Raw genomic sequence first — 198,796 nt, 5'->3', positions numbered from 1 at the left:
GCCCCCCCCCCCCGCCCGCCCCGCCCGCGCCCCCCCAGCCCCTCCACCACCCCCACCGCCCGGCGGCCGCCCCCCCCCCCCCCCCCCCCCCCCCGCTGTCATGTCGGGGAGGCGGGTGGGCGTCAGGCGGCCGAGGCGGTCGCCGTCGACAGCGACCCGGTGGTACGGGTCTGCCGCGGAGCCGAAGCCCGCTCCGGGACCCGGCCGGTCGACGTGGCGGCGTCGGGTCGCTGCGGGGCGGCTGTGGGCGGTGTCTCGTCCGCCCGACGGGCCAGCCGGAGCGACTGTTCAGCGCTGCTGCGCGCCGCACACGGCCAGGGTTGGCCGGCGCAGAGCAGGTTGCGGCACGCGCCCTCCTCGTCCGACTCGTGTGCGGCCAGCACGTCGAGCGCGAGCTGCCAGAGCAGCGGATCGGTCACGTCGCGCGGACGCTCGGCACGCCGGCTCGCACGGTTGCTCATGTCGTCGGACATGGTGGTCCCCCCTGTCAGGCTGATTCCCCGAAACGTCTCCACTCGCACCGCCGGCAAAACCCCCCACCTGCTGTGATCTGCGTGGCAGCGCCGATGCGACCGGCGGGCGAGCCAGCCCCGCCCGAGATGCGGAGGCGCAGGTACCGACAGTCGGGGGAACAGGGGTTCTCTGACATCTGCTCGCGTCCCTTGACACGGGTCGGTACGGTGGCGTCCCACGTGCCTCCCGCCGAGGAGTGTCCTGTTGACGACCCTTCAGTCCATGCCTTCTGCCGCCGAGGAGGGTTCAGGCTCGGTCGTTCCCTACCGGACCGCATTCGAGCTCTCCCTGGACCTCGCCGGATCGGTCGTCCGGGTCCGCGAGCAACTACGGGCGTGGCTACGACAGAAGCGCTACGACGTGGAGCGCTTCGACGCGGGCGCGTCGACCCTGGCACCGGGTGTGGTGCTGCTGCACGCCGCCACGAACACGGCCTACGGATGGCAGCTGCGGGAAACGCGCAAGGACGGGGTGGCCTGGGTCAGCACGGTGGCCGTGGTAGGTGGCCGTTCGCCGTACCGGACCTGGGTGTCGGTCAACATCGAGCCCACCGCACCGCCCGGCGTCCCGGTCCCGACACCGCGGACGCCCGGGTTGGTTCGGCTGCTGCTGGACGCCGTCGACGCGTTCGACGGCGAGGCGCCGCTGCGCAGCGCGCCGGTCGCGGTCCCCGCCCCGGCCGTCGACGAGCTGCTGGACCTGGTCTGCGTCGAGGGACGGCGGTTGCCGGTCGTGGTGGCGGTGGCGCCCGGCGGTGAGCCGTTCGAGCGGTGGCGCCAGCTCGTGACACGGCTGATGGCCGACCTCCCCGGCCTGGCGAGCCTGTACATCCTCGATCCGACGGCCGCGCAGGCCTTCAACGACGGTATCGGCGCGACGCACGGGATCGGGCCGGGCAGTATCCGGACCTACCTCCCGGACGTCGATCCGGCGCTCGTCGAGGACGGGCTGCGCCACCGCGTGCTCAGCCGACGCCGTATCGAGACGGAGTCGCATCGCGCGGCCCGAGCGCTTTCGGCCCTGCCCCGGCAACTGGCCGCCAACTCCCTCCCACCGGCCGCCCTCAAGGGCCTGAACCTGTCACTTCGGGACTTCTTCCGCAGCGCAACCCGCCGGCCGACCGCCGACGACCAGCGCGTCGCCCTCGCGGACGAGGTGAAGATCCTCACCAGCCTGCTGGAGACGGCCGACGATGCCGACCGGCAGGCGCGGGCCACCATCAGCCGGCAACAGGACGAGCTGCTGGATCTCACCGCCGAACTGGAGTTCACCCGCAACGAGCTGGAGGGGCGCGACGCGACGATCCGGGCCCTTCGACAGCGGCTGGGGGAACTCAACCGGCACGCGGAGGCGTACGCCCCGCCCGAACTTCCGGATCCGTTGCCGAGTTCGTTCGCCGAGCTGTTCGACCGGCTCGACGTGCTCGCGCCCGACGTGGTGTTCACCGGCGACCGCGGTCTCGCCCTCGACCTGGACGAGCATGCCGCCCACTCGAACTGGTCTCAACTCGCCTGGCAGGCGATGCTCGCGATGGCCGACTACGCGCGGGCCAGACGCGACGGCTGGTCCGGTGGGGACTTCAAGTTCTGGTGCGAGACCCCGGCCGAGGGCGGCCGGGTCATCTCCGCCGGCAAGGTGGCCCGCGACGAGTCGCAGACCGTACGGAACAACCGGCGCTTCGCTCAGCAGCGGACGCTGCCGGTGCCGCCGGGCGTCGACCCGCGGGGTCGGGTCTTCATGGGGGCGCACGTGCGGCTCGGCACATTGGCAACCGTCTCTCCCCGGCTGCACTTTCATGACGACTCGGCCGGTAGCGGCGCCATCTACATCGGATATGTCGGTCGTCATCTGAGCAACACCGCGACCTCGCGGTCCTGACGACATCCGGGCGGGGCAGTGCGTCGTGCCGTCAGTCCGGCAACAGCGGCATCTCGACGCCCGGGTCCCGGCCCAGCAGCACCGCCCGGGTGAGCGCCGAGGAGCCGAACCGGTCGCGGACCGCGTCCACCGCGGCGTCCAGGTCGGCCCCGGGGTCGGCCTGGAACGGCAGTTCCGGCTGCACCGGGTTGTCGTCGAGGTTGCCCACCGAGACGCCGACCAGGGTGACGCCCCGCCTGTCGATCTCCGGTAGCGCGGCTTGCAGCAACGCCCGCGCGGCGGCGAGCAGCGGCACGGTGTCCGCGGTCGCCTTGCCGACGGTGTGCGAGCGGGTGGCCCGGGTGTAGTCGCCGAAGCGCAGCCGCAGCACCACCGTGCGCCCGGACCGCCCGGCCGCCCGCATCCGTCGGGTGACCCGGTCGACCAGGCCGGCCAGGATGGCGTCCAGCTCCGCCGGGGCATGCGGGGTACGTCCCAACGCGTGCTGCGCGCCCATCGAGCCCCGGCGGCGGCCGACCTGCACCGACCGGGGGTCGCGCATGTGGGCCAGGGCGTGCAGGTGCCGGCCGGCGCCCGCCCCGAGCAGGGACACCAGCGCGGCCTCGCCGAGCCGGGCCACCTCCCCGACGGTACGGATCCGGCGCTCCCGCAGCTTGGCCGCGGTGACCGGCCCGACGCCCCACAGCCGCTCCACCGGCAGCGGGTGCAGGAACTCCACCTCGGCGTCGGGGGCGACGACCAGCAGCCCGTCCGGTTTCGCCACCCCGCTGGCCACCTTGGCCAGGAACTTCGTCCGGGCCACGCCCACCGTGATCGGCAGGCGGACCCGGTCGCGGACCTCCCGGCGCAGCCGCTCGGCGATGTCGGCCGGTGCGCCGACCAGCCGCCGCAGGCCGCCCACGTCGAGGAACGCCTCGTCGATGGAGAGCCCCTCGACCAGCGGCGTGGTCTGCCGGAAGATCTCGAACACCGCCCGGCTGGCCTGCGTGTACGCCGCCATCCGGGGCGGCACCACGATGGCGTCCGGGCACAGCCTGCGCGCCTGCTGGCCACCCATCGCGCTGCGGACGCCCCGCGCCTTCGCCTCGTAGCTGGCGGCGAGCACCACACCACCGCCGACGATCACCGGCCGCCCCCGCAGGCGCGGGTCGTCGCGCTGCTCGACCGACGCGTAGAAGGCGTCCAGGTCGGCGTGCAGGATGTGGGCGCCGGTCGACACGTACACATGTTCGCACGAGGCCCGACCATCGCGGCAGTGAGCTGGGCGAACGCCCGATCAGTCGAGGCAGAACTCGTTGCCCTCGGGGTCGGCGAGCACGAGGTGACCGGCGCCGAGCGGGGGAGTGGGCTCGTGCCGTGCGAGGCGGGTGGCGCCGCGGGCGACGAGCCGTTCAGCCTCCGCCTCCAGGGCCGCCATCCGCTCGTCACCCGTGAGCCCGGGGGCGGCCCGCACGTCGAGGTGGACGCGATTCTTGGCCTGCTTGCCCTCCGGCACGCGCTGGAAGAACAGGCGCGGCCCCGCACCCTTGGGGTCGACCACCGCGGACGCGTCGTTGCGGCGCTCCGGCGGCACACCCATCGCGTCCAGTGCGGCGTCCCACGAGTCGAAGTCCCCGGGCGGCCCCTGCAACTCGTAGTCGAGGGCCTCGGCCCAGAACGCCGCCAGGCTGGCCGGGTCGGCGGCGTCGAACGTTATCTGCACCTCGCGGGCCATGACAGCTCCCTCTTTCCTGGTCTGGCTGGTCATGCCGCCACCCTCTCGTGCCTTGCGGACAGGATCGTTCCGCTATTCGTGCAACGATCGGCGGGTGACGGTGGAGGCGACGACGGAGCGGGTGCTGCGGATGCTGGCCCTGTTGCAGCGGCGGTCGTCGTGGACGGCCGCCGAGCTCGCCGCCGAGCTGGGTGTCACCGACCGCTGTGTGCGCCGTGACGTGCAACGGCTGCGCGCACTCGGATATCCCGTCCAGGCGTCGGTTGGCGTTGGCGGCGGCTACCGGCTCGGCGCGGGCACCCGGCTGCCGCCGCTGCTTCTCGACGACGAGGAGGCGATCGCTACGGCGGTTTCCCTGCGACTGGCGTCGGGAGGCACGGTCGCCGGGGCAGCCGAGGCGGCCCTGCGGGCACTCACGAAACTCGACCAGGTGATGCCGGCGCGGCTGCGCGCCGAGGTGCGAGCGGTGCACGGCTGGACGGAGACGCTCATCGGCCCGGTGGTCGAGATCGACGCGGAGCTGCTGGTGACACTCGCCCGTGCCTGTCGTGACGCGGTGCGGGTGCGGTTCCACTACGCCGGCCGCGACAGCGGTGAGCGGGAGCGGACGGTCGAGCCGGTCCGGATGGTCACCACCGGCCGTCGCTGGTATCTGATGGCCTGGGACGTCGATCGCGACGACTGGCGTACGTTCCGCCTGGACCGGATGCGGGCCACGGTGGCGACGACCTGGCGCTTCCCGGCGCGTGACCATCCGGATCCGATCGCCTTCGTGCAGCGGTCGGTGACCGACGCGCCCTACCGGTATCTCGCCCGGGTGCGGGTGCACGCCCCGCCCGAGCGCGTGCGCGAGGCGGTCCCACCACAGGTGGGACGCGTCGAGGCCGGTCGCGACGGCTGGTGCGTGCTCGTCGTCGGCGGCGACAGCCTGGACGGGCTCGCCGCGCACATCGCCCGCCTGCGCTACGAGGTGGAGGTGGTGGAGCCCGCGGAGCTGCGCGAGGCCGCCGCCCTGCTCGCCCGCCGGCTCGCGGCGATGGCCGGGTCGGCGTCGGAGCGCACGGTGTAACGCCGCAGCGACACCGGGCTGCCGTCCGGGGCGGTCCACGATGCCGTGCTGCTGCCCGTGTACCGCCATCCGGTGCGCTCGTACAGGGCGACGGCCGCGGCGCCGTCGGCGACCACCTCGAGCACCAGACGCACCCCGCGCGCGTCCGCCCAGTGCCGTGCCCGGGCCAGCAGAGTGCTGCCCAGCGCCAGCCCGCGGGCGGCCGGCGCCACGAAGAGCCGAGCCACCTCGGCCGTCGGATCGGCGCGCGGCTCGTCCGCCGGGTCGGGCAGGCGGTGCACCGCGACGTGTCCGACGATCGTTCCAGCGGGGTCGACGGCGACCCAGGCGCGCGCCGGGTGCGGCTCGCGCAGCCAGCGGTGCGGGTCGGCCGGCCAGTTCAGCGGATAGCGGTCCACCCGGTGGACGTCGGCGAGCGCCGCGATGCAGCCGTCGAGGTCGGCGGCACGCCGGCGGCGGACGCGCGGTGGGTTCACAGGTCGTCGAAGGGGCGGGCGTAGCGGAACTCGCCCCGGATCGACTCGCGCCATGCGTTCAGCGGCCGGGCCATGAAGTACCGCGGACCCCACGGCTGCGGCGGGGTGACGCCCAACTCGACGGCGGGCCGAAACCCGAAGCGCGAGTAGTACCCGGGATGCCCGAGCAGCACCACGAGCGGTTCGTCGCGGGCGTCGGCCGCGCCGAGCACCGCGTGCATCAACGCCGTGCCGACACCGCGACGCTGCCACGCGGGAAGCACGCCGAGCGGCCCCAGGCCCAACGCCACCGGCTCACCGCCCACCCGGCCGCGGGTGGCCACCACGTGCCCCACCACCTGGCCGTCCGAATCGGTCGCCACCAGGGAGTACGCGGGCAGCCAGCCCTCGTCGGCCCGCAGCGCGTCGACAAGCGTCGCCTCGACCGGCGTCGCCTCGACTTGCGGTGTGTCCACTTGCGGTGCGTCGACTGGCGTCGCCTCGACTTGCGGTGTGTCGACCGGCGTCGCCTCGACCGGCGCGGCGTCGTCCGTGGTCTTGGCGAAGGCGGCGGCGTGCACCGCGCGGATGGCGTCGACGTCGGCGGGGGTCTCGCGTCTGATCAGCACCGCGCCACGATACGGGTGTCGCCGGCAGCAGCTCCACGCGTTTACCGGTCGGCGATCGCCGATGACGAATGCCCCGGCCCGTCGATCCGCATGCTGCCCAACGCGACCTTCGTGCCGGGCGAAGCGACATCGACCCCGTTCCGCCGCGCTCCGGAGGCGTCGCGCGTGACCTGCGCGGCCCCGTTCCGCCGCGCTCCGGAGGCGCCGCGCGTGACCTGCGCGGCCCCGCTCCGCCGCGCTCCGGAGGCGCCGCGCGCGATCTGCGCGACCCCGCTCCGCCGCGCTCCGGAGGCGCCGCGCGCGACCCGCGCGGTCCGGCAGCGCGACCGGTGGGCATGATGCGGCAGAGCCATATACCTGTGAGTCATAAATATGACCCATAGGTATACCGCTCGTCGGAGTCATGGCCGCCCCGAGCGGTGGGCCGCGTCTGATTCCGCCGCCCTCAGCCGCCGCCCTCAGCCGCCGCCCTCAGCCGACGGCGGTCGCCGACGGAGGGGCGCTGCCACCCCGGGGCGACTCCGGGGCCATCAGCCGGATGATCTCCTTCTGGTCGGCCGGCGAGGGCAGGCCCCAGTGCGGTCGGTAGCCGTACACCTCGTGCAGTGGGGTGGAGCCGGTGCGGCCGTCCAGGATCTCCACGGCGTCCGTGCCGATCAGGCCGGGGTGTTCGACGCCGCACGCCTCGGCGACCTTGGTCAGGTCCCGGCGCAGCGTCCGCAGGTAGTTGGCCGCCCGGACGGACTTCAGCGTCGGGTCGAGGCCCCGGGCCAGCCAGGCGTTCTGCGTCGCCACCCCGGTGGGGCAGGTGTCGGTGTGGCACTTCTGCGCCTGGATGCAGCCGATCGACAGCATCGCCTCCCGACCGACGTTGACCATGTCGCAGCCGAGCGCGAACGCCACGATGGCGTTGTCCGGCAGGCCGAGCTTGCCGCTGCCGACGAACACCACCTGCTCGTGCAGGTCGTGTTCGGCGAAGACCTTGTAGACCCGGGAGAAGCCCTGCTGGAACGGGAGCGACACCGAGTCGGTGAAGATCAGCGGCGCGGCGCCGGTGCCGCCCTCGCCGCCGTCGACCGTGATGAAGTCGACGCCCCGGCCGGTGTCCCGCATCAGGCTGGCCAGCTCCTGCCAGAAGCTGAGGTCGCCGACCGCCGACTTGATGCCGACCGGCAGGCCCGTCTCGGCGGCCAGCAGCTCCACCCAGTCGAGCAGGCTGTCACAGTCGGAGAACTCGGCGTGCCGCGACGGGCTCACACAGTCCTGCCCGGCCGGGATGCCCCGGGTGGCGGCGATCTCGGCGGACACCTTCGCCCCGGGCAGCAGCCCGCCGAGGCTCGGTTTGGCGCCCTGGCTCAGCTTGATCTCCAAGGCCCGGACGGGGGCGCCGGCGACCAGGTCCTTCAGCCGGTCGAGACTGAACCGGCCGTGCTCGTCGCGGCAGCCGAAGTACGCCGTGCCGAGCTGGAAGACCAGCTCACCACCGTTGCGGTGGTACGGCGACAGGCCACCCTCACCGGTGTTCTGCAGGCACCCGGCGAGCGCGGCCCCCTTGTTCAGGGCGGTGATGGCGTTGCCGGAGAGCGAGCCGAAGCTCATCCCGGAGATGTTGACCACCGACTCCGGTCGGAACGCGCGTGCCCGATCCCGCGCCGCGCCCAGCACCTTCGCGCACGGCAGCCGTACGTCGTGTCCGGCCGTCGGGGACGACGGCGGCACGGCCCGGCCGAACGTGCGGTGCTTGATGATCGGGTAGCCGGGCGTGTGCTCGATGTCGTTGTCCGTGCCGAAGCCGAAGTAGTTGTTCTCCTGCTTCGCCGACGCGTACACCCAGCGACGCTGGTCGCGGGTGAACGGGCGTTCCTCGTCGTTGCCGGCCACGATGTACTGCCGAAGCTCCGGCCCGATGGCCTCCAGCAGGTACCGGGCGCGGCCGAGCACCGGGAAGTTGCGCAGCAGCGCGTGGTCGCGCTGGATCAGATCCCGCGCGGCGAGTGCCGCGACGGCGGCGGCGACGGCGGGTACGGCTCGACGGGCCCATGTCATGCTCGGCAACCTTTCCGCCCGCGCCGTCGGCCAAACCGACGCGCCGGCGACATTGCGCTGCTCAGGCCCCGGGTGCGTACTGCTGACCAGCGTCCGCCCGCGGCGGAGGCGGCACGGGATCACCCCGCGCCGCCTCCGGCGGAGGGTCAGTGGTGCGTGAACGACTGGCGGACCGTGCCGCCGACGATCGCGCACCACGTGCTCGTGCTGAGCTTGCCGTTGCGGGGCAGCCCGTGCAGCGCCTGCAGGTCCTGCACGGCCCCGCGGGTGGCGTGGTCGTACGCGCCGGTGACGGTGACCGCGTACCCCTTGGTCGCGAGGATCTCCTGGACGGCCGTGACCGGCGCGCCGGCGGCGTGCTGGTCGAGCTCGGGCGCCAGGGTCTCCCAGGTCGGCGTGGTGAGCGTGGCGTCCACGTCCACGGCGATGCCGTTGCGGGCCTGCCAGTCCTGCACGGCGGCCACGGTCGCGGCGTCGAACGTGCCGCTGACCGTCACGGCGTAGCCCTGGTAGGCCAGCAGGTGCTGCACCACCCGGACCGACGGCGAGTTGACGAACCGCCACAGATCCGGCCAGCGGCGGGCCGGCACGTCACCCAGCTTGGTGCCGAGGGCCGCGTGGACCCGCCGCCGCAGCTGCGGGAACTGCCGGTAGAACGCCGCCCCCGGGCAGTCGGTGGTGCGGAAGTCCCAGTGGCCGAAGATGTCGAAAGCGTGCAGCCCGTACTGCCGGCAGATGGCCACGCAGAGCTTGACCAGCGAGTCGGTCAGCGCCTCCGGTGGAGTCTCGGTGACGTACGTGCCCTCGTTCTCGATGCCGATGGCCCGGCCGTTCTCGCCCGGGCAGTGCGCCGAGATCATCTGGCGGTCGCCCGCTTCGAGGCGTTCCAGGCTGCCCCGGCGGCCCTCCAGCACGTAGCCGCCGCGGCTCACCGTGAAGTGCTGGCCGGTGTCCGACCAGCCGTTGCCGTCGATGTGCAGGTCCTGGCAGTCGTGGGCCAGCTTGACCGCCTGCTCGCGGGAGTAGTCGGTGACGTTCGGGAACGCCATGTGATGCACGATGATCTTGTTGGTGGGGATGGCGCTGACCGACAGCGGGTCCTTCGGCGGGCGGGCGGCCCACTCGTCGCAGCTGATGATCCAGTCCAGGTCGGTGCCGGGAGCGGCCTGCGCCGCGCCCGAGAAGGCGAGTTCGCTTCCGACGACGGCGACCGTGGCCGCGCCGAGACCGGCCCGCAGCAGCGTTCGGCGGTCCACTTCGGAATGGTCGACGTGCATGACATCTCCTCCTGCGGCCGACGGCGGGGGGATGAAAAGTAGCTCCAGTGGCCGCACGTACTCCGGAGAATATTGCCAAGACTCGTCCGCGCGCTAGACCCTCGGAAGCGGGAGCGGCGTTTCCCCGTCCGCTGGTGGGGGTAGGTCGGTGGCCTACCATCCCGGCTGCTCCGCATGGAGGAACGACCCTATGAGTGACAACGTCAGCGACGCGGTGGGCGACGCCCTTCGCTCGGTGATGCTCTTCCTGCCCAAGGCCGTCGCCTTCCTGGCGATCCTGGTGGCCGGTTGGCTGATCGCCAAGGCCGTACTGAAGATCGTGGAGAAGGTCCTCGAACGCGTGGGCTTCGACCGCGCCGTCGAGCGCGGCGGCATCCGCCGGGCCCTGAACCGCTCCCGGTACGACGCCAGCGACATCGTCGCGAAGCTCGTCTACTACGCGGTGCTGCTGCTCACCCTGCAACTCGCCTTCGGCATCTGGGGGCCCAACCCGATCTCCGACCTGATCACGGCCGTGGTCGCGTGGTTGCCCCGCGCCTTCGTCGCGATCGTCATCGTCGTGGTCGCCGCCGCCATCGCCAACGCCGTGAAGGACATCATCAGCGGCGCGCTCGGCGGGCTGTCGTACGGTCGGGTGCTGGCCGGTATCGCCTCGGTGTTCATCCTCGGCCTGGGCGTCATCGCGGCGCTGAACCAGATCGGCGTGGCCACCGCGGTCACCACCCCGGTGCTGATCGCGGTGCTGGCCACTGTGGGCGGCATCCTCGTCGTCGGGGTCGGTGGCGGCCTCATCCGTCCGATGCAGAGTCGCTGGGAGGCGTGGCTGACCCGCGCCGAGCAGGAGTCGCAGCTGATCGCCACGCACGCCCGTGCCTACCGGGCCGGTCGCCGCGACGCCGAGGCCGAACTGGCCCGCTCGACGGCCGCCCGCGCCGACGCGGACGCCACCCCGGTGACGACCCGGCCGTCCGACCCGGAGGCCACGCAGGTGGTGACCCGTCCCGCCGAGGCGGACGCGACGCAGGTGACGACCCGGCCGTCCGACCCGGAGGCCACCCAGGTGGTGACCCGTCCCGCCGACAGCGTCGACGACACCACGCAGGTGGTGGCCCGTTCGACCGACCCGGACACCACGCAGGTGGTGGATCCCCACCGTGACGCCGACACGACCCAGGTGATCAGCGGCGGGGTTCCGGGCCAGCGCAGCAGCAGCGACGACAGCGAGACCACGACGGTCATCCCGCCGGTGGATCCCCACCGGCGTTGAACCTCGGCGCGACGGCGGGGCGGGATCCACGCGGATCCCGCCCCGCTCCCGTCGGGCCGGCACGCCGAAAGCGCTGGCCGGCACCCTGACGCCGGTCTACCATCGCCGACATGACCTGGCGACATTGATCCAACGCCGTAGGCCGCACCCGTGGACCGCCACGGGCACCGCACGTCCGGTGTCCGTCTCCACTCCCACGGGAAGGCCCCATGACCCACCTCGCCTCGCGCGTGCCCGACCCGGCGGTCCGCCGGCTGTCGGTGACCCTCTACGGGTACGCGTTCCTCAGTGACCTCGTCCTGCTCTACCCGCTGTACGTGGTGCTCTTCGCCGACACCGGCCTGTCGGTGGGGCAGATCTCATCGCTGTTCGTCATCTGGTCGGCCGCCGGCATCCTGTTCGAGGTGCCGTCCGGCGCGTGGGCCGACGCGGTGTCGCGCCGGCTGCTGCTGCGCCTCGCCCCGCTGGTGACCGCCGCCGGCTACGCGCTGTGGGTGCTGATCCCGTCGTACCCGGCCTTCGCGGTCGGGTTCCTGTTGTGGGGCGCCGGCGGGGCGCTGGTGTCCGGCGCTCTGGAGGCGCTGGTCTGGACCGAACTGGACCGGCTCGGCGCCGCCGGCCGGTACGCCCGGGTGCTCGGTCGGGCACGGACGGCGGGTGTGCTGGGCGTGGTGGTCACCGGGGTGCTCGCCGGCCCGGTGCTCGCCATCGGCGGGTACCCGGCGGTCGGCGCGGCCAGCGTGCTCGCCTGCCTGCTCGCCGCCGCCGTCGCGGCCCGGTTCCCCGAGCACCGCCCGCCGCCCGGCGCGTCACCGTCCCGGCCCGTGCACGACCCGCCCCCACCGGCGTACGACCCGGCGGTTGCCGTGCCGCCCGTCGCCGCGTTGCGCGGCGATCACCCGCCCGAGTCGGCGACACCGGACGACGACGGCGACCTGACCTGGTGGGACACGCTGCGGGCCGGTGTGACGCAGGTCCGCTCCCGGCCCCCTGTGCGGGCGGCCGTCCTGCTGGTCGCTGTGGTGGCCGCCGACTGGGGCGCGCTGGACGAGTACACGCCGCTGCTGGCCGTGGACACCGGCGTCGGCGCGCAGGCCGTGCCGCTGCTGCTCCTGCTGCTGTGGGCCGGCGTCACCGTTGGTGGGCTGCTCGCCCCGGCGGGGGAGCGGCTGGGCCACCGGGGGTACGCCGTGCTGCTCGGCCTGGTCGCCGTCGCGCTGGCCGGGGGCGCTCTGGTCCGGCACCCGGCGGGTTTCGTGCTGCTCGCGGTGGCGTTCGGCGCCGCGCAACTGGCCACCGTGCTGGCCGACGCGCGGTTGCAGGCCCGGATCACCGGCACCAGTCGGGCCACCGTCACCTCGCTGGCCGGGATGGCCACCGACCTGCTGATCATCGGGACGTACGCCGGTTACGGTCTCGTCGCCACGGCGGCCGGCAACGCGGTGGCGTTCGCGGCGGCGGCCGGGGCGTACCTCGTCGTGGCGCTGGCGCTGCTGGCCCGCCGGCGACACTCCGGACCGACACCGTGACGGCTGGATCCCCACGATGACCTCGCGGCTCAGGTGTCAGGGCTGGTCGCCGTCGAGGTAGACCCAGTGGCCGGCCTCGCGGACGAACCGGCTGTGCTCGGTCAGCGTGCCCGGCCGACCCGCCTCGCGGTAGTGGGCGTGGAACGTCACCGTGCCGGTGGCGTCGAGCAGACCGCCGCGCTCGGTCTCGACGATCTCCAGCCGGGTCCACCGCTGCCCCGGGGTCAGCTCCAGCCGAGCGGGTCGGGTCGACGAGTGCCAACTGCGCAGCAGGTAGTCGGCGTCGCCGAGGGCGAAGGCGCTGAACCGGGAGCGCATCAGCGCCTCGGCCGTCGGCGCCTGCGCGGTACCGCCGTGGACCGGGGAGCAGCAGTCGGCGTACGCCTGGCCGGAGCCGCACGGGCAGACCCGTCCGGTCGTCGCGTTCGCCCGCCGGCCACCCGTACCCCTGCCCATCCCGCCATCCTGCCGCACCGCCGGGCGCCCCGAGTGGCCGGCCGTCAGCCGTCCAGCGCCACCGGCAGGGGGACCGGCCGTTTCGCGACCCGGTCGTCCCCGGACGACCGGCCGCGCAGGTGCCGGGCCACCCAGGGCAGCAGGTGCCGGCGGGCCCAGGCCAGCTCGGCGCCGAGCACCTCGGCGCGGCGTCGCAGCGGCGCCGGCGGCAGCGGCGCCGTCCAGGAGTCGTCGAACCCGGGCAGACCCGCGGTGTACGCCAGCGCGGCGGCGATCCGCGCGTGCCCGGCGCTGTTGGCGTGCAGCCGGTCGTCGCTCCACAGCCGCGGATCGGAGGAGACCGGATGCGCTCCCAGGTCGAGCAGCGTGGCCCCGGTCTGCGCGGTGGCCGCGCGCAGGGCCTCGTTGAGTGCCAGCATCCGGCCCCGCAGCGGCCGGGCCAGCGGCATCACCGGCGCCGGGTCCGGCATGGTGAAGGTCAGGACGGTGGCGCCCTGCCCGACGAGCGCCCGCTGCATCGCCGCGATGTCCTCGGCGACCTGGTCCGCGTCGAAGGAGGGGCGCAGCACGTCGTTCATGCCGGCGACCACGGTGGCCAGGTCGGGGGCGAGATCGAGGGCCGGCTGGAGCTGCTCGGCGCGGATTCGCGCGGTGGTCCGGCCACGGATGGCCAGGTTCGCGTACTCCAGGCCGCCCTGGGCGCGCGCCACCGCCAGGGCGAACCGGTCGGCCCAGCCCCGGTAGCCGCCGGCGTCGTCCGGATCGTCGAGCCCTTCGGTGGTGCTGTCGCCGATCGCCACGTACCGCTGCCACATCACCCGGGCGAGGTTAGCCCCCGCCCGGACGGTGGCGGGCCGGTGGTCGACGGGCAGTGATGGTTGACGATTCTCCCTAGACTCGCACCATGACGCGTTCCCCCGCGATATCGCTCGCCCCGAACGTCTGGCGGATCCCCACCGTGGGGCGTTCGGCCGTCAACTCGTACGCCTTCGTCGACGACGACGGCAGTGTCACGCTCGTCGACTGCGGGCTGGCCAAAGCGCCGGCCCGGATCGTGCGCGGGTTGGCCGCGATGGGCAAGGTGCCGGCCGACGTCACCCGGATCGTGCTGACGCACGCGCACCCGGACCACGCGGGTGGCGCGGCCGAACTGGCCCGCCGCACCGGCGCCCCGGTGGCCGCGCACGCCGACGACATCCCGTACGCCGAGGCCGGCCACAACCCGCCCGCAGACCCGGCGGTGACCGGCGGCCGGTTCTTCACCCGGGTGGCCGGCGGCCGGTTTCCCGCCGTGCGGGTGGCGCAGCCGCTCGCCGACGGCGACGTGCTCGACGTCGGCGGCGGCCTGCGGGTGGTGCACACCCCCGGGCACTCGCCCGGTCACGTGTCGCTGCTGCACGAGCCGACCCGACTGCTGATCACCGGGGACGCGCTGTTCAACGTGCTCGGCGTCCGCTGGTCACCGAAGTTGCTGTGCAGCGATTTCCGGATGACCCGGCAGACCTCCCACGTGCTCGGGGAGCTGGAGTACGACATCGCCGCTTTCACCCACGGCCCGGAGCTGACCGACCGCCCGCGGGAGCGGATCCGCGCCTTCCTGAGCCGCCCGCGCTGACTTGCCCGCGCTGACCGCTCGCGGCCGCGATGCCCACCATCGCGCCGCGGCTCAGAGCCAGCCGGAGCGGCGGAACAGGCGGTACAGGGCGAGGGCCGCCGCCGCCATCAGGGCCAGGGCCCCGGCGTAGCCGTAGCGCCACGCCAGCTCGGGCATGTGGTCGAAGTTCATGCCGTAGACGCCGGCGATGCCGGTCTGGGTGGCCGCGATGGCCGCCCACGCGGCGATCTTGCGCATGTCGTTGTTCTGCTCGACGGCGAGCTGCGCCAACCGGGACTGCACGATCGAGGTGAGCAGGTCGTCGTACGCCGCCACCCGGTCCACCGCCCGGGCCAACCGGCCGTCCACGTCCACGAACCAGCGGTGCAGGGCACGCGGCGGCCCGTCGGCGCCCGGGTCGAGCAGCATCCGCATGGGCGTCTGCAGGGGCAGCACCGCCCGCTTGAACTCCACCACCTCCCGCTTGAGCTGGTAGATGTGCTGGATGTCGGCCGAACGGTCGCGGGCGAACACCGCCTCCTCGACCCGCTCCAGGTCCCGCTCCACGTGCCCGGCCACCTCCAGGTACGTGTCGACCATCCGGGCGCAGACCGCGTACGCCACCGCCCAGGGTCCGGCGGCCAGCAGCGCGGGGCGGCGCTCGATGTCGGCGCGGACGTCGCGCAGCGCACCGGCGGCGCCGTGCCGCACGGTGACGGCGAACCGGTCGCCGAGCAGCACCATCACGTCGCCGGTGTCGATCACCTCGGAGGTGTCGGTCAGCTCGGCGTGCTCCACGTACCCGGCGGTGCGCAGCACCAGCAGGGTGACCGGCCCGTGCCGCTGCACGGTGGGCCGGTGCCCGTCGGCGAGCGCCTGCTCGACGGTCAGCTCGTCGAGGCCGAAGGTGCGCCCCACGGCGGCGAGCACGGCCGGCCCCGGCTCGTGCAACCCCAGCCAGACGAAGGCGCCGCGGCCCCGGCGGGCACGGGCGTACGCGTCGGCGTAGTGCGGCCGGCCCGGCTCGCGTCGGCCGTTGACGTAGACGGCACAGTCGACCACGGCGTCCGGATTGGATCGGCGGGGCGTGGGAGCCTCACCGCCCGGGCGGCCGAGCAGCCGCCGGGCCAGGGCGCGTACGCCTCGACCGGCCCGGTCCCGTACCGCTCGCTGATCCACGACGCGCCCCCTCCCGCGCACCGACGCGGCCACGGTGCTCGCAGGGCATGGTGCCACCGGATTCTGCCCAGCGGCGTCTGGCTCCCGACAGCGGGGGCTGTCGGCTCAGGCGGTGCGGGTGGCGAAGACGACGATGTTGTCCACGTAGTTGCCGGTCGTGTCGTCGAACCGGCCGCCGCAGGTGATCAGGCGCAGTCCGGCGGCGTCCGCCGGGCCGTAGACCAGGCCGCTGGGGAAGCGGTCCTTGGGGTACGCGTGAACGCCGTCCACTGTGAACGTGGTGACCCGCGCGTCGGCGCGGGTGACCTGGATCTCCTGGCCGGCGCGCAGTCGACCCAGGTCGAAGAAGACCGCCGGGCCGGCCGGCGAGTCGACGTGTCCCACCAGGACGGCGTTGCCGGTCTCTCCGGGGCTGACGCCGTGTCGGTACCAGCCGGCGAGGGTCGGCTTGTCCAGCGGGGGGACTTCCAGCACCCCGGCGGCGTCCACGCCGACGGCGACGATCTCCGCGCGTACACCGATGGCCGGAATCTGGACCCGGACGGGCGCGGCGCGGGGCAGCGGGGCCAGGTCCGGCGCGGGCCGGGTGTGTGTCGGCGCGTCGACCGGCGGGCGTGGGGGACGCGCCGGCTCGGCGGAGAGGCCGACGGTGATCAGCCCCAGCCCGGACACGCCGAGCAGGGCGACCACCGCCGGCAGGGTCCGTCGCCTCCACACGTGCTGACCTCCGTAGGGATCGTCGGGGTGCCCGTGCCGGTGTCACCGGCACGGGCACCCGTCCTCAGGGATGGAGCGCGTCGCCGGTCAGGCGACGGTGGACACCGGACGACGCCGGCGGAACAGGAGCACCGCGCCAGCGGCGGCGGTGCCGAGCAGGGTGCCTCCGGCGGCGAGGGCGCCCGCGTCGCGACCGTCGCGGTTGTCGCCGCCCGAGCCGGCCGGGGCGCCACCGATCGGGGTGACGGTGAACGTGGCGCTGCCCGCCGAGCTGCCGTCGCCGCAGGTCGCGGCCACCGTGTACGTGCCGAGGGTGAACCCGGCGGTGAACAGTTCGGCGCTGAGGCCGCCGCCGGCGGCGGCCGTGGTGGATCGGACGTTTTCGTCGCGGTTGGGTCCGGTGACCCGGAAGATGACGTCACCCGACTTCGGGTTGCAGGTCGTCGCGGTGAGCACGACGGTTCCTCCGACCGGCGTGGTGGCCGGTGACACGACGGTGTCGGCCAGTGCGGCGCCCGGCAGCAGGAGCGTGCCGAGGCCCACGCCGAGCGCCGCAGAGCAGAGTGCTGTTGAGACCTTCATACGCGTCTTCCCTCACTTTTCGTCCGCTGACTGCGTGGGACGTCGTTCGGGTGGCCAACTCCGTGACTAGCACCGGTGTGCCCAACACTAGGTCGGTTGGGACCCCGATCAGGTGAAAATGAGAAACCTTCGTTGCCGTCACGTGTCCACCCGAAGGCGGGGGAGAGCAGCGCTTAGCCCCGGACGGCCCGAGGGGTGCCGGTGCTCCGATCGATGTCCGCTCGGGTCGGGCTGTCGCGGCTGGGCCGATGGCGAGGTATGGCCCAACCACGGCGGGAATGCCCGCCGGCCCGCTCAGCCGGCCCGCTCGGCCGGTGCCGGTTCGGGCATCGGCTCGCCGGTCTCCAGGAGGGTCTTGAGGTTGGCCAGCAGCTCCGGCCAGCCGCCGCTGCCGTCGAGTTGACCGCTGATCGCCCGGTGCATCTCGCTGTCCGGAGAGAAGTCGTCGTGGATGACGGTCAACCGGACGGCCGAGGGCCCGTGCGGCTCGATCTCGAAGGTCACCGTCGACCGGCGCTCGCCGAGCCGAGCGGCCAACTCCTCGGTGGACCAGCCGAAGTGCTCGGCGTGCTCGGGTTGGAAGCCGTGCCAGCTGTAGGAGAGGCGACGGTACGGCTCGGCGACCAGCACCCGCTGGCCGAGATCGCGAGGCTCGCCCTCCGGCGCGTCCTGCCACAGCACCGGTGACCCGACCTGCCAGTCGGACACCAGCGCGACCCCACCCCAGTAGCGGCGGGTGAACGCGGGCTCCGTGAGCGCGGCCCACAGCCGCTGCGGGGTGGTGGTGACGTATGTCGTGTAGACGAACGTGGGGCTTGCCATGGGCTGTTCCTCCAATGCGGTGCTCAGGTCGGCGAGCGCTGCCGCCCGCTGCCGGTCGTAGCGGCTCAGCCACCGGTCGGCGATGGCGTTGATCGGAGCGGCGTTGAGGAAGTGCACCTTCTCCCGGCCGCGCCGGACGGTCGTCACCAGGCCGGCTGCCTCCAGCACCGACAGGTGCTTGCTGACCGCCTGCCGGGTCGTCGGCAACCCGTCGCAGAGCTCTCGCAGGGTCTGGCCGTTGCGTGCGTTGAGCCGGTCGAGCAGCCGCCGCCGGCCGGGATCGGCCAGTGCCCGGAACGCCTCGTCCATCCGCCGCCCCCCTGAAAAGCAACCATTTGGTTGCCGATAACTTAGGCAACCGAATGGTTGCATGTCGACCTCGCGTGGGGTCGAGTGGCCGGAGCGGCGTGTGCGGCCGCCGGGGCGGTGTGGCAGCGTGGTGCGGTGACCGATTCCGCCCCGCTCGACGTCGATCTCGCGCTGCTCGGCGGCGGGGGCGCCGCCTCGCTGCTGCTCGCCGCGCTGGACCGGCACGGCGTCCGCGACCTGCGGATCGCCGTCGTCGACCCGGTGCGCCGGCGCGGCCAGGACCGCACCTGGGCGTTCTGGGGCGACCCGAGCGCCGACCTCGACCCACTGCTGAGCGCGAGCTGGCGGCAGGTCGAGGTGGCGACGCCCGGGCGGCGCCGCGTCCTCGACCTGACCCCGCTGCGGTACGCCATGCTGCGCTCCGGCCCGGTCTACGACCGGGCTGCCGAGGCCGAGCGTCGGCTGGACGCCATCCGGATCGTCGCCCCGGCCGAGACGGTGACCGACGACGGCACCCGGGTGGTCGTCCGCACCGGCGACGGGCGTGTCGTACGGGCCGGCTGGGTGCTCGACTCCCGGCCCCGCCCACCCGCGCGAGCCGGGCGGACGACCTGGTTGCAAAACTTCCGCGGCTGGTGGCTGGAGTCCGACCGACCGGCGTTCGACCCGCGGCGGGCGGTGCTCATGGACTTCCGCACCCCGCAGCCCGCCCGGGGCGTCTCCTTCGGCTACGTGCTGCCGGTCAGCGACCGGTACGCCCTGGTCGAGTACACCGAGTTCTCGCCCGGCCTGCTCACCGACGCCGGGTACGACAGGGCGCTGGCCGGCTACCGCGACCTGCTCGGGCTCGACCCGGCGGGGCTGCGGGTCCGCGAGGTGGAGAACGGGGTGATCCCGATGACCGACGCGCCGTTCTCGGCCCGGCCCTCGCCGCGCGTCGTCCGCCTCGGCACGGCCGGGGGCGCGACCCGCCCCTCCACCGGCTTCACTTTCTCCGCCATGTACCGCCAGGCCGACCAGGTGGCCCGCGCGCTCGCCGCCGGCCAGCCGCCAGTGCCGAAGGCCGCGTACCCGGCCCGGCACCGCTGGATGGACGCGGTGGCGCTGCGCGCGCTGGACCGGGGCGGCGTCGGCGGTCCCGAGTTCTTCGATCGGCTCTTCGACCGCAACCCGCCCGAGCGGGTCCTGCGCTTCCTCGACGGCGTCACCACCCCCGCCGAGGAGATCGCGATCATGAACTCCACTCGACTGCTGCCGATGATCGCCGCCACGGCCGGCGACGCGGCGCACCGCGTGCGCGACCGGCTGCGGCCCGCCCGGCCCGCGCCGGCCATCCCGGCGGCCGTGGTGGGCCGGCCGCTCCGGCCCGTAGCCGACTCGGAAACCTGACCCGGGCCGGTCAGCGCCGGGCGGTCACCCGGTCGCGGATCAGCACGCGCAGGTCCTCCATCGGGTCACCGTCACCGGCCCCGAGCAGCGTCTTCGTCGCCGCGATAGTCAACCCCAGCTCCGGGTACGCGTACGCGAGGCTGCCGCCGCTGCCGGCCGCGCCGAACGAACCGTCGTCGTCCACCGCGTACCCGAGGCCCCAGGTCGCCTCCTGCCCGAACACCCACTCCGGTCCGGGCGGCCCGTCCAGCGTCGTCGCCTCCCGCAGTCGGGCCGGCGAGATCAGCCGGACACCGTCCACCTCGCCGATCAGCGCCGCGAGCATCCGTGCCGCCGCCCGCGCGGTCACGGTGCCGGTGGCCGGGACGTCGGCGGCCAGGACGTCGGCGCGGCTGCCGACCTGCGCACCCGGTCGGACGCCCGCCGGGGCGACCCGGTCGAAGTTCGGCAGGTTGGCACTCGCGTAGTCGAACAGCGCCGCCATGTTGCGGTCCTCGACACGGGCCAGCCGGCCCAGCTCGGCCGCCGGAACACCGAGGTACAGCTCGTCGGCCACACCGAGTGGCCCGGCCACGTCCTCGGCGAGCACCGCCGAGACGCGCCGGCCGGTCACCCGGCGGACCACCTCACCGACCAGCCAGCCGAAGGTCCACGCGTGGTACGCCTTCACCTCGCCGGGTGGGGCGATCGGCTCCGCGTCGGCCACGACGGCGCACATCCGGTCCCAGTCGGTGAAGTCCTCCGGCGTCACGTCAGCGGGCAGGACGGGCACGCCGGCGGTGTGGGTGAGCGCGTGCCGCAGGGTGATCCGCTCCTTGCCGTGCCGGGCGAACTCCGGCCACACGTCGGCGATCCGCAGGTCGTAGTCCAGCTCGCCGCGCTCGGCCAGCACGTGTACCACGGTCGAGGTGACGGCCTTACCGGTGGACGCGCTCCAGACCGGGGTGTCCGCCCCCAGTGCCCGGCCGGTGGCCCGGTCGGCGATCCCGGCCTGCACCGCCAGGATCGGCTCGCCGTCGAGGTACGCGGCGACCTGCACCCCGGATTCCCGGCCGCTGGCGATCAGCTCGTCGATCGTCTGCCGTACGTCGGCCCGCAGGCCGTCCCAGTTCCCGTCCACGGTCGTCGACTCTGACAGAGCAGGCAGCGATCGCGCGCATGATTATCGGCCACCGGCGCGACCTGCGCGGTGCCCTCAGTCGGTGAGCAGCCGCCCCCGCAGCCGAGTGGTCAACGACTCGTTCACGTCGAGACGGTCGGTGGCGTAGCCGACCACCGACCCGTACGCGGCGGTCAGGTCGGCCAGGAAGTGCCGGATGACGGCTTCGGGGGCGCGACCGTACCCGGGCCAGCGCAGCTCACGCTCGGGGTTCAGGGCCCGCCAGTCGGCGATGAGGCGCTCGGTGGCCAGCTCGGTGCGCGCGAAGTCGGCGACGATCTGCTCCTCGTCGACGCCCAGCAGGGCCAGCAGCAGCGCGGCCAGCAGGCCGGTGCGGTCCTTGCCGGACGCGCAGTGGAAGACGAGCGGCGCTTCGGCGGCGGCGATCACCTCCAACGCCTGGCGCAGCTCGGCGACCCCGTCCTCGGCGACCTCGGCGTACCGGTCGGCGACGTAGCGCCACGGGTCGACCGTCTCCTCGATCGTCGCCTGATCGTAGGGGCGGTGCTCGATGCTGAGGTTGTGCCAGGCCAGCCCGTCGATCTGCGGTGCTCGACCCCGTGCGGCGATCTCCCACGGATACCGCAGGTCGATCACCGTGCCGACGCCGAGGGCGTGGAACCGGTCCAGGTCGGCGCCCGCCAGCTTGCCCAGCGAGTCCGAGCGGTAGAGCAGGCGCCAGCGGACCGTACGCCCGTCGTCGGTGCGGTGACCACCGAGGTCGCGGAAGTTGTGCAGACGGTCGAACGCGACGTGCCGGTCCATCCGGCAGACCCTAGTGCCTCCGGCCCCGGCGTGGCGGCCCCCGACGGGCCAGCCCGAGGTCACCGCCCGGTAGGTTGCCTGCCATGGTGGACGCGGCGGCCGGCAGGGGCGTGCAGATCTGGACCGACGGGGCGTGCAGCGGCAACCCCGGACCGGGCGGCTGGGGTGTCCTGCTGCGCTACGGCGACCACGAGCGGGAGCTGTGCGGTGGCGAGGCGACCCCGACGACCAACAACCGGATGGAGCTGATGGCGGCCATCCAGGCCCTGGAGAGCCTGAACCGGCCCGTCACGGTCGAGCTGCACACCGACAGCACCTATGTGCGTAACGGCATCACGAGCTGGCTGGCGTCGTGGAAGCGCAACGGCTGGCGGACGGCCGCGAAGCAGCCGGTCAAGAACGCCGACCTGTGGCAGCGGCTGGAGGCGGCCTGCGAGCGGCACGAGGTCACCTGGCTGTGGGTGAAGGGGCACAACGGTCACCCGGAGAACGAGCGCGCCGACGGTCTGGCCAACAAGGGCATGACCGAGGCGCGGGCGGCGCTGGCGAGCCGCTAGGTCGTCCGCTCGGTTCGGCGGGTCGCGTCGGGGTGCCCCGGCATGCTCGACCCGCCGCCGCTGCTGCCGGAGGAGCCGCCGGTCATGCCCGAGCTGTTGTCCTCGGTGACGATGTCCGGTGGCACGTCGGTGTCGGCCGGCGGGGGGACCTCGGTGTCCGCCTCGACCTGCACCAACGGCACCTGGCCGGCCTCGTCCTCGCTGTGCTGCGGGTCGCCCGGCAGCTCACCGTCGCGCTTTCGGTAGCCCACGCCGTGCCCCCCGTCGATGCCGGTCCGCGTCGGCCGTGGCTACCCGGCGTCGTCACCCACGAAACCTCGCGCGGCGGCAGCAGCCGTCGGGGTGGGCGGGGCCGGCTCCGGCGCGGCGCTCGGCAGGCGCAGGGACCGCCGACGGGTGTCGGGCCGGCCGGAGCCGCCGTGCCCGCGTACCGCGCGGCTCGTCGCACCGCCGTCAGCGGCGGCGGCCCCGGCGGGTCGGGGCGGCGGCCCGCGCGGGGCGGCGTACCGGTGTGAGCGCCAGGGCCGTCCAGTGTGCCGGCCGGCTCAGCGTCGCCGGCAGCCCGGTGCGGACGTCCCCCCGGGCGGCGTCCACCTGAGCCTGGTGCAGGAACAGGGTGGCTCGTAGGTCCGCGCCGCGCAGGTCGGCCCCGCGCAGGTCGGCGCCCGTGACGTCGGCCAGACCCAGGTCGACGCCGCGCAGGTCGGCGCCGACCAGCAGCGCGCCGCGCAGGTTGGCCCGGCGCAGGTCCACCCGGCGCAGGTCCGCCCCGAGGAGCTGCGCCCCCCGCCGGTCGATCCCGCCGGGGGAGCGGGCCGCGTCACTGACCTGCGACAGGAGCGGGTTGACGCGGGCCCGGTGCGCGTCGACGTCCACGGTGCCCAGCCGCGCCGGGTCGCTCTCGGCGAGCGCGGCGATCTCGGCGCGGGCGTGCTCCAGCTCGGCGCGCAGCGCGGCCGGTGGGCGCAGCGACACCGCCTCGCCGAGATACCAGAGCAGTTCGTGCAGCGGACGCAGCACCGTGAACGCCTCGGCCATCGCGGGCAGTGTCTCCGGGGCGTCCCGCCAGTCCCGGCCACCGAAGGTGACCTGGGCGACCTGCTGCCCGGCCCCGAAGCAGTCGAAGACCGTGCACCCGGCGAACCCCCGCTCCCGCAGCTCCGTGTGGATGCCGCAGCGGTGGTCCGGGCGCAGGTTCGGGCAGGCCCGTCCGGCCGGCTTGTCGATGGCGAAGTCGGCCGACGCGGCGAAGGCGGGAACGACGCAGCACAACCCGAAACAGCGCGCGCAGTCGGCGCGCAGCTGCGCCGACTGCGACGGCGGCGCGGGATGGGTCGACACGGGGAAACGGTCCTCCTGGCGATCGACGACGACCCCCATTGTCCCGCGCCTCATCCCGACCCGGTGGGTCGGGGGTCACCGTCCGTGCGCGTCGCCGGCCGTCGCGGAGCGAGGAGCGGGGGTACGCGAACCATCCGGCGGCGGCACCAGCCGGCGGATCTCTCGCTGCCCGTCGCCGCCGCCGTACTTCTGGTCGAAGTGCCTGCGTACGGTGGCGGCCGGCGTGCGGTCCCCGTCGACCGGCTCGGCCAGGGCGAACACCTTCGGGGCGCCGCCCGGCGCGCGCGGTGGCAGCACGGCCCGCACGGTCAGCGGCCCGGTCACCTTGAACACACCGCAGTCGACGTAGTGCTGCCCCTCCACACTCACGTAGGGCACCTGCACCTCGACCACGTCGGAGTCGTCGTGGCGCAGCGTGACGGCGACCGACCAGTACCGCTCCAGGTTGACCGTCGCCTGCTCGTGCTCCCACAGCTCCTCGAAACGGGCGTGCACGAACCCGCCCCAGGGGCTGTCCATGTCGACCTCGAGCTGGGGCACGTTGAACGACAGCTTCCCGATCGGGAAGAACGAGATCAGCGCCCGGCTGTCCCACTGGTAGAGCTGGATCGACGGGGACGCGTCGTAGAGCCGAACCTGCAACCGGTGCCGCAGTCGGGCGTCGAGCGAGTCCTGGAACAGCGCCAGGTGCCGCAGGTTGGTGCGGATCTGGCGCGGCACGTCCACCCGCTGCCGCTCCAACTCCTCCGAGCGCTGCTGCGCGGCCGTGCAGTCCGGGTCCAGCAGGAGCAACTGCACCTGCGCGCCGTTGGCGAGCGCCGCCCGCACCCCCCGCAGCGCCTCCTCGCGTTGCGTGTCCTCCAGCAGGATCGTCCAGGTGTCGAGGATCCGTACCCGGCGTCCGGAGCGGTGCAGCCGGGTCACGAAGGCGTGCTGGTCGAAGCTCAGGTGCTCCTGCACCCGCGCCCTGCGGGCCTCCTCGAACAGCGGGTCGAAGATGACGTACGAGATGGCCGCGAGGACCACGCTGGAGCCGATGTTGAGCAGCAGGTCGCTGAGGAAGCCGCTGCTGCGCCAGGCGGCCAGCAGCAGCACGAGGGCGATCCCGAGCAACGCCCCACCGACGCCGAAGGCACGTCGTTGTCGGCCGCCACGGTCGCCCCGACCAGCCCAGTCGGGCATCCGGTCCCCTTCCGTCCTGGCCCCGCCGATCATCGAGATGCGGAGGATACGTGCCGGCTTTGCCGCTCGCTGTCCCGTTCGCGACCGACGGGTTCGCCGACCGGGCCGTCTCGACCGCTTCTCAGGTGACGGTAACGGGGCAGGGCGACTGCGGAGGGTAGGGGTGGATGGACGACGACGAACGCGAGAAGGCCCTGCTCGCCGCCCTGACTGAGCTGACGACCCTCAGACCCGTCGCCAGTCGTCGGTGGTCAACGCGGCGGCCTGCGGGCCCATCAGCAGCATGCCGCCGTCGACGGGCCAGGACGCCCCGGTGACGTAGCTGGCGGCGGGGGAGGCGAGCAGCGCGACCACGGCCGCCACCTCCCGGGCGTCGCCGGGCCGTCCCACCGGCACGCCGGGCCGCTCCTGGGTGAACGGGTCGACGTCCTCCTGACCGGTCATCGGCGTGGCGATCTCGCCCGGAGCGACGGCGTTGACGGTGATCCCGTCGGCGGCCAACTCCTGGGCCATCACCCGGGTCAGCAGCCCCAGGCCGCCCTTCGCGGCGCAGTACGCGGCCGAGCCCACCCGGGGCGCGTGCTCGTGCACGCTGGTGATGTTGATGATCCGTCCGCCCGCGCCGGCGGCCCGCATCCGCCGCGCGGCCCGTTGCGCGCACAGAAAGGGCGCGTCGAGGTCCACGGCGAGCACCTCGCGCCACTGCTCCCAGCCGGTGTCGACGAACGGGGTCGAGCCGCCGATGCCGGCGTTGTTGACCAGCACCCCGATGCCGCCGAGTCGGTCGGCCAGCTCGTCGATCACCGCGGTCGCGTCCGGCAGCCGGGTGAAGTCCGCCTCGGCGATTTCGCACCGCCGTCCGGTGGAGCGGACCTCGGTCGCCGTCCGCTCGGCGCCGTCGGGGTCGCCGTACCAGGTGATGCCGATGTCGAAGCCGGCCTCGGCCAGGGCGACCGCGCTGGCCTTGCCGATACCGGAGTCCGCGCCGGTCACGACGGCGATGCGGGGGTACGTGTCGTATCGATGGGGCATGGACGGGCAGTACCCCGGTCACGCCCGGCGTACCGTCGCCGGATGCGGATCACCCGATTCACGCACTCCTGCGTCCGCGTCGAGCACGACGGTGGGGTGCTTGTCGTCGACCCGGGGACCTGGAGCGAACCACGGGCGCTGGTCGGCGCGGACGCCGTCCTGGTCACCCACGAACACGTGGACGTGCTGCGCCTGGCCGGGCTGGGCGTCCCGGTGTATGCCCCGGAGGGCGCCCGGCTGCCCGACCTCGCCCCGCTGCCGGTGACGCGGGTACGCGCGGGGCAGCGCTTCAGAGCCGCCGGCATCACGGTCAGCGCCCACGGCGGTCGGCACGCCGCCATCCACGAGGGCCAGCCGGACTGCCCCAACCTCGGCTACCTGATCGGCGACGGGCTCTACCACCCGGGCGACTCGGTGCACGTGCCGGACGAGCCGGTGCACACCCTGCTCGTCCCCGCCCAGGGGTCGTGGCTACGCCTCGACGAGGCGATCCGCTTCGCCCGAGCGGTGGACGCCGCCGCCGCGTACCCGATCCACGACGCGCAGCTCAACGAGCGCGGCCTGGCCAGCGTCGCCGGCTGGTTCGCCGAGACCATCCCCGGCTACCGCCACCTCGCCCCCGGCGACACCGCCTGAGCGACCGCGCCCTCGGACCGCGTCTGTGGGTGGTCGGAGCACACAACGACATCGACGAGCGTGTCGGTCGGGCTCATGTCGGGTGTGGCCTGCGTCACGGTAGCTTCGGCGCACGCCGACGCCCCCGCCGGCGCTGCCAAGGAGAACGTTCATGACCACACCGCGCCGAACCGCCACCGCCCTGACCGCCGTCCTGCTGCTGATCCTGACCATCGCGGCCCCCGCCCAGGCCGCCACCCCCGCCACCAGGTCGCCCGTCTCCGGGTCGTTGGGCACCTACAACATCTCCGGGGTGTACGTCGCCGGTGTGTCCTCCGGTGGCTACATGGCGACCCAGCTGCACGTCGCCTACTCGTCCCGGATCCGGGGCGCTGCCGTCTTCGCGGCGGGCCCGTACTACTGCTCGCAGAACACCGTTGCCCAGGCGCTCTACGGCTGCGGTGACAACCTGTACCCGACGAACGTGTCCGCCCTGCAGACGTACACCCGGACCTGGGCGACGTACGGCTGGGTCGACCCGGTCGGCAACCTCTCCGGCGACCCGGTGTACGTGTTCCACGGCGCCAACGACACCTCCGTCAAGAAGTCCGTCACCGACGACCTGGTCCGCTACTACCAGCACTTCGGGGCCAGCGTGCAGTACGACAGCGGCTCGGCCGCCGGTCACTCGTGGGTCACGCCGTACGGCACGTCGGGGTGTACGGCCACCGCGTCGCCGTTCCTCAACGACTGCGGCACCGACCCGCAGAACGCCCTGCTGCGCAAGCTGCTCGGCGGGGTGAACGCGCCCAATACCGCGGCTCTCGGTGGCACGCTCGTGCGCTTCGACCAGAACACCTTCGCGGTCAACGGCTGGGCCAACGGGCTGAGCATGGACGCCAACGGCTTCGCCTACGTCCCGTCGGCCTGCGCCGCCGGGCAGTCGTGTCGGCTGCTGGTCGCCCTGCACGGCTGCGCCCAGGGGTACGGGTCGGTGGGCACGGCGTTCGTCGACCGGGCAAACCTCAACCAGTACGCGGACACCAACAACCTGGTAGTGCTCTACCCGCAGGCGGGCACGGCCCTGAGCAACCCGAACGGCTGCTGGGACTGGTGGGGCTACCTGGGCGCGACCAACTTCCCGATTAAGGGCGGCGCGCAGGTGGAGTCCATCATGAACATGGTCCGCCGGCTGGACGGCTGAGGGTGGTGGCTCACCGCCGCTGTCACCGAATGCCCGGCACCGCCGCCTGACGGTTGCCGTCACCGGCCGCCGGGGTGCGGAAGCGGGGCGCGGCGGCGGTGAGCACCGCGGCTGTCGCCGGGACGGACCACCCGTCGGTCAACTCCGCCACCAGGGTGTCGACCAGCCGGGTCACGGCCGGCTCGGCACCCTGGTGCAACGCCTCGGCGGCGATCAGCACCGACGAGGTGCCCGCCCGTACGGCGGACCACGCGCTCTGCCGGTTCGTCCACCGCCGGGCGTGCGCCCGCCCGACGGAGTCGACGAAGGTGACCTCGCCCGGGTCGGGGTGCTCGGTGTCGCCGGCGAAACTCAGGTACGTCTCGTCGCCGTGCGCCGGCCGGACCACCAGGTCGCCGTCGACCCGGTCCAGGTCGAGAACGGCGATGGGGATGGCGTAGGCCGCCGAGACGGCGTTGCAGAGATCGACCAGCGGGTGCACGCGGGGCAGTTCGCCGTCCAGACGTAGCCGGCGCAGCAGGGCTTCGGCCGCGCACCGGTACTTGGTGGGTCGTAATCCCATGGCCGCGTACGCCCGCCGCCACGCCTGGATCTCCCCGAAGGTGCTCTCGGCGCCGTCGGCCAACCGCTTCCGGGCGAGGGCGAGGTAGCCGGCCGTGCGCTGCGCCACGTCGGCCGTGGCGGTGATCCCGGTCGCGTGCACCACGCCGGCGACCAGGTCGGGATGTGCGGCGCGAAGCTGCGCCGAGTGCTCGAACTGCATCAGGCTCCCTATCGTTCGGTGAGGGCGAGCGTCACGCCGAGCGCGACGAACGTGCCGGCGACGGACCGGCGCAGCCAGTCGGTGACGCGGGGGCGGGTCAGCACCCGGTCCCGCAGGCGGGCGGCGAAGACGCCGTAGCCGCTGAACACCACGAAGGTGAGCAGCATGAACACCACGCCGCAGGCGAGCATCGCCCGGGCCGAGCCCGGGGCGGTGGTGTCCACGAACTGCGGGAGGAACGCGACGAAGAACAGCGTCGGCTTCGGGTTGAGCAGGTTGACCAGCACACCGGAGACGATCACCCGGGCCGCCGAGCGGGGTGGGCGGTCGCTCGTCGCCGCGAAGGCGCTGCGGTCGCGGATCGTCGACCAGCCCAGATAGAGCAGGTAGCCGACGCCCAGGTACCGGACGGCCTCGAACGCCGTGGCGCTCGCCTGCAACAGCGCCGCCAGCCCGGTCAACGCCGCCAGCAGATGCGGCACCACGCCCAGCGTGCAGGCGAACGCGGCCAGCACGCCGGCCCGGGCGCCCCGGGACAGTCCGGCGGAGACGGTGAAGAACACCCCGGTGCCGGGGGTGATCACCACGATCAGGGCGGTGATCAGAAAGGGGATGCTCACGGTCGTCCTCCGGCGGAGTCGGGCGGGGTGTCTACGGCCCACTCTGCTGCCAAGATGGTCCGGTGAGCAGGGCCAAAGCGAACGACTCCGAGAGGTCCATAACGGCCGGGTCGGATTTTCTGCACCTCACCGTCGCCGACGCGCCCCCCGGCGGGCGTGCCGACTGGCTCGCCGGCCGGCTACGCCAGGCGATCGCCGAGGGGCGGGTGCCGATCGGCGCTCGACTCCCCGCCACCCGGGTGCTCGCCGCCGACCTCGGCGTCTCCCGGGGCGTGGTCACCGAGGCGTACCAGCGGCTCACCGAGGAGGGGCATCTCACCGGCCGGGGCCGGGCCGGAACGGTGGTCGTCGGCGCCCCGGGGGCGCCGCCCGCGCCGCCGCCCGCCCCGGCCGCGCCGGCGGAACCGGCCGCGCTCTTCCCACCGACGCCCGGCAGCGACATCTTCGACGCGGTACGCGCGGCCCGCGCGACGATCGACCTGACTCCCGGCGTACCCGACCTGACCGCCTTTCCCCGCGCGGACTGGCTGCGGTCGGAACGGGCCGTGCTCCGCCGTGTCGCCGCGGCGGACCTCGGTTACGGCGACCCGTGCGGCGCGCCCGCGCTGCGCGGGGCCGTCGCCACCTGGCTGGCCCGCAACCGGGGCATCACCGTCGACCCGGTCGACGTGATCATCGTGGCCGGGGTGTCCCAGGCGGTCGGGCTCCTCGCCCAGGCGCTCCGCCCGGCCGGCATCGATCGCATCGCGGTCGAGGAGCCGGGCTCGCTCGGCGTACGGCAGCACCTGAACAACTGGCAGGTCGTCACCCCGCCGATCAGCGTGGACGACGCCGGGCTGCGCGTCGACGAACTGGTCGCCAGCGGCCTGCGCGCGGTGTTGCTCACGCCCGCGCACCAGTTCCCGACCGGCGTGGTGCTCGACGGTGACCGGCGCCGCCAACTCCTCGACTGGGCGCGGGCCGGCGGTCTGATCATCGAGGACGACTACGACGCCGAGCACCGCTACGACCGGCCCCCGGTACCGGCGCTGCGGGGCCTGCTGCCCGAGCAGGTCTGCTACGCCGGAAGCGTGTCCAAACTGCTCGCCCCGGCGCTGCGGGTCGGCTGGCTGCTCGTGCCGAGGCGATTGCGGGCGGCGGTGGTGGCCGCCAAACGCAACGCCGATCTGGGCAACGCGGTGCTGCCGCAGCTGGTCCTGGCGGAGCTGATGACCTCCGGCGCGCTGGAGCGGCACCTGCGGCTGCTGCGCCGCCGGCACACCCGCCGCCGGGACGCGATGATCGCCGCCCTGGCCCGGCACCTGCCGACTGCCACGGTGCACGGCGCCGCGGCCGGGCTGCACCTGACGATCACCCTGGACGACGCCGCCGTGGCGGACACGGAGGTGGCGGCGGCGACGCTGGCGCGCGGGGTGAAGGTGCAGCCCCTGTCCTGGCACTGCCAGCGGCCACACCGGCCCGGCCTGGTGCTCGGCTACGCGGCCCGGACGGCGACGGAGATCGACGAGGGCGTCGCCGCCATCGCCGCCGCGCTGCGGCCGACCGGTCGGCCGGCTCGCTCAGCCCAGGAAGAGCTGGACGAGCACGAGCACGGCCAGCAGCGCCGGCCCGCGTGAGCCCTGGCGCAGCAGGTCGACCGGGACCATCCCGAACGGCGTGTTGACCGTCGCGCCGCCGTAGTTGATCGGCGGGCGGGTGCCGGCCCGCCAGGCGGCGGCCACCACCCCGACCGCCAGCGTCGGCGCGAGCCAGGTCGGTCCGGCGTCGAGGGTCGGCAGACTCGGCAGGGTCAGCAGCCACCACACGCCCGCGCCGACCGCCGGCACCACCACGTGGATTCCGCGCAGCGCCGCGTCGCTGCCACCGAGCGCCCGGCGCAGCCCGGGTGACCGACTGACCGCGCGCAGGCCACCGGTGAGCCGGTCGGTGGCGAAGTAGGCGAACACCACCTGAGTGGCCCCGGCGAGCCCCGGCAGGGCGAGCGCGGCGGCGTACTGGACGCCGATCAGCCCGGCCCAGATCAGCAGAGCGCTGGGGTGGCGGCGCAGGCGGCGTACGTCGGCCTGCAGCAGCGCCCACCACGCCGGGCCGGGCAGGAAGCGGCGGCTGCGGACCCGGCCGATGCGCCGCCACCGCCGGCTCTCCACCAGGCTGGTGAGCATGCTCGGGTCGAGCAGGATCGTGGCCGTCGCGGCGGCGTTGGCGAACTGCGCGCCGGTCGTCAGCGTGGCCCGGTCCACCCGGGGCAGCGCGCGCACGGCGAGAACCGTGCCGAGGACCGCGAGGGGCACCCCGACCGCGACCAGCGCGCCGGTCGGCAGCGCCGCCGGCCGGGGCAGTTCGTCGCCGAGGCGACCGGCGATCACCACCACTGTCGCGACGACGGCGGCCGTCACCATCGGCGCCGCCCCGACCACCGTCGGCCAGCGGCGGCCCGCCCGGCTGCTCTGGGCGACGACGCTCAGGGCGAGCGCGGCGGCGCCCCACCCGGCGCCGGCCGCCGCGGCCCAGCCCACGGCGCCCAGCTGGGTGACGCCGCCCAGCACGGCCACGGCGACCGCGAGCAGCGCCGTGCCGGCCGCCGCGCCCGCCAGCAGGACGCCGAGGCGCGGCGCCAGCCAGGCCCGCCGGTCGACCGGGGCGCTGGTCACCCAGCTCTGGGTGGCCGGGGTCACCAGCAGCGGGCCGAGCGCGCGCAGACCCCGCCAGGCGAGCCCCGCGCCAGCCAGCAGCGCGGCGACCGCCAGCCACCAGCGCACCCCCTCGTCGGCGCGGCCGACGTTGGGGGAGACCAGCACGTCGCGGCTGGCGCTGACCGCGAACCAGCCGTACATGCCCACGAAGAGCACGATGACGTACGCGTCGCCCAGCACGTCGCCGAGGGAATGCTCGTGGTGGCGGCGGCGGGCCCGGCGCAGGTGCGTACGCACCTGCCGGGCGGTGGGCAGTCCGGCGGGTGTCTCGGCGATCGTGGCCGGCGGGGCGCTCACCGACCGATCTCGATCCGCTCGTCGACCACCGCGTCGATCAGCTCCGGGTCGTGCGAGGCCAGCAGCACGGCGGTGCCGGCGTCCCGTTCCCGGCGCAGCCGATCGGCCAGCCACTGCCGGCCGCGTACGTCCAACCGCTGCTCCGGCTCGTCCAGGATCAGCACCCGTCGTGGGCGTACGAAGCACGACGCCAGCGCCAGCCGGCGGCGCTGCCCACTGGACAGGGTCACCGGCAGCTGGTCGCGGGCCGGCTCCAGGCCCAGCTCGGCGAGCACCTCCTCGACCGGCTCGGCGTCGCCCCCGTGGGCGTACGCGACCAGCTCCAGGTGCTCGACCACCGACAGGTCGGGGAAGAAGTCGATGTCATCCAGGGCGGCCGCGACCAGTGCCCGCACCTGCGGATCGGTCTCGTCGGCCCGGCGGCCCTGCACCAGCACCTCACCGGCGTCCGGACGGTCGGCGCCGACCACGCACCGCAGCAGGGTGGTCTTGCCGCTGCCGTTGGGGCCCAGCAGCACCGCGATCCGACCCGCCGCCAGCGTGAAGCTCACGTCGTCGAGCACGACCAGGTTGCCGAAGTTGCGGCTGAGTCCCCGCACCGAGAGAGCGTCCACGGTCACACACTCTCCCAGACCCGTGCCACCGGCCAACGCGAGCGATGGACATCACGCCGGCCCGGCGGGCCACGCGGTTCAGAGGCCGGCCGGCGGCGCGTCGGCGTCCTGCTCCAGGCGGTCGTCCGCGGCGGCCAGGGCCCGGTCGTCGGCGACCTCCTCGGCCACCGTCGCCGCGTCCGCCCAGAGCCGCCGCGCCTCGGCCCCGTCGCCCAGCGCGGCGGCGGCGTCGCCCAGGTACAGCAGGGTGCGGCCCAGCCCCGCCGTGGGCCGGGCCTCCGCCCGCAGCCGCCGGCTCTCGGCCAGCAGCTCGTACGCCGCCCGCGCCTGCCCCGGCGTGCTGGTCAGCAGCGTCGCGCCGGCGTTGAGCAGCGCCGCGGCGCGGCTGGTCGGGTCGTTGACCGACTCGTACTCGCGCAGGGCGGCCCGCCACGCCTGCGCCGCGTCCAGGTGCTCGCCGAGGGTCGCGTGCACCAGCACCAGGTTGGTCAGCGCCGCGGCGTAGCCGCGCGCGTCACCCACCGACCGGAACGTGTTCGCCGCCCGCACCAGGTGGTGGTGCGCGCTGTCCAGCTCACCCCGGGCCAGTTGCGCCGCGCCCAGGCCCAGGTCGGTGAGGGCATGCCCGGCGCGGTCCGCCGACGAGCGGTGCCGGCGGGACAGCTCCAGGTGCTCCACCGCGTCGTCGAGCTGCCCGAGATCGAGCAGGGCCAGGCCGAGGTTCATCCGTGCCTGGGCGGTGCCCCGCCGGCCGCGCTCGGCCACCGCGAGGGTGAGCGCCGCCGCCGCGCCCTGCGGGTCGTGCCGGCGTCGGCGCAGCACACCCAGCTCGTTGTGCGCCCACCCGGCGATCTCCGGCCGGTCGTCGGCGGTCGGGGTGGCCAGGACCGTGCGGCAGACCTGCTCCCACTCGTCGAGCCGCTCGACGTGCGCGAGCCACCCGCACAGCGCCACGGCCAACCGGAACCACCACCGGCGGACCCGACGGGGCAGCGTCTCGGCCGCTCCGGCCGGCACCCGGACCACCGCCAGCAGCAGCTCCTGGTGCAGGTCGAACCAGCCGTACGGGTCGTCGTCGAGCGGCAGCGACCACTCCCGGTCCGGCGGGGAGCCGAGCACGGCCAGGTTGGCCGCGTGTCTCTCGGCCCGGCGGGCCAGGTGCCGGGTGAGCCGGGCCTGCGCGGCGACCCGGGAGCGGGCCGGCTCGGCGTCGCGCAGGTGCAGCCGGGCGTTCGCGGCGAGCAGCGGGCGGACCTCGTACCGGTCGCCGCTCGCGCCGACCACGAACGCGGCGGCGGCCAACTCATCGAGAAGCGCGCTCACCCGCTCGGGATGGCGGCGGGCCAGCGCGGCGATGGTCGGCCGGTCCACCGGGGCGGGGGTCAGCGACATCAGCCGGTACAGCCGACGCGCCTCGCGGGTCAGCGCCCGGTACGCGGTGTCCCGTTCGGTGACGAGCTGGGCCGCCGGCGAGACGGCGACGCGCTGGTGCGGCGGGGTGCGCACCGCACGCCGCAGTGCGTCCAGCACGTCGGAGTGCCGCCAGCCGTGCTGGGCGGTGCGGTAACCGAGCGCCCGCACGGTGCGGGGCTGCCGCCCGCACAGGTCGACGATCTCGCGTACCGCCGGGTCGGTGCGCGGGTCGGCGCGGCGGATCCGGGCGGCGGGAGCGGCCCCACCGGCCGCCGCGAACAGCTCGACCGCCTCCTGGGGACCGGGCTCGGCGATCCAGTGCTCCACCACGCCGCCCAGGCCGCTGAGCGCGGGGCCGCCGGCCAGCAGCAGCCGGCAGGTGCGGGCGGTCGGCGGCAGCAACGCGCGGACCTGCTCGGGACGGTCGACGTTGTCCAGCACCAGCAGGATCTTGCGACCGTCGAGCTTGCGGCGCAGCGCGGCGGCGGCGGCCGCGAGGGCGTCCGGGCGGCCCGACGTCGGTGGCGCGGTGCCCAGGACGCCCGCCAGCGCGGTGAGCACCTGCCGCGCGGAGCGGGGACGACCACCGCGGCGCAGGTCGAAATGGTACTGCCCGTCCGGGAAGTCCTCCCGGCACAGGTTCGCCGCCTGGACGGCGCAGGCAGACGTGCCCACCGCCCGCCGGCCCAGCACCGCCACCGCGTGCTCGCGGGCGAGCAGGTCGAGCACCGCCCGGACGTGCTCCTCGCGGCCGGCGAACCCGGCCGTGTACGGCAGGGTGGGCACGTCGGTCAGCGGTGTGGTGACGACGTCGGTGGGCTCCGGGCCGGTCTCCCGGACGGCACGTCGTCGGCGCAGCTCGAACACCACGAAACCGACGCCGCCGAGGACCGCCACCACGATGCTTGCCGGGCCGAGCACACTTGCCGCGAACTCGGACAGCAGGTTGCTGGCCAGGTTGCCGAACACGCCGCTGAGCAGCGTGCCGATCGTCACGAGCACCGGCCAGCGCGGCGTCCGGCCGGGACCGGTGGGGCCGGTCACCGCACGCCCCCGGAGACCAGCCCGGCGACGAGCTGCCGTCGGGCGAGCACCATCAGCACCACCGGAAGCACCGAGGCGAGCACCGACCCGGCGGCCAGGACGCCACTGTTGGACACGAAACCGCGGCTCTGCCCGGCCAGGAACAGCCCGAGCGGGGTGGCCTCCGGCCCGCTGAACAGCAGGCCCACGGCCAGGTCGTTCCAGACCTGGACGAATTCCAGCACCGAGACGGCGATCACGGCCGGCAGGTTGTGCCGGGCCAGCCGGTGCAGGGTGCCCCACCAGCGCCGACCGCCCAGCCGGGCGCCCCGCACCTGCTCGGCCGGCAGGTCGGCGAACGCGTTGCGCAGCACCAGCACCGCGAACGGCACCCCCAGCGCCACGTGCACCAGGGCCAGCCCGCGGGCGGTGCCGGAGGAGAGCACCACGCCGAGCACCTCGTTGACCGGCCCGGCGATCACCTGCACCGGGACGACTGTGGCGGCCATCAGCAGCAGCCCGGTCGCCTGCGCGGCCGGCCCGGTCAGCCACGCCAGCGGGTACGCGGCCAGCAGCGCGACGACCAGCACCGAAGCGGTGACAACGGTCGCCAACAGCAGCGTGAAGCCCAGCGCCCGCCACAGCTCGCCGCCACCGAGCAGCGCCGCGTAGGAGCCCGTCCCGGGCGGAGCCGACCACCAGCCGCGTGCGGCGGCGTCCACCTGCCCGTGCGCGGAGGTCGCCACGAGCACCACGAGCGGGATCAGCCAGGCCACCGCGCCGCCCGCGGCGAGCAGCCGGAACAGTCGTCGCGGCGGTGTCGTCGTCGGGGCGGGCCCGGGTGTCGCCTCGACGCGGGGTGGCGGCCACGCCTGGCGGACGAAGAACGCCGCCACCAGCATCCCGGCGACCACCGCCACCAGCCAGACGACGCCGAGCGCGGCGCCCTGCCCGGTGGTGGTGCCGCCCGAGGTCTGCCAGACCCGCAACGCGAGCACCGCCGCGTCGTCGCGGACCGACCCGGGCGTCATGACGAGGATCAGGTCGAAGGTCCGGCTGGTGCCGAGCGCCACCAGCGCGAAGACCACCGCGACGGTGCGCAGCAGCAGCGGTCGCCACTGCGCGTCCCACAGGACGTGTCGTCGGCCGCCGCCGTAGGCGCGGACCGCGTCGGCGAGGCTCGGCGGCAGCCGGTCCAGTGCGGCCCGGAAGACCAGCACGGCCAGACCCACCCACGCCCAGACGAACGCCGACATCAGCGCCACCGTGACCAGGCCCGGCCCGAGCAGTTGCGGCGCGTTGTCGTCCGACCGGCCGGTCAGCCGTGCCGCGAGCAGGGTGGCCAGGCCCCGGGTCGGATCGGGGTCGTACATGAGGCGGAAGGTCACCCCGGTGACGACCAGCGGCAACGCCACCGGCACCAGCAGGATCAGACGGACCAGCCCGCCCTCCTGGGAACGGCGGGACGCCACGGCGAACAGGTAGCCCAGCGCCGTCACCACCGCCGGCACCAGCACCGCCCACAGCACCGTCCGGCCGACCACCGCGCCGGTGCCGGGCGCGGCGAGCGCCGCGCGGAAGTGCTCCGCGCCGACCCAGCGACCGTCGGTGGTGACGCTGGCGTGCAGCGTGCGCAGCACCGGCCACAGCACCAGCGCGCCGAGCAGCAACGCGGCCGGCAGCAGCAGCGCGGAGGTCGCCCCGGCCGCCGGGTAGGCCCGGCCGCGTCGGGGCGGGCCCACGTCGTCCAGCACCGCCAGCTCGCCGAGCACCTTGACCTGGCTCATCGGCCGCCGCCCGCGTCGCGCGCCGCCGCCGCGAGCTGCCCGGTGGCCCGGCGAACCGCCTCACCGGCGGAGACACCGTCGGTGACGTCGGCGAAGAAGTCCTGCATGATCCGCCAGATGCCCACCCCGTCGGAGCCGGTGAACGCCCCGGGCAGTTGGTCGGAGAGGTCGAAGTGCAGGGTGTCGGGGCCGCGCATCTCGCGGGCCAGCTGGCGACGGACCGGGTCGGCGTAGTCGGTGAGCGCGATGGTGGTGTTCGGCGACAGGTAGCCGCCGGCACGCAGCCAGGGCTGGAACGAGTCGGCCCGGGTCAGCCACTCGACCAGCTCCACCCCGCCCCGGGCGTCGGCGAACACCACCGCCACGTCCCCGCCCACGATCAGCGCGCCGCCGCCCGTACCGGCGCTCGGGAACCGGAAGGTGACCGGCTCCTCCGGGCCACGCCGGAACCGGCCGACCACCTCGGCGGTGAAGTCGGCCTCGAAGACCATCACCGCCCGTCGGGAGCGCACCACCTGGATCACCGACTCCTCGTACTGAGTGAGCAGGGCGCGCCGGCCGCCGCCGGGGAAGGCGCCGTCGATGCTCCACAGCTCGGCGAGCCGGTCCAGGGTGTCGCGCACCGGCCGGCCCTGCCAGTCCGCGTCCGGCCCGGCGAGGGCGTCGTAGGCGGTCGGCGCGAGGTCGGCCAGCACGTTCTCGAACCAGTCGGTGAGCACCCAGCCGTCCGCCGCGCCGATCGCCAGCGGCGCCGGGCCGGCGCCGCGCCGGGCGAGCGCGCCGAGGCGGCGGGTCAACGAGACCAGCTCGTCCCAGGTGGTCGGCTGCTCGGGCAGCATCGAGGGCAGGTGCCAGACCAGTGACTTGTGCGCGGCCTTCACCCAGACGCCGTAGCGCTGCCCGTCGGTCATCAGCAGGTCGCTGAGCCCGATGGGCACCGCGTACTCGGTCGAGGGGCGCACCGGGCGCAGCCAACCCCGCTCCGCGTACTCCGTCACCAGGCCGGGGCGCGACAGGATCGCCACGTCCGGCGAGGTGCCCGCGAGGTGTCGGGCGCGCAGGAACGCGTCGATGTCGTTGCCGGCGCTGACCACGCGCACCGGGTGGGGGTAGGTGGCCACGACCTCCCGGAAGCGGTCCAGCTCGCTGCCGCTCCACACCACCGCCACCTGCACCGAGCGGCCGCCGCCGGTACACCCGGCCGCGGTCGCCGCCGCGCCGGCCGCGGCGGCGCGCAGCAGCGTACGCCGGGTGACCCGGCCGGCCGGCGTCACCGCAGCGCCTCGTCGGGCTCGGTGACCAGATCGTGGCGGCGGGGGATCTCGGCGAGCGTGGCCGGGTCGGCGGTGCAGACGAGCACGGCCACCCCCGGCGCGTCCGGAGGCGCCAGTCGGGGCAGCAGGTCGGCGAGGCGACTGCCGCCGGACGGGTCGACGGGCAGGTCGACCACGAGCACCTCGGGCAGGCAGACCGCCGCCCGGGCCAGCGCCACCCGGAAGCGCTGGGCGTCGGAGAGCAGGTGGGGCAGCAGATCCAGCGTCGGCGCCAGCTCCAGCCGGTCCACCACGGTCGCCGTCCAGTCGTCGGCCACCTCGTGCACCCGCTCGCGTTTGCGCTGGCCGTACTCGATGTTGCGGCGCACGGTGAGCTGCGGCAGCAGCGCGCCGCCGGCGGGCACGTACCCGATCTGCCGGCGCGGCGGCGCGAGCGCCGTGACGTCCCGCTCACCGACCATGATCCGCCCGGTGACCGGGGCGGCGAGCCCGGCCAGCACCCGGGCCACGGCCGTGCCGACCCGCGGTGGCGCGACCAGGGCGACCGTCGCGCCGGACGGGACGTCGAGCGTCACGGGCCCGGTGCCGGGGACGGCGACCAGTGCGCGTAGTCGTAGCGTGGCCCTCACCTCCGGTGACCGCTGGTGCCCGTCCCAGAGTGGCACACCCTGCCGACAGTCGATGTCCCGCCGATCTTCCACTGTGGAAGCGGCGGCGGCTACCCGGTCGGCGGGCCGGAGGGGGCGTAGAGGGCGGCCAGCCCGGCGGCGGTGGCGGCCAGGCGGTCGCGGAGCGCGAGCGGGGTGAGCACCTCCACGTCGGCGCCGAGGCGCAGCAGGTCACCGTGGGCGTGGGCGAGCGACTCGATCGGCAGGACGGCGGTCACCCAGCCGTGCGCGTCGGGTGGCCCCGCGCTGGCGTCCACCGCGGACACCACCGGGTCGCTGCCGATCTCCCGCAGTCGTTCCCGGCCGGCGGGGGACAGCCGTACGGTGGCCTCGTCGCGGTGCAGCCGGGCCCGGAACCGCACCACGTGCTCCCGCCACCAGGCCGGCAGGTCGAAGTCGGCCGGTCGGTCGAACTCCTGCGCCAACGGGGTCAGCGCGAGGATCTGGTTGACCCGGTAGGTCGCCGGCTCGGCGCGGCCCGGTCGCGTGGCCACCACGTACCACCGGCCGCCCTTGAGCACCAGGCCGTACGGCTCCAGCACCCGGGTCACCTCGCCGCGCCAGCCGCGGTAGCGCACCTCGACGCGCTGCTGCCGCCAGACGGCCTCGGCCGTGCGGGCCAGCTCGGGGGAGGCGTCGCCGTCGGCGTACCAACCGGGTGTGTCCAGGTGGAAGCGTTGCCGCAGCTGCGTGGCCCGGTCGCGCAGGGGTGCCGGCAGGGCGGCGTGCAGCTTGAGTTGCAGGGCGGCCACCACGTCGCCGTAGCCGAGCTCGTCGGCGGGGCCGGGCAGCCCGGCCAGGAACAGCCGGTCGGCCTCCTCGGCGGTCAGGCCGGTCAGCCGGGTCCGCCAGCCGTCGACCAGCTGGTAGCCGCCGGCGTGCCCGGCCTCGCCGTAGAGCGGGATGCCGGCGGCGTGCAGCGACTCCACATCCCGGTAGATGGTGCGCGGGGAGACCGACAGCCGCTCGGCGAGCTGCGCGGCGGTCAGCCGACCGTGCGACTGGAGCAGCAGCAGGACGGAGAGAAGTCGACTGGCCCGCACTTCACTGACACTAGCTGTCAGGGGAGCCGTCCTACCGTCCCGGCATGGCTTTTCGCGACAAGGATCTACGAACGCTGGCGCCGGTCCTGGTGGACGGTCGGCAGCTCAAGCGCTACCACATCGACCAGCCGGAGCGGCCGATCGAGCCGGAGGTGCAGAAGGCGGCGTACGACCTGCTGCCCGCGCTGCTGGCCGACGTGCCGTCCGACGGCACACCGGCTGCCGGCTGGGTGGTGCTGCACCGGGGCGCGGACACCGGCGCCTACCTGCTGGCGTACACCTGGGTGTGGGACAACGTGGTGGAGGCCCGCGTCGCGGTGGCCGGCCAGCCCGCGCTGGACTGCCCGGACGACGACCCGACCCACTTCGTCGACCTGCGCCGGCCCGGGGTGGGCTGCGTGTGGGAGCTGGCGGTGCTGGAGCACGAGCGGGCCGCCTGGGTCCGGCACATGCTGGTGCCGGAGGCGCCCGACCTGACCGGCTATCTGGATGACACGCGAGCGGAAGGGCCGGTGGGCCGCTGATGGGCGACTTCGACTTCTACGTGGGAACCTGGAACGTGGTCAACCGAAGGCTGCGCGAGCGGCTGACCGGCTGCGACGAGTGGGACGAGTTTCCCGGGGTGTCGGTCGCCCACAGCTTCTTCGGCGGCGGCGGCAACTTCGACGAGATCACCTTCCCGACCAAGGGTTTCTCCGGCGCCACCATCAGGATCTTCGACCCGGCGAGCGAGCAGTGGTCGATCTACTGGATGAACAGCGGTCGCGGGCAGTTGGAGCAGCCGCCGATGGTGGGGCGTTTCGTCGACGGGGTGGGCCGCTTCTACGCCGACGACCAGGACGAGGGTCGGCCGGTCCGGTGCCGGTTCATCTGGTCGGGGATCACCGCGACGACGGCCCGCTGGGAGCAGGCGTTCTCGGTCGACGGCGAACGCACGTGGGAGACGAACTGGATCATGGAATCCACGCGAGCGTCCACGGACTAGCCTGCGGGCCATGCGCAGATGGCGGCGGGTGGATCCGTGGGGCGCCCGGCAGGTGGTCACCGGATTCATGGTGCTGGTCGGGTCGACGATGACGGTGTTCGTGGTTGTCACCGTCGGACGCGGGTTGGCCGAGGGCAGGGTCGACGCAAACGCTGCCCTCGGTCTGACTGGCGCGTTGCTGTTCCTCGGACTGTGGCTGACCTTCGTTCTCCGGATGTACCTGGCCGGGATCTACGTCAACGACGAGGGCGTACGGCTGCGGCACGTGTTCCGCACGCGGACCCTGCCCTGGTCGGAGGTGACCGGCTTCGAGGCGCGTCCCGCGCTGCTCCTCGGCGGGCCCACCGGGCGCGACGCCTGCTGGGTGCTGACGACCGACGGGGCGTTCGAGTCGGCGGTGCAGCGGCGTTCCAGGACGGCGAGCCTGCGCAAGAACAACGGCCCGGTGCTCTCCGCCGACGACTTCGCGCGGATGCTCGCCCGGCTCGACGCCGAGCGGGCCGCCCACCGCTACGGTCAGCGCGGCGGCTCGGCGTCGGTCTCGCGTTAGGTGCCAGGTGTCCGGGGCGGTGTTAGTGTCCGTCCACCGCCCCGGACGGGAGGAACGCGATGCCCTCCGATCACGTCGACGTGCTCATCATCGGCGCCGGCCTGTCCGGCATCGGCGCCGCCTGCCATCTGCGCCGCGACTGCCCCGACAAGACGTACGCGGTGCTGGAGGCACGCGACGCGGTCGGTGGCACCTGGGACCTGTTCCGCTACCCCGGCATCCGGTCCGACTCGGACATGTTCACCCTCGGCTACTCGTTCCGGCCGTGGACCGACGCCACGGCCATCGCCGACGGCGCGGCCATCCGGGAGTACGTGCGGGAGACCGCCCGGGAGTACGACGTGCAGCGCCACATCCGCTTCTCCCACCGGGTGACGCGCGCCGAGTGGGACAGCGGCACCGCCCGCTGGACGGTGCACGCCCAGCGCACCGACACCGCCGAGACCGTGGTCCTGACCTGCTCGTTCCTGTTCGCCTGCACCGGCTACTACCGCTACGACGAGGGCTACACGCCCGCCCTGCCCGGCGTGGACGCGTACGCCGGGCGGCTGGTGCACCCGCAGCACTGGCCCGACGACCTCGACCACACCGGCCAGCGGGTGGTGGTGATCGGCAGCGGCGCGACCGCCGTGACCCTGGTGCCGGCCCTGGCGCAGCAGGCCGCGCACGTGACGATGCTGCAACGCTCACCCACGTACGTCATCGCCCTGCCCTCGCGCGACCGGCTGGCCGGCGCGTTGCGGCGCTGGCTGCCGGCGAACGCCGCGTATTCCGTGGTGCGGTGGAAGAACGTGCTGCTGTCCACTGTCAACTTCCAGCTCAGCCGACGCGCGCCCGGCCTGGTCAAGCGGCTGCTCCGGCGCGGCGCGAAGCGGCAGCTGCCGGTCGGGTACGACGTCGACAGGCACTTCTCGCCCCGCTACGACCCCTGGGACCAGCGGCTCTGCGTGGTGCCCGACGGCGACCTGTTCACCGCCGTGCAGCAGGGGCGGGCGTCCGTGGTGACCGACACGATCGACACGTTCACCGCGCACGGCGTCCGACTGGCCTCCGGCGATGAGCTGACCGCCGACATCGTGGTGACCGCGACCGGGCTCAACCTGCTCGCCCTCGGTGGCCTGACGCTGCGCGTGGACGGCGTCGACGTCGACCTGCCGAAGACCGTCGCCTACAAGGGCATGATGCTCTCCGGCGTGCCGAACTTCGCGCTGACCATCGGCTACACCAACGCGTCGTGGACCCTCAAGGCCGACCTGGTCGCCGGCTACGTCTGCCGGCTGCTGCGCCACCTGGACCGCACCGGCCAGCAGGTCGTCACCCCGCTTCCACCGCCCGATGCGCAGCGGGTGCCGCTCATCGACCTGCGCTCGGGCTACGTGCTGCGCAGCGTCGACGCGCTGCCCAAGCAGGGCGCGCGGGCACCCTGGCGGCTGTACCAGAACTACGCCCGCGACGTGCTGCTGATGCGGCACGGCCGGCTCAGCGACGAGGGTGTGCGCTTCTCCCGCGGCACCCGTCAGGGAAGGAGCACCGATCGTGCGGAGGTTTGAGTTCGCCGGCGCGACGGCCGTCGTGACCGGCGCGGCCAGTGGCATCGGCGCCGCGTTGGCGCACGGCCTGGCCGCTCGGGGCAGTGACCTGGTGCTGCTGGACCGCGACGCCGAGCGGCTGGACGCCGTCGTCGCCGCCATCCACGCCGCGCACCCGGACCGGCAGGTGCACACGTTCCGGGTGGACCTCGCCGACGCGGTGGCCACCGCCCGGGTCGCGGTCGAGATCGGCCAGCGGCACCCGCGCGTCCGGCTGCTGGTGAACAACGCCGGCGTCGGCCTCGGCGGCCGGTTCGACCAGGTGACGTTCGACGAGTTCAGCTGGGTGATCGACATCAACTTCCGGGCCGTGGCGCAGCTGACCCACGCGCTGCTGCCCGCCCTCAAGGCCGAGCCGGGCGCGCACCTGGTCAACATCTCCAGCCTGTTCGGGTTGATCGCGCCGGCCGGGCAGACCGCGTACGCGGCGAGCAAGTTCGCCGTCCGCGGCCTCACCGAGGCGCTGCGCCACGAACTCGTCGACGACGGCATCGGTGTGACCTCGGTGCATCCCGGCGGGATCCGCACCCGGATCACCGAGAACGCCCGGGTCGGCAGCGGCGTGTCGATCGAGGAGTACACCGCCGGCCGGGCCCAGTTCGAGAAGCTGCTCACCATCGCGCCGGAGCGGGCCGCCGAGGTGATCCTGCGAGGCGTCGAGCGGCGCCGGGGCCGGGTGCTGATCGGCTGGTCGGCGAAGCTGCCCGACCTGCTGGCCCGGATCATGCCGGCCTCGTACAACCGGCTGCTGGTCGTCGGCCTCAACCGGGGCGTCGCCCGCCCGGTGCCGGCCCCGCCGCCGGTCGCGGACCGCACCTGATCACGGAGGGCTGCTGCCCCGCTTCTCCTCCTGCGCCAGCACCGCATCGCGGTGCTCCGGCTCGTCGCGGCGGGCCAGTTCCGCGGCGAGCCGCGGGTCGGCCACCAGCCGGTCCCGGTTGCGGTGCAGGAAGCTCTCGAAACCCCCGGTGTACGGGCAGGCCAGCTCGCCGAGCGCCCGCTCCGGGGTGTAACGGCAGCCGGCGCAGTAGTCGCTGATCTCGTCGATGTCGGTGCCGTCCACCGCGTACGGGCGGGTGTCCACCCTGGCCAGGTCGGCGTACTGGCTCATGCCGATGACCGTCGCGTTCATCACCCAGTCGGTGCCGTCGACGAAGCAGTGCCGGAACCAGTCCGCCACCTCGGTGGGACGCCAGCCGCGCTGCAACGCGTAGTTGCCGAGCACCAGCAGCCGGGGGCTGTGGTGCGTCCACGCCCGGTCCCGGACGGCGGCGAGCACGTCGGCCAGACAGCGCGCCTCCACCGCGTCGGCGTCCAGCTCGGCGAACCACTGCGGCATCGGCTCGGTCGCGGCCAGCCAGTTCGCGCCCCGAAACCGTGGCTCGTAGTACCAGTACAACTGCCAGAGGAACTCCCGCCAACCGAGCAGCCCGCGGATGAACGGCTCCACAGCCGTGCGCGGCGCGGCACCGGACCGCCACGCCTGCTCGGCGGCCCGGACGGCCGGCTCGGGGTGCAGCAACCCCAGGTTGAACGACGACGAGAGCGCCGAGTGCGCGAACAGCGGGTCGTCGGCGCTCATCACGTCGGCGTAGCGGCCGAACCCGGGCAGCCGGTACGTCAGGAAGTGCGCCAGCCGGGCCTGCGCCTCGGCGTGCGTGGCGGGGTGCTGCCGGGGGCCGTCGCGGCCGACGAACCGCACCCCGTCGGCCGCCCACCGGTCCAGATCGCAGCGGACCTGCGCGTCGATGTCGTCCTCGACGATCGGCGGTGGAGGCGGCGGCGTGGCCGGCACGGTCGGGGCCTCCCCCCGGGGCCGACGCGGCGCCGGGGTGCCACCGGACCCGCCGGTTCCCCGGGCCGGGCCGCTCAGCACGTCGTGCCAGCGACGGGCCTGCCGGTAGAAGTCGGCCATCCGCAGCGGGCCCCGGCGGGTGCGGTCCGCCCACGCTGCGAAGTCGGCCTGGCTGGTGATGAAGCCGCGCGGCGGCAGCACGGTCAACCCGGGCACCGAGCGGGCGAACTCCAGCGCGGCCCGGGAGTGCGGATGGCACACCTCCACCGGCTCGGTGACCTGGGCCAGGGCCTCGCGGAACGTGCCGGTACGCAGCAGCAGCGCCCGGTCGCCCAACTCGGCGGCGCGGTGGCGCACGGCGGAGAGGATCAGGTGCGCCTTCTGCCGGTGCATCGGCCGACGACGAAACAGCTCCCGGACCTCCACCAGCAGGACCGGTTGATCGGGGTCGTCGAGGAAATGTGGCCCGAGTTGGTCGGCCAGCAACCATCGGCGGTGAAGCATGCCGCAATTCTGCCCACTTCCGGGCCGTCCCGCGCGCCGGCAGGCCGGGTGGTCGATGCCTGATCCAGATCGGGATCAGGCCGTGCGCGTCGCGGCCGGCCCGGCGTCGCGTCCGCGCAGCAGCGCCGTCAGCGTCACGAGGGCGACCAGCAACACCGCCAGCACCTGCACCGGGGCCGGACCCAGGGGCGCGAGCAGCGCCAACAGGGCGACGACCGGATAGGCGACGACCACAGCGCCGTGCTGCTGGCGGCGAACGAGTAGCACCCAGACGGTCAGCAGGAAGACGGCTATCGGCACCGCCACCGCGTACGCGGCGGTCGTGCCGGAGATGTGCGCGAGGCGCCGCTCGTGGTCCACCGCCACGGGCAGGCCGGCCCCGACCGCGGCGATCGCCCCGAAGATCAGATAGTGGCCGTAACCCCAGATGAGCGAGTACGGCAACCGGGCCGGCGCCTCGACCGGACGGTCGAAGTAGAGCCACCAGAGCGCGAACACGATGAGCGCGCCGGCCGCCGCGAGCGCCCAGAGACCGTGGTCGCCCGCGTCGAGCCCGGTCTGGATCGCCACCGAGATCGCCAGCACCGCCTCGCCGAGCACGATCAGCGTGAACAGTCCGTACCGCTCGCCGATGTGTCCGGGGTGCCACGGCGTCATCCCGGAACGCTCGGCCACCGCGGGCACCAGCAGATCGGCGAGCGCCAGCAGCACGAACGCCGCGATGCCCCAGCCGTCGGGCAGCGCCAGCCGCAGCAGCCAGCCGAGCTGCACCACTGTCACGCCGATCGCGTAGCGGCGTGCCGCCGCGCGGTGCGCCGGATCGCCGGCGGCCGCCCGGATCCACTGCGTGACGGCGGCCAGCCGCATCACCACGTACCCGTAGGTGATGACGGTGAAGTCGCCGTCGGCGAACGCCCGCGGCACCCCGGCCGCCAGGATCAACGCCCCGGTGATCTGCACCAGCGTGGTGATCCGGTAGACGTCGTCGTCGGTGTCGTACGCCGAGGCGAACCAGGTGAAGTTCATCCACGACCACCAGATCGCGAAGAACACCATCAGGTAGCTGGTCAGCGCGTGGGCGAGGTGGTCCTCGGCTACGTCGTGGTGCAGGCTGGTCGCCGCCTGCGCCACGGCCACCACGAAGCACAGGTCGAAGAAGAGCTCCAGCGGGGTGGCGGCACGGTGCGGCTCGTCGCGCCGGCGGGGCCTCATCGGCCGGTAGAAGGGCCGCACCGAACGACTGTGGGTCACCGCAGCTCCTCAGGCCGACCGCCGGGTCGCCCACACGATAACGGGCCGCGGCGACGCGATCCGCCCAGGTCAACCGCGCCGACGGCCGTGGGTCAGCCCCTCCAGCACCAGGGTCAGGCCGGCGCCGACCAACCAGACGTCCTTGGCCAGCCCGACGCCCTGCTGGGTCGGCCGTATGCTGCCCGGCTCGCGCATCCCGGGCGTCTTCAGGTACAGCTGCACGAGGCCCGCGCCGAACGCGGTCAGGCCGAGCCCCACCAGGGGTGCCGGGACGAACGGCGCGAGCAGCGCGGCTCCCAGGGCGATCTCGGAGTACGACAGCAGCTTGCCGAACCGCGAGGGCTCCAACTGACCGAGCTGCGGCATGGCCGCCACCGCCATCCCGTGCATGGCCTGCGCGGCCTCGCCCTCCAGGTTCCGCTTGCCCAGACCCGAGTTGAGAATGTACGCGCCGATGCTGGCCCGCAGCGGCAGGTGCGCGATTTTCATTGTCGCTCCCGGTGGTCGTGGTCCGAATTGTGGCCCGCGTACCCCGCGTGACCCCTGATAACCCGCCCGCCCGTCCGACTGGGCCGACCGTGGTGATCGCGGTAGGTTCGGCAGGGGCCCACCGGCGAGCCCGGTTCATCCGCCTGCCCGGCGTCCGGCCCCGCCGCAGACCACCAGCAGGAGGCGAAGTGAGCCAGGAAGTCCGGGGAGTCATCTCCCGCAGCAAGGGCGCACCGGTCGAGGTCACCACCATCGTGGTGCCCGACCCCGGCCCCGGTGAGGCGATCGTCCGGATCCAGTCCTGCGGGGTCTGCCACACCGATCTGCACTACCGCGAGGGTGGCATCAACGACGACTACCCGTTCCTGCTCGGGCACGAGGCGGCGGGAGTCGTCGAGCAGGTGGGGGAGGGCGTCACCGACGTCGCCCCGGGCGATTTCGTGGTGCTCAACTGGCGGGCGGTCTGTGGCGTCTGCCGGGCCTGCCGCCGGGGTCGGCCCTGGTACTGCTTCAACACCCACAACGCCGCGCAGCGGATGACGCTCACCGACGGCACCGAACTCACCCCGGCGCTGGGCATCGGCGCGTTCGCCGAGAAGACGCTGGTGCACGCCGGTCAGTGCACGAAGGTGAACCCGGCCGCGCGGCCGGCCGCGGTGGGCCTGCTCGGCTGCGGCGTGATGGCCGGGCTCGGCGCGGCGATGAACACCGGCAACGTGACCCGCGGCGACTCGGTAGCGGTGATCGGCTGCGGCGGCGTCGGGGACGCGGCCGTCGCCGGCGCGGCCCTCGCCGGCGCCACCACGATCGTCGCGGTGGACACCGACAGCCGCAAGCTCGACTGGGCCCGACAGTTCGGCGCGACGCACACCGTCAACGCCTCCGAGACCGACCCGGTCGAGGCCATCCGTGCCGCCACCGGCGGTTTCGGGGCCGACGTGGTGATCGACGCGGTGGGGCGACCGGAGACCTGGAAGCACGCCTTCTACGCCCGGGACCTGGCCGGCACGGTCGTGCTGGTCGGCGTTCCGACCCCGCAGATGCGGATCGAGCTGCCGCTGCTGGACGTCTTCGGGCGCGGCGGCGCCCTCAAGTCCAGCTGGTACGGCGACTGCCTGCCCAGCCGGGACTTCCCGATGCTCACCGAGCTGTACCTGCAGGGCCGTCTCGACCTGGACGCCTTCGTCACCGAGGAGATCGCTCTGGACCAGGTCGAGAACGCGTTCGACCGGATGCACCACGGCGACGTGCTCCGCTCGGTTGTGGTGTTCTGATGGCCGTCCGGGTCGACCACGCGGTCACCTCCGGCACGTTCTCGCTCGACGGGCAGACGTTCGAGGTGGACAACAACGTCTGGGTGATCGGCGACGACGACGAGTGCGTCATCCTCGACGCGCCACACGACGTGGCCGCGATCCTCGCGCTGGTGGGCGGTCGCCGGGTCCGGGCGATCCTGGCCACCCACGGGCACGACGACCACGTACGGGTGGCGCCCGAACTGGCCGAGGCCACCGGTGCTCCGGTACTGCTGCACGCCGCCGACCGGGTGCTCTGGGACCTGGTCCACCCCCACCTGCCGCCGCACGGTGAGCTGCGGGACGGGCAGAGCATCGAGGTGGCCGGCACCGCGCTGTGGGTACTGCACACCCCCGGGCACAGTCCCGGCGCGTGCAGCTTCTACGCCCCGGACCTGGGGACGGTGTTCACCGGCGACACCCTGTTCCAGGGAGGGCCGGGCGCGACCGGGCGCTCGTACAGCGACTTCGGCACCATCGTCGAGTCGATCCGCACCCGGCTGCTGACCCTGCCCGCGGAGACGGTCGTGCACACCGGGCACGGCGACGACACCACCATCGGCGCGGAGGCCCCGCACCTGCCGGAGTGGCTGGCGCGCGGGCACTGACGGCGGCTCAGCGCTCGTCGGCGGGGCCGAGCACCGGCTTGACGTCCAGGACGGGGGTGCCGTCGAGGGCCTCCAGGTCGGCCACCTCGACGCGCAGCCCGTCCACCGCCAGCACCCGCACCCGGTGCAGGCCGATCGGGTTGGGTCGGTGCGGGGAGCGGGTGCTGAACACGCCGGTGTGCGGGCGGGCCTCGTCGCCGCGCGGGTGCACGGCCAGCACGTCGCGCCGGGCGCGGTCCAACCAGGTCAGCACCAGCAGCTCCGCGCCGGCCGACAGGTCGGTCAGGGCCCGCTCGACCTGCCGGTCGAAGATCAGCCACGCCGTTGGCGCGCCCTCATCGCCCTGCCGGGGCGCGCTCGCCGCGTCGGTCAGCGGCGAGGCCACCCGACCGACCGGACGCAACACGTACGTGTCGTCGCCATACGTCTCGACCATCGTCGCTCCCTTCCGGACGGTGTCAGCCTAGGGCGTTGTTAGGATCCGCCGCATGACCGCCGAGCAGCACCCCGCACCCGTCGTCCGTCAGCTGCGCCTCGTGGTGGAGGCGGCCGACCACGAGGCCGCGGTGGCGTTCTACCGGGACGCCCTCGGCCTGCCCGAGGAGGCGGCGTTCACCGGTGACGGCGATGCCCGGGTGGTGATCCTGGACGCCGGTCGGGCCACCCTGGAGATCGCCAACCCGGCGCAGAAGCGCATGATCGACGACGTCGAGGTGGGCCGGCAGGTCGCGCCGCGCATCCGGGTGGCCTTCGAGGTGGACGACGCGCGGGCGACCACGGCTCGGCTGGTCGCCGCCGGGGCGAGCGAGATCGCCCCACCGACGCGTACGCCCTGGCAGTCGCTGAACTCCCGCCTGGACGCCCCGGCGGACCTGCAGATCACCGTCTTCGAGGATCTGGGCGCACCGCAGGAGCGCGCCGTGGACCCCGGACATGACGGCGACGTCTGAGCGACGGCTCCGCGCCGCACTCACCCCGGCACAGGCGGCTGCCCTCGCGTACGTGCGGTCGTCGGCGGTGGTCGATCGTCCGGCGGCGCTCGCCGCGATCGAACGGCACCTCGCCGCCGCCGACCTCGGCCACCGGCCGCAACGGCTGCTCGCCGCGGTAGCCCAACGTGGCCGGCTCACCGTCAACTTCCACCCCGATCGCCGGTGCGCCGACGGGCGTGACGTCGCGTCCGCGCTGGCCGAGGACGGGGTGTACCGCAGTCAGTTCGTCACCGGCATCTCCAACGGCGGGCTCACCGCGTACCCCGGGGGCGACCGCGACCGGTGGGAGCACCGGATGTTCGGCGGCGCGTACCAGGCGCCCGGGGTGGCGCCGGCGGACCGACCCACGTACGGCGGGATGAACCTGCTCGACCACGCGGACGGCGGCTGTCCCCGCTTCGGCTCCTGTCACCTGCGGCTGCGTCCGGCGGTGCTGGGCCGGGCGACCTTCTGCCTCGGCGACAGCCACCTCGGTCCGGGCGTGGTGGGCACGGCCGACGCCTTCGAGGCGGTGCTCGCCGGGCTGCTGGCCGGCGTGGCCGGCACGGGCGCGTGCCTCGGGCGGGCCGGGATGGACGTCGCCACCCTGGCCCGGACGCTGCTGGAGGCGCCGAGCACGCAGGCCACGGTCGGGCGCGCGCTCGACGACTACGTGGAGGCCCAGATCCACGGCCCTCTCGACCTCGCGCACGACGTCGAGGAACTGGTGGTGGACCCGTCCTTCGCCGGCACCCCGACCGGGGCGACGCTGGAATCGATCGCCCGGCGGTACGGTTTCCCGCTGCGGTGGCACCCCGGCTTCGCGCTGGCCGTCGACGAGGTCGACGCCGAGTTCCGGGGCCCCGCGATCCCGGTGCTGGCGGCACGCCTGCACCGGGAGTTCGCCCGCCCGGGCGCACCGGTGGACGCGGAGCTGATCGGTCGGGGCGCCGTCTCGGTGGTCACCGAACCCCAGCGGTGGGCGGACCGGGGCCCGGTCGCCGACACCCTGCAGCACCTCAAGCAGCTCTGGCACGTTCTCGTCCGGTTCGGCACGACCCACCCCGGCTGACCCGGTCCGGGCGGGCCGCGTCAATCGTCCCGTTTCGCCGCCCGGTGTGCCCGCCATCCGATTGTCGGAGTGACCGGGACCGCAGGCCGCCGCGGCTCGGGCATTTCCGGAATGACCGACACGTCAACCCGGTTGTGTCCCCCGTACCGCCGGAGCCCAAACCTTTCCGCGGTCATCTCTCCCGAGGAGCGTTCACCCCGGAGCGCTCCGCACGATCGAAAGGAACCATCGTGAAGGTCGACTTCACTCGATGGCTCCCCGCCATCGCTAAGGACTCGTACCGCAAGACCGCGCTGAGCGTGGTGGGTGTGGCTGCCCTCGGTGGTCTGGCGCTCGCGCCGACCGCGGCCGCCGCCCCGGTCACCTCCGGGCCGCACCAGGGCGCCGTCGCCGCCATCGACCTCGCCACCGGCAAGGCCGCCACCTCGGCCCAGCAGAAGGACCAGCCAGTCGAGTCCGGGCTGACCACCGGCTCCGCCACCGGCAAGCCGCCGGCCGGCAAGCCGAGCCGCGACAAATTGATCCCGCACGGCATCGAGGGCGCCCAGTCGCGCATCCCGCTCGACGACGCGCAGCTCGACAACGCCCGGGCGATCGTGGACGCCGCCAAGAAGACCGGCGTCGGCGACCGTGGCGCGGTGATCGGCGTCGCCACCTCGTTGCAGGAGTCGAAGCTCTACAACCTCGGCCACCTCGGCGCGTACAACGACCACGACTCGCAGGGCCTGTTCCAGCAGCGTCCGACGTCCGGTTGGGGCACGCCCGAGCAGATCACCGATCCGGAGTACGCCGCCACGGCGTTCTTCAGCGCGCTGAAGAACGTGGGCGGTTGGCAGGACCTGCCGCTGACCGCCGCCGCGCAGACCGTGCAGGTCTCCGCCTTCCCGTACGCGTACGCGCAGTGGGAGGAGCAGGCGGCGGACGTCGTCCAGCAGCTCTGGTGACACGACACGCACGCACACGCCGGCCGACTCCCCTCTCGGGAGCCGGCCGGCGCCGTCGTGTCCGGCTACCTCAGCAGGCCGCGTACAGGCGACGGGTGCCGACCCCGGCGGCGTACGCGGCCCGGTCGCTGAACCGGCAGCCGTAGTCGGGTCGGGCCACCACCGCCGGGTCGGTCACCGTGTCGCCGGCCGGGCGCTTGCCGGTGCGTACCCAGGACACCAGGTCGTCCCAGGCGGCGCCGGCCTCGGCCGGGCTGAACTCGCAGTGCTGCGCGGCCCGGATGGCCCGCTGCACCACCAGCCGGCTGCGACCGTGCCGCGCCACGTCGGTGGCGTACGCCTGCTCCATGCTGAACGGCACGAACATGTCGCCCAGGTCGTGCAGGCTGACCACGGGCGCGCTCGGCCGCCCGGCGATCTTCGGCACCTCGGTAAGCGTCGGCAGGAGTCGCTGCACGATGTTCTCCGGCGCCACCCGCTGCACCGACGAGTTGACGTCGACGGGGCTGTTCGGGCTGTAGCGGGTCAGCAGGTTGGTGGAGATCTGGCTGGGCCGCTGGGCGGGGGAGTCGCCGCCGTCGGTCACCGCGATGGAGAAGAGGAAGTCCTTCCAGACCGCGAAGGCCGCCTCCGCGCCGGGCCGTGGTCCGCCCGTACGGTTCACGGTGATGGCCCGCAACTGCTTGCCCCGGTCGGTGGTGGTGTCCGGCCCGGTGGGCGTGAGCCCCGCCAGCCCGAGCGCCACCTGGATGCGGGGCACCGCGTTGCTCAGGTAGTCGGCCGGCGTCGGGTAGGCCGGCACTCCGGCGAGGGCCTGCGCGACCAGGTTGTAGTCGAGATAGAAGTCCAGCAGCGTCTGGTCACCGAGCACGCCGCACATGGGCAGCGCCCCGTCGTAGTAGCCGGGGTACTGCTCCAGCGAGCGCCCGATGACGTACCCGCCCATCGACACCCCAGCCAGGTACGTACGGTGGGGCCTGCGCACGGTCCGTCCGAAGTGGTCGGCGAGGTCCCGCGTGCTCAGCACGCCGGAGCGGATGTCGAAGCCGTTGCGGTCGTACGACGACGACGCCCACGCGTACCCCTGGGCCAGCAGCCGCTGGCGCAACTCGAAGGCCGGCGGCTCCGGCGAGAGCACCGTGCCCTGGCCGCGGTAGCCGTGCGCCCACACCACCAGGTCGCCGTTCCATCGGGCGGGAACCTCGATGATGTACGCGGCGTGCCGGTGCACGCCCTGGCGTACCGTCGTCGGCTTGCCGGCCACCACCAGCGGCGCCAGCGGCGGATTCTGGAAGGTGTAGCCGGGCAGCGGCTGGTCGCCGGAGGGGTCGTGGCCGCCGGTGGAAGCGCCGGCGGTGCTCGGTGCGGCGGCGGTGGGTGCGGCGGCGGTGGGTGCGGCGTCGAACAGTCCGACGGCCAGGGTCAGTGTCGCGGTGGCGGCGATCAGGCGGCGCAGCCTACGAACGGGTACGGACAGCATCGATGCTCCCCATCGGACGGATGTCGCCTGCGGGGGCGACCAGGCGGGACGGTTGCCTACCGGCCGGTAGCGCCCTGAACCTAGGACTGCCGTCGACCGGAGTCAATGGCTGAGCTGACCGACCAGTCAGACGGTCGGTGCGGCCTGCCCGGACTGGCGCCCTGGCCGTGCGGTGCGTGTTCTGGCCGTGCGGTGCGTGTTCTGGCCGTGCGGTGCGTGTTCTGGCCGTGCGGTGCGTGTTCTGGCCGTGCGGTGCGTGTCCTGGCCGTGCGGTGTGTGTCCCGACCGTGCGGGCCGGGTGTGGGGCCGGTCGGGGCGGTCGGGTTGACTGGTCGCCGTGGACGACTCGATCTGGGCGGCGGCCCGGGCTGCGCGGAGCTGGCTGGACGCGGCGAACGGCACCGGGCAGACGGAACTGACCTGCCGCATCCTGAAGCTGACCGAGGAGGCCGGGGAGGCGTCAGCCGCCTGGATTGGTCTGCTCGGGCAGAATCCGCGCAAGGGTGTCACCCACACCCGCGAGGACGTGGCGGCCGAGTTGGCCGACGTGGTGTTCACCGCGCTCGTAGCCATCGAGAGTCTCGGACTCGACGCACAGACCGTTCTGGGGGCCTGTGCCGAAAAGGTCCGCTCTCGCCTGGAGGGCTGACGCCCTCCATGATCGGCACGGTGTCGGCGAGGTGGGTGTGTCCGGCTGGCCGGATGCCGCGATATCGCCGATCTGGAGTCGATCAGGCCGGCTGTCCGGTGTGACCGGTTGGGGTCGTGCCGGTTGGGTGGGATGTCCGTTTCTGGGGGCTGTTGGGGTGTGACCGGGTGTATCCGTGGGCTGGAATCGTGGCGGGCGGGGGGTCGTTACATACCCTGACGATCGCAGGACCACGGCCACCCGCCCCGCCCGCTCAACCGGGATGGGAATGGCCGGCCCGGCCGGGTCGTTGCAGACCCCCGGAACGACCGTGGGCTCCCCCCCGGGTCCGCTATTCGGCCCCGGTGGCCCGGGAATGACCCCGGCCCGACGGTCGTTACACACGGTCCCGGCGCCACGAGCCCCGCTCGTAGGCCGCCGCCCCCGGCGCCACGAGCGATCAGCCCGTAGGCCGCCCCCAAGCTTTCCCCGCTTGATAGTGCAGCGCCCGACGAGGTGCTCACACCCGCGGCACCGCTTCCCCCGGAACGGTGCGCTGGTGTTCCTACCCCCGAAGGAGCTACCCCCATGAACACGATCTTCCGTAAGAGCATGCTGTCCGTTGCTGGTCTCGCGTTCGCCGGTGGTGTCTTCGCCGGCCCGATCGCCGCCCACGCCAACCCCGCCGCCGATGCGAAGCCCGTCGCGGCCGTGCAGACGGTGTCGAAGCCGCAGGGCGACCAGTCGCACATCAGCCTGAACGACGAGCAGACCGCCAACGCCAAGGCGATCATCGCCGCCACGAAGAAGGCCGGCCTGCCCGAACGCGCCGCGGTCATCTCGATCGCCACGAGCCTGCAGGAATCGAAGCTGGACAACCTCGGCCACCTCGGCGACATGAACGACCACGACTCGCTGGGCCTGTTCCAGCAGCGCCCCTCCTCCGGTTGGGGCACCCCGGAGCAGATCACCAACCCCGAGTACTCCACCACCGCGTTCCTCAAGGGCCTGCGTCAGGTTGACGGCTGGCAGGACATGCCCCTGACCCAGGCCGCCCAGACCGTACAGGTCTCCGCCTACCCGGACGCCTACGCCCAGTGGGAGCAGCAGGCCACCGACCTGGTCGCCCAGCACTGGAACAGCTGACCCACCGCACGACCCGACCGACTGGCCGGCACCCGAACCCGGGTGCCGGCCATCGGCATATCCAGCCCCCGCTCATTGACCTGGCCGCCATCCAAGCTGGGTGCCGGCCAGCGGCATACCCAACCCCCGCTCATTGACCTGGCCGCCACCCGGAGTCGGGTGCCGGCCAGCGGCGTACTAATCCCCGGCTCATTGACCTGGCAGCGATCCAAGCTGGGTGCCGGCCAGCGGCGTACCCGGCCATCGCTCACTGACCTGGCCGCCACCCGGAGTTGGGTGCCGGCTAGCGGCATAACCAGCCCCGCCGAGTGACCGGCTGACCCCTCACATCCACGGGCGCAGCCCGCCGAACGGCATTGTCGGCCCGTGTGACGGTGAATCTTGGACAGTTTCCGTTCGGCCCTAACGGAAACTGTCCAAGATTCACTGACGCGACGTAGCGGAGCGGCGTGGTCGGCGCGGAGTGATCCGATGGGCCGGCGGGTACGTACCTCCCGGCGGGGACCGGCGGAAGGGCATAGGCATGGCCGCAGTGGGTGACGGCATCGAGCACCAGGCAGAACACGATCCGGGGCAGCAACCAACTAACCCGGCGGCGCCGCACCCGGCGGCGCCGCACCCGGCCGCAGATCAGCCGGAGCGCGCGGGCCGCCCGGCCCGGCCCGGCTCCGGGCCGGGGCACCGGTCGGAGGCGGAGCCGGGACCAGTGGGTGCCGAAGCGACACCGGTGCGCTGGTCGGTCGGTGCTCGGCTGCTGGTGGCCGCCGCGGCGGTGATGCTGGTTCTCGGCGCCGCGGCGGTGGTGGTCATCGTCGCCGACCCTTACCGCCTCGGCCAGGCATACTCCGGCGCACCCGACGGCGCCCGGCCCGACGGCGCCCGGCCCGACGGCGCCCGGTCCGACCGCGCCCGGTCCGACGGCGCCCGGTCCGACGGCGCCCGGTCCGACGGCGCCCGGCCGGGTGCGGCTGCGGCTGCGGCCGCCGAGCAGACGATGACGACGCCGCTGGCGGGGCGGCAGAAGGCCACCTTCGTACTGGCGGACGGGTTGTCCTCGTTCGACCTTCGGGTGGCCGACCTGGGCGACGACCTCTACCGAATCAGCAGCCCGGCCGACTCGGGTGTGGCCGTCCGTCCAGTGGTGCAGGGTGAGACCGTCCGGCTAGGCGTGGTGGCCACCGGCACGTCCGAGAAGCGGGCCGCGCGGGTGCTGCTCAGCGAGCGGGTCGCCTGGCGTCTGCACCTGGAGGGCGGGGTGGGCGAACAGGTGCTCGACCTGGCGCAGGCACGACTTCTGGGCGTGGATCTCGTCGGCGGCTCCGCCCGCACCGATCTCATCCTGCCGCCGATGAACGGCGGCACGACGACCGTGCGGCTGACCGGTGGAGTCAACCAGTTCGACATCCGGGTGCCGGGCACACCACCGGTACGGGTGCGGGTGGGAGCGGGGGCCGGTTCGGTCGCGGTCCGCGACGAGCGCTGGGCCGGGGTCGCCGCTGGCGCGCTGTTGAGTACGCCGGGGTGGGACCGCTCAACCGACCGGCTCTTCCTTGACCTGGTGGCAGGCGCCGGCACCGTGACGGTGACCGAGTCCCGGTGACCGGCCCACGACTAGGACGCCGACCAGGTTCGTCGGGCGTCGAGCCGGCGACCTCGGGTGCTGGCCGGGGCCGTCGGCGTCGGGCCGGCGACGTCGGGTGTGGGGTCGGGGCCGTCGGGCAGCGGCCAAGAGCGGGCAGCGGCCAAGAGCGGGCAGCGGCCAGGAGCGGGCAGCGGCCAGGAGCGGGCAGCGGCCAGGAGCGGGCAGCGGCCAGAGACGGAGACGCGGGCCGGTGTCGCCGGGGAGTGAGCCCGGCGCCGGGCGGTCGTGTAGGACGCCGACCGGCCCACCCGCGACGTGCTGGGTCGGAGGTTCACCCCTGGCGGGAAGCGCCGCAGCCCGGGGAGGGCGCGAGCGTACAGTCGGGCGGTGGAGCGTACCGAATCGATGCCGGCACAGACCCGACCGCCCGGCGTGGCCGACGTCGATCCCGGCAGCGTGCTGCTGCCGGGCCACGATGTGCCACTGGGGCGGTACACGACCGTTCGGCGGTTGTTGCCGCAGCGGCCTCGGCGGATGGTCGGCGCGTGGTGCTTCGTGGACCATTTTGGCCCGGACGACGTGGCGCAGCGGCCCGGCATGGAGGTGCCACCGCACCCGCACACGGGCCTGCAGACGGTGACCTGGCTGCTCGACGGCGAGATCATTCACCGGGACAGCCTCGGCAACGTCCAGGCGATCCGGCCCGGCCAGCTGAACGTGATGACCTCCGGGCACGGCATCGCCCACTCGGAGCGGTCGCCGGCCACGCACCCGCCGGTCATGCACGGTGTGCAGCTCTGGGTGGCGCTGCCGGACCCTGCGCGGGCCGGTGGCGCCGACTTCGCGCACCACGCCGACCTGCCACGCTGGCGGGAGGGCGACGTGGACGCGACCCTGCTGGTCGGCGAGTTCGCCGGCCAGCGTTCCCCGGCGGTGGTGCACACCCCGCTGGTGGGCGTGCAGCTCGAGCTGGGCGGGGCGGCGCCGACCACGCTGCCGTTGCGGCCCGACTTCGAGTACGCCCTGCTGGCGATGTCCGGCTCCGCCGAGGCCGCCGGGGTGGGTTTCGAGCCAGGCGCGTTGCTCTACCTGGGTTCGGGTCGACGCGAGGTGACCGTGCGCGGCGGGGCGGGTGCCCGGCTGTTGCTGCTGGGGGGTACGCCGTTCGAGGAGCCGCTGGTCATGTGGTGGAACTTCGTGGGCCGCTCGCACGAGGAGGTCGCCGCCGCTCGGGAGGACTGGATGGCCGGCCGGCGTTTCGGCGTGGTGGCCGACGATGCGGCGTCGCCGCTGCCGGCACCCGCCCTGCCCACCACCCGGCTCAAGGCCCGCGACCGCACCGGCGGCCTGCACGGCTGACCGGCCCGAGACACCGGACCGGCGCGCGCCGAACCATGAGCGCGCCGGGCCGACGTGCCCCGGACCATGAGGCCCGCCGGGCCAAGAAGCGCCGGGGCTGGGGCAGGCTGGGGTCGGCGGTTGGCCGACGGTGGCGTGGGTAGTCGCCGGCATGGCGACCACTCTGATCACGCCCGTCGAGGACCGCAAACGCCTGGCCCGCCGGCTGGCCGGCAGCGGACGAGGCTTCGCCGAGCAGTACGGCTTCCGCGTGACCAACAATCCGGCGAGCCTGTTCCAGGTGCTCTACCTCGCGGTACTGCTCGCCCGCCGGGGTGACTTTCGTCGGGCGCTGGACGGCGCGCGGGCGCTGCGCGACGAGGGGTGGGACAGCGCCGCCCGGCTGGCCAGGTCGCTGCACCAGGACCGGGTGCGGGTGCTGCGCGACAGTGGTCAGCGCGGTGACGTCGACGCGTTGGCCGACGTGCTGGGCGATCTGGCCCGGACGGTCGTCGAGCGGTACCGGGGCGACCTGCGCCGGTTGCGCGCGGTCGCGCACCACGAGCCGGCTGCCGAGCGTGCGCTCCTCGCCGACCTGCCCGGGGTGGACGACCAGGTCGTCGACCTGTTTCTGCGCGAGGCGCAGGCGTTGTGGCGGGAGGTCGCCCCGGTGGCGGACCGGCGGGCGCTGGCGGCGGCCCGACGGCTCGGGCTGGGCCGCTCGGCGGATGACCTGGCCGGCTTGGCCAGCGGCGAGTCGGAGCGGCTGGCGTGGCTGGTGGGAGCGCTGGCCCGGGTCGATCTGGAGCACCGGTACGCGGAACTGACCGGCCGTCCCTGACGTGCCCTGGCCCACACTTCGGCCAAAACTGACCGTACGGAGGATGGTCTGTCGTATGGTTGTACCCGGCAATGCTGCCCGCTCGGTTCGAGCGGGCATCCACCGCCGGGTGACCGCGACCGGTTCGGACGCGGTTCACCGCCTGGGCAGGTTTGCGTGGCGCCCCCGGTCGCGGTTCGCGGCCAAGGGGCGCCCGCCTGTCCCGGCGAGCCGCCGCCCGTGAAGCAGCCGGGCACGAGCCGCCCGCCCGGGACGCAGCCGGGCGCGAGCGCTCAGTGCGCCAGCCCCGCCAGCAGGTTCACCGTGACGCCGATGACGAACGCGCCGAACAGGTACGACAACAACGCGTGCCGCAGCACCGTCCGGCGCATCTCGTTGCTGGTCAGGTTGGTGTCGGAGACCTGGAACGTCGTCCCGACGGTGAACGCCACGTACGCGAAGTCCGAGTAGCGGGGCGGCTCGCTCTGGTTGAAGTTCACCCCGCCGTCCGGGCCCGTGTAGTAGATCCGGGCGTAGCGGGCGGTGAAGACGGTGTGGACGACCAGCCAGGACAGCACCACGCTGAGGACGCCCAGCACGCCGTACAGGTCGCGGTGTACGCCGGGTGGCGCGGCGTGCGCGCTGGCGAGGACCAGCCCGACGGCCAGCAGGCTGGCGAGGCACGCGATGAGCAGCACCACGTCCCGGGTGGCCCGGTTGGGGTCCTCGTACACGGCGAGGCGGGCGGTGCGGGTGGCGTCCATCGGCCAGAGTTTGCGCCACACCAGCACCAGCCAGCTCAGCGCGGCGACGTCCCAGCCGGCCAGCGGGGCGAGCGACGGCGACAGCGCCAGGGCGAAAACGCCGCCGACGATGACGCCGACCACCGCCACAACGACGAGTTGCACCGCCGCCGGGGTGTGCCCGTCCGGCGGGCGGGACAGCGGGCCGGTGCCAGTCATCCGCGCCGTCCGCGCGTTACGACGGACGCCACCACCGCCGGGTCAGATGCCGCGCAGATGCTGCGACACCCGGTTGTGCTTCTTGTCCCGGGCCTGCGCGGCGCGTTGCGAGGGGCTCACCTCGGGGGCGGCCTCGATGCCGGCGGACCGGGCCACCTCGGTGCCGTTGGCGTAGTCGACGGGCGGCAGGGCGCGCAGTGCCTTGAGCACGTCCGGCGGGGCGCCCTCCCGTTCGGCCTCGCGGACCACGTCGTTCTTCTCGGCCGGGTAGTCCAGGCTCGACAGGTACTGCAGGACGTCCGCGTAGCTCGCCATGTCTGGGGCTCCCTCGGGGCATCGATGTGGTCACGACCGGCGGCGGTTACCCGCCCGCCGCCTCGTCACGCCCGGGTCGGCGGAGGAAATCGCCCGGGTCGCCGCAGGAAATCCGGCGCCGTTTCCACCACGGCACCGCGGGTACCCGCAGGCGGCGCCGACAAGCCCGAGGGAGTACGCGATGCAATACGACACCTTCGTCGACCTGGTTTCCCAGCGCACCCGGACGTCGTCCGAGCAGGCGGTCGAGCTGACCCGGGCCGTGCTGGAGACGTTCGCCGAGCGGCTGACCGGCGGTGAGGTGCTGGACCTGGCCGCGCAGCTTCCGCAGCCGCTGCAACTGGTGCTCAAGCCCAGCCCGAGCACCGAGCAGGCGGACCGGTTCGGAGCGGCCGAGTTCGTGGCGCGGGTCGCGCTGCGCGCGCAGGTGCAGGAGCCGGCCGCGCGGGACGCCGTCCGGGCGGTGTTCACCACCCTGCGCGAGGCGATCACCGGCGGGGAGTTCGACGACGTGGCGACCCAGTTGCCGCGCGACTACCGGGGCCTCGTGGAGCAGGCGATGGCGCCGGGTGCGACGCTGCGCCGCGCCTGACGGTGGAACTCCGACCGGGGACGCACAGCGGTTGGCCAGGGCAACGATCGACGTCCGGCTTGGCGTGTCGGTCGGCCCTGGCCTAACCTTGTCGTGCGAGGGGAGTACTTCCCACGAACCATTCCGGTCAGTACGGCACGCCCGGCGTGCCTCGGGTGGTTGCCCATCTCCGATGGGTGAAGGAGACCTCGAACATGACACGGTGTTCGAGGAGACCCCATGACCGAATTGTCATACCTGGCCGCAGCGAGTGACCTGTCGTCGGTGGGCACGCCCACGCTCTGGGCGCTGACCATCGCCGGCGTGGTGCTGCTGCTGGTGCTGGACTTCCTGGTGACGCGCAAGCCGCACGAGGTGTCCATGCGGGAGGCGATCGGTTGGTCGGCGTTCTACGTCGCGCTGCCGCTCGCGTTCGGCGGCTGGGTGTGGTCCCGTTACGGCTCCGAGCAGGGCGTGCAGTACCTGACCGGTTACCTCGTCGAGAAGTCCCTCTCGGTCGACAACCTCTTCGTCTTCATGCTGCTGCTGGCCGCGTTCGCGGTGCCGGCCGTGCTCGCCCAGCGGGTGCTGCTCTACGGCATCGCCGGCGCTCTGGTGCTGCGGGCGGTCTTCATCGCCCTGGGCGCGGCGGCCCTGCAGACCCTCGACTTCGCGTTCCTGCTCTTCGCGATCATCCTCATCGCCACCGCGGTGAAGCTGCTGCGCGACGCCCTCTCCGGGCATCAGCAGGAAGTCGACATCAACAAGATGCGCTCGGTGAAGCTGCTGCGCAAGATCATGCCGGTGGTCGACGAGTACCACGGCACCCGGATGACCGTGCGGCAGGGCGCGAAGCGGGCACTCACGCCGTTCGCCCTGGTGGTGGTCGCAGTGCTGGCCACCGACGTGGTCTTCGCCGTCGACTCGGTGCCGGCGGTGTACGGCATCACCGAGGACCCGTACCTGGTCTTCGCCACCAACGCGTTCGCCCTGCTCGGCCTGCGGGCGCTCTACTTCGTGCTGCACGCGGCGCTGAGCCGGCTGGTGCACCTCAGCTACGGCCTGGCGATCATCCTGGCGTTCATCGGCCTCAAGCTGGGTCTGCACTGGGCGCACGGCATCTGGGCCGGCGTGCCGCAGATCCCCACCCTGGCCTCGCTCGGCGTGATCATCGGCGTGCTGGTGGTGGTGACCCTGACCAGCCTTCGCGCCACCCGGGGCGGCACGCCCGAGCAGCGCGAGGTCGTCACGGAGCGGCACTGACCGCGCCGCGCCGGGTCGACGAGGGCGTACGCGGGAAAGCTCCCGCCCCGGCCGGCCCGGGTGGTACGACTGTGCAATGGGAATCGTGTCACCGGCCTTTCAGGGCCGGCCCCGCTCACAGGAGCCGGCCCTGCCACCCGGTCAGTACCTGACCGAGGACTTTCCGGTGCTGTCGGCCGGCCCGACACCCCGGGTCTCCCTGGACACCTGGGAGTTCGTCATCGCCGCCGAGAACGGCACCGAGTACCGGTGGTCGTGGCAGGAGCTGATGGCGCTTCCGCAGGAGACCGCGATGGTCGACATCCACTGCGTCACCCACTGGTCGAAGCTCGGCACCACCTGGCAGGGCGTCTCCGTGGACACCCTGCTCGACGGCGTGGACACCGGCGCGCACTTCGCGCTCGCCCACTCGTACGGCGGGTACACCACCAACCTGCCGCTGGACGACCTGCGCGGCGGCCGGGCCTGGGTGGCGCACACCTTCGACGGCGCGCCGCTGCCGGCCGAGCACGGCGGCCCGGCCCGGCTGCTGGTGCCGCACCTGTACTTCTGGAAGTCCGCCAAGTGGGTGCGCGGCATCCGACTCAAGACAATGGACGAACCGGGGTTCTGGGAGACGGCCGGCTACCACGACTACGGCGACCCGTGGCGCGAACAGCGGTACCAGGGTGACTGAGCGGGCCGTGGCGACGGGCACCCCGGCCCGGGCGCCGATCAAGTGGCAGGTGGCGCGGCTGGTGGAGCGCCGGGTCGAGACGGCGACGGCGGAGACGCTGGTCCTGGAGGTGCCGGACTGGCCGGGGCACCTGCCCGGGCAGCACGTCGACGTGCGGTTGACCGCGCCGGACGGCTACCAGACCGCCCGGTCGTACTCGATCGCCGGGCCGGTCGTGGACGGCCCCGGCGGCCCGCGGATCGAGGTGACCGTCCAGCGGGTTCCCGATGGCGAGGTGTCGCCGTACCTCATCGATGTCTTCGGTCCCGGCGACCCGGTGGAGGTCCGCGGACCGCTCGGTGGCTGGTTCATCTGGCGACCGGAGGACGCCGCGCCGGTGCAGCTGGTCGCGGGCGGCTCCGGCATCGTGCCGCTGATGGCGATGATCCGGGCGCGGCGGGCGATCGGCAGCAAGGTGCCGTTCCGGCTGATCTACTCGGTGCGCACCGCGGAGGACGTGATCTACGCCGACGAGCTGCGCCGCCGGGTCCGCGACGACTTCGGCCTCGACGTGGCGTACGTCTACACCCGCGAGGCGCCCGACGGCTGGCGCGGCGAGCCGCACCGGATCGGCCTGGCCGACGTGAACACCCACGGCTGGCCGCCGGACCTGGAACCGCTCACCTACGTGTGCGGCCCGACCGGGTTCGTGGAGGCCGTGGCCGATCTGCTGGTCGGGCTGGGCCACCCGTCGCGGCGGATCAAGACCGAACGCTTCGGCCCCACCGGCTGAGAGCCCGCCCGCCGACTGCCCCGCCCGCCGCCTGTCCGGCCCGCCAACTGTCCCGCCCGCCGACGCAACGTCGAGGAGACCCGATGACCGAGATGTCGTACCTGGACGGCAACATGCTCGACGGCCCGATGCGCGAGCTGTTCGCCGTCGACCTGAGCACCGCGATGGGCCGCTGCGAGAACTGCGGGACGACCGGCTCGATGGCCAGCCTGCACGTCTACTCGCATGCCCCGGGCATGGTCGCGCGCTGCCCGTCCTGCGAGTCGGTGATGGTGCGCCTGGTCCGCGCGCCGGACCGGGCCTGGCTGGACATGCGCGGCGTCACCTACCTCCAGGTGCCGATGCCGATGGAGCAGCCGCTTCCCGAGCCGCTCTGACCGTTCGCTCGGCGCTCGCGCCGCTGGGGCAGACTGGCCGGATGGGTACCGGTCGATGGCGTGGCGTTCCACTGCGGGCCCGGCTGGTCGTGTCGGCGGCCGTTCTGGTCTTCGCCTACGGCACCGTCGTGCACGTGCTCCAGGTGTTCGTCCCCGGGCTCCGACCGCCGCTCGCCCTGCCCGGGTGGCTCGCGGTCTACTTCGGGTCCCTGACCCTGTGGGATCCGTTTGCGGCGCTGTTGCTGGCGGCTCGCCGTCCGGCGGGGCTCGCGCTGGGCTGCGCCGTGCTGGTGACGGACGCCGCCGCGAACGGGTACGCCAACGACGTGCTCGACCCCGCCGGTGGGCGTCACCCCGGGCCGGATCGGGCAGGCCGTCATCACCGCCCTCGCCGTCGCCCTCGTCGCGCTCACCCCGTGGCTGGCCCGGTGGTTCGCCCGGCCCGCGACGCAGCGCCACTGAGGGGAGCCGCTACGGCGTTTCCGGATCCGCCTCGGCGAGGACGGCGATAGGACGGCGACCAGGGGGCCGGCCCAAGTCAGGGGCGCCGCGCAGACGAACCCGTCGGCGTACCGCCCGACGCGCCGCAGTGCCGGCGCGGCGAACCCTCCGATCAGGATCGGTGGCCCCCCGAGCGTGGTGGGGCGGGGCCCGGAAACTCGGGTGCGGCCGACCGGGCCCGTCCGTAGGCTTCCGAACTCCGGCCCGTCCGGGCCGCCCCGTCCCCGGATCGGAGATGAGCGCAGCGATGGCCAGCCACCTCTTCGCGGTGTGTTTCGGCGCGAACGAACCCCTCGGTGTCGCGCGGTTCTGGTCCGAGATCCTGGGTCGGGAGCTGGTCGACGACCCCCGCGACGGCGTCCTCGTGCTGCCCGACGACAAGACCGGTTTCCGGCTGCGTTTTCCGCGGGTCCCGGAGCCGAAGGTCCTGCAGAACCGGGCACACCTCGAGCTGACCAGCGACTCGCTGGAACACCAACGGCGGACGGTGGCCAGAGCGCTGGCGCTGGGCGCGCGGCACACCGACGTCGGCCAGCGTCCGGAAGAGAGTCACGTGGTGCTCGCCGATCCCGAGGGCAACGAGTTCTGCGTCCTCGGACCGGGTAACACGTTCCTCGCTGGCTGCGGTTTCCTCGGTGACGTCTCCTGCGACGGCTCGCAGGCCGTCGGCTACTTCTGGAGCGCGGCGCTCGGGTGGCCGCTGGTCTGGGACCAGGACGAGGAGACCGCCATCCAGTCACCCCTGGGCGGCCCGAAGATCGCCTGGGGTGGTCCACCGTTGATGCCGAAGGGGGACCGGGATCGGGTGACGTTCGACCTCGCCGTCGACGACGGCGACGACCCGCAGCCGGAGGTCGACCGCCTGCTCTCCCTCGGCGCCACAGTGGTCGGCGCCGACGCCGACGGCGCGGTCGTGCTGACCGACCCCGACGGCACCGAGTTCCGGCTGCTGACGCGCCGCTAGCGCGGCCGGGGGCGGCCAAGGCGCGTGCCACCCGGTGGCACGCGCCGCGCGGATGACGAGGGTGTGGGTCAGCTCGGCGTAAGGAGGCAGAACTCGTTGCCCTCCGGGTCGGCGAGGACCTTCCACGGCACGTCGCCGTCGCCCAGGTCGACGGCGGTGGCGCCGAGAGACCGCAGTCTGGCCGCCTCGGCCTCCAGGTCGTCACCCGGATAGGGGCGGACGTCGAGATGGACGCGGTTCCACACCGTCTTCACGTCGGGAGTGCGGAGAAACTGCAGATAGGGGCCCACGCCCTTGGCCGAGCGCAGCACCGCGCTGTCCTCGGTCACCTTGTGCACGGTCCAGTCCATGGCCTCGCCCCAGAAACGGGCCATGACCCGCGGATCCGCGCAGTCGACAACCACCGAGGCGATCGGTCCGGTGTCGTCGTAGAGCGAGTCCAGCACGCAGAACTCGTTGCCCTCCGGGTCGGCCATGACCGTCCACGGCACGTCGCCCTGGCCCACGTCGGCGAGCGTCGCGCCGAGACCCTTCAGTCGCGCCACCACCTCCGCCTGGTGGGCCGCCGAGGTGGTGGCCAGGTCGACGTGCACGCGGTTCTTCACCGTCTTGGGTTCCGGGGAGACGACGATGTCGACGCAGACGGCGACGGGATCGGGGTAGACGAAGCCCTCGGGTTCGAGGTTGGTGACACCCGGGCCCTCGCTGGAGATTCCCCAGCCGAGCGCTTTTGCCCAGAAACCGCCCAGGGCGGAGTCGTCCCGAGCCTTCATGTTGATCTGTACCAGCCGCGTTGCCATGCCGACGATGCTATGCGGACGCGCGGCCGGTGCGAACGACCGCCGAGATCGTCGCGCCACACGCGGTGCTGCCCCGGGAGAGCACCGACGTCCCGACGCGCTGATCGCAGGAGCGGGTGGCGGGCCGGTTGGACAACGGCCGCGCCGGTCGGTCAGAGTGGTCCGCCGTGAGATACCTGCGCAGCGGTGGTCCCGCCGCCATCCGGCGACCCCGACCCGCCGACGTCGACGAGTTCGTGGCGGCCGCCCTGCGCAGCCGGGACCTGCACCACCCGTGGCTGGCCGCGCCGGCGACCCCGCAGGAGTACGACCGCTACCTGCGCCGCATCCGTCGCCGGGACAGCGCCGGCTACCTGATCTGCGACCGGGCCAGCGGCGCGATCGCCGGCTACGTGAACATCAGCGGCATCGTGCTGGGCGCGCTGCGCGGCGGTTACCTGGGGTACGCGGCGTTCGAGCCGTACAGCGGCACCGGGCACGCCTCGACGGGCGTCGCGCTGGTGATCGACCACGCGTTCACGACAGCCGGGCTGCACCGCCTGGAGGCGAACATCCAGCCGGGCAACGAACCGTCGCGGCGGGTGGCCCGGAAGCTCGGCTTCCGCCTGGAGGGCTTCTCCCCGGACTACCTGTTCATCGACGGCGCGTGGCGCGACCACGAACGCTGGGCCATAACCGCCCCCACCCCACCTCTCACCCCCACCCCGCCTCCCGCGTGATCAAGAGGTTCGCGTCACCGACACCGGCGTGTCGTGACGCAAACCTCTTGATCAACGGGACGGGACGGAGGGCGGGAAAGGGGGAGGGCGGGGTGGGCGGTCAGCTGCCGGGGCGGGGGAAGGCTACCGGGCTGCGGAGGCCGGCTCGGTTGACCGCGCGGATGCCGAAGAAGACGTTGTCCTTGGACAGGTCGATGCTGACCTCGGTGACGTCGCCGACCGGGATCACCCGCTGCCACTCGGCGGCCGTGGTCTCGCGCCACACCACCTCGTAGCCGGCCAGGCCCGGCTCGTCGCCGCGCTGCCAGCGCAGGGTCGTGTTGTTGGTCAGGTCGGTGGTCACGATGATGGCGCCCTTGGGCGTGCCGGGCGCCTGGGCCAGTGACCACAGCGCCGCGCCGTTGACCCTCGCCACCCGGGCGATGTACCCGAAGTCGCAGAACTCGGGCAGGTCACCGAACTGCTGGCCGTCCTGCACGCGGACGTCCTGGTGCTGGTGGGCGAAGTCCTCGTTCGGCTCGGTGAACCGCGCCGCCGGCCAGCCCTCCCGCAGGAACGAGATGTGGTCGCTGCCGCGCAGGTAGCGGTCCCGCCGGTAGATCACCCGCACCCGCATGCCTGTCGCGTCGTTCTCCGCCACGTCGCGTACGAACCGGGCGAGCTGCCGCGACGGTGAGTCGTTCTCGCCGCCGACGGACTGCCGGGTGGTGGCCTCCGCCGGTGTCTCGGCGGTCGGCACCCCCTCGGCGAACAGTCGCACCGCGTACGGGTCGCGGGTGCCGTCGTCGGCGGTGCCGCTGCCCACGATGTCGTCGCTGAACATGCCCTGCACGTCCGCGCCGGCGGCCTTGAGCTGCGCGGCCAGGTACGCCGAGCCGTACAGGCCCTGCTCCTCGGCGGCGACCGCGGCGAAGACGACAGTGGCGGCCGTCGGCCGGGTGGCCATCAGTCGGGCGAGCTCCAACACCACGGCCACGCCCGAGGCGTCGTCGTCGGCGCCGGGCGCGTCGCTGACGGCGTCCATCACGTCGGTGGCCCGCGAGTCGTAGTGGCCGGTCACGACGTAGGTGCGGTTCGGCGAGGTCACGCCGCGCAGGGTGGCCACCACGTTGGTGATCCGGGTGGCGGTGGGGATCCGCGAGGCGGGCTGCTGCACGTACGACTGGAGTTCGACGGTCATCCGGCCACCGGAGGTGGCCGCGTACTCCTGGAAACGGGCGAAGATCCAGTCCCGGGCGGCGCCGATGCCCCGCTGGGGGTCGTCCTGGTCAGAGAGGGTGTGCCGGGTGCCGAAGGCGGCCAGCCGACGCACGATCGCCTCGATCCGGCGTGGGTCGACCTGGCGTAACAGGTCGCGCAGCTCACGGTCGGGGCGTTGGGGGCGCGCCGGGTGCCCGGGGCCGGCGGGGACGGGGTCGGCGGCCGCGGGCGCGGCCAGCGAGGGCACCGCGACGGTGGCGGCGGTCGCCGCGGTGGCGGCGGCGGAGGCGGACAGGAAGGTGCGGCGGGTCGGCCTCGTGGGCCGCTCGCCGGTGTCGTCTGATCCCATTACGGCATCCTGCCCATCGATAGTGACGTTTGTCCATATCGCTAGACGTGGATGTCGCGTGAGCTTTCACCCGGACCGGGTGATGACACTCCGTGGCCGTCGTTCCTACGGTGGGTGTCATGGCTGTCGTACGCGCGACCCCCGCCAACCCGCACGTCGGCACGGCTCCCGCGACGGGGGTGAGTGGCGACCAGCGGGCGATGCCACCCGAGTTGGGTCCCAACTCGATCGCCGTGCTCAGCGGCCCCACGTTTGTGTACTCCGACGCGCGCGGCGACGTGCCACCGGGCAGCATCGGCGGGCTCGTGCACCTGGACACCCGCCTGATCAGCGGCTGGACCCTCACCGTCAACGGCGGTCAGCTGCTGGTGTTGCGGGCCAAGACCCTCGAGCACTACTCCGCGCAGTACGTGCTCACCAACCCGGAGCTGCCCGGGCTGCCGTCGAACGGTCTCGCCATCCGGCGGTTGCGCTACATCGGCGACGGCTTCCACGAGCGACTGGAGATGGTGTCGTACCAGACCGAGCCGGTCCGGGTGGAGCTGCGGCTGGCCGTCGACGTGGACTTCGCCGACCTGTTCGAGGTCAAGTCGGTGGTCCGGGACCGCTCCGCGCAGATCGTCCGCAACCACGCCGCCGACGGCTCCGAGCTGTGCTTCTCCTACCGCAACGGAGACTTCACCGCCGAGACCCGGGTGCGCTGCGCGACCCCGGCGGACCGGATCGAGGGGGACGATCTGGTCTGGGACCTGCACCTGCGTCCGCGCGACAACTGGCTGGTGGACCTGCAGGTGCCGTTGTCGCCGGGCCCGGGGGTGGTCGAACCGGTGCGGGGCGACATCATCGACGTCGTCCAAGGCCGGGCCGAAGACCCGCTGCGCCGGTGGACCGAGGACCGGGCCGTGCTGCGCAGCGACAGCCAGGCGCTGGAGTGCACCGTCCGCCAGTCCCGCGACGACCTGGCGGCGCTGCGGCTCGAACTGGAGGTCAAAGGTCAGCGGATCCTGCTGCCCGGCGCGGGACTGCCCTGGTTTCTCAGCCTCTTCGGGCGGGACACGCTGATCACCGCGTACCAGACGTTGGTGGCCGGGCCGGCGCTGGCGAAGGGAACGCTGCTCGCGCTCGCCAAACTCCAGGGCAACGCCTGTGACGACTTCACCGACGAGGAGCCCGGCAAGATCCTGCACGAGGTCCGCAGCGGCGAGCTGACCCGTACCGGCCAGAAGCCGTACGGCCCCTACTACGGCACCGCCGACGCCACACAGCTCTGGCTGATCCTGCTCTCGGAGTACTGGCGGTGGACCGCCGACCACGAGACCGTCCGGCACCTGCGCGACAACGCGGTGGCCGCGCTGCGGTGGATCGACGAGTACGGCGACCGCGACGGCGACGGCTTCGTGGAGTACGCCACCCGGTCCCCGGAGGGGCTGGGCAACCAGTGCTGGCGGGACTCGCCGGACGGCGTCTGCTTCGCCGACGGACGTATCCCGGTGCTGCCGCTGGCAACCGCCGACATCCAGGGCTACACCTTCGACGCCAAGGTGCGGCTGGCCGAGCTGTTCGACGGCCCGCTGGGCGACCCCACCCTGGCGGCACGGCTGCGCGACGAGGCCGGCACCCTGTACGAGCGGTTCAACCGGGACTTCTGGATCGACGAGCGGGGCGGCTACTACGCGGTGGCCCTCGATGGCGACAAGAACGTGGTCGACTCCAAGACGTCCAGCATGGGTCACCTGCTGTGGAGCGGGATCGTGCCGCAGGGGCGGGCGGATGCGGTGGTGCGCCAGCTCATGTCGCCCGACATGTTCTCCGGCTGGGGCATTCGGACGCTGTCCGCCGAGGAACGCCTCTACGGGCCCTTCGGCTACCACCTGGGCACGGTCTGGCCGCACGACAACTCGCTGATCGCGCTCGGCCTGGCCCGCTACGGCTACCGGAAGGAGGCGAACCGGATCAGCCTGGCGATGATCGACGCGGCCGAGCAGTTCGACCACCGGCTGCCCGAGGCGCTCAGCGGGTCCGACCGGCAACGGCTGCTGTTCGCCGTCCCATATCCCACCGCCTGCAGCCCGCAGGCATGGGCGTCCGGCACGCCGCTGGCGCTGGTCCGCGCGATGCTGGGGCTCAACCCGGTCGAGGGTCGGCTCGTGCTCGACCCGGCGGTTCCACCAGAGGTCGGCCGGATCTCGGCCAACCGGGTGCGGGCCTTCGGTCAGGAGTGGGGTGTGGACGCGGTGGGCTCCAACGGTCACGTCTGGCTCGAGCGCAGCTGACCGCGCGCCTGCGCTTCGACGTTTGTCCCGGGCTGCGACGGGAAACGGCCCGCAATGACGAAACCTCGTGTGGTGATCGTGGGGGCCGGGTTCGCCGGTTACCACGCGGCGAAGACGTTGAGCCGGATCGCCCGGGACCGGGCCGAGATCGTGGTGCTGAACTCCACCGACTACTTCCTGTACCTGCCGCTGCTGCCCGAGGTGGCGGCCGGGGTGGTCGAGCCCGGGCGCATCGCGGTGCCGCTGACCGGGACCCTCAAGGGCGTCCGGGTGGTGATCGGCGAGGCGGATCACGTCGACCTGCAGAACCGCTGGGTCGGCTTCACCCAGCCCGAGGGGGAGAAGAACCGCCTGGCGTACGACCGGCTGGTGCTCGCCGTGGGCAGCGTCAACAAGCTGCTGCCCATCCCGGGTGTCACCGAGTACGCGCACGGCTTCCGCGGCCTGCCCGAGGCCGTCTACCTGCACGACCACATCGTCCGCCAGGTCGAGTTGGCCGAGCAGGCCGAGGACCCGGCGGAGCAGCAGGCCCGCTCCACGTTCGTGGTGGTCGGAGCGGGCTACACCGGCACCGAGGTCGCCGCGCACGGGCAGCTGTTCACCGACGCGCTGCACGCGCAGCGGCCCCGGCTGACCGTCCGGCCCCGCTGGATGCTGCTCGACGTCGCCCCCCGGGTGCTGCCCGAGCTGGACGAGCGGATGTCCGTCACCTCGCACAAGGTGCTCAACCGGCGGGGGGTGGACGTGCGGATGGGCACGTCGGTGGCCGAGGCGACCTGCGACGGCGTCAAGCTCACCGACGGCGAGTACGTGCCGACCTGCACGCTTGTGTGGTGCGTGGGGGTGCGGCCGGACCCGTTCGTCAACGAGCTGGGCCTGCGCACCGAGAAGGGCCGGCTGGTCACCGACGAGTACCTCAACGTCCCCGGCTATCCGGAGGTCTTCGCCTGCGGTGACGCCGCAGCCGTGCCCGACCTGGTGAATCCGGGGCAGATCTGCGGCATGACGGCCCAGCACGCGCAGCGGCAGGGCAAGCGCGTGGCGCACAACATCGCCGCGTCGTACGGCTTCGGGCAGCGCAAGCCGTACAGGCACCACGATCTGGGTTGGGTGGTCGACCTGGGCGGCAAGGACGCGGCCGCGAACCCGTTGCACGTCAACCTGGCCGGGCTGCCGGCCAAGGCGGTCACCCGGGCGTACCACCTGATGGCGATGCCGGGCAACCGCACCCGCGTCGGGGCCGACTGGGTGCTCGACGCCGCGCTGACCCGCTCGGCCGTGCAGTTGGGGCTGGTCCCGGCGAACGCGGTCCCGCTGGAGAGCACGTCGCCGGAGGTCGCGGTGCGCGGCCGCTGAGCGGAACCCGTCGACCCGGCCGGTCAGCCCCGCGAGGTGGCGGGACCGGCCGGTCCACGTGGTGGCACGGCCGGCGGGGGCGGTTCGCCGGGGTCCGCCGGTGGGGGCGGGTTCAGTCGTCGCGGCCCGTACTCGCGCAGCAGGATCTGGACGATGCCGGCGGCGGGGATGGCCAGCAGCGCGCCGAGCAAGCCGGCCAGCTCCGCCGCGAGCAGCACGCTCAGCAGCACGGTCAGCGGGTTGAGCCGCACCGCACGAGACAGGATGAGTGGCTGGAGCAGATGGTTCTCGACCTGCTGGTAGACGACGAAGAAGACGAGCACGATGATTCCGGCGGTGGAGGAGTGCAGGAACCCGGCGCCGGCGGCGATCACCGCGCCGATCGTCGCGCCCACCAGCGGTATCAGGTCGGCCACCGCCACCAGCAGGGCGATCACGCCCGCGAACGGCACCCCGGTCAGGGTCAGCACCAGGAAGGTCAGCACCCCGCAGATCACGCTGATCAGCAGGTTGCCGGTGAGGTAGCCGGTGACCGTCCGCGACATCTCCCGGCCGACCCGGCGCAGGCGCTCGCCCGCACCGTCCCCGGCCGCCGCGAGGACGCTGCCGGTGATCCGCGGCGACTCCAACACCATGAGGTACGCCAGCACGATGACCGTGACCAGCCCCGCGACCGTCTGCAGGACACCGCGCAGCACGCCCACGGCGGGTTGACGTAGCCGGGTGCCGGCGTCGCGCAGCTGGTCGGAGTGCTCGCTGACGTAGCGTCGTGCCCCGGTGCGTTCCAGGAGCTGGCCCACCGGGCCGCGCCCGGCGCGCGCGTCGCGCAGCAGCTCGGGCCCCCGATCGGCGAACCGGCCCAGCTCGTCGAGCAGCGGCACCAGGATGACCGTGGCGAGGACCGCCAGCACGACGAACGCGGTGAGGAACACGAGCAGCGTGGCCACCGCCCGCCGCCGCACGAACCGGCGTTGCAGCCAGTCCACCGACGGCTTGAGCGCGACCGCGAAGAAGGCGGCCACCACGGCCCAGACCAGCACCCGGCGGGTCGCGTACACGAAGGCCAGCGCGAGCGCGGTCGCCAGCACCAGACCGATCACGACCAGGGCCCGGCGGGCGGTGGCCCGATTGTCGGCGTTGCTCACCCGCCGGGCCTTCCCCGCGCGCACCGTCGGAAACCCGGCAATGCGGACGCGCAGGCCGGCCTAGGCCGTGTCTTCGAAGGTTCACAACCATTGGAGCAGCGCGGCGATGGTGACGGTGGCCTGGAACGAGGTCGCGGTCTTGTCGTAGCGGGTCGCGACGCTGCGGCACTGCTTGAGCCGGTCGAAGCAGCGTTCGACGGGGTGTAGATCGACTGCCAGGACCCGTAGCGGGCGGGCATGTCACGCCACGCCGCCCCGGCCCGGATCTTCCACAGGAGGTTGGTCGGGCCACGCGCCCCGCCCGCTACTCCCAGAACCGGCGAATTGCGAATGCGAATGTCAGTCCGATCCAGATGGATGGATTTGGGCTATTGTTCCAATTTGCCCTCATTGGGACACCTGACGTGATGTGGTGATCAGCGCGCTTCATCGGCGCCATTCAGGCCGTTTCACGCAGGACGCCGCTCGTTCGACGTCTCCTGCGAGTAGTACCCACGGAGGGTGTTCTGTGACAGCTAAACCCAAAAATTGGCTACGGCGGCGGGTGGTCCTGCCGTCGCTCGCCGCTGGCGCAGCCGCCACGGTGGCAGCCAGCCTGCTGCTCTTCAGCTCGACCGCCGCAAACGCGCAGGAAGCACCGGTCAACCTGGGGACGGCGGCCGACTTCTCCGTCCTGGCCGGAGCGGAGCCCACCAACACCGGCCCCAGCTTTCTGGCCCAGAGCCTCGGGCGGTTCCCCGGGAGCACCGCGTCCGGCTTCGGAACGGCCACCATCGGCGGGGAGGTGCACCTCGGCGACGCGGTGGCGCTCCAGGCTCAGAGCGACCTGACCATCGCCTTCAACGACGCCGCCGGCCGGACCCCGTTCACCAACCTCCCGGCGGAGTTGGGTGGCAACACACTCAACGAAGGGGTCTACCGGATCGGGGCCGCTCAACTGACCGGAGCGTTGACGCTCGACGGCCAGGGCGATCCGTCGGCCGTGTTCATCTTCCAGGTCGACTCCTCGCTGACGACGGCGTCGAACAGCAGCGTCGTCCTGACCAACGGGGCGTCGGCCTGCAACGTGTTCTGGAAGATCGGCAGCTCGGCGACGATCGGCACCGGCACCACCTTCGTGGGCACCATCATGGCTCAGGCCGCGATCACGATGGCCACGGGCGCGACCCTCCAGGGCCGCGCGCTGGCGCGCACCGCCGCCGTCACCCTCGACACCAACGTCATCACCGCACCGATCTGCGCCGGGCCGACGGGCCCGCCTGGACCGACCGGCCCACCCGGGCCCACCGGCCCACCCGGCCCGTCCGGCCCGCCCGGCAGTCCCGGAGCACCCGGTAGCCCCGGAGCGCCCGGTAGCCCGGGAGCGCCCGGTAGCCCCGGCGCACCTGGTAGCCCGGGAGCGCCCGGTAGCCCCGGCGCACCTGGTAGCCCGGGAGCGCCCGGTAGTCCGGGAGCGCCTGGTAGTCCGGGAGCGCCTGGTAGTCCGGGAGCGCCTGGTAGTCCGGGAGCGCCTGGTAGTCCGGGAGCGCCTGGTAGCCCCGGCGCACCTGGTAGTCCGGGAGCGCCTGGTAGTCCGGGAGCGCCTGGTAGCCCCGGCGCACCTGGTAGTCCGGGGGCGCCCGGTAGTCCGGGGGCGCCCGGTAGTCCGGGGGCGCCCGGTAGCCCCGGAGCACCCGGAGCACCCGGTAGTCCGGGCGCACCGGGCAGCCCCGGCGCACCTGGTCCGTCCGGACCTCCCGGAGCACCCGGCAGCCCTGGCGCGCCTGGCAGCCCCGGCGCACCCGGCAAACCTGGTGGTGGCGGCAAGCAACCCATCCTGCCGGTCACCGGCGGCGGTGTGGTCCCGGCCATGACCGGCGTCGGAGGTGTGATGGTCGTCCTGGGCGCGGTCGCGTTCTTCCTCGCCCGGCGTCGACGCCTGGAGTCCTGATCGGTGGCCCGGCCGGTGTGATCCCGGCCGGGCCACCTCACGTCGTCGGCCCGCTCCCCACCGGGGGGCGGGCCGACGACGTATTCGCCATGGACGGTCAGCCGGTGAGCCCCAGCTCCCGCATGACGTCGTCCTCGCGCTCGTGCGGGAGGTCGAGCAGGATCTGTGGCCGGTCGCGGTCGCAGGGGCACCACGTAGGTCTGTGCGAACCGCGGGCTGCCGGCCTTGCCCTGCGGCGGCGCGAAGTCCAACGTCCACTGGGTCGGTACGAGGACGTACCCCCGGTGCGAGATCGCGAACGTCCAGAACGGTCAGACCAAACTGCTCGGTCATTGGCGTGTGGCGCTCGTCGAGAACGGCCCGGTACCCGGCGTCGTTGATGACGACCGCCGCCCTGCCCGGGTCACCCTCGATGTACGTCTCGGCTGTAGCTCGCGGCAACGGCGCCGTTGTCGCCGGCCTCGACGGCCCGCGCGTAGCCGTGCAGGAAGGCGGTGATCTGGTCGCGTACCGGTGTCTCCGTCGACTTCATCCTCGGTCCTCTCAGTTCGGCGGCCGTCAGGAGGCGAGGATCCGCCCGTCCTCACTGACGGGGCAGCCCGCTCAGCCAGAGGTCCAGCTCCGCCGGGGAGCGCAGCAACACCACGGGCGGCGCGGACGGATCGGTCTGCCAGGCCCGCATCCGCCGGCGGCCCCGCCGCTACGACAAGACCGCGACCTCGTTCCAGGCCACCGTCACAATCGCCGCGCTACTCCGATCGTTGTAAACCTCTGAAGACACGGCCTAGGCGTCGGCGTCGGTGAACGGGTGGGCGCCGGCGACGAACGTGTCGAGCGCGGCGGCGTGCAGCAGCCCGCCGGGGATCGGGTCGCGCAGCGCCGCCGCCGCGAGCCGGCCGACCGGCAGACCGCCGGGGCGGTGCGTCGCGGCGAGCACCAGGTTGCCGTAGCGCCGGGCGCGCAGCATCCGGCGGTCCCCGAACACGCAGACGTCGCCGAAGACCGCCCGCAGCGTCGCCACCTGCACCCGGGTGCCGACCAGTGGCGGCAGGTCCGTGACGTTGACCAGATAGAGCCCGCCGGGGCGCAGGACACGGGCCACCTCGGCCGCGAACTCCACGCTGCGTACGTGGCGGGGCATTCGGGCCGCCCGGTAGATGTCGGCGATCACCAGGTCGTACGCGTCGGACGCGGCGGCCGTGACCGCGTCCCGGGCGTCGGCGACCTCGACCCGCACCTCGGGCGGCAGCGGCGGCAGTTCCCGGGCGACCAGCTCGACCACAGCCGGGTCCCGCTCGACGACCCGCTGCGCGGAACCCGGCCGGGTCGCGGCGAGCCAGCGCGGCAGCGTCAACGCACCGCCGCCGAGGTGCAGCACGCTCAGCGGTACGCCCGCCGGGGCGGCCAGCTCCACCGCCGAGGCGATCCGCCGGACGTACTCGAAGTGCAGGTGCCGGGGATCCTCGACATCCACGTACGACTGCTCGACGCCGGCGGAGAGCAGCGTCCGTCCGGTTCGGCGGACCGGATCGGCGACCAGCTCCAACCGGTCGGCGGCACGCTTCATGACGGCACGCTAACCGAGCGGCTCGCGGGCCCGAACCGCCGGTGGGCGGACGGGTCGCATACCGCGCCCGACGGGCCGGCGGCGCGGGAGGTACCCGCGTGCGCCGGCCCGCGTGCGCCGTCTGCGGCGGTCAGCCGCTGGCCATCCCGGCGCCCACCTCGTCGATGGCGTCGTCGATCGAGTGGGCGAGGTCCACGTCGAGCGCGGTCACCCCGTCGGCCTGGTTGGTGCGCACGGTCAGCACGGCGGCCGTGCCGCCCGGTCGCCCGATGCTCGGGCCACGCCCGGTCTCCTCGCGCAGCCGGTCCAGCCGGGCGAGCACCCGGTCCAGGTTGTCCGGCGGCAGCGCGATCACGCGGTACAGGCCGGTACTGTCACCGGCCCAGTACGGCAGGTCGTCCAGCGCCGCCCGGAGCTGGGCCTCGTCCAGCGTGGGTGTGGTGGTGGAGGCGCCCACGATGCCGCCGCCGGCCGCTGGCGGGTTCAGCAGCTCCCGCAGGCCGTCGGGGACGTGCAGGGACTCGACCAGGTCGCCGTCCTGGTCGGCGAGCGCGGCGAGCGTCGCCTCGGCCTGGTAGCGGGCCTGCTCCGGCGAATTTCCGCTGATCCGGCCCACCTCGGCCAGGAAGCCGGGCAGGTCCCGGTGCCGCTTGATGCCGTCCACGGGCAGGACGTCGTGCAGCGAGTTCGGCACGGCGGCGAGCAGCCGTTGCCGCTCCGCCGCGTCCAGCGCGAAGGCCAGCACCAGCACCGTCGCCTCGGCGCCCACCTTGGCCGTCGAGAAGTCGACGCCGGAGCGGCGTCGGACGTCGTCGACCAGGTCGTGGTAGCCGACGCTGTTCACCCCGGCCGCGCCGCCGGGTGGCGGCTGCGGGCGCGGATTGTCCGCGTTGCCCCTCGACGGCGGGGCCGGTCCACCACGCGTGGTGTCCGGCTTGTGCCGTCCGGCCGGCGCTGGGCCGGTCCGCTTGCCCTGGTCCAGGCTGGTGAGCTGCTTGGAGGCGCTCAGGCTCGCGCCGAACTGACTGGGCTGGCTGCCCTGTTCGCGGGCCTGCCGGGCCAGCGCCCGGCGGCGCTGGTTGTCGCCCTCCATCTGCTTGCGCATGGTGACGCCCCTTCCGCTGGGGATCGATCCTGCGCCCGTCGCGTTCCCGCCGCCCCGGAGCCGAAACGGACGCCGCCGGCCGGGTAGGGCTGAGCGTCGATGAGGCTTCATCCGGCCGGGGTGAGGGGTGCTCACCCGTGCGGCCGGCAGGATCGGGGCAGGACCACAGTTCTTCCGAGGTACGCGGAAGGAAGGTCGTCATGAAACGGATCGTCGAGATCGTTCCCGCTCGACCTGGCTGGTACGCCCGGTGGCAACTCGCGCCCGACGCCACCCGGTGCTACCCGGTGAGCCTGTGGGCGTTGCTGGAGGAGGCCGACGGAACCGGCCGGGAAGTGGTCGGAATGGACTGCATCGGCCAGTGGCCGGGTGCGGACGACAACGAGGCCGATGGGGAGTTTGTCCGCTACCTGTACCAGACGCCCGACTCGGGGGAACCCGACGACATCGAACCTCCGTCGGGCATCGAACTGCGCGACGCCGGCCCCCGGCTCCAGCCGATGACCGCGCCCTAGACATTTCTCCGGCCCCCGACCCCAGGTCCCAGGGTCGGGGGCCACCCCCCTTTCTCGGGGATGGTGACCCGTTTCAGGGATGGCGACCCGGCGGTGGGTGGGTGCGGCCGTCAGCCCAGGGCGCGCAGATTGGCGCCGTCGACGGCGACGGTGTTCTCCACGGCCAGCAGCTCGGTGAGCCCGGTGCGGTCCAGCATCTGCTGGAGTCGGGCGCTGACCCCGGTCAGCCGGATCGCCCCGACGCCCCGGCGCACCACCAGCAGGGCGCTGAGGCCCGACGAGTCGCAGAGGCCGACCCCGGCCAGGTCGATCGTCACGTGCTGCTCGCCGTGCAGCTCGGCCGCGGCGGCGACCAACTCCGGAGCGGTGTCGTAGTCCAGCTCGCCGGTCAGCCGCAGCCGGACGTGACCGGCTGCGAGCCGGGTCACCTCGATGGTCAACAGCTGGTGGGACATTCCACCATTTTCCCAGTCCAGCGGCGGAACGCAAACCGCAGGGCCGCGAGCCGCCGGGTCACGCGCTGGCGGCGGACTGCTGCGAGCCGGGGCCGACCGTACTGGTCGCCGGCAGCGGCCGGTCGAGCAGCGCCGCCACCCCGGTGATGTCCAGGATCGTCGCCAGGAAGCGGGGGACCGCCCGCAGTCGCAGCGTCGTTCCGACCTCCTGGCCCTCCCGCCACGCGTGCACGATCACGCCGAGACCGCTGCTGTCGATGAAGACCAGGTCGGCGAAATCCAGCACGATGCCGCGCGGCGCCTCGGCGAGGACCCGGTCGACCTCGGCGCGCAGCGGCGCCGCGGTCAGGTACGCCAGGTCGCCGCCCACGCGGATCAGGGGCATGTCGGGATCGGACCGATCGACGGACATGCTCAGCTGGTTCGCTTCGGGGCCCCGCCCGTCCGATGGCACGATCACGCCTTTCCGCACACGGCGGTTCCAGCCGGTGCGAAGGGATCGTAACAACCGTCGGGCGGGTCCGCCCGGTACGCGACCGAGGGCCCGCGACCTGCCGTGGGATGCCGGTCGCGGCCGACCGGCGTAGGGTGGCCGGAGAGATTTGACCACAGAGGCCGGTTCCGGTGCGGGTTCGGGTGGACGACAAGGAGTGAGGCTCAGCTGGTGACTGCTTCCGACGTCAGGGACACCGACGACGGACGGATCTCCACGCCGAGCACCACACGGACCACGGCGTGGTCCGCCGACGCGCCGTCCTGGCCGAGCACCGCGCTGCCGCCGCTGGCCCCCGACCGTGATCGGGCCGCGCCCGACTGGTCCGAGGTCGTCGAGCACTTCCGCGAGGGCCTTGTGGTCTGCGACGCCGACGGCGTCGTCCGACACGTCAGCCCGGTGGCCGAGCGGTTGCTGCCCGAGGTGGTCCCCGGTGTTTCGCTGGCCGCGTCCGGCGTTCCGGGTCTGGGCGAGGGGAGCCCCGGAGGCTTCACCCACCTCGGTCGTCGGCTCACCGCCCGCCAGGTGCCCCTCTCCGCCGGTCGATGCTGCTGGTACGTGGAGGACGTCACCGAGAGCGTCAGCCGTGCCGACGCGCTGCTCGCCGAGCGGGCCCGCTCGGCGTTCCTGGCCGTGGTGGGCGACAAGCTGGGCAACCCGCTGCACCCGGACCGGGCCGCCGCGGCGGTCGTCCGCCTCGCCGTGCCGACCCTCGCCGAGGTGGCCGTGCTGGTGCTGGCGCCGCGCGTGGGGCGGGCCCGGTGGTGGCGGGCCTCCCGGGCCGCCGACGAGACGCCAACGATCGACAGCGGCGTGCTCGTTGGCCCCGCCCTGCCGGCCGCGATCGCCGAAGGACTGACCGGGGTCGAGCCGCACACTCTCGACTGGCTGGTGGAGCAGGCGGTCGACGCCGGCTGGCTGCCCGGCCTCACGAGTGCCGACAGCCTTGCCCGGGTCGTGCCGTTGCCCGGCCGGGACGCCCCCGTCGGGGTGCTGCTGGTCGCCCGCCGCTCCAGCCGGTGGTACGACGAGGACGACGTCGGGTTGATTCGTGCCTTCGCGGCCCGGGCCGGCGCGGCGCTGACCACCGCTCTGCTCTACCGCGACCAGGCCGAGGTCGCCGACACCCTGCAGGCCAGCCTGTTGCCGGTCGAGCCGACCGAGACCGCCGGTGTGCAGTGGGGCACCGCGTACCGCCCGGCCCAGGCGGGGCTGCGGATCGGCGGCGACTTCTACGGTTCGCACCGGCTCGCCGACGGCGGTTGCGTGTTCTTCCTCGGCGACGTCTCCGGCAAGGGCGTCGAGGCGGCGGTCTTCACCGGCCAGCTCCGCCAGTGCCTCCAGGCGCTGCACCGGGTGGAGTCGCACCCCGGGCGGCTGCTGCGACTGCTCAACGACGCGCTGCTGGAGACGACCCAGGCGCACGGCCAGGGCCGCTTCGCCACCATCGTGCTCGGCGTGGCCCGTCCGCAGCGCGACGGCGGCGTCACCCTCACGATGGCCGGGGGTGGGCACCTGCCGCCGCTGGTGCTGCGTACGTCCGGCGAGGTCGAGTCGGTGCCGCTGCGCGGCATGCTGATCGGGGTGGTGCCCGACCCGCGCGTCGGTGAGGTGACCGTGCGGCTGGCGCCGGGCGAGACCTGCCTGCTCTACAGCGACGGCGTGACCGAGGCCCGCGGGGGCCGCCGCGGCGACGAGCAGTTCGGCGCGGAGCGGTTGCTCACGGCCCTGACCGGTTGCCAGCGGATGCCGGCGCCGGCCCTGGCCGAACGCGTCGAGCAGGTCACCTGTGACTGGCTGGGGCACGGCGACCACGACGACATCGCGGTGCTGGCGTTGCGCGCGGTCAGCCCGGGCGGGCGAGGCGCGCGGCACCTGCACGCGGTGCCCACGTCGACGAGCGCCGACGAGCAGAGGGAGAGCCCCGCGTGACCGCCCCCGCCACGACCACAAGCCTGGCCGACGCCTACCCCGGCTACCTGGCCTGCCTCGCCGACGCCGACGAGTACGCCGCGATCGACGTGGCGCTCGGTCTGCTCGACGCGGGCGTACCGCCGGAGCGGGTGCTGCTCGACGTGGTCGCGCCGGCCCAGGCCGAGGTGGGTGAGCGGTGGGCTCGCAACGAGTGGAGCGTGGCCCAGGAGCACGCGGCGACCCACGTCAGCGAGCGGGTGGTGGCCGCGGTGGCGACGCACGCCAACCCGCGTCCGACCGGCGGGCGGATCGTGGTGGCCTGCATGGACGGCGAGTGGCACGCGCTGCCGCCCCGGCTGGTGGCCGAGGTGCTGCGGCTGCGCGGTTGGCAGGTGACCTTCCTGGGCGCCAGCGTGCCGGCGGCGCACCTGGTGTCGTACCTGCACCGGCACGACGCGCAGGCGGTCGCGTTGGCCTGCGCGCTGCCGATGCGGCTGCCGCACGCCCACCGGATGATCGAGGCGTGTCGGCGTTCGGACGTGCCGGTCGTGGTCGGGGGGCGTGGCTTCGGCGCGGACGGCCGGTGGGCGGCCCGGCTCGGCGCGGCCTGGGCGCCGGACGCGCCGGCGGCGGCGGAGTTGATCGCCGACGAGCGGGCGGTGCGGCGGGTGCCGGCGGCGCAGCTCGGGCACCTGGCCGACGACGAGTACGCGAGTCTCGTCCGCCGCAGGGGTGAGCTGATCGACAGCGCGCTTACCGACCTGCGCGAACGGGTGCCGGCGACCCGCGGGTACACGGCCGCCCAGCTCGACTCGACGGTGAGCGACCTGGGGCACATCCTGGACTCGCTGGCCGCCTCGCTCTACGTCGACGACGCCTCGCTGTTCACCGAGTTCGTCAAGTGGCTGGTGGAGATCCTGACGAGTCGGGGTGTGCCGGCCAGCGCGGTCGCCCTGACCCTGGCGCACTACGCCGCCGTGCTGCGCGACTTTCCCCGCGCGTCGCACGCGCTGGCGCGCAGCCGTGCCGGGTTGGTCTCCGCGTCCCGTTCCGCGGGCTGAGGACCACCCCCGGACGATCACCACGCGCTGCGGACCGTCGTACCCCCCTGCGTATACTTGCCGGACTGCAAACGTCCCACCCAACCGGTGGAGCGAGGGGGAGAACGGTGACGTTCAGCGTCAGCCACGCCGAGCGCGACGGCGGTGCGGCCTGCCTGCGGCTCGCCGGTGAGCTGGACCTGAGCACCGCCGGCGAGCTGGCCGCCGCCATCGACAAGCTCACCGCGGCCGGCGAGCGGCGGGTGCTGCTCGACCTCACCGACCTGATCTTCTGCGACTCCACCGGGATGGCCGTGTTCGTCCGGGGCGACAACCAGGTCACCGCCGACGGGGGCTGGTTGCGGATCACGGGCGCCACCGGGCGCGTCGAGCGTGTGTTGCGGGTCACCGGTCTGGCCGACGTGCTGCGATACCTTCCGGACACGGCGGACCCGACGTCCAAGAGCGCCTCCTGATGGGCTAGATTTCCCCGCCAGCACGGTGACCGTTCCGGTCTCCTTTCTCCGCCGACCCGAGGCAGGTAGTGATGGGCGACAGCCCGCAGCCGGTACGCATCCTGGTGGTCGACGACGATCCGGGCGACGTGCTGATGATCGAGGAGGCGTTGGCCGACTCCGACGTCGAGAAGATCATTGACGTGGTCAGCGACGGCGAGGAGGCGATGGAGTTCCTGCGCGCCGAGGGCCGGCACGTGCAGGCTCGCCGACCGGACGTCATCCTGCTGGACCTGAACATGCCGCGGATGGACGGGCGTCAGGTGCTCGGCGCGGTCAAGCAGGACGAGGATCTGCGGACGATCCCGATCGTGGTGCTGACCACCTCGAACGCCGACACCGACATCGTCGGCAGCTACACGTTGCAGGCCAACGCGTACGTCACCAAGCCGATCGACCTCGATGACTTCAACGACGTGGTGCGCCGCATCGACGAGTTCTTCGGCCGCGTGGTCGTGCTGCCCAAGCGCCCCTGATCCGCCCGGCGCGGTCGGTCGGCATTGTCCCCGCCGCCGGCCCGACGTGGCCCGTCGCCGCGCCGCGCCCCGCCGGACGCGCGCGCATGCTGAACAATTTTCCCGAACCGCCTCGGTCGCTGTCGCCGCGTCCGAGGATCCAGGTGGGGAAGTAACAGCGGCTGCCTGGGGGCGACAGTATGAGGTTCTCCGTCGTGAAGACCGGCTACGACCAGAGGCAGGTGGATTCCTGCCTGGATGAGCTGGGGATCCGGTTGTCCCGACTCGCGGCGCGGGCGGAGGGCGCCGCCGGGGCGACCCGCGAGTGGAACGAGATCCGCCAGGAGGCGACCTGGCTCAGCGGGCTGCTCCAGCGGCTCGACCTGGGCGACGCCGGGACGACCCGGCAGGCCGGCGACGCGGTGCGGCGGGAGGCGGCCGAGATCCTGGCGCAGGCCCGCAACGAGCTGGACGAGGCCCGCGAGGAGGCCCGTCGCGTCCGCGAGCAGGCGTACGCGGACGCCGTGCAGGCCCGACGGGACTTCGAGGAGGCGTTGCACGCACGGCGACGCCGCGCGGCGCTGGTCGACGAGATCCTCACCGGCGTGACCGTCGAGCCGGTGCCGGCCGACACGCCCACGGCCGCGGCCGGAACGGGTGTACCGGCGACCCGGGTGGCGGCCGGCGGCCGGGACGCGGGCGCCCAGCCGCCCAGCCGCCCAGCGGGCGTACGGCCCGCTGAGCGCAGGCTCAGACGGTGAGCGCCGCCGCCACGGTGCTGGCGCGCTCCTCGTGCTGGGCGTACGCGTCGGGGAAGGCGGAGATCTGCACGGCCTGGGCGGCGGCGGTGACGCTCATGTCCTCCCAGCCGGGGATCTCGGCCAGCGCCGTGTAGAAGGCCCGGGCGGCGTACGACGGGCGCATCAGCTCGGCCACCGTGCCCCAGCCGCTGCTGGGCCGCTGCTGGAACAGTCCGACCGAGTCGTGGTCGGCGCCGCTGCCCTGGTGCGGGTACTGCGTCGACTCCGGCAGCACGTCGCTGGCCAGGTTGTAGAGGTTGCTCTCCTGCATCGCGGTGGCCAGCGCCACCACCAGGGCGCGGCGCGGCATCTTCAGCTCCAGGCCGACGTCCACGATGATCTTGGCGTTGTCCATCTGGGTCTGGTCGAGCCCGGCGACCGGGCGCGGCCGGGGGGGCTTGACCGGCTTCTTGGGCGCCTTGCGGGCGGGGGTGGGGGTGGCGGTCGGCGACGCCGTGGGGGTCGTGGGCAGGACCCGGGCGGGGGCGGCGTCGCGGTCCAGCGACCGGGAGGCGCGCTCGTCCGCGATGGCGGCGCGGTCGGCCAGCGCGTCGGCCATCGGTCGTACGGGCTGCGGCGCGTCCTCGGCGCCACGGGCGGCGGCGAACGCGCCCAGGCCGAGGCAGCAGGTGACGCCGGTGGCCAGGGCGACCCGGATGGGGGTGGAGCCCAGCCGGGCGCGGCGCGGCGGGTCGGGGACCCGGTGACGGCCGATCGTCCGTTCGGTTGATGCGGCGTCGCCCGAACGGGTGGTCGGGAGCGCGTCGGTCAGCTTCTGGGCGGCGGGGTCGACGGGATGCACCCGCCGAGGCTAGATAGTCGACCGCCCGCTGCCATCGGCCCGTACGGTGGCATGCGCCACAATTTGCCCGGATCATGGCTGTCATATCGGGCGGAAGGCCGGTCGAACCCATGAAACCTCGCCGATCAGGCAAGCCGGGTATTCCCGATTGGACCGGCTAACCCGGTCGTCGCTGCGGTCTCCGGCGCCGCCTTCGGCCGCTCCCCGGCGCTCCTCCCTTCGGAGGGTGCCCGCTCCACCGAACGGTGGGGGCCCACGGTGGTCGTCCGGCGGAGGCGGCATCCGAAAAGCCGCGAACCGGCCCGGGATCAGTGCCGGCCGTTCTCCGCCGGGGTCACGGTCAGTCGGTGCCGCGTGTTGTCGCCGCTGGAGAACGGCCAGAGCCGGTCGGCGTACTCGACCAGATCGGCCAGCTGGGCGCGGCTCAGGCCGGCGGAGGAGATCGAGGCGTGCACGTCCGCCCGGTACCGGCCGTCGTCGTCGCGGCCCAGCTTCGCCTCGGCGCGTACCTGGACCGTGTGCGCCTCGTTCGTGATCTCCCCGGCCGCCTCCACCGCCGCGTGGTGCAGGCAGGACGCGAAGGCCGCGGCCAACAACTGCTCCGGTCTCAGGCCGGTGCAGTGCGCCGCCAGCGGCGACGCCAGCGGCGTGGAGAGCCCTCCGTCGTCGGTGCGTACGTGGCCGCCCTCGGCCGTCGCGGTGGCCTCGTGCAGCCAGGAACTGGGGCTCGGCATCGCGTTCCTCCCGTCGCTCCCCGCCCGGCTACCCGGCCGCGAGCGGGCGAAACGCGGGGCCACCCCGGGTTCAGGGCCCGTCGACCATCGACAGGGCCTCGGTGGCCTCCGCGGCGGCCCGCTCGTTCCACGGCGACGTCGCCGCAGGTCGGCGTGGCGTGGGGATCATCATCGGCACGTACACCCGGGCGTCCACGGCCTCGGCCAGCAGCAGCGCGGCGACCAGGCTGGTCGGACGCTGCGCCGGGTCGTCGGCCAGGCAGGAGCGGCACAGCTCGGTCACCTCCGGCGGCAGCCCGTCGATCTCGGGCAGCGGCTCCGGAGGTTGGGTCCGACGCTCGGTCAGCAGCTCGGCCGCGTTGCTCGCCCGGTAGGGCAGCCGACTGGTCAGGCAGTAGTAGAGCAGCACGCCGAGGGCGTACATGTCGGCCGCCGGGGTGGCCGGTGTGCCGTCGAGCTGCTCGGGCGCCAGGTACGCCGGGGTGCCGAACACCATGCCGTCCGGTATCGGGTCCGCGACCCCGGACGGGGTGGCGATGCCGAAGTCGAGGACCTTCACCCCGACCGGGGTGAGCATGACGTTGGCCGGCTTCACGTCGCGGTGGACGATGCCGCTCGCGTGGGCGGCGGACAGCGCGGCGGCGACCTCGGCGCAGACCCGCACCGAGATGCGCCAGTCCAGTGGACCGGCCCGCAGGTGCGCGGCGAGCGTCTCGCCCTCGGCCAGCTCCATCACGATGTAGGGCGCCCGACGGCCGGGGAGCGTCGAGGAGGTGCCGAAGTCGTGCACGCTCGCGACGTTCGGGTGCACGAGCCGCGCCGCGGAGCGGGCCTCCGTGCGGATGCGGTCCACCGTGTCGTGCAGATCCTCCGGGCCGGGCGAGATGAGCTTCACCGCGACCGGCCGGTCCAGCACCCGGTCGTGGGCTCGCCACACCTCGGACATCCCGCCCACGCCGATACGCTGTTCGAGCTGATACCGCCCATCCAGCGTGCGCATCGACCACTCCTCGCCCTCGCCCGCCGACGGCGGGTGCCTCCGAACGCGGTACCCGGGGTCCGAGCTGGGCAAACCGTGCGGTGATCGGGCTTGGCCGATCCCGGCGTACACCGGCGCGGGCCGGTGGCGGGTGCGGTAGCTTGCGAGCCAGGGCTGGGCGCACCGAGCGTGCCGGCACGGTCACCGGGGAGACACCGCGATGAGCGAGGTCACCGTACGCTTCGTCGGCGGTCCCGCGGACGGCCTGGTCCGCGAGGTTCCGGCCGGGCCGGACGGGGCTCCGCCGCCGCGTTGGATCATGCGGCACCCGGACGGCACCGGCCCGACGCAACCCGGTCCCGACCACCTCTACGAACGCGACCAGCCGGACGGCCTGGGCGGGTGGAGCATGCGGTTCGTGCGGACCGACGCGTACGGGGTGTCCGAGTGAGCACGGGCGAGGGCTGAACGGTGGTCCGGCGGCCCGGCCGCACAGCTGGCACACAGGTGGGGCAGAGGCGCGACACAGCGGACGCGCCCACGATGGGGGACATGGTCATCCAGGGGCAGACCGTGCCGGGCCGGATCGAGTTGCGCCGTCCCGACGGCGAACCGGTCCGAGTGCTGGTGGTCGACGACGAGGCGACACTGACCGACCTGCTGTCGATGGCGCTGCGCTACGAGGGCTGGCAGGTGCGCAGCGCCGGCAACGGCATGGCGGCGCTGAGCGCCGCGCGGCAGTTCCAGCCGGACGCCGTCGTGCTCGACGTCATGCTGCCCGACCTGGACGGCTTCCAGGTGCTGCGCCGGCTGCGCGAGCACGCCCCCACCGTGCCGGTGCTGTTCCTGACCGCCCGCGACGCGGTCGAGGAACGCATCGCCGGGCTGACCGTGGGCGGCGACGACTACGTGACCAAGCCGTTCAGCCTGGAGGAGGTCATCGCCCGGCTGCGCGCGCTGCTGCGCCGCTCCGGCTTCGCGGTCGCCGCCCAGGAGGAGGCGGTGCTGACCGTCGGCGACCTCAGCCTCGACGAGGACAGCCACGAGGTCCGCCGCGCCGGCCAGCTCATCACGCTGACCGCGACCGAGTTCGAGCTGTTGCGCTACCTGATGCGCAACCCGCGCCGGGTGCTCAGCAAGGCGCAGATCCTCGACCGGGTGTGGAACTACGATTTCGGCGGCCAGGCCAACGTGGTGGAGCTGTACATCTCGTACCTGCGCAAGAAGATCGACGCCGGCCGGCCGCCGATGATCCACACGCTGCGCGGCGCGGGCTATGTCCTCAAACCCGCCGACTGACGTACGGCCGCGCCGCCGGCCGCTGCGCACCGCCCGGCGGTGGCTGGCCGGCCGGTCGCTGCGGGCCCGGCTGGTATTCGCCCTGGTGGCACTGCTCGCTCTGGTCAGCGTCGCGATCGGCGGACTCACCACGGTCGCCCTGCGGCACTTCCTGGTCGGCCAGGTCGACAATCAGTTGACGATGGGGGACCGGCCGCGCGCCGACGTGCCGCCGTGGTTCCGCCAGGGCGGCGACCCCGGGTGGCCCGCCACGCCTCCGGGCGCCGTCGGCCCGCCCCCGCCGGAGCCTCCGCGTGGCTTTCCGCCGGGCTCGCTGGCCGTACGCCTCGCCGACGGCGTCACCACGGCGACGAGGAGCACCGAGAGCGGCAGCCTCGCCGACGTCCCCGCCGCGGACGCCGCGCGGCTGGTCGCGCTGCCCACCGACGGCCGGCCGCGTACGGTCACCCTCGGCGAGGGCGACGTCCGGGCGGTGGCGCGGCAGCTACCCAGCGGGGACGTGCTGGCCGTGGCGATCCCGCTCAGCGGCGTACAGGACACCGTCTGGGCGCTGGTCGCCGCGCAGGCCGGGGTGGCCGCCGTCGGGCTGCTCCTCGCCGGCGCGGCAGGCGCGCTGATCGTGCGCGCCACGCTGCGACCGCTGAACCGGGTGGCCGCCACCGCCACCCGGGTCACCGAGCTGCCGCTGGACCGGGGCGAGGTCGCGCTCGCCGTCCGGGTGCCGGCCGGGGACACCGACCCGCGGACCGAGGTCGGCCAGGTCGGCGCGGCGCTCAACCGGATGCTCGGCCACGTCGCCGACGCGCTGTCCGCGCGACAGGCCAGCGAGACCCGCGTACGCCAGTTCGTCGCCGACGCCAGCCACGAGCTGCGCACCCCCCTCGCGGCGATCCGGGGGTACGCCGAGGTGGCCCGGCGCGGCCGTGACGAGGTGCCCGCCGACGTGGCGCACGCGCTGCGCCGCGTCGAGTCGGAGAGCACCCGGATGACCAGTCTCGTCGACGACCTGCTGCTGCTGGCCCGGCTCGACACCGGCCGGCCGCTCGCTGTGGACCCGGTCGACCTGTCCGCACTCGTGGTGGACGCGGTCAGCGACGCGCACGTGGCCGGCCCCGAGCACCGCTGGCAGCTCGACCTGCCCGAGGTTGTCATCCGGGTGCCCGGCGACGCCGCCCGCCTGCACCAGGTGGTGGCGAACCTGCTGGCCAACGCCCGCGTGCACACCCCGCCGGGAACGACGGTCACCACCACGCTGGCCGTCGAGGCAAACGCCGCCGTGCTCACCGTCGCCGACGACGGGCCGGGGGTGCCGGCGGAGCTGCGACCGGAGATGTTCGAGCGGTTCGCCCGGGGCGACAGCTCCCGGTCGCGGGCGCACGGCAGCACCGGCCTCGGCCTGGCGATCGTGGCGGCCGTGGTGGAGGCCCACCACGGCACGGTCACCGTCGACAGCCGGCCGGGGCGGACCGTATTCGTCGTCCGCCTGCCGAATCCCACAGCTGACACATAGTCGGCGCACGGGGTTCCGCCAGTCCGGCCGCCGAGGCTGGCCGCATGGACAGAACAGACACCCTGCCGACGACGCCCGCCGAACCGGAGGGGCCGCCCCGCACGACCACGCGCCCCGAGGAACACTCGCCGCCGGCGGGCCGTGCGCCGGCCTGGACCCGGCCCGCGCTGGTGGTCCTGCTCCTGGGCACCGGCCTGCTGTACCTCTGGGGCCTGGCCGCCTCCGGCTGGGCCAACTCGTTCTACGCGGCCGCCGTGCAGGCCGGCTCGGTGAGCGGGAAGGCGTTCTTCTACGGCTCGTCGGACGCGGCCAACTCGATCACCGTGGACAAGACGCCCGCCTCGCTGTGGCTGATGGCCCTGTCGGTGCGCGTCTTCGGGCTCAACAGCTGGGCGATGCTCGTTCCGCAGGCGCTCTGCGGGGTCGCCTCCGTCGGCGTGCTGTACGCGAGCGTCAAGCGCTGGTACGGGCCGGTCGCCGGCCTGATCGCCGGTGCGGTCCTCGCCCTCACCCCGGTGGCGACGCTCATGTTCCGCTTCAACAACCCGGACGCGCTGCTCGTGCTGCTGCTGGTCGGCGGCGCGTACGCCACCGTGCGCGCGCTGGAGACGGCCAGCACCCGGTGGATCGTGCTGGTCGGCGTGCTGGTCGGCTTCGGCTTCCTGACCAAGATGCTCCAGGCGTTCCTGCTGGTGCCGGTGTTCGCCGGCGTCTACCTGCTGGCCGCGCCGACCGGGCTGTGGCGGCGGGTGCGGCAACTGCTGCTGGCCGGTCTCGCGGTGGTGGTGTCCGCCGGTTGGTGGGTGGCCGTCGTCGAACTCGTCCCGGCCAGCGCCCGCCCGTACATCGGCGGTTCGCAGGGCAACAGCATCCTGGAGCTGACCCTCGGCTACAACGGCCTCGGCCGGATCACCGGCGACGAGGTGGGCAGCGTCGGCGGCGGCGGTGCCGGGCGGATGGGCGGTGGCGGTGGCCCGTTCTCCGGGCAGACCGGCCTGCTGCGGATGTTCGACGGCGAGGTCGGCGGTCAGATCTCCTGGCTGCTGCCGGCCGCGCTGATCCTGCTGGTCGCGGGCCTGCTGGTGGCCGGGCGGGCCGCGCGTACCGACCGCACCCGGGCCGGCCTGCTGCTGTGGGGCGGTTGGCTGCTGGTCACCGGTCTGATCTTCAGCTTCATGTCCGGGATCTTCCACGCCTACTACACCGTGGCGCTCGCACCGGCCGTCGGCGCGCTTGTCGGCATCGGCGTCACCCTGCTCTGGCGGCAGCGCCGACCGCGGCCGGCCCCGGTCGCCGGCACGCCTGACGAACCGGTGGTGGTGTCCCGATGGCAGCGGTGGCGTCCGCTGGCCGCCACGGTGACGCTCGCCGCCACCCTCGCGGTCACCGTCTGGTGGGCGTGGGTGCTGCTCGGGCGCAGCCCCGACTGGTACCCGTGGCTGCGTACCGCCGTGCTGGTCGCCGGCCTGCTCGGCGCGGCCCTGATCCTGCTGGCCGCCCGACTGCCCCGCTGGCTGGTGCCCGTGGTGCTCGGCGTCGGCGCGGCGGCGGCCCTGGCGGGGCCGGCGGCGTACGCGGCGCAGACCGCCGCAACCCCGCACACCGGCTCGATCCCGAGCGCCGGCCCGGCGGTGGCGGGCGGTTTCGGTCGCGGCGGCTTCCCCGGCGGACGACCGCCCGGCGGCATGGCGTTCCCCGGCGGCGGGCAGTTCCCCGGCGACGGCCGCAACGGCGCTCAGCCGCCCGGCGGCGACGGCCGCAACGGCAACCAGAACGGCGGACAGTTCCCGGGCTTCCCGGGCGGCGGGCAGATGCCCGGCTTCCCGGGCGGCGGGCAGATGCCCGGCTTCCCGGGCGGCGGGCAGATGCCCGGCTTCCCGGGCGGCGGGCAGGTGCCCGCTGCTCCCGGCGGTGCGCAGGTGCCGGGCTTCCCGGGCGGTTTTCCCGGCGGCGGTCAGCTGCCCGGCGCCGGTGGTGGCCGGGAGGGCGGCGGCATGGGCGGTCTGCTCGACGCCCGCGAGCCCAGCGCCGCGCTGCGCGAGCTGCTGGAGCGCGACAGCGACGACTACACCTGGGTGGCGGCCACCATCGGTTCCAACAACGCCTCCGGCTACCAGTTGGCCACCGGTGACCCGGTGATGCCGATCGGCGGGTTCAACGGCAGCGACCCGTCACCGACGCTCGCGCAGTTCCAGCGTCACGTCGCCGAGCATAAGATCCACTACTTCGTGGGTGGCGGCGGATTCCGGGCCAACGGTGGCAGCTCCGCCGCGCAGGAGATCTCCACCTGGGTCGCGGAGACCTTCACGGCGCAGACCGTGGACGGAGTCACCGTCTACGACCTGAGCACCGGCGCGGACGCGTCGTGACCGCGCTCAGCGGCGCCCGCGCCGTCCAGACCCGGTCCACCACCGCCGGCGCGGTGCTGGACGTGGTGATCCCGGTCTACAACGAGGAGACCGACCTCGGGCCGTGCGTACGTCGGTTGCACGCGCATCTCAGCGAGCACTTCCCGTACCCGTTCCAGATCACCGTCGCCGACAACGCCAGCGTGGACGGCACCCTGGCCGTGGCCCAGGCGCTCGCCGCCGAGCTGCCCGGCGTCGGCGTACGGCACCTGGACGCCAAGGGGCGGGGGCGGGCGCTGTCCGCCGCGTGGTCCGCGTCGTCCGCGCCGGTGCTGGCGTACATGGACGTGGACCTGTCCACCGACCTGGCGGCGCTGCTGCCTCTGGTCGCGCCGCTCATCTCCGGCCACTCCGACCTGGCGATCGGCACCCGGCTGGCGCGTACGTCCCGGGTGGTGCGCGGCGCCAAGCGGGAGGTGATCTCCCGGGCCTACAACCTGCTGCTGCGGGGCGCGCTGGCGGCGCGGTTCTCCGACGCGCAGTGCGGGTTCAAGGCCATCCGCGCGGACGTGGCCGCCGGGCTGCTCCCGCACGTACGCGACACCGGCTGGTTCTTCGACACCGAGCTGCTGGTGCTCGCCCAACGGGCCGGGCTGCGCATCCACGAGGTGCCGGTGGACTGGGTCGACGACCCGGACAGCCGCGTCGACATCGTCGCCACCGCCCTGGCCGACCTGCGGGGGATGGGCCGCCTCGGTCGGGCGCTGGTGACCGGCGCGCTGCCGCTGGCCGAGCTGCGCGCGCAGCTCGGCCGGGCGCCGCTGGCCGCGCCGCCGGCGCAGGTGCCGGTCGGGCTGCCCCGGCAGCTGACCCGGTTCGCCGCCGTCGGGGTGGCCAGCACGCTGGCGTACCTGCTGCTCTTCGTGGCCACCCGGGGTGCGCTCGGGGCGCAGCCGGCGAACCTGCTGGCCCTGCTGGTGACGGCGGTGGCGAACACGGCCGCGAACCGGCGGCTGACGTTCGGCATCACCGGCAGCCGGCACGCCGGTCGCCACCACGCGCAGGGGCTGCTGGCGTTCGCGCTCGGCCTGGCGCTGACCAGCGGGGCGCTGGCGGTGCTGCACGCTCTCGTCGCCGTGCCCGCCCGGCCGGTGGAGCTGGCCGTCCTGGTGGCCGCGAACCTGGCCGCGACCGTGCTGCGCTTCGTGCTGCTGCGCCTCGGCATGCACCACCGGCGGGGCTGAGACAGCCGCCGGTCAGCCGCCCAGCACGTCCGCGAGGACCTCGACGACGCGTCGCGCGTGGCGCCCGTCGGGGTCCTCGTCGGCGTTCGGGTGTCCAGCGCAGCTTCGCAGCGTACCGACGAGGGCCGCTTCCTGTGGCCGGGCTGGGAGTCCTCCGATGTCGCCGCGACGGCGCAGGCGAGCAGCGTACGGTGATGGACAAGTCCGGCTTTCTGGGTTAAAAGCCTCACCGCTGCCTCCCCGGGACGCCGGTGTCGAGACGGGCGAGGGGAAGGAGCGGTCGGTGATCCATCTGGCCTACCTGGACGCGGGATCCGGCAGCCTGATCGTGCAGGCCGTCGTCGGCGGGGTGGCCGGCGCCGCGGTCGCCGCCAAGCTCTACTGGCGACGGCTGGTCGACCGGTTTCGTCGGCAGCCCACCGACCAGCGGTAGCGGTCGCCGCGACGATGACGACCTCACCCACCGGGGTACGCCCCGAGCCCGCCTCCTTCCGCGACCCCGCCAACCGGGTGTTCCACGTCGGCGACGAGGTGCTGCGCGGGCTCGACGCCCAGGCCGCCGAGCACTGGCGGACCCTCGCGGCCAGCCCGTTCTTTCCCACGCTCGTCTCGGCGGGCAAGGTCTGCGCCACCGAGGACGCCCCGCCGGCGCTGGTGCCCGCCGCGGCCGGCACCCCGTGGGCGGCGGTGCTGCGCCACGAGCGCATCCCGTTCGTCTCCCACCCGTACGAGTGGTCCTTCGGCATGCTGCGCGACGCCGCGCTGCTGCACCTGGAGATCCTGCGTACCGCCCTCGCCAACGGCTTCACCACCAAGGACGGCTCCGCCTACAACCTGCAGTGGCGCGGCGCGAAGCCGGTCTTCATCGACATCGGCTCCTTCGAGCCGCTGCGCGACGGGGAGCCGTGGGCGGGCTACCGGCAGTTCTGCCAGACCGTGCTCTACCCGCTGCTGCTCACCGCCCACCTGGGCGTGGACTTCCAGCCCTGGCTGCGCGCCCAGGTCGACGGCATCGAGGCCGACCAGCTGCGCCCCCTCTTCGGCGGCGCCCGCCGGCTGCGCCCCGGCGTCCTGGCCCACCTGCACCTGCACGGCGCCATGCAGCAACGCAACGCCGACGCCAGCACCAGCGACGTCAAGGCCCAACTGCGCGCCGCCGGCTACTCCCGGGACCTGCAGGCGGCCACCGTACGCGGCATCGAGAAGCTCGTCCGCCGGCTGGAGCACCGTCCGTCGCGCAGCCACTGGTCGGACTACCAGCGCACCTGCGGCTACTCGGCCCGCGACCGGGTCGCCAAGGAGCAGTTCGTGGTCACCGCGGTGGCCGCCGCCGCCCGCCCGCGCCTGGTGCTCGACCTGGGCGCCAACGACGGCCGGTACGCCCGACTGGCCGCCGGGCACGCCGACTACGTGGTCGCCGTCGAGCAGGACCCGGCCGTGGTCGACGAGCTGTACCGGGCGCTGCGCTCCGAGGGCCAGCAACGGATCCTGCCGCTGGTGGTCGACCTGGCCGACCCGTCGCCCGGTGGCGGCTGGCGCGGCGTCGAGCGCGCCGGCTTCGCGCAGCGGGCGTCGGCGGACGTCGTGCTCGCCCTGGCCCTGGTGCACCACCTGGCGATCGGCCGCAACGTGCCGCTGCCGGAGGTCGTCGACTGGCTGGCCGGGCTGAGCGCGCCCGGCGGCACCGTGGTGGTGGAGTTCATCCACCCGGACGACCCGATGGCCACTCGGCTGCTGGCCAACAAGCCCGACGGCCTCTTCCCGGACTACCGGCGCGACACCTTCGAACGGCTCCTCGCGGCCCGGGGCCGGATCACCGACCGACTGGAACTGCCCTCGGGCACCCGCACGCTCTACCGGGCGGTGATGGGTGGCTGAACCGGCAGTCGCCGACCCGCCGGGACCCGTCGCCGGCCCGCCGACGCCCGGCCGCTGGGACCGGGGCTGGCGCGGCGAGCTGGGCCGGCTGCTGGAGATCGTGGCGCTGGTCGGGCTGGTCGTCACCCAGCCGCTGCTGGACATACTCGGCCGCAGCCCCGACTTCTTCCTCTTCCACCGCGCCGACCCCGGCCAGATCCTGCTGCTGGTCGCCCTGGTGGCCCTCGCGCCCACCGTGCCCGTGGCGCTGCTCGGCGCACTGAGCCGACTGGCCGGCCGCACCGCCCGCGCGCTCACCCACACGACGCTGGTCGGGCTGCTGCTCGCCGCCCTCGCCGTGCAGGTGGGCCGGCACACGACGCCGCTTCGGGGCGTACCCCTGCTGGTGCTTGCCGGTCTGGCCGGTCTGGGCGGCGCGGCCGCGCACCGGCGGTGGCGGTCGCCGGGCAAGGCGATGCGACTGGCCGCCGCCGGGCCGGTGGCCTTCGTGGCGCTGTTCCTGTTCGTCTCGCCCACCTCGGCGGTCGTGCTGCCACGCGGCGACGGCGGCGCGGTCGGCACCGCGCAGGGCGTGGCCGTGCACCCGCCGGTGGTCATGCTGATCCTCGACGAGCTGCCGCTGGTCAGCCTGCTCGGTGGCGACGGCCGGATCGACGCGGCGCGGTTCCCGCACTTCGCCGAGCTGGCCGAAGGCTCGACCTGGTACCGCAACGCCACCGGGGTCAGCGGCTGGACGCCGAACGCGCTGCCGGCGATGCTCACCGGCCGCTACCCGGCGCGGGCGGTCGCGCCGCACTACTCGCAGTACCCGGACAACCTCTTCACCGCCTTCGGCGGCCTGTACGACATCCAGGCCCAGGAGAGCATCACCCGGCTCTGCCCACCCAGCCGGTGCGAGCAGCCCGTCACCCCCGAACAGGGCCTCGGTGTGCTGGTCCGGGAGACCGGCAAGCTGCTCGGCCAGGTCGCCGGGCCGACGAACACCCGCGTTGACCCGGAGGACTCCTACCGGGAGCAGACCCGCGTCGAGGCCGGCCTGGACGCCGCCGAGCCGGTCCCGGCCGACCCGAAGTTCCGCTGGGACAGCCTCGACGACAACCAGCCGGCCCGGTTCACCAGCTTCCTGGCCGGGCTGAAGCCGCAACCCCGACCCGCTCTGCACTTCCTGCACCTGCTGATGCCGCACTCCCCGTGGGCGTACCTGCCGTCCGGCGTCCGCTACGACGCCCCGGAGGACCTGCCCAACGACGGCACGGGCTGGGTCGAGCTGGCCCGCCAGCGTCACCTCGCCCAACTCGGCTACACCGACCGGCTGATCGGGGAGACCCTGCGGACGCTGCGCGCCAGCGGCCTCTACGACCAGGCCCTCGTCGTCGTCACCGCCGACCACGGGGTGAGCTTCCATCCGGGCGCGCAGGGCCGGGGCATGGACGCCATCAAGGCCGCCGCCGGTGAGGTCGCCTGGGTGCCCATGTTCGTCAAGGAGCCCGGGCAGCAGACCGGCCGGGTGGACGACCGCAACTGGGAACACGTCGACCTGCTGCCCACCGTCGCCGACGAAGCCGGCATCCGCCTGCCCTGGCACGTCGACGGCCGCTCCGCCCGGCAGGCTCCCCGCGCCGACGCCACGAAACACTTCTACGACACCCCCGGGGAGGCGGTCACCTTCCCCGGCGGGGTGCCCACCGCGCCGCCGCTGCCGACACCGCACCCCCTGGTGGGCACCGAGGTCCGCGCCGGCCCGCCCGGAGGCAGCGCCCAGGTCGCCGACCTGGCCGCCTTCCGGGCGACCGACCCGGACACCGGCACCCTCCCGGCGCTGGTCTGGGGTGACGTGCCGGACGCGATACCGGACGGCACGCTGCTGGCCGTCGCCGTCAACGGCCGGATCGGCGCGGTGGTCCCGGTGGTGCCGGCCGACCCGGGCGGCCGCCGCTTCGCCGCGCTGCTCACCGACGACCGGCTGTTCCGCGCCGGGACGAATCAGCTCGACGTCTACCAGGTCGCGGCGGACGGTACGCTACGGCGCCTCACGTTGTCCTGATCTCCTGTCCTCCGCTGGCGGGAGGGCGGGTTTCCCGGCTGCTCAGTCGGGAATCGGGTGACGCATACCTCACCGCCGAACCACGGCGGGCAGTGTCCCCCGAGCCGCAATTACGGTAGAAGCGAAGGCAATTCAACGTAGATCTGCCGGCGAAGCGAGGAACCACATGACGGAAGTCAAGCTCGATCACCCCGGCGGGCAGCTGTCGATGCCGGTACATCCCGCGGTCGAGGGCCCCGCTGGCATCGGGGTGAGCAAGCTGCTGAAGGAAACCGGGATGACGACGTACGACCCCGGTTTCGTCAACACCGCAGCGGCCTCATCCGCGATCACCTACATCGATGGCGACGCGGGGATCCTGCGTTACCGGGGATACCCGATCGAGCAGCTGGCCGAGAAGTCCTCCTTCCTGGAGGTCTCGTACCTGCTCATCTACGGCGAGCTGCCCACCGAGCAGCAGCTGACCGAGTTCACCGAGTGGATCCGGCGGCACTCGCTGCTGCACGAGGAGATGCGCCGCTTCTTCGACGGCTTCCCCCGCGACGCGCACCCGATGGCGGTGCTGTCGTCGGCGGTGAGCGCCCTGTCGACCTTCTACCAGGACAGCCTGGACCCGTTCGACTCCGAGCACGTGGAGATCTCCACGGTCCGGCTCATGGCGAAGGTCCCCACCATCGCCTCGTACGCGTACAAGAAGTCCATCGGGCAGCCGCTGCTCTACCCGGACAACTCCCTGGGGTACGTGGACAACCTGCTGCGCATGACCTTCGGCGTACCGGCGGAGCCGTACGTGGTCGACCCGGTGATGTCGAAGGTGCTGGACATGCTCTTCGTCCTGCACGCCGACCACGAGCAGAACTGCTCCACGTCGACCGTCCGGCTGGTCGGCTCCAGCAACGCCAACCTGTTCGCCTCCGTCTCGGCGGGCGTGAACGCGCTGTTCGGCCCGCTGCACGGCGGCGCCAACCAGGCGGTGCTGGAGATGCTCCAGCAGATCCACGCCGGCGACGGCGACGTCCGGTCCTTCGTCCGCAAGGTCAAGGACAAGCAGGACGGCGTCAAGCTCATGGGCTTCGGCCACCGGGTCTACAAGAACTACGACCCGCGGGCGGCGATCGTCAAGAAGGCCGCGCAGGACGTGCTGGGCCGGATGGCCAAGCCGGACCCGCTGCTGGACATTGCCATGGAGCTGGAGGAGATCGCGCTCGCCGACGACTTCTTCGTCTCCCGCCGGCTCTACCCGAACGTGGACTTCTACACCGGCCTGATCTACAAGGCCATGGGCTTCCCCACGAAGATGTTCACGGTGCTGTTCGCGCTCGGCCGGCTGCCCGGCTGGATCGCCCAGTGGCGCGAGATGATCAACGACCCGGAGACCAAGATCGGCCGTCCGCGGCAGGTCTACGTCGGTGCCGCCGAGCGGGACTACCTCCCCTTCGCCGAGCGCTGACCTCCGCTCTCTCGCACCATCCGCACCACCCGCATCACCCGCAGGCCGCCGACCCGATCCGGGCCGGCGGCCTGCGCCGTACCCACCCGCCCTCTCGCGTGGCGGCCCGGGCGCTTCGGCCGGATCTTCCGGCTCGGCGGTCCGTGGGGCTTCCGCTCACCCTCTCGCTGGTGATCGTTCTACTTCCGCCGGACCTCGCGGCTGGTCCGTGGGGCCTCGGCCGGACCTCGCGGCTGGCCCGTGGGGCCTCCGCTGGGCCTCGCGTCTTGGCGGTCCGTGGGCTTCCGCTGGGCCTCGCGGGGCGCTCTGCGGCCCTTCCGCTGGGCCTTCCGGCTTGCGGGCCGGCCGATCTGCCCCGGCCGGTGGCCCTCCGGGCCGTACCCCGAGTCCCTGGTTCGGCCCCTGTCGAGCTGCCCCACATATGGGGCGGGCCGAGGCGGGCCGAGGCGGGGCGTGGCGTGGCGGGCCGAGGCGGGGCGTGGCGGGCCGGGGCGGGCCGGGGCGTGGCGGGGCGTGGCGGGCCGGGGCGTGGCGGGGCGTGGCGGGCCGGGGCGGGCCGAGGCGGGGCGTGGCGGGCCGGGGCGGGCCGGGGCGGGGCGGGGCGGGGGCGTGACGGGCTTCAAGCGCCTGATCTCCGGCCTGCCCCGCTGACGGATGGCTTCGCGGATTGGTTGGGCTGGACTGACCAATGGTCGGCTCCAGGTCGCCGATATCGCGGTATCAACAGCGCCGGAACACCACAAGGTCGGCGAACTGGAGTCGATCAAGGGGCGGCCCCGGCCCCGGGGCTCCTCGGGTGATGCTGATCCGCGCTTCCGTGACGCTGATCCGCGCTTCGGTGACGCTGATCCGCGCTTCGGCGGCGCTGATCCGTGCTTTGGCGATGCTGATCCGCGCTTCTCGCTTCCGGCGGCCCGCCCCATATCTGGGGCAGCTCGACAGGGGACGAACAAGGGACCCAGGGGGCCGGGGGACGGACACCGGGCCCGAGGCGGCGCGGGGTGTGGGGCGCGTCGGACGTTGGGTTCAGAAGGCGGAGATGTCCGGGGCTCGCTCGCTGCGGCTCAGCGCGCCGATCAGCGCGGACTGGCCGTGCCGGCGGACGGCCAGGCGGACCAGCAGGTCGCGTACGGGGTCGAAGACCTCCGCCGGGAACTCCGGCGTGGGCACGCCGACGCTGACCGCGAGGTCGTCGGAGTGCACGACGATCTCCAGTTGACGTGTGAGCAGGAAGTCGGCGCGGCGCAGGGCCCAGCCCTGCCACGGGATCGGCACGACGTCGACGGCGGCTCCCCGCGACAGCAGGTCGCTGACCTTCGCCAGCGCCTCGCCGGAGCGGGCGTGCAGGTCCGCCGGGCCGCGGAGCGCGTCGGCCTCGTCCGAGCCCGCGGCGACCGCGTCGGCGTCCGGAGTGCCCTCGGTGACCCGGGCGGCCCGCTCGTAGTGGCTGTCGGCCGACTCCAGCGTGGGCAGGTCGGCGGGCGTCGGCAGCAGTTCCGCCGCCCGTACGGCCTGCCGCCCGAGGTGGCACGCCAGGGCGCCCACGGACAGGTGCGGCAGGGCGCTCGGGTTCGACCACTGCGTGGACACCTCGGGGCGCCGGATCAGGTCCAGCGCCATGGAGGCGGCGACCGGAAAGGCGGAATCGAGGGCGTCAACAGGACGAGACATCCGCACATTCTGGCAGGCCCGACCGACCTCCGCCGTGATCGACTCGGCCTGGCGGCCGGCGCTGAGCAGCGAAGCCCGGTCACTGCAATGTGATCGACTCGACTTCCAGGAAGTCGCGGTATTCCCGGCACCGGGACACCCCGACTTCAAGGAACCCGAGTCGATCAAGCGCAAGCGGGCCGGAACAGCCCGACCGTCAGCGCAGGCCGGCGGCGGCGAGCAGGTTGCCCTCGGGCAGTGCCGGGAGGGCCCGGCCCTGGGACATGCGCTGCTCGGCGCGTTCGGCCGTGAACGCGGCGTCGTTGGCGATGGCGGCGGCGTAGCTGGCGGCGGTGCGCTGGGCGATGGCCGACCAGCCGTACTGGTCGTGGACCATCCGGCGGGCGCGGCGGGCCATGGCACGGGCCCGCTCGCGGTCGGACAGCAGCGCATCGACGGCGTCGGCGAGCCCGTCCGGGTCGTGCGGGCGGAACGTCATCCCGGTCGCTCCCGGCTCCACGATCTCGGCGAGACCGCCGGTGGCGGCGACGGCCAGGGGCGCTCCGGCGGCGGCGCCCTCCAGGGCCACCATGCCGAACGGCTCGTAGATGCTCGGCACCGCGAAGCAGTCGGACGCCGCCATCAACGCCGGCAGGTCATTGCCGCCCAGGAAGCCCGGCATGGAGACCATGCCGCCCAGGCCGCGGCGGTGCACCTCGGCCTCCAACTCGGCGCGGTACGGACCGTCGCCGGCGATCACCGCGCGCAGCCCGGGGTGCCGCTCGCGCAGCCGGGGGAGGGCGGCGATCAGGTGCTGCACGCCCTTCTCGTACACGAGCCGGCCGGCGAAGGTGACCAGTGGGCCGTCCCCGGCGAACCGGGCCCGCGCCGCGGCCACGTCCCGCGCCGGCACCTTCCAGCGGTGTGACTCGACGCCGTTGGCGACCACGTCGACGCGTCCGGCCGGTACGCCGAACAGCGCGCCCACCTCGTCGCGCATGTAGCCGGAGCAGACGATCACCCGACCGGACTCGCTGCTGAGCCACTGCTCGACGCCGTGGATGGTGCGGTTCATCTCCTCGGGCAGCCAGCCCTGGTGCCGGCCCGCCTCGGTGGCGTGGATGGTGCTGACGAGGGGGAGGTCCAGGTGGTCGCGCAACGTCATCGCGGTGTGGGCGACGAGCCAGTCGTGGGCGTGGATGACGTCGTAGCTGCCGGCCTGGGTGGCGCGTAGGGCGGTGCGGGTGAGGGTGTGGTTGAAGGCCATGGTCCAGGCGAGCAGGGAGTTGGTGGCGAGGGGGAAGGTGACGGGGTCTTCGGGGGCGCGCAGGATGCGGACGCCGTCGGCGTATTCCTCCAGGGGTGCGCCGTCGGCGTGGCGGGTGACGACGGTGACGTCGTGGCCGGCGGCGGCGAGGGCGACGGAGAGGGCGTGCACGTGTCGGCCGAGGCCGCCGACGAGCACCGGCGGGTACTCCCACGACAGCATGAGGATGCGACGGGTCTGCGGCGGCACCCCGGGGCCGGCATGCGCGGGCACGATCGCGCCGGGCTGCGCGGACGGGCCGGGCTGCGCGGGAAGCTGCGGCCGAAAGGTCAGGGTGGGCCGGTGGGCCCGGTCCTTGGTGGCAGCGAGCTGCTCATCGACCCGCAGGGTCGTCACATCAATCTCCGTCCATGCATGGTGGTGCGCGCCGGCGTCAGTGGCGGCGGAGTGAGAGGTGGAAAGGGTGGCCGAGGGCCGAGTGAGGTCGCGCGCGGACGCGTGCCCCCCGACAAGCAAAGGGCATCGGGCCCCGGAACGCACCTTGAAAGCGTCCATGGTGACGGAGGACACCTGAGGGTGTAGCGCGCATCAGACAGGTGGATTCCGGTCATCGCCTGAAAGGATGGATTGGCGCACCGGGGGGCAGGGCAATACCGGCGTGCGCGTGGGCGGCCTGTCGTCGGCGCGCTCGTGGCGCGGTGCGCACATGACCATGGTCTGAAGGAGCGACATGCAGGTCTGGCCGGGCGAGCGGTATCCCCTGGGCGCCACCTACGACGGGATGGGCACCAACTTCGCCATCTTCTCCGAGGTGGCCGAGCGGATCGAACTCTGCCTCTTCGACGAGTGGGACACCGGCGCCGAGCGCCGCGTCGAGCTGCGCGAGGTGGACGCCTACGTCTGGCACGCGTACCTGCCGGGCATCGAGCCGGGGCAGCGCTACGGCTACCGGGTGTACGGGCCGTACGACCCGGCGAACGGGCTGCGCTGCAACCCGCACAAGCTGCTGCTCGACCCGTACGCCAAGGCCATCGACGGTGACGTGACGTGGGACCCGGCGGTGTACGACTACGACATGGCCGACCCGGAGCGGATGAACGAGAGCGACTCGGCGCCGTTCATGCCGAAGTCGGTGGTGGTCAACCCGTACTTCGACTGGGGCAACGACAAGCCGCCGCGTACGCCGTACCACCACTCGGTGATCTACGAGGCGCACGTGCGCGGGCTGACCATGCGCCACCCGGACATCCCGGAGGAGCTGCGCGGCACGTACGCGGGCATCGCCTCCCCGCCGATGATCGAGCACCTGACCCGGCTCGGGGTGACGGCGATCGAGCTGATGCCGGTGCACGAGTTCGTGCACGACCACCGCCTCGTCGACCTGGGCCTGCGCAACTACTGGGGTTACAACACGATCGGCTTCTTCGCCCCGCACCACGGCTACTCGGCCCTGGGCCACCTGGGGCAGCAGGTGCAGGAGTTCCGGGGCATGGTCAAGGCGCTGCACGCGGCGGGCATCGAGGTCATCCTCGACGTGGTCTACAACCACACCGCCGAGGGCAACCACCTCGGGCCGACGTTGAGCTTCAAGGGCGTGGACGCCCCGAGCTACTACCGGCTCAGCGAGGAGGACCGGCGCTACTTCGTCGACTACACGGGCACCGGCAATAGCCTCAACGTCCGCAGCCCGCACTCGCTGCAACTGATCATGGATTCGCTGCGGTACTGGGTGACCGAGATGCACGTCGACGGCTTCCGGTTCGACCTGGCGGCCACCCTGGCCCGCGAGTTCTACGAGGTGGACCGGCTCTCCACCTTCTTCGAGGTGGTCCAGCAGGACCCGGTGGTCAGCCAGGTCAAGCTGATCGCCGAGCCGTGGGACGTCGGCCCCGGCGGCTACCAGGTGGGCAACTTCCCGCCGCTGTGGACCGAGTGGAACGGCAAGTACCGCGACACGGTGCGGGACTTCTGGCGCGGCGAGCCGGCCACCCTCGCCGAGTTCGCGTCGCGGATCTCCGGCTCGGCCGACCTCTACCAGGACGACGGCCGCCGCCCGTTCCACAGCATCAACTTCGTGACCGTCCACGACGGGTTCACGCTCACCGATTTGGTGTCGTACAACGACAAGCACAACGAGGCCAACGGCGAGGAGAACCGGGACGGCGAGAGCCACAACCGGTCCTGGAACTGCGGCGTGGAGGGCGACACCGACGACGACGCGGTGCTCGCCCTGCGGGCCAAGCAGCGGCGCAACTTCCTGGCCACGCTGATGCTCTCGCAGGGCGTGCCGATGATCGGCCACGGCGACGAGTTGGGCCGCACCCAGCACGGCAACAACAACGCCTACTGCCAGGACAGCGAGCTGGCCTGGATCGACTGGGACAACGTCGACGAACAGCTGCTGGACTTCGTCCGTACGCTCACCGAGTTCCGCAAGCGGCACCAGGTGTTCCGCCGCCGCCGGTTCTTCACCGGTCTGCCGGTGGGTGGGCGCGGCACCGACGAGCCGCTGCCCGACCTGGCCTGGCACACCCCCGACGGGCGGGAGATGACCGGCGAGGACTGGGGCAACGACTTCGGCCGCTCGGTGGCGCTGTTCGTCAACGGTGAGGGCATCCGCGAGCGCGGCCAGTACGGCCAGAAACACCACGACGCCTCGTTCCTGCTCTGCTTCAACGCCCACGACGCGCCGTTGGACTTCACGATGCCCGGCAGTGAGTACGGCCAGAAGTGGGAACGGGTGATCAGCACTGCCGAACCCGAGCCCGACGAAGCCACGGTGATCAGCGCGGGCGGCACCATCCGGGTGCCGGACCGCTCCCTGGTGGTGCTGGAAAGGACGATCTGACATGGCCGCCACCCCTCCGCAGGCCACCTACCGCGTCCAGGTCCGTCCCGGCTACGACCTGGACGCCACCGCCGGCATCCTCGACTACCTCGCCGACCTGGGCGTCAGCCACCTCTACAGCGCCCCCCTGCTGGCCGCGACGCCCGGTTCCGCGCACGGCTACGACGTGGTCGACCACCGCACGGTCAACCCGGAGCTGGGCGGGGAGGCCGCCCGGCAGCGGCTGCTGCGGGCACTGCGGGAGAAGCGGCTCGGCCTGGTCGTCGACATCGTGCCCAATCACGCCGGGGTCGCCGTGCCGCCGGCCAACCCGGCCTGGTGGGACGTGCTGCGCCGGGGGCGCGACTCGTCGTACGCCGACTGGTTCGACATCGACTGGGACCGGGGCCGGCTGCTGCTGCCGGTGCTGGCCGATGACCCGGCCGCCCTGGACGACCTGAAGCTCGTCGACGGCGAGCTGCGCTACCACGAGCACCGCTTCCCGGTCGCCGACGGCACCGGCGACGGCAGCGCACGCGAGGTGCACGACCGGCAGCACTATGAGCTGATCTCCTGGCGGCGCGGGGACGCCGAGCTGACGTACCGCCGGTTCTTCGCCATCGCGGGCCTGGCGGGCCTGCGCGTGGAGGACCCGGCGGTGTTCGCCGCCGTGCACGAGCTGATCCTGCGCTGGACCGCGGACGGCGAGGTCGACGGCATCCGCGTCGACCACCCGGACGGCCTGCGCGACCCCGCCGGCTACCTCGCCCGACTGCGCGAGGCCGCGCCGGCGGCCTGGCTCGTGGTGGAGAAGATCCTGGAGTACGGCGAGGAGCTGCCGGACTGGCCGGTGGACGGCACCACCGGCTACGACGCCCTTGCCGCGGTCAACGGCCTGTTCGTCGACCCGGACGCCGAGGGCGACTTCACGGCGTTGGACACCCGCCTCGCCGGGCACCACACCTCGTGGCAGGACCTGACCCACACCACGAAGCTGGCCGCCGCCACCACGCTGCTCGCCGCCGAGCTGACCCGGCTGGCCGCGCTCGCCCCCGAGGTGCCGACCGAGCAGGCCCGCGCCGCGCTCGCCGAGCTGGCCGCTGCCTTCCCGGTCTATCGCGGCTACCCACCACACGGCGCCCGCTACCTGGCCGCCGCCCGCTCCGAGGCCGGCCGCCGCCGCCCCGACCTGACCGGCGCCCTGGACGCGGTCACCCGCCGACTGCGCGACCCCGACGACGAGCTGGCGATGCGTTTCCCGCAGCTCACCGGCGCGGTGATGGCCAAGGGCGTGGAGGACACCGCGTTCTACCGCTGGACCCGGTTCGTGGCGCTCAACGAGGTCGGCGGCAGCCCCGCCCACTTCGGCGTGCCACCGGCGGAGTTCCACCGCTTCGCCGCCGCCCGGCAGGTCCGCTGGCCCGCGAGCATGACCACCCTCTCCACCCACGACACGAAGCGCGGCGAGGACGTCCGCGCCCGCCTCGCCGTGCTCAGCGAGCTGCCGGACCGCTGGGCCGAGCAGGTCGAGACCTGGATGGAGTACGCGCCGCTGCCCGACCCGTCGTTCGCCCACCTGCTCTGGCAGACCGCCGTCGGGGCGTGGCCGATCGAGCGGGAGCGGCTGCACGCGTACGCCGAGAAGGCCGCCCGGGAGGCCGCGGCCTCGACCAGTTGGGCGGACCCGGACCCGGCCTTCGAGCAGGCCATGCACGCGGTGATCGACCGGATGTACGACGACCCGAGCCTGCACGACGAGCTGACCGAACTCGCCGCCGCCATCACCCCGGCCGGCTGGTGCAACTCGCTCGGGCAGAAGCTGATCCAGCTCACCATGCCCGGCGTGCCGGACACCTACCAGGGCACCGAGCTGTGGGACAACTCCCTCGTCGACCCGGACAATCGCCGGCCGGTCGACTTCGACGTACGCCGGGAGATGCTGGCGCGGCTCGACGGCGGCTGGCGTCCCCCGGTCGACACCGACGGAGCAGCGAAGCTGCTCGTCGTGTCGCGGACGCTGCGGTTGCGGCGGGCGCACCCGGAGCTGTTCACCGGCTACCGGCCGGTGCCGGCGCACGGGCCGGCCGGTCGGCACGTGGTGGCGTTCGACCGGGGTGGCGCGATCCCCGTGGCGACCCGCCTGCCGCTGGGTCTGGCGCGCGCCGGCGGCTGGCGCGACACAGCCCTGTCGCTTGGTGTTAACGAGGTGAAGGACCTGTTCACCGGCCGGGTCTACAGTGGCGGGGAGACGTCGCTGGACAATCTTCTGGCCGACTATCCCGTCGCTCTGCTGGCTCCTCTCCCCGCTGCCGAGGAGGCCGTTTGATGACCGAGTTTTCCGTCTGGGCGCCGGACGCCACGCGGGTGCGGCTGCGCCTGGCCGGCGACACCGACCACGAGATGCGCGCCGCCGCCGACGGCTGGTGGCGGGTCGAGGTGCCCGACGCCGGCCTCGACTACTCCTTTCTGCTGAACGACGAGGAAACCCCACTGCCCGACCCCCGCTCGCCGTGGCAGCCTGCGGGGGTGCACGGGCCGAGCCGCCGCTACGACCACTCCGCCTTCGAGTGGTCCGACAGCGCGTGGACGGGCCGGCAACTGCCCGGCAGCATCCTGTACGAGCTGCACATCGGCACCTTCACCCCGGAAGGCACCTTCGACGCGGCCATCGACCGCCTCGACCACCTGGTGAACCTCGGTGTCGACCTGATCGAACTGCTCCCGGTCAACGCCTTCAACGGCGAACACAACTGGGGGTACGACGGCGTCTGCTGGTTTGCCCCGCACCAGCCCTACGGCGGCCCCGACGGCCTGAAACGGTTCGTCGACGCCGCCCACGCGCGCGGGTTGGGGGTGATCCTCGACGTCGTCTACAACCATTTCGGGCCCTCCGGGGCCTACGCGCCGCGGTTCGGGCCCTACCTCGCCGAGCAGAGCAACACGTGGGGCCGCTCGGTCAACCTGGACGGCCCGCACTCCGACGAGGTACGCCGCTACATCATCGACAGCGTGCTCATGTGGCTGCGCGACTACCACGTCGACGGGCTACGCCTGGACGCCGTGCACGCCCTGCCGGACACCCGGGCGATCCCGCTGCTCGAAGAGCTGGCCATCGAGGTCGAGTCGCTGTCGACGCACCTGGGGCGGCCGTTGTCGCTGATCGCCGAATCGGACCTGAACGACCCGCGGCTGATCACGCCTCGGGAGGCCGGTGGGTTCGGGCTGCACGCCCAGTGGAACGACGACGCCCACCACGCGCTGCACACGCTGCTGACGGGGGAGCGGCAGGGGTACTACGGCGACTTTGGCTCCCTGGAGACCCTGTCGGACGTGCTGACCGGCGGCTTCTTCCACGCGGGCACCTGGTCGAGCTTCCGCAACCGTCACCACGGGCGGCCTCTCGACTCTCGCGTCCCTGGTCACCGGCTGGTGGCGTATTTGCAGAACCACGACCAGATCGGGAACCGGGCCACCGGGGATCGGATCTCGGCGTCGCTGTCGCCTGGGCTGCTCCGGGTCGGGGCGATGCTGCTGCTGACGGCGCCCTTCACTCCCATGCTGTTCATGGGGGAGGAGTGGGCCGCCTCCACGCCGTGGCAGTTCTTCACATCGCACCCTGAGCCTGAGCTGGCTACCGCCGTGGCTCTGGGGCGGCGGCGGGAGTTTGCTTCGCACGGGTGGGCTGAGGGGGACGTGCCGGATCCGCAGGACCCGGAGACGTTCGTGCGGTCGCGGTTGGACTGGGCCGAGCTGGACAAGCCTGAGCATCGGGAGATGTTGGCGTTCTACCAGCGGTTGATCGGGTTGCGGCGGTCGGTGGCTGATCTGTCGGATCCTCGGATGCACGAGGTATCGGTGCAGCACGGGGACCAGTTCCTGCTGATGCGGCGGGGGGAGACGTTGGTTGTCGCCAACTTCGCTGGGCGGGGGCAGGGGGTGTCGTTGCCTGGAGTGGCGCGGCGGGTTCTGCTGGCAACCGGCGAGGGCGTCACGGTGATGCGGGACCGTATCGAGCTGCCCGCTGAGACAGCGGCGATCGTGGCGCTCTGAGGCCTGCGGATTCTGCGTAAACCCGAGTGAAGCTGAACAAAGGTGAGCAGGAGAGGGCGACAAATTAGAGCACTTAATTCAATGAGCCCGGCTGTGGAGATAGTTTCAGCACAATACGTCACTGTGCCCGCATCGGATACGTCCCTGGGGTTGAAAGCATAGCTGAGGTCAGCTGACTTATCGGAGTCAACACTGCAGCCACGGATAGCCTTTAGTCATGAAGGCTCTCGGTGTAGCGGCGCTTCAGCTCGGCTGCTTTAAGAATCTCGTTGGTTCGCTCGTATGCTCGAAGAAGGACGGGATAGGCAATAGATCTAAACTTTGAATCACCCCGCCCAAAGCGTACTTCCAAAACCTCGATAACTGCTCGGGAGGCACCTTTCCTGTCGAGTACGCCGGCTAGGGCACCTGCTGCAATCAGGTCATTTGGCGCCTCAGCGACTGCCTCCTTGAGTGCCACCGTAGCCTTGTCTGTTGCATCCGGTTCGCCAGAATCCTTCATCAGAATGCCGTACTCTCGGTAAATGAGAGAACGATCAGAGCCGCGGGTGGGTGCATTCGCCATCGCTTGCCCGTAAAGGCGGAGTGCACCGGCGAGGTCGTGGCGTTTGTGTCGGAGGAACTCGCCATAGAGTCGAGCGGCACGCCATGACCTTGGCGCTCGGCTGAGTGCCTGCTGAAATAGCCTTTCTGCCACGTCAAGCTTGTTTTCACGTTCGGCTGCGACTGCAAGGTCGACGAGAGCGGTATCATCGGCAGCGCCGCCCTGACGCAACTGCCTGACGATCAGCCTCTCTTCGGAATTTTTGACATCGTAGGCCTCAAACCAATTGCGAAGCTTCTGGTGTAAATCTCGAGCCTGGGCCGCGTTCGATCTCATATCGTGTTGCACAAAAGCCCGGGTTATCGGTAGTAACGTGTAGCAGTAGTCGTTTCGGTTCGTGTCGAATTCGCGAACTGCCAAGGAGTCGTTGACGAGATCGTCCAATGAGTCAATAACGTCGATATTGCCGGAAGCCGTGGAAGCGACGATTGCTTCGATTGGAATGGCGCGTTGCAATACGGAAAGCACCTGAAGGACACTCCGTTCCAACGGGCTCAAGTTGTCAAATATTCGCCTGAAGGAGAATTCGAGAAGCTCTTCACTTTGTCGGCCAATGGCTACAGCGGCCTCAGCAGACGCTATGGCTTCCTCCACCGATTTACTGCGAGAAAATGCCCACCGTATCGCTAGCGGGATACCATTCCATGCAGATCCTACCCTCAGCGCCTCGGTTGGAGTAATACGTCCGAGGTGTTTGAAGGCTGATTGCTTCGTCAACATGAGAACGAAGGCAACGACCTCTTTGTCGTTCATAGTACGAATGTCAACCGGACGAACGGCCACACGGACTCGAGATCGACGTGAAGTGACAATGGCTCGGACGCCGACAGGGAGCTCGTCTAAGAAATCGATGATACGTGCGTCATCAACCGTTTCAAGGTTGTCAACATATATAAGACCGGTGTCACTTCCGAGTAAAGTGCGGACTTCCTCTTCCTTTTTTTCGATTGGCAGCTCGCGTAAGTCAGGGAATTGCAATACTTCGGCGATTTCGTCTAGAAGTCGTTCGAAGCTCGTAAGTTTATTTTCGAGGCCAACAATTCCGGTCGCCGTCAATTCTCGATCTTTGGCCGTCACGCTGACAATATACTTGAACGTTTTTGCCTCGTAAGCTCGTAAGGTGGCCCATGTAGCTAGTGCGGTCTTGCCCATCCCGCCAATTCCAATCAATGACGTGACAGCAATGCGGCCATCCCGCAGCGAGCGCTCGATTCGCCTGCCCAATTCTGACCGCTGCACAAACTCTTCGTATTCAGGTTTGAGGATGCGGAAGTATGGGATGTCTACGGCAAAAGAATTGCCCACGGTGGGAACATGTAGGGACTGGATCCACGCCTCTGTCTTTGCTGGAGTGAGGATTCTAGTGCTGTCGCCCTCCCTCCTTGCAGAGCCTCTTTCTCAAACTTCCGTTTTCCGTTGAGCAACGGCGCCCCGGCGCGGAACCTGGCAGGCATAGGCCCGCGCGGTGGGATCAACGCGACACCGAGGTACCGCTGATCATCCTGTATGAATTCTCGGCTGTACTCGACGAAAATGTTGTCAGGCAAGTAGCGGCGAAGTTGATCATTGAACATTTTGCTGTCCAACATCCGAGTTGCGCCCACGAACTGGAAGGATGCGTCGTCGACGCCGAAGAATATGAGGCCGCCTTGCTGATTGTGGAATGCGAGAACGTCTGAGGCGATATTGGCCCAGGCTGCATCAACGTTGGGGCCGCTTTTCGGCGGACAATCCCTCTTGTAATCCCACAACTCGGTTTCGTGGTTGTATCCAAAGCGAGGTCGGATTGTAGATTTGTCGTAAACAAATCGCAGTGCAACGGCAATGTTCTTCTGCCGAATCGCCTGGGCGATCTCTTCGCGCATGTCTGCCCGCCTTCCGATCTGGCGAGCACTATAGCGTTTGGGTGCCACAAGGTCCATGCACGTCTAACGATCGGCCCCGTCGCTCCGTCGCGGCTCATTGGGCGCGCAAGAATTGCCCGAATCGGGCCAAATCTGCGGCCTTGAGGACTTGATCCAGGATCGAGATTATTTAGCGGTGGGATCGATATCGACGGTGCAAAGCGTCTGGTCCGTATTGCCGGCGTTCGCGTAGGCGAACGGAGGTCGGTCCAACGCGGTGGTTCCCCTCTGCTTGCTGGAGGACTAATGGACCCTCCAAGACAGGGCCATGCGTTGGTCTAGGCAACGCGAAGGTCGCTCCGAGCGCTTAGCGTCACTACGTCGAACGCTCCGCAGTGTACTGTCAACTTTGCAGGCTAGGGGTTCGTACCCGCTATCCAGTCGTCAACCCGGGGAGCGGGGTGAAGACATCGTGAGGAAGCCGGACACCATCGGTGCCAGGATTCGCTACTGGCGGATGCGCCGTGGCGGCATGACTCAGGCCGTCCTCGCGGGGCTAGCTGGTGTCACTCAGTCGTACGTGTCGCAGGTCGAGTCGGGGCGGAAGACGATAGATCGTCGCTCCACCCTGGTGGCTCTCGCCGCTGCTCTCCAGGTCACGGTGGCGGACCTGCTCGGCCAGGGCACCGAATCCGGCGACCCGGCCCGCGAGGGTGCCGCCGAGTGCGTGCCCGCGATCTGGTCGGCTCTGATCGAGATCGAGGACGGCGAGCGCCGCCCTTCGAGCTATGCGGCCGATCGCCTAGCGGCCGAGATTGCCCGCGCCGAGCAACTACGCACCTCGTGCAACTATCCCGCGATGGCTCGGATGCTCCCCGGCCTGCTCCTCGAAGCCGCCGCCGTGGGCGGCACCGTCCTCGTCCAGGTGGCTTACCAAGCCGCCACCTGCCTGCGGAACCTCGGATACCGCCACCTGGCACTCAACGCCGCCCGGCTCGCCGGGACGGTCGCCGAAGGCACCGAAGACCCGGCATGGATCGCCGCCTCCCGCTTCGCCTACGCGCAGAGCCTGCCAATCGAATCCGCATCGGTTGCGGCCCGTGCAGCCGACCGGTCACTGACCCAACTCCAAGCCGACGCCGCCGACGAGCGGGTGCGACAGATGCTCGGACAACTTCATCTCTCGGCCGCGTTGACGTCGACGGTCAGCGGTCGTCAGGACGCGGCACGCGATCACCTTGCCGAGGCGGCCCGCGAGGCGGCAACCCTCGGGGATCCGACCGACGGGGCTGGCTTCAACGGCTGCGGGTTCGGACCAACCAACGTCGGGCTCTGGGAGATGTCCATCGCCGCCGAGCAAGGCGAGTCCGGCCGAGTCATCGAGTTGTCCCGCACGGTCCGACCGCAGGTGCTCGCGGCGTCCATCCGCCAGCAGTCCTACTGGCTCGACCTCGGTCGTGCCCTGGCTGACGGCGGACGCAGAGACGTTGAGGCGCTGGCCGCGTTCGTGCAGGCTGAGCGAGCAGCGCCGATCCCGTTCGCCATCAACCCCCTCGCCCGCGATGCCGTGGTGACCCTGGCCCAACGCGCCCAGCGCCGAGCCATCCCCGACGACCTGCGCCTGCTCGCCGGCCGCATCGGCATCAACCTGGCCGCATAACTGCCAGTAATCACCGCATCACCAATCCACCCTAGTGTCCGGTTTGGGACGTGACCGCGTCCCGATGACCTGGCGCTGTGGTGGTCGATCCCGAGCACGGCTGCGCCCTTACCGGATGAGGCGGGGATGAGCGGTCAGGACGACAACCCTCCGGAGAACACGGGTGAAGCTGCCGAGCGGGAGGCTGCCAAGCAGCGCCTCCTGGCCCAAGCCGAGGCGGAGCGCGTACCAGTAGACGACACGACCCGCGCGGTCCCGGACCGGCGGTGGCGGCGTGACCAGCGATGACCTCCCTATTGGCCGAAGGGTGGCGAGCTGGCGGGTGCGGCGGCAGATGACCCAGCAGATGCTCGCCGACCGGCTGCGTAGGTCGAAGAGCTGGGTCGACAAGATCGAGCGGGGTGTCCGCCCCCTGGACCGGTACTCGGTGATCCAGGAACTGGCCCACGTCCTGCGCGTCGAGCCGGAGGCGCTGCTCGGCCAGCCGCGGAGCACCCCCGCGGGCACGCCGGACGGGGTGGACGACATCCGGGCCGCTCTCGCCCGCTACGACCTCCCGCAGGCTCCACCGCAGACCGACGAGCTGCGACGGCAGGTCGGGCACGCCTGGTTGACCTACCAGCACGCGCACTACGGGCAGTTGGTGCGCCTGTTGCCGGGCCTGCTCGACACCGCCCAGGGCGCGCGATCGGCGGAGCTGCTGGTGCAGACGTACCGGATCACCTCGTCTCTGCTGGTCAAGCTCGGCGAGGCCGACCTCGCCTGGCTGGCCGCCGACCGGGCGATGGGCGCCGCCGGCGACGACCACGCCCTCGCGGCGTCGGCGGCCATCGCCGTCGGGCAGGCGCTGCGCGCGTCGGGCCGCGACCGCCTCGCCCTGGCCGCGACACTCGCCGCCGCGAACCGCATCAGGCCGCAGCGGTCGGCGGGGGAGTGGGCCGTGGGCGGGACGCTGCTGCTCCAGGCCGCCCTCGCCGCCGCCGGCTGCGGCGAGCACCACCGCGCCAAGGAGCTGACCGACCGGGCCGCGGGCGTCGCCACCAACCTTCGGGGGTACGACGATCAGCACCGCACCAGCTTCGCCCCGATCACCGTCGAGCTGGTCCGGGTGCTGCTGGCGGCCTCGCGGGGTGACACCGACGAGGCGCTACGACGGCACTCGACAGTGGTGCGGCGGGAGGCGTGGCGGCGACTGCCGGCCGAGTATCGGGGCGCGTACCTGGTGGACGCCGCGCGGGCATACCTCCAGTTGGGTGACCTGCGCGGGGCCGCCCGCGCGCTGGTCGACGCGGACAGTGTCGCGCCGGCTGAGGTTCGGTGCCGGCCGTTGGCGCGTACCGTGATCGCTGATGTCGCCCGCGCGAACCCGGCGCCGGCCGGCGTGGCGCGCCTGGCGACGCTCGTCGGCCTCACCCGCTGAGCGGCCTGAGGGTACCGACCCGGCCGGTGGCCGGTGGCCGGCGGCAGCGGCCGAGCGGCCCGGCGACCCCGACCCCGGTCAGCCCGGCAAGGCCAAGGTCAGCGATCGGTGACCGACCAGTCTCAGCGGTTGCCCGGTCGGGTCGATGCGGCACCCATTGCCCGTAGGTGTGCCAGCCCTTGTGCCCAGGACTGAATGAGGGTGGTTTCGTGGTAGGCGATCTCGTGTTCCGCGCAGAACTGACGGATCAGCGGCTGGGCGTGGCGGAGGTTGGGTCGGGGCATGCTGGGGAAGAGGTGGTGTTCGATCTGGTAGTTGAGCCCACCGAGTAGTGCGTCGAGGAACGGGCCGCCGCGCACGTTGCGGGAGGTGAGGACCTGTCGGCGTAGGTAGTCGAGGTTGTCGGCCTCGGTCAGGATGGGCATGCCCTTGTGGTTCGGGGCGAAGGAACTGCCCAGGTAGAGCCCGAAGAGGGCCTGGTTGACCAGGATGAACACGATCGCCTGCGGCACGCTCAGGACCAGGAACACGGCCCCGAGGTAGCCGGCGAAATGCAGGACGAGCAGGCCGGCCTCCGTGCGCCGGCGCCTGAGCCCGCCGCCGCGGACGAGCGCCCGGACGCTGGCGGCGTGCAAATGCAGACCCTCCACCAGCAGCAGAGGAAAGAACAGCGCCGCCTGGTGCCGGACGAACAGCGCCCGCAGGCCCCGCTGCGCCGCAGCCTGACCCGGGGTGAAGGACAGCGGAGCCACCATGAGGTCGGGGTCGCGGCCCTCGGTGTTCGGGTTTGCATGGTGGCGGTTGTGCTTGTCGACCCACCAGCCGTAACTGATCCCGGTCACCAGGTTGGCGCACACCAGGCCGACCACGTCGTTCGCCCGGCGGGAGCGGAAGATCTGCCGATGCCCGGCGTCGTGACCGAGAAACGCCAGCTGCGCGAGGAGCACCGCGACACCGGCCGCGGTAGCCGTCTGCCACCACGACGACCCGAGCCGCACGAACAGCACGCCCATCAGTACGAGACAACCCAGCATCACCGTCACCCGCGCCGCGTAGCGGCGGGCTCGTCGGTCGAGGAGACCCGCGTTTCGGACCACGCGGGAAAGGTCGGCGTACTCACTGCCCCGGTCGCTGCGGGCGCCAAGATCCGTATCACTCAACGTCGCCACTCCTTGTCAGCCACGCCGATCAGCTCGCCGGCTCCGCTGTCAGCCATGACCAGGCGTTCGCGCAACGTCATCGGTGGTCCGACGGGATCGAACAAGCAAACCGCCGCTGACGGCCCCAGTCTTCCTCACAGCCACGTCTTCGCACGAGGAAATCGGCAGCTCACGATGACTGATACGCGAGCAATACCCGCCCTCGTGTAAGTCTGCCGATTGGCTGGGGGCTTCGTCCGTCGAGTCCGACAATCAGCACCGCACCAGCTTCGGTGACGTGCGTGGGGCGGCTCGGGCCCTCGTCGAGGCGGACAGTTGTCGCGCCGGCCGAGGTTCGGTGCCGGCCTCTGGCGCGTACCGTGATCGCCGTTGTCCCCCGCGCGCAGCCGGCGCCGGCCGGCGTGGCGCGACTGGCGACGCTCGTCCGCCACACCCGCTGATCGCACCGCCCTCACCCGGACCTCAGATCCACCGGGTACGCCTCGTCGCGGACTGAGCGACGAAGTCGCGATCGGGGACGGAAGTCCGACGTTGTGTGTTCGTCCGCTCACGGAGGGTCCAATCTGGAACCCGGCTCGCCGTGGGGGCGGTCGTAGACAGCGGACAGTGGAGGTTCGGATGCTGATCATCGCGGAGGAGCGGGACACCTACCCACCGAACGGTCAAATCCCCAACCTGGAGACCGACGAGAAGGCGTGCCACGACATCCTGACCCGGATCAAACCGCTGCTGCCCAGCGACCTCACGGGCGAGGTGGTCGGGGCGTTGGTGAACTGGTCGGCGAGCAAGCTGGTGCCGCACCGAAGCTTCGGGACCTGGGCCGAAGCCATCACCGCCGCGACCAGCAATGCGCGGAACGACATGGCCCTTGCCACCGACGACAGCCAACGGCAGCGTGACGAGGCTGTCGGCGGCGACGACCTGGCGAAGCTCAACGCGGCGGTGGCGAGCACGGGGCGGACCGACGACCGGCAGATCACGTTGCGCGACGAGAGCCGCAGGTGGGCGAACTGTGGAATGGCCGCGTTTCAGATTCGCGAGCAGTTGCGCGACAAGGGCGGCGAGCCCGTCCGCCTGTCCGGCCAAACCTACGGGAAGGGGAAGGGCGACGCGCTCAAGCAGGCGCTGCTCGTCCAGCCCGCCAACGCCCAGACCGTCCTGCTGCTCGACTGCCAGTTCCCGCAGGTGCACAACTTCATCATCGAGGTGCACCACGACGGGTCGCGCTACCTGGCCCAGGGTTACCAGGGCACGTACTTCGCCCACTGGTGGCTCGGAATCAACAACAGCTACTCCGGAGAGGCTCCGCCCAAGATTCTCGCCCTGCGCGAGCGGTACGGGTTGGGTCGCGCGATCAGCCCGGAGAACTACGAGAGCCTGCTCGACGGCCTGGCCGCGGCCATCTCGTCCGGCTGGCAGGAGACCGCGAACCAGTGGCAGACGTTGCCGTTCAACCCTGACCGGCAGGAGATCGACGGGATCCGCCGCCGGTCCGAGGCGCCGACGATCCTCGTCGAGGTGTTCGAGCTGCGCAAACCGGCGGTGGCTCGGGCGGCGCTCGGCGGTAACGGCGACGCGTCGCTCAGCGAGCTGGCGACCCGAGGACTGACAACCGCCTGACGCGGTGTTCCCGGTCCGCACCCAACCGGCAGGGAGCACGGAACCGCGGCGGGACCCGGAGAGGTCCCGCCGCGCGCGCCTATGCGCCCGAGATGGCCTTGAGTGCCGTGTCGAGTGCCTGGTCGGCCGGGACGGGTACGTCGGGGACCACTCCGACGCCTTCCCAGTTGGTGCCGGTGACGCTGTTGATGGTCCGGGCGGTCGGCACGGTCACCAGGATGTGTTCGGTGATCGGGTGGCGGGCCGTCGGATGCGCGCCGCCGCGGGTCGTCTCGCCGACGACGACCGCCCGGCCGTGCGCCTGGAGGGTGTACGCCACGTCCTCGCCCCCGGAGAACGTCATCGCGCTGGTGAGCACAGAGACCGGGCGGTCGACATAGCGCGGCGCGGGAAGGTGCGCGGCAGTCCAGAACTGGCGAGTGGCGCCGGTGGACCGCTCGTAGAAGTCGTTGAGGTGCACCTGATCGTCGCGGAAGAAGTAGCTGCACCACATCGCGGCTCCCTCCGGTGCTCCGCCGGAGCACGCGCGCAGGTCCAGGATGAGCGCGGAGCTGAGGGCGACCAGTTGCATGGCCGCGCCGATCGCAGCGGCACCTTCGTCGGCGTACGCGATGCGCCGCACGTCGATCAGCCCGACGTTCCCGTCCACCTGCTCGACCCGGCGGATCCCCTGGTTCTCCGCCCTGAGCAGCGCGAGGAACGCGGCCCGCCCCCCGTCCTCGTCCGCCGGATCGAGCGACTGCGGCTGGTCGGCCCAGAGCAGCCGCAGATGCTTGTCCGGGCACACCTGCTGAAGGTGAGCGGTCACCGTCTCGCAGAGCGCCGGCCCGTCCAGGTCGTCGTACTCGCCGGCCTTGAGGCGGCGCCGGATCGCGGCGTCGATGTCCGCGACCTTCGCAGGAAAGACGTACCCTGCCTCGATCCGATCCAGGGCCTGTTCGATTATCTGTTCGTTTGAGAGCACGGCGGGCCACGGTAGACCGTGAGCAGCCTCGTGACCATCGAATTCCGCGCAGCCCCGGGTGCCGAGCTTCCGAGCCGCGTCGGACTAGGAGCGCGGCAGCATGCCCACGAGCGATGTGATGATGGCAAGCCGCAGGGCTGTCCGCAGGTCGATGTGGTGAACCGCGAGCGCCGGCTCGGACTCGTACACGGCGAGCAGGCTCGGCGGCGGCGAGGTGTAGGCGGACAGTGCGCCAGCCATCAGCAAGGCGTTCAGGCAGAACAGCTCGGCGCGGTCGCCGACCTCGGGCAGGTGCCGCCGGATGAGGTCGGCCATCACCGCGAGGTTGGCCAGTGAGGCGCGCTTGTGCCGGCGGACCGCCTCGACCGAGACGTTGTGTTCGAGCACCCCGCCCTGCGCACCGAAGAGATCACAGAGCACCGTCTGGGCGGCGAGCGACCGGCTGAGCACGTCCGCCGTCTGCTCGGCCCGTTCCAGCGCAGACCCGCTCGGGTCGACGCCCTGGCCCAGTTCCTGCTCCAGCTCGGCCAGCCAGGTCGTCGTCCGGTCGTCCATCAGGTCGAGCAGCACCGCTTCGCGGGACTCGAAATAGCGCAGCACGGCTGTCTTGGCCAGGCCCACCCGCCGGCTCAGCTCGTTCAGCGTCACCTCGGCCACCGGCATCTCGTCGAGCATCGCCGAGGTCGTTTCCAGGATCGCCTGGCGCCGGACCGCGCGCTGCTCCTCGCTGCGCGCCCGCTTGAACGTCATGTCGCCAACCCTAACTTAGGTACCGCCGGTCTCTTGACAGTGTACCGGCGGTACTTTACCGTTCAGGCATAACTTACCGGCGGTACATTGGGAGCCTGAGATGAACTGGACCGAGCAGCAGATTCCGCGCCAGGACGGCCGGGTGGCCGTGGTCACCGGGGCCAACACCGGGCTGGGCTTCGAGACCGCCCGGCTGCTCGCCGAGCGCGGGGCGTCGGTCGTGCTGGCCGTGCGCGACACCGAGAAGGGCAAGCGGGCCGCCGCCCGGATGAACGGCGACGTCTCCGTACAGGAACTGGATCTGACCTCGCTGGACTCCGTGCGCGCGGCCGCGGCCGACCTGCGCGCCGCCCACCCGCGGATCGACCTTCTGATCAACAACGCAGGCGTGATGTACACCCCGAAGCAGACCACCCGCGACGGCTTCGAGATGCAGTTCGGCACCAACCACCTGGGCCACTTCGCGCTCACCGGGCTGCTGCTCGACCTGCTGCTGCCCGTGCCCGGCTCCCGGGTGGTCACGGTCAGCAGCGTCGGCCACCGCATCCGCGCCGCCATCCACTTCGACGACCTGCAGTGGGAGCGTTCGTACGGCCGGGTCGCCGCCTACGGCCAGTCCAAGCTCGCCAACCTGATGTTCACCTACGAGTTGCAGCGCCGGCTCGCCCCGCACGGCACCACGGTCGCGGTGGCCGCACACCCCGGCGTCTCCAACACCGAACTGGTCCGCAACTCCCCGGCGGTCGTCCGCGCACCGATCACCTGGCTCGCCCCGGTGATCACCCAGCCCGCGACGGCCGGCGCGTTGCCCACCCTGCGGGCCGCCACCGACCCGTCCGTCCTCGGCGGGCAGTACTACGGCCCCGACGGCCTGGGCGAGACGCGCGGCCACCCGGAGCTGGTCACCTCCAGCCCCGAGTCCTACGACCTGACCGTGCAACAACGCCTCTGGGCCGTCTCGGAAGACCTCACCGGCGTGCGGTTCCCGGTCGGCCAGGCAGCCTTCGCGGCGTGACCGTGCCACGAGGCAGGTGACCGGTCGCGGCGAGGCCCGGACGGGTCCCGCCGCGACCGTCAGCGTGAGGTCTGGCGACGTCAGCGGGGCGCGACGCTCAGCCCTCGGCCGACCTGCCAGGAGGCGGCGGGCCAGGCCGTGATGAAGCCAGCGATCAGCCCGATCTGGCCGGCGAACCAGAATGTAGGGCTGTCGGGTCGCAGGGGTGGTTCCGGAAAGACCATGTGATGCGCCAGCGTCAGCCACGCGAACAGCGCCACCTCGAACGCGGTGATCGTCAGCAGTTCGATCTTCACGACTGTTGTCAGCGCGTACCCGATCTGTGCGACGCTGCGATCCGGCCGGTCGAAGAGCCGAAAGAGAACAGCGATCGTCACCGCCGCCAGATAGTCGCCGGCGTAAGCGATCCACAGCCCGTTCTGGGCCGGGTCGAATCTGACGGCGTACAGGGCAACCTCGGCGACGATGAAGCCGAGAGCGCAGTGCGCGCCACAACGGGACACCTGGGTCAGGATGATGCCCCGGTGGGGCCGTCGAGGTTGATCGTCCCGCCGCCGTGGCGAGAGCGCCTCGGGCCTGCCCCATTTCCAGTAGAGGCAAACGGCCGCCGGACCGACGTAGAGGACGGTTACCAGCCAGACGATCTCCATGACCTTGACCGGCTGACGGTGCCCGTAGAGATAGGTGTCGGCGAGGACGATCGCGAAGCTGACGACGCCGACCGCGAGCGAGGCCCAGGAGAGCGCCACGAGCCAGGTTGGCTGCATCCTCGCCCCTTCCACGCGCCGGGCGCCGGTGCCTGCCGCGGCCGATGGGGGAGGGGGCTCGTTGACTGGTGTCGACGGCCGAGGACGCCCCACAGTCTTTCACGGCGTACTCGTCCGTACCGGCCGATCGGCCGTTCGTCGTGCTGGCCGCTAGCTGGCGAAGTCGACGCCCGCGAACGTGGCGGAGCGGTGCGCGGCGAGGTGTTCGGCCTGTGCGGTGATGGCGTCGCGCGTCCCCGCCGACAGTCTCTGCCAGGGCTGGACCGCGATCGTGAGCGTCCTGCCGGACTTGCGGGGTCGCCAGGTGCCCACCAGGTCGCCGTCGACCAGGACGGCGCCGGGCCGACCCAGCACCGGCCACAACTCCTTGGCGTGGGCGGGGCCGGGCACCAGTGTCAGCCGGTCCCTGGCCTGCAGGAACAGGTCGAACGGGCCGAGGAGGCGGGTTGTGGTGGCGTCGGACGACTCCAGCGCCTTGTCGTCGGCGGCCAGCAGCCAGCGCACCTCGCCGTCGACCGTCACCTCGACCACGTCGTCGGGCCAGCGCGCCTTCACGTCCTTCACGGGGGCGTCGAGATAGCCGGCCACCTGTTTCGGGGTGGCCGGGCCGAGCAGGCGAAGGTACGCGCGGATCAGGTCGAACCGGTCGACCGGGGCGGCGGCCCTCGTGAACCCGGTGATGCGGCGCAGGATCGGCGGCGAGGTGTCGAGTTGCAGCTCCAGGCCGGCCCGCGCGGCGGCGAGCCGGAACGGCATCTCGTAGAGGTGTGTGGCGTCGCAGACCCGGCAGAACCGCAGGTACGGCTCGGGTAGCACCGTGGCCAGGCGGCCGGAGACGTCTCCCTTGACCGTCGGCGTGGTGACGATGGTCCGCATGCGCGCGGCCACCTCGTCGAGGGCGGCGAGGTTGTCGATGCCGGCGGCCTTCAACGGCTTGGCGGCGTCGTAGATGCGCTTGCCCGCGTCGGCATCGGAGAACGGTTCGACAGCGGCCACCACGTGGCCCACGTCGGCTCGGCGGTAGAGGTGCGGGGCGCCGCGCACCGTCCACAGCAGGACCACGTCCGCGTCGGACATCGCGGTCACGTCGACGCCACGGACAGCGAGGACCCACCGGGCCCCGTCCGGACCGGTGTTCTGCACCCCGATGTCGAGGACGGCGGTGTCGGCGAGCGTGCCCTCGTCCCGGTCGAGCTGCTGGGCCCGGACGCGGAAGTTCATCACCTGGCGCCGATCAACCATGTCTGCACCCTAGCCACGGCGGCTCGTGCGGTGGGCCCAGGCGTGCAGCGCCCGTACCGGAACCGCCGCGGCTCACTCCACCTGGGCGTGTCGTGATCCGGACACATTGGCCGCGCTCGCCCTGCACGCCCGAACTCACCTGCGTGGACGGTCGCCGTCGCTTCCGCCGGTCCCGGCGGGGGAGCTGGCGCGGGTGTCCACACGCGGCGCCCGGATGGTGCAATAGGGGAACGCTGATGGCAGCAATGACGGAGGTACCCGTGGACGGTGTGGAACTGCTTCTCGCCGCCCTGGCGCTCGGCGCGTCGACAGGCGTGGCCGACGCGACAAGCGCCGCGGTCCGCGATGCCGCCGAGAGCTTCCGGGGCCTGGTGCGTCGCCGGCTGACCGGCGAGGGCCAGGAGGCGCTGCGAGCGTTCGAGGCCGGGGGCACCGACTCGGGCGTCTGGCAGGTACACCTCGCCGACGATCTCACCCGCGCGGGCGTCGACCGGGACGAGCAGATCCTCAGCCTCGCGCGGGAGCTACTGGCGAGGGCCGAGGCGACCGGGGTGCGCACCGAGATCGGGCAGGTCGACCTGCGCGGGGCGAAGGGCGTCCAACTCGGCAGCTACAGCACCCAGCACATCACCTTCAACTGAGGCAACCGGGCAGATGGGCGACAGCGGGCAGCCGGAGGACGACCGGTCGCGCGGCATCGACGCCCGCCACGCCCAGGGCGTGCAGTTCGGCCCCCACAGCCGCCAGTACATCAACTTCGGCCCGGTCGTACGGTCGGCGTACCTGGCGGAGGTGCACCGGATCGCCCCGGCCGACCTGCTCGACCGCGATGCCGAGCTGGCGCGGCTCGCGGCCTTCTGCACCGGCGACGGGTCGGGCGCGTACCTGCGGTGGGAGGCTGCCCCGGGCACCGGGATGACCGCGCTGCTGTCCTGGTTCGTGCTCCACCCGCCCCCGGGAGTACGGGTCGTGTCGTACTTCGTCGTCGCCGGCCGCACCGAGCGGGAGACCCGCGACGCGTTCGTCGACGTCGTGCTGGAGCAGTTGGTCGAGCTGACCGACCGGTCCATGCCGGGCCATCTCACCGGGTCCACCCGGGAGGCGCACCTGCTGGGCCGGTACGTCGACGCGGCCCAGGCGTGCGAGCGGCGGGGCGAGCGGCTGGTGCTCATCGTCGACGGCCTCGACGCCCGACGCGACGCCTCGGCTGTCGCGACGCTCCTGCCCGACCGGCTGGTCGGTGGAATGCGGGTGGTGCTCGGCACCGACCTCGGGTGGCGCGCCCCCGCCGACCTGCCACCGCGGCATCCGCTGCGGGAGCCGAACCGGCCCCACCTGCTGGCGCCGTTCGTCGGCCCCGACGAGCGCGCCCGGCGGGACGCGGACGACGCCCGGCGTGCCGACGAGCGGGCCCGGCGGGAGGCGCAGCGACGCCAGGCCGCCGAGGAGCGCCGCACCGCGCAGCGGCAGATCGACCAGTGGCAGGCCGCCGAGGCGGAACGGGCCAGGCCGGCGGCGCGGGCGGCAGCCGTGCGGCGGGCGCTGACGTTCGTCGCCGGGTGGACGGGCCTCCTCGTCCTCGTCACCTGGTTGGCCCGGGGTTGGCCCGATCCGCGGGTCGCGGGCATCCTGAGCGCCCAGCTCGTGGCGGGTGGGCTGGCCGCCGCGATCGTGCTCGTACCGTCGGCGTTCCGGCTCGGTGCGGCGTACGCGTCGAGGCCGGCCTCGCCGGCCGCCTGGATCGATCGATCCCGGTACGGCCTGCTGATGCAGGTGATCGCCTTCCTGGTGTTCGTCGTCCTGGGCGGAGCTGGCGCGGGCGACTACCTCGACGCCCTCGACGACCGGCAACTGGAGCGGTCCGTCGGCCGGGCCGGGGCTCTGCCCTCCTTCGACGAGGTGGTGGCGTTCCTGTTCCTGCTGCTCATCGCGGTCGGCTGCGTCGCGGCCGGCCTGTACCTCGCCGCGAGAGCCGTCCGACCCTGGTCCGAACGGCACCGGGAGCGGGAACGAGCGTTTCGGGCACTCGTCGACGCGGCGGCCGCCGCTGCCGCGCGCGAAGCGTCCGCGGGAATGAGCGCCGACGTGCTGTCCCCGCGAGCGGCCGACCGGACCAAGGCGTACCAGAACATGCTGGCCCGGCTGGGGCAGCGCCGGCGTCACCCGCCCCGCTAGGTGCCGTCGTCGGCGAAGGCGCGGGGTGTGAACGGAGTCAGGAGGAGATCGGTGAGGCGCTGCGTGGCGTCCTTGTCACCGGTCAGGTCAAGCACGCCCGCGTCCACTGCCGCCGCCACGGTGATCTGGTGCCCGCAGACGGCTCGGAGGGTGTCGATGTCGGTGGTGAGTGTCGCGTCGGGTTCGGGGGTCGTGCCGCGGCGCAGCTGCACCGAGTCGTCGGCGACCTCGGCGAGGTAGGTGTCGGCGTCGATGTGGAACGCGTAGACGCCGCGGAGATCGGCCGCTCGCGCCGGATCGAACCCCGCCTTGATGGTGAGCAGCAGGGAGTCGATGCCGAGAGCGCCCTCGGGTAGCTGCGGGGACTGGCTGCCCCAGCGGCCGAACTGCAGCAGGATGGGCTCCAGCGCGCGCCCCCATTCGGTCAGCTCGTAGAGGTGGACACGCGTCGGGGGCCCCAGGTCCCGCCGTCGCACCACGCCGTGCTCGGTCAGCTCGCGCAGCCGCTGGCTCAGCACGTTCGGGCTCACCCCGGGGAGCCCGCCGAGCAGGTCGTTGAAACGCCGGGGGCCGAGCAGCTGCTCGACACCCCCGTGGCGCGGCGCCTGCTCGTGGCGCCACTGGCCCGGCTCGCCTACACCAGCGGGGACGGGACGCCGCGGCTGATCCCGGTGAATTTCCTGTGGACCGGCGACGAGCTGGTCGTCGGCGCGTTCGCCGGCACGTACAAGATCCGCGACCTGCGTGCCCGACCGGACGTGGCGATCTGCATCGACACCGCCGACGCGCTACCCGAGGTGCTCATGCTGCGCGGAAAGGTCACCCTGACGGAGGTCGAGGGCGTCCTGCCGGAGTACGCCGTCATCCAGCGCGCGGGGATGGGCGACGAGGTGGGCGACGCCTACCTCGCGGCGATCGACAAGCCGGGCCTCCGGATGGTCCGGATCGGCCTGCGCCCGACGTGGGTCGGAGTCGTCGACTTCCAGGAGCGCTTTCCCGACCGGACACCGGAACCCGTCCGAGCCACGCTCGGCGGCGGTCGCTGACCAGCATCAACGCACCATGATGGAGGACTGGGATGCCGAAGATCGTCGTGTCGATGTGGATCACCCTGGACGGATTCGTCGCTGGCCCGGACGACGAGATGGACTGGCTGCTGGCCGACGACCAGCTGCAGAGGTACGAGCGGGATCTGGTGGAGAGCGCCGGCAGCCTGATGCTGGGCCGGGTCACCCACGCCGACTTCGCCGGCTACTGGCCGGTGGCCGCCCGCAACCCCGACGAACCGGCGGCCGTCCGCGGATATGCCCAGCGACTCGACGCTCTGGAAAAGATCGTCGTCTCCGCCTCGGGCAACATCGCAGACTGGAGGGGCACCCGGAGGATCGCGCGCATCGACCCCGACGAGATCGCCGAGATCAAGCGTGAATCCGGCGGGGACATCGTGGTCTACGGCAGTCTGGCGGTGATCCGGTCCCTTGCCGATCTCCGGCTCATCGACGAGATCCACCTCCTGGTGCACCCCCTGTTCCTGCGCCAGGGCAAGGCGCTGTTCGACGGCGGGCGACCGCCCGCACGACTGGACCTGGTGTCCGCCGAACCCTTCGAGTCCGGCGTCGTCCTCATGACGTACCGCCCGCGGGGTGCTGCAACCGGGCGGTCGACGCCGAGAAACTAGAGTCGGTGGCGTGCGGATCCGGATCGAGGGCAGTGACCTCCCAGGCCGTCGCGCCGGCACGGACGCCGACGCGCTGCGGCTCGGCAACGTGCACGTCGGAATCCAGCGCAAGACCGAGGTGATCGATCGCGTACGGGCCGACGCGGGCACGGCGAGCTGGAACGTCGAGGTGTCCAGCCGGGAGGTCGACGGGGTGCTGGACGTCGGCGGACCATTCGTGCACGGGCGCCCCGGAGCGCGGTTTCTGTATCTGAGCTGGGGCGCGCTGTCCGATGACGGGTTCGCGATGTTCCGGCGAGCGAAGCTGATGTTCACCGACATTCCGACCGAGCTGCTGCGCGCCGCGCACGAGGGCGGCGGGCTGCTGGTGGGCAGTCTGGGGTTGACGGACGCGACCGGGGGGCCGGTGTGCGCTCGGGTCCACCCACCCGCCATCACCTGGACGGTGCGACAGCCGCCGGCCGCGACGTCCACCCGGCCGCCCGTACCGGACGGACGGCCGGGGGAGGGGACGTCGTCAGGCCACCAGTGAGACCCGCCCGTTGTCCAGGTCGTAGCGGGCGCCCACGACCCGCAGGGTCGCCCACCGGGCAACCCCGGCCGCGCGAGGCGACCGGGGGACCCGGCGGGCGGAGTGGGTCAGCGGACCTTGTGGTCGAGGGCGGCGACCTCGCGTACGGCGGTGGCGACCGCCGCGTAGTCCTTCTTGAGGATCGCGCCGTGGTTGCTGGCGACCTTCGCGCCGACCCGGATGTTCGGGTTGCGGACGGTCACCGCGTCGAGGCTGGCACGGATGCGTTCCTGCTCGTCGCCCTTGCTGCCGAAGGACGTCCCCGACGCGACCACGTACCGCACCGGAACGGTGATGGCGTCGAGCACCGGGCCCAGCTCGCGCTCGGCGGAGAGCCGTCCCAACTCGATGTTGCTCTCCGCCTGCTCGTCGGCGTTCATCCGCGGGACCAGGCCCGTCGGGCGCAGCAGGGGCATGAACCAGCGCATCCGCCGGAACAGCTTCCGGATGCGCTGCTCCATGGCCTCGTCCAGCCAGTCGTGCGGGAACGCGCCGTCGACCAGCACCGCGCCGACGGTACGGTGCGGGTTCCGGTTGGCCCAGTGCGCGCCGACGACCGCGCCGTACGACCAGCCCACGAGCACTGCCCGGTCCACGCCCCGGGCGGCGAGAACGGCGTCGACGTCCCGGACGGCTGCCTCGAACGAATAGTCCGCCGAGCGCCCCGACTTTCTGCCGCGGGCTCGCTCGTCGTAGGTGATGTGCCGCCACCCGGTGCCCAGGTCGGTGATGACGCGTCGCCAGTACCCCTGGGTGGCGAACTGGCCGTTGAGGAAGACCACCGGGATGCCCGAACCGCCGGTGTCGGTGACGGCCAGGGCCGTGTCGTCGACCGGCACCATGCCGGTCCAGGTCGAGCTGGTCGAGGAGGAATTGTTCGTCGTCATGGTCGTACTCCTGAGGGGTTGGGGGTTCAGAGGCTGCGGGCGGTGATGTCGCCGTGCGAGGTGGTGGCGTGGATGTCGAGGTCGGCGATGCCGGTGTTGGTGAGGGCGTTGCTGACGCGGCCGTGGCCGGTGCCGGCGTCCAGGGCGGCCGAGACGCCGCTGGCGGCGGCGACCGAGATGTCGCCGGACTCTGTACGCAGCACGACCGCGCCGCGCCGGGCCTCGGCGACGAGGATGTCGCCCCGCGTCGTGCTGATCTCGGCCGGGCCGTTGAGCCGGCCGACCTCGACGTCGCCGTCGATCGCGGTGAGACGCACGCTCGCGGCTTCGTCGATCTTGATGTGGCGGTACGCGCCGTCGACGGTGACGTCACCGAGGCGTCCGACGCCGCGCAGTTCGGCGCTGGCGGCCCGGACCTCGACGCGGGAGTCGGCGGGCAGTTGGACGGTCACCTCCACCGAGCCGGAGGGGCCGAGGGGCTGGTTGGCGGGGGTCGCGGTCGTGACCCGCAGGACGCCGTCGGCGTACGCGATGGTGGTCCGCTCGGCGGCCCGGGTGTCGCGGCTCCGGCCGGCGTCGGTGGGCCGGACCTCGACTGTGGTGTCCGCGCGGTCGGCGGCGATGAACTGGACGCGCCCGGCGGGGATGTCCAGGACGGCGGAGATGGGCGCGGGGGTCGGGAAGCTCTGCATCACGTTCTCCTGGTGCTCGTTCCGGTGTTTCTGATGTGGGAAACGCTACGTTGCTTTCCATCAGCCGGCAACAAGTCTGTTGCACTAAATCAACGTACCAGCAGCTCAAGGGCTTGAAAATGTTGCAATGGTTCGGAATATAACGCAACGCTACGGCGATGAGCCATTGCAATCGGATGAGGGTGAACGCTATGGTGGGAGCGCGCCGAGGCGCTCCGAGAAACCACCACCGAGGAGGTCGCGATGCCGGGAGGCAGACTCACCCAGCAGGAACGCCAGCAGATCGCGCTGGGGCTGGCCGACAGCCTGCCGTACGCCGAGATCGCCCGGCGGCTCGACCGTCCGACCTCGACGGTCACCCGCGAGGTGTTGCGCAACGGCGGTCCGAACGCCTACCGCGCCGACCTGGCCCACCGCGCCACCGAACGCCGCGCCCGCCGACGCGCGCCCGCCTCCGCCCGGGCGGCCGAGTCGGTCCCGCAGCCGCACGGCCGTGACGCCGAGGCCGTCGCCGAGTACGAGGAGACGTTCACGACCGTCCTCATGGCCTCGGGCCTGAACAAGATGTCGGCCCGGGTGCTGACCTGCCTGTTCACCACCGACACGGGCAGCCTGACCGCGTCGGAGCTCGCCCAGCGCCTCCAGGTCAGCCCGGCGTCCATCTCCAAGGCGATCGCCTTCCTGGAGAGCCAGAGCCTCGTGCGCCGGGAGCGCGACGAGCGCCGCCGCGACCGCTACGTCGTCGACAACGAGCTCTTCTACCAGGCGACGATCGCCAGCGCCCGCGCCAACGACCAGCTCGTCGAGACGGCACGCCAGGGTGTCGCCGTCCTCGGTCCGCACACCCCCGCCGCCGCCCGCCTGGAGAACATCGCCCGCTTCCTGGACTTCATCAGCGAGAGCATCACCCGTGCCGCCGAACAGGCCCGTGACGTCCTGCACAGCAGACCCGAGTGACCGTCAGGCGGTTCCGCCCGTCGACGGCGGCCGGTCAGGCCGGTGGCGGGCGAACGCGTCGACCCGGCCCCACCGGCCGGGAATGTCCAGCAACGCGACCCGGGCGAAGGCGGCCGGCAACGCGGGGTTCACGGCGAGATGGTCGTCGTGCGGGTCGATGCCGAGCAAGGTGCGCAGCAGCAGCATGGGCGCCCCGCTGGACCACGCCTGCGGGCTGCCGGCGGTCGGGTACCGGACCGGGTAGCGGGTGGTGCTGCGGTCGTACCCACCGAACGCCTCGGGCAGCCGGCCCTGAAAGAAGGTCGCGGCGGACAGGATGCCCTCGGCGATGCGGCCGGCCTCCGTGCCGAACCCGTACCGGCGCAGGCCCCAGGCGATGAAGGAGTTGTCGAACGGCCAGACGGTGCCGTTGTGGTATCCGAGCGGGTTGTAGCGGCCCTGCCCCTCCGCGAAGGTCCGCACCCCCCAGCCCGAGAAGAGCGCCGGACCCATCAGGTGCTCGACGACACGTGCGGCCCGCTCGGGTGGCACGATGCCGCTCCACAGCAGATGCCCGATGTTCGAGGAGAGGCTGTCGACCGGCGTCCCGTCGGGGTCGAGCGCGAGGGCGTAGTAGCCGTCGTCGTCGAGCCAGAAATCGCGGTTGAAGCGGTCGTACAACTCTGCCGCCTCGCGTTCCAGTCGGTTGGCGTAGTCGGGGTCGCCCCAGAAGGCGCGCGCCAACCGCGCCCCGCGCATCTTGGCGTCGTAGGCGTACCCCTGGGTCTCGCAGGTGGCCCTCGGGAACCCGGGCAGCCGGCCGTCGGCGTAGGAGATGCTGTCCCAGGAGTCCTTCCAGCACTGGTTGTCCAGGCCGGTGGCGCGGTTGCGTTTCTCGTACCAGACGTAGCCGGTCGACGTCAGGTCGGCGTACGTGTCGATCCAGGTCAGGGCCGCGCGAGCCTCCTGCTCCAACTCCATCACCAGCGCGGTGTCGCCGCTCCACCGCTCGTACTCGTCGAGCAGCACCACGAACAGGGGCGACGCGTCGACGGTGCCGTAGTAGGGCGAGTGTGGCTGTTCCTCGAACGCGGCAGACTCCCCGTAGCGCAGCTCGTGCAGGATCCGGCCGGGGTCCTCCTCCAGGACGTCGTCGGACCGGGCGCCCTGCAACGACGCGAGGATCCGCAGCGTCGGCGGGGCCAACGACGGTGTGATGGGCAGGGTCTGCAGGCAGGTCAGCAGGCTGTCGCGGCCGAACAGGGTCATGAACCAGGGCAACCCGGCTGCGGGTACGGTCGCGCCGCCGAGCGAGAGCGGCGCGAAGCGCAGCGCCGCCAGGTCCACCAGGCTGCGGTGGTACACCTGCTGCAGCGCCGCGCTATCGGTGTCCAGTGTCGGCGCCTGCGCGACCCACTCCCGCACGCTGTCCGGCAGAGTGGAGTCGTCCGGGCGCTGCGCCCGTAGGGCGTCACGCAGGTCGACGCCGTCCGGGCGCAGTGCCCGCATGGCGGCCTGCAACCGGGTGGTCCACTGCTGCCCGGGCTCCAGGCGCACGGCGAACCGGAAGCCGCTCGGATCGATGGTGGCCGGCTCGCTCGCCGACACGACAACCTCGCGCCGGTACGTGCCGCGCCGATAGCCCATCCGCAACTCGTTCGCGTCGACCTGGGTGTAGTAGCTGCCGACCTTGTCGTGAAGGTCGAACTTGATCTCGAAGATGTCGGCGAAGTCGGCCGCCACCTCCAGGCGGACGTCCAGGTCGATAATCGACTGACCGTAGTTGAAGATCGTCAGCGACTCGGTCAGGTCCGGGCCGATGTGTCGTCGCCGGATGGCGGACACGTCCGCCTCGACGTAGTCGACCGCCCCGCCCGGCACAACGAAGAACGTGACCTCGTAGTACTGGCTGTCGTCCACCGACAGGGCGGCCATGCGTTCACCGTTGACGGTGAGCACCCAGCGGGACAGGAAGCGGGTGTCGGCGGCGAACAGCCCGACCGGGGTGGCAGGGGAGGAATGCACGTCGCCACTGGCGTCCGACACGATGAACGTGTTCCCGTCGATGCACGACACGGTGCCGGGGATGTCCCTCATCGGCTACGTTCCGCTGGCCCGGCCGACTCGGTGGGGCGGCCGGCTGCTCGCGGAAACAGCCGTCCGATGCGCAACGCCAGGCCGAGATCACCGTCGACCAGGATCTCGCCGCGGGTGATCGCCGCCAGCCCGTTCACCTCACCGCGCGCCATCGCGTCCGCGACCTGCGCGGACACCGTGATGACGGTGGTGGCGGGGTCGCCGCTCCTGGACACCTGCATGTCGCCGTGGTCGATGACGAGGAGCCACTGCTCCAGGTCGTCCCCGCTCCCGATGTCGAAGCGCACGCTCCCGCACACCTTCTGAAAACGCGGATCCCGGCAGGCAGCGGCCAGCCGCTCGAAGAAGGCACTGGTCGCCGACATCCCACCTCCCCGGGCGCGCGCTGGTTAGAAACGGATGGCGGCTACCCGCTGCGGGGGGCTGTTAACGCTCAGCGCGGGCGTCGTTCAGGGCGAGAGCGTGAAGCGGGTCCAGGTGGTCGGCAGCCGGACAGAGGCTGAACAGTGGCTCGGCGGAATTTGGATGTCGGCGCGGCAGGCGTACCGCTCACAATGTCCGCCATGGCGAGAGAGCGCGTACTGGCGAAGGTCGAGGCCGACCTGCGGCGTGGGCACGTCCACCCCGCGATGCAGCGGCTGACGAGCCTGAACGCCGCGTACCCCGACGACCTGGAGCTGCGCTCCCGGCGTGCCGCGCTGTACCGGCAGGTGGGCAACGTGGCCGAGGCCGGGCGGTGGGGATTCCTCACCGAGGACGCCGGCGCGCAGGAGGTCGTCGCGTTCGAGAGGTCCTACCCGGGCGCCTGGCGACGTCTGCGCGCGTTGAGGGTGATCGCCGACCCCACCGACCGGCTCGGGCCGGTGGCGGGCGCGCGGCTCGCCCAGCTGGTCCGCCAGGCCGAGCGGGAGGGCCCCGCCCCGGTCACCTGGACCGAGTTCGGCCCCCGCTCGGCTGAGCCCGACTCGTGGCGGGACGCGCTGGGTTGCCTGGTGGCGACCGTGATCGGTCTGGTCCTGGTGGCGCTCACCGTCGTCGGCCTGATCACCGTGCTCCGCTGGGCGCTGTAGGAGGACCCGGGTACGCGTGGGATGAGCGGCCTTTGGGCGTTCTGTCCCGAATCGGTCTCCTGGGGTGGGCGTACCGCATAGCGTCACGGAGGCGGACCCACCGCCGGTGCGCCGCGCGTCGGCGGGCACGGCCCCGCGGAAGGGACCGGACATGGATCGAGTCGAGACGGTGCTCCTGCCGGAGCTGGACGGGCCGGTCCCGACGACCCTGCCGAGGGCGCTGGGCCTGTTGAGCCTGGCCCTGGGCGTGGGCGCCCTGGCCGCACCCCGATCCCTCGCGCGACTGACCGGGGTGGACGACTCCCCGGCGACGCAGGCGGTCGTCCCGGCCGTCGGCGCGCGCGAGCTGGTGCACGCCGTCGGCCTGCTCACCGGCCGCCGCCCTGTCGGCTGGGCGTGGACGCGGGTGGCCGGTGACGCGCTCGACCTCACCCTGCTGTGCCGGGCGATGGCCGACCGTCGGGGTGACCGCCGACGGCGCCTGGCGCTGACGACCGCCGCGATCGCCGGCATCACCGCCCTGGACGCGGCCGTCGCCATCGGCGCCGGCCGCGCGCGACGGGCCCGCGCCCGGGTGATCCGGATGGAGATCGCGGTGACCGTGAACCGGTCGCCCGCGGAGGCGTACCGGTTCTGGCGCGACATGGAGAACCTGCCGAAGTTCATGGCGCACCTGGAGTCGGTACGCGCCGACGACCTGCGCCGCTCCCACTGGGTCGCGCGCGGCCCGGCCGGTCGCCACGTCGAGTGGGACGCCGAGATCATCGACGACCAGCCGAACAGGGCCATCACCTGGCGCTCGCTGCCGGGCACCCGGGTGGCCAACGCCGGGCGGGTCCGGTTCGCGCCCGCCCCGGGCGACCGGGGCACCGAGGTACGGGTGCAACTGCGCTACGCGCCCCCGGCCGGCGCGCTGGGCCGGTCGGTGGCCAAGCTCTTCGGTGCGGAGCCCGAGCAGCAGGTCCGCGACGACCTGCGCCGGTTCAAGCAGGTGCTGGAGGCCGGCGAGGTGGTCCGCTCCGAGGGCAGCCCGAACGGCATCTCCGTACGCCAGCAGGCCATGCAGCGGCCCGCGCAGCCGCTGCCGGCGTCCCGTCGCTGACCACCCACGCCGTCGAAAGGGACCGCGGAGATGAAGGCCACCGCCTGGATGGGCACCGACAGCGTCAAGGTGATCGACGTGCCCGACCCGACGATCATGAATGCCCGCGACGCGATCGTGAAGATCAGCACCACCGCAATCTGCGGCTCCGACCTGCACCTCTACCACGGCTACATCCCGGCCATGCGCAAGGGAGACATCCTCGGCCACGAGTTCATGGGCGAGGTGGTGGAGGTGGGCCCGCAGGTGCGCAACCTCAAGCCCGGCGACCGGGTGGTGGTGCCCTTCCCGATCGCCTGTGGGCACTGCTCGTCGTGCCAGCGGGGCCTGTACTCGGTGTGCGAGAACTCCAACCCCAACGCCGGGATCGCCGAGAAGGTCATGGGCCACTCGCCGGCCGGCATCTTCGGCTACTCCCACCTCCTCGGCGGGTACGCGGGCGGTCAGGCCGAGTACGCCCGGGTGCCGTTCGCCGACGTCGGCCCGCTCAAGGTGCCCGACTACATCCCCGACGACCAGGCGGTCATGCTCGCCGACGCCTTCCCGACCGGCTACATGGGCGCCGAGATGTGCGACATCAAACCGGGGCAGGTCATCGCGGTCTGGGGCGCGGGACCGGTCGGGCTGCTCGCCGCCGCCAGCGCCCGGCTGCTCGGCGCGGAGCGCGTGATCGTCATCGACCGGTTCCCGTACCGGCTGCGGCTCGCCGAGGAGCACGTCGGCGCCGAGACGATCAACTATGCCGAGGCCGACGTGCTGGACACCCTCGACGAGATGACCGCCGGCCGGGGGCCGGACGCGTGCATCGACGCGGTCGGCCTGGAGGGCCACCACGGCAACGCGGCCCTGTACGCGTACGACCGGGCCAAACAGGCCACGCGGACCGAGACGGAACGGCCCTTCGCGCTGCGCGAGGCGATCCTGGCCTGCCGCTCCGGCGGGGTGGTGTCGGTCATCGGCGCGTACGGGGGCTTCGTCGACAAGTTCCCGATGGGCGCGTTCATGAACCGGTCGCTGATCATGCGGAGCGGCCAGTGTCACGTGCAGCGCTACACCCGGCCACTGCTGGAACGCATCCAGCTCGGCGAGATCGACCCGAGCTTCGTCGTCAGCCACCGGCTGCCGCTGCGCGACGCCGCGAAGGGCTACAAGATCTTCCAGAAGAAGCAGGACGACTGCACGAAGGTGCTCCTCAAGGCCTGAGCGTCGACCGGCCGCCGCACGGCACTTCGGGCGGTACTCGGGGGCGGCGTCGTACTGGGAGATCGGGATCGTGCTGCTCCCCGAGTGGCGGGGGAGGGCCGGCGGATGGCGCGACGGACATCTTTACAGCCGGCTGCGCGACGATCCGCCGCCCGCAGCGCTCGCTGGGAGGTGATTCCGGGACGGGGCACCCGTGCCGGTCCACCGCTACCCAGACACCGCACCACCGGACACCGCGCCACCCCGTTTGTGCCCGGCGAGCCGGGGAAACCGCCCCGTTCGCCCGGCGGGCCGCACGGCCGGCCGAGCAGACGGAAGGAGCGGGTCATGGAGTACGACCAGATGATCGCCACGGTGCGCCAGCGTGCGGGCCTCGGGGAGAACGAGGCCGTGCGGTCCGTACAGGCCGTCCTGTCGGTGCTCGGCGAACGGCTCGCCGGCCAGGAGGCCGACCACCTGGCGGCACAGCTACCGGATCGGCTGGACGCGTCGGTCACCCGTAATCCGCAGGGCCGCCGGTGGGACATCGGTGAGTTCCTCAAGCACGTCGGCGACCGGGAGCAGGTCGCGAACGCGGACCAGGTGCGTCAACACGCCCAGGCGGTGCTGCGTACCGTCGCCGAGGCCCTCAACGACGACGAGCGACAGGACCTGCTCGCCCAACTGCCGGGCGGCATCATCGACCTGTTCGGCGTGCCGACACCGCGCGGTTGACCGCCGCCGCACATCAGGGGATCGGCCACTCGTGCACCGGCCGGTTGCTGTGCATCAGCGTCACGTAGTGCCGGACCACCTCGCGCAGCGCCTCCGGCCGGTCCAGGTGATCGGCGGACTCCAACCGGTGCAGCGTTTCCACCTGCCAGGTCGCGCCGTTGCGGCTGGTCAGGCAGCGCTGCTCGATGATGCCCAGCAGCCGGTCGCGCTCGGTCGGGTCGAGGCCCCACCGGTCCAGGCCGTGGTGCGCCATCGGCAGCAGCCGGCGCAGCACCAGCTCGGTGACCGGCAGGTAACCGAGGCCGGGCCAGAAGACCTGCGCGTCGATGCCGTGCCGTGCGCAACTGGTGAAGTTCTCCTCGGCGGCGCTGAACGACATCTGTGACCACAGTGGGCGATCCGACTCGGCCAGGGCGCGGACCAGTCCGAAGTAGAAGGCCCCGTTGGCGATGGTGTCCAGCACGGTCGGCCCGGCCGGCAGCACCCGGTTCTCGACGCGCAGGTGCGGCCGGCCGCGCGACACGTCGTACACCGGGCGGTTCCAGCGGTAGATCGTGCCGTTGTGCAGCCGCAGCTCGGCGAGGTTGGGCACCTCGCCGGCCGCGAGGGTCTGCGCCGGGTCCTGCGGGTCGCACACCGGCAGCAGCGCCGGGAAGTAGCGGACGTTCTCCTCGAACAGGTCGAACACGCTGGTGATCCACCGCTCGCCGAACCAGACTCTGGGGCGTACCCCCTGGGCTTTGATCTCTTCCGGCCGGGTGTCGGTGGCCTGCTGGAACAGCGGGATGCGGGTCTCGCGCCACAGCTCCCGGCCGAAGAACAGCGGTGCGTTCGCGCCCAACGCCACCTGGATGCCGGCGACCACCTGGGCGGCGTTCCAGTAGTCGGCGAACTGCGCCGGGCTGACCTGGAGGTGGAACTGGGTGCTCGTGCAGGCCGCCTCCGGGGTGATCGTGTCGGCGGTGACCGCCAGGCGCTCCACCCCGCTGATGGCGATCGGCAGGTCCTCACCCCGGGCGGCGAAGATCTGCTCGTTGAGCAGCTTGTAGCGCGGGTTCGCCGAGAGCGTCTCGGCGGTCAGGTGCTCGGGGCGCAACGTCGGCAGGATGCCGATCATGACCATGTGCGCGCCGATCGCCCGCGCCTTCTCCTCGGCGGCGTTGAGGCTGGCCCGCACGTGCTCCTCGAAGTCGGCGGTGCCGGTGCCGGTCAGCCGCCGCGGCGGCACGTTGATCTCGATGTTGAACTGGCCCAGCTCCGTCTGGAAGCTCGGATCCTCGATGGCCGCCAACACGTCGGCGTTGCGCATCGCCGGGTTCGACGCCTCGTCGACGAGGTTCAGCTCGATCTCCAGCCCGGTCATCGGCCGGTCGATGTCGAACCGCGACTCGCGCAACATCTCGGCGAAGACGTCCAGGCAGTTGCGCACCTTCTCGCGGTACCGGGCCCGGTCCTCCCGACTGAAGGTCCGTACGCCGACATCCTCGCCCATGGTCACCACCCTGTCACCGCTGGTCCCCCCCAACCTCGCACGTGGCCGGCGGGCGGGGGAAGACCCGAGGGTTCTTTCCTACCCAGTCGCGGGCTCCGTGACCCCTGTCGCACGCTGCGTGGCCGACGAGGGCGCGAACGGCCGGCACCGTTAGCATTGCCGCCCGAGAGGTGGTGGCGTCCGGATGCGCGAGAAGGTGACCCGGCTGTTCGTCGCGGCGGCGATCGCCGAGGCGTGCTCCTGGCTGGCCCTGCTGGCCGGAATGGCCGTCAAGTACGGTCCGCCCGGCAACGAGCTGGGCGTCAAGATCTTCGGCCCGATCCACGGCGGCCTGTTCATCGCGTACGGGCTGCTGGTGCTCGCGGTGGCCCGACTGCGCCGGTGGAGCCTGCCGGTGACCGTGGTGGCGCTGGCCTGTGCCGTGCCGCCGTTCGCCACCCTGATCTTCGAGCGCTGGGCCCGTCGCAGGGGAATCCTCGGCGTGGACCGCCGCCCGGCCCGCGAGCCCGCACCCGTCGGCTGACGCGCGGCCCGGCCGCTGCGCGGACCCCCCCGCCGGGGCAGGTCAGGTCAGTGCGGAGCAGGCCACCACGCCGGCGAGCAACAGCGCGCCCAGCGCCGCCTGCAACAGCAGTGGTGGGCCGAGATGCGACCAGAGCGTCGCGGTACGCGGGGTGAGCAGCTGCCCGGTGGTGAGGTTGACGATCCGCTCGATGCGCGGCGGCAACTCCGGGTCATGCTGCGGGCGCAGCGTGAGCTGCACCTGGTCGGCCGGGTGCAACGCGCTCTGCGGCAGGTGCCCGTGCAGCTCCACCTCGCAGAGCTGACCGGCGGTGTTGCGCAGGCGCACCGGGGTGACCAGGTACTCCGGGCCCTGCTTCAGCTCCTTCCAGCGCCGCCGGGTGCCGCCGCCGCCGAACGAGAAGAGCGCGCGCAGCAGCAGGGCCGGCAACCGGGCGAACGCCGCCGCGGCGAGCACCGCGACCAGCACCGGTTGGCCGACGCGTATCTCGCGGGTGTAGCCGTCGAGCAGGCGGACCAGCCGCCCGGTGACGATCCGCTCCGTCGGGTGCACGATCCGTCGGGTATCGAGTCCGCTGTCCATCCCCACCACCGAGAGTCCGCTTGTGTTCACTGATCGTATCGATGTCCCCGGTTGAACGCCGTGAATGAAACCTGGTCACGGGCTCACGGCCACGAGGTGACATCCCGGGCGAGCAGGGTAAGCGGGGGGCCGAGCTGGAAAGGGGTCGAGCATGCAGCTGTCCTTCCTGCGCCCGCTCTACGACCGACCCGGGCCGTGGTGCTCGGTGTACCTGGACGCCTCCGCCGACACGGAGGACGCCAAACCGGCGCTGGACCTGCGCTGGCGTGCCCTGGAACGCAGCCTGGCCGACCAGGGCGCGGACGAGGCGAGCATCGCCGCGCTGGACCGGGTGATCCGGGGTCACGACCCGATGGTCGGTGACTACGGCCTGGCCGTCTTCGCCAGCCACGGCCGGGTGGTGCTCTCCGAGTACCTGTCCGCGCCGCCGCTGCGCGACCTGGCCAGTTTCGGGCCACTGCCGCACGTGATGCCGCTGCTCGCCCAGCGCGGCGAACAGGTGGCCTGGGTCCGGGTGGTCGCCGACCGCACCGGCGGCGACGCGATGGCGGTCAGCGCGGGCGGGGTGCCCCGACGGGCGCACGTCGCCGGCCGGGACAGCTTCCCGCTGCGTCGCGTGCAGCCCGGCGGCTGGTCCCAGTCGCGCTATCAGCGCGCCGCCATGGAGGCGTGGCACCAGAACGCCGGCGACGTGACCGCCGCGACCGTGCAGCTGGCCGACAAGGTCGGCGCGGACGTGGTGGTGGTGGCCGGCGACGTCCGGGCCACCGGCATGATCGCCGCCCAGATGCCGGAGCGCTGGCAGGACCTGGTGGTCCGTACCGACGCCGGGTCCCGGGCCGGCGGCGCCGACCAGACCATGCTCGACGACCTCACCGTGCAGACCATCGCGGAGGTCGCCGACCAGCGGATCACCGCCGCGCTGGACCGTTTCGGCGTGCAGGAGGACGTGGGCGCCGGTCTCGACGCGGTCGTCTCGGCCCTGCAACGCAACCAGGTCGACACCATGCTGATCGTGGACGACCCGTCGGCCAACGGGGAGTTGTGGATCGGCCCGGAGCCGACCGAGATCGCCGTCGATCCCACTCAGCTGAGCGCGATGTCGGTGGACGACCCGCAGCGGGTACGCGCCGACGCGGCGCTGGTCCGCGCGCTGGTCGGCACCGACGCGGCGCTGACCGTACTCGGCGCGGACGAGGCGCCCGAGCTCACCGACGGCGTCGGCGCGGTGCTGCGCTACGTCGACGAAGGCACCCCGGGGCGCGGCAATGGCTGAGCGCCGTGTGGCGGACCTGGTGGTGGAGCGGCTGCGGGCCTGGCGGGTCCCGCGCGCCTTCGGCTACCCCGGTGCGGCGATCGCCCCGCTGGTCGAGGCGCTGGACCGCTCCGGGGGTGATCCGGCGTTCGTCCCGGCCCGGCACGAGGAGACCGCCTCGTTCATGGCCACCGGGCACGCCAAGTTCACCGGCGGCATCGGGGTCTGCCTGGCCACCCAGGGGCCCAGCGCGGTGCAACTGCTCAACGGCCTCTACGACGCGAAGCTGGACAGCAAACCGGTCGTCGCGATCGTCGGCGAGGACGTCACCGGGCCCCTGGGCGGCGCGCACCAGCAGATCGGTTTGAGCCGGCTCTTCGGCGACGTGTGCAACCAGTTCGTCCAGTACGGCCGCAGCCCGGAGAGCGTACCGGCGCTGCTGGACCAGGCGTTCCGCACCGCGGCGGCGACCCGCAGCCCGACCTGTGTGGTGCTGCCTCGGCACCTGCAGGAGGCCGTGGTGCCCGACCTGGGCGCGCACGCGGTCGGCGTGATCACGGCGACTCCCGGTGAGCCGCTGGCCCGGGTGCTGCCGTACGAGGTGGACCTCGACGCCGCCGCGCAGATCCTCGGCAACGGCCAGCGCACCGCGATCCTGGTGGGCCAGGGGGGCCGGGGCGCCGCCGACGAGATCATCGAGCTGGCCGACCGGCTCGGCGCCGGGGTGGCCACCTCGCTGCTGGGCAAGCCGGTCCTCGACGAGCGGCTGCCCTTCCACGCCGGCGTGCTCGGCGAGGTCGGCACGCCGGCCGCCGCCGAGCTGATGGGCGGCTGCGACACGCTCCTGCTGGTGGGCACCAACGACCCGTGGACCGACTACTTCCCGATGCCCGACCAGGCCCGCACCGTGCAGATCGACATCGACGGCACCCGCATCGGCAGCCGGTACCCGGCCGACGTGCCCCTGGTCGGGGACGCGGCCGAGACGCTGCGCGCGCTGCTGGCGCGGGTGCCGTCGCGGCCGCACCAGCAGTGGCGTGCCACGGTGGAGAGCGCGGTCGACCGCTGGCGGGCGACCGCGGCCGACCGGGCCGCCGCGCCCGCCGAGCCGATCAACCCGCAGCTCGTGCTCCAGGAACTCTCCACCCGGGCGCCGCGGACCGGCTCGGTCGCGGTCGACGTCGGCTCGGTCCTCTACTGGTACGCCCGGCACCTCGTCCTGCCGCCCGGGGTGAACGCGCAACTGTGCGGCACCCTCGGCTCGATGGGCTGCGCCCTGCCGTATGCGGTGGCCGCCAAACTCGCCGCGCCCGGCCAGCCGGTGATCGCCCTGCTCGGCGACGGGGCCATGCAGCTCAACGGGCTCGCCGAGCTGATCACGGTGTCGCACCACTGGCAGGGGTGGGCCGACCCACGGTTGGTGGTGCTCGTGCTCAACAACCGCGACCAGAACGGCATGGGCGGTGGCCGGGAGCCGTCGTCCGACCCCACCCACCGCCGCCCGGACGTGCCGTACGCCGGCTGGGCCCGCCTGCTCGGGCTGCACGGTGTCCGGGTGGACCGCCCGGAACTGGTCGGCGCCGCCTGGGACGAGGCGCTCGCCGCGGACCGCCCCTGCGTCCTGGAAGCGGTAGTCGACCCGGCGGTGTCGTTGGCGCCGCCGGAGCCGGCCTTCGCCGACCTGCGCGGACTGTATGCCGAGGGGGAGGGCGCCCGGCGGGTACGCGAGCAGGTCGAGCAGGCGGTGGCCGTCGACGATCTCGTTTAGGCGTACCTCTTCAGGGCATCAGTAGCGGCCCGACGACGCTGGAGGTCACATGCTGGAGCCCGCCGACCGCCGCTACGGTCCCGCGCCCCTGCCGCAGCCGCGCGGTCCGCTGTCCGCAGCGGTGACCGATGCGCTGCGGCGTCCGCCGCACGACCTGCCTCCCGGCCTGGGCGTCGACCTCGATCCGGTGGACGCGATCGGCGACGAGGACCTGCAACTGACCCTGTTCCTCTGCTACGAGCTGCACTACCGGGGCTGGAGCGGGGTGGACGAGGGCTGGGAGTGGCAGCCCGCGCTGCTGGCCCTGCGGGCCCGCGTCGAACGGCCCTTCGAGGCGGCGCTGCGCCGGCTGGCCGGAGCCCCGGCGGTACCGGCCCGTGGGGTCGCGGCCGGGTTGGGCGAGCTGGTCGCTGCCGACGACGGGCCGCCGCTGGCCGCCACGCTCCAGCGGCACGCCGACCTCACCCAGTTCCGCGAGTTCGTCGCCCACCGTTCCGTCTACCACCTGCGCGAGGCGGACCCGCACAGTTGGGCGCTGCCCCGCCTCGGCGGTCCCGCCAAGGCCGCCCTCGTCGAGATCCAGACCGACGAGTACGGCAACGGCCGGCTGGACCGGATGCACGCCGAGCTGTTCCGGCGCACCCTCGACCGGTTGGGTATGGACACCGGCTACGGCGCCCACCTGGACGCGGTGCCCGCGGTGACGCTGGCGACCAACAACCTGATGTCGCTGTTCGGGCTGCACCGACGGCTGCGCGGCGCGCTGCTCGGGCACCTGGCGGCCTTCGAGATGACCTCGTCCCTGCCGAACCGCCGCTACGGCAACGGCCTGCGCCGGCTCGGCCTCGACGAGGTGGCCACCCGCTTCTACGACGAGCACGTGGAGGCCGACGCGGTGCACGAGCAGATCGCCGCGCACGACCTGTGCGGCGGCCTGGTCCGTGCCGAGCCGGCGCTCGCCTCCGACGTGCTCTTCGGCGCGGCGGCGGCGCTCGCGGTGGACCGGCTGTTCGCGGCGCACCTGCTGGACAGTTGGGCCGCCGGCCGCAGCTCACTGCGCTCGCCACTGCCGCTGTCGACCGCGCCGGCCGTGCCGCCGCTGGTGTCGCTCACCGCGACGTCGACCGTGGTGACGCCGGTCCAGCCCGCCGTCGCCTGACGGCTTCGCCTGGTCAGCTCCGCCCGGTCAGCCCTCGCGGGCGGTGCCGGCGCGGAAGTTGACCACCTTGTGGGTGCCGTCGCAGAACGGCTTGAGCGCCGACTTGCCACACCGGCACAGAGCGATCGTGCCCCGGCGTGCGTCGATCCGCTCGCCGTCCGGAGTGACCAGGGCGAAGTCGCCGCGGACCAGGAGCGGGCCGTCCTCGTACGGGGTGATCGTGGCGGCGGACTCGCCGGTGTCCTCGGTGCGCATGAGTCCGGAAGTGCCCGCCCCGGCCGCGACGAAACCCCGCGCGGACGCCGTGGGTCCCTCAGGTCCGATCGTCCCCGCCGGCCCGCTCCCGCCGCCCGGAGCCAATCGTCGCCGAACGCCGCTGACCTGTGGAATGTTGCCGCCGGGTGGGTGATGCCCCGTTTGAACCCCATCCGGACGGGAAGCCGGGCCGCGTGGTGAGCGAACGAGGCAAGGTGGGCCCGGTGCACAAGGTGCACAAGGGGCTGTCGGCCGACGGCGCCGGTCTGGCCGGCGACCGGGTCGTGGCCCAGGGCAGCGCTGCCCGGGTGCTGGTCGCCGCCACCGCCCGGGCCCTGCGCGGCGCGGACTGCGCCGACCTCGGGCACACCGGGCCGACCTCGCGGTTCCCGGGCGCCCCCGAGCCGGTACGCCGTGCCGCGGTGAGCCGGGCCGCCGGGCGGGTCGCCCTCACCGTCGACCAGGTCGGTGAGGTGGACGCGGCCCGGGTCGCGCGCTGGTTCGTCGACCAGTACCCGCGTGGGAGCTACCCCGGTGTGCTCATCGGGTCGCCGCACGGTGCGGCGGCCCACCTCGCGGTGGCCCTCGGCGTGCCGTGGCTGCCCGCCGGCTTCGAGATGACCGCGCACTGGAGCGACGGCGCTGTGGACCGCCCGGGGGCGGCGCTGGAGCACGGGGGGGCGCTCGCCGAACGGCTGCTCGCCGGCAACCCCGACGTGCACCTGCGTCAGGTGCACTGCCCGGCCAGCCGGGGGTCGCTGACCGGGGTCACCGTGTCGCTGGCCGCCCGCTGGAGGGCGCTGCCGGCCGCGTACGCGCAGTTCCTGACCGACCGGCTGAGCGCGGCCGCCCCGGTGCTGCTGGTGCGCGACGCGCGCACGTGGCCGGTGTCGGAGCGGGGGCCCGGGCACAGCTTCCAGGTCGGCTGCCCGGCCAGCGGGCTGGACCCGGTGGACTTCCACCCCGACAGCCATGCCCTGCGGCAGGTCCTGCGCGCCGTGGGCGGGGACGCCGCCCAGTGGGCGCCGCCGGAGGTGTCGGCGCCGTCGGGGGACGCCGAGCACGGCATGGACGCGGACTTCGAGCGGACCACGCGGGACTGGGCCGCCCGCCACCAGCATCCGCTGCACCGGGTGCTGGTGCCCCGGCCGGCGGCGCTGAGCGCGGGCGTGGCGGACCTGTACCGGCGGTGGCTGCGGGCCGCCGGCAAGACCGGTGACCGGTTGGTGGTGGAGTGCGGCCGGCTGCTCGATCCGTGGCAGGTGGTACGGGCGGGGCTGGTGCCGTACTGGTGTGAGAACGCCACCCGGCGCAGCGTCGACGAGGCCGAGTGGTGGCTGGCCGGCAGCGAGACGTTCAGCTCGGTGGACGTCCTGCCCGAGCCTCCCGGGATGCGCTCGCCCGCGCTGGCCGGGCTGCCGCAGTGGTTGGCCGTCGCGGGCTTCGGCCGGCGGCGGCGGGCGCTGGACCGGACCTCCGCCCGGGGCTATCCGGTGACGTCCGTGCCGACGCGCCGGGCCACCGAGGTCCTGCGCGCCCAGCCGTACGACCTGCCCGCTCCGCCCCCGCTGGGGGCCGCTGAGGCCCTGTCGGTGCTCCGCGACAGCGGCGGCCACCAGGGGTTGCTCGTCTCCTGAGGGGAGCACGCCGAAACTTCCTCGCGAACCCGGGGTCCCGTGATTGAGTACCTACGGAGCGGGAACATCGCTGGCTGCGACGGCCTGATTGCGCTGCGTAGAGGCGTTGTCGCCCGCTGGCATCCCAGTCACTGACCCACTTTCCGGCCCGGTGCGTGGCCCGACCACGCGCACGACCGGTTTCCCGATCCGGGCGGGGGACCTTCCTGAGGGAGGCGCGGATGTTCGGACAGACGAGCACGACCACGACCACACCACCACCCACCGAGCGTGGTCTGGAGGACCTGGACGCGGCGGCGCTGGCGTACGCGGCCCGGATCGAGGGGCTGCCGCCGGAGCGGCGGGGAGAGGCCCGCGACGACCTGGTGCGCTTCGCGCTGCCGTTCGCCGGGCGACTGGCCCGCCGGTACCGGGGCCGGGGGGAGCCGCTGGAGGACCTGGAGCAGGTGGCCCGCCTCGGGCTGGTCAACGCCGTCGACCGGTACGACCCGGAACGGGGCTCGTTCACCGCGTACGCGGCGATCACCATCGTCGGGGAGATCAAGCGGCACTTCCGGGACCGCACCTGGGGCGTGCACGTGCCCCGGCGGCTGCGCGACCTGATCCTCGAGGTGGGTCAGGCCACCGCCGCGCTGACCAGTGAGCTGTCCCGGGCGCCGTCGGTGGCCGAGCTGTCGGCCCGCCTGGAGACGCCGCAGGAGGAGATCCTCGCGGCGCTGGAGTCGGCGGCCGGCTACAGCCCGGCGTCACTGAACGCGCCGGTCGGCGGGGAGAGTTCCGCGGAGTTCGGTGACCTGGTCGGCGAGTCGGACAACGCGCTGGAATCGGTCGACGACCGGGTGACGGTGAGCGGCCTGCTGCACCGGCTGCCCTGGCGCGAACGCCGCATCCTCGCCATGCGCTTCTACGGCAACCAGACCCAGGCGGAGATCGCCGCCCGGTTCGGCATCTCGCAGATGCACGTCTCCCGGCTGCTGTCGCGGGCGCTGACCTGGCTGCGGCAGGCCATGCTCGCCGACGCGCCGCCGCCGTGGCAGAACGGCGCCGCCGAACCGGACCCGGGCAAGACCCGCATCTCGGTGCGGCAGAACGGCGACGGGGTCGTCGTCGAGGTCGGCGGTGAGGTGGACCGGGACGGCGCGGACCAGCTGCGCCGCGCGATGCTGGAGGCCGTCAACGGCCAGCCGAGCGAGGTCGTCGTCGACCTGGTCGGCGCGGGCGGCTTCGACGCCGGCGGGATCGCCGCGCTGATGGCGGGCCGGGAGGCGGCGGAGCGCACCGGCGTGCCGCTGCGGCTGACCCGGGTGCAGCCGGCGGTGCGCCGCTCGCTCACCGCCGCCGGCCTGGCACCCGCCCGGGACTGACCGGCGCGTACGCACACGACGAGGGGCCCACACCGCGGTGGTGTGGGCCCCTCGTCGTACCGACTCTCAGCGGTCCTCGGTCTCGTCGCCGCTGTGCGGATGCCGCCAGCGTTCGTGCGGCTTCGGCGCGTCCTCGGCGTCCTGGGGCGCGTCGCTCTGCTCGAAGCTCGGCCGGCGTACGACCTCGGGCTCCGGCACGTCCACCGGGCGGGCGCCGGACTCGGGCGCCGGCTGGTAGCTGACCGCGTCCCGGGCGCCGTGCGCGCCCTCGGGGGCGGGCGACTCCGGCGCGTGGTGCTCCAGGTGTATCTCGTCGCCGAAGTGCTGCGGCGGCTTCGTGGTGCGCTGCGGCAGGTCCCGGCCCAGGTCGGCGACGAGCGGACCGTACTTGAGGTCGAAGGCCGGCCGCTCGGAGCGGATCCGGGGCATCTTGTCGAAGTTGCGCAGTGGTGGCGGGCAGGTGGTCGCCCACTCCAGCGAGTTGCCGAAGCCCCACGGGTCGTCCACCGTGACCACCGCCCCGTACCGCCAGGACTTCCAGGCGTTGTAGATGAAGAAGAGGGTGGAGAGGCCGAGGATGAACGCGAAGATGCTGGAGATCGTGTTCAGCGTGGTGAAGCCGTCGGTGGGCAGGTAGTCGGCGTACCGGCGGGGCATGCCCTCGGCGCCCAGCCAGTGGTGCACCAGGAAGGTGCCGTGGAAGCCGATGAACATCGTCCAGAAGTGCGCCTTGCCGAGCCGCTCGTCGAGCAGCCGCCCGGTCATCTTCGGCCACCAGAAGTAGTAGCCGCCGAAGAGCGCGAAGACCACCGTGCCGAACACGACGTAGTGGAAGTGCGCCACCACGAAGTAGCTGTCGTGGGTGTGGAAGTCGGCCGGCGGGCTGGCCAGCAGCACCCCGGTGAGGCCACCGAGCAGGAAGGTGACCAGGAAGCCGATGGCGAACAGCATCGGCGTCTCGAACGTGAGCTGCCCCTTCCACATGGTGCCGATCCAGTTGAAGAACTTCACGCCGGTGGGCACCGCGATCAGGTAGCTCAGGATGCTGAAGAACGGCAGCAGCACCTGGCCGGTGGCGAACATGTGGTGCGCCCAGACCGTCATGGACAGCACGGTGATGGCGATGGTGGCCAGCACGATTCCGGTGTAACCGAACAGCGGCTTGCGGGAGAACACCGGAATGATCTCGGTGATGATGCCGAAGAACGGCAGCGCGATGATGTACACCTCGGGATGACCGAAGAACCAGAACAGGTGCTGCCAGAGCATCGGTCCACCGGTGGCGGGGTCGTACACGTGCGCGTTGATCAGCCGGTCGGCCGCGAGCGCCAGCAGCGCGGCGGCCAGCAGCGGGAACACCAGGATCACCAGCACGCTGGTGAACAGCATGTTCCAGGTGAAGATCGGCATCCGGAACATGGTCATGCCGGGCGCGCGCAGGGTCAGGATCGTGGTGATCAGGTTGACCGCGCCGAGGATGGTGCCCAGGCCGGAGACGACCAGGCCGAGCACCCACATGTTCGCGCCCACCCCGGGGCTGTGGTCCACGTCGCTGAGCGGGCTGTACGCCGTCCAGCCGAAGTCCGCCGAGCCGCCCGGCGTGAGAAACCCGCCGATCACCATGAGCCCGCCGAACAGGTACAGCCAGTAGGCCAGCGCGTTGAGCCTGGGGAACGACACGTCCGGCGCGCCGATCTGGATCGGCACGATGAAGTTGCCGAACCCGAAGGCCGCGGGTGTGGCGAACAGCAGCAGCATCACCGCGCCGTGCGAGGTGAAGAGCTGGTTGTACTGCTCGGAGGAGAGGAACTGCAGACCCGGTCGGGCCAGCTCGGCGCGCATCAGCATCGCCTGCAGACCGGCCACCAGGAAGAACCCGAAGGAGGTCAGCAGATACAGCAGACCGATCTGCTTGTGATCCGTGGTGGCGAGGAATTTGATCAACGAGTTGCCGGGGACCGGCGCCCGCAGGGCTCCGGGGAAGCCCCCGAAGCGGGCCGGTGCCAGGATCGCCGGGCCCCGATCGCGACCGGGTTCCGTGGTTACCCGCTTGGGCATGGCTGCTCACCCCGTCGTGACGGCAGAAAGGACGGGCGTGCCTACCCGACCCTCCCACCATGTAACCAGGCTGAAGCGGTAATTTCGGTCAGATCGCCGGTACCGGTCGAAGCCGCCCGATGCGCTCAGGTCGCCGGCAGCATCGCCCAGACGGCCTTGCCCTGACCCGCCGGCACGCTGCCCCACCGCTGCGCCAGCTCGCGGACCAGCAGCAGCCCTCGGCCACCCTCGGCCCGCAGATCCGGATCGGCGGGCTGGGCGGCGGCCCGGCTGCCGTCCACCACGGCCAGGTGCAGGTACGGCCGGCGCAGTGTCACCGTCACCTGCATGGGGGTGCCCGCGTGCCGGACCACGTTGCCGACCAGTTCGCTGAGCACCAGCGCGGCCGGGCCCGCCGCGCCGGGCAGGTTCCACCGGGCGCACGCGTCGCCGACCAGCTCCCGGGCCCGCCGGCAGGCCCCGGCCACCGGCTCCAGCCGGGCCCGCATCCGCAGCGCGCCGGCCGCGCCGGCCACCCGGGTCGCCTCCGCACAGTCCCGTGACACCGGCACCACCCGGCACGTCGTCGACTCGGCCAGCCAGCGGGCGGCGGCCGGAGGCGGCGCGCACAGCACCACCGGCACGGCCGGCCACTCCTCGGCCCGCCGGGCCGTCGCCGCGAACACCGACAGCGCCAGCCGGTCCCGCACGGTCACCCCCGCGAGGTCGACCACCAGCGCCTCCGGCTGGGCGGCCAGCGCCCCGTCCAGCGCCTGGTGCACCGCCCGCATCGTGCCCAGATCGAGGGCGCCGGTGAGCTGGACGACCGCCACCGGTGCGGTCTCGCGCACCTCGCAGGTGATCCGGCTGGGCATCGGCGGGCCCTCGATTCGCTGGTCGGGTCGGGATCTGCCCACTACCCGAGGCCCTGCGGCACCAAACCGGACCGGCCGCTCCCGGGACGCAGCTCACGCCCGGACCCGCAGGTCAGCGGCGTGCCCGTCCGGTCAGCAGACCCAGCGCGATCAGGCCCAGACCGAGGCCGAGGTGCAGCCAGCCGTCCGCGGCGTTGACCGGCAGGACGTTCGCGCCGGTGTCGTGATCCACCGCCAGGCCGTAGAGCCAGAGCACCAGGTAGACGGCGCCGCCGCCGATGAGGAACGTCCGGGCGCCGCTGACCGTCCGCGCCAGCGCCAGGCCGGCGACCCCGAACAGCAAATGGACGAGGTTGTGCAGCACCGACACCTGGAAGGCGCCGAACAGGAACGCGCCCGAGCCGTGCCCGGCGAACCGCAGATTGTCCGTGCCGCTGGTGATTCCCGGGACGAAGCCGAGCACGCCGACCAGCAGGAAGAGCACGGACGCGGCGCTCGCCGCCCGGCGTACCGGCGGCTTGCCGTCGGCCGGGTTGGCCCGGGCCCGGGAGTGCGCCATCGGTCCGACCATCACCGGCTCCTCGCTGCGCGACGGGCGTGAGCGGTGCGTCTACCCGTTGCCGCCGACGGCTAACGCGCCGGCGGCGACGGGTGCGCGCTCAGGCCGGTTGCAGGCGGGGCGCGGTGGCCAGCTCGCGGACCCGCTGGTACAGCTCGACGTAGCGCTGGGCCATCACCGCGGGCGTGAACCGCTTCGCGGCCACCCGCCGGCACTCGTCCGGGTCGAGCAGGTCGGCGGCCAGCACGAGGTCGTCCAGCTCGTCCTCGTCGGCGGTGAGCAGGCCGGTGCGGCCGTGCTCGATCAACTCCGGCAGGCAGCCCCGGGCGGTGGCCACCACCGGCGTGCCCAGGGCCAGCGACTCGACCACAGCCGTGCCGCCCGGCTCCTCCCACCGCAGCGGGAACAGCGACGCGCGGGCGCTGGCCAGCAGGTCGTCACGCTCCTGGCCGGCCACGGTGCCGACCCAGCGCACCAGGTCACCGTCGACGTGCGGCGCCACCTCGTCGAGGAAGAACCGCACGTCCGGGTTCTGCCGGGCGTCGTCGCCGGCCGAGGCCAGCTCCGCCGGGCGATGGTACGGGCCGACGGGGCCGGCAAGCACCAGCGGGACACCGATCCGCTGCGCGAGCCGCGCGCCCACGTCCTGCCCCTTGCCCGGGTTGATCCGACCGAGGATGAGCAGGTGCTCGCCCTTCTCCGGGCGGGGCCGGCGGTCGGCGTCCACGGCGAGCGGCGTGGACAGGTGCACGTGACCCACCGAGTGCTCGCGCAGCGCCAGCGGCGCCCGGGCCAGCTGCGACGCCGAGACGCCGTTGACCCGGACCCGGTCGCCGCCGTCCAGGCTGCCGTACAGCGCGGGGTGCTTGGCCAGGTCCCAGTGCAGGGTGTGCAGGGTCGGCGGCCCGGCCGGCCCCATCGCCGCGAGGGTGGCCAGCCCGACCGCCTCCACGTGGTCGTGCACCAGGTCGATGTCGTCGCGGGAGTGCAGCTCGCGGACCACCCCGGCCAGGTGTGCCTGGGCGATCCCGCAGACCTGGTTGTACGGCCGTTGCAGCGCCGCGAACTGCCCGTCGGGAAAGACCGACACCTTCTCGTCCACCGGCAGGCTGCTGCTGTCCACCGAGGCGAGCACCACCCGCACGCCGAGTCGCCGCAGCTCCGGCACCAGGGTGGCGATCACGTTCTCGATGCCGCCGTAGCCGGGCGGGGGCACCGACAGCCACGGGCCGGCGTTCATCAGCACGGTGAGGCTCATCGGCCACCCTCCCGCACCGCGGCCGTGTGCGGCCGTGCCTCGGCGCTCACGCCGCGGCCACCCGTCGGCGGGGAACCCGATGGCGCAGCTCGGCCAGCGGTGGCCGCTCCTCGATCGACACGTCGCTGACCACGATCTCCCGGTCGAGGTTCGGCAGCGTGTCCGACCCGCCCCGGCGGAACTGCGTGAGCAGCGACTCCGGCATCATGCCGGGGATGGCCCAGCCGCGTCGTTGCAGCCGGGACCAGGCGGTCAGCATGATCTGCGCGGACATCCGGCCGAGCGCCGCCGTGTCCTGGTGGCGGTGCTTGCGCTCGCCCAGGTCGACCTGCGCCAACGCGTCCAGGCCGACCAGGTCCAGCAGGTCGATCATCATCGCCGTCTCCACGCCGTACCCGGAGACGAACGGCACCTGGGCCAGCACCTCGCGGCGACCGGCGTACTCGCCTGCGAGCGGCTGCACGAAACCGGCCAGTTCGGGCCAGAAGAGGTTGAGCAGCGGTCGGGCCATCAGCTCGGTCACCCGGCCGCCGCCGTCCTGCTCCACGCTGGCGGCGCCCACCAGGGGCCGGTGATAGAAGCCCTTCACGAAGTCCACCGACGGGTCGGTGAGCAGCGGCCCCAGCAGACCGCTGACGAAGTGCGGGCGGAACTCCCGCAGGTCGGCGTCGATGAACGCCACCACGTCGCCCTCGGCGGCGGCCAGCCCGGCCCAGAGCGCGTCGCCCTTGCCGGTGAGCCGGGGCAGGCCCCGGGTCATCGCGTCCTGGCTGACGACCTCCGCGCCAGCGGCGCGGGCCACCTGCGCGGTGCGGTCGGTCGACCGTGAATCCACCACGATCAGTTCGTCGACGAGAGCGACCCGATCCATCAGGTGTTCCCGGATGGTCGACACGATCGCGCCGACCGTCGCCTCCTCGTTACGTGCCGGCAGCACCACGCTGACCCGGCTCTCTCCCTTGGCGCGCAGCAGCCGGCGTGCCGGCCAGTCCGCCGCCGAGGTGGTCCGGTACGTGGCCCACGCCTCCACCACCGGTGACACGGTCGTATCCCGCACGGGCACCCCTCCGTTCGTGCGTGGAACAAGCGGAGTCTCTAGTTCCCACTCGCCGCCACGTGCTAACCGTTCCCAGGGCAACAGCTTGATCACAACGGTTACATCCGCGCGTTCCCGGGGGATGAACGTTTGATTGCGCACATCCCAGGGGACTGCTCCCATCGAAGTCGAAACGTTCTCGAAAGAGGTTGTCGAATGGGTGGATGCCGGGTGGGTCTCGTGGGGGCCGGCGGGGTGGCACAACGCCATGCGCGGGTGCTGTCCGGGTTCGACGACGTCGAACTGATCGGGGTGACCGACGTGGTGCCCGAGGCGGCGTCCGAGCTGGCGGCTCAGCACGGCGGGCAGACCTTCCGCGACGTCGCCGAGCTGCTGGCCGCCGGCCCGGACGCGGTGTACGTCTGCGTGCCGCCCTTCGCGCACGGCCCGGCCGAGGAGGCGGCGATCGACGCCGGGGTGCCGATGTTCGTGGAGAAGCCCGTCGCCGTCGACCTGGTCACCGCCGAGCGCGTCGCCGACCTCGTCGCCCGGCGTGGGCTGCGCACCGCCGTCGGGCACCACTGGCGCTACCTGAGCGTGCTCGACCAGGCCCGGGAGCTGCTCGCCGACCGCCCGGTGCGGATGGTCAGCGGCGCCTGGCTGGACAAGGTGCCGCCGGTCGCCTGGTGGTCGCGCCGGGACCGCTCCGGGGGCCCGGTGGTCGAGCAGGCCGCCCACGTGCTGGACCTGATCCGGGTGCTGGCCGGCGAGGTCACCGAGGTCACCGCGTACGGCAACGGCACGCCACCGCCGGTCGACGGCGCCGACATCGACTCGGTGACCACCGCCACGCTGCGCTTCGCCAACGGCGCCGTCGGCACGCTCAGCGCGGCCTGCGTGCTGGGCTGGAAGCACCGGGCGGGGCTGGAGATCCTCGCCGACGGGCTGGCCCTGGCGCTGACCGAGGACGGTCTGCTGATCCGCGACGCCGACGGCGAGCGACACGTTCCCGCCGATCCGGAGGCCGCCCGGGTGGCGGTGGACCGCGCCTTCGTCGACGCGGTACGCGGCGTCGGCGACGACGTCCGCGTCCCGTACGCCGAAGCGCTGAAGACCCAGCGACTGGCCCTCGCGGTGGCCGAATCGGCCCGTACCGGTCAGACGGTGCGGCTCGTCACGCCCGCCGCGCCGGTCGCGCTGTCCAGCGGGGTGACCGTCGATGCGTGATCGGGTGGTCACGGTCACCGCCCCCGGTCGGGTGGAGCTCGTCGAGCAGGAGGCCGCGGCGCTGCGCCCCGGCACCTTCCGCGTCGAGACGCTGTTCAGCGGCGTCTCCGCCGGCACCGAGCTGAGCTACGTCAAGGGCACGAACCCCTATGTGAACGTCACCTGGAACGCCGACCTGGGGCTCTTCCAGCCCGGCGAGGCCAGCACCCCGTACCCGGTCACCCGACTGGGGTACATGCAGGTCGGCCGGGTGGTGGAGAGCGCCACGCCGGCCGTGGCGGTGGGCACGGTCGGCGCGATGACCTACGGGCACCGCACCGGCTGGCTGGCCGACCCGGTCGCCGAGCGGTTCGTCGGCCTGCCCGACGACCTGGACCCGCTGCTCGGCGTCTACGTCGCGCACATGGGCCCGATCTGCGCGAACGGTCTGCTGCACGCCGCCGCCGACCTGCACGGCGCGGACGTCCGCTCGCTCGGCGACGGCGTACGCGGCCGGCGGGTCGCCGTGGTCGGCGCCGGCGTGGTGGGTCTGCTGACCGCCCTGCTGGCCCGGCGACACGGCGCCGCCTCGGTGGTGGTGCTCGACCCCACCCCGCGCCGCCGCGAGGTCGCCGAGGCGCTCGGCCTGGAGACCCTCGACCCGGACGCGGACGACCCGGCGGTGGTGCTCAAGACCCGGTGGGCCCACGCCGCCGGCGACCGGGGCGCCGACGTCGTGTTCCAGTGCCGGGGACAGGGGTGGGCGTTGCAGCTCGCGCTGCGGTCGCTGCGCCCGCAGGGCACCGTGATCGACCTGGCCTTCTACCAGGGCGGCGCGGACGCGGTCCGCCTCGGTGAGGAGTTCCACCACAACGGGCTGGCGCTGCGCTGCGCCCAGATCGGGCGGGTGCCGCGCGGGCTCGCGCCCACCTGGGACCGGGAACGGCTCTCCGCCGAGACCATCGACCTGCTGCGGGCCTACGGGGACGCGATCCGCAAGCACCTCGTCTCGGCGGTGGTGCCGTTCGACGAGGCGCCCACCCTGCTCACCGACCTGGCCGAGCGCCGCCGCCAGGAGTTGCAGGTGGTCCTGGCCGCGTGACCCACCGGAGCGCGTCCGCGGGGTGACACCGCGGGTTACCGTTCCCGCCATGAGCACCCTGAAGGACCGGCCGGTCGGCGACGCTCCCGCGAGCCGACCGGTCGGCCTGTCCGCGCTGCTGCCGTACCTGCGGGAGCACCGCGGCACCCTCGTCGCGGTGGGAGCGCTGTCGCTGCTCGGCTCGGCGGCGTCGCTGGCCCAGCCGCTGCTCACCCGGTCGGTGCTCGACCGGATCGGCGCCGAGCACCCGGTGTCCGCCCTGGTGGCGGTGCTGGTGGCGCTCGTGGTGCTCGGCGCGGCGATCGGCGGGCTGCGCGACTACCTGTTGCAACGCACCGCCGAGGGGCTGGTGCTGAGCACCCGGCGACGGCTCGCCGGTCACCTGCTGCGGCTGCCCATCGCCGAGTACGACCAGCGGCGCACCGGCGACCTGCTCTCCCGGGTGGGCTCGGACACCACCCTGCTGCGGGCGGTCGTCACCTCCGGGCTGTTCGAGACGGTCACCGGGGCGGTGATGGTGCTCGGCGCCGGCACCGCGATGGTGCTGCTCGACCCGCTGCTGTTCGGCGTCACCCTGCTCGGGGTGGCGCTGGGGCTCGGCTTCGCCGCCACCTTCGCCCGCCGGGTCCGGGCGCTGGCCCGCCTCGCCCAGGAGCGCATCGGCGAGATGACCTCGGCGGTGGAGCGGGCCATCTCGGCGGCCCGGACCATCCGGGCCAGCCGCGCCGAGCGCCGGGAGGCGGAGACCGTCACCGGCAGCGCCCGCCAGGCGTACGCGGCGGGGCTGCGGGTGGCCCGGGTGCAGGCGCTGATCGGCCCGATCGGCTCGGTCACCGTGCAGGGAGCGTTCCTGCTGGTGCTGGGGATCGGCGGGGCGCGGGTCGCCGCCGGGGCGATCTCCGTCGGCGACCTGGTCGCCTTCGTCATGTACCTGTTCCTCCTGGCGCTGCCGCTGGGCCAGGTGCTGCGCGCGTACACCCAGTTGCAGTCCGGTCTGGGCGCGTTGCAGCGGATCGAGGAGATCCTGGCCGTGCCGGCGGAGGGCGCGGCGGACCGGCCGACGGCCGGGACCGCCACGACGACCTCCCGCCGACCCGCCCCGATGATCGAGTTCGACCGGGTCGGGTTCGGCTACCCGGGCGGCAGGCCGGTGCTGTACGACGTCAGCTTCGCGGTGCCGACCGGCACCCGTACCGCCCTGGTCGGCCCCTCGGGCGCCGGCAAGTCGACGCTGCTGGCCCTGGTCGAGCGCTTCTACGAGGTGAGCGCCGGCGCCGTCCGCGTCGACGGGGTCGATGTGCGGGAGCTGCCCCGCGACGCGCTGCGCGCCCGACTCGGGTACGTGGAGCAGGAGGCCCCCGTGCTCGCCGGCACGCTGCGCGAGAACCTGCTGATCACCGCGCCCGACGCCACGGACGACCGGCTGCGCGAGGTCCTCGACGAGGTCAACCTGAGCCACCTCGTCCAGCGGACCCCGCAGGGCCTGGACGTGCAGGTGGGGGAGGGCGGGGTGCTGCTCTCCGGGGGTGAGCGGCAGCGGCTGGCCATCGGCCGGGCGCTGCTGGCCGGCCCTCCGGTGCTGCTGCTCGACGAGCCGACCAGCAACCTCGACGCGCGCAACGAGGCGGCGCTGCGCCGGGCCATCGACGCGGTGGCCGCCCGCCGGACACTGCTGATCGTGGCGCATCGACTCGCCACCGTGGTGGACGCCGACCAGATCGTCGTGCTCGACGGCGGCCGGGTGGTGGCGGTGGGCACCCACGCCGAGCTGACCGCCACCGACCCGCTCTACCGGGAGCTGGCCACCCACCAACTGCTGGTCGCCTGATCCGGCGGCGACGCGGAATCGACATGCCGGCGGATACCCGACCGGCCGGGCCGCGCAAGGCGGCTGGAATCGCGTACCGTTGCCGCTCATGGGTGTGTCGCAACGGTTCAAGAGCAAGTTCCGGCGGTTCCTCCAGCGCCCGGGATCAACCGTGGATCTTGCTCCGCTGGAGAAGCTGCTGCCGGCGATCGAGGCGCGCGAGGATGACCTCGCCGCGCTGGACGACGCCGAGCTGACCGAGGCCGCCGGCGTCGCCGCCGGCTACGAGGAGATCTGCGCCGTCGGCCGCGAGGCCGCCCGCCGGGGCCTCGACCAGCGACCGTACGACGTACAGCTGCTCGGCGCGATGGCGCTGCTCTCCGGCAAGGTCGCCGAGATGGCCACCGGTGAGGGCAAGACGCTGACCGCCGCCATCGCCGCGTACGGGCACGTCCGACTCGGCAACGGGCCGGTGCACGTGCTCACCGTCAACGACTACCTGGCCCGCCGCGACGCCCAGTGGATGGAACCCATCTACACGCTGCTCGGCCTGACCGTCGGTTGGGTCAACGAGGCGTCCACGCCGCAGGAGCGGCGCGACGCCTACAGCTGCGACGTCACCTATGTCTCGGTCAGCGAGGCGGGCTTCGACTACCTGCGCGACCAGTTGGTCACCGACGTGGCCGACCGGGTGCAGCCCGCGCTGGCCACCGCGATCATCGACGAGGCCGACTCGATCATGATCGACGAGGCCCGGGTGCCGATGGTCCTGGCCGGCGCGGTGCCGGGCGAGCAGGACCCGGTGCACGCCGCCGCCGCGCTGGTGCGCGGCCTGCGCAAGGGCCGGCACTACACGGTCGCCGAGGACGGGCGCAGCGTCGCCTTCACCTCCGCCGGCCTGGCCGCCGTCGAGGCCAAGCTCGGCATCGACCTGTACGACGAGGAGCACGTCGAGCAGCTCTCCGCGGTCCACGTGGCGCTGCACGCCCAGGCCCTGCTGCACCGTGACGTGGACTACATCGTCCGGGACGGCTCGGTCGAGCTGATCGACGAGATGCGCGGCCGGGTGGCCCAGCGCCGCCGCTGGCCCGACGGGCTCCAGGCGGCGGTCGAGGCCAAGGAGGGCCTGGACGCCACCGCCGAGGGCGAGGTGCTGGGCACCATCGCCGTGCAGGCGTTCATCGCGCTCTACCCGAAGGTGTGCGGCATGACCGCCACCGCGGTGCTGGTCGGCGACCAGTTGCGGGAGTTCTTCGGCCTGGAGGTCGCGGTTATCCCGCCGAACACCCCGTGTGTCCGCGAGGACGAGCCCGACCGGATCTACGCGACCCGCGCCGAGAAGGACGAGGCGCTGATCGACGAGATCCAGCGCTGGCACGCCAAGGGGCGTCCGGTGCTGGTCGGCACCCTCGACGTCAAGGAGTCCGAGGGGCTGGCCGCCGGGCTCAACGCGGCCGGCGTGTCCTGCGTGGTGCTGAACGCCAAGAACGACGACGAGGAAGCGGCGATCATCGCCGAGGCCGGCGCGTACGGCGCGGTGACCGTCTCCACCCAGATGGCCGGCCGGGGCGTCGACATCCGGCTCGGCGGCAGCGACCAGGCCGACCAGGAGCGGGTGGCCGAGCTGGGTGGCCTCTACGTGATCGGCAGCGGCCGGCACGACAGCCGTCGCGTCGACGACCAGCTGCGGGGCCGTGCCGGCCGGCAGGGCGACCCGGGTGGCTCGGTCTTCTTCGTCAGCCTGGAGGACGACCTGGTCGTCCGGCACGCCGCCGACGCGGTGCCGCCGTCGCCGCGGATGAACGCCGACGGCCTGGTCACCGACGAGCAGGTCGACTACGCGGTCGAGCACGCCCAGCGGGTCGCCGAGGGCGTCAACCACGAGATCCACCGCAACACCTGGCGCTACAGCGTGGTGATCGAGCAGCAGCGCATTGCCCTCGCCGCCCGCCGGGAGCGGCTGCTGACCAGCGACGTGGCCGCGCTGATGCTGCTGGACAAGGTGCCCGAGAAGGCCGGCGAGATGGACGAGGACCTGCTCGCCCGGGTGGCCCGTTCGATCGCGCTCTTTCACCTGGACCGGCTCTGGGCCGAGCACCTGGCCGAGCTGTCGGAGGTCCGCGAGGGCGTGCACCTGCGCGCGCTGGGCCGGCTCGACCCGCTGGACGAGTTCCACCGCGCGGCGGTGCCGGCGTTCAACAACCTCGTCCCGGAGATCGAGGCCCGCACCATCGCCACGTTCACCGAGACCGAATTCGATGAGGATTGGGAGCCCGAGGACGGCACCCTGATCCGGCCGACCGCCACCTGGACGTACCTGGTGCACGACAACCCGTTCGGCTCTGAGCTCGACCGGCTGATCGCCTCGATCGGGCGGCGGCTCAGCGGCGCCTCGCGCTGACCCGACCTTCGGGGCCTCTGCCACACCTCCGGGTATGGCAGAGGCCCCTCCTTACGCCGTTTCGATCCCGGTTTGCGAGGGTAGTAGGGCGGGTCGGTCAACTCGGAAGAGAGCAGACGATGGCACCTGTGACGACGTTGGCGGGATGCACGCGAGGGCGTACGAGGGCAGTGGAACGGTGAACCTGGACACGCGGGAACCGGTGGTCGAGCGACTCGGTGTGCTGGAGACCGCCGCGCTGTTGCGGGAGCTGACCGCCGGCCTGATCGGGTTGACCGATTTCGACGAGGCGCTGCTGGCGCTGGTCCGGGTCACCCGCGACGCGGTGGCCGGGGTGCGCTGGTGCGGTTTCACCGCGCTGCGGGCCGGCGAGCCGGCCGGCGTGGCCGCCTCCGACGAGCGGCTGGCCGGCCTCGACGACCTGCGCCACGGGCCCGACTCGCCGGCGATGAGCGCGATCCGGCGTCGCGAGATGATCCTCGCGGTGGACCTGGCCGGCGAGTCACGCTGGCCGGCCTGGACGCCCCGCGCCCGCGACCTCGGCGTCCGTGGGGTCATCTCCGCCCCGCTGGACATCGACGACCAGGTCATCGGGGCGATCAACCTGTACGCTGCCGCGCCCGACGTCCTCACCCCGCAGCACCAGTTGACCGCGATGCTGCTCGCCGAACACGCCGGCCTGCTGCTGGCCGCCGTCCGGGACCGGAGCCGCCAGCAGGCGCTCGTCGGTGAGCGGGACGCCTCGCTCCTGCACGACGGTGTCATCGGGCAGGCCATCGGTGTGATCATGACGCAGCGCGGCTGCCCGGCGGCCGAGGCCCTCGACGTGCTGCGCACCGCCGCCTCGTCCCTGGACATCCCGCTGCGCGAGGTGGCCGAACGCCTCATCCGGACGGTCTCCCGCCCCCGCGAGACCTGACCTGACCTGCCCGCCGCGCGCCGCCGTGGCGGTGTGGCCGGCTCGGTCGCCGGGAGGTCGGGGCGTCCGAGCCGTGGTGACGGCGCGGTTTCCCGCGAGGATCAGGCCGGGCGTGCCCGTTCTCCCGGTCGGCGGCGAGTCGGGCGGCGTCGTTTCGCGCGACGAGGGGTCGGGTAGCACTCTGGTACTGGTGAGCTGCGCCGACCCTGGGGAGGAACGATGCAGAGCCGGCTGCGGGTGCAGGGGCATCCCATCCAACCGATGCTTGTGACGTTCCCGCTGGGGCTCTTCGTCAGCGCCGCCGTCTTCGACCTCACCGACGTACTCGGCGGGCCGGCCTTCCTCGGTGAGGTCGGCTACTGGACCGGTGTCGCAGCCCTGTTCGCCGCCGCGATGACGGCGGTCGCGGGCATGGTCGACCTGTGGGACGTGCCGGTCGACGGCACCCGCCGCACCGCCATCGCCTTCAACCTGGTGAACGCGGCCATGGCGGGCCTGTTCCTGGTCACCTGCCTGGTGCGCGCCCACTCGCCGGACCGGGGCGCGACGGTCGCGATCCTGGCCACCGAGCTGGTCGCGCTGACCGCCGGTGGGATGAGTGTGCACCTGGGCGCGCGGCTCATGCGCCAGTTCGACGCGGGCCGGGCCGAGACCGGCGGCCTGGACACCCTAGCCGGTGGCACCGTCGAGGTCGCCCGCCCCCGCCCGTGACCGACCCGGCGCGCGCCGGCAGAATCGCGACCCGGCGCACGCGCCGGCAGAATCGGCGGCCCGGTGCTTGCGCCGGCAAATCGGTTGCCCGCCGTCCGGCCGGACGGCGAGGCTGACCGCCATGAGCGCCGAACGTGATGCCGAGGAGTTGATCGCGGAGGCGGCCGCCGCGCCGGTCGACGGCTGGGGCTTCGACTGGCTGGCCGGTCGGGCCACCGAGGAACGTCCACCCTGGGGGTACGCCGGGTTGGTCGCCGAACGGATGGCGCGCGCCGACGCCGCGCTGGACGTGGACACCGGTGGCGGCGAGGTGCTGGCCGAGATTCCGTACCCGCCGAAGGTGTTGGTGGCGACCGAGGCGTGGCCGCCGAACGTCGAGGTCGCCCGGCGGACCCTGCGCCCGCTCGGAGCGACGGTGGTGGCGGTCGCCCCCGACTCGGCGCTGCCGTTCCGGGACGGGTCCTTCGACCTGGTGGTCAGCCGGCATCCGGTGCGCACCGACTGGGCCCAGACGGCCCGGGTGCTGCGCCCCGGCGGCACGTTCCTGTCCCAGCAGATCGGTCCGGGCACCATGCGTGAGCTGAGCGAGGCGATCCTCGGCCCGCTGCCTCCGCCGGACGGGCGGCACCCCGCCGCCGCGGTCGCCGCGGCCGAGGCCGCCGGGCTGCGGGTGGTCGACCTGCGCCGGGCCACGCTGCGCGCGACCTTCCACGACATCGGCGCGGTCGTCTGGTTCCTGCGCAAGGTGGTCTGGACGGTGCCGGGCTTCACGGTGGACCGCTACCGCCCCGAACTGCTCGCCCTGCACCGCCGCATCACCGCCGAGGGCGCCTTCGTCGCCCACGCCCGACGTTTCCTCATCGAGGCCACCCGCCCCACCTCGACGCGCTGATCATGACGGTTGCCGGGGCGTCGCGCCCCGGGGTACCGGTCAGTGGGGGTTGGCCTGGTGGTGGGTTGCCAGGATGTCGGCGCCGAAGTCGCTGGCGGGGCGGCGGAGCACGGTGTGCGCGTGGTTGCCGTCGTCGCTTGTGTTGTCGTACTCGATCAGCAGGTCGTCGCCCTGCACCCGGTAGTAGTGCCGCTGGCCGGGCCTCGTCGGGCCGGCCCAGGCGAAGTGCAGCTGGCCGCCCTCGACGCGGGCCGCCTCCTGCACGGCCAGTTCGGGAGGCAGCCGGTCCAGGTAGAGCGCGACGACCTGGTCGAGCAGCGCGCGGCCGGTCGGGCCGAGCCGGTCGGCCGGCACGCCGAGCGGTTCGAGGGGCCCGTCGACCCGCCCGCGGGTGGCGCTGATGATGTCCGTCGGCGCCTCGTCGGCGATGATCGCGGCGGCCCGCCCGGCCGGCCCGAGCGCGTCGAGCAGGGCGCGGGCCAGGTCCTCCTCGGCAGCGAGCGGTCGGGAGATGGTGTGCCCGGCGTAGCGCACCGCCGCCGGGTTGGCGCCGAAGAAGATCGGCGCGGGGGAGACCTGGTCGTCGACCACGGTCATGGTCACCGACAGGTGGTGCCCTTCGAGCCGCCACGCCCAGCGGTCGTCGCGGGCCGGGTCACCGAACACCGCGATCCAGTAGTCGCCGCTGTGCCGCCCGCGGTGCCAGCCCTCGGCGCGGTCGAGGACTTCCTCCAGCGCGATGATCGCCATGGCCTGCGCGTACGCCGACGGGCTGAGCGCGGTGGCCAGCAGCCGGTGCGCGGCCTTGCGCCCGGCGACGTCCAGCTCGGCCAGGCAGACGCCGGGGCGGGGGCGGGGCCGGTACTCCAGCCAGCGCCGGGCCGACTCGTCGTCGAACGGGTACACGGCGCCGATGCGGGTCGCGGGGTCGAGCGCGGCCAGCAGCGCGGTGCCGGCGGCACGCATCTGTTCGGGCAGGGGATCTTCCACCGACCCTGTATACCGGCCCGTCGGGTGCCGCGTCAGCCGGCCCGCAGCAGCGCGGCCATCTCCGGCAGGTCGAAGAACTGCGCGGTCTCGGCCGCCGACGGGGTGCCGTGCGCCGGATCGGCCCCGGCGGCGAGCAGCGCGCGGACGGCGTCGGCGCTGCTGCGGAAGACCGCGGCGGCGAGTGCGGTCTGACCTCGGTCGTTGGTACGGGTGTGGTCCGCGCCGCGGGCCAGCAGAGCGGCCACCGTGTCCGGGTGGGCGTGGTAGGCGGCCAGGATCAGCAGCGTGTCGCCCTTGTCGTTGGTCAGGTTGACCGGCAGACCGGCGTCGACCTGGGCGGCCAGCTCCTCGGTGGAGCCCGCGCGGGCCAGGTCGAACATCCGGTGCGCGAACGCCAGGGTCTCGGCGTCAAGGTCATCGGTCACCGGTCCAGGGTAGTCGCCGAGGTCCTGATAGGTTGCTCGGCCGGCGCGGTGGGGGAGGGGTCCGATGGGTGAGACGGTCTACGTGGGCAACGCGGGCGTCGACGGCGTCGGCAACGGTGGCTGGCTGCTCGGGCACTTCGCGCCGCCGGACGAGATCCGGCACAGCACCGACGTCGAGGTGAAGTGGGGCGTGCACCCGCCCGGGGAGGCCCGCGCGCGGTGGGCGACCGGCGAGCGTCGGACCACCCTGTTGGTGCTGGTCGACGGGTGCTTCCGGGTGGAGCTGCCGGACCGGACGGTCCGGTTGGCCGCACCCGGCGACTACGTGGTGTGGGCGCGGGGCGTGGATCATTCCTGGTACGCGGAGCGCGCCTCGGTGGTGCTGACCGTGCGCTGGCCGTCGCTGCCCGGCTACCGGGTGGGCCCCCCGGTTCTGCGCTGAGCCCGAGCGGTCGCCTGCTCGCCTCCCGGCATGTGGAATTACCTACTAAACCTATAGGCTTTGCCGGCTAGAGTACGGAGGCACCCCGCCGAACGACCCGCTGAGGAACCACCGATGACCCACGATCGCCCGGCACCCGACCTGCTCGCCGTCGCCGCCCGGTGGGCCGACCCGGCCGGCTGGCCGGTCGCGCTGCGCTTCGACCCCACCGAGCGCTGGTACGCCCGGCTCGCCACCGCCGACGACCACGAGGTGTGGGCCCTGAGCTGGCTGCCCGGCCAGGGCACCGACCTGCACGACCATGGCGGCTCCGCGGGCGCGTTCCGGGTGGTCGCCGGCGCCCTCACCGAGGAGACGGTCAGCCGTGCGGCGCTGCGCCCCCGTCTGCTGCCCGCCGGCGCCGCCCGCCGCTTCGGCCCCCGCCACGTCCACCAGGTCACCAACCGCGGCCCGGTGCCGGCGGTCAGCGTGCACGTCTACCGGCCCGCGCTGCGCCGGATGACCCGCTACGACCTCCTCGACGGGCGCCTGCGGGTCGCCGAGGTCGCCGAGGCTGGCCGGTCCTGGTGAGCCTCTCGTTCGCACCGCCCTCTCGTCACCGGAAGGAATCGATAATGCAGGTCACCGCCGAGCACTGTCCGGCACCCGTACCACCGCCGGGCTCCCGGGGCATCGACGAGATCCTGGCCGCCGCGCGAGCCCGCCTCGACCGACTGGACCCGGAGCGGGCGCACCTGGCGTGCCGGGCCGGCGCGTTGCTTGTCGACATCCGGCCGGCCGCCCAGCGCGCCGCGCACGGCGTCGTGCCCGGCTCGCTCACGGTCGAGCGCAACGTGCTGGAGTGGCGCTTCGACCCGCGGTGCCCGGCCCGGCTGCCCGAGGCGGTCGACTACGACGTGCCGGTGGTCGTCATCTGCCAGGAGGGCTACACCTCGTCGCTGGCCGCCGCCGCGTTGCAGGACATCGGCCTGCACCGGGCCACCGACGTCGACGGCGGTTTCGCCGCCTGGCGCATCGCCGGCCTGCCGGCGCTCGGCCCCACCCCGCTGCACCGCGCTTCCCCCCTCGCGCCCCCGGTCACCGCCGGCTGGGCGCGCCGCTGACCCCCACGCCGCACCGGGCGTGGCGGGCGTACCGCCATCTCAGGAGGCACCATGTCCGTCGTCGCGATCCCCACCCGTCCCTACTCGCCGGGTCACCCGGGCCGGGCCGCCGTCCGCCCGCGTACCGGCCCGACCCTGACCATCACCCTCGACCTGGCCCCCGGGCCGATGAGCCCTCGGTTGGCCCGGCTGGTGCAGCTGCTCGGCGAGCTGGCCGAGGCCGGGGAGGGTCGGCTGCGCCCCGCTGACGACGTGCCGTCGACGCCGCGACCGCTGCCGCGCCCCGCCTCCGCCGAGGTGCCCGCCGCCGACACCGACGGGGCCGACGTGCGCATCCTGGCCGGCTCGCGGGTGGTCCGCCTGGGCGACCGGGTGGTCGCGCTGACCCGCATCGAGTACGACCTGCTGCTCTTCCTCGCCGAGCGTCCGCGCCGGGTCTTCACCCGCCTTCAGCTGCTGTCGAACGTCTGGGGCTACGAACACGCCGTGGCCCGCACCGTGGACGTGCACGTCCGGCGGCTGCGCGCCAAGCTGGCCGGGGCGGAGGTGGTCACGACCGTCTACGGGGTGGGTTACCGGCTGGGCGACGAGGCGCGGATCAGCGTCGACCACACCCGCTGAGCAGCGCTCGTGCGGCGGTCCGCAGGCGACGGCGGTGGCATGGTGAACAGGACGGGGACCCCCGTATCGGGGCATCCTGGCGGCTCTGCTGTAATCATCAGGCTTCGTACGCAGAGCGAGCATCCGGCTCCGATGTGTTCGTCAATTGTCACATTCATGCAACGCAGCCGCCTCTTGACCCTCGCCCGGGCGCCCGGAAGCATCGATGAAGCGGCGTCCCGGGCCGTGGGGAGATACCCGGACCAGCCCAAGGAGGACCATGTCGGTCAGCCCCGCCTCGTCGCGCGCCGGATGGCATACGTCCCAACCCGCGGTGCCCGGTCGACCTCCCGGCGGTCAACGCCGCCCGGCGAACACCGCCGCGCCCATGCTCACCGTGACGCTGTCCATCCCGCTGGCCTGTGAGGAGTCGCTGACCCCGCCGGCCCGGCGGCTGCTCGAAGCCGCGCGCGAGATGCTGGAGCGGGGCGAGGGCGTGATCACCTCCGTTCCGGCCGAGCGTCGCGCCGACGGGGTGCCGGCCAACCGGGCGCCCGCCCGAGCCCTCACCCCGACGATCCCCGCCCTGCACATCCTCGCCGCGTCCCGGTCGGTGCTGCGCGACGACGAGCCGCTGCCGCTGACCCGGCTGGAGTTCGACCTCCTGCTGCATCTGGTCGCCCACCCCCGCCGGGTGTTCACCCGGCTGCAACTGCTCAACGCCGTCTGGGGCTATGAGCACGCCGGCGTCCGCACCGTTGACGTGCACGTGCGCCGGCTGCGCGGCAAGGTCGGCGTGGACGTTCCCCTGGTCACCACCGTCTACGGCGTCGGCTACCGGCTGGCCGACGACGCCCGCGTCACCGTCGACCGCACCGGCTGACCGTCCGACGACCGCCCGTTCGGCGCGCGGGGCAGGATGGTTCGGTGCGCATCCGTCCCATCTCGCCCGACCTGCTCGTCGCCGAACTGACCGCCCGGCTCGACGACGCCTCCCGCACTGTCGAGCCCGCCCGGCTGCGCGTGGCGATCGACGGCGCCCCCGCCGCCGGCCCGGACGAGCTGGCCGCCGCGCTGGTCGACCCGCTGCGCGCCCGGGGCCGCCCGGTCCTGCACGTCCGCGCCGCCGACTTTCTCCGACCCGCCTCGCTGCGCTTCGAACTCGGTCGCACCAACCCGGACGCCTACTACGAGGGCTGGAACGACGAGGCCGGCCTGCGCCGCGAGGTGCTCGACCCGGCCGGCCCCGGCGGCGACGGGCGGGTGCTGCCGTCGCTGTGGGACGCCGTCGCCGACCGGGCCAGCCGCGCCCGGTACGTCGACCTGCCACCCGGCGGCGTGGTCCTGGTCAGCGGCGCGCTCCTGCTCGGTGGGGCGCTGCCCTTCGACGTGACCGTCCACCTTCAGCTGTCTTCGGCGGCGCTGCGCCGCCGCACCGGTCCGGCCGACGAGTGGACCCTGCCGGCCTTCGACCGCTACGCCGAGGAGGTGGTCCCCGCCAGCTTCGCCGACGTGGTGGTACGCGCCGACGACCCCCGTCACCCCGCGCTCGTGCAGGCCGGCGGCAGCTGAGAAATCGTCGGTTTGCGTGTCACGTCCGCCGGGTACTCGCCCGGCTCACAGAGCGTGGGTGACCGCCCGCGTACCGGATGCGACCGTTGACCGGGGCCCACGCCGCCGGCACCCGGTTCACCTTGAGCCACCCGGCCCAGGAAAGGCAGGCAGCGATGCTCGTCCACGACACGGTCGGTACGGGCCGATCCCAGACGGAGATCGACCAGATCCGGCACTCCCTGCAGGCGCGTTACGACGAGCTGACCGCCGAGTACGAGCAGGCCGTGCTGCAGAGTCAGGTGCTGCGTCTGGTGGAGGTCGGTGACACCGCCGGCGACGACCAGGCCGACAGCGGCACCAAGACGGCCGAGCGCGACACCGCGCAGTCCCTGCTGCGGACCATCCTCGACCGGCGCACCCAGTACGAGCACGCCCTGGGCCGCCTCGCCGAGGGCACGTACGGCTGGTGCGAGGGCTGCTCGGCGGCGATCCCGGTGGAGCGCCTGGAGATCTTCCCGGCCGCGACCACCTGCGTGACCTGCAAGCAGACCCGCGAGCGGCGGGCGGCCTGAGCGACGGCAGCGGTTGCCGGTCGGTTCACGACACGATGGACTTCCCCCATGGGTGACATCCTGGTGGGCACCGCGTCCTGGACCGACCGCACACTGCTCGACTCGGGCTGGTATCCCCAGACCGCGGACACGCCGGAGAAGCGCCTGGCGTACTACGCCCGGCAGTTTCCGCTGGTCGAGGTGGACGCGACCTACTACTCACCGCCCGCCGAGGCGACCGCACGGCTGTGGGCCGAGCGCACCCCGGCGGGCTTCACGTTCAACATCAAGGCCTTCAGCCTGCTCACCGGGCATCCCACCCGGGTCGGCGCGCTCTACAAGGACCTGCGGCCGGAGACGGACAGGAAGAACGTCTACCCCGACGACCTGCCCGCGCAGGCGTACGAGGAGGTGTGGACGCGTTTTCTGTCCGCGCTGGACCCGCTGGTCGAGGCGGGCAAGCTCGGGGCGCTGCTGTTCCAGTTCCCGCCCTGGTTCACGATCAAGCGGGCCAACAAGCAGTACCTGCTGGAGGTGGCGAAGCGCTGTGCGCCGCTGCGACCGGCCTACGAGTTCCGCCACGCGTCCTGGTTCGACGGCGACAACGCCGACGAGACCCTCGCCTTCCTCCGCGAGCACCGGCTGCCGTACGTCTGTGTGGACATGCCGCAGGGCCACCGCTCGTCGGTGCCCCCGGTGCTGGCCGCCACCGGCGACCTCGCGGTGATGCGCTTTCACGGCCACAGTGACAAGTGGACCAGCAAGGACATCCACGAGAAGTTCGGCTACCACTACTCCAAGCGGGAGCTGGCCGACTGGGCGCCGAAGCTGCGCGAGCTGGCCGACTCCGCCGGGCAGACCCACGTCCTCATGAACAATTGTTACCGGGACTTCGCCCAGACCAACGCGAAAACCCTCGCGAATCTCCTCGACGTCGGCTGACCTCACCCGATCCGGGTGGGGCCGGCTCACCCGCCCGACCGGCACGGTGGACACGGTGGGTACGGCCGCACGGAGGTGGCCGACGCCGGAGAGGACACGGAGGTGACGGGGGATGACGGTTCGAGTGGTGACGGATCGACGGCGGGGCGCCGTCCTGCACGTGGTCGGCACTGCCGACAACACCCGGCGCGCGCCACAGGGCACCCCGGTACGGGCCCGCCGCGGCCCGGTGGGGCCGCCGCGACGCGCTGACGACCGACGGTGGGACACGACGGAACGGGGGTCGACCGATGGCTGAAGCGATGATCTCCGCTTTCGAGAGTTCGCTGGACAAGACGAACCTGATCCTCAAGGACATCGAGAACGCCTACGGGTGGCCGAAGGAGCAGCGCAACCAGTCGTACGCGGCGCTTCGTACCGTGCTGCACCTGCTGCGCGACCGGTTGCCGGTCAACGAGAGCGTCGAGTTCGCCCAGCAGTTGCCGGTGCTGGTCCGGGGGATCTACTTCGACGGCTGGAACCCGTCGGACGTGCCGATCAAGCTCAACCGCGACGACTTCCTCTACGAGGTCCGGCAGGGCTTCCCGTACGACGTCGAGGGCGGCGCGGAGCGGGTGACGCAGGTGGTGCTGGACACCCTGCGTCGGCACGTCACCCAGGGCGAGTGGCAGGACGTGAAGGACACCATGCCGAAGAATCTCGCCACGTTCATGCCGTGACGCCGTGACGCGTGAGCCCGCCCGACGACGCCGTCGGGCGGGCTCAGCGCTCGGCCGCGTCGGCCTCGGCAGCGGAGGGCACCCGCGACACCGGATGACCGGCCGCGCGGGCCAGCGCCGCGAAGGCGACGGCGTCGGTGACGGCCGCGCCGCCGGGGTCGTTGTTGAAATAGACGTACGCCGGCTCGTCCGCGCCGAACGCGTCGGTGAGCCGGCGAACCCACGAGCCGAGCGCGGTACGACCGTAGTGCGGCCACGGTCGGGCCCGCCCCTCGTGCAGCCGCAGGTAGCCGAAGTCGGTGGTACGCCAGCGGGGCGCCACCGGACGACCGAGGCGATCCGCCCAGACCAGCGCGGCCCGCCGCCGTTCCAGGACGGCACGGGTGGCGTCGGTCCACCATGACGGGTGCCGCGGCTCGACCGCCACCCGCACCTGCGCCGGGAACAGCCGCAGCGTCGCGTCGAGCGCCTCGACGTCCGCCCGCAGGTTCGGTGGCAGTTGCAGCAGCACCGGCCCGAGCCGGTCACCGAGGGCCGTGGCCCGGCCGAGGAACCGGGCCACCGGCTCGGCCGGGTCCCGCAGACGCCTGATGTGGGTGAGGTAGCGGCTCATCTTCACCGCCACGCAGAAGTCCGCCGGTGTCCGCGCCCGCCACGCCGCGAACGTCTCCCGCTCCGGCAGCCGGTAGAAGGCGTTGTTGACCTCGACGGTGGCGAAGCCCGCGGCGAAGTGCTCCAACCAGAGTCGCTGCGGCAGCCGCTGCGGGTAGAAGCGGCCCCGCCAGTCCCGGTACTGCCAACCGGAGGTGCCGACCAGGATCACCTCCCCATCCTGACACCGACCGCCACCGCCCGCGAACCGCCCGTGTCGCCCCGGTTCGGCGTCTACGGTGTGGGTTAGAGAAGATCGCGCGTGGGGTACCACCCGCAGCACGACGGACCCCGGCGTACGGCGGGGCGGCACACCCGAGGGAGTACCGATGGCACTCAACGACGATGACATGCAGACCACGGGCGGCGGAGGCATGGAAGGCCCGGCCGACGGTGGAGCGACCCCGGGTCACCAGGACGGCGGCGCCGATGGTGGCGCGGAGGGTCCGGCCGATGGCGGTGCGACCCCGGGTCACCAGGACGGCGGCGCCGATGGTGGCGCGGAGGGTCCGGCCGATGGCGGTGCGACCCCGGGTCACCAGGACGGCGGCGCTGACGGTGGCGCGGAGGGTCCGGCCGATGGCGGTGCGACCCCGGGTCACCAGGACGGCGGCGCTGACGGCAGCGCCCGGTAACGGACCGTCATGACGCACCTCGACCCGCCGGGCGGCCACGGCCGCCCGGCGGTTTCGTCCTCGGGCGCCGCCGCCGCGCTGGCCCGCTGTGTCTCGGTCGAGCCGGCCAAGTTCGCCGCCGCGCACTGGGGGCACACCCCGCTGCTGTCCCGCGCCGCCGAGCTGCCCGACCCGGCCGGCTTCACCGACCTGTTCAGCCCCGCCGACGCCGACGAGCTGCTCAGCCGGCGCGGTCTGCGTACCCCGTTCCTGCGGGTCGCCAAGGACGGCCAGCTCGTGCCGGCGGCGCGGTGGACCGGCGGCGGCGGCGCCGGCGCGGAGATCGGCGACCAGGTCCTCGACGAGCGGGTCCTGGAGCAGTACGCCGCCGGCGCCACCCTGGTCCTGCAGGGCCTGCACCGGATCTGGCCGCCCCTGGTCGACTTCGCCCGCGACCTGGGCCTCGCGCTGAACCAGCCGCTGCAGATCAACGCCTACCTCACCCCCGCGGGCAGCCAGGGCTTCGCCACCCACTACGACACCCACGACGTCTTCGTGCTCCAGGTCGACGGCCGCAAGCACTGGCGGATCCACCCGCCGGTGCTGCCCGACCCGCTGGAGAAGCAGCCGTGGGGCGGCCGCGCCGACGAGGTTTCCGCCACCGCGCAGGGCCCCGCCGCGCTGGACGTGGTGCTCGCCCCCGGCGACGCCCTCTACCTGCCCCGCGGCTGGCTGCACAGCGCGCAGGCCCAGGACGCCAGCTCCCTGCACCTGACCGTGGGCATCCGCGCGCTGACGCGCTATGCCCTGGTCGAAGAGTTGCTCGCGCTGGCCGCCGAGGACCAGCGGCTGCGTGCCAGCCTGCCGTTCGGCACCGACGTGGCCGATCCCGACGCCATCGAGCCGGAGCTGACCGAGACGGTGGAGGCGCTGCGGGACTGGCTGCTGCGCGCCGACCCGGCCGCCGTCGCGGCGCGACTGCGCCACCGCGCCTGGCCGGCCGCCCGACCGGCGCCGATCCGGCCGCTCGCCCAGGCCGGCGCCGTGGCCACGCTGGACGCCGACTCCCGGCTCACCCTGCGTCCGGGCCTGCGCTGGCAGCTCGTGCCGCACGGGTCGGACCAGGTGGCGCTGCGCCTGTTCGACCGCACCATCACCCTGCCGGCGGACTGCGAGCCGGCGGCCCGCGCCCTGCTGGGCGGGACGGTCACCCGCGTCGGTGACCTGCCCGGTCTGCCCGACGACGCGGACCGGGTCACCCTGGCCCGCCGCCTACTGCGCGAGGCCGTCCTGATCCCGGCCTGACTGAGTCCCACCCCCGGCCTGCCGGGCCGATGTGGCTGACGAGCGGTATACCTCAGAGGCATAAATATGACTCTGAGGTATACCGCTCACCACCGCATTCGCCTCGACGGACGTGACCGACAGTGACCGCCGCCAGCGGGCCCCAGTCGTCGGCTCAGCTCAGCGGCCGAGCACCAGCAGCAGCGCGGTGGCCACCAAGCCGGCGCCGAGCACCACGGTGATCGGGCGCGGGCCGAGCAGCGCGTGCCGGCGGTCGGCCAGCACCCGCGCCGGCACGAGACCGATCAACGGCCCGAGCAGGGTCACCACCAGCGCCAGCACCGGCATCCCGACCGCCAGGTCCCCGCCGTACCCGACGCCGAGCGCCCGCGCGCCGGAGCCCAGCGCGTACGCCACGACCGCGCCGGCCACCCCGCAGAGCGCCAGCAGCGGGTTGACCGAGCTCGGCAGCTCACCGGGCTGCCCGGCCCGGTCGAGCAGGTCCCGGGCCCGGCCGAGCAGCAGCACCGGCTCGCCGGCCGCACTGCCGTTGGTTGGCGCGGGCGGCGCACCGAGACGGCGGGCGCCGAGGCGGGCCCGCACCTGCTGCCACAGGTGCGCCACCTCGGCGTCGACGCGTTCCTGCTCCTCGCGGGCCGCCACCAACTCCTCCTCGGCGCGGCGCACCTGGTCGGCGGCGTCGGCGACGGCCCGCTCGGCCGCCGCGCACTGCCGCTCGTACCACGTGTGCGCCTCGGCGCGCTGCTCGCGTACCCGGGCGCTCAGCTCGGCCAGTCGCCGCAGCTGCGCCGTGTACGTGTCACTGGTCACCGGTTGGTTCATCGCGACGGTCCATACGGGATGAGCACCTGGCCGGTGCGGTGCACCGCCCGGTCGAAGAAGAGCCCGCGCCACGGCCGGGGATACCAGTCCGGGCCGCCGGTGCCCGGATAGAGCGAGGCGCCCAACTCGCCGCCGTGCGCGTCAAGCGCCACCCAGGCGCCGATCTGGTCGGTGCGGGCGGCCGGGCCGCCCAGGTCCGCCCGCATCCGCGCCACGCCCCGCCACCAGGCCAGCACGTGGGTGCGCCGCTCCGGTCCGTCGTGCAGGATGCGGCGCAGCTGCTCCAGGCCGGTGCGCCGACCCGTGCGCGCGGCGAGGGCGCCGGCCGCCGCGTCGACCGCGAACAGCAGCAGATAGTGCGGGCTGCCGGGGCCGGACAGCCCGTCGGCCGTCTCGGTCATCAACTCGCCGACGGTCTCCTCGTCGTACCAGGAGGCGTCGTCGGCGAGGTCGTCGTAGAGCGCGCGGGCGATCGGATCGGCGTCCGGGTCGAGGCAGGCGATGGAGAACCGGGCGGTGCCCGGCGGGTGTTGGCGGGCCAGCGACCGGGCGGCCGAGTCGAGCACCGCGCACGCCTCGTCCACCCGTGTGCCCAGCACCGCCAGGTTGCGCCCGGGTGCGCGCGGCAGCCGTAGCGCCGCCGAGCGGGACTGCACGTCGATGATCTCGCCGAGCAGGGCCACCGGGTTGCGCGGCGCGCGGCCGTCCGGCGGCGCGGCGAGCGCCCGGAAGTCCGGGGCCTCGTCCAGCCGGGGGATCGCGTCACCGTCGAAGAGTCGGGCCGGCGCGGCGTCCGGCGGGCGCATCCGCCACAGCCGGTGTTGCAGGCCGCTCCACGTCTCCCAGTCGCTTGCCGACGGGATCCGCGCGACCTCGTTGCCCTCCACCATGCCGGACTCGGCGTTGACCACCGCGTGCCAGCGGGGCAGCGACTGTGCCGCGTCGTTGCGCTCGGCCAGGATCCGCAACGCCTTCGGCAGCGCGATCCGCAACGTGAACTGGGCGACCAGCGCCGGACGGCCCCACAGCGCCTCGATGCCCCGCACGTCCTGCGAGGCGAGCACCAGGTGGATGCCCTGCGACCGGCCGCGGCGGGCCAGGTCCTCCAGCAGGTCGGCGGCCTCCCGCGCGACCACGTCCCGGCCGGCCAGCAGCATCTGGAACTCGTCGACCACGGCGACGATCCGGGGCCAGTGCCCGGTCGGGTCGACCGCGCGCAGCTCGGCCAGCTTGGTCACCTCGTGCTTCTTGGCGGCGTCGGCGCGGCGACGCAGCTCCTCGGTGAGGAACCGCAGCAGCGCCAACCCGAACTCCCGGTCGGTGTTGACGTTGATGCCGACCAGACGCATGTGCGGCAGCCAGCTCGGGTCACGCCGGCCCTGCGCGAACCGGGCGAAGGACACCCCCTCCTTGAAGTCCAGCAGATAGAACTCCAGCTCGGCGGGGGAGTAGCGGGCGGCGAGGGCGCCGATCCACGCGAAGATCAGGTTGGTCTTGCCGGTTCCGGACGGTCCGCCGATCAGCGCGTGCGGTGGATAGTCGCCCAGGGTCAGGCGCACCGGTCGGCCCTGCGGCCCCTCGCCGATCGGGGCGGTCAGCCCGCTGGCCGAGTCCTCCCGCCACATCTGCTCCGGTGGGGGCAGCAGGTCGGCGAACGGGGTCGGCGGCGGGCCGGCGTTGACCTGGGCCGCGATCTCCCGGCAGGTCTCGGTGACCAGCGTCGCCGGTGGCGGCGGGTCCAGCCGGACCGACAGGCCGGACGGGCCGCCGATCCGCGCGCCGGACGCCTCGGTCACCACCCGGGTCACCGTCGGGTCGTCCGGCAGGGGGACGCCCCGTACCACCAGGTGCACCCCGCAGGCGGCGCCGGCGCGGACCACTCGTTCGAGCTGGCCGCGTTCGTGCCGGCTCAGCTCGTCGCCGCCGAGCAGCACCGCCACCCGCCAGGGCTCGGGGCGGCGGCCGGTCGCCGCGGCCAGCTCCCGCAGTGAGCCGTGTTCGCCGGCCAGCACCTTCTCGTTGATGCGGCGGATCTGCTCGACCAGGTCGTCCAGCAGCGGGCCCAACCCGCCCGGGCCGACGAAGGTGAGCAGCCCTGCGGTGCCCAGGGGCGCGAACCCGGCCAGGCCGCCGCCGAGGTGCTCCGGGTCGTACCCGACCAGTCGTACCCCGCCCGGGTCGGCGCGGCCGACGGCCCGCAACAGCAGCGCGGACACGACCGCGTCGCAGCCGGCGCGGTCGTCCCCGGACAGGTGCACGTGCCCGGCGTCGAGGAGCGGCACCAGCGCGGGCACCGGGTCGACGTCGTCGATCCGGACCGTGCCGACCCGCAGCGCACCGGGCGGCTCGGCCCGGCGGGTGGGCGTGGGCGTCCAGCCCGGCCAGTCGGCGCCGGCGCAGCCGGGCGCCTCCCGGCGGGCGGCGTCGGCGGCGTGGCGGGCCAGCTCGGCGATCCCGGTGGCGTGCCGGGCGTCGATCTCGGCGAGGCGACGGTCCCGTTGGGCGCCCACCCGCTGCGGTACGGCGGCGGCCGCCCGCCGGACCCGGGTCAGCCGTTCGCGGCCCGCCGTCAGCTCGGCCTGGGCGGCCGACAACCGGGTACGCGTGGCACCCAGCGCCTCGGAGAGGGTGTCCCGGATGCGGGTGGCGAGCTGGCCACGCCGGTCAGCCATCGGAACCCCGGCGGGCCGGCGCGTCCCGCCACGGACTGCCGGTCCGCGGCGGCAGCCCGGCGCCCCGCTGCGGCACGACGCCGCCGGACGCCTGCCTACCGCTAACCGCGCCAGGACGTGGACCGACGCCGCCGGAGGGTGGCTCGGGGGACCGTGGATTCGCCTTCGCGGAGCGTTGCTCAGCGGGGCGCGGACCCGCGTCGCCGGGGCGCTGGTCACCGGTGGCCTGCGGCGTGCCGGTGCCGACGGGCAGGTCCCGGCCGAGGCGAGCGAGCAGCAGCGCGGTCGCCACGCCGGCGGTGACCGCGGAGTCGGCGGCGTGGGGCGGCTCTCCCGACGCGCGGGGTGGCGGCATCCGGCACACCCGGGTCAGCAGCGTCTCCAGCACCGGCGGCGGCAACCCGGGCAGCAGGTCCCGGACCCGCCCGTCCAGCTCGCCGCGCAGCCGGCCGAGGTCGGCGGCGCGGGGCGGATGCCCCAGCAGCTCACCGGCCAGCTCCCGCAGCAGCGGTGGCGCGAGCGCGGCCATGCCGAGCCCCACGTCGGCGGGCGCCCGCCGCAGCTCGGTGCGCAGCCGGTCCCGGTCACCGGCGCGCACCCCGCCGACGACCCGGCGCAGCAGCTCTTGCGAGTCGCGCAGCCGCTCGTCGGGCTCGTCGGCGCCGCCGTCGCGCCCGCCGGTCAACTCGGCCACGCGCACCGACCACCAGCGACGCATCCGAACCTGCTCGGCCTGCTCGGGCACCACGGTGGTCGGCCCGTGCGGCGGGGCCGCGTCGTGGCGCGGGTCGCGCTGTTGCGGGCGGGGCGGCGGGGCGCCGTCGGCGGCCAGCCCGATCGCGGCCAGATACGCCGACAGCTGCTCCTGCGCCACCCGCAGCGCGTAGTTGGCGCTCTCGGCGTGCTCGGTCGCGGCGGACAGTTCGGGCACCCCCATCGGGTTGGCCGACTCCTGTCGTACCCAGCGCAGCCGTTCCGCGGCCAGGCCGAACTTCTCCAGGGCCTGCCCGAGCAGGCCGACCGGGAACTCCTCGCTGGCCGCGCGGACCTGGCCGCCGATGTCCTCGATGATGGACACGGTGGCCTACAGGGTGGAGACGTAGAGCTGCGCCTGCTCGACCGCGACCAGTGTCGCGGCGAGACACTCCTCCAGCTCCTGGCTGGCCTGGGTCAGCGACGCCTGGGCCGCCTCGACCGTCTCGTGCCCGCTGCCCTCCAGCGCGCCGGCCAGGGTCTGCTGCGCCTCGGCGAGCTTCTCACCGGCCGCCTGGACGGCTGTCTGCCCGTCGCCGATCTGTTGGAGAGCGACATCGATGGCAGCCTTCAGCTCGGCGACGCTCGCCACGGCGGAACCTCCTGGGGGCGGGGAGATCTCCATTAGAGCTTACTGACGTCCATGGGAGAACATCCGCCCTGGCGGTGTTCCTGCCCGACTGACCGTTAACCCACCTGAAGTGCCGGGAGTCCGTTCTGTGGGAGTCCCAGTATGAGAACTTCTCAATTATCGCGGAGCCAGCGCGGGCCGTACACCTCGGCGCCGAGGGCGGTGACCCGCTCGCGCAACTCCCGATCGGCGGTGACGACCAGCCGACGGCGCTGCGGCGCCGCCTGCACCAGCTCGACCACCGTGTCGTCGCCGGAGCCGGGGGCGGAGACCACGCGGACGTCGTCGGTGCCGGGCACGTCCCGGGCAGCGCCCTCGACCACGAGGACCACCTCGACCGGGGCGGTCAGACGGGCGGGCAGGCCCGTGGCGGCCACCGGGGCCAGGGAGTCCCGCAGCCGGGCGGCGGCCCCGGCCCGGTCCCGCCACCATCCGTTCGGGCGCGAGCCCACCACGTTGGCACCGTCCACGATCAGCAGCGGGTTCTCAGTCATGGCGTCAGCCTGCCACCTGCGGCCGGCGCCGGCCCGGTGCCACTCCATATCGCGGTGAGCGCCGCCGCCTGCGGCGTTTGTCGGGCCGAGCGCCGGGTAGCCCCTGGCGACCGTGCCGCGCCCGACTGCGGAGGACAGACATGATGGGACCCGGTGACCCTGGCTCCGACCCGTGGGACGAATTCCTGGCCCGGTACTTCGGCCGGGGTGAGGGAGGACGCCGACCGCCGCACCGGGTCGACATCACCCGACTGATGACGGCCGACGCGCGGGAGATGCTGGCCGACGCGGCCCGCCGTGCCGCGCAGCGGCAGAGCAACGACCTGGACACCGACCACCTGCTCTGGGCTGCGCTGCAACGCGAACCCCTGCGCGACCTGGTACGCCGGGCCGGCGCCGACCCGGACACCCTGCTCAACGCGCTGGGCGGCAAGGGCGACGGCGCGCCGCGCGGGGAGGTGCCGCCCAACCTGTCGCTGACCCCGGCGGCCAAGCGGGCGCTGCTCGACGCCCACCAACTGTCCCGGGCAATGGGGGCCAACTACATCGGCCCCGAGCACATCCTGATGGCCCTGCCGCTCAACCCCGAGTCGCCGGCCGGGCGGATGCTGGCCGCCGGTCGGATCCAGCCCGAGTCGTTGCAGGCCGCCAACGCCGAACGCGGCCCGATGACCGGGCCGAAGCCGGACCGCGGCACACCCACCCTGGACCAGTACGGGCAGGACCTCACCGACCTGGCCCGCGCCGACCAGATCGACCCGGTGATCGGGCGGGCGGACGAGATCGAGCAGGCGGTGGAGATCCTGTCCCGGCGGACCAAGAACAACCCGGTGCTGATCGGCGAGGCCGGTGTCGGCAAGACCGCGATCGTCGAGGGTCTGGCCGAGCGGATCTGCGACGGCGACGTGCCGCAGACCCTGCTCGGCAAGCGGGTGGTGCAGCTCGACCTCGCCGGCCTGGTCGCCGGCACCCGCTACCGGGGTGACTTCGAGGAGCGCCTCAAGAAGGTGATCGACGAGATCCGGGCGCACCGGGACGAGCTGATCATTTTCCTCGACGAGATCCACACCCTGGTCGGCGCCGGTGGGGCCGGCAGCGAGGGCGGAATGGACGCGTCCAACATGCTCAAGCCCGCCCTCGCGCGGGGCGAACTGCGGGTGATCGGCGCGACCACGCTCGACGAGTACCGCAAGAGCATCGAGAAGGACGCCGCGCTGGCCCGGCGGTTCCAGCCGGTGCTGGTGCCCGAGCCCAGCGTCGACGACACGATCGCCATCCTGCGCGGCCTGCGCGACCGGTACGAGGCCCACCACCAGGTGCGCTTCACCGACGAGGCGCTGGTCGCCGCCGCCGAGCTGTCCGACCGGTACGTCACCGACCGGTTCCTGCCGGACAAGGCCATCGACCTGATCGACCAGGCCGGCGCCCGGGTCCGGCTGCGCACCCGCACCCCGGCGTCCGACGTGCGGGAGCTGGAACAGCAGCTCGACGACGTACGCCGGGACAAGGAGCAGGCCGTCACCGACGAGCAGTACGAACGGGCCTCGGCGCTGCGGGACCGGATCTCCGAGCTGGAGGAGGAGATGCGCCGCGCGAGGGGCGCTGACGGCTCGACCTCGCAGGTGCCCGAGGTGGGCCCGCAGGAGATCGCCGAGGTGGTCTCCCGGGCCACCGGCATCCCGGTCAGCCAGCTCACCGAGGAGGAACGCGACCGGCTGCTGCGCCTGGAGGGCCACCTGCACGAGAGGGTGGTCGGCCAGGACGCCGCGGTCACCGCTGTGGCCGAGGCGGTGCGTCGCTCCCGGGCCGGGCTGGCCGACCCGGAACGCCCGATGGGCAGCTTCCTGTTCCTGGGCCCCACCGGCGTCGGCAAGACCGAGCTGGCCCGCGCCCTGGCCGAGGCGTTGTTCGGCGAGGCGGACCGGATGGTCCGGGTGGACATGAGCGAGTTCCAGGAGCGGCACACGGTCAGCCGGCTGGTCGGCGCCCCACCCGGGTACGTCGGCTACGAGGAGGCCGGTCAGCTCACCGAGGCGGTGCGCCGCCGCCCGTACGCGGTGGTGCTGCTCGACGAGATCGAGAAGGCCCACCCCGACGTGTTCAACATCCTGCTCCAGGTGCTCGACGACGGGCGGCTCACCGACAGCCAGGGCCGCACGGTGAACTTCAAGAACACCGTCCTGATCATGACGAGCAACCTCGGCTCCGAGTTGATCACCGGAACCCAGCGGGCCGTCGGGTTCGGCACCGGCGCGCCCGGCAGCGAGCAGGAGAACGACGAGCTGCGCGAACGGCTGATGCGCCGCCTGCAGGAGAACTTCCGGCCGGAGTTCCTCAACCGCATCGACGAGGTCATCATCTTCCGCCGGCTGGAGGCCGAGCAGTTGCGCGACATCACCGCGCTGCTGCTGGAGGAGACCCGCCGCCGGTTGCACGCCCAGGACATCCAGGTGGAGTTCACCACCGCCGGCATCGACTGGCTGGCCGAGCACGGCTACCAGCCGGAGTTCGGGGCCCGTCCGCTGCGCCGGGTCATTCAGCGGGAGGTGGACAACCACCTGTCGCGGATGCTGCTGGAGTCGGCGATCTCGCCCGGGCAGAAGGTCATCGTGGACGCCCGCGACGGGCAGCTCACCTTCGACGTGACCGCAGGTGAGCGGGGGTACACCGCCGCCACGACAACACACCCGCGATGACCGGGCCGGCGCGACGAGACGACCACGAGGACCCGCGTGAGCACGCGGAGTCCGCCAAGCCCCGGGACGAGGACGACGACGAGGACCATCCCGACCCGATCCTGGCGCCCCCGACCGCGAACCCGCGCCGCACGCGGGTGCCCGCCGAGGGCCTGCATCCGAAGACCGACCAGGACGACCCGGAGACGTCGGGTCACCATCGTCGAGAGGAGACCTGATGGTACGCGACACGCGGATCGACCCCGAGGTGGAAGTGCTCTGGGAGGACTTCCACGCCGAGGTCAACGTCCCGTCGGAGCAGCTGCGCACCTGGCTGCTGACCCGGGGCTCCGGCGAGGAGTCGTTCAGCCCGAACCCGGACCTCGACCTGCCCCAGCCGGGACGGGAGATCCTCAAGGTGCTCAACAAGCGCAAGGTCGACCTGACCCCGGAGGACATCGAGGTGATGCGGGAGGCGGTCGAGCGGATCCGTGAGCTGATGGACGCCAAGCCCCAGCGCGGCAACGCCGACGACAAGTGGCGGCACTCGCTGCTCGACCTCGGCCACGACCCTCTCGTCGAACGCTGAGCGATGCCGTACGCGACGGTGCCGTCCCGGGTGCGGGGCGGCACCGTCGCATGCCGCTACTGGCCCTGGTCGGACTCCAGGCTGCCGATGGTCAGTCCCGCCGCGTCGGCGGCGGCGTCGCGCTCGCCCCGGGTCTGGTCCTCCCGGGTGAGCAGGTTGGCGTACTCGGTGACGTCGGCCGGGTCGGGCACCTCCGGCAGCCGGCGCAGGAACGCCTCCACCTGGCGGGTGGCGGCGGTGTGCGCGGCGGCGGCCTGGCGGAGCAGTTCCCGGTCGTCGGCGGGCGGGTAGAGATCGGTCATGTCCGCCAGATACCCCGACAGCGGCCGTTCGCACCGCCACCGACCAGGCAGTAGCCGACGTCCCGGTCGCGTGGCCGGGACTACTCGCCCGGGTGGGGGTGGCCGGTGATGCCGTCCAGGATGGTGGTCAGGTTGTGGTCGAAGGTCTCCTCGGCGCTGAGGTGGGCGCCCTCGATGACGAGCCGGGCGACGGTGGGGTAGCGACCGGTGTCGAGCATGCGGGTCAGGTACGGGCCGAGGCTGGCCTGCCAGGCGCCGACATCGGTGCCGGTGAAGCGGGCGGTGCGCCGCTCGGTGACCTCTCGGCGCAGGGCGCCGACGACGAAGGCGTTGAGGGCGCCCAGGGCCCGCTGGAGGTCGTCGATGTCGCGTATGCCGGGGGCCTGGCTGAGGGCCGCCGCGCTCATCTCGCCCACGGCCAGCGCGTGCGGGCCCAGGTGTGGCCGGCCGCCGAGCAGGTCGGAGAACCACTCGTGGTCGAGGGCGGCGGCGCGGGTCCGCCGAAAGACGGCCAGCACCGTGGCCCGCCACCCGGAGTGCTGGCCGGTCTCGGCGATCTGGGCATAGACGGCGTCGACCATCAGGTCGAGCAGTTCCGATTTGTTGGCCACGTAGTCGTAGAGCCGCATCGGACCGACGCCGAGCTCTTTGGCGATCTTGCGAACCGACAGTCCGTCGAGGCCGTGCGCGTCGGCGAGCCGGATCGCCGTGGCGGCGATCTTCGCGCGGCTCAACGGCACCGGCGTCGCCCGGGGCTGGGGCTCCGGGCGTTCCCAGATGGGCACGACCTCGCTACCGTACGATGTATCCACGCGATACAGTGTACGGTAAGGGCATGAGGATGCGACTGGCGATCGCCGGTGGTGGCCTGGGCGGCCTTACGCTGGCACGGATCCTGCACCGGCACGGCATCGACGCGGTGGTCTACGAACGCGAGGCGAGTCGATCCGCACGCTCCCAGGGCGGAATGCTCGACCTGCACCCGGAGTCCGGGCAACTGGCCCTCGCCGAGGCGGGTCTCGACGACCGGTTCCGCTCCGAGGCGCGGCCCGAGGGCGAGGAACATCGCATCCTCGACCCGGCCGGGCGCACCCTCGTGCACCACACGCCCCGCCCCGGCTCGTTCGCCGGCCGCCCCGAGATCGACCGCACCGTCCTGCGTGATCTCCTGCTCGACTCGCTGCCGCCCGACGCGGTGGCGTGGCGGCACCGCCTCGTCGCGGCGACGCCACGACCGGGCGGGGGCTTCGGGTTGACCTTCGACGGCGGCCACCGCGCCGACTGCGACATCCTGGTCGGCGCGGACGGCGCGCGCTCGGTCGTCCGGGCGCTGCTGACCGACGCGGGACTGTCCCACGTGTCCAGCCACGTGGAGCTGACCATCGACGACGCCGACCGACGCCACCCGGATCTCGCCGAGCTGGTCGGCCCGGGAAACCTGTGGTGCGTCGGCGTGAACCAGATCCTCGCGGCGCAACGCCTCGGCGACGGCAGCATCCGGGTCGGGATCTCCCTGCCCGCCGACGACCGCGACCTCGACGCCTACCGTGACACGCGTGCCCTGCTGGACCTGTTCGACGGCTGGGACGCCCGTCTCACCGCCCTCATCGACGCGGCCGACAGCCCGCCGACGCCGCGCCGGGTCGAGGCGATGCCGGTCGGCGCGCGCTGGGCCCACCGGCCGGGAACCACGCTTCTCGGCGACGCCGCGCACCTCATGCCGCCGGTCGGCGAGGGCGCCAACCAGGCCATGCTGGACGCCGCCGAACTCGCACGCGAACTCGCCGCCAACCCCGCCGACCCGGACGCGGCGATCCGGGCGTACGAGGAGGCGATGTTCGCGAGGATCGAGCCGATCGCCGAGATGTGCGCACGAGTTCAGGCGATGATGCTGTCCCCGACGGCGGCCGACGACCTCGTCCGCTTCTTCACGCCACGGTCCGCCAAACCCTCTTCCGGGGACGAGGAACCCGTCGCCGCGCCCCGCTAGACCTCCCGTGGGCCCTCACACCCCGCTGGGCTGCCGGACGCCGAAACCCGGATTGCGCACCAGCCAGTCCAGGTAGGTGGGGTGCGGGGCCAGCGAGTCGGTGTACGCCGCCTTCGCCGTCGCCAGCACCAGCTCCGCGTCCTCGGCGGCGGGCGAGTCCGGATGCCACCCCAGCAGCAGCCGCCAGCGCAGCGGGACACCGGCCAGCCGCCGGGTGACCAGGCCGGCGACCGGGCGGAACGTCGCCTGGCAAAGGGCCACCGCCACGCCCGCCTCCACCAGGTCGACACAGCCGCGGATGTCGGTCTCGTACACCTTGCGGGGGGTGAAGCCGGCGCGGGCGCACGCGGCGGCGAAACAGTCGCCGAAGCAGCCGTCGCCCGGCGCGGCCACCCACTGCTCGTGACCCAGGTCCGCCAGGCGCACCTCGGCCCGCTCCGCGAGCGGGTGGGTCTCCGGCAGCAGCACCAGCACCGGGTCGATGGCCACCTCCCGCCAGCGCAACCCGAACGCGGCCGACGGGGTGGCGTCGCCGCACACGCCGGTGAGGGCGAAGTCCAACCGCCCGCCGGCCACCAACTGCGCCAGCTCGTCGACCGACCACGAGGCGTACGTGGTGATCTGGGCCGGTGGCTGCTCGGCGGCCAGCCGGTGCACCAACCGGCCCAGGATCGGGCTGTTCACCCCGCCGAGGCGGTAGCAGCGAGGCGCCGCGCCCGCCCCGGCGAGCCGTGCCGCCTCGTCCTGCAGGCCCTTCATCGCCGGCAGCAGCACCCGGGCCCGGGCGAGCACCAGCTCACCGAGCGCGGTGGGCCGGGCGCCGCGCCGATCCCGGTCGAACAGCGGCCCGCCCAGCGTCCGCTCGATCCGCTGGAGCTGAGCGGTGAGCGCCGGCTGGGCGAGCCCGAGCGCCGACGCCGCCTTGGTCACACTCCCTGTCTCCGCGATCGCGCAGACCACCCGCAGGTGTCGCAGCTCCAGGTTCATACGGTGACGGTAGGACCACGTCGCAGCCTGCGGAAGAGGCCAAGCGAATCGGTGACGTTGAATGCATTTCGTGGCGCGGCCCGCGCTTCAGTCGCGCGGCGGCTCCGGCAGGTCGGCCAGGTACGTCGGCCGCCGCGTCACCGCGTCGCGGACCTTGTCCACCACACCCACCGCCGGCTCGACGATCCGGTTCCACGGCGGCGTGGCCGGGGTGCCCGGGTGCGGCCGGGTCGGCGCGGCCTCCTCGGCGATCTCCAACCGGTTGCCCAGCCGGATCAGCTCCTCCCCGGTGGCCACCGCGCGCAACTCGGCCACCAGCGCGCCCACCCCGTCGACGTGCCGGCGGACCCGCTCGGCGACCTCGGTCAGGGTCTCGTCGGACAGCCCCTTCAGGGCCGCCAGCAGCGCGGCGTCAGCGTCGATCTCCGCGTCCACCCGGTCGGCCTGGGCCGGCAGCGCCGCCCGCACCGCCGGCAGCAGGTACTGCTCCTCGGCGGAGACGTGCCGCGACAGCGCGGCCGTGAGCACCGCCAGCCCCTCCTGCGGGGTGGCGTCCGGGCCGGTCAGCTGGTCCACGAGAGCCAGCAGCTGCCGGTGTTCGCGGTCCACGATGTCGGCGATGCTGCGGCCACCGGGCCGGTAACCCTCCTCGGATGCGGGCGCGGGCGGCAACGGGGGCAGGGGGACGGCGGACATGGTGCCCTCCTCGACTGGCGGGCGGAAGCTCCGGCAGGGGATGTGCGGTCGTGGGCGGCGGTACCCGAACGCGGACGCCGCGAAACCGGCACGCGGATCCGCCGAGGTGAATGCCCGGCCCCGGCACGCCGGTGCGCCGGCCCGCCGGTCACCCCGGGCTGGTATGAAGGGGCGATGACGAGCGACGCCGCCTCCGCCCGACCGGACCCCAGCGCGGAGGTCGTGGACCTCTGCCGCGACCTGCTGCGCATCGACACCACCAACACGGGGGACAACGACACCAGCGTCGGCGAGCGCCGCGCCGCCGAGTACGTGGCGGAGAAACTCGCCGAGGTGGGCGTCGAATCGGTCCTGCACGAGTCCGCCCCCGGCCGGGCCAACGTGGTGGCCCGCATCCCCGGCGCCGACCCGAGCCGGGGCGCGCTGCTGGTGCACGGCCACCTGGACGTGGTGCCCGCCGACGCCGACGAGTGGTCCGTGCACCCGTTCTCCGGCGAAGAGCGCGACGGCTACCTGTGGGGCCGTGGCGCCATCGACATGAAGGACTTCGACGCGATGGTGCTCGCCGTGGTGCGGCACTGGCAGCGCACCGGCGTACGGCCCCCGCGCGACATCGTGCTCGCGTACACCGCCGACGAGGAGGCGGGCAGCGACTACGGCGCGCGCTTCCTGGTGGAGAACCACCGCGGCCTGTTCGACGGCTGCACCGAGGCCATCGGCGAGGTCGGCGGCTTCTCCTACTCGGTCAACGACAGCCAGCGGCTCTACCTCATCGAGACCGCCGAGAAGGGCATCGACTGGCTGCGGCTGCACGCCAAGGGCCGCCCCGGGCACGGATCGATGGTGCACGACGACAACGCGGTGACCGCCCTCGCCGAGGCCGTGGCCCGCATCGGCCGGCACCGCTTCCCGGTGGTGGTCACCGACACCGTGCGGGCGTTCCTGACCGAGGTCTCCGACCTGCTCGGCATCGAGCTGGACCCGAACGACCCGGAGACGGCCATCGCCAAGCTCGGCCCGATCGCCAACATCATCGGGGCGACCATCCGCAACACGGCCAACCCCACCCGGCTCAGCGCCGGCTACAAGGACAACGTCATCCCCGGCCGCGCCACCGCCACCATCGACTGCCGCAGCCTGCCCGGCCAGTCCGAGCTGCTGGAGCGGCAGCTGCGCGAGCTGGTCGGCCCGGACATCGCCATCGAGTACGTCCAGCGACAGCCGGCACTGGAGACCACCTTCGACGGCGACCTGGTCGAGGCCATGTCGGCGGCGCTGCGCGCCGAGGACCCGGGCGCCCGGCCGGTGCCGTACATGCTCTCCGGCGGCACCGACGCGAAGGCGTTCTCGCAGCTCGGCATCCGCTGCTTCGGGTTCGCGCCGCTGCGGCTGCCCGCCGACCTGAACTTCTCGGCGTTGTTCCACGGCATCGACGAGCGCGTTCCGGTCGACGGACTACAGTTCGGCGTGCGGGTTCTCGACCGGTTCCTCCGCACCTGCTAACCGTGTCCGGTAGCTGCACCCGGCGCGTTATCTCCCCATCGTGAAGGGACTGCCCCACATGACCGACCAGCACGGTGAGCTGGACGCCGCTCTCGAGCGGGTGATCGAAGCGGCCCGCCACCACCTGGCCGCCGTACGCGCCGCGCAGGGCCGCGTCGACGACGACGACGTCTGGCAGGCGTACGTGGCGTTGAACAACGCGTCCTTCGCCTACGACGAGCAACTGCTCGACGCCTTCGGCGAGGTGACCCCGTGGGACGTCGACTCGATCGACCCGGACGAGGCCGACGAGCGCTTCGGCGGCGAGGGCGCCGAGGCCAGCGACCCCCACCCGCGGGTGATCTCGGTACGTCAACGCCGCGACTACCGGGTGCCGAGCATCTCCGCGCTGCTGCGGGCGGCCGAGGCGGCCCGGCGCGAGGGCACCCCGGAGGACGACGAGCCGGCGCCGGTGGAGGGCGTCGGCGAGGCGGTGCTGGAGCTGCTGCAGAGCGGCGACGGCTCGCTCGGCGCGCTGGACGTCCCCGAGCTGGAGCCCCTCGACGGGGTGGTCATGGTCAGCGAGGTGGGCACACCCGTGGACCTGGAGTCGTTCGACGATGACGACGCCGCCGGCCCGTTCCAGCCGGCGAGCGACGACCGGCTCGTCGGTCGACTCGACGAGCACCCGTTCCTGGAGCTCGACGACGACCACGACCACGCCGGGCACCAGCACTAGGGCCGGCGTCGGCCGGGGCTCCTCCGCCGCGGACCGACCGAGGGCCAGGCACGAGGCCAGGTGACGCCCGGGGTCCGAACCGTTCGCGGTTCGGGCCCCGGGCGTGTCACCGCCCGTCCCGGCCCGGTGTCAGTACGACAGGCCCGGCTGCGGCTGGTTGACCCGCCGACGGCGCAGCATGACCTGCCGCGTGCCGTCACGGAACAGCCGCACCCGGGCCAACTCCCATCCGGAGAACTCCGCCTGGATCGCCAACTGCGCCGCGGCGGTCAACCGGTCGACGTTCGGCGGCAGCCGCAGCGGCGCGTACTCGTAGTCCATGCCGTCCATGCTGCCCAGCCCAGCGGCCGTTCGCCACCCCCTGCGGGGTGACCAACGCCGCTGCCCTGCGTGGTTCGTGCCGCCCCGGGCGCCCGCGCGTGGTCTTCGCCGCGCGGGAGCCGCCCGCGGTTAGCAGGCGCCCCGGTCAGCGCCGGTTCGGTGAGCGCCCGCGTCTCACCCGTCGCGCTCGGGGTAGCCGATGGGCACCGACGAGACGTCGTCCAGCGCGGTGGTGATCTCCTCGGGCAGCGTGATCCGCTCGACCTGCAACGCGCCGAGCAGCTGCCCGACCGTCCGGGCGCCGAGGATCGGCGCGGTCACCCCCGGTCGGTCCCGGATCCACGCCAGCGCCACCTCCAGCGGCGACACCCCCAGGCCGCCGGCCGCGGTCGCCACCGCCTCCACGATGCTCGAGCAGCGCGGCTCCAGGTACGTGGAGACGAACCGCTCGAAGTGCGGCGAGGCGGCCCGCGAGTCCGCCGGCCGGCCGTGCCGGTACTTGCCGGTGAGCACACCCCGACCCAGCGGCGACCAGGGCAGCACGCCGAGGCCCAACGCGTCGCACGCCGGCAGCACCTCCCGCTCCACGCCCCGCTCCAGCAGCGAGTACTCCACCTGGGCGGCGACCACCGGCGCCCGGCCCGGCCAGGCCGTCTGCCAGGCGGCGGCCCGCGCGGTCTGCCAGCCGGAGAAGTTCGACACACCCACGTAGCGGACCTTTCCGCTGGCCACCGAGTGGTCCAGCGCCGCGAGGGTCTCTTCGAGGGGGGTGTCCGGGTCGTACCCGTGCACCTGGAACAGGTCGACGTGGTCCGTGCCGAGCCGGCGCAGCGACGCCTCGAGGGTGCGCAGCAGGTGGCCTCGGGAGCCGTCGCGACGCCGACCGCTGCCCGGCCGCAACCCCGCCTTGGTGGCGATCAACAGCTCGTCGCGCGGTACGAGGCTGCCCAGCAGCGACCCGATCACCGACTCGGCGTCGCCGTCGCCGTACACGTCGGCGGTGTCGATCAGGTTGCCGCCCGCGTCCAGGTAACTCTTCAGCTGGGCGGCCGCATCGTCGGCGTCGGTGTCCCGGCCCCAGGTCATGGTGCCGAGCGCGAGCCGCGAAACCGCCAGCCCGCTTCGGCCGAGCGGTCGCTGTTGCATGGGTGAACCTTATTTCGAACCCGCCGCCACGGATATCCTCGCTCCCGTCATCTCTGCCGGTTCTGCCGGTTCCGCCTCCGGCGGGCACCGCGACGGACGGGGAATCATTGGCGGTGAGCCGGTGATCGGGTCCGTTTTCGGCATTGCGTAACCTGGTGCGACCTGTGCCACGGATGGGGGAGGACCAGTGCGACTCGGGCTCAGCCTTGGATACCAGACGGCGTGGAGCACGCCGGCCGACCACCTGGCGTTGGCCCAGGAGGCGGATCGCCTCGGCTACTCGGTGGTGTGGGCGGCGGAAGCCTACGGCTCCGACTCGCCCAGCATGCTCGCCTGGATGGCCGGCCAGACGCAACGGATCGACGTGGGCTCGGCGGTGATGCAGATCCCCGCCCGTACGCCGGCCGCCACCGCGATGACCGCCGCCACCATCGACGCGCTCTCCGGCGGCCGGTTCCGGCTGGGCCTCGGCGTCTCCGGCCCGCAGGTCTCCGAGGGCTGGCACGGTGTGCGGTTCGCCAAGCCGCTGGGCCGGACCCGCGAGTTCGTCGACATCGTCAAGCTGGCCGTCGCCCGCAAGGAGGTGGCGTACGACGGCGAGCACTACACGCTGCCGCTGCCCGACGGCCCCGGCAAGGCGCTGCGGCTGAGCTTCCACCCACCTCGCGAACACATCCCGATCTACCTGGCCGCGGTCGGGCCGAAGAACCTGGAGTTGGCCGGCGAGATCGCCGATGGCTGGCTCGCCGTGTTCTACGCCCCGGAGTTCGCCGACGAGCACCTCGCCGCCGTGGCCGCCGGGCGGGCCAAGGCCGGCAAGGAACTGGCCGGCTTCGACGTGGTGCCCTCCGTGCCGGTCGTCATCGGCGACGACGTGGCCTCCTGTGCCGAGCTGGTGCGCTGGTACGCCGCGCTCTACGTCGGCGGGATGGGCAGCCGGAAGCAGAACTTCTACAACCAGCTCGCCACCCGGATGGGTTACGGCGACGCCGCCCGCGAGGTGCAGGACCTGTACCTGGCCAAGCGGCAGCGCGACGCGGCCGCCGCGGTGCCGATGGAGTTCATCGACCGCACCTCGCTGCTCGGCCCGAAGGAGCGCATCGCCGAACGGTTGCGGGAGTACGCCGCCTCCGGCGTCACCACGCTGTCGGTGACCCTGTTCGTGGCCGACCGGGACAGCGGCGTGCAGACCCTGCGTACCGTCGCCGAGGCGCTCGACCTCTCCGGAGTCGGCGAGTGACCTGGATCGAGGCCATCGTCCTGGGCGTCGTCCAGGGGCTGACCGAGTTCCTGCCGGTCAGCTCGTCGGGGCATCTGCGGATCACCTCGGCGATCTTCTTCGACCGCGACGCCGGCGCGTCGTTCACCGCCGTCACCCAGCTCGGCACCGAGGCAGCCGTGCTGATCTACTTCGCGAAGGACATCTGGCGGATCACCCGTACCTGGCTGGTGGGGCTGCGCGACACGTCGGTGCGCTCCAGCCTCGACTACCGGATGGGCTGGTACGTGATCGTCGGCTCGATCCCGATCGGGCTGTTCGGGTTCCTCTTCAAGGACCAGATCAAGACCGCCGGGCGCAACCTGTGGGTGGTGGCGACCACCCTGATCGTGTTCGCGTTCGTGCTGGCGTTCGCCGAGTACTGGGGCCGGCAGACGCGCACGCTGGAGAACTTCCGGATGAAAGACGGCGTGGTCATGGGCTTCGCCCAGGCCATGGCCCTGGTCCCCGGGGTGTCCCGCTCCGGCGGCACGCTCACCGCCGGCCTGCTGCTCAACCTGACCCGGGAGGCGGCGGCGCGCTACTCGTTCCTGCTGGCCATCCCGGCGGTGGTGATGTCCGGGGTGTTCAGCCTCGGCGACGTCTTCGAACCGTCCGCCCCGGGCACGTCCGTGCCCACCGTGGCCCAGACGATCGTGGCCACCGCCATCGCCTTCGGCATCGGCTACGCGGCCATCGCCTGGCTGCTGCGCTACGTCGCCCACCACACCCTGTACGTCTTCGTGCTGTACCGGGTCGCGCTGGGCACCCTGGTCCTGGCTCTCCTGCTGACCGGCACGATCAGCGCCACCTGATCAGCGGCGTCGTTCCGTTGAGATCTTGGACAGTTTCCGTCAGCAGCTGACGGAAACTGTCCAAGATCTCGCGGGCATGACAATGGGCCGGCACCCCGGGTTCGGGGTGCCGGCCATTGGTTCGTGCGGTCAGCTGTTCCAGTGCTGGCCAACCAGGTCGGTGGCCTGCTGCTCCCACTGGGCGTAGGCGTCCGGGTAGGCGGAGACCTGCACGGTCTGCGCGGCCTGGGTCAGGGGCATGTCCTGCCACCCGTCAACCTGACGCAGGCCCTTGAGGAACGCGGTGGTGGAGTACTCGGGGTTGGTGATCTGCTCCGGGGTGCCCCAACCACTGGAGGGGCGCTGCTGGAACAGGCCCAGCGAGTCATGATCGTTCATGTCGCCGAGGTGACCGAGGTTCTCCAGCTTCGACTCCTGCAGGCTCGTCGCGATGGAGATGACCGCGGCCCGCTCGGGCAGGCCGGCCTTCTTCGTGGCGGCGATGATCGCCTTGGCGTTGCCGGTCTGCTCGTCGTTGAGGCTGATGTGGGACTGGTTGCCCTGCGGCTTCGACACCGCCGTCTGCACGGCGGCGACGGGCTTCGCATCGACGGGGTTGGCGTGGGCGGCGATCGGACCGGCGAAGACACCACCGGCGAACGCGAGACCAGCAACGGACAGCATGCTCTTACGGAAGATCGTGTTCATGGGGGTAGCTCCTTCGGGGGTAGGAACACCAGCGCACCGTTCCGGGGGAAGCGGTGCCGCGGGTGTGAGCACCTCGTCGGGCGCTGCACTATCAAGCGGGAAAAGTCTGGGGGGCGGCCTGCGAGCCGGGGCTCGCGGCGCGGCGGCCTGCGAGCGGGGGGCTCGTGGCGCCGGGACGGTGTGTAACGACCGTCGGGCCGGGGGGATTCCCGCGGCGGTGGGCCGGAGGGGCGCACCGGTCGGCGGGGCCTGCGGTCGTTCCGGGGGGTCTGCAACGACCCGGCCCGGCTGGCCATTCCCCCGCCGGTCGAACGGGCGGGGTGGGCCGTGGTCCTGCGATCGTCAGGGTATGTAACGACCCCCGGCCCGCCACGATTCCAGCCCACGGATGCGACCGGTCACAGGTGAGCGCCGGCCCGAACCAGACACCAGGCCCAGAACACACCAGGCCGGGCGCGTCAGGCCGGTCGCCCGGCTGTGATCCACTCCAGGTCGGCGACATCGCCGTATCAGCCGAGCGGGACATCCCCACATCGCCGATACCGTGTCGATCATTGCCGAACGCGTCAGCCGTCGTCAGCCGTCGCCAAGCGGACATCACGCCCGACTGGACAGGCCGGGCGCGTCAGGCGGGCTGCCCGGCGATGATCGACTCCAGGTCGGCGACATCGTCATACCAAGCGAGCGGGAACCCTCAGGCTTGATCGACTCGGGTTCCTGCAAACCGGGGCATCCGGACGACCGGGACACCCCGACATTCAAGAGCCCGAGTCGATCAAGGAACTCGGCCTCGGAGCCCGGCCTCGGAGCCCGGCCTCGGAGAACGGCACGGGGTGCGGCACGGAGCCCGCGGCGATCGGAGGCACGGGTGAGGCCCTAGGGTGATCGGTGTGGCGACCCTTCTGCTTCTGCGACACGGCCGTACCACGGCGAACGCCGACGGCGGCCTGGCCGGTCGGCAGCCGGTCGAGCTGGACGACACCGGGCGCGCCCAGGCCACGGCGGTGGGGGAACGGTTGCGGGCGGTGCCGCTCGCGGCGGTCGTCACCAGTCCGCTGATCCGCTGCCGGCAGACCCTGGAACTGGCGGTGCCGCAGGCCACGCCGGTGGTCGAGGAGGGGCTGATCGAGTGCGACTACGGCAGCTGGGAGGGGCAGCCGCTGAAGAAGCTCGCCAAGGAGCCGCTCTGGCCGGTGGTCCAGCAGCATCCCAGCGCGGCGGTCTTCCCGCAGGGGGAGGCGATGGCGGCGATGGCGGCCCGCGCGGTGGCGGCCGTACGCGACTGGGACGCCCGGGTGAGCGCGGAGCACGGGCCCGAGGCGGTCTGGCTGGCGTGCAGCCACGGTGACGTGATCAAGGCCATCGTGGCGGACGCGCTCGGCGTACACCTGGATGCTTTTCAGCGGATCGTGGCCGACCCGGCGTCGGTGACCGCGATCCGCTTCACGCCGCTGCGACCGTTCCTGGTGCGGCTCAACGACACCGGCGGTGACCTCGCCGCGCTGGTTCCACCGCCGCGCAAGCGGCGTCGGCGGGCCACCCGGGCGGCCGACTCGGACGCCGCCGTGGGCGGCGGGGCTGGTGCGGCCAGGTGACGCGCGCGGTGACGCCACCACCGACCAAGGCCGCCACGGCCGGGGCCGCGACCCCCGCGAACGTCGACGCCGCCACGGCCCGAGGGGCCGCCACGCCCGGGTGTGGCCCCCGATACACCGGGCGCGTTGCCCCTGCGGTGATTCGGGTCGGTGGGGTGCGCGATGCCATGGCGGGCCGGATAGGGTCGTGGGTATGACCCACCAGGTGCACGCCTTCGAACCGCCGGAGCGGTTCGTCGCCGGGACTGTCGGGCCGCCGGGGGAGCGCACGTTCTTCCTGCAGGCCCGCGGCGGCGGCAGGCTGGTCAGCGTCGCGCTGGAGAAGGTCCAGGTGTCCCTGCTCGCCGAGAAGCTGGAGGAGCTGCTCACCGAGGCGCAGCGTCGCTTCGGGGTGGACCTGCCCGAGTTGGCGCCGGTGATCGGCGACAACGAGCCGCTGGACACTCCGGTCGACGAGGAGTTCCGCGTCGGGACCCTCGGGCTGGCCTTCGACGTGGACACCGCGACCGTGGTGATCGAGGCGATCGCCGCTGGCGAGGTCGAGCCCGAGGTCGAGCTGGGCGACGAGGACGACGAAGACGACGAGGACGAGGACGACGAGCCGGACGAGGACCTGGACCGGCTTCGGGTCCGGCTCACCCCGCAGGCCACCCGCCAGTTCATCGAGCGGGCCCGGCGCGTGGTCAACGCGGGCCGGCCGCCGTGCCCCCTGTGCGGCCAGCCGTTGGATCCCGCCGGGCACCTGTGCCCGCGGCACAACGGTTACCACCGGTGACCTTGTCCGGCCTCGAGCCCCTGCGCGACGGTGACGCCGCGCTGCGGCTGCTGCGCGACGGCACGCTCGACCTGGAGGGCCGGCTGGTCGACGCGTCGAACACCACCCTGCGGGGCATCCTGACCCTCGACGGGGTCACGGCCCGCTGTGTCTACAAGCCGGTGCGCGGCGAGCGCCCGCTGTGGGACTTCCCGGACGGCACCCTCGCCGGGCGGGAGGTGTCGGCGTTCCTGGTCTCCGACGCCACCGGCTGGGGTCTGGTGCCGCCCACCGTGCTGCGCGACGGGCCGTTCGGCCCCGGCTCCTGCCAGCTCTGGATCGACGAGCCGGACGACGCCGAGCCGCTCGTCGGGTTCGTGCCGGCCGACGAGCTACCGCCACGCTGGTTCCCCATCGCGGCGGCGCGGGACGACGACGGCGTCGCGTACGCCCTCGCCCACGCCGACGACCCCCGGCTGGCCCGTCTCGCGGTGCTCGACGCGGTGATCAACAACGCGGACCGCAAGGGCGGCCACGTGCTGGTCGGCGCGGACGACCGGATCTACGGCGTGGACCACGGGGTGAGCTTCCACGTCGAGGGCAAACTGCGGACGGTGCTGTGGGGTTGGGCCGGAAAGCAGTTGCCGCCGGACGCCGTGGAGATGCTCGACGGCCTTGCCGGGCAGGTCGCCGGGGCGCTCGGCGACGAGCTGGCCGATCACCTGACGATCAGCGAGATCGCCGAGTTGGCCGCCCGCATCGACGTTCTGCGCAAGACCGGCCGCTTTCCGCAGCCGCCGGAGGACTGGCCGGCGGTGCCCTGGCCGCCGATGTGAACCGCTGTCATCTTGATCACCCGTGGGGCGGCCCGGTGCCGCCTGAGGGCTGGTTAGGCTGAGGCCATGGAGTCTTGGGCGGGACACGAGGTGCCACGGCTGCCGGGCAGAGGCGAGCCGCTGGCGTTGTACGACTCGGCGCGGCAGGGCGTCCACCCGAGCGAGCCGGTCGACGCGGGAAGCATGTACGTCTGCGGCATCACCCCGTACGACGCCACCCACCTCGGCCACGCCGCCACCATGATCACGTTCGACCTGGTGCAGCGGATGTGGCGGGACGCCGGGCGCCCGGTGCGCTACGTGCAGAACGTCACCGACATCGACGACCCGCTGCTGGAGCGGGCCGCCCGCGACGGCGAGGACTGGGTGGTCCTGGCGATGCGGGAGACGGCGCTGTTCCGCGAGGACATGGAGGCGCTGCGGATCATCCCGCCGGAGCACTACGTGGGCGCCGTCGAGTCGATCCCGGACATCGCCGACAAGGTCGAGGTGCTGCTCAAGGACGGTGCCGCGTACCGGCTCGACGACGGCACCGGCGACGTCTACTTCGACATCTCCGCCACCGGCCGGTTCGGCTACGAGTCCAACCTGACCCGCGAGCAGATGCTGGAGATCTTCCCGGAGCGCGGCGGTGACCCGGACCGCGCCGGCAAGCGCGACCCGCTCGATCCGCTGCTGTGGCGCGGCGCCCGCGAGGGGGAGCCGTCCTGGCCGGGCGGGGAGCTGGGCCCGGGCCGGCCGGGCTGGCACATCGAGTGCGCGGTCATCGCGCTGAACCTGCTCGGCGACCGGATCGACGTGCAGGGTGGCGGCAACGACCTGCTGTTCCCGCACCACGAGGCGTCCGCCGCGCACGCCGAGCGGCTCACCGGCCAGGCGCCGTTCGCCGAGCACTACGTGCACGCCGGGATGATCGGCCTGGACGGCGAGAAGATGTCCAAGTCGCGCGGCAACCTGGTCTTCGTCTCCCGGCTGCGCGCCGACAAGGTCGACCCGATGGCGATCCGGCTGGCGTTGATCTCCGGGCACTACCGCGGCGACCGCACGTGGACCGACGAGCTGCTCACGGCCGCGCAGGAGCGCCTGGACCGCTGGCGGCGGGCCGCCGCCGCGCCCGCCGGGCCGTCCGGGGCCGAGCTGCTGGCCGGGGTACGCGAACGCCTGGCCGACGACCTCGACACCCCGGGCGCCCTGGCCGTGGCCGACCGCTGGGCCGACGTGACCCTGTCCGGCGCCACGGACGACGCCGAGGCCCCCGCCCTCTTCGCCAAGACCGTCGACGCCCTCCTCGGCATCCGCCTCTGACCCGCGTCCACGGCCACGCCGCAGCCCTCCGCGGCGCGGGAGACGGTTTCCTGTCGGAGCAGCGCGCAGGACGTGGTGGCCGACGCCGGCCGGGGGCGGGTTCGCGTTCGACCCTCATGACTCTGCGGTATGAATATGACTCTGAGGAATGACGCCCAACAGCGTGGATGGCACCCAGCCATCTCGAGGCCCTGACCGCGCCGCGGGTCACCGCGCACCGGCGTCGACCTCCTCGGCCGCCGCATCCGACCCCACCCGCGGAAACGAATGCCGGCCCACCCCCCGAACCAGCACCGCGACGAGCGGACGCAGACGGCTGGGCGGCACCGGGGCGCGGTGACGAGCTGGTCAGCCCAGGACCAGGCCGGGGTCGGGTTCCGGGTCGGGGGTCGGGCCGGGGATCTTGTACTCCTCGGTGAGGGTGGTCATCGGGCCGGGCCAGGTGGCCTGGGCCACCTCGATGGGCTTGCGGTTCGCGTCGAAGGCGACGTGCAGCAGGTGCAGCACCGGGGTGTCGGGCCGGATCTGGAGGGTCTCGGCCTCCTCCCGGCTGGGCTGGCGGGCGCTGATCGTGTCGGTGGCCGAGACGTACCGCCGGCCGGTGGCCTCCTCGGCCTCCTGGTAGAGCGGCCGGCCGAACGCCTCGGCGCGCTCCAGCGAGGTGCCGGCGGTGTCGGCGGGCAGGAACCAGGAGGCGCCCACCTCGACGGGGGAGTCGTCGGTGCGCACGAGGTGGCGGCGGCAGAGCAGGTCCGTGCCGTCGGAGACGCCGAACGCGTCGGCGACCTCGGCGGGCGCGGGGGCGCGGCCGACCGAGACGAGCTGCTGGCGGTACCGAGCGGCCAGGTCGGTGTGGTAGCCCCGGAAACCGCCGTACCGGCCCCGGGAGAGCCGGTTGAGTCGGCGCCGGGTGCCCCGGACGTACGTACCGGAGCCGGGTTTGGTGATCAGGATGCCCTCGACCCGCAGCTGGTCGACGGCGCGTTGCACGGTCTGCTTGGCGACGCCGAACATCTCGGCGATGGCCGGGATGGACGGCAGCCGTTCGCCCGGCCCCCAGTCACCGCGGCGGACCTGGTCCTTGAGTTGCGCGGCGATCTGCCGGTGGGGGAACTCGGCCGCGCCGGGGTTGATCTGCACACCCGCCTCCTTGATCACATCTAGGTTCCTAGGATGCCGTAGAGGGTGTGACGGCGCCACCCCGGACACGCGAAAACGGGCCCCCGGACCACAAAGGTCCGAGGGCCCGCAGTGAACAGTGCTACCAGGAGCCGGCGGTGGGGCCGGCCGAACCGCCCCGACGCCGCAGGTACTTCTCGAACTCCTGCGCGATCTCGTCACCGGTCAACGGGGTGATGCCCTCGTCGCCGACCCGTTCCTCCAGCTCGCGGACGTACTCGCCCAGCTCGGCGTCCTGCTCGGCGGCGCTGCGCACCCGCTGCTCCCACTCGGCGGACTCCTCGGCCAGGTCGGCCATCGGCACCGGCAGGTCGACGACCTCCTCGACCCGGTGCAGCAGGGCGAGGGTGGCCTTGGGGCAGGGCGGGTTGTTGGCGTAGTGCGGCACGTGCACCCAGAACGACACGGCGTCGACCTCGGCGCGGGCGCAGGCGTCGTGCAGCACGCCGACGATGCCGGTCGGGCCGTCGTAGCGGGTCGGAGTGAGCTGGTAGCGCTCCGCGGCCTGCGCGTCGGAGGCGCTGCCGCTGATCGGCAACGGCCGGGTGTACGGCACGTCGGCCAGCAACGCGCCGAGCAGCACCACCCGCTCCACCTCCAGGCTGTGGCAGATCTCCAGAACCTGCTCGCAGAACGTCCGCCAGCGCATGCTCGGCTCGATGCCCCGGATCAGCACGACGTCCCGGTCGGTGCCCTCGGGGCTCGCCACCATGAACCGGGTCGTCGGCCACTCCACCCGGCGGGTCTCCCCGTCGGCCATGGTGATGGTGGGCCGGCTGACCTGGAAGTCGTAGAAGTCCTCCGGGTCCAGCTCGGCGATCTGCCGCGCGTTCCAGACCTGCTCCAGGTGCTCGACGGCCGCGGTGGACGCGTCGGCGGCGTCGTTCCAACCCTCGAATGCGGCAATGGCCACGGGGGACCGCAGTACCGGCAGTCCGTCGAACTCGGTCACGCCGTCACCTCACCCTGCTCGTCGCGGCCGACACCGGAACCGCGCCCGGTCGTCGGGCCGTGGTGCACGGCGGCGTCCCTGTTGTCCTTCACGTCCGCCAGCCTACGTGCCGGGCAGGGATGCGGCCCGTCGGCCGCGCCGGTCCGCCCGGTCCACCACCGGGCATACGGCGGCGAACCGGACAGCGTGATCCGCCCGACACAATATGGGATCGGGCCCGGACGGCGCTCGGGTTCACGCAGGATCGCACTAACCTGAACGGGTGCGGACTTCGTTGCTGGATGTGCTGGCCGATCGGATCCTCATCGCCGACGGGGCGATGGGCACGATGTTGCAGGCCGCTGACCTCACGCTCGACGACTTCGACGGGCTCGAAGGGTGCAACGAGATCCTCAACGTCACCCGTCCCGACGTGGTGCGGGGGGTGCACGACGCCTACCTGGCCGCCGGCGCGGACTGCGTGGAGACCAACACCTTCGGCGCCAACCTGGCCAACCTGGCCGAATATGACATCCCGCACCGCATCCGGGAGCTGTCGACGGCGGCCGCCCGGATCGCGCGGGAGGCCGCCGACGCGGCGAGCACCCCGGCCCGGCCCCGGTTCGTGCTGGGCTCGATGGGGCCGGGCACCAAGCTGCCGACCCTCGGGCACGCCGACTACGCGACCCTGCGCGACGCGTACCAGGAGAACGCCGCCGGCCTGATCGACGGCGGCGCGGACGCTCTGATCATCGAGACCTGCCAGGACCTGTTGCAGGTCAAGGCGGCGGTCGTCGGGTCGAAGCGGGCGATGGCCGAGCTGGGGCAGCAGGTGCCGATCATCTGCCAGGTGTCCGTGGAGACCACCGGCACGATGCTGGTGGGCAGCGAGATCGGCGCGGCCCTGGCCGCGATCGAGCCGCTCGGGGTGGACCTGATCGGGCTCAACTGCTCCACCGGCCCGGCCGAGATGAGCGAGCACCTGCGCTACCTGTCGCAGCACTCCCGCATCCCGGTGTCGGTGATGCCGAACGCCGGCCTGCCGGTGCTGACCGCCGACGGCGCGTACTTCCCGCTGACTCCCGTGGAGATGGCCGACGCCCTGGAGCGGTTCGTCACCGAGTACGGCGTGGGGCTCGTCGGCGGCTGCTGCGGCACCACGCCGGAGCACATCCGGGTGCTGGCCGAGCGGCTGCACGGTGTCACCGCCCCGGCCCGCGAGCCGCAGCACGAGGCGGGTGTCTCGTCGGTCTACCACCCGGTGCCGTTCGCCCAGGACGCGTCGGTGCTGATGGTGGGGGAGCGGACCAACGCCAACGGCTCGAAGGCGTTCCGGGAGGCGATGCTCGCCGGTGACTTTCGCGCCTGCGTGGAGATCGCCCGCAGCCAGGCCCGCGACGGTTCGCACCTGCTCGACCTGTGCGTGGACTACGTCGGGCGCGACGGCACCCGGGACATGCGCGAGCTGGCCGGCCGGTTCGCCACCGCGTCGACGCTGCCGATCATGCTGGACTCCACCGAGCCGGCCGTCGTCGAGGCCGGGCTGGAGATGCTCGGCGGCCGGTGCGTGGTCAACTCGGTCAACTTCGAGGACGGCGACGGCCCCGACTCCCGGTACGCGCGTGTCATGCCGGTCGTGCGCGAGCACGGCGCGGCGGTGGTGGCGCTGCTCATCGACGAGGAGGGCCAGGCGCGTACGAAGGAGTGGAAGGTCCGGGTCGCGGCACGGCTGATCGACGACCTGACCGGCCGGTGGGGGATGGACCGCGCCGACATCCTGATCGACGCGCTGACGTTCCCGATCGCCACCGGTCAGGAGGAGACCCGCCGCGACGGCATCGAGACGATCGAGGCGATCCGGGAGATCTCCACCCGCTACCCGGGGGTCAACTTCACCCTGGGCATCTCGAACATCTCCTTCGGGCTCAACCCGGCGGCCCGGCAGGTGCTCAACTCGGTGTTCCTGCACGAGTGCGTCCAGGCCGGCCTGACCTCGGCCATCGTGCACGCCAGCAAGATCCTGCCGATGTCGAAGATCCCCGACGAGCAGCGCGAGGTCGCGCTCGACCTGGTCTACGACCGGCGCCGCGAGGGGTACGACCCGGTGCAGCGCTTCCTGGAGCTCTTCGAGGGCGTCGACGTGACCAGCGCGCGCGCCACCCGTGCGCAGGAGCTGGCGGCGCTGCCCCTGGACGAGCGGCTCAAGCGGCGCATCATCGACGGTGAGCGCAACGGCCTGGAGGCCGACCTGGACGAGGCGATGGCCGGCGGCCGAACGCCGTTGTCGATCATCAACGACATCCTGCTGGACGGCATGAAGGTCGTCGGCGAGCTGTTCGGCTCCGGGCAGATGCAGCTGCCGTTCGTGCTCCAGTCGGCCGAGGTGATGAAGACCGCGGTGGCGTACCTGGAGCCGCACATGGAGACCACCGAGGACGGCGGCAAGGGCCGCATCGTGCTGGCCACCGTGCGCGGCGACGTGCACGACATCGGCAAGAACCTCGTCGACATCATCCTGTCCAACAACGGCTACGAGGTCGTCAACATCGGCATCAAGCAGCCGATCAGCGCCATCCTGGACGCCGCCGAGCAGCACCGCGCCGACGCGATCGGCATGTCCGGGCTGCTGGTCAAGAGCACGGTCATCATGAAGGAGAATCTGGCCGAGATGGCCACGCGCGGGGTCGCCGACCGCTGGCCGGTCCTGCTGGGTGGGGCGGCGCTGACCCGCGCGTACGTCGAGGACGACCTGCGGTCGATGTTCCCCGGTGAGGTGCACTACGCGCGGGACGCGTTCGAGGGTCTGTCCCTGATGGACAAGGTGATGACCGCCAAGCGCGGCGGAGCGCCGGTGATCGACCCGGAGCGGGAGGCGGCCCTGGCGGCCCGTCGTGCCCGCCGGGAACGGCAGCGCACCATGGTCACCGAGTCCCTGCCGGAGCTGCACGACTCCTCGGTGCGCTCCGATGTGGCGCTGGACGTGGAGGTGCCCGCCCCGCCGTTCTTCGGCACCCGGGTGGTCAAGGGTGTACCGATGGCCGACTACGCGGCGCTGCTCGACGAGCGGGCCACGTTCCGCGGGCAGTGGGGGCTCAACGGCGCCCGGGGTGGCAACGGGCCCTCCTACGACGAGCTGGTCGAGACCGAGGGCCGGCCGCGTCTGCGGTACTGGCTGGACCGGCTGATCGCCGACCAGGTCCTTGAGGCAGCCGTGGTGTACGGCTACTTCCCCGCGTACTCCGAAGGCAATGACCTGGTGGTGCTCGACGAGAACGGGCACGCGGAGCGCGCCCGGTTCTCCTTCCCCCGCCAGCGCCAGGAGCGACGGCTCTGCCTGGCCGACTTCTTCAAGTCCAAGGGCGACGAGCTCGATGTGGTCGCGCTGCAACTGGTCACCGTCGGGCAACCCGTCAGCGAGTACGCGGCGAAGCTGTTCGCCCGCAACGAGTACCGCGACTACCTGGAGGTGCACGGGCTGTCCGTGCAGCTCACCGAGGCCCTCGCCGAGTACTGGCACCGGCGCATCCGCGCCGAGCTGACCCTGCCCGACGGGCGTCCGCTGGGCCACGACGACCCGAGCGACCTGGCCGGAATCCTGCGCAACGACTACCGGGGCTGCCGGTACGCGTTCGGCTACCCGGCCTGCCCCGACCTGGAGGACCGGGCGAAGATCGTGGATCTGCTCGGGTCGGAGCGGATCGGCGTGGAGCTGTCCGAGGAGTTCCAGCTGATGCCGGAGCAGGCCACCGACGCCATCGTGGTCCACCACCCGGAAGCGAGCTACTTCAACGCCAAGTAACGGGCACCGGTTCCCTGACCTGCGCCTGAGATCGTTCGGAAGGCCGCTGAACCATGATCATGCCGTCTCAAGGCGGCCCGACAAGCGGGCCGCACGCGCCGCCGCCTGGGCGCGTGACGGCCGCGCCGCTGTCGCTCTGCGGCCGTCACGCCTGATGCCCGGCGGCTGGCGCGGAGAGCGGGGAGCCCGGTGGGCCGCCGCAGAACGACAGGGGCGTTGACCGGGGATCTGGTGGGCCGGCAGCCGGCCGGGCCGCGCGGCCACGAGCCCACGCGGCGTAGGGGAGCGCACGCCGGCCGCGTCGGCGAGCTGGCGGCGGTCGCGGGGTTGCGGTTACTGCGCCTCCGGCGGGGGCGCTCCGGCTCCAGGATGGCCGGGGCTGCGCCGGCGGCTTGCGGTCCGTGGGTGGTTGCGGTAGGCCATCCCGCCTGCCGTCGACCCGGGCTAGCCGAGCAGACCACCGCCCGGCCCGCCAGCGTCCGAACCTGTGTCAAGGTCCGCTTGACTTGGCGGGCCGGGCGGCGGCCCGCTCCCCGGAGGTCGGGTCGATGGCAGACGGGATGGCAAGTTCGACACGCCTGCTGCGCCGTTTGCTGCCCGACCGTGGCGGCCGATGCCTAGCGGTCGGCCGTTGCGCGGGCGATCAGGGGAGGCCCCTGGTCGGGCAGGACAACGATGAACTGCCACGGTCCGTTCTCGACCCTAAGGGACGTCTCGTAACTGGGCGAAGGCGTTGCCCGGGGCCGGGCTGGTGGTCAGCCGGTGAGGATGATGTTGTGGAGGTTGGCGATGCCGGA

190 protein-coding genes and 1 pseudogene are annotated in these 198,796 nt (G+C 72.9%); 105 read left to right on the top strand and 86 right to left on the bottom strand.

The genetic code is table 11. From position 1 onward, the window contains the following. Nucleotides 1-122: 122 nt before the first annotated feature. On the bottom strand, nucleotides 123-461 hold the full coding sequence (locus ACFYPH_RS17020; RefSeq protein ID WP_387182686.1) for a hypothetical protein: 339 nt from the start codon (nucleotides 459-461) through the stop codon (nucleotides 123-125). 274 nt (nucleotides 462-735) lie between these two features. Here ACFYPH_RS17020 and ACFYPH_RS17015 point away from each other — a divergent pair, with 274 nt between their 5' ends. Further along, nucleotides 736-2,391, top strand: a complete 1,656-nt coding sequence (locus tag ACFYPH_RS17015) for a hypothetical protein (protein WP_363940179.1) — start codon at nucleotides 736-738, stop codon at nucleotides 2,389-2,391. Nucleotides 2,392-2,422: 31 nt separating this feature from the next. On the opposite strand, the gene dinB is transcribed toward ACFYPH_RS17015, so the two are convergent. Both dinB and ACFYPH_RS17005 read right to left on the bottom strand, forming a co-directional pair. After that, a complete protein-coding gene (dinB, locus tag ACFYPH_RS17010; protein WP_363940177.1) occupies nucleotides 2,423-3,610 on the bottom strand; it encodes a DNA polymerase IV in 1,188 nt (395 codons plus the stop codon). A gap of 57 nt (nucleotides 3,611-3,667) precedes the next feature. Next, on the bottom strand, nucleotides 3,668-4,105 hold the full coding sequence (locus ACFYPH_RS17005; RefSeq protein WP_387183146.1) for a VOC family protein: 438 nt from the start codon (nucleotides 4,103-4,105) through the stop codon (nucleotides 3,668-3,670). A 94-nt stretch (nucleotides 4,106-4,199) separates the two neighbouring features. On the opposite strand from ACFYPH_RS17005, the gene ACFYPH_RS17000 reads away from it, so the two are divergent. Then, entirely contained in the window at nucleotides 4,200-5,174 is a 975-nt protein-coding gene (locus ACFYPH_RS17000) for a helix-turn-helix transcriptional regulator (protein ID WP_387182682.1), read from the top strand. On the opposite strand, the gene ACFYPH_RS16995 is transcribed toward ACFYPH_RS17000, so the two are convergent. From ACFYPH_RS16995 to ACFYPH_RS16980, 4 genes are all read right to left on the bottom strand, one after another. Beyond that, nucleotides 5,069-5,650 carry a GNAT family N-acetyltransferase gene (locus ACFYPH_RS16995; RefSeq protein WP_387182680.1) on the bottom strand — a complete coding sequence of 194 codons (582 nt, stop codon included), beginning with the start codon at nucleotides 5,648-5,650 and terminating at the stop codon, nucleotides 5,069-5,071. The genes ACFYPH_RS17000 and ACFYPH_RS16995 overlap by 106 nt on opposite strands. Then, the gene (locus ACFYPH_RS16990; protein WP_387182677.1) at nucleotides 5,647-6,258 is read right to left on the bottom strand and encodes a GNAT family N-acetyltransferase; all 612 of its coding nucleotides are present in this window, start codon (nucleotides 6,256-6,258) and stop codon (nucleotides 5,647-5,649) included. Before ACFYPH_RS16990 ends, ACFYPH_RS16995 begins: the two co-directional genes overlap by 4 nt. A gap of 471 nt (nucleotides 6,259-6,729) precedes the next feature. Then, on the bottom strand, nucleotides 6,730-8,304 hold the full coding sequence (locus ACFYPH_RS16985) for an FMN-binding glutamate synthase family protein (protein WP_363940170.1): 1,575 nt from the start codon (nucleotides 8,302-8,304) through the stop codon (nucleotides 6,730-6,732). 146 nt (nucleotides 8,305-8,450) lie between these two features. Then, complete coding sequence (locus ACFYPH_RS16980; RefSeq protein WP_387182674.1) at nucleotides 8,451-9,581, bottom strand: peptidoglycan-binding protein; 1,131 nt, start codon at nucleotides 9,579-9,581, stop codon at nucleotides 8,451-8,453. Between the two features lie 190 nt (nucleotides 9,582-9,771). On the opposite strand from ACFYPH_RS16980, the gene ACFYPH_RS16975 reads away from it, so the two are divergent. After that, the gene (locus ACFYPH_RS16975) at nucleotides 9,772-10,848 is read left to right on the top strand and encodes a hypothetical protein (protein WP_354861264.1); all 1,077 of its coding nucleotides are present in this window, start codon (nucleotides 9,772-9,774) and stop codon (nucleotides 10,846-10,848) included. Between the two features lie 209 nt (nucleotides 10,849-11,057). Beyond that, nucleotides 11,058-12,377 (top strand): MFS transporter, encoded by a 1,320-nt coding sequence (locus ACFYPH_RS16970; protein ID WP_387182670.1) that lies wholly within the window; start codon nucleotides 11,058-11,060, stop codon nucleotides 12,375-12,377. Nucleotides 12,378-12,413: 36 nt separating this feature from the next. Here ACFYPH_RS16970 and ACFYPH_RS16965 read toward each other — a convergent pair whose 3' ends face one another. Together ACFYPH_RS16965 and ACFYPH_RS16960 are read right to left on the bottom strand one after the other, a co-directional pair. Further along, on the bottom strand, nucleotides 12,414-12,833 hold the full coding sequence (locus tag ACFYPH_RS16965; RefSeq protein WP_387182667.1) for a YchJ family protein: 420 nt from the start codon (nucleotides 12,831-12,833) through the stop codon (nucleotides 12,414-12,416). A gap of 44 nt (nucleotides 12,834-12,877) precedes the next feature. Then, nucleotides 12,878-13,648: an SGNH/GDSL hydrolase family protein gene (locus ACFYPH_RS16960; protein ID WP_387183143.1), complete on the bottom strand. Its 771-nt coding sequence runs from the start codon at nucleotides 13,646-13,648 to the stop codon at nucleotides 12,878-12,880. A gap of 89 nt (nucleotides 13,649-13,737) precedes the next feature. On the opposite strand from ACFYPH_RS16960, the gene ACFYPH_RS16955 reads away from it, so the two are divergent. Beyond that, nucleotides 13,738-14,448 carry an MBL fold metallo-hydrolase gene (locus ACFYPH_RS16955; protein WP_354861271.1) on the top strand — a complete coding sequence of 237 codons (711 nt, stop codon included), beginning with the start codon at nucleotides 13,738-13,740 and terminating at the stop codon, nucleotides 14,446-14,448. Nucleotides 14,449-14,499: 51 nt separating this feature from the next. Here ACFYPH_RS16955 and ACFYPH_RS16950 read toward each other — a convergent pair whose 3' ends face one another. The 4 genes from ACFYPH_RS16950 to ACFYPH_RS16935 all read right to left on the bottom strand — a co-directional run bounded on the left by ACFYPH_RS16950 (nucleotide 14,500) and on the right by ACFYPH_RS16935 (nucleotide 18,036). Then, nucleotides 14,500-15,606 (bottom strand): magnesium and cobalt transport protein CorA, encoded by a 1,107-nt coding sequence (locus tag ACFYPH_RS16950; protein ID WP_387182664.1) that lies wholly within the window; start codon nucleotides 15,604-15,606, stop codon nucleotides 14,500-14,502. Between the two features lie 105 nt (nucleotides 15,607-15,711). Beyond that, complete coding sequence (locus tag ACFYPH_RS16945) at nucleotides 15,712-16,323, bottom strand: class F sortase (protein WP_387182661.1); 612 nt, start codon at nucleotides 16,321-16,323, stop codon at nucleotides 15,712-15,714. 87 nt (nucleotides 16,324-16,410) lie between these two features. Then, nucleotides 16,411-16,905 (bottom strand): hypothetical protein, encoded by a 495-nt coding sequence (locus ACFYPH_RS16940; RefSeq protein WP_354861277.1) that lies wholly within the window; start codon nucleotides 16,903-16,905, stop codon nucleotides 16,411-16,413. A 294-nt stretch (nucleotides 16,906-17,199) separates the two neighbouring features. Beyond that, complete coding sequence (locus ACFYPH_RS16935) at nucleotides 17,200-18,036, bottom strand: ArsR/SmtB family transcription factor (protein ID WP_387182658.1); 837 nt, start codon at nucleotides 18,034-18,036, stop codon at nucleotides 17,200-17,202. A gap of 117 nt (nucleotides 18,037-18,153) precedes the next feature. Between ACFYPH_RS16935 and ACFYPH_RS16930 the strand changes: the two genes are divergently transcribed. Then, on the top strand, nucleotides 18,154-19,425 hold the full coding sequence (locus tag ACFYPH_RS16930) for a lycopene cyclase family protein (RefSeq protein ID WP_387183140.1): 1,272 nt from the start codon (nucleotides 18,154-18,156) through the stop codon (nucleotides 19,423-19,425). Between the two features lie 10 nt (nucleotides 19,426-19,435). Here the strand turns inward: ACFYPH_RS16930 and ACFYPH_RS16925 are convergent, their stop codons facing one another. Beyond that, complete coding sequence (locus ACFYPH_RS16925) at nucleotides 19,436-20,545, bottom strand: serine hydrolase domain-containing protein (protein WP_387182655.1); 1,110 nt, start codon at nucleotides 20,543-20,545, stop codon at nucleotides 19,436-19,438. A 75-nt stretch (nucleotides 20,546-20,620) separates the two neighbouring features. After that, nucleotides 20,621-21,349: a tyrosine-protein phosphatase gene (locus ACFYPH_RS16920; RefSeq protein WP_387182652.1), complete on the bottom strand. Its 729-nt coding sequence runs from the start codon at nucleotides 21,347-21,349 to the stop codon at nucleotides 20,621-20,623. A gap of 83 nt (nucleotides 21,350-21,432) precedes the next feature. On the opposite strand from ACFYPH_RS16920, the gene rnhA reads away from it, so the two are divergent. Next, entirely contained in the window at nucleotides 21,433-21,906 is a 474-nt protein-coding gene (gene rnhA / locus ACFYPH_RS16915) for a ribonuclease HI (RefSeq protein WP_387182648.1), read from the top strand. Here rnhA and ACFYPH_RS16910 read toward each other — a convergent pair. The 4 genes from ACFYPH_RS16910 to ACFYPH_RS16895 form a co-directional block, all read right to left on the bottom strand. Continuing rightward, nucleotides 21,903-22,157 (bottom strand): preprotein translocase YidC, encoded by a 255-nt coding sequence (locus ACFYPH_RS16910; RefSeq protein ID WP_355068283.1) that lies wholly within the window; start codon nucleotides 22,155-22,157, stop codon nucleotides 21,903-21,905. The genes rnhA and ACFYPH_RS16910 overlap by 4 nt on opposite strands. A gap of 202 nt (nucleotides 22,158-22,359) precedes the next feature. Continuing rightward, on the bottom strand, nucleotides 22,360-23,247 hold the full coding sequence (locus tag ACFYPH_RS16905; protein WP_387182645.1) for a pentapeptide repeat-containing protein: 888 nt from the start codon (nucleotides 23,245-23,247) through the stop codon (nucleotides 22,360-22,362). Nucleotides 23,248-23,322: 75 nt separating this feature from the next. After that, a complete protein-coding gene (locus tag ACFYPH_RS16900) occupies nucleotides 23,323-24,429 on the bottom strand; it encodes a DUF5919 domain-containing protein (RefSeq protein WP_354863023.1) in 1,107 nt (368 codons plus the stop codon). 225 nt (nucleotides 24,430-24,654) lie between these two features. Beyond that, nucleotides 24,655-25,461: an SDR family oxidoreductase gene (locus ACFYPH_RS16895; RefSeq protein ID WP_355068287.1), complete on the bottom strand. Its 807-nt coding sequence runs from the start codon at nucleotides 25,459-25,461 to the stop codon at nucleotides 24,655-24,657. Between the two features lie 42 nt (nucleotides 25,462-25,503). Here ACFYPH_RS16895 and ACFYPH_RS16890 point away from each other — a divergent pair, with 42 nt between their 5' ends. Both ACFYPH_RS16890 and ACFYPH_RS16885 read left to right on the top strand, forming a co-directional pair. After that, entirely contained in the window at nucleotides 25,504-26,097 is a 594-nt protein-coding gene (locus ACFYPH_RS16890; RefSeq protein ID WP_387182640.1) for an MBL fold metallo-hydrolase, read from the top strand. Between the two features lie 151 nt (nucleotides 26,098-26,248). Then, nucleotides 26,249-27,280: a PHB depolymerase family esterase gene (locus ACFYPH_RS16885; protein ID WP_363938177.1), complete on the top strand. Its 1,032-nt coding sequence runs from the start codon at nucleotides 26,249-26,251 to the stop codon at nucleotides 27,278-27,280. Nucleotides 27,281-27,302: 22 nt separating this feature from the next. Here the strand turns inward: ACFYPH_RS16885 and ACFYPH_RS16880 are convergent, their stop codons facing one another. Together ACFYPH_RS16880 and ACFYPH_RS16875 are read right to left on the bottom strand one after the other, a co-directional pair. Continuing rightward, entirely contained in the window at nucleotides 27,303-28,043 is a 741-nt protein-coding gene (locus ACFYPH_RS16880; protein ID WP_355068289.1) for a phenylalanine--tRNA ligase beta subunit-related protein, read from the bottom strand. 8 nt (nucleotides 28,044-28,051) lie between these two features. Beyond that, nucleotides 28,052-28,663 (bottom strand): LysE family translocator, encoded by a 612-nt coding sequence (locus tag ACFYPH_RS16875; protein WP_387182636.1) that lies wholly within the window; start codon nucleotides 28,661-28,663, stop codon nucleotides 28,052-28,054. Between the two features lie 62 nt (nucleotides 28,664-28,725). On the opposite strand from ACFYPH_RS16875, the gene ACFYPH_RS16870 reads away from it, so the two are divergent. Beyond that, nucleotides 28,726-30,279 carry a PLP-dependent aminotransferase family protein gene (locus ACFYPH_RS16870; protein ID WP_355136887.1) on the top strand — a complete coding sequence of 518 codons (1,554 nt, stop codon included), beginning with the start codon at nucleotides 28,726-28,728 and terminating at the stop codon, nucleotides 30,277-30,279. On the opposite strand, the gene ACFYPH_RS16865 is transcribed toward ACFYPH_RS16870, so the two are convergent. From ACFYPH_RS16865 to ACFYPH_RS16835, 7 genes are all read right to left on the bottom strand, one after another. Then, nucleotides 30,223-31,653 carry a DUF6297 family protein gene (locus ACFYPH_RS16865; protein WP_387182633.1) on the bottom strand — a complete coding sequence of 477 codons (1,431 nt, stop codon included), beginning with the start codon at nucleotides 31,651-31,653 and terminating at the stop codon, nucleotides 30,223-30,225. The two genes, ACFYPH_RS16870 and ACFYPH_RS16865, sit on opposite strands and share 57 nt — an antisense overlap. Beyond that, entirely contained in the window at nucleotides 31,650-32,252 is a 603-nt protein-coding gene (locus ACFYPH_RS16860; RefSeq protein WP_387182630.1) for an ATP-binding cassette domain-containing protein, read from the bottom strand. Before ACFYPH_RS16860 ends, ACFYPH_RS16865 begins: the two co-directional genes overlap by 4 nt. A 93-nt stretch (nucleotides 32,253-32,345) precedes the next feature. Beyond that, on the bottom strand, nucleotides 32,346-34,724 hold the full coding sequence (locus ACFYPH_RS16855; RefSeq protein ID WP_387182628.1) for a tetratricopeptide repeat protein: 2,379 nt from the start codon (nucleotides 34,722-34,724) through the stop codon (nucleotides 32,346-32,348). Continuing rightward, entirely contained in the window at nucleotides 34,721-36,490 is a 1,770-nt protein-coding gene (locus tag ACFYPH_RS16850) for a hypothetical protein (protein WP_354861298.1), read from the bottom strand. Before ACFYPH_RS16850 ends, ACFYPH_RS16855 begins: the two co-directional genes overlap by 4 nt. Beyond that, nucleotides 36,487-37,764 carry an extracellular solute-binding protein gene (locus ACFYPH_RS16845; RefSeq protein WP_387182625.1) on the bottom strand — a complete coding sequence of 426 codons (1,278 nt, stop codon included), beginning with the start codon at nucleotides 37,762-37,764 and terminating at the stop codon, nucleotides 36,487-36,489. Before ACFYPH_RS16845 ends, ACFYPH_RS16850 begins: the two co-directional genes overlap by 4 nt. After that, a complete protein-coding gene (locus tag ACFYPH_RS16840; RefSeq protein WP_387182622.1) occupies nucleotides 37,761-38,339 on the bottom strand; it encodes an ATP-binding cassette domain-containing protein in 579 nt (192 codons plus the stop codon). The genes ACFYPH_RS16845 and ACFYPH_RS16840 overlap by 4 nt, the downstream gene beginning before the upstream one ends. 143 nt (nucleotides 38,340-38,482) lie before the next feature. Beyond that, nucleotides 38,483-39,475 (bottom strand): helix-turn-helix transcriptional regulator, encoded by a 993-nt coding sequence (locus ACFYPH_RS16835; RefSeq protein ID WP_387182619.1) that lies wholly within the window; start codon nucleotides 39,473-39,475, stop codon nucleotides 38,483-38,485. 44 nt (nucleotides 39,476-39,519) lie between these two features. Between ACFYPH_RS16835 and ACFYPH_RS16830 the strand changes: the two genes are divergently transcribed. The 5 genes from ACFYPH_RS16830 to ACFYPH_RS16810 are packed head-to-tail and all read left to right on the top strand — an operon-like array spanning nucleotide 39,520 to nucleotide 43,419. After that, on the top strand, nucleotides 39,520-39,999 hold the full coding sequence (locus ACFYPH_RS16830; protein ID WP_387182616.1) for a hypothetical protein: 480 nt from the start codon (nucleotides 39,520-39,522) through the stop codon (nucleotides 39,997-39,999). After that, nucleotides 39,999-40,460 (top strand): hypothetical protein, encoded by a 462-nt coding sequence (locus ACFYPH_RS16825; RefSeq protein WP_387182613.1) that lies wholly within the window; start codon nucleotides 39,999-40,001, stop codon nucleotides 40,458-40,460. Before ACFYPH_RS16830 ends, ACFYPH_RS16825 begins: the two co-directional genes overlap by 1 nt. A gap of 10 nt (nucleotides 40,461-40,470) precedes the next feature. Then, a complete protein-coding gene (locus ACFYPH_RS16820) occupies nucleotides 40,471-41,010 on the top strand; it encodes a PH domain-containing protein (protein ID WP_387182610.1) in 540 nt (179 codons plus the stop codon). A 59-nt stretch (nucleotides 41,011-41,069) separates the two neighbouring features. Beyond that, a complete protein-coding gene (locus ACFYPH_RS16815) occupies nucleotides 41,070-42,560 on the top strand; it encodes a flavin-containing monooxygenase (RefSeq protein WP_387182607.1) in 1,491 nt (496 codons plus the stop codon). Continuing rightward, the gene (locus tag ACFYPH_RS16810) at nucleotides 42,547-43,419 is read left to right on the top strand and encodes an SDR family NAD(P)-dependent oxidoreductase (protein ID WP_387182604.1); all 873 of its coding nucleotides are present in this window, start codon (nucleotides 42,547-42,549) and stop codon (nucleotides 43,417-43,419) included. Before ACFYPH_RS16815 ends, ACFYPH_RS16810 begins: the two co-directional genes overlap by 14 nt. Here the strand turns inward: ACFYPH_RS16810 and ACFYPH_RS16805 are convergent, their stop codons facing one another. From ACFYPH_RS16805 to ACFYPH_RS16795, 3 genes are all read right to left on the bottom strand, one after another. Further along, on the bottom strand, nucleotides 43,420-44,898 hold the full coding sequence (locus tag ACFYPH_RS16805; RefSeq protein WP_387182601.1) for a cryptochrome/photolyase family protein: 1,479 nt from the start codon (nucleotides 44,896-44,898) through the stop codon (nucleotides 43,420-43,422). Between the two features lie 75 nt (nucleotides 44,899-44,973). Then, nucleotides 44,974-46,149 carry a low temperature requirement protein A gene (locus ACFYPH_RS16800; RefSeq protein ID WP_387182598.1) on the bottom strand — a complete coding sequence of 392 codons (1,176 nt, stop codon included), beginning with the start codon at nucleotides 46,147-46,149 and terminating at the stop codon, nucleotides 44,974-44,976. A 69-nt stretch (nucleotides 46,150-46,218) separates the two neighbouring features. Continuing rightward, nucleotides 46,219-46,638 carry a hypothetical protein gene (locus ACFYPH_RS16795; RefSeq protein WP_387182595.1) on the bottom strand — a complete coding sequence of 140 codons (420 nt, stop codon included), beginning with the start codon at nucleotides 46,636-46,638 and terminating at the stop codon, nucleotides 46,219-46,221. A 188-nt stretch (nucleotides 46,639-46,826) separates the two neighbouring features. Here ACFYPH_RS16795 and ACFYPH_RS16790 point away from each other — a divergent pair, with 188 nt between their 5' ends. Both ACFYPH_RS16790 and ACFYPH_RS16785 read left to right on the top strand, forming a co-directional pair. Beyond that, nucleotides 46,827-47,912, top strand: a complete 1,086-nt coding sequence (locus tag ACFYPH_RS16790; protein WP_355068317.1) for an S-(hydroxymethyl)mycothiol dehydrogenase — start codon at nucleotides 46,827-46,829, stop codon at nucleotides 47,910-47,912. Next, on the top strand, nucleotides 47,912-48,541 hold the full coding sequence (locus tag ACFYPH_RS16785) for an MBL fold metallo-hydrolase (protein WP_387182592.1): 630 nt from the start codon (nucleotides 47,912-47,914) through the stop codon (nucleotides 48,539-48,541). The genes ACFYPH_RS16790 and ACFYPH_RS16785 overlap by 1 nt, the downstream gene beginning before the upstream one ends. A gap of 7 nt (nucleotides 48,542-48,548) precedes the next feature. Here ACFYPH_RS16785 and tsaA read toward each other — a convergent pair whose 3' ends face one another. Next, nucleotides 48,549-48,977: a tRNA (N6-threonylcarbamoyladenosine(37)-N6)-methyltransferase TrmO gene (gene tsaA / locus ACFYPH_RS16780; protein WP_387182589.1), complete on the bottom strand. Its 429-nt coding sequence runs from the start codon at nucleotides 48,975-48,977 to the stop codon at nucleotides 48,549-48,551. Between the two features lie 52 nt (nucleotides 48,978-49,029). Between tsaA and ACFYPH_RS16775 the strand changes: the two genes are divergently transcribed. From ACFYPH_RS16775 to ACFYPH_RS16765, 3 genes are all read left to right on the top strand, one after another. Further along, nucleotides 49,030-49,491, top strand: coding sequence for a VOC family protein (locus ACFYPH_RS16775; protein ID WP_387182586.1), 462 nt, complete (start codon nucleotides 49,030-49,032; stop codon nucleotides 49,489-49,491). Continuing rightward, the gene (locus ACFYPH_RS16770; RefSeq protein ID WP_387182584.1) at nucleotides 49,475-50,584 is read left to right on the top strand and encodes a DUF3626 domain-containing protein; all 1,110 of its coding nucleotides are present in this window, start codon (nucleotides 49,475-49,477) and stop codon (nucleotides 50,582-50,584) included. Before ACFYPH_RS16775 ends, ACFYPH_RS16770 begins: the two co-directional genes overlap by 17 nt. 230 nt (nucleotides 50,585-50,814) lie before the next feature. Beyond that, nucleotides 50,815-51,528 (top strand): hypothetical protein, encoded by a 714-nt coding sequence (locus ACFYPH_RS16765; RefSeq protein WP_387182581.1) that lies wholly within the window; start codon nucleotides 50,815-50,817, stop codon nucleotides 51,526-51,528. A 70-nt stretch (nucleotides 51,529-51,598) separates the two neighbouring features. On the opposite strand, the gene ACFYPH_RS16760 is transcribed toward ACFYPH_RS16765, so the two are convergent. After that, nucleotides 51,599-53,008 carry a hypothetical protein gene (locus ACFYPH_RS16760; RefSeq protein WP_354863356.1) on the bottom strand — a complete coding sequence of 470 codons (1,410 nt, stop codon included), beginning with the start codon at nucleotides 53,006-53,008 and terminating at the stop codon, nucleotides 51,599-51,601. A gap of 337 nt (nucleotides 53,009-53,345) precedes the next feature. Between ACFYPH_RS16760 and ACFYPH_RS16755 the strand changes: the two genes are divergently transcribed. From ACFYPH_RS16755 to ACFYPH_RS16735, 5 genes are all read left to right on the top strand, one after another. Then, entirely contained in the window at nucleotides 53,346-53,657 is a 312-nt protein-coding gene (locus ACFYPH_RS16755; protein ID WP_354863357.1) for a MazG-like family protein, read from the top strand. A 567-nt stretch (nucleotides 53,658-54,224) separates the two neighbouring features. Further along, on the top strand, nucleotides 54,225-54,782 hold the full coding sequence (locus ACFYPH_RS16750) for a hypothetical protein (RefSeq protein ID WP_387182577.1): 558 nt from the start codon (nucleotides 54,225-54,227) through the stop codon (nucleotides 54,780-54,782). Nucleotides 54,783-55,305: 523 nt separating this feature from the next. After that, nucleotides 55,306-56,382, top strand: a complete 1,077-nt coding sequence (locus ACFYPH_RS16745; RefSeq protein WP_387182574.1) for a hypothetical protein — start codon at nucleotides 55,306-55,308, stop codon at nucleotides 56,380-56,382. Between the two features lie 369 nt (nucleotides 56,383-56,751). Beyond that, nucleotides 56,752-57,723, top strand: a complete 972-nt coding sequence (locus ACFYPH_RS16740; RefSeq protein ID WP_387182571.1) for a pirin family protein — start codon at nucleotides 56,752-56,754, stop codon at nucleotides 57,721-57,723. A gap of 151 nt (nucleotides 57,724-57,874) precedes the next feature. Continuing rightward, a complete protein-coding gene (locus ACFYPH_RS16735) occupies nucleotides 57,875-58,543 on the top strand; it encodes a hypothetical protein (protein ID WP_355136935.1) in 669 nt (222 codons plus the stop codon). A 272-nt stretch (nucleotides 58,544-58,815) separates the two neighbouring features. On the opposite strand, the gene ACFYPH_RS16730 is transcribed toward ACFYPH_RS16735, so the two are convergent. Further along, a complete protein-coding gene (locus ACFYPH_RS16730; protein ID WP_355069135.1) occupies nucleotides 58,816-59,484 on the bottom strand; it encodes a DUF1345 domain-containing protein in 669 nt (222 codons plus the stop codon). 42 nt (nucleotides 59,485-59,526) lie between these two features. Further along, the gene (locus ACFYPH_RS16725) at nucleotides 59,527-59,799 is read right to left on the bottom strand and encodes a DUF2795 domain-containing protein (RefSeq protein WP_354862647.1); all 273 of its coding nucleotides are present in this window, start codon (nucleotides 59,797-59,799) and stop codon (nucleotides 59,527-59,529) included. A 181-nt stretch (nucleotides 59,800-59,980) separates the two neighbouring features. Here ACFYPH_RS16725 and ACFYPH_RS16720 point away from each other — a divergent pair, with 181 nt between their 5' ends. The 6 genes from ACFYPH_RS16720 to ACFYPH_RS16695 all read left to right on the top strand — a co-directional run bounded on the left by ACFYPH_RS16720 (nucleotide 59,981) and on the right by ACFYPH_RS16695 (nucleotide 64,923). Beyond that, nucleotides 59,981-60,391, top strand: a complete 411-nt coding sequence (locus tag ACFYPH_RS16720) for a DUF2267 domain-containing protein (protein ID WP_354862649.1) — start codon at nucleotides 59,981-59,983, stop codon at nucleotides 60,389-60,391. A 219-nt stretch (nucleotides 60,392-60,610) separates the two neighbouring features. After that, entirely contained in the window at nucleotides 60,611-61,633 is a 1,023-nt protein-coding gene (locus ACFYPH_RS16715) for a TerC/Alx family metal homeostasis membrane protein (RefSeq protein WP_355069134.1), read from the top strand. Between the two features lie 76 nt (nucleotides 61,634-61,709). Then, on the top strand, nucleotides 61,710-62,309 hold the full coding sequence (locus ACFYPH_RS16710; protein ID WP_387182566.1) for a sulfite oxidase-like oxidoreductase: 600 nt from the start codon (nucleotides 61,710-61,712) through the stop codon (nucleotides 62,307-62,309). Nucleotides 62,310-62,316: 7 nt separating this feature from the next. Next, nucleotides 62,317-63,081 carry a ferredoxin reductase gene (locus tag ACFYPH_RS16705; protein WP_387183137.1) on the top strand — a complete coding sequence of 255 codons (765 nt, stop codon included), beginning with the start codon at nucleotides 62,317-62,319 and terminating at the stop codon, nucleotides 63,079-63,081. Between the two features lie 83 nt (nucleotides 63,082-63,164). Beyond that, nucleotides 63,165-63,458: a DUF6510 family protein gene (locus ACFYPH_RS16700; protein ID WP_354862654.1), complete on the top strand. Its 294-nt coding sequence runs from the start codon at nucleotides 63,165-63,167 to the stop codon at nucleotides 63,456-63,458. A 748-nt stretch (nucleotides 63,459-64,206) separates the two neighbouring features. After that, on the top strand, nucleotides 64,207-64,923 hold the full coding sequence (locus ACFYPH_RS16695; protein ID WP_354862661.1) for a VOC family protein: 717 nt from the start codon (nucleotides 64,207-64,209) through the stop codon (nucleotides 64,921-64,923). A 68-nt stretch (nucleotides 64,924-64,991) separates the two neighbouring features. Here ACFYPH_RS16695 and ACFYPH_RS16690 read toward each other — a convergent pair whose 3' ends face one another. Further along, on the bottom strand, nucleotides 64,992-65,723 hold the full coding sequence (locus tag ACFYPH_RS16690; protein WP_354862657.1) for a VOC family protein: 732 nt from the start codon (nucleotides 65,721-65,723) through the stop codon (nucleotides 64,992-64,994). A gap of 167 nt (nucleotides 65,724-65,890) precedes the next feature. Between ACFYPH_RS16690 and ACFYPH_RS16685 the strand changes: the two genes are divergently transcribed. Next, a complete protein-coding gene (locus tag ACFYPH_RS16685; protein ID WP_354862659.1) occupies nucleotides 65,891-66,442 on the top strand; it encodes a GNAT family protein in 552 nt (183 codons plus the stop codon). A 100-nt stretch (nucleotides 66,443-66,542) separates the two neighbouring features. On the opposite strand, the gene ACFYPH_RS16680 is transcribed toward ACFYPH_RS16685, so the two are convergent. Beyond that, on the bottom strand, nucleotides 66,543-67,991 hold the full coding sequence (locus tag ACFYPH_RS16680; protein WP_387182562.1) for a M20/M25/M40 family metallo-hydrolase: 1,449 nt from the start codon (nucleotides 67,989-67,991) through the stop codon (nucleotides 66,543-66,545). Between the two features lie 119 nt (nucleotides 67,992-68,110). On the opposite strand from ACFYPH_RS16680, the gene ACFYPH_RS16675 reads away from it, so the two are divergent. Both ACFYPH_RS16675 and ACFYPH_RS16670 read left to right on the top strand, forming a co-directional pair. Continuing rightward, a complete protein-coding gene (locus ACFYPH_RS16675; protein WP_387182559.1) occupies nucleotides 68,111-70,264 on the top strand; it encodes a glycogen debranching N-terminal domain-containing protein in 2,154 nt (717 codons plus the stop codon). A 54-nt stretch (nucleotides 70,265-70,318) separates the two neighbouring features. Then, nucleotides 70,319-71,620, top strand: a complete 1,302-nt coding sequence (locus ACFYPH_RS16670; RefSeq protein ID WP_355069016.1) for an NAD(P)/FAD-dependent oxidoreductase — start codon at nucleotides 70,319-70,321, stop codon at nucleotides 71,618-71,620. A gap of 23 nt (nucleotides 71,621-71,643) precedes the next feature. On the opposite strand, the gene ACFYPH_RS16665 is transcribed toward ACFYPH_RS16670, so the two are convergent. Continuing rightward, a complete protein-coding gene (locus ACFYPH_RS16665; protein ID WP_354862903.1) occupies nucleotides 71,644-72,789 on the bottom strand; it encodes an AI-2E family transporter in 1,146 nt (381 codons plus the stop codon). A gap of 385 nt (nucleotides 72,790-73,174) precedes the next feature. On the opposite strand from ACFYPH_RS16665, the pseudogene ACFYPH_RS16660 reads away from it, so the two are divergent. After that, a pseudogene (locus ACFYPH_RS16660) lies at nucleotides 73,175-73,933 on the top strand (ice-binding family protein); the annotation flags it as partial. A 55-nt stretch (nucleotides 73,934-73,988) separates the two neighbouring features. Here ACFYPH_RS16660 and ACFYPH_RS16655 read toward each other — a convergent pair. The 4 genes from ACFYPH_RS16655 to ACFYPH_RS16640 all read right to left on the bottom strand — a co-directional run bounded on the left by ACFYPH_RS16655 (nucleotide 73,989) and on the right by ACFYPH_RS16640 (nucleotide 77,367). After that, nucleotides 73,989-74,546, bottom strand: coding sequence for a hypothetical protein (locus tag ACFYPH_RS16655; protein WP_387183158.1), 558 nt, complete (start codon nucleotides 74,544-74,546; stop codon nucleotides 73,989-73,991). 552 nt (nucleotides 74,547-75,098) lie between these two features. After that, the gene (locus ACFYPH_RS16650) at nucleotides 75,099-75,227 is read right to left on the bottom strand and encodes a hypothetical protein (RefSeq protein WP_355136945.1); all 129 of its coding nucleotides are present in this window, start codon (nucleotides 75,225-75,227) and stop codon (nucleotides 75,099-75,101) included. A 252-nt stretch (nucleotides 75,228-75,479) separates the two neighbouring features. Continuing rightward, a complete protein-coding gene (locus ACFYPH_RS16645; RefSeq protein ID WP_355069010.1) occupies nucleotides 75,480-76,262 on the bottom strand; it encodes a fused MFS/spermidine synthase in 783 nt (260 codons plus the stop codon). A 130-nt stretch (nucleotides 76,263-76,392) separates the two neighbouring features. After that, nucleotides 76,393-77,367 carry a DUF2267 domain-containing protein gene (locus ACFYPH_RS16640; RefSeq protein ID WP_355136949.1) on the bottom strand — a complete coding sequence of 325 codons (975 nt, stop codon included), beginning with the start codon at nucleotides 77,365-77,367 and terminating at the stop codon, nucleotides 76,393-76,395. Nucleotides 77,368-77,567: 200 nt separating this feature from the next. Between ACFYPH_RS16640 and ACFYPH_RS16635 the strand changes: the two genes are divergently transcribed. After that, entirely contained in the window at nucleotides 77,568-77,882 is a 315-nt protein-coding gene (locus ACFYPH_RS16635; RefSeq protein WP_387182554.1) for a hypothetical protein, read from the top strand. 110 nt (nucleotides 77,883-77,992) lie between these two features. Here the strand turns inward: ACFYPH_RS16635 and ACFYPH_RS16630 are convergent, their stop codons facing one another. Together ACFYPH_RS16630 and ACFYPH_RS16625 are read right to left on the bottom strand one after the other, a co-directional pair. Continuing rightward, nucleotides 77,993-78,337 (bottom strand): STAS domain-containing protein, encoded by a 345-nt coding sequence (locus tag ACFYPH_RS16630; protein ID WP_354861678.1) that lies wholly within the window; start codon nucleotides 78,335-78,337, stop codon nucleotides 77,993-77,995. Between the two features lie 58 nt (nucleotides 78,338-78,395). After that, a complete protein-coding gene (locus ACFYPH_RS16625) occupies nucleotides 78,396-78,722 on the bottom strand; it encodes an STAS domain-containing protein (RefSeq protein ID WP_354861676.1) in 327 nt (108 codons plus the stop codon). 279 nt (nucleotides 78,723-79,001) lie between these two features. Here ACFYPH_RS16625 and ACFYPH_RS16620 point away from each other — a divergent pair, with 279 nt between their 5' ends. The 5 genes from ACFYPH_RS16620 to ACFYPH_RS16600 all read left to right on the top strand — a co-directional run bounded on the left by ACFYPH_RS16620 (nucleotide 79,002) and on the right by ACFYPH_RS16600 (nucleotide 83,515). Next, nucleotides 79,002-80,762, top strand: coding sequence for a PP2C family protein-serine/threonine phosphatase (locus ACFYPH_RS16620; protein WP_363939983.1), 1,761 nt, complete (start codon nucleotides 79,002-79,004; stop codon nucleotides 80,760-80,762). After that, nucleotides 80,759-81,805 (top strand): B12-binding domain-containing protein, encoded by a 1,047-nt coding sequence (locus ACFYPH_RS16615; RefSeq protein WP_387182549.1) that lies wholly within the window; start codon nucleotides 80,759-80,761, stop codon nucleotides 81,803-81,805. Before ACFYPH_RS16620 ends, ACFYPH_RS16615 begins: the two co-directional genes overlap by 4 nt. A 107-nt stretch (nucleotides 81,806-81,912) precedes the next feature. After that, the gene (locus tag ACFYPH_RS16610; RefSeq protein WP_354861671.1) at nucleotides 81,913-82,260 is read left to right on the top strand and encodes an STAS domain-containing protein; all 348 of its coding nucleotides are present in this window, start codon (nucleotides 81,913-81,915) and stop codon (nucleotides 82,258-82,260) included. A 71-nt stretch (nucleotides 82,261-82,331) separates the two neighbouring features. Then, the gene (locus ACFYPH_RS16605; RefSeq protein WP_354861669.1) at nucleotides 82,332-82,775 is read left to right on the top strand and encodes a response regulator; all 444 of its coding nucleotides are present in this window, start codon (nucleotides 82,332-82,334) and stop codon (nucleotides 82,773-82,775) included. Between the two features lie 179 nt (nucleotides 82,776-82,954). After that, a complete protein-coding gene (locus tag ACFYPH_RS16600; protein ID WP_387182545.1) occupies nucleotides 82,955-83,515 on the top strand; it encodes an ATPase in 561 nt (186 codons plus the stop codon). On the opposite strand, the gene ACFYPH_RS16595 is transcribed toward ACFYPH_RS16600, so the two are convergent. From ACFYPH_RS16595 to ACFYPH_RS16585, 3 genes are all read right to left on the bottom strand, one after another. Continuing rightward, a complete protein-coding gene (locus tag ACFYPH_RS16595; RefSeq protein ID WP_387182543.1) occupies nucleotides 83,505-84,356 on the bottom strand; it encodes a hypothetical protein in 852 nt (283 codons plus the stop codon). The genes ACFYPH_RS16600 and ACFYPH_RS16595 overlap by 11 nt on opposite strands. Nucleotides 84,357-84,664: 308 nt before the next feature. Then, entirely contained in the window at nucleotides 84,665-85,090 is a 426-nt protein-coding gene (locus tag ACFYPH_RS16590; RefSeq protein ID WP_266241740.1) for an OsmC family protein, read from the bottom strand. 70 nt (nucleotides 85,091-85,160) lie between these two features. Further along, a complete protein-coding gene (locus ACFYPH_RS16585; protein WP_387182538.1) occupies nucleotides 85,161-86,090 on the bottom strand; it encodes a serine/threonine-protein kinase in 930 nt (309 codons plus the stop codon). 199 nt (nucleotides 86,091-86,289) lie between these two features. Here ACFYPH_RS16585 and ACFYPH_RS16580 point away from each other — a divergent pair, with 199 nt between their 5' ends. The 10 genes from ACFYPH_RS16580 to ACFYPH_RS16535 all read left to right on the top strand — a co-directional run bounded on the left by ACFYPH_RS16580 (nucleotide 86,290) and on the right by ACFYPH_RS16535 (nucleotide 98,493). Next, nucleotides 86,290-86,520: a hypothetical protein gene (locus tag ACFYPH_RS16580; protein ID WP_363940219.1), complete on the top strand. Its 231-nt coding sequence runs from the start codon at nucleotides 86,290-86,292 to the stop codon at nucleotides 86,518-86,520. A gap of 101 nt (nucleotides 86,521-86,621) precedes the next feature. Then, nucleotides 86,622-87,368, top strand: coding sequence for a response regulator transcription factor (locus ACFYPH_RS16575; protein ID WP_234588622.1), 747 nt, complete (start codon nucleotides 86,622-86,624; stop codon nucleotides 87,366-87,368). Nucleotides 87,369-87,411: 43 nt separating this feature from the next. Continuing rightward, nucleotides 87,412-88,878: a sensor histidine kinase gene (locus ACFYPH_RS16570; protein WP_387183135.1), complete on the top strand. Its 1,467-nt coding sequence runs from the start codon at nucleotides 87,412-87,414 to the stop codon at nucleotides 88,876-88,878. 44 nt (nucleotides 88,879-88,922) lie between these two features. Then, nucleotides 88,923-91,247 (top strand): ArnT family glycosyltransferase, encoded by a 2,325-nt coding sequence (locus ACFYPH_RS16565; protein ID WP_387182534.1) that lies wholly within the window; start codon nucleotides 88,923-88,925, stop codon nucleotides 91,245-91,247. Further along, nucleotides 91,244-92,470, top strand: coding sequence for a glycosyltransferase (locus tag ACFYPH_RS16560; protein WP_387182531.1), 1,227 nt, complete (start codon nucleotides 91,244-91,246; stop codon nucleotides 92,468-92,470). Before ACFYPH_RS16565 ends, ACFYPH_RS16560 begins: the two co-directional genes overlap by 4 nt. Before the next feature lie 283 nt (nucleotides 92,471-92,753). Continuing rightward, a complete protein-coding gene (locus ACFYPH_RS16555) occupies nucleotides 92,754-92,903 on the top strand; it encodes a hypothetical protein (RefSeq protein WP_007459587.1) in 150 nt (49 codons plus the stop codon). A 14-nt stretch (nucleotides 92,904-92,917) separates the two neighbouring features. Continuing rightward, entirely contained in the window at nucleotides 92,918-94,348 is a 1,431-nt protein-coding gene (locus ACFYPH_RS16550) for a class I SAM-dependent methyltransferase (protein WP_354862870.1), read from the top strand. Beyond that, nucleotides 94,341-96,392 (top strand): sulfatase-like hydrolase/transferase, encoded by a 2,052-nt coding sequence (locus ACFYPH_RS16545; RefSeq protein WP_387182528.1) that lies wholly within the window; start codon nucleotides 94,341-94,343, stop codon nucleotides 96,390-96,392. Before ACFYPH_RS16550 ends, ACFYPH_RS16545 begins: the two co-directional genes overlap by 8 nt. A 166-nt stretch (nucleotides 96,393-96,558) precedes the next feature. Further along, the gene (locus ACFYPH_RS16540; RefSeq protein WP_354862874.1) at nucleotides 96,559-97,842 is read left to right on the top strand and encodes a citrate synthase; all 1,284 of its coding nucleotides are present in this window, start codon (nucleotides 96,559-96,561) and stop codon (nucleotides 97,840-97,842) included. 453 nt (nucleotides 97,843-98,295) lie between these two features. Further along, nucleotides 98,296-98,493: a hypothetical protein gene (locus ACFYPH_RS16535; RefSeq protein WP_387182524.1), complete on the top strand. Its 198-nt coding sequence runs from the start codon at nucleotides 98,296-98,298 to the stop codon at nucleotides 98,491-98,493. A gap of 375 nt (nucleotides 98,494-98,868) precedes the next feature. On the opposite strand, the gene ACFYPH_RS16530 is transcribed toward ACFYPH_RS16535, so the two are convergent. Together ACFYPH_RS16530 and ACFYPH_RS16525 are read right to left on the bottom strand one after the other, a co-directional pair. After that, entirely contained in the window at nucleotides 98,869-99,513 is a 645-nt protein-coding gene (locus tag ACFYPH_RS16530) for a maleylpyruvate isomerase N-terminal domain-containing protein (RefSeq protein ID WP_355136962.1), read from the bottom strand. Nucleotides 99,514-99,709: 196 nt separating this feature from the next. Continuing rightward, a complete protein-coding gene (locus tag ACFYPH_RS16525) occupies nucleotides 99,710-101,155 on the bottom strand; it encodes a glycosyltransferase family 4 protein (protein ID WP_387182521.1) in 1,446 nt (481 codons plus the stop codon). Nucleotides 101,156-101,489: 334 nt separating this feature from the next. On the opposite strand from ACFYPH_RS16525, the gene glgX reads away from it, so the two are divergent. From glgX to treZ, 3 genes are read left to right on the top strand one after another with little or no spacing between them, the layout of a single operon-like run. Continuing rightward, on the top strand, nucleotides 101,490-103,607 hold the full coding sequence (glgX, locus tag ACFYPH_RS16520; protein ID WP_387182518.1) for a glycogen debranching protein GlgX: 2,118 nt from the start codon (nucleotides 101,490-101,492) through the stop codon (nucleotides 103,605-103,607). A 1-nt stretch (nucleotide 103,608) separates the two neighbouring features. Continuing rightward, nucleotides 103,609-105,912, top strand: coding sequence for a malto-oligosyltrehalose synthase (gene treY / locus ACFYPH_RS16515; protein ID WP_387182515.1), 2,304 nt, complete (start codon nucleotides 103,609-103,611; stop codon nucleotides 105,910-105,912). Then, entirely contained in the window at nucleotides 105,912-107,636 is a 1,725-nt protein-coding gene (treZ, locus tag ACFYPH_RS16510; RefSeq protein ID WP_387182512.1) for a malto-oligosyltrehalose trehalohydrolase, read from the top strand. Before treY ends, treZ begins: the two co-directional genes overlap by 1 nt. 211 nt (nucleotides 107,637-107,847) lie before the next feature. On the opposite strand, the gene ACFYPH_RS16505 is transcribed toward treZ, so the two are convergent. Together ACFYPH_RS16505 and ACFYPH_RS16500 are read right to left on the bottom strand one after the other, a co-directional pair. After that, complete coding sequence (locus ACFYPH_RS16505) at nucleotides 107,848-109,545, bottom strand: tetratricopeptide repeat protein (RefSeq protein ID WP_387182510.1); 1,698 nt, start codon at nucleotides 109,543-109,545, stop codon at nucleotides 107,848-107,850. Continuing rightward, nucleotides 109,524-110,105 carry an ATP-binding protein gene (locus ACFYPH_RS16500; protein ID WP_387182508.1) on the bottom strand — a complete coding sequence of 194 codons (582 nt, stop codon included), beginning with the start codon at nucleotides 110,103-110,105 and terminating at the stop codon, nucleotides 109,524-109,526. The genes ACFYPH_RS16505 and ACFYPH_RS16500 overlap by 22 nt, the downstream gene beginning before the upstream one ends. Before the next feature lie 448 nt (nucleotides 110,106-110,553). On the opposite strand from ACFYPH_RS16500, the gene ACFYPH_RS16495 reads away from it, so the two are divergent. Both ACFYPH_RS16495 and ACFYPH_RS16490 read left to right on the top strand, forming a co-directional pair. Then, nucleotides 110,554-111,744, top strand: coding sequence for a helix-turn-helix domain-containing protein (locus ACFYPH_RS16495; RefSeq protein WP_387183133.1), 1,191 nt, complete (start codon nucleotides 110,554-110,556; stop codon nucleotides 111,742-111,744). 274 nt (nucleotides 111,745-112,018) lie between these two features. Next, nucleotides 112,019-113,164: a helix-turn-helix domain-containing protein gene (locus ACFYPH_RS16490; RefSeq protein ID WP_387182506.1), complete on the top strand. Its 1,146-nt coding sequence runs from the start codon at nucleotides 112,019-112,021 to the stop codon at nucleotides 113,162-113,164. Between the two features lie 122 nt (nucleotides 113,165-113,286). Here the strand turns inward: ACFYPH_RS16490 and ACFYPH_RS16485 are convergent, their stop codons facing one another. Then, on the bottom strand, nucleotides 113,287-114,333 hold the full coding sequence (locus ACFYPH_RS16485) for a fatty acid desaturase family protein (protein WP_387182503.1): 1,047 nt from the start codon (nucleotides 114,331-114,333) through the stop codon (nucleotides 113,287-113,289). 609 nt (nucleotides 114,334-114,942) lie between these two features. On the opposite strand from ACFYPH_RS16485, the gene ACFYPH_RS16480 reads away from it, so the two are divergent. Further along, a complete protein-coding gene (locus tag ACFYPH_RS16480) occupies nucleotides 114,943-115,944 on the top strand; it encodes a hypothetical protein (RefSeq protein WP_387182501.1) in 1,002 nt (333 codons plus the stop codon). A gap of 79 nt (nucleotides 115,945-116,023) precedes the next feature. Here the strand turns inward: ACFYPH_RS16480 and ACFYPH_RS16475 are convergent, their stop codons facing one another. Together ACFYPH_RS16475 and ACFYPH_RS16470 are read right to left on the bottom strand one after the other, a co-directional pair. Beyond that, nucleotides 116,024-116,908 (bottom strand): S41 family peptidase, encoded by an 885-nt coding sequence (locus tag ACFYPH_RS16475; RefSeq protein ID WP_387182499.1) that lies wholly within the window; start codon nucleotides 116,906-116,908, stop codon nucleotides 116,024-116,026. An 84-nt stretch (nucleotides 116,909-116,992) separates the two neighbouring features. Then, on the bottom strand, nucleotides 116,993-117,658 hold the full coding sequence (locus tag ACFYPH_RS16470) for a TetR family transcriptional regulator (RefSeq protein ID WP_387182496.1): 666 nt from the start codon (nucleotides 117,656-117,658) through the stop codon (nucleotides 116,993-116,995). A 100-nt stretch (nucleotides 117,659-117,758) separates the two neighbouring features. On the opposite strand from ACFYPH_RS16470, the gene ACFYPH_RS16465 reads away from it, so the two are divergent. Further along, complete coding sequence (locus ACFYPH_RS16465; RefSeq protein ID WP_354860744.1) at nucleotides 117,759-118,673, top strand: SDR family NAD(P)-dependent oxidoreductase; 915 nt, start codon at nucleotides 117,759-117,761, stop codon at nucleotides 118,671-118,673. An 80-nt stretch (nucleotides 118,674-118,753) separates the two neighbouring features. Here ACFYPH_RS16465 and ACFYPH_RS16460 read toward each other — a convergent pair whose 3' ends face one another. Together ACFYPH_RS16460 and ACFYPH_RS16455 are read right to left on the bottom strand one after the other, a co-directional pair. After that, nucleotides 118,754-119,440 (bottom strand): DUF4396 domain-containing protein, encoded by a 687-nt coding sequence (locus ACFYPH_RS16460; protein WP_387182493.1) that lies wholly within the window; start codon nucleotides 119,438-119,440, stop codon nucleotides 118,754-118,756. A 150-nt stretch (nucleotides 119,441-119,590) separates the two neighbouring features. Further along, nucleotides 119,591-120,682 carry a winged helix DNA-binding domain-containing protein gene (locus ACFYPH_RS16455; RefSeq protein ID WP_387182490.1) on the bottom strand — a complete coding sequence of 364 codons (1,092 nt, stop codon included), beginning with the start codon at nucleotides 120,680-120,682 and terminating at the stop codon, nucleotides 119,591-119,593. 245 nt (nucleotides 120,683-120,927) lie between these two features. Here ACFYPH_RS16455 and ACFYPH_RS16450 point away from each other — a divergent pair, with 245 nt between their 5' ends. Both ACFYPH_RS16450 and ACFYPH_RS16445 read left to right on the top strand, forming a co-directional pair. After that, the gene (locus tag ACFYPH_RS16450) at nucleotides 120,928-121,323 is read left to right on the top strand and encodes a hypothetical protein (protein WP_355067248.1); all 396 of its coding nucleotides are present in this window, start codon (nucleotides 120,928-120,930) and stop codon (nucleotides 121,321-121,323) included. A 13-nt stretch (nucleotides 121,324-121,336) separates the two neighbouring features. Beyond that, nucleotides 121,337-122,857: a hypothetical protein gene (locus ACFYPH_RS16445; protein WP_387182486.1), complete on the top strand. Its 1,521-nt coding sequence runs from the start codon at nucleotides 121,337-121,339 to the stop codon at nucleotides 122,855-122,857. On the opposite strand, the gene ACFYPH_RS16440 is transcribed toward ACFYPH_RS16445, so the two are convergent. Beyond that, nucleotides 122,854-123,387 (bottom strand): winged helix-turn-helix transcriptional regulator, encoded by a 534-nt coding sequence (locus ACFYPH_RS16440; protein WP_387182483.1) that lies wholly within the window; start codon nucleotides 123,385-123,387, stop codon nucleotides 122,854-122,856. The genes ACFYPH_RS16445 and ACFYPH_RS16440 overlap by 4 nt on opposite strands. 63 nt (nucleotides 123,388-123,450) lie before the next feature. Here ACFYPH_RS16440 and ACFYPH_RS16435 point away from each other — a divergent pair, with 63 nt between their 5' ends. From ACFYPH_RS16435 to ACFYPH_RS16425, 3 genes are read left to right on the top strand one after another with little or no spacing between them, the layout of a single operon-like run. Continuing rightward, nucleotides 123,451-123,903 carry a pyridoxamine 5'-phosphate oxidase family protein gene (locus ACFYPH_RS16435; RefSeq protein ID WP_387182480.1) on the top strand — a complete coding sequence of 151 codons (453 nt, stop codon included), beginning with the start codon at nucleotides 123,451-123,453 and terminating at the stop codon, nucleotides 123,901-123,903. Nucleotides 123,904-123,935: 32 nt separating this feature from the next. After that, on the top strand, nucleotides 123,936-124,535 hold the full coding sequence (locus ACFYPH_RS16430; RefSeq protein ID WP_387182477.1) for a dihydrofolate reductase family protein: 600 nt from the start codon (nucleotides 123,936-123,938) through the stop codon (nucleotides 124,533-124,535). Nucleotides 124,536-124,545: 10 nt separating this feature from the next. Beyond that, nucleotides 124,546-125,067: a DUF5990 family protein gene (locus tag ACFYPH_RS16425; protein ID WP_387182475.1), complete on the top strand. Its 522-nt coding sequence runs from the start codon at nucleotides 124,546-124,548 to the stop codon at nucleotides 125,065-125,067. Between the two features lie 107 nt (nucleotides 125,068-125,174). On the opposite strand, the gene ACFYPH_RS16420 is transcribed toward ACFYPH_RS16425, so the two are convergent. Together ACFYPH_RS16420 and ACFYPH_RS16415 are read right to left on the bottom strand one after the other, a co-directional pair. Then, a complete protein-coding gene (locus tag ACFYPH_RS16420) occupies nucleotides 125,175-125,993 on the bottom strand; it encodes an alpha/beta fold hydrolase (protein ID WP_387182472.1) in 819 nt (272 codons plus the stop codon). Nucleotides 125,994-126,019: 26 nt separating this feature from the next. Next, nucleotides 126,020-126,685, bottom strand: coding sequence for a DUF4097 family beta strand repeat-containing protein (locus ACFYPH_RS16415; RefSeq protein WP_387182469.1), 666 nt, complete (start codon nucleotides 126,683-126,685; stop codon nucleotides 126,020-126,022). A 243-nt stretch (nucleotides 126,686-126,928) separates the two neighbouring features. Between ACFYPH_RS16415 and ACFYPH_RS16410 the strand changes: the two genes are divergently transcribed. Continuing rightward, nucleotides 126,929-127,642 (top strand): helix-turn-helix domain-containing protein, encoded by a 714-nt coding sequence (locus tag ACFYPH_RS16410; protein ID WP_387182466.1) that lies wholly within the window; start codon nucleotides 126,929-126,931, stop codon nucleotides 127,640-127,642. Nucleotides 127,643-127,645: 3 nt separating this feature from the next. Here ACFYPH_RS16410 and ACFYPH_RS16405 read toward each other — a convergent pair whose 3' ends face one another. Beyond that, nucleotides 127,646-129,709: a glycogen debranching N-terminal domain-containing protein gene (locus ACFYPH_RS16405; RefSeq protein ID WP_387183130.1), complete on the bottom strand. Its 2,064-nt coding sequence runs from the start codon at nucleotides 129,707-129,709 to the stop codon at nucleotides 127,646-127,648. Nucleotides 129,710-129,714: 5 nt separating this feature from the next. Next, nucleotides 129,715-130,083: an SCP2 sterol-binding domain-containing protein gene (locus ACFYPH_RS16400; protein ID WP_387182463.1), complete on the bottom strand. Its 369-nt coding sequence runs from the start codon at nucleotides 130,081-130,083 to the stop codon at nucleotides 129,715-129,717. Nucleotides 130,084-130,281: 198 nt separating this feature from the next. Between ACFYPH_RS16400 and ACFYPH_RS16395 the strand changes: the two genes are divergently transcribed. The 4 genes from ACFYPH_RS16395 (at nucleotide 130,282) to ACFYPH_RS16380 (ending at nucleotide 133,807) form a co-directional block, all read left to right on the top strand. Continuing rightward, the gene (locus ACFYPH_RS16395) at nucleotides 130,282-130,788 is read left to right on the top strand and encodes a DUF6584 family protein (RefSeq protein WP_354862279.1); all 507 of its coding nucleotides are present in this window, start codon (nucleotides 130,282-130,284) and stop codon (nucleotides 130,786-130,788) included. Between the two features lie 151 nt (nucleotides 130,789-130,939). Then, the gene (locus tag ACFYPH_RS16390; RefSeq protein WP_387182460.1) at nucleotides 130,940-131,890 is read left to right on the top strand and encodes an SRPBCC family protein; all 951 of its coding nucleotides are present in this window, start codon (nucleotides 130,940-130,942) and stop codon (nucleotides 131,888-131,890) included. 30 nt (nucleotides 131,891-131,920) lie between these two features. Continuing rightward, nucleotides 131,921-133,093 carry a zinc-dependent alcohol dehydrogenase gene (locus ACFYPH_RS16385; protein WP_387182458.1) on the top strand — a complete coding sequence of 391 codons (1,173 nt, stop codon included), beginning with the start codon at nucleotides 131,921-131,923 and terminating at the stop codon, nucleotides 133,091-133,093. 327 nt (nucleotides 133,094-133,420) lie between these two features. Next, complete coding sequence (locus ACFYPH_RS16380) at nucleotides 133,421-133,807, top strand: DUF2267 domain-containing protein (RefSeq protein ID WP_354863076.1); 387 nt, start codon at nucleotides 133,421-133,423, stop codon at nucleotides 133,805-133,807. Between the two features lie 13 nt (nucleotides 133,808-133,820). Here the strand turns inward: ACFYPH_RS16380 and ACFYPH_RS16375 are convergent, their stop codons facing one another. Beyond that, nucleotides 133,821-135,299: a glutamate--cysteine ligase gene (locus ACFYPH_RS16375; RefSeq protein WP_354863078.1), complete on the bottom strand. Its 1,479-nt coding sequence runs from the start codon at nucleotides 135,297-135,299 to the stop codon at nucleotides 133,821-133,823. Between the two features lie 184 nt (nucleotides 135,300-135,483). Between ACFYPH_RS16375 and ACFYPH_RS16370 the strand changes: the two genes are divergently transcribed. Continuing rightward, nucleotides 135,484-135,822: a DUF3817 domain-containing protein gene (locus ACFYPH_RS16370; RefSeq protein WP_387182454.1), complete on the top strand. Its 339-nt coding sequence runs from the start codon at nucleotides 135,484-135,486 to the stop codon at nucleotides 135,820-135,822. A 42-nt stretch (nucleotides 135,823-135,864) separates the two neighbouring features. On the opposite strand, the gene ACFYPH_RS16365 is transcribed toward ACFYPH_RS16370, so the two are convergent. Further along, nucleotides 135,865-136,413 carry a hypothetical protein gene (locus ACFYPH_RS16365; protein WP_387183127.1) on the bottom strand — a complete coding sequence of 183 codons (549 nt, stop codon included), beginning with the start codon at nucleotides 136,411-136,413 and terminating at the stop codon, nucleotides 135,865-135,867. Between the two features lie 142 nt (nucleotides 136,414-136,555). On the opposite strand from ACFYPH_RS16365, the gene ACFYPH_RS16360 reads away from it, so the two are divergent. From ACFYPH_RS16360 to ACFYPH_RS16350, 3 genes are read left to right on the top strand one after another with little or no spacing between them, the layout of a single operon-like run. Continuing rightward, nucleotides 136,556-137,680, top strand: a complete 1,125-nt coding sequence (locus tag ACFYPH_RS16360) for a Vms1/Ankzf1 family peptidyl-tRNA hydrolase (protein WP_387182451.1) — start codon at nucleotides 136,556-136,558, stop codon at nucleotides 137,678-137,680. Then, the gene (locus ACFYPH_RS16355) at nucleotides 137,673-139,427 is read left to right on the top strand and encodes a thiamine pyrophosphate-binding protein (protein WP_387182448.1); all 1,755 of its coding nucleotides are present in this window, start codon (nucleotides 137,673-137,675) and stop codon (nucleotides 139,425-139,427) included. The genes ACFYPH_RS16360 and ACFYPH_RS16355 overlap by 8 nt, the downstream gene beginning before the upstream one ends. A gap of 49 nt (nucleotides 139,428-139,476) precedes the next feature. Further along, nucleotides 139,477-140,586 carry an iron-containing redox enzyme family protein gene (locus tag ACFYPH_RS16350; protein ID WP_387182446.1) on the top strand — a complete coding sequence of 370 codons (1,110 nt, stop codon included), beginning with the start codon at nucleotides 139,477-139,479 and terminating at the stop codon, nucleotides 140,584-140,586. A 27-nt stretch (nucleotides 140,587-140,613) separates the two neighbouring features. Here ACFYPH_RS16350 and ACFYPH_RS16345 read toward each other — a convergent pair whose 3' ends face one another. Then, on the bottom strand, nucleotides 140,614-140,841 hold the full coding sequence (locus ACFYPH_RS16345) for a CDGSH iron-sulfur domain-containing protein (RefSeq protein WP_354863236.1): 228 nt from the start codon (nucleotides 140,839-140,841) through the stop codon (nucleotides 140,614-140,616). Nucleotides 140,842-141,065: 224 nt separating this feature from the next. Here ACFYPH_RS16345 and ACFYPH_RS16340 point away from each other — a divergent pair, with 224 nt between their 5' ends. Continuing rightward, a complete protein-coding gene (locus ACFYPH_RS16340; RefSeq protein WP_387182443.1) occupies nucleotides 141,066-142,478 on the top strand; it encodes a hypothetical protein in 1,413 nt (470 codons plus the stop codon). Nucleotides 142,479-142,699: 221 nt separating this feature from the next. Continuing rightward, the gene (locus tag ACFYPH_RS16335; RefSeq protein ID WP_355067259.1) at nucleotides 142,700-143,842 is read left to right on the top strand and encodes a SigB/SigF/SigG family RNA polymerase sigma factor; all 1,143 of its coding nucleotides are present in this window, start codon (nucleotides 142,700-142,702) and stop codon (nucleotides 143,840-143,842) included. Nucleotides 143,843-143,908: 66 nt separating this feature from the next. On the opposite strand, the gene ctaD is transcribed toward ACFYPH_RS16335, so the two are convergent. From ctaD to ACFYPH_RS16310, 5 genes are all read right to left on the bottom strand, one after another. Next, nucleotides 143,909-145,900, bottom strand: a complete 1,992-nt coding sequence (gene ctaD, locus ACFYPH_RS16330) for a cytochrome c oxidase subunit I (RefSeq protein WP_355137032.1) — start codon at nucleotides 145,898-145,900, stop codon at nucleotides 143,909-143,911. A gap of 125 nt (nucleotides 145,901-146,025) precedes the next feature. Continuing rightward, nucleotides 146,026-146,754 carry an ATP-binding protein gene (locus tag ACFYPH_RS16325; protein WP_387182438.1) on the bottom strand — a complete coding sequence of 243 codons (729 nt, stop codon included), beginning with the start codon at nucleotides 146,752-146,754 and terminating at the stop codon, nucleotides 146,026-146,028. 112 nt (nucleotides 146,755-146,866) lie between these two features. Further along, nucleotides 146,867-147,325 carry a DUF4383 domain-containing protein gene (locus ACFYPH_RS16320; protein WP_387182435.1) on the bottom strand — a complete coding sequence of 153 codons (459 nt, stop codon included), beginning with the start codon at nucleotides 147,323-147,325 and terminating at the stop codon, nucleotides 146,867-146,869. Nucleotides 147,326-147,413: 88 nt separating this feature from the next. Then, complete coding sequence (locus ACFYPH_RS16315; RefSeq protein ID WP_387182432.1) at nucleotides 147,414-148,571, bottom strand: glycosyltransferase; 1,158 nt, start codon at nucleotides 148,569-148,571, stop codon at nucleotides 147,414-147,416. Nucleotides 148,572-148,617: 46 nt separating this feature from the next. Next, nucleotides 148,618-149,601, bottom strand: a complete 984-nt coding sequence (locus tag ACFYPH_RS16310) for a glucosyl-3-phosphoglycerate synthase (RefSeq protein ID WP_354862121.1) — start codon at nucleotides 149,599-149,601, stop codon at nucleotides 148,618-148,620. A gap of 222 nt (nucleotides 149,602-149,823) precedes the next feature. On the opposite strand from ACFYPH_RS16310, the gene ACFYPH_RS16305 reads away from it, so the two are divergent. The 7 genes from ACFYPH_RS16305 (at nucleotide 149,824) to ACFYPH_RS16275 (ending at nucleotide 158,645) form a co-directional block, all read left to right on the top strand. After that, complete coding sequence (locus ACFYPH_RS16305; protein ID WP_387182429.1) at nucleotides 149,824-150,834, top strand: Gfo/Idh/MocA family protein; 1,011 nt, start codon at nucleotides 149,824-149,826, stop codon at nucleotides 150,832-150,834. Next, a complete protein-coding gene (locus ACFYPH_RS16300) occupies nucleotides 150,827-151,915 on the top strand; it encodes a zinc-binding alcohol dehydrogenase (protein WP_355137040.1) in 1,089 nt (362 codons plus the stop codon). Before ACFYPH_RS16305 ends, ACFYPH_RS16300 begins: the two co-directional genes overlap by 8 nt. A 49-nt stretch (nucleotides 151,916-151,964) precedes the next feature. After that, nucleotides 151,965-153,743 (top strand): ABC transporter ATP-binding protein, encoded by a 1,779-nt coding sequence (locus ACFYPH_RS16295; RefSeq protein WP_387182424.1) that lies wholly within the window; start codon nucleotides 151,965-151,967, stop codon nucleotides 153,741-153,743. 88 nt (nucleotides 153,744-153,831) lie between these two features. Continuing rightward, nucleotides 153,832-156,123: an accessory Sec system translocase SecA2 gene (gene secA2 / locus ACFYPH_RS16290; protein WP_354862116.1), complete on the top strand. Its 2,292-nt coding sequence runs from the start codon at nucleotides 153,832-153,834 to the stop codon at nucleotides 156,121-156,123. Between the two features lie 178 nt (nucleotides 156,124-156,301). Beyond that, on the top strand, nucleotides 156,302-157,042 hold the full coding sequence (locus tag ACFYPH_RS16285; protein WP_354862123.1) for a GAF and ANTAR domain-containing protein: 741 nt from the start codon (nucleotides 156,302-156,304) through the stop codon (nucleotides 157,040-157,042). 219 nt (nucleotides 157,043-157,261) lie between these two features. Continuing rightward, entirely contained in the window at nucleotides 157,262-157,753 is a 492-nt protein-coding gene (locus ACFYPH_RS16280; RefSeq protein ID WP_387182421.1) for a DUF2231 domain-containing protein, read from the top strand. A 121-nt stretch (nucleotides 157,754-157,874) separates the two neighbouring features. Next, on the top strand, nucleotides 157,875-158,645 hold the full coding sequence (locus ACFYPH_RS16275) for a class I SAM-dependent methyltransferase (protein ID WP_387182419.1): 771 nt from the start codon (nucleotides 157,875-157,877) through the stop codon (nucleotides 158,643-158,645). Nucleotides 158,646-158,684: 39 nt separating this feature from the next. Here ACFYPH_RS16275 and ACFYPH_RS16270 read toward each other — a convergent pair whose 3' ends face one another. Both ACFYPH_RS16270 and ACFYPH_RS16265 read right to left on the bottom strand, forming a co-directional pair. Beyond that, the gene (locus ACFYPH_RS16270; RefSeq protein WP_387182416.1) at nucleotides 158,685-159,635 is read right to left on the bottom strand and encodes a DUF3500 domain-containing protein; all 951 of its coding nucleotides are present in this window, start codon (nucleotides 159,633-159,635) and stop codon (nucleotides 158,685-158,687) included. 32 nt (nucleotides 159,636-159,667) lie between these two features. Further along, nucleotides 159,668-160,060 carry an ankyrin repeat domain-containing protein gene (locus ACFYPH_RS16265; RefSeq protein ID WP_387182413.1) on the bottom strand — a complete coding sequence of 131 codons (393 nt, stop codon included), beginning with the start codon at nucleotides 160,058-160,060 and terminating at the stop codon, nucleotides 159,668-159,670. Nucleotides 160,061-160,124: 64 nt separating this feature from the next. Here ACFYPH_RS16265 and ACFYPH_RS16260 point away from each other — a divergent pair, with 64 nt between their 5' ends. The 9 genes from ACFYPH_RS16260 (at nucleotide 160,125) to ACFYPH_RS16220 (ending at nucleotide 165,971) form a co-directional block, all read left to right on the top strand. Next, a complete protein-coding gene (locus tag ACFYPH_RS16260; RefSeq protein WP_354860324.1) occupies nucleotides 160,125-160,502 on the top strand; it encodes a signal peptidase I in 378 nt (125 codons plus the stop codon). A 114-nt stretch (nucleotides 160,503-160,616) separates the two neighbouring features. Next, nucleotides 160,617-161,072: a cysteine dioxygenase family protein gene (locus ACFYPH_RS16255; protein ID WP_355067266.1), complete on the top strand. Its 456-nt coding sequence runs from the start codon at nucleotides 160,617-160,619 to the stop codon at nucleotides 161,070-161,072. A gap of 44 nt (nucleotides 161,073-161,116) precedes the next feature. Next, the gene (locus ACFYPH_RS16250; protein ID WP_355137049.1) at nucleotides 161,117-161,605 is read left to right on the top strand and encodes a rhodanese-like domain-containing protein; all 489 of its coding nucleotides are present in this window, start codon (nucleotides 161,117-161,119) and stop codon (nucleotides 161,603-161,605) included. Between the two features lie 51 nt (nucleotides 161,606-161,656). Next, nucleotides 161,657-162,226 carry a winged helix-turn-helix domain-containing protein gene (locus ACFYPH_RS16245; RefSeq protein WP_363940474.1) on the top strand — a complete coding sequence of 190 codons (570 nt, stop codon included), beginning with the start codon at nucleotides 161,657-161,659 and terminating at the stop codon, nucleotides 162,224-162,226. Between the two features lie 259 nt (nucleotides 162,227-162,485). After that, nucleotides 162,486-163,088 carry a winged helix-turn-helix domain-containing protein gene (locus ACFYPH_RS16240; RefSeq protein ID WP_354860331.1) on the top strand — a complete coding sequence of 201 codons (603 nt, stop codon included), beginning with the start codon at nucleotides 162,486-162,488 and terminating at the stop codon, nucleotides 163,086-163,088. Nucleotides 163,089-163,132: 44 nt separating this feature from the next. Further along, nucleotides 163,133-163,777, top strand: coding sequence for a uridine kinase (locus ACFYPH_RS16235; RefSeq protein ID WP_387182408.1), 645 nt, complete (start codon nucleotides 163,133-163,135; stop codon nucleotides 163,775-163,777). A 155-nt stretch (nucleotides 163,778-163,932) separates the two neighbouring features. Then, nucleotides 163,933-164,331 (top strand): TraR/DksA C4-type zinc finger protein, encoded by a 399-nt coding sequence (locus ACFYPH_RS16230; RefSeq protein WP_007459738.1) that lies wholly within the window; start codon nucleotides 163,933-163,935, stop codon nucleotides 164,329-164,331. Between the two features lie 48 nt (nucleotides 164,332-164,379). Then, nucleotides 164,380-165,252 (top strand): DUF72 domain-containing protein, encoded by an 873-nt coding sequence (locus ACFYPH_RS16225; RefSeq protein WP_387182405.1) that lies wholly within the window; start codon nucleotides 164,380-164,382, stop codon nucleotides 165,250-165,252. Nucleotides 165,253-165,542: 290 nt separating this feature from the next. Further along, nucleotides 165,543-165,971, top strand: a complete 429-nt coding sequence (locus ACFYPH_RS16220; RefSeq protein ID WP_354860335.1) for a DUF2267 domain-containing protein — start codon at nucleotides 165,543-165,545, stop codon at nucleotides 165,969-165,971. A gap of 43 nt (nucleotides 165,972-166,014) precedes the next feature. Here the strand turns inward: ACFYPH_RS16220 and ACFYPH_RS16215 are convergent, their stop codons facing one another. Next, a complete protein-coding gene (locus tag ACFYPH_RS16215) occupies nucleotides 166,015-166,794 on the bottom strand; it encodes a DUF72 domain-containing protein (protein WP_354860337.1) in 780 nt (259 codons plus the stop codon). A gap of 157 nt (nucleotides 166,795-166,951) precedes the next feature. On the opposite strand from ACFYPH_RS16215, the gene ACFYPH_RS16210 reads away from it, so the two are divergent. Both ACFYPH_RS16210 and ACFYPH_RS16205 read left to right on the top strand, forming a co-directional pair. Further along, nucleotides 166,952-167,257 carry a hypothetical protein gene (locus tag ACFYPH_RS16210; protein ID WP_355067269.1) on the top strand — a complete coding sequence of 102 codons (306 nt, stop codon included), beginning with the start codon at nucleotides 166,952-166,954 and terminating at the stop codon, nucleotides 167,255-167,257. Nucleotides 167,258-167,266: 9 nt separating this feature from the next. After that, nucleotides 167,267-168,541 (top strand): cupin domain-containing protein, encoded by a 1,275-nt coding sequence (locus tag ACFYPH_RS16205; RefSeq protein ID WP_387182401.1) that lies wholly within the window; start codon nucleotides 167,267-167,269, stop codon nucleotides 168,539-168,541. A 159-nt stretch (nucleotides 168,542-168,700) separates the two neighbouring features. Here ACFYPH_RS16205 and ACFYPH_RS16200 read toward each other — a convergent pair whose 3' ends face one another. From ACFYPH_RS16200 to ACFYPH_RS16180, 5 genes are all read right to left on the bottom strand, one after another. Further along, the gene (locus ACFYPH_RS16200; protein ID WP_354860340.1) at nucleotides 168,701-169,363 is read right to left on the bottom strand and encodes a hypothetical protein; all 663 of its coding nucleotides are present in this window, start codon (nucleotides 169,361-169,363) and stop codon (nucleotides 168,701-168,703) included. Beyond that, nucleotides 169,360-172,035 carry an FtsK/SpoIIIE domain-containing protein gene (locus ACFYPH_RS16195; protein ID WP_354860342.1) on the bottom strand — a complete coding sequence of 892 codons (2,676 nt, stop codon included), beginning with the start codon at nucleotides 172,033-172,035 and terminating at the stop codon, nucleotides 169,360-169,362. The genes ACFYPH_RS16200 and ACFYPH_RS16195 overlap by 4 nt, the downstream gene beginning before the upstream one ends. Further along, nucleotides 172,028-173,113 carry a hypothetical protein gene (locus tag ACFYPH_RS16190; protein WP_354860343.1) on the bottom strand — a complete coding sequence of 362 codons (1,086 nt, stop codon included), beginning with the start codon at nucleotides 173,111-173,113 and terminating at the stop codon, nucleotides 172,028-172,030. The genes ACFYPH_RS16195 and ACFYPH_RS16190 overlap by 8 nt, the downstream gene beginning before the upstream one ends. 6 nt (nucleotides 173,114-173,119) lie before the next feature. Continuing rightward, a complete protein-coding gene (locus tag ACFYPH_RS16185) occupies nucleotides 173,120-173,380 on the bottom strand; it encodes a hypothetical protein (protein WP_007076395.1) in 261 nt (86 codons plus the stop codon). A 152-nt stretch (nucleotides 173,381-173,532) separates the two neighbouring features. Continuing rightward, nucleotides 173,533-173,913 (bottom strand): hypothetical protein, encoded by a 381-nt coding sequence (locus ACFYPH_RS16180; protein WP_234582026.1) that lies wholly within the window; start codon nucleotides 173,911-173,913, stop codon nucleotides 173,533-173,535. A gap of 140 nt (nucleotides 173,914-174,053) precedes the next feature. On the opposite strand from ACFYPH_RS16180, the gene ACFYPH_RS16175 reads away from it, so the two are divergent. Genes ACFYPH_RS16175 through ACFYPH_RS16165 form a run of 3 tightly spaced genes read left to right on the top strand, consistent with a single transcriptional unit; the run spans nucleotide 174,054 to nucleotide 177,177 of the window. Then, a complete protein-coding gene (locus ACFYPH_RS16175) occupies nucleotides 174,054-176,609 on the top strand; it encodes an ATP-dependent Clp protease ATP-binding subunit (protein ID WP_354860346.1) in 2,556 nt (851 codons plus the stop codon). After that, complete coding sequence (locus ACFYPH_RS16170) at nucleotides 176,606-176,827, top strand: hypothetical protein (RefSeq protein ID WP_354860347.1); 222 nt, start codon at nucleotides 176,606-176,608, stop codon at nucleotides 176,825-176,827. Before ACFYPH_RS16175 ends, ACFYPH_RS16170 begins: the two co-directional genes overlap by 4 nt. Next, the gene (locus tag ACFYPH_RS16165; protein WP_354860348.1) at nucleotides 176,827-177,177 is read left to right on the top strand and encodes a DUF3140 domain-containing protein; all 351 of its coding nucleotides are present in this window, start codon (nucleotides 176,827-176,829) and stop codon (nucleotides 177,175-177,177) included. Before ACFYPH_RS16170 ends, ACFYPH_RS16165 begins: the two co-directional genes overlap by 1 nt. A 56-nt stretch (nucleotides 177,178-177,233) precedes the next feature. On the opposite strand, the gene ACFYPH_RS16160 is transcribed toward ACFYPH_RS16165, so the two are convergent. Both ACFYPH_RS16160 and ACFYPH_RS16155 read right to left on the bottom strand, forming a co-directional pair. Further along, on the bottom strand, nucleotides 177,234-177,479 hold the full coding sequence (locus tag ACFYPH_RS16160) for a hypothetical protein (RefSeq protein WP_234582022.1): 246 nt from the start codon (nucleotides 177,477-177,479) through the stop codon (nucleotides 177,234-177,236). 80 nt (nucleotides 177,480-177,559) lie between these two features. Continuing rightward, on the bottom strand, nucleotides 177,560-178,291 hold the full coding sequence (locus ACFYPH_RS16155) for a TetR/AcrR family transcriptional regulator (protein ID WP_387182393.1): 732 nt from the start codon (nucleotides 178,289-178,291) through the stop codon (nucleotides 177,560-177,562). A 23-nt stretch (nucleotides 178,292-178,314) separates the two neighbouring features. Here ACFYPH_RS16155 and ACFYPH_RS16150 point away from each other — a divergent pair, with 23 nt between their 5' ends. Next, entirely contained in the window at nucleotides 178,315-179,469 is a 1,155-nt protein-coding gene (locus tag ACFYPH_RS16150) for an FAD-dependent monooxygenase (protein ID WP_354860351.1), read from the top strand. Between the two features lie 15 nt (nucleotides 179,470-179,484). Here the strand turns inward: ACFYPH_RS16150 and ACFYPH_RS16145 are convergent, their stop codons facing one another. Next, nucleotides 179,485-180,456, bottom strand: a complete 972-nt coding sequence (locus tag ACFYPH_RS16145) for a LysR family transcriptional regulator (RefSeq protein WP_387182390.1) — start codon at nucleotides 180,454-180,456, stop codon at nucleotides 179,485-179,487. Between the two features lie 87 nt (nucleotides 180,457-180,543). Then, the gene (locus ACFYPH_RS16140; protein WP_354860353.1) at nucleotides 180,544-181,152 is read right to left on the bottom strand and encodes a hemerythrin domain-containing protein; all 609 of its coding nucleotides are present in this window, start codon (nucleotides 181,150-181,152) and stop codon (nucleotides 180,544-180,546) included. 174 nt (nucleotides 181,153-181,326) lie between these two features. On the opposite strand from ACFYPH_RS16140, the gene ACFYPH_RS16135 reads away from it, so the two are divergent. After that, the gene (locus ACFYPH_RS16135) at nucleotides 181,327-182,655 is read left to right on the top strand and encodes a M20/M25/M40 family metallo-hydrolase (RefSeq protein WP_354860355.1); all 1,329 of its coding nucleotides are present in this window, start codon (nucleotides 181,327-181,329) and stop codon (nucleotides 182,653-182,655) included. Between the two features lie 58 nt (nucleotides 182,656-182,713). Then, the gene (locus tag ACFYPH_RS16130; protein ID WP_354860356.1) at nucleotides 182,714-183,373 is read left to right on the top strand and encodes a hypothetical protein; all 660 of its coding nucleotides are present in this window, start codon (nucleotides 182,714-182,716) and stop codon (nucleotides 183,371-183,373) included. Nucleotides 183,374-183,502: 129 nt separating this feature from the next. On the opposite strand, the gene ACFYPH_RS16125 is transcribed toward ACFYPH_RS16130, so the two are convergent. Together ACFYPH_RS16125 and ACFYPH_RS16120 are read right to left on the bottom strand one after the other, a co-directional pair. Beyond that, nucleotides 183,503-183,694 (bottom strand): DUF5703 family protein, encoded by a 192-nt coding sequence (locus tag ACFYPH_RS16125; protein ID WP_039906151.1) that lies wholly within the window; start codon nucleotides 183,692-183,694, stop codon nucleotides 183,503-183,505. A 174-nt stretch (nucleotides 183,695-183,868) separates the two neighbouring features. Further along, nucleotides 183,869-184,840 (bottom strand): aldo/keto reductase, encoded by a 972-nt coding sequence (locus tag ACFYPH_RS16120; protein WP_387182385.1) that lies wholly within the window; start codon nucleotides 184,838-184,840, stop codon nucleotides 183,869-183,871. Nucleotides 184,841-185,027: 187 nt separating this feature from the next. On the opposite strand from ACFYPH_RS16120, the gene ACFYPH_RS16115 reads away from it, so the two are divergent. Together ACFYPH_RS16115 and ACFYPH_RS16110 are read left to right on the top strand one after the other, a co-directional pair. Beyond that, nucleotides 185,028-186,080, top strand: coding sequence for an LLM class F420-dependent oxidoreductase (locus tag ACFYPH_RS16115; RefSeq protein ID WP_354860358.1), 1,053 nt, complete (start codon nucleotides 185,028-185,030; stop codon nucleotides 186,078-186,080). Continuing rightward, nucleotides 186,077-186,913, top strand: a complete 837-nt coding sequence (locus tag ACFYPH_RS16110) for an undecaprenyl-diphosphate phosphatase (protein ID WP_354860360.1) — start codon at nucleotides 186,077-186,079, stop codon at nucleotides 186,911-186,913. Before ACFYPH_RS16115 ends, ACFYPH_RS16110 begins: the two co-directional genes overlap by 4 nt. A gap of 129 nt (nucleotides 186,914-187,042) precedes the next feature. Here ACFYPH_RS16110 and ACFYPH_RS16105 read toward each other — a convergent pair whose 3' ends face one another. Next, nucleotides 187,043-187,600 carry a hypothetical protein gene (locus ACFYPH_RS16105; protein WP_387182380.1) on the bottom strand — a complete coding sequence of 186 codons (558 nt, stop codon included), beginning with the start codon at nucleotides 187,598-187,600 and terminating at the stop codon, nucleotides 187,043-187,045. Between the two features lie 881 nt (nucleotides 187,601-188,481). Between ACFYPH_RS16105 and ACFYPH_RS16100 the strand changes: the two genes are divergently transcribed. The 4 genes from ACFYPH_RS16100 to mshC all read left to right on the top strand — a co-directional run bounded on the left by ACFYPH_RS16100 (nucleotide 188,482) and on the right by mshC (nucleotide 192,090). Then, nucleotides 188,482-189,195, top strand: coding sequence for an MSMEG_4193 family putative phosphomutase (locus ACFYPH_RS16100; RefSeq protein ID WP_354863289.1), 714 nt, complete (start codon nucleotides 188,482-188,484; stop codon nucleotides 189,193-189,195). 193 nt (nucleotides 189,196-189,388) lie between these two features. Next, nucleotides 189,389-189,970 carry a DUF3090 domain-containing protein gene (locus ACFYPH_RS16095; RefSeq protein ID WP_354863290.1) on the top strand — a complete coding sequence of 194 codons (582 nt, stop codon included), beginning with the start codon at nucleotides 189,389-189,391 and terminating at the stop codon, nucleotides 189,968-189,970. Continuing rightward, the gene (locus ACFYPH_RS16090) at nucleotides 189,967-190,785 is read left to right on the top strand and encodes an SCO1664 family protein (protein WP_355069179.1); all 819 of its coding nucleotides are present in this window, start codon (nucleotides 189,967-189,969) and stop codon (nucleotides 190,783-190,785) included. Before ACFYPH_RS16095 ends, ACFYPH_RS16090 begins: the two co-directional genes overlap by 4 nt. Nucleotides 190,786-190,851: 66 nt before the next feature. Continuing rightward, complete coding sequence (gene mshC / locus ACFYPH_RS16085; protein ID WP_355069177.1) at nucleotides 190,852-192,090, top strand: cysteine--1-D-myo-inosityl 2-amino-2-deoxy-alpha-D-glucopyranoside ligase; 1,239 nt, start codon at nucleotides 190,852-190,854, stop codon at nucleotides 192,088-192,090. Between the two features lie 348 nt (nucleotides 192,091-192,438). On the opposite strand, the gene ACFYPH_RS16080 is transcribed toward mshC, so the two are convergent. Continuing rightward, a complete protein-coding gene (locus ACFYPH_RS16080) occupies nucleotides 192,439-193,230 on the bottom strand; it encodes a GntR family transcriptional regulator (RefSeq protein ID WP_387182374.1) in 792 nt (263 codons plus the stop codon). A gap of 121 nt (nucleotides 193,231-193,351) precedes the next feature. Continuing rightward, nucleotides 193,352-194,221: a PAC2 family protein gene (locus ACFYPH_RS16075; protein ID WP_145782100.1), complete on the bottom strand. Its 870-nt coding sequence runs from the start codon at nucleotides 194,219-194,221 to the stop codon at nucleotides 193,352-193,354. 262 nt (nucleotides 194,222-194,483) lie between these two features. Here ACFYPH_RS16075 and metH point away from each other — a divergent pair, with 262 nt between their 5' ends. Next, a complete protein-coding gene (metH, locus tag ACFYPH_RS16070) occupies nucleotides 194,484-197,999 on the top strand; it encodes a methionine synthase (RefSeq protein WP_387182371.1) in 3,516 nt (1,171 codons plus the stop codon). Nucleotides 198,000-198,796: the final 797 nt, after the last annotated feature.

This window comes from Micromonospora sp. NPDC005252 (assembly GCF_042872475.1).
In the GTDB taxonomy this organism is placed as follows: domain Bacteria; phylum Actinomycetota; class Actinomycetes; order Mycobacteriales; family Micromonosporaceae; genus Micromonospora.
This window is presented reverse-complemented; position numbering and strand designations above follow the sequence as displayed.

What these genes read in the sequence shown, in the direction of transcription:
- mshC (WP_355069177.1), top strand. Translation starts at nt 190,852, where the DNA reads ATGGAGTCTTGGGCGGGACACGAGGTGCCACGGCTGCCGGGCAGAGGC.
- ACFYPH_RS16550 (WP_354862870.1), top strand. Translation starts at nt 92,918, where the DNA reads ATGACGACCTCACCCACCGGGGTACGCCCCGAGCCCGCCTCCTTCCGC.
- ACFYPH_RS16145 (WP_387182390.1), bottom strand. Translation starts at nt 180,456, where the DNA reads ATGAACCTGGAGCTGCGACACCTGCGGGTGGTCTGCGCGATCGCGGAG.
- ACFYPH_RS16540 (WP_354862874.1), top strand. Translation starts at nt 96,559, where the DNA reads ATGACGGAAGTCAAGCTCGATCACCCCGGCGGGCAGCTGTCGATGCCG.
- ACFYPH_RS16980 (WP_387182674.1), bottom strand. Translation starts at nt 9,581, where the DNA reads ATGCACGTCGACCATTCCGAAGTGGACCGCCGAACGCTGCTGCGGGCC.
- ACFYPH_RS16895 (WP_355068287.1), bottom strand. Translation starts at nt 25,461, where the DNA reads ATGCCCCATCGATACGACACGTACCCCCGCATCGCCGTCGTGACCGGC.
- ACFYPH_RS16580 (WP_363940219.1), top strand. Translation starts at nt 86,290, where the DNA reads ATGAGCGAGGTCACCGTACGCTTCGTCGGCGGTCCCGCGGACGGCCTG.
- ACFYPH_RS16230 (WP_007459738.1), top strand. Translation starts at nt 163,933, where the DNA reads ATGCTCGTCCACGACACGGTCGGTACGGGCCGATCCCAGACGGAGATC.
- ACFYPH_RS16280 (WP_387182421.1), top strand. Translation starts at nt 157,262, where the DNA reads ATGCAGAGCCGGCTGCGGGTGCAGGGGCATCCCATCCAACCGATGCTT.
- ACFYPH_RS16410 (WP_387182466.1), top strand. Translation starts at nt 126,929, where the DNA reads ATGCCGGGAGGCAGACTCACCCAGCAGGAACGCCAGCAGATCGCGCTG.
- ACFYPH_RS17020 (WP_387182686.1), bottom strand. Translation starts at nt 461, where the DNA reads ATGAGCAACCGTGCGAGCCGGCGTGCCGAGCGTCCGCGCGACGTGACC.
- ACFYPH_RS16645 (WP_355069010.1), bottom strand. Translation starts at nt 76,262, where the DNA reads ATGAAGCGTGCCGCCGACCGGTTGGAGCTGGTCGCCGATCCGGTCCGC.
- secA2 (WP_354862116.1), top strand. Translation starts at nt 153,832, where the DNA reads ATGGGTGTGTCGCAACGGTTCAAGAGCAAGTTCCGGCGGTTCCTCCAG.
- ACFYPH_RS16370 (WP_387182454.1), top strand. Translation starts at nt 135,484, where the DNA reads ATGCGCGAGAAGGTGACCCGGCTGTTCGTCGCGGCGGCGATCGCCGAG.
- ACFYPH_RS16465 (WP_354860744.1), top strand. Translation starts at nt 117,759, where the DNA reads ATGAACTGGACCGAGCAGCAGATTCCGCGCCAGGACGGCCGGGTGGCC.
- ACFYPH_RS16355 (WP_387182448.1), top strand. Translation starts at nt 137,673, where the DNA reads ATGGCTGAGCGCCGTGTGGCGGACCTGGTGGTGGAGCGGCTGCGGGCC.
- ACFYPH_RS16920 (WP_387182652.1), bottom strand. Translation starts at nt 21,349, where the DNA reads ATGGACCGGCACGTCGCGTTCGACCGTCTGCACAACTTCCGCGACCTC.
- ACFYPH_RS16305 (WP_387182429.1), top strand. Translation starts at nt 149,824, where the DNA reads ATGGGTGGATGCCGGGTGGGTCTCGTGGGGGCCGGCGGGGTGGCACAA.
- rnhA (WP_387182648.1), top strand. Translation starts at nt 21,433, where the DNA reads ATGGTGGACGCGGCGGCCGGCAGGGGCGTGCAGATCTGGACCGACGGG.
- ACFYPH_RS16385 (WP_387182458.1), top strand. Translation starts at nt 131,921, where the DNA reads ATGAAGGCCACCGCCTGGATGGGCACCGACAGCGTCAAGGTGATCGAC.
- ACFYPH_RS16630 (WP_354861678.1), bottom strand. Translation starts at nt 78,337, where the DNA reads ATGTCCCACCAGCTGTTGACCATCGAGGTGACCCGGCTCGCAGCCGGT.
- ACFYPH_RS16135 (WP_354860355.1), top strand. Translation starts at nt 181,327, where the DNA reads ATGACGAGCGACGCCGCCTCCGCCCGACCGGACCCCAGCGCGGAGGTC.
- ACFYPH_RS16380 (WP_354863076.1), top strand. Translation starts at nt 133,421, where the DNA reads ATGGAGTACGACCAGATGATCGCCACGGTGCGCCAGCGTGCGGGCCTC.
- ACFYPH_RS16400 (WP_387182463.1), bottom strand. Translation starts at nt 130,083, where the DNA reads ATGTCGGCGACCAGTGCCTTCTTCGAGCGGCTGGCCGCTGCCTGCCGG.
- ACFYPH_RS16850 (WP_354861298.1), bottom strand. Translation starts at nt 36,490, where the DNA reads ATGAGCCAGGTCAAGGTGCTCGGCGAGCTGGCGGTGCTGGACGACGTG.
- ACFYPH_RS16795 (WP_387182595.1), bottom strand. Translation starts at nt 46,638, where the DNA reads ATGAAAATCGCGCACCTGCCGCTGCGGGCCAGCATCGGCGCGTACATT.
- ACFYPH_RS16445 (WP_387182486.1), top strand. Translation starts at nt 121,337, where the DNA reads ATGGGCGACAGCGGGCAGCCGGAGGACGACCGGTCGCGCGGCATCGAC.
- ACFYPH_RS16165 (WP_354860348.1), top strand. Translation starts at nt 176,827, where the DNA reads ATGGTACGCGACACGCGGATCGACCCCGAGGTGGAAGTGCTCTGGGAG.
- ACFYPH_RS16450 (WP_355067248.1), top strand. Translation starts at nt 120,928, where the DNA reads ATGACGGAGGTACCCGTGGACGGTGTGGAACTGCTTCTCGCCGCCCTG.
- ACFYPH_RS16770 (WP_387182584.1), top strand. Translation starts at nt 49,475, where the DNA reads ATGACGGCGACGTCTGAGCGACGGCTCCGCGCCGCACTCACCCCGGCA.
- ACFYPH_RS16390 (WP_387182460.1), top strand. Translation starts at nt 130,940, where the DNA reads ATGGATCGAGTCGAGACGGTGCTCCTGCCGGAGCTGGACGGGCCGGTC.
- ACFYPH_RS16625 (WP_354861676.1), bottom strand. Translation starts at nt 78,722, where the DNA reads ATGCCCCTGATCCGCGTGGGCGGCGACCTGGCGTACCTGACCGCGGCG.
- ACFYPH_RS16785 (WP_387182592.1), top strand. Translation starts at nt 47,912, where the DNA reads ATGGCCGTCCGGGTCGACCACGCGGTCACCTCCGGCACGTTCTCGCTC.
- ACFYPH_RS16415 (WP_387182469.1), bottom strand. Translation starts at nt 126,685, where the DNA reads ATGCAGAGCTTCCCGACCCCCGCGCCCATCTCCGCCGTCCTGGACATC.
- ACFYPH_RS16350 (WP_387182446.1), top strand. Translation starts at nt 139,477, where the DNA reads ATGCTGGAGCCCGCCGACCGCCGCTACGGTCCCGCGCCCCTGCCGCAG.
- ACFYPH_RS16240 (WP_354860331.1), top strand. Translation starts at nt 162,486, where the DNA reads ATGTCGGTCAGCCCCGCCTCGTCGCGCGCCGGATGGCATACGTCCCAA.
- ACFYPH_RS16745 (WP_387182574.1), top strand. Translation starts at nt 55,306, where the DNA reads ATGGCCGCAGTGGGTGACGGCATCGAGCACCAGGCAGAACACGATCCG.
- ACFYPH_RS16170 (WP_354860347.1), top strand. Translation starts at nt 176,606, where the DNA reads ATGACCGGGCCGGCGCGACGAGACGACCACGAGGACCCGCGTGAGCAC.
- ACFYPH_RS16935 (WP_387182658.1), bottom strand. Translation starts at nt 18,036, where the DNA reads ATGGACGAGGCGTTCCGGGCACTGGCCGATCCCGGCCGGCGGCGGCTG.
- ACFYPH_RS16650 (WP_355136945.1), bottom strand. Translation starts at nt 75,227, where the DNA reads ATGAAGTCGACGGAGACACCGGTACGCGACCAGATCACCGCCTTCCTG.
- ACFYPH_RS16245 (WP_363940474.1), top strand. Translation starts at nt 161,657, where the DNA reads ATGTCCGTCGTCGCGATCCCCACCCGTCCCTACTCGCCGGGTCACCCG.
- ACFYPH_RS16095 (WP_354863290.1), top strand. Translation starts at nt 189,389, where the DNA reads ATGACCCACCAGGTGCACGCCTTCGAACCGCCGGAGCGGTTCGTCGCC.
- ACFYPH_RS16275 (WP_387182419.1), top strand. Translation starts at nt 157,875, where the DNA reads ATGAGCGCCGAACGTGATGCCGAGGAGTTGATCGCGGAGGCGGCCGCC.
- ACFYPH_RS16680 (WP_387182562.1), bottom strand. Translation starts at nt 67,991, where the DNA reads ATGGGATCAGACGACACCGGCGAGCGGCCCACGAGGCCGACCCGCCGC.
- ACFYPH_RS16345 (WP_354863236.1), bottom strand. Translation starts at nt 140,841, where the DNA reads ATGCGCACCGAGGACACCGGCGAGTCCGCCGCCACGATCACCCCGTAC.
- ACFYPH_RS16700 (WP_354862654.1), top strand. Translation starts at nt 63,165, where the DNA reads ATGACCGAGATGTCGTACCTGGACGGCAACATGCTCGACGGCCCGATG.
- ACFYPH_RS16750 (WP_387182577.1), top strand. Translation starts at nt 54,225, where the DNA reads ATGAACACGATCTTCCGTAAGAGCATGCTGTCCGTTGCTGGTCTCGCG.
- ACFYPH_RS16640 (WP_355136949.1), bottom strand. Translation starts at nt 77,367, where the DNA reads ATGCGCAAGCAGATGGAGGGCGACAACCAGCGCCGCCGGGCGCTGGCC.
- ACFYPH_RS16965 (WP_387182667.1), bottom strand. Translation starts at nt 12,833, where the DNA reads ATGGGCAGGGGTACGGGTGGCCGGCGGGCGAACGCGACGACCGGACGG.
- glgX (WP_387182518.1), top strand. Translation starts at nt 101,490, where the DNA reads ATGCAGGTCTGGCCGGGCGAGCGGTATCCCCTGGGCGCCACCTACGAC.
- ACFYPH_RS16260 (WP_354860324.1), top strand. Translation starts at nt 160,125, where the DNA reads ATGGGTGAGACGGTCTACGTGGGCAACGCGGGCGTCGACGGCGTCGGC.
- ACFYPH_RS16315 (WP_387182432.1), bottom strand. Translation starts at nt 148,571, where the DNA reads ATGAGCCTCACCGTGCTGATGAACGCCGGCCCGTGGCTGTCGGTGCCC.
- ACFYPH_RS16420 (WP_387182472.1), bottom strand. Translation starts at nt 125,993, where the DNA reads ATGACGACGAACAATTCCTCCTCGACCAGCTCGACCTGGACCGGCATG.
- ACFYPH_RS16225 (WP_387182405.1), top strand. Translation starts at nt 164,380, where the DNA reads ATGGGTGACATCCTGGTGGGCACCGCGTCCTGGACCGACCGCACACTG.
- treZ (WP_387182512.1), top strand. Translation starts at nt 105,912, where the DNA reads ATGACCGAGTTTTCCGTCTGGGCGCCGGACGCCACGCGGGTGCGGCTG.
- ACFYPH_RS16720 (WP_354862649.1), top strand. Translation starts at nt 59,981, where the DNA reads ATGCAATACGACACCTTCGTCGACCTGGTTTCCCAGCGCACCCGGACG.
- ACFYPH_RS16530 (WP_355136962.1), bottom strand. Translation starts at nt 99,513, where the DNA reads ATGTCTCGTCCTGTTGACGCCCTCGATTCCGCCTTTCCGGTCGCCGCC.
- ACFYPH_RS16880 (WP_355068289.1), bottom strand. Translation starts at nt 28,043, where the DNA reads ATGCAGTTCGAGCACTCGGCGCAGCTTCGCGCCGCACATCCCGACCTG.
- ACFYPH_RS16105 (WP_387182380.1), bottom strand. Translation starts at nt 187,600, where the DNA reads ATGAACACGATCTTCCGTAAGAGCATGCTGTCCGTTGCTGGTCTCGCG.
- ACFYPH_RS16885 (WP_363938177.1), top strand. Translation starts at nt 26,249, where the DNA reads ATGACCACACCGCGCCGAACCGCCACCGCCCTGACCGCCGTCCTGCTG.
- ctaD (WP_355137032.1), bottom strand. Translation starts at nt 145,900, where the DNA reads ATGCCCAAGCGGGTAACCACGGAACCCGGTCGCGATCGGGGCCCGGCG.
- ACFYPH_RS16725 (WP_354862647.1), bottom strand. Translation starts at nt 59,799, where the DNA reads ATGGCGAGCTACGCGGACGTCCTGCAGTACCTGTCGAGCCTGGACTAC.
- ACFYPH_RS16970 (WP_387182670.1), top strand. Translation starts at nt 11,058, where the DNA reads ATGACCCACCTCGCCTCGCGCGTGCCCGACCCGGCGGTCCGCCGGCTG.
- ACFYPH_RS16670 (WP_355069016.1), top strand. Translation starts at nt 70,319, where the DNA reads ATGACGAAACCTCGTGTGGTGATCGTGGGGGCCGGGTTCGCCGGTTAC.
- ACFYPH_RS17005 (WP_387183146.1), bottom strand. Translation starts at nt 4,105, where the DNA reads ATGGCCCGCGAGGTGCAGATAACGTTCGACGCCGCCGACCCGGCCAGC.
- ACFYPH_RS16825 (WP_387182613.1), top strand. Translation starts at nt 39,999, where the DNA reads ATGGGCGACTTCGACTTCTACGTGGGAACCTGGAACGTGGTCAACCGA.
- ACFYPH_RS16690 (WP_354862657.1), bottom strand. Translation starts at nt 65,723, where the DNA reads ATGGCAACGCGGCTGGTACAGATCAACATGAAGGCTCGGGACGACTCC.
- ACFYPH_RS16590 (WP_266241740.1), bottom strand. Translation starts at nt 85,090, where the DNA reads ATGCCGAGCCCCAGTTCCTGGCTGCACGAGGCCACCGCGACGGCCGAG.
- ACFYPH_RS16565 (WP_387182534.1), top strand. Translation starts at nt 88,923, where the DNA reads ATGGACAGAACAGACACCCTGCCGACGACGCCCGCCGAACCGGAGGGG.
- ACFYPH_RS16130 (WP_354860356.1), top strand. Translation starts at nt 182,714, where the DNA reads ATGACCGACCAGCACGGTGAGCTGGACGCCGCTCTCGAGCGGGTGATC.
- ACFYPH_RS16955 (WP_354861271.1), top strand. Translation starts at nt 13,738, where the DNA reads ATGACGCGTTCCCCCGCGATATCGCTCGCCCCGAACGTCTGGCGGATC.
- ACFYPH_RS16730 (WP_355069135.1), bottom strand. Translation starts at nt 59,484, where the DNA reads ATGACTGGCACCGGCCCGCTGTCCCGCCCGCCGGACGGGCACACCCCG.
- ACFYPH_RS16160 (WP_234582022.1), bottom strand. Translation starts at nt 177,479, where the DNA reads ATGACCGATCTCTACCCGCCCGCCGACGACCGGGAACTGCTCCGCCAG.
- ACFYPH_RS16470 (WP_387182496.1), bottom strand. Translation starts at nt 117,658, where the DNA reads ATGACGTTCAAGCGGGCGCGCAGCGAGGAGCAGCGCGCGGTCCGGCGC.
- ACFYPH_RS16760 (WP_354863356.1), bottom strand. Translation starts at nt 53,008, where the DNA reads ATGCTGTCCGTACCCGTTCGTAGGCTGCGCCGCCTGATCGCCGCCACC.
- ACFYPH_RS16210 (WP_355067269.1), top strand. Translation starts at nt 166,952, where the DNA reads ATGGCACTCAACGACGATGACATGCAGACCACGGGCGGCGGAGGCATG.
- ACFYPH_RS16255 (WP_355067266.1), top strand. Translation starts at nt 160,617, where the DNA reads ATGACCCACGATCGCCCGGCACCCGACCTGCTCGCCGTCGCCGCCCGG.
- ACFYPH_RS16320 (WP_387182435.1), bottom strand. Translation starts at nt 147,325, where the DNA reads ATGGTCGGACCGATGGCGCACTCCCGGGCCCGGGCCAACCCGGCCGAC.
- ACFYPH_RS16605 (WP_354861669.1), top strand. Translation starts at nt 82,332, where the DNA reads ATGGGCGACAGCCCGCAGCCGGTACGCATCCTGGTGGTCGACGACGAT.
- ACFYPH_RS16480 (WP_387182501.1), top strand. Translation starts at nt 114,943, where the DNA reads ATGCTGATCATCGCGGAGGAGCGGGACACCTACCCACCGAACGGTCAA.
- ACFYPH_RS16430 (WP_387182477.1), top strand. Translation starts at nt 123,936, where the DNA reads ATGCCGAAGATCGTCGTGTCGATGTGGATCACCCTGGACGGATTCGTC.
- ACFYPH_RS16890 (WP_387182640.1), top strand. Translation starts at nt 25,504, where the DNA reads ATGCGGATCACCCGATTCACGCACTCCTGCGTCCGCGTCGAGCACGAC.
- ACFYPH_RS16295 (WP_387182424.1), top strand. Translation starts at nt 151,965, where the DNA reads ATGAGCACCCTGAAGGACCGGCCGGTCGGCGACGCTCCCGCGAGCCGA.
- ACFYPH_RS16975 (WP_354861264.1), top strand. Translation starts at nt 9,772, where the DNA reads ATGAGTGACAACGTCAGCGACGCGGTGGGCGACGCCCTTCGCTCGGTG.
- ACFYPH_RS16140 (WP_354860353.1), bottom strand. Translation starts at nt 181,152, where the DNA reads ATGTCCGCCGTCCCCCTGCCCCCGTTGCCGCCCGCGCCCGCATCCGAG.
- ACFYPH_RS16940 (WP_354861277.1), bottom strand. Translation starts at nt 16,905, where the DNA reads ATGAAGGTCTCAACAGCACTCTGCTCTGCGGCGCTCGGCGTGGGCCTC.
- ACFYPH_RS16960 (WP_387183143.1), bottom strand. Translation starts at nt 13,648, where the DNA reads ATGTGGCAGCGGTACGTGGCGATCGGCGACAGCACCACCGAAGGGCTC.
- ACFYPH_RS16675 (WP_387182559.1), top strand. Translation starts at nt 68,111, where the DNA reads ATGGCTGTCGTACGCGCGACCCCCGCCAACCCGCACGTCGGCACGGCT.
- ACFYPH_RS16600 (WP_387182545.1), top strand. Translation starts at nt 82,955, where the DNA reads ATGAGGTTCTCCGTCGTGAAGACCGGCTACGACCAGAGGCAGGTGGAT.
- ACFYPH_RS16335 (WP_355067259.1), top strand. Translation starts at nt 142,700, where the DNA reads ATGTTCGGACAGACGAGCACGACCACGACCACACCACCACCCACCGAG.
- ACFYPH_RS16195 (WP_354860342.1), bottom strand. Translation starts at nt 172,035, where the DNA reads ATGGCTGACCGGCGTGGCCAGCTCGCCACCCGCATCCGGGACACCCTC.
- ACFYPH_RS16395 (WP_354862279.1), top strand. Translation starts at nt 130,282, where the DNA reads ATGGCGAGAGAGCGCGTACTGGCGAAGGTCGAGGCCGACCTGCGGCGT.
- ACFYPH_RS16150 (WP_354860351.1), top strand. Translation starts at nt 178,315, where the DNA reads ATGAGGATGCGACTGGCGATCGCCGGTGGTGGCCTGGGCGGCCTTACG.
- ACFYPH_RS16200 (WP_354860340.1), bottom strand. Translation starts at nt 169,363, where the DNA reads ATGAACCAACCGGTGACCAGTGACACGTACACGGCGCAGCTGCGGCGA.
- ACFYPH_RS16180 (WP_234582026.1), bottom strand. Translation starts at nt 173,913, where the DNA reads ATGACTGAGAACCCGCTGCTGATCGTGGACGGTGCCAACGTGGTGGGC.
- ACFYPH_RS16830 (WP_387182616.1), top strand. Translation starts at nt 39,520, where the DNA reads ATGGCTTTTCGCGACAAGGATCTACGAACGCTGGCGCCGGTCCTGGTG.
- ACFYPH_RS16985 (WP_363940170.1), bottom strand. Translation starts at nt 8,304, where the DNA reads ATGACATGGGCCCGTCGAGCCGTACCCGCCGTCGCCGCCGCCGTCGCG.
- ACFYPH_RS16735 (WP_355136935.1), top strand. Translation starts at nt 57,875, where the DNA reads ATGGCGACCACTCTGATCACGCCCGTCGAGGACCGCAAACGCCTGGCC.
- ACFYPH_RS16325 (WP_387182438.1), bottom strand. Translation starts at nt 146,754, where the DNA reads ATGCCCAGCCGGATCACCTGCGAGGTGCGCGAGACCGCACCGGTGGCG.
- ACFYPH_RS16695 (WP_354862661.1), top strand. Translation starts at nt 64,207, where the DNA reads ATGGCCAGCCACCTCTTCGCGGTGTGTTTCGGCGCGAACGAACCCCTC.
- ACFYPH_RS16575 (WP_234588622.1), top strand. Translation starts at nt 86,622, where the DNA reads ATGGTCATCCAGGGGCAGACCGTGCCGGGCCGGATCGAGTTGCGCCGT.
- ACFYPH_RS16635 (WP_387182554.1), top strand. Translation starts at nt 77,568, where the DNA reads ATGAAACGGATCGTCGAGATCGTTCCCGCTCGACCTGGCTGGTACGCC.
- ACFYPH_RS16360 (WP_387182451.1), top strand. Translation starts at nt 136,556, where the DNA reads ATGCAGCTGTCCTTCCTGCGCCCGCTCTACGACCGACCCGGGCCGTGG.
- ACFYPH_RS16815 (WP_387182607.1), top strand. Translation starts at nt 41,070, where the DNA reads ATGCCCTCCGATCACGTCGACGTGCTCATCATCGGCGCCGGCCTGTCC.
- treY (WP_387182515.1), top strand. Translation starts at nt 103,609, where the DNA reads ATGGCCGCCACCCCTCCGCAGGCCACCTACCGCGTCCAGGTCCGTCCC.
- ACFYPH_RS17015 (WP_363940179.1), top strand. Translation starts at nt 736, where the DNA reads ATGCCTTCTGCCGCCGAGGAGGGTTCAGGCTCGGTCGTTCCCTACCGG.
- ACFYPH_RS16775 (WP_387182586.1), top strand. Translation starts at nt 49,030, where the DNA reads ATGACCGCCGAGCAGCACCCCGCACCCGTCGTCCGTCAGCTGCGCCTC.
- ACFYPH_RS16820 (WP_387182610.1), top strand. Translation starts at nt 40,471, where the DNA reads ATGCGCAGATGGCGGCGGGTGGATCCGTGGGGCGCCCGGCAGGTGGTC.
- ACFYPH_RS16300 (WP_355137040.1), top strand. Translation starts at nt 150,827, where the DNA reads ATGCGTGATCGGGTGGTCACGGTCACCGCCCCCGGTCGGGTGGAGCTC.
- ACFYPH_RS16455 (WP_387182490.1), bottom strand. Translation starts at nt 120,682, where the DNA reads ATGGTTGATCGGCGCCAGGTGATGAACTTCCGCGTCCGGGCCCAGCAG.
- ACFYPH_RS16120 (WP_387182385.1), bottom strand. Translation starts at nt 184,840, where the DNA reads ATGCAACAGCGACCGCTCGGCCGAAGCGGGCTGGCGGTTTCGCGGCTC.
- tsaA (WP_387182589.1), bottom strand. Translation starts at nt 48,977, where the DNA reads ATGGTCGAGACGTATGGCGACGACACGTACGTGTTGCGTCCGGTCGGT.
- ACFYPH_RS16805 (WP_387182601.1), bottom strand. Translation starts at nt 44,898, where the DNA reads ATGCTTCACCGCCGATGGTTGCTGGCCGACCAACTCGGGCCACATTTC.
- ACFYPH_RS16500 (WP_387182508.1), bottom strand. Translation starts at nt 110,105, where the DNA reads ATGCGCGAAGAGATCGCCCAGGCGATTCGGCAGAAGAACATTGCCGTT.
- ACFYPH_RS16175 (WP_354860346.1), top strand. Translation starts at nt 174,054, where the DNA reads ATGATGGGACCCGGTGACCCTGGCTCCGACCCGTGGGACGAATTCCTG.
- ACFYPH_RS16205 (WP_387182401.1), top strand. Translation starts at nt 167,267, where the DNA reads ATGACGCACCTCGACCCGCCGGGCGGCCACGGCCGCCCGGCGGTTTCG.
- ACFYPH_RS16125 (WP_039906151.1), bottom strand. Translation starts at nt 183,694, where the DNA reads ATGGACTACGAGTACGCGCCGCTGCGGCTGCCGCCGAACGTCGACCGG.
- ACFYPH_RS16250 (WP_355137049.1), top strand. Translation starts at nt 161,117, where the DNA reads ATGCAGGTCACCGCCGAGCACTGTCCGGCACCCGTACCACCGCCGGGC.
- ACFYPH_RS16585 (WP_387182538.1), bottom strand. Translation starts at nt 86,090, where the DNA reads ATGCGCACGCTGGATGGGCGGTATCAGCTCGAACAGCGTATCGGCGTG.
- ACFYPH_RS16220 (WP_354860335.1), top strand. Translation starts at nt 165,543, where the DNA reads ATGGCTGAAGCGATGATCTCCGCTTTCGAGAGTTCGCTGGACAAGACG.
- ACFYPH_RS16710 (WP_387182566.1), top strand. Translation starts at nt 61,710, where the DNA reads ATGGGAATCGTGTCACCGGCCTTTCAGGGCCGGCCCCGCTCACAGGAG.
- ACFYPH_RS16460 (WP_387182493.1), bottom strand. Translation starts at nt 119,440, where the DNA reads ATGCAGCCAACCTGGCTCGTGGCGCTCTCCTGGGCCTCGCTCGCGGTC.
- ACFYPH_RS16900 (WP_354863023.1), bottom strand. Translation starts at nt 24,429, where the DNA reads ATGCCCGACTGGGCTGGTCGGGGCGACCGTGGCGGCCGACAACGACGT.
- ACFYPH_RS16715 (WP_355069134.1), top strand. Translation starts at nt 60,611, where the DNA reads ATGACCGAATTGTCATACCTGGCCGCAGCGAGTGACCTGTCGTCGGTG.
- ACFYPH_RS16375 (WP_354863078.1), bottom strand. Translation starts at nt 135,299, where the DNA reads ATGGGCGAGGATGTCGGCGTACGGACCTTCAGTCGGGAGGACCGGGCC.